Here is a 230,686-nt window from a genome sequence, read left to right on the forward strand (position 1 = left end):
CCCGACGATTCCCAATCACGCTCCCTCTCGCCTGTTTGCTTGATTCCCGTAAGGGTTGGGGCTAGAATCTTAAATAGTATCTAACCTATCAATATTTCAGGAGGGATCATTCATGATTCAGAATATGTCAGATCGGGCTCGCTTGCACAACGGCGTAGAGATGCCCTGGCTGGGACTCGGCGTCTATCAAATGGATGAGGACAAGCAGGTTGTGGAGGCTGTTCAATCTGCATTGTCGCTTGGCTACCGCAGCATTGACACCGCCACCCTTTATCAGAATGAGACCGGGGTCGGCGAAGCTGTCGCCAGTTCCGGGATTGCAAGAGAGGAAATCTTTATTACCACCAAAGTATGGAACTCGGATCAAGGTTATGAGTCGACGCTTGCAGCCTTCGAAACAAGCCGCCGGAAGCTTGGGCTGGACTATATTGATTTGTATCTGATTCACTGGCCGGTCAAAGGGAAATACAAGGACACCTGGCGCGCGCTCGAAAAGCTGTATGCGGAAGGGGCGGTCCGTGCGATCGGGGTAAGCAATTTCCAACCGTCGCATATCGAGGACATCATGGCGGATTCCCAGGTCATTCCGATGGTGAACCAGGTCGAATATCATCCTAAGCTTGCGCAAAAGCCACTCCTTGCCTTCTGCCAGTTTCACGGTATTCAATTGGAGGCCTGGAGCCCGCTTATGAATGGAAAGCTCGACGATCCGCTGCTGCATCAAATAGCTGCTCAATATGGCAAAACCGCAGCCCAGGTGGTGCTCCGGTGGGATTTGCAAAATGGGGTTGTCACGATTCCCAAAACTGTCCATCCCGGCCGAATGAAAGAAAACATGGATCTGTTCGACTTTGAACTCAGCCCTCAGGATATGGCGCTTATCAGTCAATTGGATCAGTCGGTCCGGCTGGGTGCTGATCCGGATAATTTTGACTTTTAATAGACAGTCAAACAGGGATTCTGATTGTAAGCGATTACCCGCTCTGTGGTTGGTTTGACAGCAGCACCAGGTTAATCGCAGACTCGATAGCTTCGTACACTTTTCAAATCGCTGTAACAACCTTTTATCATTAAATATCAGTACAGAAAGAACCCTCTCTCCTTATTTGGAGAAAGGGTTCCTTGTTTTTGCAAGAGACAATCGGTGAAGCCTCACCAGCCGCCGCTCAAGTACCGGGTTTGCTTTACTCGAATTCCTCTTGCCTGGGATTGCCGCGGACAAGCGTTGTGCCGGTAAATCGCTTCCGGTATAGCAGCGGCGTAATGCCGATATGGTCAGAGAAAGAACGCGAGAAGTGCGGTGTCTGCTTAAAGCCGGTTTCATCGGCAATGCGCGAAATTGGCCAATTGGTCCGCAGCAGCATCAGTTTGGCCTGATCCAGCCGGTAAGACAGCAAATACTGCTGGGGCGTGCAGTCGAACACCTCGCTCATGCATCTGGCAATATAATTGGGATGCAGGCCCAGTGCCTCGCCCAGTTTGCTGTTCGTCACGGAGCCGCGGAAATGGCGCTTCAAATAAGCGGCAGCCTGCTCCGCAACAGAGATCGGCGCTTTCGCGGCATCTGTCCGCCAACCTTCGTCGAATAGCTGCAGCAAATGCAGGAACCATTGCTGGCGCTGCCAGAACGCATTGTGTGATGTGCCCAGCGCCGCCTCATGGAGCTTGCCGAACAACGAAATCGCTTCCTCCGGAAAGCCGAGCGTCATGGTCTTGGGCAGTCGAATGGCATACGAATAATAGTCCCCGCGAAGCGTGCCGCAGTTATGTTCGTCAAGTTCCTCCCAAGGACCGGCCGTCTGGAAATGGACCCAGTCGATGACCGTCTCCTCTGAGCAGGGCTTGACGGGATAATGCCAGCAATCGGGTCGCAAAATGACCATCTGCCCGGCGCCAAGCTCCCAAGTACGCGATTCTTCACCAATATATAGCATTCCGCTATGAACGAAGAGTAAATCGAAAACACCCAGGTTTCGCCGGTTTGGATGCTCGCCGCCAGGCGGATAAGTATTCCGGTTGGATTCAATAAAATAAGGCAGCGGCGGCGATAAAAAAGTAAGCAGCGGATCGGACGACAAAAGAAGGCCTCCCTGTTGAATATGCTGGTTGAATATGCTGGTTGTATGTTTTTGCTGCCCGTATATTCTATCAAACATTTGTTGCGGGAGAAACATCATTTGAAGATAAACGCAAAAAAACTTCCCCTGCGCTGCCTTCTCCGTAAAAAAATGGCTGCCTCCCGAATAACTGTTATGGAAAACAAAGTGGCGGCGCGGAACTTGGATAAAGTTCCGCACCGCCACGTTTCAATAATATTCAGGAAATGACAGCTTAATCGAAGTTAATCCACAATTTGCTTCAATATTTCTTTCCCTTGCACCTGGAAGGTATCAAACGCTGTATTGTATACTTCCAGTTGCGAAACATCCGCTCCGAGTGCAGCCAATTTCGCGGCCGCATCTTTCATGATAACGGCAAATGAGGCGATCGATGCGGCAAGTGCATCCTTGCCTTTTTGATACAGCACCGTCTTCTCGTGTGTCGTCTCAGCAAAAGCGAATTGGAAAGCTAAAGACATGAGTGTATTTTGTGTACTGTTCTTCAATTGGATCAACTTTTCCTCCGTCTGCTTCAGAACGAGCTTAACCGCTTTCTCATCCACCTTCGGGGTTTCAGGCTTAGGCTTGCCGTTGCCCGGATTCTCCGGTTTGTTCGGGTTATTCCCATGTGAGTTCCCTGGATTCTCCGGTTTGTTCGGGTTATTCCCATGTGAGTTCCCTGGATTCTCCGGCTTGTTCGGGTTATTCCCTTGCGAGTTCCCCGGGTTCTCCGGCTTGTTCGGGTTATTCCCATGTGAGTTCCCTGGATTCTCCGGCTTGTTCGGGTTATTCCCTTGCGAGTTCCCCGGATTCTCCGGCTTGTTCGGGTTCTTCGAAGGGATGGGGAGCTGGACAACCGCTCCTGCCTTCTTCTCCGCATTCTCCTGGAACTTCTGAATGACATCAAAAAATGAAGATACGAAAGAGAACGAATAAGAGCTTGCCTCCGCACGCGGAACGTGGAAGTTTGCAGTGACGGCAGTTGTTCCCACTATCAATGCGGTGAACAGGGAAATTTTCCATTTTAATTTCATCATCTTCACTCCATTTCATTCTTGTATGCCTTTAAATCGACCGGCCTGCCAGAACATCCTGATTAGCTGGTTTGCCAACTTACTCCTCCAACGAATCCTGATAGCTTTTTCCTTTGCTTAATCCATACTTTTTTGCAATGGCAATCAGCTCGTCATACTCCTCAGCCGACAACTTCGACATCGCCTGCTCCTTCAGCTCCTTCTTCTCCTCGCGCGTCAAGCCGCCGCTTGCCGCCTTCTTGAACGAGCTCAGTTCATCTGAGCTGAAGTGGCGCAGGATTACGCTGCCGATAGCCAGCTTCTCCTTCATCGTCACGTTTTCCTTGACTTGGCTGGCTTTATCCGCAGTAATAACCGCGTCATAGGATGTGGACAAGGCCTCTGCAGAATCGCCACCGCTCTGCGCTGGCTGCTTCTTCGGGGTCAAGGACATCTTTTCCCCAGCTTCGTCTGAATCCGCGGACAATGACGGGAGACTGTTGTCTGAGGCGGTCCCCGGAGCTTCTCCTGCCCAGCCATCGGATGCCATAGCATCATCCATTAATACCTCCAGAAGGTGATCCGTCATACGATCGTAAGCATAATAAACACCTCCCAACAAGATAAGCAGGAAAATGCCTGCCGCAACCGCCAGCCTTTTCCAACGGAACGGCTTAGCAGTTTTTTTCTTCTCCGCAGGCTGATTGTTCATCTGCCTGACCTCCTCACGGACACCAATCAGAAGTTCGCCGACTGGCGGTCAGGCTCTGACATATTGACGGGCGGGCGGCCGATGGAATGATATTCGAACCCGGCCTCTTGCGCTTCCTGCAAGCTGTGGCAATTGCGACCGTCAATAAGGATGGAACGCTTCATGAGCTTACGGATATTGGACAAATCCATCGATCTGATTTCATCCCATTCTGTAAGAATAACGGCCACATCCGCTCCTGCGACAGCCTGATCCAGCGACGTGGAGTAAGTCACGCCTTCAGGCAGCTCCCGCTTGGCGGCCTCGGAAGCAATTGGATCATAAGCGTAGACGGAGGCTCCCTGTTTAAGGAGTTCCGGTATAATGGTAAGTGACGGCGCATAGCGCATATCGTCAGTATTCGGCTTAAAAGCAAGACCCAGCACCGCTACATGCTTGCCCGCAAGTCCTCCAAGCGTTTCCCGCAGCTTGTCCATGATGACATAACGCTGACGCTGATTCGTTTTGATAACCGACTTTAGCAGCTCAAAATCATATCCCGCTTTGTCGGAAATATGGGCAAGCGCATAAGTATCCTTGGGAAAACATGAACCGCCGTAACCAATGCCCGCTTGCAGAAATTTGGAACCGATACGGCTGTCCAGCCCCATGCCTTCTGAAACATCCGCGACATTCGCGCCCACACGCTCGCAAATATTCGCGATTGCGTTAATGAAGGATATTTTCGTCGCCAGAAACGTGTTAGCCGCATATTTGATCATCTCCGCACTTTCCAGGTCCGTTGTGAAAATACGGGTATTGAAGGGACTGTGCAGTTCCCCGATGAGGCGAGCCGCCTCCGGATTGTCCGAGCCAATAACGGCCCGGTCCATATTCATGCAGTCGGAGATAGCCGATCCTTCACGCAGAAATTCAGGATTGGAGACGATGTCAAAGCCTACCCAGGGCAGCTTCTTGTTTGCCTGAATCACTTCCCGTACAAGCTCTCCCGTGCCGACCGGGACGGTGCTTTTGCCTACAATGATTTTATGGCTGTTCAAATGCTCGCCGATTTTTTTGGCTGCCGACATCACATAACGCATATCGGCTTCGCCTGTCTCGGACATCGGCGTGCCCACAGCAATATAAATAATGTCGGAGGCTTCAATCGCCTCTCCCACTTCAGTCGTAAAATAAAGCTGGTCGCGTTTGGTGTTGCGCTCCACAAGTTCGCTTAAGCCCGGCTCATAGATGGGAATTTCACCGCGCCGAAGCTTGATAATCTTCTGTTCGTCCACATCGCAGCAGATAACGCGGTTGCCGATTTCGGCAAAACAGGCTCCCGATACCAGCCCAACATAACCTGTTCCGATTACTGTGATTTTCTTCATCTATTTCGCCACCTTATTAAGGAGTGAGAAATGCTGCTCGTACACGCTTTGAATGTAGCCCAGCATATCGTTTTTCAAGTCGTCACGCTGCAGCGCGAAGTCAAGCGTTGCTTTGATAAAACCGAATTTATCGCCGACATCGTATCGCGTGCCTTCAAACTGATAAGCGACGACGGTCTTCAGATCGTTCAGCTTCTTGATCGCGTCGGTCAATTGAATTTCCCCGCCCGCCCCAGGCTGCTGATGCTCCAGAATATCGAAGATTTCCGGTGTCAGGATATATCGGCCCATAATCGCGTAATTGGATGGAGCCGCCTTAAGCGAAGGTTTCTCCACCAGCGTGTCCAGGAAAAAGACCGACGGTTCAATGGAGGAGCCACGCGGCGCAATGATTCCGTACTTGGACACATCCTCGTCCGGAACCTTTTGAACACCTACGACCGACGATGAGAACCGGGAGAACACCTTGATCAGCTGGCTTAAGCACGGCTGCTCGGATTGTACGATATCATCGCCGAGCAGGACTGCAAACGGTTCATCGCCGACAAAGCTGCGAGCGCACCAGATGGCATGTCCCAGTCCCCGGGGTTCCTTTTGCCGGATGTAATGGATATTGGCCAGCTCCGAGATCGATCGGATCTGCTCAAGTTCTTTGGACTTTCCTTTCTTCAGCAGCGTTTCCTCAAGCTCGAAGGATTTGTCGAAATGGTCCTCGATGGCGCGTTTGCCCCGCCCGCTGACAATCAGAATATCTTCAATCCCGGAGGCGATGGCCTCCTCAATGATATATTGGATCGTTGGCTTATCGACAATCGGCAGCATTTCTTTAGGCTGGGCTTTAGTTGCCGGCAGAAAACGGGTACCGAGGCCTGCCGCGGGAATAATCGCTTTACGCACTTTCATGAGTGGGCCTCCTCGAATGAATTTGATGGGATATACAAGCGATGACACGATCCTGCTCACGTTCCGACAGACTGGAGCCGGAGGGCAGGCATAGGCCACGGGCGAATAGTTGATCCGAAACGCTGAACTGCAGGGAATGCGGATAATAGTCGTATTGGCGCAGCAGAGGCTGCAAATGCATCGGTTTCCAGACGGGCCTCGCTTCGATATTCTCCTCGGCAAGTGTGCGGATCAGCTCGGAAGTGGTAACCCCGGTCATTATGGGATTGATGGTGAGCGCGCTTAGCCAGCGGGTCGATTGTCCATAAGGAGCCTCAGGCATCCATTCAATTCCCTCCATCCCCTCAAAAGCCTGCTCATAACGGCTAAAGACGGCCCTTCTGGCGGCCACCCGGTCTTCCAGCTTCTCAAGCTGGCCGCGTCCTATCCCGGCGAGCACATTGCTAAGCCGGTAATTGTAGCCTACCTCGCTATGTTCGTAATGAAGCGCCGGGTCGCGGGCCTGGGTGGACCAGTAACGAACCTTGGACAGCGCCTCCACATTGTCGGAGACAAGCATGCCGCCTCCCGAAGTGGTAATGATTTTGTTGCCGTTAAAGGAATAAATCCCCAACGCTCCAATGGTTCCGCTTGCTTTGCCTTTGTACGAGGCGCCCAGCGATTCGGCGGCATCCTCAATCACCATGACTCCGTATGCGCCGCAAAGCTCCATAATGGGATCCATATCCGCGCTTTGCCCGTACAAATTGACGACGATGACTGCTTTGGGCAACCGGTTTTCTTGCTTTGCTTCTGCAAGTGCGCGTTCCAGAGCTGCCACAGACATATTCCAGGTTTCGAAATCGGAATCGATAAACACCGGCTCTGCCCCTTCATAAAGAACGGGATTCACACTGGCTACAAACGTTAAAGTCGATACAAACACCCGGTCACCTCGGCCGACGCCTGCAAGTCGAAGCGCTTGATGGATAGCGGCTGTGCCGGAGCTTAAAGCAAGTGCCCCTCTCGTACCGACCTTGCGGGCCAGCTCACTTTCAAATTCGTCAACATTGGGCCCTAACGGCGCAATCCAATTGGTATCGAATGCTTCTTGAACGTAGCGGCGTTCCGCTTCCCCCAAATGGGGAGGCGATAGCAAGATACGCGGCTCCTCTGACATGGAACACCACTCCTAAGCTTGATTTTGACTTGCTTGACCCCATTCTGAGGGTAATGCTTCTGTATTACGCTTCTATCGTTTTCCCGTAAGGAGGAATCGGTCTGGCAGGAACGCCGACGGCTGTTGTTCCTCCGGGAATATCGCGAATGGCGGCGCCGCCCGCCCCCAGTATGCTCCAGCTTCCCAAACGGACCGATTGAATTACCGATGCGCCTATACCGACATGTGCGCCTTCCCCGACTCGGACGCCTCCGGCAAGCGCAGCTCCTGGCGATATATGGGCGAAGGGACCAATTTCGGCATCGTGCTCGATGATGGCGCCGGAATTAATAATGGCATGGGAATCGATGCGGGCACCTGTATTGACAACCGCTCCAGGCATAATGACCGTTCCCCGGCTGATAGCGGCATACTGCGAAATATAGGCGCCGGGATGAATAATGAGCGCGTATCGCTCCAGGGCAATTCCCAGCCGCTCTGCCATCATGAAGCGCATCCGGTTATCGCCAATCGCAATAATCGCCTGCATCTCGATGTCGGTACGCAGCAGCTTGCGCACCATGGCTGGCGGTCCATAACAGACCCCGCTTTTCAACTCGATTGCCGTAAATTTATCGTCGGCAACCGCGATAATCCGGTAATCGCCTGTTGTCTCGGCCATATCGGCTACAACCCGTCCATGGCCACCGCCCCCGATCAGCACAAGCGGCGTCCCATTGCGTTTCCTGCTGCCATCTCTTCCGTGGTCATCCGGCAAAGAGCGATTAGAAAACGGGTGCCTCCCTGGCCAGCTGCTTCCGGGTGGTGAAGACGGTGCACCCGCAGAAGGCATACAGGATGAAGCACAGACCGGCGCTTCCGAATGGGTTATCCGGCCCTTCATGTCACACGCTCCGCGCCGCGGCTGCCGGCGAATTTAAGTACCGTCGCCTGGCCGTCCTGTTGAATGCCCTCTCGTTTCAACACTTTATAGACCGTCAGGAATGCGATCTTGGCATCCAGCGCCAGGGATTGATGGTTCACATACCACACATCAAGACGGAATTTCTCTTCCCATGACACGGCATTTCGGCCATTGACCTGAGCCCAGCCGGTGATGCCCGGTCGTTCCTCGTGACGGAGAGCCTGTTCAGCCGTATAAAGCGGCAAATATTCCATCAGAAGGGGGCGCGGTCCTACCAGACTCATATCCCCCCGTAACACATTGAGCAGCTGCGGAAGCTCGTCCAGGCTCAGCTTGCGCAGCAATCTGCCGAAAGCGGTTAGCCTGACCTCGTCAGGGAGCAGCATCCCGCTAGCATCCTTCTCGCTTGTCATCGAACGGAATTTGTATACATAAAAAGGATTGCCGTATCTTCCCGGCCGCTGCTGACGGAATATCACCGGGGAACCCAGCTTGATGCGGATGGCCGCTGCAGTCAGCGCGATGACGGGTGACAACAGGACAAGCGCGCTGATACTAAGCGCTAGATCGACGGCCCGTTTAATGACCCGTTGCGTTCGTGCGGAACGGCTGCGATTCTTCCGCTCCTGCATCTCCCCGTACACGCGTTTAAGCCGCTCCACTACTATCGCTTCTGTAAAATGAGCTTCAATCCGCTTTCTACCTGCAAGGCCAAGCTTCTCCCGCAGTCCAGCATCTGTCATCGTCAGATGGAGAGCCCCCGCCAGCGCAGCGGCATCGCCATAAGGCACGAGCACACCTGTCGGCTCCTGTCTTTCGGAAGCATCCCTTCCTGAGGACACGCTGACGACCAGCTCCCGGGTACCAGGCACATCTGTCGCAATAACAGGCTTGCGAAAAGCCATTGCTTCCATCAGCGACCGCGGAATACCCTCTTTCTCGCTCGACAGGGATACCGCATCAGCTGTCAGCAGCCAGGGTATAATCGGAGATTGCTGCCCGATAAGAACGACATCGTCTTCCAGCCCCTCCAATGCAATACGCCTGCGTATTTCCGCCTCCAGCGGACCCTGTCCGGCGAGAACCGTGACCCAGGCAAGCTTTCCTTCCCGCTTCGCCAGTACAAGAGCGTCCAGGAGGAGCATATGGTTCTTTACCGGCTCGAACCGTGCTGCCATCAGCAGCATCGGCAGTTCCCCGTTAATCCCGTAAGCCTGCTTCAGATCCACGGGCTTCAACCGCTGCAGCGCATCTTTCGCCGCACGGTCGAGCTTCTCCAGATCGACGCCGTTTCCTTCATAATAAACGGGCCGCCAAGGCGCCATTTCCTTCATTACAGCCTGATCCTCCACATTCTGGGAAGCGAGCGCATCGCAGAAACGGGCGCCCAAACGCTCCAGAGAACGGTAGATCATGTTCACCTTCCTGGACTGTCCTTCATAAAAGGGCAGTCCATGACTCGTGTGAATTATAGTCCGCACTCCCGCAAGGCGAGCAGCAATCCGGCCAATAAGTCCAGCCTTCGCCGTGTGGGTATGCACAATATCGTAGCTCTCCGACTTAAACAGCTTCCGCATCCGCCATATCGAGCGCAGATCAGCCAGCGGCTTGATGGCACGCGCCATCGGTACCGCTTTCCACGCAAACGGGTAAGCGTCCATCACCGATTGATCCAGACTGTCGCCCGAAGAAATGAAGGTAACATCATATCCGGCATCGTGAAGGAGGGTCAGCTTATCGCCAAGTATTTTATGACTGATGCCCGAGGTACAAATATGCGCCACTTTAGTCATGGTTCTCCCATCCCTTGCCAAGTTTTCGCTTGGCTGTCCATCCGGTCCTGTCCAGGAGGATGACAACCTTGATACTTATCCTTCAATGCTGCCGTTTTCGCAAAAGTCCTTGCCCGGCTACAACTGGAGCTGTTCAGCCGAACTCCGGACTGTATAATAGCTCCGGTACCAATCGACGAATTGCCCGATGCCTTCTTGAATGGTGGTCGTCGGCTTGAACCCGACATCACGCGTCAGCTCGTCAATATCCGCAAATGTCGCCTCTACATCCCCGGGCTGCATCGGCATAAATTCAAGCTTGGCTTCCTTGCCGAGCATCTGCTCGATTGTCCTGATGAAGGTCATCAGCGCCACCGGCTTGTTGTTGCCGATATTGTATACCCGGTAGGGCGCATAGCTGGAACCCGGATCAGGCTGCTCGCGGTTCCAATGCGGATCAGGCTGAGGCGGGCGCGCATGCAGCCGCACAATCCCTTCGACAATGTCGTCGATGTAGGTGAAATCCCGCTGCATCCGCCCCTCGTTAAACACTTTAATGGGAACGCCATTATCAATATCCCGGGTAAACGTAAAGTACGCCATATCGGGCCGTCCCCACGGGCCGTATACGGTGAAGAACCGGAGCCCCGTTGTCGGCAAACCATACAAATGGCTGTATGTATGGGCCATCAGTTCATTGGCTTTTTTGGTTGCGGCATACAAGCTGACCGGATGGTCGACACTGTCATGCACACTGAATGGCATGTTGACATTCGCTCCATATACCGAGCTGGAAGAAGCGTAGAGCAGATGCTTGATCTCATGTCTGCGGCACGCCTCCAGAACATTGCCGAATCCGACCAGATTGGATTCCAAATATGCGAACGGATTCGTGATACTGTAGCGCACACCGGCCTGTGCGGCTAAATGAATCACTGTCTTGACCTTATAATCCCGGAACAAAGCATCCAGCTCATCAAACCTTGCAATGTCCGCTTCCATCCCGGTGAATAGCGGGTGGCGGTGCAGCCTGCCCATCCTGTCGCGCTTGAGCTGAATATCATAATAATCATTAAAATTATCAATTCCGATGACCTGTTGTCCGTCTTCCATCAGCCGCTGGCTGAGGTGATAACCAATAAAGCCTGCTGCCCCGGTAACAAGGATGGTCATAAAGCTTCAGCCCCCTTTGACGATTCTTTGGTTACGTAAGCTGTGCCCCCCTGCTTGTTTTTTGTGCTTCCTGGCGATGCGGAAGCGGCATAATCGCGGAATGAAACCCAGAACGCCAACCGTTTCTGATCCAGCTTGACCTTGGTATAATGGCTGGCGCGCTCGAAATTCCGCTCCGCCTGCTCTTTCATCCATTCCCGGTTGCCGGCAGCAAAGCTCAGTTTCGCCGCTAATTGCTTGTCGTCTCCGGGCTTATGGAGCCACTGTGCATCGATCAGCTCAGGGATCCCCCCCGCTGTCGAGCCAATCACCGGGCATCCCCGGCTCATGGCTTCAATCGTTGCCCGGGGCAATCCTTCCTGGAAGCTGGGCTGAATATACAGATCCAGCTCGTCCAGCCATTCAAACACGGCGCTGCCGCTAGGCAGAACTCCGCAAAACTCAACCAGATGATTAACGCCCAGGCGCGTGGCATGAACACGCCAGCGTTCGGCCGAACCGTCGCCCAGAATGCGGAGCTCCACTTGCTGGCCGCCTCGTGCTATGCGAGCTATTGCGCGAAGGGCCGTATCGATGCCTTTGGTTCGGCCATTCAAGGAGCCGATCAGACCCATCCGCAGCGGCTCCTTGCTTCCCATGGATGCAATACGCTGCAGCCTTTTTTCCAGTACAGCCGGCTCAGGCGCCGGAATTTCCACATTCGAGCAAGCCCCCTCCACGCCGTTTGAAGCCAGAGGGTAACGCTGTTGCAGGAAACGTTCCGTAACATAAATGCCATAGGGGGCATTTTTCACCAGCTTGCGGGTTTTCCACAGGGACAGCGGCGCATACAGCTTCCCTTGAGCACTTCCGTAATTCCATAAGCCATCCCAGGCACAGGCAACCATTTCTATGGAATATGGCTTGCCCAGCTTGCGCGCCACACGGATCGCTTCCGCCCCAATTTCGCTCGGCATGCGGGCGATAACGGCATCCGCATTCCGGATTACATCCGTCAGGCACTGGTCCACATACCCTTTTTTAGTCAGTTTGTTCACCGGATTGCTGAGCGAAGGAAGAACAAGAAAATCAACATTCGGACCGCTGGATAGCGATTTGCCTTTCATATCAGCATCAATAGAGGTCCGCTGTCCCCGGCAGGCAACCGTCACATGATCGAATACCGACAAATAGCGCTCCCATACGGCATAAGGCAGTTTGCCGCCGGAGTAGAACTTTCCTGTTTCATTGAAATAGAACGTGTGGTCATGCGCCCAAACAATATGCATGGCGATCCCTCCATAATGATATTTCCGGACAATTCGCTGCGGCTGTCAGCCGTGGAAACGGGACTGCCCGGGGCTTGTAGCTTTTGAGCTGTCGCCTCCGGAATCGAGAGCGATGGTTTTCACATTCTTGGCCGGCACGCCGGCTGCAACAACGCCTGACGGCACGCTGCGGGTAACGACTGCTCCGGCGGCAATAACGCTTCGGCTGCCGATCTCTACGCCAGACAGCACGCGGACACCGCAGCCGATCCAGACATCGCGGGCGATTCGGATTTTCCCGCTCACGACGGCATTATCGCGAATCGGCATCGATTCATCGCTCCAGGTATGCTGGAACGAAACCAGCGAGGTTTGATGGGCAATGGACACTTCGTCATCAATATCCAGCTCGCCGTAAGCGTCAATGTAACATTGCTTATGAATACTGACATTAGAACCGACAGAAAGCCTTTCCCAATAACGGATTTCGACGCCTGGGCCGACAAGCACATTATCCCCGCAGCGCTTGGCCAGTCTTTTGAGAATGCAGTACCGCACGGCAACCCCCGGCAAATGAGGCAGCAGATCGCTTAGCGTCCACCACCAGACCAGTAAAGGCCTTGGAACAATGCGCATCGCTTTCGCCGTCATATTCAGCACAGGCTTGGCGGATAGAAACAAATCACGGCCTCGCATCAGTCAATCCCCCTTTTTCTATTGATGGGAGTGCGGCACTTTTCCGGAACCATTTTCGACCCCATACGAAGCTGTAAGCATGCACGATATAAAGCATCGGAAGCACGGGAAGCTTCTTGCGGACCATGTTGTCGCCCACCGTCCCTACTCCGTACTCCAGGTCACGGCCCGTAATTGTTACATAACCGACCAGAGACAAGGTGCAGGCGTAGGTGAACAGCAGCATAGCGGCGATGAGGTAGAACGGTCGGGTTTCCTTAAAGCGCAGAAAATTCAGGATACCCAGGCCAAGACCGACGCTAAGCCAGAGTGCTTCCAGCGTGCGAAATAGCAGCTCCGAATCCCAGTTCACTACATTCACCGGGTTCGGGCTCATAAACAGGAACACCGTCAGCATTCCGGAATTCAGCAGTCCCAGCGGGCCAATCTGCAGAGCCAGCACCGCCATGGCAAGCAGCATGATAGCCGCTGCCGATTTGAACTTGCGCCCATAGAGAAAGTAGAAACCTAATGTATAAACGATGGAATAGTCCCGCAGTCCGGTCGCATAGATAATGAGCACAATAAACCACAAATATTTCCGTCTGAGCAGCAGTCCGGCACCATATAATCCCAAGAGCGCGCAGGTGACATCCTTGGCGAACACCGAGGACAAGAGCATGAATGACGGACTGATCAGCAACCCGGCAATCATATAGGAATGAAACCGCAATCGTTGATCCTGTTCCATCTCATAGCGGAAAAACTGCTCATTGAGCCGGTAGGTCTGATTAACAAGCAGCAGCAGCAGCAGCGAATTAAGCATGATAATCGGCAGCGGATCCTGCAGTTCCAACCATTTAAACAAAGGCATATACAATAATCCAAACATCGGATAAGCCGATATATTAGCCCATTCCGTAACCAGATGGTTCCAGGCGTAGGGCATGAAATCGGATAGCCGCTCGAACGTGCTGACCTGCTCGTAATAATGAATTTCGTCCGGCCCGCTGAGCGGATCGGTCGTCAACGCATATACCAACTTGCCTGCAAGCATCACGCACAGCCCTCCGAAGAGGGCACCCGGCGTGTTCGGCCAGCGGAGAAGAAAGAAGAAGAACGGAATCATCAGAGCAAAAAATATAATGATCCCCATCTGTTCGTCCAGCGGGAACAGCAGCTTGCCCAGAAGCAGCAGCACGACCATATACAACGCCCCCGCAACGGGATGCTGAAGCGAATGTCCCTGCCTAACTTCCATACAGCTGCTCCAGCTTGCGTACGCTGCTTGACATATTGAAGCCGAACCGGTCCAAGGCCTTCAGCCGGGTCGGCCAATCCGGCTGGGGAGCAGCGGTCAGTTCACGGAGCCCGTCAACCCACCGCCTGGGATCGTCAGCCAGGCGCAGCGGGTGGAACAAACCAAGCTTCAAGTCCGCTTCCTTCGGGACAACATCCGATACCAGACAAGGAATGCCGGCGGCCTGCGCCTCAATCAGCACGATGCCCAAACCCTCGAAGAGGGAAGGTAGAATAAATCCGTCAACGGCACCCAGCAGCTCCGGCACATCCTTGCGCAGTCCCAGAAAAAGGATCTGTTCCCGTAGCCCAAGATGCTGCACCTTCTCTTTCATCTCCGCCAGGCGAGGGCCGTCTCCGACCAGGAGCAGCTTGGCCTCCTTGTCGATTGCGGCATATTCTGCGAAACGGTCGATCAGAAACCCATGGTTCTTCTGATCCGCAAATCTGCCGATATGGGCGAACACCGGTGAATTCGACGAGCCCAGACCCAGACGGCTGCGCAGCTGCCTGCGATCCTGCGGCAGTGCCGCATAGGACTCCGTGGATATCGCGTTCGGGAATACCATCACGCGGCTGTCCTTCCAGCAGTTTGCGCCGAACAGCGATTCGCAGGCTTCTCTGGAACAGCCAAGCATATGCGTCGAATGCTTAACCATCAGATGCCTCATGTAGCGTGTATATAGCGAGCGAAGCACCGAGCCTTTGCCGGCTGATTTGACGTTATGGCTGTGGCAGATCCGGATCGGAATTCCCAACCTGCTTGCGGTCTTGAGCACATACCCGCTGAATCCGAAGATATGGCTGTGAATCGCTGCATACGGGCCGTTGCTGCGGATATTCCGTTCAAGGGCGCGCGTGAAGCCTCCAAGTCCGCTGCGGGGATGGGGCTGGCGCAGAATCTTTCCCCCTAAAGCTTCGATCTCCTCATCGTAGAAAGCCGGCTCTTCGGTCTGTACGGCAAAATGAAACTCAAAGCGCTCACGGTCCGTATGCCGGTACACATTCATCAAGAGCGTTTCGATCCCGCCCGGATGCATTTTGCCCACAACATGAAGCACTTTAATAACGCCGCTCATCGTAAAATTCTCCCCATATGACCGATTAGTTGGTTCTTCTTCCTTTCCATCGTCTTGAGAAAAAGCGCGGAAGGTGGCTGCTCAAGCTTCATCGCCGCAACAGCTTCCGCCGCCGGCTGATTGAAGTCCACCAAATGTCCGCCCAGCCCCAAATCGTGGAAAATCGCCGACAGCTTCCTGTCCCAAATGACGCCGTAAGTCGGCTTCAGCATGGAAACCGCCGGCAGGCAGGCATGAAGCCGCTGGGCTATGATCGCGCCGCATTGGCTGATCTGATCCACCAGCGCATCCACGGTCCGCGGATACGGGTAGAAACTCACGCCGTTCAAGCCGTGGCACAGGGGTTTGACCATCTGCTCGACGAAAGCATTGTCGCTTTCGGCTCCATTTGTGAATACGCGGACCTCATAACCTTTACCGGTCAGAATAGCCGCTATCTCTTGCCACCACTCCGCGCAGGTTTGCCGCTCCCAGCGAAGCGAGGTGCTGCGGCGGAGTTCATTCGGATCAAGTATTCCGAGTCCTATAATCGGCTTAAGGCTTGTGGAAGTCTGAACAGGAGGCTCCATGACCCCTATGCCTCCACCTTCTTTTGCGCTCAAGGCATCCGCGGACCTCATCGATGGGAGCTTGGATTGAACAGCAGCCTCCTGACGGTTGATCAGTGAGGCGAAGGTCTCCTGGGAATAAAGGGCCGGATCGCTCAGGGCTACTGTCTTGTCTGCCAGGGAAGGATCGAATTTCAGCAGAAAGGCTCTGGATTCCTCATCCCGGAGGGCAATGCTCGAAGCATACCTGCATACCCCGCGGAAGCAGGCGCGCGCCGGTCCGCTCCAAGGACCTCGCGCACCCACCAATACGACATGCAGCGGCTTGCCCTGCCGCCTGGCCTCATCGGCGACCCGCCTGACAGCTAGCGGAAAAGTCAAATACGTATCGATAAACAGATGCCCGCCGCCAATCATCACGACATCGGATTCCGCTACCAGCCTCTTCAGCTGCGTGGAGAGCACCGAATTCTTCCGGCGGTGCAGCCAATAAGCCTTCATCATACGCAAACTGTCAGGGGTGGCTCTTTTTTTCAGGCTGTCGTCATTCAGACGGTAGGCATGCGGCTGGGCCTTCTCCTGCTGCAGGGCTTGATCTTCTTCCTGCGACAGGCCCTGCGTCAAATCGAAATGCAGCACTTTATGCGGACCATGCATCCCAATCAGATAAGTCATGGCTCTGGCAATCAGACCGTCTCCCAGGTTCGGAGAACTTGGCACTCCGGCAAGCAGCACAGTGGTCATCAGTTGTTCCTCTCCTTAATTTATCTGTATGGTTCAAGCTGTATAAACCCGGTTTATTTGAGTCGGAGCGAAGGCGTCCATACCGGTGTCACAACGCCGAACTTGCGTTTAATCAATACGGCCATGGCAGCGTTCCAGCATATCGAAGAACAGAAGGACGCTATACCAGCTCCCGTCATGCCAAGCTGCGGGATCAGGGCAAGGCTTAAAGCGACATTCAGCGCAGTCGCGGCTCCAAGCGCACGGGTCAGCGTTTTCTGATACCCGGTCATCGTTGCCAGCGTTCCTGTCTGTCCGCAGAAAGCGCCGAATAATTGGCCTGCCGCTATAAGTACAAGCGCAGGATAAGCCGCGGTAAATTCGCTTCCGAACAGTCCGAGCAGAGGCCGCCCGCCGATGGCAAAGGCTATGAAGATGACGGCTGCAAAAGTGAATCCAGCACGCCCGGATGTGGTACATACCTGCTGCAGCTTTTTCCAGTCGCCTTTGGCATAGGTCTCGGAGAGCAAGGGGGCAGCGGTCATATTAATCGCCGTCATGGCGAAGGATACAAGCGTTGCCAGCCTGACGGCTGCGGAGAAAAATCCGGACTGCGTCTCGCTTTCCATCATACCCATGAGCAAAACGTTAAGCTGGCCCAAAATCAGGTACATGCCGCCGTTAATCATCAGCGATACCGACAGGTTTAACCATTTCCGGGTCTCATACTGCGGTTTTACAAGTGCCGTCTGACCGCCTATCCTGGCTTTCAGCACTACCGCTCCGATCAAATAGGAGACACCAACCGATACGGCAAAGCAAAGCATTGCAACGCCGGCATTCGCCTCCATGCCAATGGCGTACACCGCCAGCAGCAGAAGTCCGATCGTCAGCAGCGGCCGGATGATTTTCTCAGGCATCTGGGCAAAAAGCACATCCTTCAGCGCCTGAAGCGCGCTCTGCCGGAGTGTTGCCAGCGTCAGCAGCGGTATTGTGATCAGTCCAACCGCATAAGCGGCTGTCTGAGCGTTCGTCATGCCTTCATGCCGCCATGCGATTACAGCCAAACCGATCAACATAACCGTCAGCGACAGGACGAAACCGATCTGATTCGCTCTTCTCATCAAACCCTTAATCAACGGCCAGGCGTTCTCCGCCTTATGTGCCGAGACCAGCCGCACAATCGTCGTATCGAAGCCCAGCTTGGCCGGGAAAACAAGAAAGGTTGTCACAGTCGTCACAAATGCGTATGTCCCATACCCGGCTGCTCCCAGCAGACGCGCAAGTACAATTTGCATCAGCAGCGCAAGTCCCATCCCAGCTGCATTGATCAGAAAGCTGATGCTTCCTCCCTTTGCCAGCAGTTTAGCCACAGTGCCGGAGCGTGAAGCTGCCGGCTTGGAAAGCCCTTGTGCACTGTCCATTACGATACATTCCGGTAGCTCGGAACCAGATGCTTGAGCACAGCGCGGATCTGCTCGGGATGCTGCCCCAATACCTGCTCCAGCTTGCGGATTTCAAATTCCAGCTCGGTGCGGTTGATCTGCATCGGCTTGCCGATAAAGATCCTGTCATGCACAGTGGAGGAAAGCCCCTCCTCATTGGTCAGCAGCTCTTCATAGAGCTTCTCACCTTCCCGAATCCCGCTGAATTGGATATCAATGTCGATGCCCGGCTCATAACCGGACAATCGGATCAAATCGGTAGCCAGATCCACAATTTTCACCGGCTTGCCCATATCCAGAATGAAGATTTCTCCGCCCTTCGCGAATGCGCCGGCCTGGATCACGAGCTGCACAGCCTCCGGAATGGTCATGAAATAACGAACCATTTCGGGATGGGTGACTGTGACGGGACCGCCTTTGGCGATCTGCTCCTTGAAGCGCGGAATGACGCTTCCCCTGCTGCCCAGCACATTGCCGAACCGGACGGCGACATATTTGGTTTTACTGTGCTTGTCCAGACTTTGTATGAACATTTCCGCAATCCTCTTGGTCGTTCCCATAATACTCGTGGGATTGACCGCCTTGTCCGTGGAGATAAAAACAAACCGTTCGGCGCCGAACAGATCTGCGCATTCCGCGACATTTTTTGTACCGAACACATTGTTCTTGATCGCTTCCGAAGGATTGCGTTCCATCAGCGGAACATGCTTGTGTGCTGCCGCGTGGAAAACCACCTGCGGGCGGTATTTGGCGAACACATCCTCCAGCCGTTTGCGGTCCTGCACATCGGCAATGACTGTTTCAATGCGCAGATCAGGAAAGGTGTTGAGCAGTTCCATCTCGATCAAATAGATGCTGTTCTCGCCATGACCCAGCAGCAGCAGCTTATCCGGTGCGAAAGGTGCGATCTGGCGGCACAGCTCCGATCCGATGGAACCTCCCGCCCCGGTAACAAGCACGGTCTTGCCTTCCACATAATTAGCAATATGAGCCAAATCGGTCCGGATCGGATCGCGTCCCAGCAGATCTTCAACCGAAACGTCGCGAACGCGTCTCACCGCGCCTTGGCCCTGTATGAGCTCATGCAGGTCGGGAACAATTTTCAACCTGGCTTTCGTGGATTTGCAAATGTTGATGATATGGGATATTTGGGACTTCGATACGGAAGGCAGCGCGATGATTATCTCGTCGATATCCTCTGTTTCGGTAATGCGGGGAATATCGTCGCGTCCCCCGAAGACCGGCAACCCATAGACCGAAAGCTGTTTTTTGTAAGGGTCGTCATCGATAAAACCGACCGGTACGACGGCAACCGTTTCATTTTGCAGCAATTCCTTGGCAATCAATGTCCCACAGCTGCCGGCTCCGATAATCAGGGCGCGGTGGCTGCCTTTTCTCCGGCGGGTTGAAAACTTATCGCAGAAGGCTCTCCACAGCAAACGCGGTCCCGCCATCATGAAGATCATGCCCATCATATGGTGGAGCAGGATCAGCTTCGGCACATTCCAGCCGAACAGGATGTTAACAGCAGCGTAAGGCAGAAGACCCGTCCACAGAGCAGCTGACAGGATGGAGAACATTTCACTGACGCCGGCGTATTGCCATATCCTCAGATGCAGCTTCATCCGCAGCGTGCAAAACAGCCCGACCCCTCCTGCCAGCAGCGCATAAGTCAGCCACATAAAGGGCCGTGGTTCCATCCATGGGCTGCTTGTCTGCAGCCAGAAAGCCACCGCCAGGCTGAGCACGACAGCCGACAAATCCAGTGCAATCAAAAAACGCGTCCGATAGGCTGCAACCATACTTTCTCATTCCTCCCATTGATTCTCTTTTTATTCCTGCACGTAGGTATAATAAGCGCTTGACTCACGAACTGCCGTCTGATTCAAAGCTACCCCGACGATCCTGGCCTGCACGAACTGCAGCGCATCTCTTGCCTTGATCGCCTGCTGCTTCTTCACGCTGCGTGCATTGACCACCAGCAGAACGCCGTCGCAGCGGGTCGACATGATTTGCGCATCGCTTACAGCCAGCACCGGCGGCGTATCAATCAGCACAATATCATAGATGCCTCGCAGCTCCTCCAGCAGCTGATCCATCCTGCGAGAGCCCAGCAGTTCGGATGGATTGGGCGGAATCGAGCCCGAAGGCATCACATGCAGGTTATCGATATGGGTTGTTTGCGCCGCTTCCGAAGCGGAAGCCCGTCCTGACAGCACATCCGTCAAACCGCAGCGGTTGGACAGCCGGAAGCTCACATGCGCCGTAGGCTTGCGGAGATCGGCGTCTACCAGAAGCACTGTCTTCTCCGTTTGCGCATAAGCAACCGCCAGATTGTTGATCGTCGTGGTCTTGCCTTCCTTCGGATTCGCCGATGTGACCATCAATAGCTGAAGAGGACGATCCGCTTCCGCATATTGCAGATTCGTTCTCAAGGTCCGGTAGGATTCCGATATAGCCGACAACGGATTAAGATCCGTAATAATCGGTCTTTGGTCAATTTGCAGCATGCGTACTTTCACCTGCTTTCGCCGGATTAATGGATTGCTTCTGTTTCTTCCGCAAATCCCCCTGTTTGATCGAAGGAATAAGCACGAGGGTCGGAAGCCCCAAATAACGCTCAACGCTGACTTCATTGCGGATCGTATCATCGAAATAATCCAGCAGCAGCACAAAACCGATTCCAAACAAGAACGAGATGATAAAGCAAATGGCCATATTCAGCTTGGGATCGGGTTTAATCGGCGCCGGAAGCTTGTTCTCGTTTGCCATATGAAGCAAATAGACATTATCAACCTTCATGATCTTCGTAATCTGTTCCTGGAACACTTCTGAAATCGAATTCACGATTCGTACCGCCGATTTGTAGTTCGTGCTCGGATAAGCGAGCGTAACAACCTGCGTTCCGTTGACGGAGCTGAAGCTGATGTTCTTCATCAGTTCATCCGTTGTGACATTGAATTCGGGATGCTTGTTTACGACCATTTCCATGATGGCCGGTGTCCGGATGATTTCTTTGTACGTGTTGATCAGGCTGATGTTGGTATTAATGGCGTTCAGATCAAGCTGCAGCATGCCCGGCTTGTCGTTGGCAGAATTTACGATCAGCTTGGTATAAGCCTGATAAACCGGTTTTAAATAATAGAAGCTCACAATGCCCGAGGCGGCGGTACCCAAGATGACAATAGCAACCACAATCCAGATCCGTTTGAGAATCAGCGACAGATAATGCTTTAAATCCAGTTCCATATTCAATTTGAAACGTACCTCCACTCCTAGGTTTTGAAGATTGACCAGCCTGCGAACAACCGCATTGTCTTTCTTCTTCCCTGCATGGGTCTTCGTTTGACGGGCATATCATGAATGACAGACCGGGCATTCCGTTCGTAATAGTCCGTAAGCTCCGTTCCGAGCCTGGCAGACAGTGCTTTGTATGCGGCACGCAGCTCATAGGGTCGTGTGGATGCGTTATGCGCATCAGATGCGATCAAGTGAACCAGATTGCGTCTGCACAGCTCCCAAGCCAGTGCTTTTACTGGCTTGCCGAATCGGCCGGTTAACGAATGCGAGGTAATTTGGCATAATGCCCCATTTCCCACAAGGGTCACCAGCTTATCCGGATCAGCCGCAATTTCTGCGTTGCGTTCGGGATGGGCGATAATCGGCGTCCATCCGGCTATGCGCAGCTCATGAATCATTTCATCGAAACGATATGGCAAGCGCCCGGAAGGCATTTCCACAAGCACATAGGATGAATACCCAAGCGGGAGCAGGTTTCCAGTCTTCAGCCCGTCCAGTATTTCTTCATGCGCCCTTATCTCCTGGCCGCCCAAAACCCGAAGCGGTATCCCGCGTTCCTTAAGTTCACTATTCAAGTCGTCCACAGCCAGCAATATGTCTTTGGCTTTCGTATCATAACGCCCTATCCGGTAATGAGGCGTTGCGCAAACGACGGTTGCACCATCTTCTGCTGCGTAACCGGCCAATAAGACGGCTTCCTCCAGATCGGCTGGTCCGTCATCCAGTCCGTGCAGCAAATGACAATGGATGTCAATCACGATAAACACCTCCTGACTCGCAGCATTTATAAGAATGATAAAATTATGTCACAAAACGACGCATCAACAAGAGGGAATAAGGTAATATTTTGAAGTAGGTGTCTGTGTTTATTTTCGTATTGACCGAACATGCTATCGTCCCTATACAATAATGAGAATTTATTAATTTTGGATGGAATAATATGTAATTTATTCATATTTATAGAGGATTCATCCCTTAATATCGTCCTTTTGAATCGAACAAGGACTAGGTGGATGTGCTTGAATTAATCTTACAAATATCTTACAACTAAATTCAGAAATTCCTTGCCCCAGTTAGCTTCAACCCTCTTTTCTATGACTCTCGTTTCTCATCTCAAGGTGAGATTCTTCTGTTCCCGCTCTGCTTAATTAGGACTTATTATTCATAAATCCATAAACCAGGACTATACACCCTCTTTTTGTCAGACCATAATCTCCCTCGTTAACGATTTGTAAAATTGGGAAAAAATGAATTAATCCCGGTTCATGATCCCTAACACCTACAACGTTTGTAAGAAAACTAGTTCGTTTAAGAAAGAAATCCAATAAAATTGCAACAAAAAAACGCCTTAAACCAGGCGTTTCCGTTCATTTTTGATTAAAAAACAGGTGAATAATCCGGATTAATCCAATCTGCAATCAAGCCTTTTATTCCCCTGCTTTTAGAGTAAAGAAGAATCAGGTCTATAAGCTTACATAAAAATTACATTGATAATACATTAACTCCTTCATGGGAATGGCGTGTTTTTTAAACCACAAGAATAAACGGCTGCGCCTTCCTCTGGCGGCAAAGTTAGTTTCTTCCCTTAGACCTTATAGAAATTTATAAGAGTGAAACTTATAAATTCTATAAGGTTTAAAAAAGCATCGCTTCTCAGCGATGCCTTAATTCTTTCATTCTGTATTCATCTTCTATCTGCGATTCAGTTGCCTTCTTCTCCTGATTCATGAATCTGCACAAAGGAGAGGATCAAATCCTGCGGATAATCTCCAAATGAAGCCCCGAACAGGTTAAGGCCGTTCCGGTTCTGCGCATCCTCCGATACTTCAATCCGGACTCGGATCGGTTGATTGAATTTCAGATCCAGATCCAGCAGGGTCGTTTCCGACTTGCGTTCCTCCCCGATGTAACTGCCTGAATCCGTCACCCGCCATTCCACCAGCTTCCCGTACTGCGTGCCGCCATTCCATTTGGACGAAGTCAACTTTCCTTTGCGGTCGCCGTAATCCGCATCGATCGTAATCATGCCAGCTGGACAATCGTTGATAAACAAGGAAATATCCGAAGGCCAATTCATATCGAAGCCGGGTGCTTCCGCACATACCTCCGACTGGAATCGCAGCTCGCTGAAGGAAACTCCTGGAGGTACGGGATTGGCAAAATAATACTCTACAAAACCCGCTCCGCCGAACCACAGCAGCGAGGTTTCCGTCCGCTCCGGCATATAGAAGGCTCGGGGATCATCAACACAACCGATGTAGACCCCTTCCCTGTTCACCATTCCGCAATATGGTTCAATGGAACAACGCGAATACATGCCAATCGGCATATGAATCTCTTCCAGCTTGTGCAGACCTTCTCCACGCTTTGATGGCAGTTCCAGCAGAATCGAACGGCAGGTTACCGAGCATATCTTCTCCCGGTTGGCGCCAAGCATGGAGCTGACGAGCTGGGCATGCTCCAGCATTTGAATATTAATCGTAATGGTCGGCTGGGCTACGCCAAGGGTTTCGGCAAGCTGGGAAATACTCATGGACCGCTCGCCCAGTGTCTCAAGAATACGCAGTCTCAAATCACCGGACAAAGCTTTGGCTACATCAATAATCCGGGCAGCCGGGTAACGCTGTACGAATTCTGTCATCTCGCTCATTCATTTCGTTCCTCTCGGGGTGACTATCAATATCTAGTGTACAACGCAAATTTAATATTGTAAAAAACTTATACATATTGTCCATTACATATACTTATGATACGATAGCTGGAGAACTTTGTCATCCTTTTTCATAATGACCTGAGAGGTGTGTGTATCCTAATGTCTCAATTCGTTACCACTCAAACGGAGCTACTGCTCCCCCGTCCCGAGTTTCCAAGACCCGACTGGGAGCGCTCAGACTGGAACAACCTGAACGGAGAATGGTCCTTTCAATTTGATTCCCAGGATCAAGGGCGCAGCGAACAATGGTTTAGCGCTGATGCCCGTGCTTTTGATTCCATCATCACGGTTCCTTTCTCATGGGCCAGCCCGTTATCGGGAATCGGCAGCAGTGAGAAAGGCATTGCCTGGTACAGACGCCAGATTAGCTGGCAGCCGGCTGTTGCCGCTGCAAACGTATTCCTCCGTTTCGGCGCTGTCGATTATGCCTGCGAGGTGTGGGTCAACGGCATTGCTGTCGGTTCGCATACGGGCGGTTACGGAAACTTTGAATTTGATGTCACTTCTGTCTGGAATTATGAGGGGGATAATCTCATCGCTGTCCGGACTGAAGATTTTGAACATGATTATCAGGCACGAGGCAAGCAGGGTTACGGAGAAATCCGCGGAATTTGGCAGCCTGTCTGGCTGGAATCGCGCCCTGGCAGCTTTATCCGGAGCACTCGCTTCAATACGGCGATTGACGGCACTGTCAGCACACGCTCCTTGATCTCAGCCGCTCAGGCAGGCCAGGCTACTCTGGAATTCTCATTTGGTGATGGTGCGGTGTCCCATAAGGAGACCCTGACACTCGCGGAAGGCGATAATACCGTGGAAATCACCTTTAAGGTTGGAGATCCGCAGCTATGGAGTCCGGAGTCGCCTTATTTGTATGAAGGGCATATTTCATTAGATAGCGGATCGGGCGAAGATCGTGTAAGCAGTTATTTCGGCATACGTGAAATTTCCACGGCTTTGGCAGAGGACCGCAGCTACCGCTGGATCACCCTTAACGGCAAGCCCGTTTATCTGAACGGTACTTTGGATCAGTCCTTCCACCCAACGGGCTACTTTACTTATCCCACCGACCAGGAGATGCACGACGAAATCTACTTGATGAAGAAGCTCGGTCTAAATTTCGTCCGTATCCACATCAAGCCGGAAGAACCGCGCAAACTCTATTGGGCCGATATGCTTGGCATCCTCGTAATGGAGGATATGCCCTGCTTCTGGGGAGAACCCGGCGAGCAGGCCCGCGCCAGCTATGAGAGCGAAGCCCGCGAGATCATGGAACGCGATTACAACCACCCTTCCATATTCTCGTGGGTCATGTACAACGAGACATGGGGACTCAAAACAAACAGCAGCGAAAGCAGCCTGACCAGCCAGGAGGGAGCGGCCAACAATTATTTGCCGGATACGCAGGAGTGGGTGCGCCGTATGTATCATTGGGCCAAAGACCAAGATCCTACCCGGATTATCGAGGACAACTCTCCCTGCAACTATGACCATGTCGAATCCGATATCAACACCTGGCATTTCTATATCAATGGATATGAACAGCTTCAAGAACATGTCAATCATGTCGTGGAGAACACCTACGCAGGCTCCAGTTTCAACTATATCGGCGGTAATACGCAAAGCGATGCTCCGCTGATGAACAGCGAATGCGGCAATGTATGGGGCATCGAAGGCGGTGCGGGAGACAGCGATCTCTCCTGGCATTACCGTTATATGATGAATGAATTCCGCCGTCATGACAAAATGTGCGGCTTCGTCTTCACGGAGTTCCGCGATGTCATCAATGAATTCAACGGCTACTACCGGTTGGACGGTTCAGACAAGCAATTCGGCTACGAATGGTATGTCCCTGGCATGTCGCTTGCTGATCTGCATTCCCCCGACTTTATCGTAATCGATGCTCCCCCCTGCGAAACGGTGAAAAGCGGACAGCAGCTCTCCGTCAAGTTGTCGGGCTCCAGCTTCTCGGACCGGTACCACGGCCAATCGCTAACCCTTCAATGGGAGCTATGGCATGACAATCTGGGCATCCGCATGACGTCCGACTCGGGAAGCGCGTCAATTGAATGGAACGGTTATGGCGTGAAGCCGCTGCTTCCGCTTGCGGTTACCATGCCGGCATTCGACGCACTGGCTGTGCTTGCGATCCGGCTGCTGGCACCGGACGGTACGATCATTACCCGGAATTTCATTACGTTCGATGTGCGCAGCGGAGCTGCTCAAGGCCGTTATAATACGGATGGACAATGGACCAGCCTTCCTGTCGGCTCATTCACGGAGCAGCAGTGGGACTATAGCTGGAGCGCGCTCGAGGATCACAAAATCAACGGGACCGGAAGCGGCAGCTTTACGTATGAGATTGCGCTGCCTGATACAGCCACTCTACAGCAAGTGAGCCATGTCGAGCTGGTGTTCGAGGCCAGCGCGAAACGTCTGCTGGCCTACAATAAAGAGAAGCTGGGCTATAAGAAACATGATATCTCATACATGCACGGGGCCAAAGCCGATCCGGAATACAATCTCAACTCGTACCCGATGACTGGCACCAACCGCCAAGAGTCCAGACTGCGTATCGCCATCGACGGCGTGGAGATTGAATCTGTGCTGCTTACCAATGATCCGGCCGACAGCCGCGGCGCTTTATCCTGGCATTACCAGACCGAGCCGAACAAACTCCACGAAGCCGGCTCTTACGGTTATTTGGTCAAGGCCGTTATTCCAAGCACACTGGCCGCAAACATCAACCGAAACCGCAGCTTCAAACTGGAACTGCGTGCGGAGGATGGCGGGCTTGCCTTATACGGACGCAATGCCGGACGTTATCCGATCGACCTACTGGTCTGCTATCTATAACCGTTTCTGAAATCGCCGGGCTGCCCTTATTGGACTACGGGTTGCCCGACGAGCAAGTTCTCCCACATGAAGAAACGGCTGACGCCGACATTGCCGCGATGCAGGTTTCTTCCCTTAGCACGGTAAGGAAAATACTTATACTCTTCAAAAAAAAAGCTTTCCCGCTGCCGCCAGATAAGGCAGCTGAGGGAAGCTTTTTTGACTGCCGTCTTACCGGCGGCCTTCCATTCTGTCAAACCTGTCAACTGCGCCGCTGCGGTATCATCCAGCGGCCGTTCTTGATCCGTAGCGAAACAAGCGGCTCCGGCTGCGCTTCACCTTGACCGGGTGCCGATACAAAGCGGAACCTTCTAGCAAGTACCGCGAGGATCAGCCCCGCCTCCATCAGCGCAAACTGCGAGCCGATGCAGCCGCGCGCGCCTCCTCCGAACGGGAAATAAGCGAAGCGCGGCCATTGCGATGATCCGTCAGCGAACCGCTCCGGCCGGAAAACAGCGGCATCTTCGAACATCTGTTCATTGCGGTGAATGGCATATGGGCTGATCAGAAAACTGCTGTTCGCTGGAAAATGATCCCCCAGCATGTCGACCGCCTCCTCCGCTTCGCGAAGAATCGCCCAAGCAGGCGGATATAGCCGCAGCGTTTCCTGAATCACCTGCTTGGTATAGGTCAATCCACGGTATAACTCATAAGCTGATTGCCCCCCCGCTTATCTCCAAAGCGTTCAGCGGCAGTTCGCGAACCTCCTGATACAGCCGCTCATCCGCACTGCCCATTTGGTCCAAGGCATAAAAGGCCCATACCATCGCGTTGGCCGTTGTTTCATGGCCGGCCAACAGCATCGTCATCATCTGATCGCGGATCTCCTCGTCGCCAATAGGATGGCCATGCTCATCCTTTGTGTCGAGCAGCAATCCAAGCAGGCTGTCGGCATAAAATGCCGGGTTTCTGCGTGCAGCGGCGATTGTGTCGTATATCATATCTTCCAGAGAGCGAATTGCTTTCACATGTCTGCGGTTTCCCGGTGTCGGGACAGCAAGCGGAAGAATGAGGGGCGAGAAAATCGTTTTGGCGCTCAGTCTGATCGTATCGTCCACCGCCACCGCAAGCTCGGTCTTGGTCTCATTCAGTTCCGTGTTGAACATGCTCCTTGCGATGATTCCCAAGGTCAGCCGCATCATGACTTCATGCATGGGAACTGCTTCGCCTTCCTTGAGCGTATCGGCCAGCCGCTCGGTTTCTTCCACAACCACGCCGGCGTAAGACTGGATACGTTCCTTATAGAAAACCGGCATTAAGTATTTTTTCTGATGCTTATGGCTTGCATGCTCAGACGTCAACAGTCCGTCTCCGATCGTGCGGCGCAGCACATTGGAGCTTCTGCCCTTGCGAAAGCGTTCTTCCTGATGAACAAGAATTTCCTGTATAAAAGCAGGCGAATTCACAATAAAAGTAGGGCGAAGCGAGCTTGTCCGCAAGGACACCATTTCACCAACCGGCAGCGCGTCCACCAAAAATTGGAGCGGATCCCGCTGGAAGCTAAAAAAATTGGCAACTCTGGATGATGGAATTCCGACCACTCGGGTCATGCTGATCTCCCCTTCACATACCGGTCATATAGCTCCATCATAACGCCCTTCCGCTCAATCCTCAAATTTTATCCCGATCAGCCTGCAGCCTCTCCTCCAAAATAGCCACCGTTTGCGTCAGCTTAATAATCCGCTCACTCATCGATGAAGCTGCCATGGACAGATGCAGCAGGATAAATAAAGCGCCAATAATACCGAAGATATACAGCAGGGAAGGCGGATAATAAATGCCTGACAAGCCGGCCAGAAACTCCAGCAAGGATGGAAAGAGGGACAATACCGTCATTAGGATGCCGGTAACCAGCCATATCAGCGCATAACGCTCCTTCAATGTTCGTCGTCTGATAAAGAGCAGTACGGTTCCTGTAAATAACAGGCCTATTAGAAGCCCCATGCTGTTGATGCTCCCGCTCATGACTCCACCCCCCATTCCTTGCTGCCCCTGGTCCGTTCCATGCAGACGGCTAGTATCACTTTAGCCATATAATACACCGACTTGAGTGGTGAGATACTGGACACGCCAGATTGCCTTTCACTCATTCGAACCGGAACTTCATGGAATCGGAAACGATAACGATTAAGCGTCATTAAAGCCTCAACCTCAGGATAATCGGTGGAATATTCCTTTGCGAACAGGAGGATAGCCCTGCGGCTGCATAACCGGTAGCCTGAAGTAGGGTCCGTCACTTTGCGCCCGGTCAGCTTCGATACAATTGCTGCGAGCAGCCGGATCCCCGCCTGGCGCGCCATGCTGGATTGAAAGCCTTCGCCTGTCAGAAATCGTGAGCCTACGACCATATCTGCGTTATTTTGCCGCAATGCGGTCAATAATGCCAGACAATCCTCAGGGTTATGCTGGCCATCCCCGTCAATCTGGACGGCATAATCATATCCGCCGGCAGCCGCATACCGGTATCCCGTTTGCACCGCACCGCCAATCCCCAGATTATTGACCAAATTAACAACTCTTGCGCCGGCTTTGACTGCTTCCGCGCCAGTCGAGTCCAATGAACCGTCATTGACCACCAGGATGTCGGCGTTGGGAAGGGCATTTTTTACAAGCTTTACTGTAATCGCTATCCCTCCCGCTTCGTTATAAGCCGGGATGATAACAAGCAGCTTTATTTCTCTAAACTCCATCAAGGGATCTGGATTAACACGGGCATCTTCCGTCGCGGCAGCGGAACGAATATCCCTCATGACTGTTCCATCCAAATGGACAGCAGCATCACACCAAGGCAGCTTACACTCACGGAACCCCAGACTGCGGCAAATTTATTGCTTAGCCAGCCTCTTTTGATGGACCAGGCAACCAGCATCACAAACAATAAACAAATTATCATGATGAAGCTTCTCATCTGATTCTCCCCTTCTCGTTGGCAGACGTTTCTTGACTCTTAGTATAAGAGCCGATTCTTAACGACAAGGGAGAGTAAATCTTATCAGTTTCTTAAGATCTATGTCCGGCTAAGGCACGGGTCCGTTTATTTGCTGGCTGCGGACCGAAGCGTGACTGTAAATTCTGTTTTGCGCTTGGCGCTCGTTGCCTTGATGGTTCCCCCGTGCAGCTCCACAATGCTTCTGGCGATGGCCAGGCCGAGCCCGCTTCCGCCGGTCTCTTTGGAACGGGACGCATCGACACGGTAAAACCGCTCAAACAGATGGGGCAAATGATTAGCAGGGATCGGCTCGCCATAATTGCGGAAAATAATAGCGGTCTGACCTTGCTCCTCGCCCATCTCAATATCCAGATACAGGCCCTCGCGCCCATACCGGATCGCATTGGTCATTAAATTCTCGAACAGGCGGAGCAGCAGCTCGGGATCGCCTTCCACCACAAGTGGCGCAGATGCCGCATGCACCCTGCAGGCCATGCCCGCCGCATCCAGCGCAGGCACGAATTCATCCGCCAACTGCTGCAGGAAAGGAACCAGATCAATCCGCTCCAGCTGCAGCGGAAGATCACTGCTGGTCACACGCGTATATTCGAACAAATCATCGATCAGTTTCTCCAGCACAAGCGATTTCTCATAAGCGATACTCACATATTGACGCAGCTCAGGTTCATCCCGGTAGCGGTCTTGCTCGATATATTCCAGAAATCCCAGCACGGAAGTAAGCGGGGTCCGCAGATCATGCGATACCCCGGTAATCAGATCATTGCGCGCCTGTACCGCTGCCCGCTCCTCCGCTTGCGACTGGCTTAGCCGCAGCGTCATCTCATTTACAGTCCTCGCAACCTGCCCCAGCTCATCAGAGGTTGTAACCGGAATGCGATGCGACAAATCACCTTCGGCGATTTTCTGGAGTCCGGAGGTGATTAATTCGATGTAACGGATCATTTTGCGGGAGAAAACAAAAAAGAACAGAAGGAACAGGAAACAGCCCGTGACTGACATCACGGGGACCGAACCGATTCGGTTAATAATCCAGCGCAGCAGAGAGGTCAGAGGAAAGGAGGATGACGGATTGAAACGGATCAGTTGGGTAGCCAAAAAATAACTGATCCCCAGTACCACTCCCAAGGAAGCGAGACTGGCCAGAAAAGCAAGCAGAAATTTCCATAGGAAGGTTTGAAACAATTTGGGTCTCATAATGTCCGTTTTCCTTTCGGATACAGCCGTCTCACGTTATAGATTATCGAATTTGTAGCCGACGCCCCATACCGTTTTGATGTACCGCGGCTTGCGCGGATCGGCTTCGATTTTTTCGCGGATCTTGCGTATATGCACCATAACCGTATTGTTCGCTTCAAAAAAAGCATCCTTCCAAACCTTCTCATAAATATTCTCGATGCTGAAAACAATGCCCCGGTTGCGAGCAAGCAATTCGACAATCGCAAATTCCCGTGGAGTCAGCTTGACCGGTTCCCCCTCCACCGTAATCTCATGGGTAGATGAATTGATCATAAGACCGTCAATGACGACGCTGTCGCTTCCCGCCTGTGGCGGCGAGTATTTGCTGTAACGGCGAAGCTGGCTTTTGATTCTCGCGATCAGCTCGAGGGGACTGAAGGGCTTGGTCACATAATCATCCGCCCCTATGCTGAGTCCTGTGATCTTATCGATTTCCTGACCTTTGGCTGAGAGGAAAATAATCGGCATGTCGCCTGTCTCGCGAATTTTCAGGCAGGTGTCGATTCCGTTCATGCCTGGCATCATAATGTCCAGCACAATGAGGTCCACGGTCTCCCGCTTTACAATGTCCAACGCTTCCTCACCGCTTCCCGCGGTAAGAAGACGAAAGTTTTCCTGCAGCAAATAAATTTGCATCAGCTTGATGATTTCAGTTTCATCGTCGACGAGCAGCAACGTTTTCGTATTCACTGGAATGACGCCCTTTCATGGATTCGTTCCATTATAACAATCCCGGGTAATCTTTTCACATCCTTAATTCTTATCTTTTTCTTAATAAGCTGCAATGAAGGACTATCGCGCGCTGTTCTACCCGTCTATCTGTAAATACCCGCCAAAAAAAGCGCCGCTTAACGGCGCTCTACTGCATCTCTTTAGCAAACCTGCTGACCCTCGCATACGGCCTGGACTGCTTCCTAAGGAACTTTAATAACGAAGGGAACCAGAAAGGTCTCTCCCTTCCGCTTGAACTCGCCCCAGACCTTATAGATGCCGCCCTCTGGAAATGAGGTCATGAATTTGGCGTCCGGTCCTCCGGCTTTCTCTTCCATCGGATGAACATGCAAATACTTCTGCACCTCACTGTTTAGAATGACCACATGTCCAACCGCACCCAGATAAGGCTCAAGATCCTTTATCGGCTCATGCGATCTTGCATCGGTCAAATGGAAGGTCAATTCCAAATCCATTCCGGCCATCAAATGGTCGTATGTCAATTCAACCTTAACGCCGTTAACGGTCTTGACCAGGATTTTGTCCGGTTCGACCGGCACAGCCTTGGAGGCCGTCCCCCGTACAGCCACCCATGTGCTGTTATTGACCGCTGACCCTCCTGCCGGCATATAATCTGCGATCAGCTTGTAATCGCCGGCTGCCGGGAACGCCGTTTTAACTTGAAATTGTCCATTGCCGTTATATACAGGGTGGATATGATCGAAAGAAGCAAGATCCCGACTCACAACGATCAAATGCATCTGTTTCTCATGATTAATATCAAATTCCTTCACCGGCTTGCCACGCTCATCGTCAATCTGCACCGTGATTGTGGTTGTCTTCCCTGGCTGCGGATTCTCGTCCGACAGCTTCCAGGCGGCAATCGTCTTGATCTTCGGACTGTCAAATGCCACATGGCCCCCGTGGTTCATTTGCATCATTTCATGGTTGTGATTCATTGTGGTTTTTGGAACCGGCTCTTCATGATGCCCGAATCTGGAGCATGCTGCTGTCAGACTAACGGCAGCAATTAACAAAGTTAGCCCTATTAGTCTCATCCTTACCTCCACGACATTTTCACTTGTTCTTCCTCGGTTGCCTTGCCGTCCTTCTCAGTTACGCCTGCTCTTCTCTATATGGTACCCCCGTGGGGTATATTTATACCCAAGAAGAAACGGCTAACGCCGTCCTTTCCAGCGAAGCAAGTTTCTTCACTTAGAAATAATACTTAACCTTACCTATACAAAAAAAGGGAGCCGCCAGCAGGCGGCTCCGGATCTTCAAACCACATCATAACCTTGATCTTCAATGGCTTCCTTGATTGCAGCAAGTGATAGAAGGGATTTGTCGTAATCAACACTTACCTCCTCCTTAGCCAAATCCACTTTGGCGGAAGCGCCTAATGCCTTGACAGCCCCTTCGACCGAATTCACGCAATGATTGCAGGACATTCCCTTTACATGCAATTGAATATGTTCCATGCCGGTTCCTCCTCCTGGACGTAACGAGCCGCCAGAAATTTTTTCTTCATCGTGATGGTAGGATGACTCTTGCATCGCCCATCATTCGCATCAGGATAATGCAGCTCTATTTTTTACCGGTTAACTGACTTTTCCATATACGGTCCACTCTTGGCCACTAATATACAATCCCCTACTGGATATGTCAAACATGTGATTGAATAGATCGTTAAGTGGGTTGACTTCATGCAAAGAAAAAACGTCAGTGACCTGGCCGATCAGCAGCGTGATCATTGTCAACGGACGTTCTTCTTGTTTGGTCTATGGTCTAGTTCTTGTTCTCGTACTGTTTCATCAACGCAGCCAGCTCATCTTCGACGGCCTGATCCTTGCTGAGCGCTTCGAATTCAGCGTCCAGCAGCTTTTCTTTGCTGGTCAGCTCATCGCTCGCTTCGGCCTGCGCTTCCATCTGGAGCATCTTCTCCTCCATCCGTTTCATGCCCGCAGCGGCGGTATCGGAGTTAAAACCCGCCATCGATTTATTGATTTCCGCCTGAGCTTTAGCCGCATTATATCGGGCTACCAGCATTTCGCGTTTGTTTTTCATATCGGACAGCTGCTTGCGCATCTCCGCAAGTTTTCCGCGCAAATTGTCGGCGGAGGATTTGTTTTGTTCATAGCTGCTATGGTATTCATCCCTCTTCTGCTCAGCCGCTTTCTTCTCTTCAAGCGCACGGCGGGCAAGGTCCGGATTCTGCATCTGGGCTGCTGTATGAGCCTGCTCATTGCGTTTCTTCACGAGCGCTTCCTGTTCCTCATACAGTATTTTGAATTTCTTCTCGATTGCAATCTGGGCAGCGACGGCTTTCTCCGCATCCTCCAGATCTTCCTGCATATCCCGGATATATTGGTCTGTCAGTTTTACCGGATCTTCCGCTTTCTCAATCATAGCGTAAATATTGGATAAAGTTAAATCTCTGAGTCTTTTAAAAATCGACATTTGCAGTCCTCCCTTTTCCATGTTTTCTACTATAATGGTACCTTTTACGAATGATAGCGGGATACGTTTCAATTATGTACCCCGATTGGAAAAAAAATCAACTTATTTAAGCTTATTCGACATTTCCTCAAAAAAAAAGCGCCGGTTTTCCGGCAGCTCGACTTGTCCTGTTCCTGAAGTACTTAAATGCGGATTATTTCTGATAATCCGTGCGCTGCTCGCCTTCGACAGGGTTGATCAGCTCCCCGCTCTTCTGACGCTGCTCCGTGACCGCGTAGGAAGTCATTTCTCCAACATTGCCATCTTTATCTGTCAAGCCGTATTTCGTGATTTCCGGAGTCATGAAGTTGTACATGAACACGACAGATTCACCGAATGCCTTCGGCTTGACCCCGACTTCACGGTATTTGCCGGTATCCGACCAGGTATCTTTCTGCCATTTGAATTCAGCCAACCCCTGGCTGTTAATCTCGATGTAGCTGATCAGTCCTTTGTATTCCTTCGTAAAGCGAAGCGTTTCGCCTTTAGGGAATGTGTACGTTTGGGAGAATCCTTCGCCCGAAGGTGAAAGCTCTTTCCCGGAAGAAATCTCGCTCAGATGGATTGCGATATTACGGGCTTCCGCAAGCGTCCCTTTCCTGAGCTTCTGGAATTGGGCTTCCCCCGATGGCGTGCGCACAATCGCCTGTCTGGTTGCAGTGATGTAATCCACTTTTCCGCCAAGCGTTTCGGAGAGAAAACGAAGCGGGACATACGCGCGGCCAGAAACAATCAGTACCGGGGCATCCAGCTTGACACGGGTGCCATTGACATTAGCTTCTGTGGCGTCCGACTGGAGCATGACGGTCATATTCAGGACCTTGTTTGTAATGACAACGGTCTTCGTCTTGGTATCATAGGAATAGCTTACCCAGCCGGGATCATTAAAAGCAATCAATTGCACCATTGTATTTCCTTGGGACAGAATTGCTTGATCCTGTATCTTGCCGTCAATAAAAACCTGCAGCTGCGCAGAGCCGGCAGCATAAGCGGAACTCCCGACCGTTAGTCCGCCAAGCAGCAGGGAGACGGCGACTACAGATTTCAACCATTTATTCATGGTGAATTAATTTCCTCCGTTTCTTATTCAATTAATAGTTTAGGATGTTAACAGATTATCATATCTGCGGTAAACTGCAAATCCCCCATCGCTTTTGAAGAATGCGATGGGGGATTTTTATGAGCTTATTCGTTTTTAACCATTCTGGCTGCGGCTATACAGCAGCGGATTGAGCGGGCTTGCGGCCAGATCGCCAGGACCAAGTCCCGGAAACCAGGAAGCCAGATCGCTGCGGTGGGAATTGCTTTGCGGTTCAGCTATGCGCAGACCGTCGGCAATATAAATAATGGTCATCACCTTGCGCATATGATCCGTCGGGTTCCCTGGCGCGCTATGCACGGTCCATCCGGAGTGGAAAGTGGCATCCCCTGCGGCCATTGCCCCATAGGTCCATTGTTCAAACCCTTTTCCATCGATATATTGGGCCAGCGTCTTATGGGACTCGTCGGAGATCACCATTCGATTGATAAAACCTTTCTTATGGGACCCCGAGGCGAAAGTCATCGAGCCGATCTCCTCTGAAATCGGAACAAGCGGCATCCAGAGTGTGATCGTCTTGTCTGTATCAAGCGGCCAGTAGATCTGGTCCTGATGCCAAGGCGTGTGACCCCCGTGAGGTTCTTTGTAAAGAGCTTGATCATGGTACATCCGGACCCCGTCGACCCCCATTAAATCCGCGGCAATCCGGGCAAAACGGCGGGCTAGGGAAAATTTGGCCACCGCTTCGCTATGTTTCCATAAATTTCCGATCTGAATAAAAGCTTTCCCGTACGTATCACGCTCTTCGAGCGGCTTATTGTGGTTGTTTAATCGCTTGACGCAGTCACTGATAACCGGTTCATAAGCAGCCACCTCGTTCGGAGCGGCTATGCCGCGGAGCAGCACATGTCCCTTTTCCTGATAATCCTCCACCTGTGCTTTCGTGATCTCATAATGAGAGTCCAGAGCGGGCAGCAGGGCGGTCTGTTCGTCGGCTGACATTGTTTATTCCTCCTTCTGCTCATAGGAAATGAGCATCTCTTTATATGACGATTATATTCATTTGCAACGGAATGGTCATTGTCATTCCCTATTGAATATTTGTCAAAAACAACTGAAACTTATGAGTCCTATATGATATACTCCAACTATAATATCTTCTACAGGAGAAAGGTGCGTACCCATTCTTATGAGTGATCAGTTGAGCTCCCTTCCCGTGGTACCTTTCATCAGAGAAAGCGATTATGCCATCCGGCGACCGTGGAATGCACCTGAACGAAGGCTGCTTGATTACCTGCTGATCTATATTCAGGAGGGGATATGCCAATTTGCTGTTGACCGGCAAACCTACCGGTTTGAATCCGGTCAGCTATGCCTTGTCCAGCCGGGAAGCCTTGTTGCGCTGGAAGGACTGACAGATACGATTACTCCATATGCACATCTGGATATTTTTTACAACGAAAAGCGGGAGCAAAGCTTTGCAACCAGGCCTGGGCAGCTTGATCTGAGCCCGTACCGCGATCTGATGCAGCCAAGGTTTGACCAGGTATTTGGCATTCATGTTCCTGTTCGCCTTGAAGTCGTCAATCCGAAGAAATTCAGTGAAACGCTCATTCGGATGATTGAATTATGGCAGCAGCACAGTACATTGATGCAGTTGAAGGCGCAACTGCTTGCCTCCGAACTGGTTATTTCCATCCTGGAAGCTTACGACCGGGAAAACAGCTTCAGCACACGAAACGCATTGGATCCGTTCGGATGGATAGTTTCCTATTTCTCGGTCCATTTGAATGAGCCATTATCGATTCAGGATATGGCCGGCAGAGCCAATCTGTCCCCTTCCCGCTTCAGCGCGCTGTTCAAAGAGCGATATGGCGTATCCCCGCACCAGTATCTGATGGACATGCGGATCACACATTCCAGAGAGCTGCTTCAGGGCTCCACATTATCCCAGGAGGAGATCGCGTCCTATTGCGGATTTGCCGATATTCACCATTTCTCCAAAACGTTCAAAAAACGAACCGGACTCACTCCTGGCGATTGGCGCAACATGAGACGGAAAAATGAAAAATAACAAAGAAAACCCTTATGCGGTATGGGTTTCTTTGTTATTTTGAATACTGATCATAGGTCTCTCATGAAACCATATGCCGTATTTGGTCCAAATAGGTCTGTCGCATATTATCAGTTCTGCTCGATGGCTTACAAATACGGCTCCACAATCCGCTTTACCCGCTCCAGTCCTTCCCACATCCCTCCCGGACCGTCATAGATCAGCACCATAGCGCCGTCGAACCCGGATGTTCGCACACGCTCGAGACAAAGACGCAGCTCGGCTTCATCCGGCAGACCCTGCTCGTCATAATCGGCTTTGGCATGTACGGAAACGCTTGCGGGAAGGATCTGCTCAAATTCTGCATATTTGTGCGGTGCCTTGAAATTGCCGAAATCGGTAATAAATCCGATCGCATCCCCGGTCAACTCCAGAAGCTGCTTGCAGCTATCTCCGGTTGACGTAAGCGACTTGAAATTTTCACTGACCACCCGGACACCTTTATCCTCAGCGTACGCAGCAAGCTCCCGAAGCGCAGCGGCTGACAGCCGCAAAGCCTCTTCATCTTGCGGACCGGCTTCGCCGGCAATTATACGGATCTGCTTCGCTCCCGCCAGCGCCGCCGTATCGATCCATCTGCACGACAGTTCCAAATCAGCTTCACGGCGTTTGCTGTCGTCAGCCGTCAGATTGCCGTAATCCAGCAGCAGCGTATCAAAGGATACGCCAGCCGACAAAAAAGACTGCTTGAGCTGTTCCAAATAATCAGGCGCTGTCGACGGGAAATGAAAGTGACACACCTCAACGGCCCGATATCCGCGCCTCCCCGCTTCCTCAGGAAGCTCCAGCAATGAAAGGATCTCAGGCTGAGCCTGTTCATTTGTCGAATGTTCTCCCGTTTCTTCATTCCATACGGTCCATCGAAGCGGACCCAGAAGACGATGCAGGCTCCAGGTACTTACAGATAGATACGACATGAACCTTTCCTCCTTAATCGAAATAAAAAATTTTGGAAAATGAAAGGGCTGGTCTGCGATAAAGTCTTTCACACAGACCTTATCAGCTTAGCAGAAGCCGCACAGATTACAATACCCGGGCGCTGGAACATAAGTTGAGTTTGCAAAAAATAGTAGATAGATAGCAAATAAAACAAACAGCTCTCGCGTAGGAGAGCTGTTTATTGCCATCATAAAGATCCAAGAGAGGTTACTTGAACACTTTCAGGCGTTCCTCCAGCGGCATAAATTGCTTCTCGCCCGGATCGGCAGTCGGTTTGCCGAACGGCATCTGGGCAACCAACTCCCAGTTCGACGGCAGATTCCAGGTTTTCTGTACCTCTTCATCGATAATGGGATTGTAATGCTGCAGGGAAGCGCCTAACCCCTCCAGTTCCAGCGAAGTCCAGACGACCAGTTGCAGCATGCCCGAGGAATGCTGAGACCAATCGGGAAACTTTTCCCTGTACGTAGCAAATTGCTGCTGCAAATTTTCAATAACACTTCTGTCCTCAAAAAACAAAACGGAGCCGTAACCGCTGCGGAAACCGTTGATTTTCTCTTCCGTTTGGGCAAAATTCTCAGCGGGTACCATTTTTCGCAGCGTTTCCTTGACGATGTCCCACAGGCGTTCATGCTGTTCATCCAGAAGGATGACCACCCTTGCGCTTTGGGAGTTGAACGCAGAAGGCGTGTGTAAAACCGCATCGCTCACAATTTCCTGGATGCGCGCATCCGGAACAATTTTATCTTTGCTGATCGCATAAATGGAACGGCGTTTTTTCAAGCCTGCAATAAAATCCTGACTCATCGATCATCATCCTTCCATGATTATTACCTGATTAGGATATCCCGCCTTTTATATCATTACCCTCATTCCAATCAAAATCCTTCATTTTACCTTTCATCCACTTTGGCGCCAAATGAACGAAGCAATTGGACGGCGTGTACCGCATCCATTTTTGCTCCCTTCAGATCTAGCGACTTCAAATCAACTCCATCCAGAATCGCACCGCGAAAATCAGCTCCCGAAAGCTTGGCCCGGCTCAGCTGCGCCCGTGTCAGATCAGCTTCGCGCATATCGGCCTTCTCCAGACTGGTTCCGGATAAATCCGTTTCATGGAAACGAATGCCACGCAAATCCTGTTTGGCTAAATGTTGATTTCGCAGATTCGTATAGGACCAGTCTCCCTTTACCAGCGTAATGCCATCCATTTGCGCACCGGAAAAATCCGATCCGGTCATTTTACAGCCGACGAATTTGGCAACGAACAGATTGGCAGATGTAAAAATGCAATTCATAAAGGCCGATTCCGTATGAATCGAAGCATTTAATAATGCGCCCCGGAAATCGCAATCAATAAACCGGCAGCCGATCGTATTGATCTCCTCGAAGGAGGTTCCGCGAAAGCGGCACCGTGTAAACGTACAGTGCTGCAGTTCCCCTTCCCGGCGGTCCGAGCTGCTGAAATCTACCTCTTCGTAGGTTTGATCTATGTATTGATACATCATTATTCCCCCTTTAATGCTGATGATTTCAGGAATCACCCTACCTATTATCCTATTTCGCTTCCGCGATGGCAAGGCATGATCAACCCCTGCCGCCTTCGTAACAGATCATCGGTTTGCCCTAAATCGGGTGCCTCATACACGAAGAAGCCGACCCTGAGGGGCCAGCTTCTCATTCATTTCGTTAACTGTTTTCTTATTTCCTGCTCCGGCATAGGACGGCCGAAGAGATAGCCTTGTGCTTCATGACACCCCTCTTCAATGATCAGCTGAAGCTGCTGATCATTCTCTACCCCTTCCGCAACCACCCGAAGATCGAGATTTTTGGCCATCGCAATAATCGTCGTCACAATCGCCGCATTATCCTTGTCGTTGGTTACATCCACGAGAAAAGAGCGGTCAATCTTCAGCTTGTCAATCGGCAGCTTCTTCAAATAACTGAGCGAGGAATATCCCGTCCCGAAATCATCCATGGATATGGAAAGGCCAAGACGCTTCAACTGGTCCAGCTTGTCAATCACATGACTGGTATCATGCATCGCTACGCTTTCGGTAATTTCCAGATCCAGGTGCTGGAAGGGAATACCGGTCTCATTCACGATACGGGCAATCGACTCCACCAGATTGGATTCATAAAACTGGCGCAAGGAAATGTTGACCGCCACCCGGATCGGACTAAAGCCGCACAACTGCCACTGCTTGAGTTGTTTGCAGGCTTCCCGGAGTACCCACTCTCCCAGCCCCACGATCAGACCCGTTTCTTCCGCCAGCGGAATGAATTCAACGGGCGAAACATCACCAAGCTCCGGATGGTTCCAACGCAGCAGAGCTTCCACACCGACCAGTTTCCGGCTCACCAGATCAATCTGAGGCTGATAATAAACCATCAGTTCCTCATGGTTGATGGCTTTTCGAAGCTCCTTCTCCAATACCATTTTACGAAGATACGTACGGTCCATCTCGCTGTTATAGAAACGGTATTTATTCCGGCCCTGTTCTTTGGCCTGATGCATGGCGGTATCGGCGTGTTTCATTAGCGATTCGGCATCCAGGTTTTCCGGGGAAGACAGGCTCATTCCGATGCTTGTCGTGGAATGCACCTCCTGGCCCTTCAATACAAAGGGGGATTTGAACGCTTGCAGAATTTTCTCCGCCACCAGCTCGGCTTGTGCGTGGGAGCTTCCCGTCAGCATAATAACAAATTCATCGCCGCCGATGCGAAACGCCTTGCCGTCGCTTTCCAGTACATCCGAAAGCCGCTGAGCAACCATCATCAGGAATTGATCGCCTGCAGAGTGGCCAAGCGTATCATTAATGATTTTGAAACGGTCGAGATCAATGAACATTAAGACGATTCCGCTTTGCTCCAGAAGCAGGGCATTGTTCAATGTCTGGTTGAACGCTCTGCGGTTTGGCAGTCCTGTCAGCGTATCGCGATAGGCCAGCTCCACAATCCTCTGCTCATATTCTTTTCTTACCGTAATATCGGTAGAAACACAGAGCAGCTGCCGCGAGTCCGATAGGCCGATGGGAATTTTAGCCGTCTGCACCCATCTGCGGCTGCCCTTATGGTCGACGATAACCTGCTCCAAATTATAGATGCCCTCGCCCTTCTTAAGCAGCTCGAGCTCTTCCTCTTCTCCGTGCCGATACTCATCTTCATATTGAATAAAATCCGTCTCTTTCTTGCCGACGATATTAGCTACGGTCTCCCCATACATCTTGGCCAGCGACAAATTCGCGAGCGTTAAAGCACCTTTTGCATTCTTCGTGTAAATAAAGCTTGGATTGGTGTCAATGACAGTCCGCAGAAATTCCTGCTGGTTCATTAACGCCCGGTTCATCTCCCGCACAACATTGGCATGCATAAAGCAAAAGCCTATAAAGACCGCAATGGCAAATATCAAAACGGCAATACTGCTGGGATACAGGCCGCTTCTTTGCGACATATTAAGCGTGCCGACGGAATAGGCCACAACAGAAGTGGAGCTGAACAATACCAGAAAGGCTCTTCGATGCGGATTTGCGACCTTTAGACTGATGAAGAAGCATAACCCGATACATATAAAAAAAAGCGGGAAGCTCAGGTTGAAAATCCATCTGAAGGAACCATATTCGGGAAAAAGAAAGCTTGCATAATGCTTCGATTCAACAAGAGCCAGCTTCTTGATGCTCATCTTCATCCATCCTGTGGCATAGACGAGCATGCTCCAGCAGGAGAGTGCAATGATCATTTTCTTGTTGATGATCCACGTCCATCTGGGGGAAAGCTCGCCTTTTTGAGCCAAACTCCGGTAAATGGCATAGGTCACATACAATAAGGAAGGCGGCAGCATGATTGATCCAAACCGGAACAAACGGAACAGGAAATCAATCCAGCCCAGCGAGAAATAATTATGAGCGAACAATATGGCCACATCAAGCTGCCAAACCCCGATGAATAACATAAAAATGAACAGACTTTTGGACAACATCGTTCTGCCGAACAATGTTTGGATGGCGAGACCAAGACCTAAAGGGACGATTGAAAAAACGAGCATTAGAAAGAACATGGATTTTACCCTCGCCTGCTTTTATTTATACAAAAATTAACAAGTCCTTGTGGCGTCATTCCTTGTATTTGGAAAGTAGCATACAGGTATTGTTTCCGCCATAGCCATGTGAGGTTATTACAATCTGTTCAATATCCTGGTAGAGAGTTTCGGTGACAATCGGCAGATCAAAGAAGCCCTGTCGGGAGGTTTTGATCGTTGGCGGAATAAATCGATGCTCCATGGATATAAGCGAGGCGATAGCCTGCATCACTCCGCTAGCGCCGAAGGCATGCCCGACCATGCTTTTAATAGTTGTAACCGGGACATCGGATTCCAGACAATTACGGTACGCTATATACTCCACCTTATCATTTGAATTTAAACCAAGTGCCTGACTGTTCATATACGTCGGCTTATGCGGGCCAAGGACGGCCTGCAGTGCCTGTGTCATCGTGCGTCCGGTCAGATCGGAAGCAAAGATGGATTGTCCGTCATTATTCGTATAGATATTGTCGATCACCCCATACAACTGCGCATTCCTTCGCAGGGCATCCTTCTCCCGCTCCAGCACCATTACCCCGGCGCCTTCCGCGATTACAAACCCTTCCCTGTCCAGGGAAAAAGGGCAGCCTGCAAGCTCGATTTCCTGCTCTCTTGCCAAAGCCCCCATCTTCGAAAAGCTGTACACACAGCCCCGGGAGACGGGAGAATCGGAGCCGCCGATCACACAAACATCCGATTGATGGGTCTCCAGCAGCAGCTTCGCCATCAGGACGGCATCCAGCCCTGCTGTGCAGCCTGTGCTTAATGTAAAAACAAGACCGCTAGCGCCAATATGGCTGGCCACAGCAGACGATAAGCTGTGAGGGTTCCCTGCCCCCGCGCTGGACAGGGGGAACCTCTCAAACTGCCCTTTATTGCTGAGCTCCGCATACTGCTCAATCTCGGACAGACCGCCTACGGAAGTCCCCATAATAACCGAAACGCGCCGCCCTTCTTTCGGAGCTATCCCCGACATCTCCATGGCATCTCCGGCAGCAGCTATCGCAAGTCGGGCTACCCGGGGGTAATTCTTGTAATTAATGCCATTCATTTGCTTGAAATCGCCTTTTACGATTCCGCCTATCAAATCCGATCCGTGCGGCCCGATTCCCTTAATCACTTGATGCGTACACAAGCCCGATTCCAGCACTTCTCTGAACTGCAAGGCATCCTGTGCTCCGGGCGCTTTGATGCCATAACCTGTCACTACGATTTTCTCCATTGTCTCCCAACGCTCTCTATATAATCGACTGAAATTCCAACAATGTTAGCCCCTATTTCGACATTGTTCGAGTACATTATAGCTGATACACAGGTTTTCAACACCATAAATTTATCCAAATGGCTTTTTTTGCGCTTACCCGGGAAATATGAATTTATTTCCTCGCCTGGATAACAGGCTTCAAACACGCCGCAACGGACAAAAAGAGGCATACGCGAACGCATACCTCTCGTTGTTTTCAAGTAGAGATATTCTTTATTCTTCAAACAATTTCTCTCCCCGGGAAAGACGCCAAGCGATCTGAGCCGTATGCGGCGTCTCGCGGGCCGTCGGAGCATGGGCGGCCAGGTAGCGCGCAGCCGCAATCAGCAGCGTTTCCTTGGCGCGCTCCGCAAACGGATCGCTTCGTACGCTCCAGTGATCATAAGCGCTCATGGCCGCTTCATAAAGCTGAAAGGAATGAAACTCCGCATCCTCCCGCAGCAGCGCATGACCGAGCGTATTCATCAGCTTTTCGCGGCTTCCGTCCGCATTCAAATAACTTGCGACCCACTTAGCGGCCTGATTGACTTGCTGCCTCTGGTCCATCAGCTGAAGCAGTTCGGCGGTTTCCATAGACGCCTCACCTTCAGCCGGCTTTGGTCTTGGAGCAGCTGGGACATTAAGGAAACGGTCCAGATAGACGCTGATTGCCCCGTAAAATATAGCTCGAAGCACCATCGGCTCATGGCCGCGTGCCGCCGCTTCATGTACGGCATGTGCATAGGTAAAGGTATGCAGCACCGCGATCCAATCGCCAAAATCATTCTGCGTATGGAATCGTACGATTCGTTCCGCCGCCGCAAGGACAACCAGCTGTGCCAGCTGACTGGGGTCCTTTCCCTCCTGAATGAATTGAAGCAGCGCATGGACCGTCTCAAGCGGCTGCTCGCCGAGCAGCATGCCGACAAGATTCTCCTCTTCTTCTGTCGTTACGGATTTGAAAGGCTGTTCTTCCCTCCTGTGTTGGGGAAGCTGGCTGAACGCTTGACGCAGCGGTTCAACCAGATTGACAGGCGCCTGCCACTGATGAAGCTCTTCGCTGCGGGTTGGATTGGCCATCAACGGTACAAGCGATGCAAGCACTTGGCTTCTGCGATCTGCTTGCACGAAACGCAGGGATTCAAACGCCTTGTTATGGAAATCAAGCGTATGGCCGCCATCCAGGTAGAAATGATCCGTTACGGCGATGAACATCATATCAGCAAGCTCTTCGTCAGTAGCCCCTTTGGCAATCGATGTGAGCAGAATCCGCTCCGCTCCTTGCGTATCTCTGACCTCCACGCAGTTCCTGTACCATGAGGTCAAACGTTCCTGGGAAACCTCGCCTTGCGGAAGTCCGCCCAGAAGATGATGCTCCGCCCTTCCGCTGCTGCTGCGGGCGACATGATGCAGTCCATGATACAGGGCAAGCAGCTGGCCCATCTTGTCCAGCTTGGGCAGTACCCGCGTCATCGCAGTCAGAATCGTTAGTCCGGCATTCCAGCCGCCGCTTAGTCGGGTGCCGTATTCAATGCCCATTGCAGCAATTTCCGCAGCCGGCACATTCGATTCCAGCAAGCCAACTATCGCTTTGGCAATTACAATGCCGATATTTTGTTCCAGCCCGTTTCTTAGCCGCTCCAACTGCATTTCTTTATCGCGCACGCTTCGGGAACGGGCATGCACCCACACTCCGTCTTCCTTAACTTTCACATCATGCGCCGGCACATCGTCAGCCCAAGGGTCAAGCGTCCCGCCGCTGCACACATCAAATCTGGCATGATGCCAGTGGCAGGTGAGAATCCCGTCGCACAAGCTTCCGATGTGCAGCGGAAACCCCAGATGTGGACAGCGGTTATCCACTGCATATACCTGTTCCTCGTGATAGAAAACAGCGATTCCGCCTTTAATGACTTTCGCTTTCTCCTGTTGAAGCGATTCCAAAGTTCCAGCGAATAACCACTCACCCGTCATGTTCGCCACACTCATTAGTAACAAACCCCTTTCGGTCCGTATAATAAGCTTGCACCCTTATTATACCAGCCCTTTTCGGTTTGCGGCTCAAGACAGTATAATTTATTAGCTATCGTTTCTTTGAACTATGATGCGAAGACCCTGGTGAATTACAATAGAAATTCATGCAGGATAATCCGATAGGTAATAAAAAAGCAGCAATTCAGGATTTATTTTCTCGTCCCTGACTGCTGCTGTAGCTAGCTTTTGGAGATCAAAATCGTACTTATGCCGCGCGAACGGTGAGCAGATAACGTTAAACACATTCAACGATGCCCTCTATAACCGTCAGTGAAGCTGCTTGAAGCTGCCTATGCCGCGGACTTCGTCTGTCTGGATAGCAGCAGAAGAGTCACCCAGATAAGAATAAATCCGGCAAACTGTACGATCGTCAGCGGCTGGCTGAAAACAAGCCAGTTTACGATCAGACCGACTGCCGGAAACGACAATTCGGCAAGCGTCGCATAGGACGCCTTCGTGCGGGACAAGCCCCGGTAATAGAACAGCAGACTGGCCAGCCCCGGCAAAAACGCCTGCAGCAGCAGGTTAGCGGTTACGGCGGCGAATGCGCCAACCTCTGAAGGAATATGCCATTGTGCCCCTTCCGATAAGGTTAAGGCGAGCAGCAGGGGCAATGCGACAACAAACCGCAAGGCTGTCACTGTAACGAAGCTCATACGGTCCAGCAGCAGTCTTCCCATAACGGTAGAGCCGCCCCATAAAGCCGCAGCGCCAAGGGATAAGAGACTGCCGCCTGTCCATATGTTATGCCAATGCCCGATAGGCGTCGACAATCCGAAGGTAATCAGATACGTGCCGGCAAGTGCCAGCAGGATCAGCCAGGAGAAACGCGGAGGAAGCGATTCACGCAGAACCAGCCGGGCAATAAATATCGTAAACAGCGGCTGTGTCTTTTGAATCAGCAGCACCGTGTTGGGATCCCCCGCTACAAAAGCGGATGTAAACAGGACAGTCGCGATAGCCGACCCGCCCCAGCCTATGAAGAGCAGCGCCCCAAGTTGGCGCATGTTCAATCCCGCAAGCTCGCTGCGATGAATCAACAATATCGGTATCGCGAACACCATCAGCAGCAGATGCTCGGCGAATACGATTTGCGAGGAGGTTAGCGACTTCAGCAGCAGGATGCGAAATAACGGATCCATCCCCCAAAGTGCTGCTCCTGCAGCTACCAACCAGATTCCGCTTACGGCAGCCTTCCCGGTATGCTGACGGTACAGCGGCGTATCGTTCAAAATCAGTTTCTTTTCCATATTCAACAACCCTTCCTGTTTTTGAACAGGACGCTTCGATAAAGAAGACAGCCCTGCCGTCAATAAAGACAACAGGGCTGACTCAAACAGGCCCAGCTTGAAGCCTTTTTTCTTTCGTGGCTTCTCGCTGCGCTGCTTTGACCTTCTCCCATCCGGACTATACCGTCGGCCTTGGAATCGCACCAAGTCAGTCGCATACCGTATAAAGCGATGTGCGAGTCGCGGGCTGAAGTTCCATCTGGAACCTTCACCGCCGGTCGGGATTTTCACCCTGCCCCGAAGATCCGTATTCAATTAGCCTGAATTGTAACACAGAGATTTCAGCTCTTCAATTAGCTGAAAGCGCAAAATCGCGATGTAAACGCTGCCGTTTGAAAATTTTTTTACTGGTGAAGGCGGAAATGGCTGGCAAGAGCTTGTGCTCTTGCCAGCCATTTGGAAGTCCTCCGTTAATCGCCTAAGGATACCATTCATTTTGCGGAGTAGAGATCGGGCACCAACGTGTGGCCAGCAAATAATCGAGCAGAACATTATTCGACTCATTCGTACCGATGCGGCGCAGCGCTTCAGCCGCATGACCGCGTACATACCTGCTGTCATCGTCCAGAGCATGGACCAGCTCGGGAATCGCCGATTCCGCCTGAGGTCCTTTCTTGGCCAGCGATAAGCCCGCCCAGAACCTGACCTGATGGTCCTCATCGGCCAGAGCCTCCGCCAATGCAGCGGTAATCGCACCATTGTCCGTGACCTGTAAATTCCCTAGCACCTCAACCGCAGTTCTGCGGATGATTGCGGATGCATGCTTCGTCAGGCCAATGATCGCCTGTGCAGCAGCTTCGCCGACAGCATCCAGTTCGCCCAGCGCGAATGCGGCCAGGTGTACAGTCAGCTCTTTATCGCTTTTCGTCAGCCGGATTAATCCTTCCTCTGCGTACGCACCCGAAGCGGTTAGCCCATAAGCAGCAGATACCGCAACCGGCTTCTCCCCATCTTTAACGGCATTAAGCAGCAGCTCGGCACCAGCAGAACCGCATGCAGCAAGCCCATAAGCGGCGTTGAGACGGACTGGTTCATAGCTGTCTTGCAGCGCATCTGCCAGCAGCTGGCGGATTTGCCCGGCATCCGGTCCAGCCAGCAGTCCGAGCTGGTTGGCAGCTTCCGCCCGTACGTGAGCATCCTCATTCTGCAGCTGCTTCGCAAATTCAGCCACATCCGCGTGTTCCCCACCGCTTTGGCGCCCCGAGAGATCGCCGCCTTTGCCGGCCATCCAGTTCCAGTTATTCTCCCACAACAGATCATGCCGGTCCATTGGGATGTCCAGAGCAGATGGAGCTTGCCACTGCGGATCCGTACAATTCCAGGTTGGCTCCGTTGCAGCATCGGTTCGCATAAACTCGAATTTCAGCATGTAACGCTGTTTCCCCGTCAAATTGGAATTGGAACGATGCCAGATATCATAATGAATCAGAGCGAAGGTGCCGGCTCCTCCGTTTGCTTTGCCTTCCCAATCATTATCGTCCTGCTCAAAAATCCGGCTCTCATGGTATTGCGTTCCCGGCATCACGCCGGTTGGTCCAAGCTCAAGCGGGGTGTCCTGCGGGAAATACATAATCATGGCCCACCACTGCTTGTGATTGCGCATTCTTTGATAACCCCAGTAGCTGTCTTTATGCCATCCGCCCGGCACAGGATTGCTGTTCAAATGACCGTAACGGTGTGTATGCATGATATAATTCGGTCCCAGAACACTGGTCAGGGCGCCCTTGATCACAGGACTGTCAAAAACAACCTGCAGCTCTCTGATCCGTGGAAGCAAGTTGTTGCCGGGATTGCCTTCCTTCTCGTATACATAATCTAGCTGCTCTAACAAGCGCGTATGAAATTCGTTCTTGAAATCGGTTTTCAGGATTAAGAAGCCCTTGGAGATAAAGCTTTGCATTTGCTCGTCATCCAGTAATTGAAGTGTTTTCTGTTCCATGGGTCACCCTCGCTTAGTATAAAGTTTGATTCCCTTCTCAACTTGCCGGGAATGATGTCCTCATTATACAGTGGGTGCCGCTAACATAATATGAACGTTATTATGATGCATTTGCACAATACTTAGATTGGCCGGCATCATCGTACATGCTCAGTCCGCCCAACGCGGTCAGCCTAAGGCTTTAGCAATTGGAACACACTAACATTGCGGCCGACAACAAGATTATTGTCGCTGATGATTTCCACAGTGGCCAGAAAGCACAGAAAGGACCTCCACGATCTGCTGCTGGACGAGGTGCCCGGGATCAGTATAATCTTCGGTTGTTTATCCTTTATGGGCAAACAAAGATAAAAAGCCTGAAGCGGTGTTTGAGTCCGCTTCAGGCTGATTTGATTCACATTCAAGCTGTTGTAGTTCCATTCCGAAAACTACCTCTTAACCAATTATTCGCCAGGAACTGATCCATCTGCGTCTTAAATATAACCCAGACTTCCCATCTTACTCCGCGCATTTCCTACTTATACGCCTGCATGAAGGCTGCGGTCGGACCGGTAATACTAATGATGTTTCAAATGTTCCAACGTCTGTATAAAGATTTGCTCAACATGATTGTCATCCAGGGAATAAAACACCGTTTTTCCAACCTTGCGTCTCTTTACGATCCGGTTATTTCGCAAAAACCGCAGTTGATGAGACACCGCTGACTGCCCCATATCAAGCACCTGCGTCAAATCGTGGACGCACAGCTCCCCCTGGGACAAGGCATGGATCATTTTAACCCGCGTTGGATCTCCGAGCGTCTTGAATAAATCGGCAACTTCCGATGCCTCCGCATCGTCCACCAGTCTGGCTTTAACGGAGTTTACATCCGCTGCCGTTCCGCTGCACGCTTCGTCACAGGCGTCTTGAATCAATTTCTCCGCCACAATTTCCACCAACCACCTTTTGGATTTGCTCTATATTATAGCATTTGGGGTTGCATTGGGAAAGAAAAAGGGTATCCATCTATATCTGCGGCTTGTATGAACCGCATAAGGCTGTTCGGAATAAAAATAATAGACGCTTCCGATAATCAGTCATTCATCAGATATAGAAAAATAGGCCAAAATATATTAGCTGTATGTTTGACAGGGAATCAAATCCGGAGTATTATATGAGCATGTATTCATATATTGATCTGAAAGAAGGAATGCTCCATGAAAGAATATCGCGTCAAAGGTCTTTCCTGCGGCAATTGCGCACTGACAATCGAGAGTCAGATTAAACGCCTGGAATACGGAGAAACAGCCGAACTTCATTACAGCACCGGCAAGCTGAGGATCGATCCGCGTATTTCTTTCAAGGCTGTGGAGAATATCCTGAAAGCAGATCGCGCTTATATAGAAAGCGGTCACGATGAGCATGAACATAAACATGCCGGCGAAGGACATTCCCACGATCATGGCGGGCATGGGCATGATCACGGCGAAGGCCATACCCACAGTCATGATCAGGGAATGGCAGGTCCGATCCGGATGCTTGTCCTATCTGCCCTCTTGTTTGCAGCAGGTATTATTTCTGGCCGCTACGGGCAAGAAGCCCTTTCGATCGGATTCTATCTGCTTGCGACCGGTTTGAGCGGTTACACCACATTCCTTCGCGGGCTACGGCAATTAATATCGCTGCGGTTTACGATTGATACACTCATGACCATTGCGCTAATCGGCGCCATCGCCATTGGAGAATGGAAAGAAGCGACGCTTGTCGCCATCCTGTTCGGTCTCAATGAGCTGCTTGAAGGTCTTGGCATGGAGAAAGCCCGTCGATCCATGGCTTCACTGTTGAAGGTCGCCCCCAAAGAAGCTGTCCGGCTGGAGAATGGTGCTGAACGGGTCGTGCCGATCGCTTCCTTAAAGGCTCAAGATCTGGTCATCGTAAAACCTGGAGAAAAAATCCCGTCCGACGGCATTGTCGAGGATGGCACAAGCTCCGTGAACGAAGCTGCGATTACAGGCGAGTCTCTGCCTGTGGAGAAAACAGCTGGAATGGCCGTTTTCGGAGGCAGTATCAATAATGAAGGTGTTCTGCGGGTCCGGATTGAAAAAGCGTATGAGGATTCGTCACTTTCCAAAATTCTGCATCTGGTGGAGGAAGCGCAGGAAACCAAGACACCTACCGAGCAGTTCATTAATAAATTTGCCAAGTATTATACGCCAGCTATAATGGCTGCAGCCGTGCTCGTAATGATCGTTCCGCCGCTGCTGGGCGGAGGAGATTGGATCAAATGGCTGTATCAGGGACTCGCCGTACTGATTGTAGGCTGTCCATGCGCTCTTATATTGTCTTCGCCGATCGCGATCGTCTCGGGTATAACCCGAAACGCGCGGAACGGCATTCTGATCAAAGGCGGCGTGTTTCTGGAGCAGCTTGGCAAGATCGATACGCTTGCCTTCGATAAGACCGGTACGCTGACCAGAGGGGAACCTCATGTCGAGCAAATGGTTGTCTACGACGAAACCCGGTTCTACCTAGCAGCCGGAGCGATCGAGAAATCCTCTTCTCACCCCCTGGCAAGAGCCATTATGAAAGAAATTTCCAAAAGGGGCATCGAGCTTCCGGATGCCGAGGATCTCCGGACAGTCGCAGGCAGCGGTATCGTAGCCAAAGTGTCGGGGGAAACCTACTGGCTGGGCAATGAGCAGAGTGTCGCCCATTTGACACTTGCACCAGAGGTGAAAGCACAGATTGCAGATCTTAAAGATCAGGGTCTGACCTTGGTGATCGTCGCCGACCGGAATCAGGTGCTTGGCATGTTCGGCATCGCCGACGAAATCCGCGAGGAAAGCCGCTCCGTGATCTCAGAGCTCCATCGTGCAGGAATCCGGCAAACCGTCATGCTGACCGGTGATCATCAAAAAACCGCGGAGAAGGTTGCCGCCGTTGTTGGCGTCACCTCCTTTCACGGCAATCTGCTCCCGGAAGACAAAGTCCGTATTATTAAGGACATGGCCGCCAACGGTCACGTGGCCATGATTGGCGACGGCATTAACGATGCTCCGGCATTGGCGTCTGCCCAGCTCGGCATTGCGATGGGCAAAGGAACAGACAGCGCCATTGAGACGGCGGATATCGTTCTGATGCAGGATCATCTGGGCAAGCTGCCGGAAGCCATCGGTATCGCCAAGCGGGTCAATGCCGTCATCCGCTTCAATATTGCGATAGCCCTGGGATTGAAGCTGATTGCCCTCCTGCTTACGATTCCCGGATGGCTGACGCTGTGGATCGCGATATTATCAGACATGGGTGCAACGATCTTCGTTACGCTGGTTAGTTTAACGGTATTGATTAGCGGCAAAAGAAATCATTGATCTTCCGAAAAAAAAACAGATCGGGCTATAATCGCCGATCTGTTTTTTTCTATTCAACTGGCTGATATCCAGCAGCAATATATTCATTTACTTTGACTTTAACTTCTTTAATCGTTCTAAAGCAATGGAAGCAAGCAGCGCGCTGCCCAGGGGCAGACATGCTTCGTTCAAGGTGTATTTCGGGTGATGCAAACCATAGGCGGCTTCTGCGTTCTCTTCCGGGCCTGAGCCAAGCCAGAAGAAACAGCCCGGCACATGCTGCAAATACCTGGAAAAATCTTCACCGGCAAGAGTTGGCGATGCTTCTACACGGTTCTCGGCACTAATCATATGCTCCACTACCGCTTCGACATGCCCGACGCAAGGATCATGATTCACAAGTACGGGTACCTGAGTGATATAACGCAGTGAAGCTTTGCAGCGGTAACCTTCGGCAATCTGCCGGACCAGGCGCCCGATCCGCTCCTCCATGGTCTGCTGCACAACGGGGTCGAAGGTGCGGACGGTCCCCGTCAGCAATGCCCGGTGAGGAATGACATTGTTGGCTTCGCCAGCGTGAATGCTGCCAATGGTCACAACCGCGGGATCAAAAGGCGAGAGCTCGCGGCTTACGATCGTCTGCAGTCCCATTACAATTGCTGAAGCGCATACGACCGGATCGACGCTCTGATCGGGAATCGCCCCGTGTCCGCCTCTGCCTTCAATTTCGATTTCTATCCGGTCCACGGCACCCATCAACGCGCCGTACCGGGTAGCAACCTTGCCTGCCGACAGCGTCGGCAGATTGTGAAGGCCATAAATTTCATCAACATCATCCAGCACGCCTTCCGCAATCATCGCATCAGCGCCGCTATTTATTTCTTCCGCCGCCTGAAACAATAGACGGATCGTGCCGCTAAAATTTTGTCCGGAAAGCAGCTTTGCGGCCCCGACCAAAATAGCTGTATGCCCGTCATGTCCGCAAGCATGCATCAAGCCCGGAGCGGCGGAAGCAAAGGAAAGTCCCGTCTCCTCCTGTATAGGGAGCGCATCCATGTCGGCACGCAGGGCGATAACAGCCCCGTCACGTCCCTCACCCTTTAATTCGGCTACGATTCCGTAACCGCCTATCCGTTCACGAAAGGGAATGCCCGCCTCCGCCAGTGCTGCTTTTACCCGGTCCGCGGTATCCGACTCCTGCAAACTAAGCTCGGGATACCTGTGAAGATGGCGGCGCAGCGCGATCAGCTCCTCTTCCAGCAGCAGCGCCTCCGATAGAAGTTGTTTCAATGGCCCTTCTCCTTCCCGCCGCCCGATTTATTGCGCCCGTATAATTCCTTCATTATCCGTTTGCCCGTTGGTGTTTGAGCAAGTCCGCCTTTGGCGGTTTCCCTGTGTTTTTCCGGCATGGCCGTTCCAACCTCGCGCATGACATCGATCACCTCATCCGACGGGATTACGCTGCGTACCCCGGCCAGCGCCATGTCAGCCGCCGCAAGCGCCGTCACCGCTCCAAAGCCGTTTCTGACGATACATGGGATTTCCACCAATCCCCCGACCGGATCACAGATTAGACCCAGCGAGTTCTTCAGAGCAAGCCCCACGGCATGCACCGCCTGGGCGGGGGTTCCTCCCCGCATTCCGGTTAGTGCGCCTGCAGCCATGCCGATGGCAGATCCCACTTCAGCCTGGCAGCCCCCCTCGGCACCGGAGATAAAAGACTTATTGGCAATGATATAACCGATCGCTCCAGCAGCAAACAATCCTTCCACAAGCAGGCTGTCATCCCAGCCGAACCTCTCCTGTGAATGCACAAATACGCCTGGAATGATCCCGCAGGAACCTGCTGTCGGCGTGGCGACGATCCTTCCCATGGATGCATTGACTTCGGAGACGGCAAGCGCATATGCCATTGCCGCCGCCGCTTCGCCGCCCAGGGAAGACTTCCCCTCCGCTGCATAGGCATGAAGTCGTTTGGCATCTCCGCCAGTGAGTCCGCTGCGCGAGACCGTGTCAGTCGTCAGCCCTTTGTGAACGGCTTCCTTCATAATAAGGTAATAATCCGACATCTGCCGGAAGACCTCTTCCTCACTTTTATCGGTCTCCAGAGCCTGCTGCTCCAGCATCAGACGGCCCATGGACAAGCCACCGGCTTCGCAGCGCTCCTGAAGCTCCTGCAGCGATGCAAAATTCATGGCGTCTCCCTCTCTTCCTTATCCAGATCCACCAGGCTGACCCTCCCGACATCGTCCAGAGCAAGTAACCGATGCACCATCTCCGGAGAAATGGACTCATCCGTCTCCAGGACCGTCAAAGCATCCCCGCTTCTGCTCTTGCGGTCGACATCCATATAGCAGATATTCAGCCGATGGGATTTCATCACAGACGTGATATCGGCCAACATGCCTGGACGGTCCGCATGGAAGATCAGCAGTGTGGGATGATGAGCGCTAAACCGGACATCAAAGCCATTAACGGCAATAATCTCGATATTGCCGCCGCCGATAGAGGTTCCGGTGAGCCGGTCCTCGCGACTGCCGTTATTCATCACAATCTCAGCCGTGTTGGGATGATGGGCTTGCTGGATTCCAGTGCGAAATATGATCTGCATCCCTTGGGATTCCGCAAGCGCGAGAGAATGGCGGATTCGCGAATCATCGGTGCTGAAATCAAGCAATCCGCCGACAATCGCCAGATCCGTACCATGACCTCGATAGGTTTCGGCAAACGAGCCGTACAGAGTGATTTCCGCCTGTACGGGAGGGGCTCCCAGCAGCCGGCGTGCAACCTGCCCAAGCCTTGCGGCACCGGCGGTATGAGAGCTTGATGGTCCGATCATTCCAGGCCCGATAATGCTGAAAACATCCTTGAAGCGCATCGGCTGGTCCCTCCCTGTTCACGTAATAACAACGTAACGATCAATCGATTTATGATAACCAGTCAGCCAGATTCTTCTTCACAAACTCATCATCATTCAAATCCGGATAGTCCTGATAGACTCGTTCTATCTCTTGGGCCTGACCGGGAGAAAGAACCTCGTGAGGATTGAGGCACCAGGTACCTTCCAGCAGTCCTTGTCTGCGCAGAACCTCATGGATGCCTGGAATACAGCCCGCGAACTGGTGTGCGGAGTCAAAGAATGCCGCATTGGAATCGGTCACCTGTACATGCCGTGTCAGCCATTCCCGGGGAATCTGCGGCAAATTACGAACCGCCTTGATTTCCTCCAATAGCTCCACTGCTTTCTGCGTCCAGACCGACCAATGGCCCAAGAGCCCGCCGACGATCTGTTTCACTACCGGTTGGCCATCCACCATAAACTGATAACGGGTAAGCAGATCGTTGACGATATTGTCATCATTGCCTGTATACAAGGCAATTTCATCCCTCCGGCTGGAATAACAGACAGCCCGGACCACATCGATGGTCTGGTACCGGTTGAAAGGAGCCATTTTGATGGCGACGACATTGGGAATTTCAGCAAATTTGCACCAGAAATCAAAGCTGAAAACTTTGCCGCCTACCGAAGGCTGCAAATAGAACCCAATTACAGGGATAATTCGGGCAACCTCAGCGGTCCTCGTCAGGATATCCTGTTCACTCCAGCTATCCAGACCGCCCATGCTCAGAAGGCCTGCATCATATCCGTGCTTGAGCGCAATAGATGCTTCATCCAGCGCTTGAGCGGTCGGTCCGCATAAACCGGCTATCTTGATGAAAGGACGGTTCAGTTGTCCCTTGGCGGCCTCTTCCGCGGCAAGCCGGAGCACCGGTTCGTACAGATTATGGTCTTTGTCGCGAATTTCAAACTGCGTCGAGTGTACGCCGACCGCTATTCCTCCGGCACCTGATGCAAGATAGTAGCGGGTAAGCGCACGTTGGCGGCGTTCATCAAGCTTGCGGTCTTTATTCAGCGCTAGGGGATGGGCAGGAATAACAAGACCTTCATGCAGAGCCTTTAACAATGCCGGTTGTAAACCCATCTTTAGAAGTCCCCCTTTCTTTCCTGAAAGTGGGTTGGCTTATTCCAGGTCTGCCCTCCGGCCAGAATCCATTCAGCCGTCCAATCAATCATCTGCAGCAGCGAAACACGGGGATAACCGAAATGCTGATGGGATGCTGAAGCATTGCTCAGCAGTGCAGTATCCGCTTCCGAGCCGGAAAATTGCACCTCCATGCCCAACCTGCTAGCGAGTGCGCCGGCCGCCCAACGGATAGACATCGTTTCCGGTCCGGTAATATTAAGAATAGCAGGCGGGTTCGTGCATTTTGTCAAGGACCGCAGCGCCATGAGGTTGGCATCGCCCTGCCAGATTACATTGGCATAGCCCATGGTAAGATCAATAGCTTTACCGGCCTGGATGGACTTCGCAAGCTCGAGCAGAACCCCGTAACGCATATCAATGGCATAATTCAGACGGTAGATGAGCATAGGCGTGCCATTCAACTGGGAGAAATATTCGAACACACGCTCCCTGCCCAGGCAGGATTGGGCATATTCACCGATTGGTCCTGGGGGGACGCTCTCGTCTACACCACCGCTTCCCACAGGAGAAAACGGATATACATTCCCTGAGGAGAATGCCACGATACGCGAATCCTTGTATTTCTCAGCCACTCTGCCAGGCAAATAAGCGTTCATCGCCCATGTGAAATATTCTCTGCCTTTTGTACCGAATTTATTGCCAGCCATATAAACGATATTGCGGGCATCCGGAAGCCCCGCCAGTTCCTTATCGTTCAGCAGATCACAGGAAATCGTTTCAACACCTGCCTCTTCCAGTTCGCTTTTGGCGGCGGCATCCGAGAAACGGGAAACGCCGATTACCCGTTTGGCGAGTCCGCCTTCACGGATTGCATTTGCGGCGAGCTTGGCTAGACTCGGTCCCATTTTTCCTCCTACGCCCAAAATCATAATATCTCCATCAAGCGAGGCCAAATCGCGGATCAGATCCTCAGTCGGCTCAGCCATTTTACTTTCCAATTCAGCAATCGTTCTCATTGTAAGGCTCCTCTCCATTGATTCGTCAGCTTAATTATAATCACCCGCCTCTTTTAAAGACAAATCTTTAAATTGTCTTTTAATGATGAGGTAAAAACAAAAAAAACGGCCGCCGCCGTCTTTTGATGCACTGCACGCTTTTTCCCTACATGAAAAAAAGAAACGCCCGCCTCTCTAAAAAAGCAAGTCACGAATCATATTCTTTCGCTTGCAGCGCAGCTGCTCTCTCCCAGCTCGTCCGAGCCATTGTTTCCGCGATCGACAATAATGCGCCTATAGCAGCAAACAGTATGATCGAAGTGCTGCTGTGCAGCCCAAATTCCTCCACAAACCGAACCTCATACAGCATCTCGAAGATATAATAACCACTAACACCACCTACAAGCATGTAGCTGATCAATTTAATAGGCAGATTGCGGTTCAACCACTTATCCACAGCTATTCCAATGGGACAAAACACGATGAAATAGAAGGGAAACGCCAGAACTGCACCAAAAAACACCATATAAAAAGTTAAATCCATATATTCCGACGTCGTAATTTTACTCCCTTCAATCGATTCCACCACCCATAAACCAACTGCCGCCATCAAGGTGAATAACGCGGCAAGATATAATTGTTTCATATTTTCCTCCAATTGATGATCGGTTCAGTATATTTTGTAGTTAGACGGATTTAACCTCCAAATAGTTGCTTGAGGGTTGAACACAAAAAAATCATAGAGGATCTTGCTTGACACGGGGTTAGTCTGACTTTATATTGGAACAGATTGTCAGTTTATGTAGAATAATTATTAGGATGGTGTATTTGCGGGTGTTTTCCGATTTTATCGTGAACTTGGCTTTGTTTATTGCCTGTTTCTTTTTAATAAATCGCATGTATCCTCTCGAAATGATAAGCAGCAGAACCTCTTCCACACAAAGCAAACTAACGCTGGGCTTTATACTTGGAGCCTTCGGTATCATCCTGATGCTGTTCGGCTTTCAGATTACGGACACCACCATTCTGGATTATCGCCAACTTGCGGTGATCTCTGCTGCTCTTATGGGTGGTTTTTACGCTTCCATCCTGTCCGCCATAATAATCGGACTTTTTCGTATTCTTTATTTTGGGGTGAATGAATCCTCCATTATAGCTTGCCTGAATATTCTGCTTCTCGGCTCTCTATCCGGCATGATCGTCCGTTACCGGCTGACCTATTGGAGACGCTGGATAGCGCTGATCGGAGCCATGGTCATCATCACCAGTGCGAGCTTGTATTATCTTCTAGGTAAAAACAGCCTCTACATCATTCTTTATTTTTTGGCTGTTATGATCTTCGGTTCTATATTCATCGCTTATTTGAAGTATTATTTGATGCGGGCTAATTTGATGGAAATTCAGCTGAAAGAAAACGAGGGACGTTACCGCCAATTAAATGCCTTGAAAGAAGCTGTTTTCCAATCGGCAACCGAAGTATCCATTATTGTAACCGATCCAACCGGCCTCATTACGTTGTTCAACAAAGGCGCAGAGAAAATGCTGGGCTATGCGGAGGATGAGATGCTGGGGAAATTAACCCCGGTCAACTTCCATCTGGAAGCGGAGATCGAACGTAGAGGGCAGGAGTTGTCCGAATTGGCGGGCAAAGAGATTACAGGATTTGATGTTCTCATTAAATGGTCGCACCGCAACAATTCCGATGAACGGGAATGGACCTATGTGAAAAAAGACGGAAGCTTGATCATCGTAGACCTGCTCATTACCCCGCTGCAATATGAAGGCGAATTATCCGGCTACGTCGGTATTGCCACCGATATTACGGCGAAAAAACAGGCGGAGAACCGGCTCATCGAAGCCAATCATTTGCTGCAAAAGCTCTCCACGATGGATGGGTTGACCGGAATCGCCAACCGCAGGGCTTTCGATGAAAGGCTGAGGCTGGAATGGAAATCCGCGTTCACCAGTCAGACCCCGATTGCACTAATCATTATAGACATTGATTATTTCAAAGCCTATAACGATACGTACGGCCATATCGAGGGCGATGAATGCCTAAAGCGGGTAGCCATGATTTTTCAACGGAGAATGATACAGCATGGCGGACTTGCAGCCAGGTACGGCGGCGAGGAATTTGCTGTTATTCTGCCAGGCATGGCCATTGAAGAAGCATTCCGGACAGCCGAGATACTCCGATCGGATATCGAGTCGGCATGCATCCCCCACAGCGGCTCGAAAGTACATGATGCGGTAACGATCAGCGCGGGGGTAACGGCCACCATTCCCGAAGCGGCAGATCTGAGACTCGAGCTCCTTCTGGAGGCCGACACCATGCTGTACCAGTCCAAACAGAATGGCCGCAATCGCGTAACCGCCGCTGGAATAACAAGCACGTCCGTTTGAAAATCAATCCCGGTTCCAGGCGATCTTTAAGGAATAGCCCGGAACCGGAAAACAACGAAGCTTTAATGATGCGGCTTCAAGGACAAATCCGCTGCTCAAGTCTCCAGCTCAACGGCCTCCATCGCCACCCTCTCCCAAATCCGGTCAAGTGTCAAACTCAGGTTCGATCCCCGCTGCGGATGCCAATAAGGCTCCTTGCTGCGGAAATAATGCGGGTGTCCACCTAGCACCGTAATCGTTCCGATATGTCCCGGCGCATGCTTAAGCCGGTTCCAATAAAGCACACCCAGCCGGTTGCGGCTCCAACCGCCCCAGCTTCCCAGCCTTGTGATGGGATCCTTCAGCTTGCCGTCCTCATCAACCGCGCGGAAATAACTCACCTTGTTGCGGAAATCGCTGCGGATCGGCATCCTCGGGGATCCTACCTGAATAATCCGGCAATCGGGAATAACCCCTTTCTTACTAAGCAAAAGCGCAGCCTGATAGGCAGCTACGGCGCCGCCGCTATGGCCGATCAACAAGACCGGGCGTCCCGCTGACAGGCGGCTTACCTGGTCCGCAACCGCACGGCCACCCGGACGATAGGCTGCTCCCAGACGGGACAAATCCCGGCCTACTTCTATAATTTGGCGGAACATGCTCTGCGTATGATCACCGTAAGGCAGCAGCTCGCGGATAATGGGATCCCGGCCCGTTTCCAAAAAACGCTGCTTGAGCTCCCGCTTGCATTCATCAAAAATATGCGGGGTAGATGCCACCCCTGCGATCAGGTAAATATGCCATTGCGCAATTTGGTCCAATATCACCATTTATCTTCACCGCCTGTTTGCATTCGGCTGTCCGTCCAGCCCTTTCATCTACGCTAGTATGGGGCGAACGAAGCAAAATTCATTCCATTGGAATATGAATATTTGGAAACAAAAAAAACCGCGTTTCCGCGGCGCATAGTGCAAGGTTCGAGGCGCGGATTACAAATCCGCCCGTCTAGGGTGGTCGTAATCCCGCTTACATACTGAACCGCTGACGATAGCCGCATTTCCGGCACAGTTCCTCGACGACTTCCCTCCGGGAAAATCCGTCGTACAGCTTGTTGGCCCGTTCGCCTTCGACAATCTCCGAGAATGGCGTATGGTTGATGTTACCCAGGTTGATGACTCCTTCGCCATCCAGGCAGCAGGGAATGACGGTTCCATCCACCAGAATGCCGGCCTGATTGCGCAGTGCATGGCAGAAACCTTTTCCTTCGTCTTCCTTTTCCTTCAAATCGGGCCATTTGAATTCATGCTCCTGGTTCAAATAGATCCGATCGGCTATTTTGATGCCGCCGCCGCGGACAAATTTATCCTCGATCCGGTAATCCAGCTGAAATTCCTCCTCAATGATTTGGAGGATTTCCCGGTTGCGGCTGCGCTCTATATTGGCCGTATTGTCTTCTGTCAGGTTCCACAACCGCAGTGAGATCAGAATGTCCGACACCGCAACGGCCTCTTTGGCAAATACCAGCACATTTTTAATATAACCTTCCTTGTCTGTGGAGCCTTCATGGCCGTCAAAACTGTGCAAGGAGAAGTTGATTTGCCTCAGCGCCGGTTTTCCCATAATCTTGGGTCCTGCTTTATGGAGCAAAGTCCCGTTGGAGGTGAGGTTAACCTTGAAGCCTCTCTCATGGCTGAGATCCAGCAGCTGGTCCAGCTTCGGATGCAGCATCGGTTCCCCTTTCACATGAAAATAAATATGCTCGGTATGGGGTTTGATCTGATCGAGTATATTCGTAAAAGCTTCGATTGTAATAAAATTGGCTTGCCGCTTCGTTTGAGGACAAAAGCTGCAGGCCAGATTGCAAATGCTGGTAATTTCAATATAAAACTTTTTGAATTTTTTCAATGCTTCTGCTCCGTTCAATCCTGTAAGTACATAATGGTCCTATTATATCATAATTCCACAGCAGCATCGTTATGATTTATTGCCATAATAGATATGCTTGGCTTCTACCGCCCCGTTCGTCAACTCAAGAACGCCGAATGAGTATTGGGACTGCCTTCTCTTGTCCGTTGGAGAGCCCGGATTCATCACCAGTATCCCGGCACTTTGGCGGAGTACCGGGATATGGGAGTGGCCGTAGAGAATCACATCCGGCTTCTCATCCGCAAAACTGCTGACAGCCGTTGCTTCCGTATCGGTCCGTTTGCCTGTCCCATGACCGTGAACCATTCCAATCCGGACGCCTTGAAAGGTCAGCAGCTTGCGCCAGCCGAATTTACGGATGATTTCCGGACCGTCATTATTGCCCGCCACGCCGTCAGTAGGCGCATAGGCGGCGAGCATATCGTATACGGAAAGCTGCGTCCAGTCGCCTGCATGCAGAATATGATCGGCAGAACGAAGCTCGCGCACAAGACGATCCGGCAGTTTTTTATTCATTCTGGGCATATGGGTATCGGAAACTATAATGATTCGCATTCGCTCCTTGCACCTACCCTCTACAGTTTTTTTCGGAGCCCTTGAATAATTTTGAGACTTCCATTCTCTGTTTTCACCGTAAAAACAAGCTTATAGGAATTCGTCGTCTCTTCCCCGATCTTGCCCTCCCGTGTATCGATGACAAGCGTCAGCGTGACGGAATCGGAAAGTATTCCAATAACTGGATCGGAAGACATCCAAAGAAAGTTCGGCATCGGCATGCGCGCTCCAATCCTCCGGAAGCCTGCGCCGCTGTTGCCGCCTGCTATGGGGGCGGTAGCAGGACATTCGAATCTCCTACATACCAATTTCCTGCAATTCGCGGAGCGTCCCCTGAACGTCACGCTCAGGATTCAACGCATGAATCGTGGACTCCTTGATGGGGTAACCTTCATAGATACCCCTTACAATTTCCAACGGGAGCTCCACATCAAAATAATCTTCTGCCCAATCGACGTACTGTTCCGGTGTAAGTCTAATCGTACCGAGCAGAAATCCGGAACCATCGTCTGCGCCGTCTGGGACGGCGATTTGGCCTTTGCGCCATGAGGTGTCGCCTGCTTCGCGCCATATACAGAAAGTAACCTCATCCTTCTCAATAGCCTCGTCATCCAGCAAATCAAGCAAGACCAGTGGAGTCTGATCATAAATACCGGGCCAAATGACATAATCTTCTCCCGCATGCGGGCTTAGCGATGATTCATGATCAAAGCCTTTCAGGATTGCACCATCCGGGGCGAATAAAATAAACAAATGGTCGCCCGATCCATTATCAATCTTAGCCATTGCAGCCTCCGTTCCCCGACACGGTGTAAAACGGTGGTACCTTAACCAGTCCTCTTCGCATAAAATCAAGTCCAGGGCAGCCTGAACCTGCATCAGCTTATTTAATGCATCCGGCTCCGGTAAGAAGTCGTAATTTCCCACTTCATTCAGCACCCTTCTTTTGATCGGTTTTGGTGATTCTTATCGTAACACGAAGCCAAATACCTGCAAAGTCTGTTGGTTCTTGATTTCCGCTATTCCTGCCTGGCAGCTTTCCGTTATGCAGACTAATCTGAGTAAAATCAAGCCCATGTGGGTATAATCCTATGAAGACATTTTCTCACGAGGAGGAATTCATCATGAAAAAAATGCTAATGACCGCTGCCGGCCTGGGAATCGCATATTTAATGAGGAACAAGAGCGCCCGTGATAAACTGATCAACAAGGTACAGTCCTTTACGAACAAATCCAAACACCCACAAATATAACCCAATCACCAAAACAGCCCGGCTGATCGAAGCCGGGCTGCTTTGGCGATTCCATTCCTATAGCGATGTCGAATGAGGAATTAACTTAATCCGCCCAATACCGGATGCGGCACATAAGGCGCTTCCAGACTTATAATTTCCTCCTTTGTTAGTTGGAGCGTTAAAGCGGCAACCGCATCTTCCAGATGATGCGGTTTGGTCGCGCCCACAATCGGGGCAGTGACCGGCGACTTTTGCAGCACCCAGGCAAGTGCTACTTGCGCCCGGGGAACACCGCGCTGCTTGGCCACCTCCGCCACACGCTCAACGACCATCTGATCGGCATCAGCCGTTAAGGCGTACAGCTTTTTGCCGAATTCATCCGTTTGGGAACGCTCGCTGGATTCCTCCCAATCGCGGGTAAGCCGGCCTCGTGCGAGCGGGCTCCATGGAATAACGCCGATTCCCTCCGCTTTACACAAGGGCAGCATTTCACGTTCCTCCTCGCGGTAGAGCAGGTTCAAGTAGTTCTGCATGCTGACAAACCGGGTCCAGCCGTTTCGGTCCGCGGTATGCAGCGCTTTCAGAAACTGCCAGGCATACATGGAAGATGCGCCGATATATCGGGCTTTTCCCGATTTCACAACATCATGCAGAGCCTCCATCGTTTCTTCGATCGGGGTTTGGTCGTCCCAGCGGTGAATCTGGTACAGGTCGACGTAGTCCGTTCCCAGCCGCTTCAAGCTGTTGTCAATCTCGGCCATAATCACTTTACGCGATAATCCAGCCCCATTGGGACCCGGCCTCATTCGCCCGTGTACCTTCGTGGCGATTACGACCTCATCACGATCGGCAAAATCGCGAAGTGCCCGGCCAACGATCTCTTCGCTGGTTCCATCAGAGTACACATTGGCTGTATCAAAAAAATTAATACCCAGCTCAAGCGCCTTCCGGATGAAAGGCCGACTTTCCTCTTCATTCATCGACCATGGGTGGGCGCCTCTGTCCGGAACGCCGTAACTCATACAGCCAAGACACAGACGGGAGACATCGAGACCGGTTTGTCCAAGTTTGACAATTTGCATGGAATCCATCCCTTTCTTTAAGGCTTTCTCCCTCCTATCCTACCAGACAGCGCAAGGAATATAAATACGCCCTCCATGTTGAAGGGCGTATCATCCATCTGCTATCCTTAACAACCGGACCGTTTAATCCGGTTTATAGACGCTGGTTTCTGCAGCGGTTCCTCCGGTTGCCAACGTCTTCAACGGCACCATGTCATCGCCTGGCACATAATAATGAAAGGGATTCTCGCTTATTTCGCCCAGCAGTTGACGGCGGATCGGGCCGGATTCTTTCAGCAGCCGCTCGGAAGCGGCTTTGTAGTCGATTGGCCGCATCCATATGGGACTGTACCCCAGGAACAACTGACGGCGCGTATAGGCGGATTGATTGGGAGCCCCGGCGTGCCATAAATTTTGCGGAAAAATGAACACGTCCCCCGGTTCTCCGCAAACCTGCATTTCATCAGGCAGCTGCTCTCTCACATTTTGCGAGTCCGGCTGATAGACGACATTGTGGGACCGGGGAATGATTTTGGTATTCCCGCGGTTGGGCGCCGACATATCGCTGAGCATGTAGCATGCTTTGATGTAGTAGATAGAAGTCAGTCCATTTATTGCAGGAAACTGCGGATGGGGTCCATCCTGGTGCCAGTTGATAAAACTGCCAGTCGGCGTCTCCACATCCTCCGGATTCGGCTTGCGGACAGTCAAGTGAGAGATATGCAGCTGGATATTGTGGCGAAGCAGCTCTACCATAAGCGGCAGCACTGTCGGCTCGTCGATCAGGGAAGCAATCTCATCATGCCGCTCTACACTGTTGTAAATATTGTAGGAAAGCGCGTCCGGCTCTCCCGCCAAAATCTCATCCACGGCCTGGTTCAAACGGGCTACCTTATCGGCTGACAACACGCCTTTGAGCAATAAATAACCGTCCTCATGGAACTGTCTGACCGATTCCTTCAAGTCAAGCTGAAGCTTTGTCATACGTTCAACCTCCAGGATAAGTTGTGGCTCCGTTTATTTCAGAAATTCGAGCTTCTTCAGCTGCTCTTCTGCAGCGTCCATATAGAGCTTGTAATTCATGGAAGACTCCAGCGTTTTCAAGAAAGCGGCATATTCGCTGATCGGCCGTTTGCCGTAAATAAACTTGGTCAGCTCTTCCTCGATATAACGCGCAGCGTCAGAGGCGTTATAGCCGTCGGGGAAATCGATAAACCCGCCGTAGGCTTCAATATGGGGCTGCTTGTCGGCAAATTCGACAAATGCTTTTTGCGGCGCAAACTTCACTTTTAAATACTCTTTTTCCGGCCGGCCGGTAAACTGGTACAGCCAGAAATAAGCGCCTTCCTTGCCCAGCAGCTCCGTCGGTACGACGGTATCGCCTTCCATGTTGTAATGTTTGCCTTCCACTCCATATTGGACGAGATTGGAGCCATCTGAAGAAACATAATTGAGCAGCTCGATCACTTTGGCCAGCTTATCGGGATTTTTCTCCAACGCCTTCGGGATTGCATACAGCGCCGGGGTCATCCCGACATCCCACGAGCTGACAAACTTGCCGCCGGGTCCTTCCGGAGCCTCTACCTGAATCCACTCCGCATTCGGGTTTACCGCTTTAATTTGCTCGGCAAACTGGGCTTTTGTCATATTCGGCCAGTCTATATAGATTATGCCTGCCTGGCCTTTAATCGCTTTCTCCTGGTGCTGGAGCCCGGAATTAGCCATTAGCTCCGGATCGACGGATCCGGCATCGACCATTTTCTTAATGGTAGTCAAAGCATCCTCCATGTTCGGATCATACAGGGAATTGATAAGCTTATTATCCCGGATATACAGGCTTGGACCGCCGTCGAATCCAATTCCGTAAGCGCCGAATACGGGGTTGAACGCGCCGATCTTCCCACCTGTGATACCGAGTGTGTCCTTCTTGCCATTCCCGTCCGGATCCTGGTCCGTGAAAGCTTTGGCTACGGTATATAGCTCATCAATCGTTTTGGGAGTCTGCAGACCCAGCTTATCCAGCCAATCCTTCCTTACCCAATAGGTGCTGTACGGGATTTGCGGCGATTTGGCTATCGCATAAACACTCCCGTTGATTGTCCCTTTCTTCAGACTGTCTTCACCGATAAAATCGACTGTCGGCTTCAGTTTATCCAGATAACCCGACAGATCCAGAAGCAGACCCTGCTCGGAAAACTGCTTGAGCTGCTGCCGGTCCAGCGCGAACAAATCAGGAAAATTCGCCGATGCCATCCGTACATTCAACTGATTCTTGTAATCGTCTCCGGATGCATAAACCGTCATATTCAGATCGATTCCAAGCTTGCTGTCCAGTTCCTGTTTAATCGCATCCTGATCCGGCGAGGGCAGGCCGTTGCCTGTTTCGATAATATCAATCTTCACCGCTTTGCCTGAGGATTGCGCCGGCTTCGCCTCATTATTGGGTTGTCCCCCCGCAACTTTCGCTTCTTTACCCCCGCAGCCGCTCAGCAGTGTTCCAGACATAACAGCAGCCAAAGCCAAACTGATTACCCGATTCCTTTTCAACATACACCCAACCCCTTTTTCTTATTTTCAACCCGTACGCTCTGACGCATCGCATTCAACCTTTTACGGAGCCCAGCATCATCCCTTTTGTAAAATGCTTCTGGATGAAAGGATAGACGATAATAATAGGCAGACTTGCCGTAATTACAGAGGCCATCTGCATCGTTTCGGTTGGCAGAATGTTATCGATATTTTCCAGGGGCTGCTGCGTCATCATCAGAATTTCACGAATAATGACCTGCAGCGGAAACAACGACCGGTCCGTAACATACATAATCGCCTGAAAAAATTCATTCCAGTGACCTACCATATAGAAGAGGCCGATGGTCAGCATGGAAGGAATGGAAAGCGGGATGACGATCTGCAGCAGGATGCGAAGCTCTTTGGCCCCGTCGATCCGCGCGGACTCGAACAGCTCCTCCGGCATGCTTTCATAGAAGCTTTTCATAATCAGCACATTGAAGCTCCAGACCGCATTAGGCAGTATCATCGACCATACGGAATCCAGCAGCCCCAGCGATTTCACCACCAGATACGTCGGAATAATGCCTCCGCTGAACAGCATGGTAAACAGGATCATAAGCAGGAAGAAGCTTCTACCCGGCATCAGTTTGCGGCTTAGCGGGTAGGCCATCAGAGCGGTTAATACTAAATTGACAACCGTCCCGACAATGGTGATAAAGGCTGTCACCGCAAGCGCCCTGGGAATGCCGGTCTGGGTGAACAGCTGGCCGTATGCGGAGAACGTGATGCTCTTGGGTATGAGGATAAATCCACCGTTCTTCAGCACCTCCGAGATCGGGGTGATGGATACGGTAACGACATACATCAGCGGCAGGATCGCCGCAAGGGCAGCAAGTCCAAGCAGGAAGTAAACGATAAAGTTGACGATCCGGTCCTCCAGACTTTTTACCATATGCCCTCACCCCATTTCTTAGCCAACTGGTTGGAGCCGAGGACAAGTACGAGTCCAATTGCCGATTTGAATAATCCAACGGCCGCTCCGAGACTGAAATTAAGCTGCTGCAAGCCAGTCCTGAATACCCAGGTATCGAGAATATCCGCAACCGCATACACCTGAATATTGTATAAAATGTAAATCTGATCGAAGCCGGCGTCCATAATCTGGCCCAGCTTCAAAATCAGCAGCAGCACGATTACATTGCGGATTCCCGGAAGTGTAATATGCCAGATCATCCGGAATCTGCCTGATCCGTCCACCCTTGCCGCTTCATACAAAGTGGGGTCGATACCCGTCATGGCGGCCAGATAGATGATTGCCCCCCAGCCAAGGTCTTTCCAGATTTCCGAGCCCACAAGGATAGCCCGGAAATGATCTGGCGATGTCAGAAAAGGTATCGAGGGTATCCCGATATCCTCCAGCCAGCGGTTGAAAAGTCCGGAACTTTGTGACATAAGCGCCAGCAGAATCCCGTAAATGATAACCCAGGAGAGAAAATGCGGCATGTAAGTCAGCGTTTGCACGACCGATTTGAACCACTTGTGCCGGCACTCATTCAACAGCAGCGCCATAAGGATGGGCGGCACGATGCCGAAAATCAGCTTGTAGAAGCTGATCAGAAAGGTGTTGACCAGCAGCTGCGAAAAATAAGGCGATTCAAAAAATTGCTGGAAATATTTATACCAGGGGTCCGCCCAGCTGCTGCGCATGATACCATCGAGCATGCTGTAATCCTTAAAGGCGATGATCACGCCGTACATGGGCAAATAGCGGAATAAAATGTAATACAATACACCGGGCAACAGCATCAGATAAAAGGCACGGTAGGCCCACACCCTTTTTCCCAACAGTTTCATTTGTGGCCTGGGCCTCTTGGGAGCCGTCACCGCAGCCGTGGCCGACTTACTCATGAAATCACCTCGCATAAGATGTTCGCGCTTACATTTGCGTGATTTCAGTATAGCAAGCGAGGGTGACGGCCTTCTATGCAGTGATGTTGCGAAAGTGTTCCAATTTTTGCAACCGCTTACGTTTCCGGATGAATCTCATCCGGTTTGACCGCTGGCAGCTCCACGCGGATCAGCATACCCTTCGTTGGCAGACTGAACACCCTCAGCCCGTAGGTCTGTCCATAGTGAAGCCGGATCCGCTCATGTACATTCATGATGCCGATGCCTGTGAAACGTTCCTTGCTCGGCGGCGTACGCCGCTCGGAGAAAATCGTATCAAGTTTATGCTTGTCCATGCCTACGCCATCGTCCCTGATCATAAAGACAAGCATGCCCCGTACAAGCTTGGTGCGAATCCGGATCCTCCCCTTGCGTTTCTGGGGCGCAAGGCCATGAAAGATCGCATTCTCCACCAGCGGCTGCAGCGTCAGCTTCAGCACGGTGCAGCGCAAAGCCTCCGGATCCGTATCCAGCTCCAAAATAAACCTGTCGCCATATCTCACCTGCTGAATATGCACATACATCATAAGACCGTCCAGTTCTTCCTTCAGCGTCACGAATTCGCCTTGCTTGTCGAAGCTGAATGACAGCAGGCCGACCAGGGAGCGGATCGTTTCACGGACGGCGTCGGTCTTCTGCTGCTTGGCGAGACTGCTGATACAGGCCAGCGTATTGTATAGAAAATGGGGTGCGATTTGACTCTGCAGCATCTTCAGCTCCAACTGAAGCTTATGGGACTGTGCTTCCTTGATCTCGTGGACCAGATGCTGGATACGCTCCATCATGGCATTATAGCTTTTGGACAGCATGCCGATCTCGTCATTGCGGTGAATGGTGATCGTCGAGAGAATTTCCACTTCGCGCACACGGTTCATTTTGGCCGCCAACGTCCGGATGGGATAGGTGAAATAACGGCTCATCAGGTAGGAACCAAATAGCAGCAGCACAAACCAGATCAGGGCCACATTTCCGTAATTGCGGTAAAGCATTGTAATATTCTGATAGAAATAACTATTTTCATAGAACGCAATGAAATGCCAACCGAGCCGGTTCATGCCGGCTTTGACGGCCACCAGCTTGCCGGTTGGTCCCTCCAGCTGCGAAACGCCAACGGAGAGATTGGCTATTTGAGTAAGAAAATCGGTGTCCAGACGGGGAGGAAATACGTTCGTATGGTAGGGCAGCAGCCGATAGAAACTGAGCGGCAGACTGGAATCAAAGGATTGCACGGGATTGCCCTTGCTGGAAATAATCGCAAAGGTCTGATTCTTCGTATTCATGAAGGTGGCAAGCAGCCCCGTCAGCTTGTTCAGGTCGATTTCCACAACCGCCATTCCCTTGAAACCGCGGTCTTTGCCTGCAATCGGAAGCACAAAAGCGACCGTTCTGCCCGATAGCGGCGAGTCATAAGGCTCCGTAATAAAAACGCCATAGTTGGTTCGGGCCTGTTCCAGCAGGTCTCCGAGAATGGGATTGCCCATGATCTCAAAATTCACCTGTGTATTGGATACCACCTCGCCATTTGCGCGCACCAGATAAAGCGTCCTGTATAAGGTGCTGTTCTGCTCGGCATATTGCCGCAGCAAAGTGCTTGCTTCTTCCTGTTTATCCTTCTCCAGCAGATCGGATCGCGCCTTGAGCAGCAGCAGGATGCTTTGTACATTGTCAAGATAAGCGTTCAGATACAGGTTGGTGCGGTCAATAATAATTTCCGAATCACTGACTACCTGTTTGCGGAACAACTGCTCGGCATCTCTCAGATTAAGCCAGGCAAGCAGGCCAAATAGCAGCAGCGTACCCGCGAACAGGAACAAAAAATGCTTCAGGGCGATGCTCATATCACTGAATTTAAAAGTCCGCCGCAGCAATGTCTATCATCCTTTCTTGAATTCTGTGGGTGAAACGCCGGTAATTCCGCGAAAAACGACGGAGAAATAACGGTAGCTGGGAATACCGACACGCTCCGCCACCTCATAAACTTTGAGATTGGTGGTTTTCAGCAGGCGGATCGCCTGGTCGATACGCAAACGGGTCAAATAATCGTTGAAAGCTTCGCCCGTTTCTTCTTTGAACAGACGGCTCAGATAAAAGGAGCTGAGCCCCACTTCCGCCGCCACGGAAGTCAAGGTGATCGGCTCTGCAAGCTGTGCGTGCATAAGCTTCATCGCCAGCAGCACCTCCTTGCGGCACTTCCGCGGCTCGTCGGCCCCTTGTTCATCAGATGCAGGAATACCCCCAGCCGCAGAATCAGCCACCACCTCGCCGGAATTATAAAAATAAGCTAGCGTCGGCCCGGGCTCCGTCCGCTTGAGGACTGCCAGCAGCTCCGCATTATTAGCCGCAGGGCCGCCGAGCAGCGTAAAGAGCTTGACGTCCCCGCTGAGATAAGGCAGCTTCCTGTCCAACCCCTGCTGCAAATCTGTCATCAGCATTTCAGCAGCGAGTTTGGTCCGGGCCGCCTCCCCATTATCTGCGGCTTTGAACCATAGCAAATAATCCGTTTCGCCTAGCGGAGTCCAGTCATGCAGCTGCGTTGTCAGCTGTCTCGGGTCGGCAAGCGTCTCGTTCAGAGCAATAGTTACTTCATAACGGTATTCCGGCTTGCAGTGTATATGAAGCCTTGCCGCCGTCAGCATCATCTGGCTGGAGCTGGCAGGATTAGCCGCGTCTGCAGGGAGCTGCCCGATCAAATCCATATCGCTCGCCCCCTCCTTCAGAAGCTTCGCAAGCTGTCTCGAAAAATCAATCCGCCTGCCGAATTGCTCGCTGCGCCGGTTTACCCATTCGCGTCGGATCGCCTCCCGGGCTTTGTCCAGCACAACCCTCATATCCTCTTCGTCCAGTGCCACCTTGATCAAATAATCCAGCGCGCCCAGCTTGAGCGCTTCCCGGACATATTCGAATTCGCTATGGCAGGTCAACAGCACAATTTGCGTAAGTGGATACATGCTTCGGATTTTGCGGCACAGCTCAAGACCGTCCATAACCGGCATCGTGACATCGGTAATCACCACATCCGGCTGCATGCCTCCGCACATCTGCAGCGCTTCCGCGCCGTTCTCAGCTTCACCGACCAGCTCGGCTCCATATTCCGGCCACGGAAACAAACGCAGCTCTTCGCGCAGCGGCTGCTCGTCGTCCACAATCAGAATGGTAAGAAAAGACTCTGTTATCATGTGCCCCAACTCCCCATCATCCGTTGTATAACAGGTTATGAAATGATATATTATCAACAAAAATAAGAAATGAATAGAGGCTGTCCATGAAAACGACGCAAAAGGATTGCAAAGTTATCGATACCTTAAATACGTTGGCTGGAAAATGGAAGCTTGTCATCTTACTTCATCTGGAGATGAACGGTACGCTGCGGTTTAGCGAATTGAAGGCTAAAATCCCGGACATATCCCATAAAATGCTCACCTCGCAATTAAGAGAACTCGAGAAGGAGCATCTGATTCAACGGGTCATTTATCCGCAGATTCCGCCTAAGGTGGAATATTCCATCAGCGAGCACGGTAAAACGCTTCAGCCGATCTTTGATCTGATGCATCAATGGGGGGAAGCTCATTTGGCTTATATGGATGGGGAAGCGCAGAAGTTGGGCTAAACAAAAAAAGAACAAACCACGGCGGATGGGACCGTGGCTTGTTCGAGTAATATGACCTGTCTTGATAGCGGAGGAGTTTATGCCTCGGGCTGCTGGGAAGCTTCGAGCTCGATGGATATTTTCACCTGATCCCCAACCATGATGCCTCCTGTTTCCAGAACAGCATTATACGTCAGGCCGTAATCGCTGCGGTTCAAGGCACCCTTGCCGCTGAAGCCTGTTTTGATATTGCCCCATGGGTCTTTCTCGGTACCTTCAAAAGTAACGGAGAACGTCTCGGAGCGGGTAACCCCGTGCAGGGTCACATCGCCTGTGACTGCATATTCATCGCCTTTGGTTCGGACAATTTGATTGGCCTTGAACAGCAGCTGCGGAAATTTCTCAATATCGAAAAAATCTGCAGTGCGTAAGTGCGCGTCGCGATCCTTATTGCGGGTATCCACGCTTTCAAGATCAATGGCAAATTCGATTTCCGCCGTTGTCAAATCCTCGGGATCCGCAACGACTTTGGCCGAGAAATGATGAAAGGTGCCTTTGACATTGCTTACCATCAAGTGGCGAATTGAGAAATCCAGACTGCTGTGCGCGGTGTCGATGATCCAGGTTGACGCTGCCATTAATCATTCTCCTTTGTAATTGGAATTTCCTACCCTTGATTCCAGTATGACAAGAAATGCCAAAAAGGAGAAGAACGCACTTTAATGTTCCTTGGTTACAAAAATAATACTGCCTTGATTTGCACAGCAAAAAGAAACCGGCAGCACGATGACAAATGTGCTGCCGGTTTCTTCGGCACTTAGGACTTTCCAGATTTTCCGGCCAACTGAATGATCATCACGACAAGCACAAGCAGTTGAATGAGCAGTTCCGTCCTCATCTCATTACCTCCAAGGCTTACGGTAATGCTCCTTCGATGCCGGCTTCTCCTCACATGAGTAAAATGTTACATCTCCCATTATCATATATATGTGCGACGGGTTTCATTATGCTATAAAATAAAATTTATTGCCATTAAATATTAATGATGTGAATTAAATTACTGGACTTCCATCCAAATATCATCCAGCTTCTCGTCATAGCGGATATGCAGCACTTTATTGTCCAGGTACCAGAGATGATCATCCTCCATATAGAATACAATGCCTTCCACCGCATGCTGAAGCGCGGCATTTCCCGGGGTATCCCGGATCACGCCGAGCGAGAAGCCGGGCTGGACACTGCCGCAGCCGCCAAGACGCACAAACAGCTTTAAGGAATCCCCGTCCGTCAAAGACATTTCCCTTTTGTACCATAGCGCTGCCGGCTGTTCAACCACAATCCTCATCGCTTCCCTCTCCTTTGCATGATTTACCCGATTTTCAGACCGTTTCCTTCTCATCATATCCTATTATATGTAAAATGAAAACGGTTTTATAACCCGGGATAAACAATCAAAAGCAGTTGCAAGCAGCATCCTGGACTCAGTGAGGCGATGCAGGCGGCGTAACCGGCTGCAAACAGCTGTTCCGGATTGGTTGCATTTATAGGTTGTGCGGCTCCGTATCCACGGTGTTCAACAATTGGTGCAGATGGAACAAAGCGCGAATTTGCTCGCGATTCATATGATTGAGATGGTTCAGTATTTGAACCGCAATGACGCGGGTTTGTTCCAGATCCAGTTCCTGTAAGTCGGCAATGTCCTGTTTCAACTGCACCGTCTGAGGAGAATAGATCAACATCCGCAATACGCGGTTGAGCAAGATTTTATGCAGATGGGACCGGTTGTACAATCTGTAGTTGTTGCTCGGATTGCGTCTGGATGACAGGAGACCGACTTTTTCCCAATGACGCAAAGTCGTTGCGGGCACGTTGTATAATTCGGCGACCTCACCGACCGTCATCCATCCCCCGCCAAATGCAGTCCCGCTTTCCATGCTCTCGGAGTTGCTAAGTTCAAGCAGCGTTTGCTGGGCGAATTGTTTACTGTGATAGAGCGCAACTTCAACCTCCTTCACCTTCCACAGTGCCGCGTCTGTATCGTTGCGAAATACGGCTCGCAAAACCTCGCCTGTTACCTTCATGCCGAAAGCGGGTGCCATAGCCTGCAGACATGCCAAATACGCCACATGAGTATCCGTATAGCTTCGATACCCCGCCGGCGAGCGCTCCGCAGGAGGGATGAGCCCCTGTTTCTCATAGTTTCGCAATGTACTTGTGCTGATGGCGAATTTTCTTGCGACATCTTTTGGTCCCATCCTCATGCTAATTGCACCTCCCAGGCCAAAGCTTAAAGTTGATTGCAGGAATTACCCGGAATATACCATTGGATTGCAAGAAATTCAAGGTGAACCTTACAATTTGCTTCCATGTTGTACACTGGAATTGCAGCTAAAAAAGGAGGCGTTAAGAGAATGAATAGACAGGAACCGATATTTATGAGCAGCATGTCCATTTCGGAAATCGGGGAGGAAGGTAATCGCTACATCGGTGGTTTGTGGGAATCGTTATACAAGGAGATGCACACCCAACTTACTGCGGCCTTTCTGGAAATCGAAGATGCGGCCTATGGGCTTTATTTGGACCGGTTGATGCCGCCCTTGTTCGACCGCCTGGAGGAGGCGGGATTTCAGGCAGCCGATCCCGCCGGCAAAGATGATTTCATCATTGGAAAATGCCTGAATTTCAGCAATTCCTTGGAAAAGTGGGGAACGGAAGACAACCGATCCAGACTGTTCTGGAACGTAATCCAGAATGAACGGCAGGAGCCCGTTGGGACGCTTATAACAGAAATTCCACATTCGCATCACAAATTTGACGTTCCGACTGCTCCCAAGTTGTACGTGCTAACCGAAACGGACAGGGAGAGCATTACAGCAGGCATTCGGCGGATTAAAGGGAGCTGAGGTTTGTTGATGTGACGAAGTTCAATTAGGCGAATTGCAGCTCATCCGCCGGGCAAGAAATCGTCATGAAACTTGAACAGCCACTATAATAAGAGGTTGACTAGAAAGGCCGCCCCGGAGTCACAGGGACGGCCTTTCTGGATCATGATTCACATTTCGGGTTTTCCAGTCTGCGCCATCCGGATTATTTTCTCGAGTCCCTCCAGGTATTGCTGAAACATCTCCATACCGAGCGCCGTGGGTTTGCAGGTGGTTTTGGGACGTTTGCCGACAAAGGTTTTGGTCACATCGATATAACCCGCTTCCTCCAAAACCCGGATATGATTGCCCAGATTCCCTTCGGTTAATTGGAGCTCCTTGCGAAGAAATACGAATTCGCATTCTCCATGTACCGTAAGCAGGCTCATAATTCCCAGCCGAACCTTGGCATGAATAGTCTCGTCAATCGCATCCAGAATGTTCTCACCCATGCTTCCTCCTCCGCCGCATCAGGATGAAGCCGGTTACGAGTATACTCCCTCCGCCCAATAATCCAAACAGGAGATACTGATAATCCACCAGAAACATATATGTCAGCATGGACAGCGCCATAAACCAGATCCCTAAGTATACGGGGCCTCTACCCGCCAGCGGGCCCATGGTGACATAGACGATACCGATTAGTATGAACCAGAAAAAGGCCGCATCCTTCATCCGAATCATTCCCGCTGCCATCATGAATGATCCTGCGAGCAGGATGACCAGAAACGGCAGCCAGAACATCCATCCGGTGGCGCCACCTTCCTTCGCGGCCCGCCCCTTCCGGGATTGCCTGATCCCGGTGACTGCGGACAGCAATCCGCCAAGAACCCCGGCCGTAGACCAATACCAGATCGGCCATAAGAACTCATTGAATTGCATGCCAATAAAACCAATCGTCAAGTAAGTTCCCCATATAAACATATAAGGGATGGCGCTGACCAGCTTGCTCTGGTTTCTTGCAATCAGCTGCTTTATAAATTCGATATCCTGCAGAGCCTGCTGCTCTTGACCGGCCATAGCCACATCCCCCTTGCTTGAAACCTATCCTTGTACTTCGATGCTTTTAATTTTCCCATCTAAACAGGATAAAGGCAAGCAACACCATCAGAACCGCAAACCCGCCCATGACGGCAAGTTCCGTGCCAAACGAAGCGAGTTCCTGGTTGTCCCAGACACCCTGAACCAGTTCAACGAAATAGGTCATGGGAATCCAGCCGCTTATCGTTTGCATGAACTGCGGAAAAATATTCAGAGGCATGGCAATGCCGGAAAGGAACAGCATCGGAAAAAAGAAAACCATGGCAATTCCGCTGGCGGCTCCCGCCGTATTTGCAAGGCCCGACAGGGCGAAGCCCAGACTAAAGAAGCCGATACAACCAAACAGCAGACAGCCCAGCAAAGTCAAGAAGGTGGATAATGTAAAGCTAATACCCCAAATGAGCTTGGCAATCACAATAATTTCAACTGCACCCGCTGCAACCAGCACAATTCCCTGTACGGCATGGGAGGCGAGCACCGCGGAAACGGGGATCGGGCTGACCCGGTAACGCCTAAGAATCCCTTTCTCCCGCTGCGTGATAATGTTGATATTCAGCGTAAAGACGGAGATGGAAAGAACGTTCATGGCACAAAGGGCAGGCACATAGAAATCAATATACCGGCTTCCTTCAGTTAGTCCCGGCTGATTGCCGAACATGGAACCGAAGATAACGAGCATAAGGACGGGGTAAATGAGAATCCAGAAAATAGTCAGCCAATCCCGCAAATACAGCCTAAAATCAAATGCGATCAATCTGAATACAGCACTCATTCGGACACCTTCTTCCCATGATCGGTTAACTGGCTGAACACATCATTCATCGACCCATCCTCAAGCCTGAGATCCTTGACGGTCCAGCCCTGCCCTGCGGCCAGCTGAAACAGTTCCTTCAGCGTCTCATCCACATCATTGGAGTTCAGCCGGATCATGTCGGAGCCCCATACGAGATCGACAACATGGGCTAAAGCGGAAAGGTCTGCTTTTGTGGTCTGATCCGTGTGACGGAAGCTGACCGATCTCGTCCCTCCAAGCTTCGCAATCAATTTTCTCGGGGTGTCCACGGCTATCAGACGGCCTTGATTAATAATGGCAACTCTGTCGCACAGCGTCTGCGCCTCTTCCATGTAATGAGTGGTGACTACAATGGTGCGTCCCTCCTCCTTCATCCGGTGAATCATCGCCCACATTTCACCGCGGGCATTAGGGTCCAGGCCCATGCTTGGCTCATCAAGGAACACAATGTCGGGATTGTTGATTAACGCAAGCGCCAGTGAAACACGCTGCTTCCAGCCCCCTGACAGCGATTTAACCGTTGCGCGCATTTTGTCCTCAAGATTAAGAAACCGGCTAAGCTCCTCCCGGTTCATCGGTTTCGGATAGAAGGATGCAAACAGATCGAGCACTTCCCCGACTCTGGCTTTCTCCGGGATGGATGTGGACTGCAGCAGAACGCCGATGCGCTGTTTAATCGCTTTGCCATGTTTGTGGACATCCAGACCAAGCACCTTGATATCCCCGCTGTCTGCCGTACGCAGTCCTTCGATCATTTCGATCAGCGTTGTTTTCCCTGCTCCATTAGGGCCAACAATGCCAAAAACCTCGCCTTTACCGATGTTCAACGTTATATGATCAACGGCTGGATGAGAACCATAATGTTTGCTAACCTGGCTCAGTTCAATTGCAGTTTGCAACCCATCATCCTCCTTTGTAATAATCGATTCACTCTGAATTACAGAGTATTCTGAATCACAGAATTAGTCAAGGAGTAATTTAATCAGAACCTTGCTGCTCTATCCGCAAGCGACCGAACACATCTTTCCTTAACGGAACAAATGCTAACTGCACTTGAATAGGTTTTGAAAATGAAAAAAAAAAGCCAGCGATCCGTCTAAGGACGCTGACTTCTTACCTGCTTCGCGATTTGTGTTACGAGAACGGCTCAGCGGCAAAATGGACTCACGCTGAACCCGGACTACTTGTATTGCTTCAGAAAACGGACCGCATTGGCGATATCCGCTTCAGGATTATTGCCGACTTCACGCTCAATCGTGAGGTAGCCTTTGTAGCCAATCTCCTGGAGCGCTTGAATATACGCAGGCCAATCGACTTTACCTTCTCCGAGCGGCACTTCGCGGAAAAACTCGCCGCCTGTCGCCATCTCCTCGATCTTCTCATGGCTCAATGGCTCGAAGCCAAGCGATCCGTAGATGATGCGGGGATCCACTTGATGCAGACGAATGCCGTCCTTGGCATGTGTATGCACTATATAATCCTTCAGGTTATGAACACCCACTACAGGGTCGTCGCCTGTCACCATCACCATATTCGCCGGATCGAAGTTGACGGATAAGCCATTGGTGCTGAGCGTATCCAGAAATTGCTTCAAATGAGCGGACGTTTCCGGACCCGTTTCAATTGCAAAATAGGCGTTGACACTCGTCGCATAACGGCTGAGCTCATCGCAAGCCTGCTGCATCGATTCGTATATTTTACTGTTTTGGTCATCCGGTACGATCCCGATATGCGTCGTAACCACATTCGTGCCAAGCTCGACGGCAAGATCAAGGATCCGCTTGGATTTCTCGATCTTCCACAGATTTTCTTTCTTATCCTGGAACCCGTGTCCAGCCAGATCCCCGACAAGCGCTGAGATTTCCAGACCGAGCGACCCGATGTAGTCTTTCATTTCCTTACGCTGTGCCGTATTCAAGTTGTCGGGATCCATCTCTCCGCTAACGGCGTAAATCTGTACGCCGTCCGCGCCGACGTTCTTCGCCTTGATTAATCCTTCACGCACTCCCACTTTAAAACTATCGACAATGACGCCGATCTTGTTCGGAATCCCCATCTTTAGTCACCTCTTCCCGTTATTAGTTAAATTTCGTCCCATAGGCGCCGCACATTCGCAAGCCCAATCTCCGACCCGAGTCTGCAGTCTTCCATTCCTTCGAATTCAATCGAGAGATATCCGTCATAACCGGATTGCTTGACGACGCGGAGCACTTCGCGCATATTGATATCCCCTTGTCCGGCGATCGCTCCCCGCAAGTAATTGCCGGAGGCCGATTGAAACCATCCTTGGCCAGGGTTAAGGTTGGACGGGCGCAGATAGAAGTCTTTGATGTGTACCATAGAGGCAATATCTATATTCTTCTTCGTTGCTGCGACGGAATCCTCATCCGCACACATAAAATTACCGATATCGAGCGTTGTTCTGAAATTGGCCCGGTTCACTTCGTGGACGAGCGCCTGAACCCGGTCGCTGGCTTGAATGAAATATCCATGGTTCTCAACGCTGGTCGTAATGCCAAGCGGCTGAGCATAATCAGCAATCCGCCTGCAGGCTTCCGCCAGCTTCGGCAAATCCGCTAGGAACTGTTTCATCGACGTATCGTTCCGCGAAGCGACATCATGGCGCATCAGCTTCACGCCGAGCGCGCTGGCGATATCCACTTCCTTCATGACGCGGCTAATTTCGTTCTCGAAAGCCGCTTCATCTTCGGTGATGAAGTTGGCCCCGATGGCATAGTTGGATATTTCAATACCCGCTTCTTCCGTCTTCTTGCGAATCAGGTTGATGGTTTCGGGATTATCCGTCAAATCGAAGCCGATTGGTACGATTTCAATATGTTCGCCACCGTGATCCGCAACCCAAGCGATCGCATCCGCCAAGCTCAATTCATTGGCTGCAATGGCGCGCGACAAGCTGTATGAACTTAAACCGAGTTTCATGTTTTCCTCGCCCTTCCCTTACAACCCCCTGTTAAGTGGGACTGTTGAATTTAGTTAAAGTGAATTTCTTCGCCTTTTGCGGCTGACTCATAAATGCCGCACAATATTTTCATCATTTCCAAACCGTCCTCCACCGGGCTCAGCGGTTCGCTTCCCGATTTGACGCAGCTGACAAAATGATCGATTTCCGATTGAAACGCCCGTCCGAAATCGAAGCCGCCCGAGTCTACCTGAGGCGTGATATTAAGAATCGTATTGTACTTCTCGGTGACGATACTGATCTCCGGATCGATCTCCAGCCCGCCTTTCGTACCGAACAGCTTGACCGCGCCTTCGTCCTTCTTGGCATGCAGCGTAAAGCTGACATCAACAAGGAGCGAAGCTCCATTCTCGAAGCGAATCAGCGCATTGGTCATATCTTCGACAGTATTGAGCTTGGCATTGTAATCCGCAGCTCTGTAAAATGACAAATTCTCGATATTCGAACGATTCCCAAGCTTATGGTACGTATTCCCGCTGACCGATTTCACTTTCGGACGGCCCATCATATACCAGCACAGATCGATAACATGGACACCAATATCAATCAATGGCCCTCCGCCCGAACGCTCAACATCGGAAAACCAGCCGCCCGGGTTACCCAATCGGCGAATGCTGGACGCTTTTGCAAAATAAATATCCCCGATATCCCCGTTCTCAACAAACTTGCGCAGCATCTGTGCGTTTGGATCGTATCGGCGGACAAATCCCACCTGAAGAATTTTACCGGATGAGCGTACGACTTCCTGCAGATCCAACGCTTCTTCCACCGAGCGGCACAACGGTTTCTCTACCAAGACATGCTTGCCGGCCTTGATAGCGGCCTTGCTGATCTCGGCATGAGTATTGTTCCATGTGCACACGCTTACTGCAACGATATCGGGATTAGCCAATAGTTCGTTGTAGTCGGTATAGACATGGGTAGCGCCATATTTCTTTGCGGCTTTTGCCGCTCTTTCCTCATTCAAATCACAAATGGCGTAAATTTCCGCTTCGTTATTGCCCTTGTAAGAATTAAGATGCGCTTCGGATATGGAACCTGCACCGATAACGCCAATTTTCAATGTACTCATTCTTTTTATTGCTCCTCTCTACTATTTAAGCATATGTCTGTATTATAATAGCTGGAGGCAGTAAAACCATGTAGAGTATTGCCGTTGTTTTGTATTATTGTGCGATTCGAGGTGAAATGATTGGAAAAGCTGCTTTCTCACCGTGAACCCATGGATATGCCGGATCCTTATTTCCCCATCAAGATCCATCGGACGCAAATCAACGAAATCGGTTCGACGGCATTTAGGCATCATTGGCATGAAGAAATTGAATTTCTTATTTTTGTCCAGGGCGAAGCGATGATCGAATGCAATTCTGAGCGGTTATATGTGGGAGCCGGCGATCTGGTTGTCGTGAACAGCACGGATCTCCATCACGGAATTTGTTTATCTGATAATTTGTTTTATTTTGCGCTTATCGCGGATACGTCACTTCTTCACAGCCATTCTGTCGACGCTGTGGAAATGAAATATATTACCCCGATTACGCAGAAAAAACTATCGTTCCAGAACAAAATCTCCAACGACCACGAAGTCAACAGCTGCCTGACTTCCCTGATTGAGGAATTCGAAAGCCGCGAGTTCGGTTATGAATTGGCGGTCAAATCCTATTTGTACCGGCTTTTGACGATCCTTCTTCGCAAATACATTGCACGCCTGCTGAAGCCGAACGAATATCAAATGAGAATTAAGAATCTGGAAAGGTTCGATCCGATCTATCAATATATTGAAGAGAATTACCAGTCAAAGATCATGGTGGACGAGCTAGCGAAGCAGGTTAACATGAGCCGCTTCCACTTTAGCAGACTATTTAAGGAGCTGACGAATAAGACGGTCTCCGATTATGTAAATTTCGTGCGGATCAACAAATCCGAATTCCTGCTGCGCAATACATCCATGAGCATCTCTGAAATTGCGCTGGCCACAGGTTTCAACGATATCTATTATTTCAGCCGCCTGTTCAAATCCTACAAGAAGGTCGCTCCGTCCAAAATCAGAAGAAACCCGGATGGGCTGTACGCATAAGCGCGCTCAGGTCCGTTACATTCAAGAGTGGGGCAATGGGTGCCAAATAGCAGCCACGGGGTCCGTTACGGTCCCATTCGGGACTGCACCTTTCTTCTACATCCAAAAAAACTTGGCCTGTTGGCTGCAGTTCCCTTAGGAACACGCAGTCTCGACAGGCCAGGTTCTTTTTCATTTTGGGAAGCGGCCGTCCTGCGACCAGCTTATTATTAAATCCTGCGCATCCGCTGTCAGCTTTGTTTTTGCTTGCTGACTTGCATGTTTGTCATCTTTCCTAATATGCTCGATGAAATCGTTCAATTGCTTCACCGCCTGCTTCACGGAGTCTTTGTCGTAGTGATGGCCCGCCTGACGCAGCTTGTTCTGCAGCTGTTTAACGAGCGGACCTTTCACATCGCCCGACGCGATATAATCGGACAACTCCCGCTGCAGGCCCGGAAGATCAATTGCAGCGCTGCCGAGCTCGCCGTTATCGGGAAGCTGATACAGCTCCAGCTCATAGACGGCGTACATATTCCACCATGTATAATAAGCCTCGTTGATTTGTATCCTCATCTTCAGCGCGCCGCTGACTGCGGGAATATTCGCATAGGTATATTCCATCACGCCATCGTCCTTATTGCTCTTCCAGATGAACGGGACCCTTTGCGCCACGGTCTCCCAGTTTATGCCGTCTTTGGATACTTGAACGTCGATATCGGTAATTCCTTGAATGAGACCCGACGAGGTGGCCATGACGATTGTATTAAAGGCTTTCGGCTTATCCCACGACAAGACGATCTCATGCGGGAGCGGATGCGTGCTCATATATTCCTGCCAGCTTGCATACATGGTCCCGTAGCTGCCATCGATCATCTTCTGCGGGCCATAGGCAATGCCTCCGTCGCCCGGCCGTACAGCTGAGGCTGTTATACCTGAAGCATCACGTGCAACATTGACTTCCGGTTCATTCTTGTTTCCTTTAAGGAAGTTCAATGTATAACGCTTCAAGGTTTCGCCGTCGCTGGCGGTGCTCAGAAGGACGAGCTTGCTTTTGCCAATCGGAATATCGACCTTATACGTTGTGCCGCTGTCCACACGCTTGGCGCCGATCGCAAGGGTACCCGCTGCATCCGTAAGCGCCGCGGTAATGCTGATCGTGTTGATGCTGCCCGGAACCAGGATTTGATAGTCGGTCACACCGCTGTTAAACGAGAACGATGGAATATCGGAGATAGCCAGGCTTTTCAGTGAAGCGTCGTACAGCTTTTGGCCTTCGTACATATGAACTCTGAAGGCATCGATGGATAAATCCGTATTTCCCAGGTTCTCGACCTTGATGGTATGCTTGCCCGGAGCAAGCCCACGCTTGCTGTAAATCGTGAAATAATCGTGCTGCACTTTCTCATAGGCATCGAGGATAACCGGTTCCGACCCATCCACAGAGACGGAGAACCTGCCTGCGCCGTCATTCTTCTCGATGACAACATCAACACCGGAGCCGCTGAATGTATATTCCGCATAATCTCCCGCGACTGAGGTGGAGCTGACGCCGCCCAGGTAGGCGAACTGCCGGTTCCTGGTTGACCAGTTTCCAGAGAATCGGATGTCGCCGCTCGTATTGTCCGTCATATAGCTCATCGGCATCTCTTGTCCGTCATACGGACTTACAGGCTGTGGAACTTCGCCTGCCTGCCCGCCGGAGGCTGCGCGGACCAAATAATCGTGCAGCGTCTTGATGTAAGCCGGATCAAGCGTATACTTGCGCGGGTCAGCTGGGCTAACGGCACTGTCCGCAATCCGCTTGGCAAGAGCAGGATCGGTTCGCTTCACGATATCAAGCAGCTCGTAATCCTCAAGGCCATCCCGCTGGGCTTCGTACCGGAGCGAGCTTTTCACCGTCATATTTTTCTTGTCAGGGTATACGATCGTCGAATCACCGATATAACTGCCCACATACCAGGCGTTCCAAGCCCAGTGCAGATGTCCTTGTACGCCATCCTGGTTCAGATTCCAGAACAGCAGCCTGCCGGTCAAGGTCGGCTGCGTCCAGAACCGGTTCAGCCACGGCGGCTGATTCAAATCACAGGTATAGGCCCACAGGTCTTTGCCGGCCGCTTGCTCAGCTTTGTACAAGGTTTTTTTCTCATGAAAGGCCGGGGTTAACGGTACCCACACATCCACATAAGGTTTGGTGATATCATTCATCAGCACGCCGTTCGGGTCGGCATCCATCGTCTTGAAGTCCGGAACAATTTGCTTGAGTTTGCTTGCGATATAGGTCCAATAATTCCGGTCCTTCTCGCTCGTGGGCTCATCCCGGATATGCTGATACCAGGTGAAGCTGTCTTCGTTCAACCACCCTTTCGACTTCAAGTGGTCATGAAGCGCCGTCATATAGTTTTCCAGAAATTTATCCGTTACAGGCAGTGACTCGGGCATCCCCGCATTCCAGGAATCACCCGGCTTCTCCGCAGCAGGCATATAATTTAATGCGTGAATCAGGTGCGTGTTCGCGAAGTGATCGACGCCCTGGTCGATAAACGTCTGAACGTACCGGTCGAAGAACGACCAGTCGATGTTCTCGGGAATGCCATCCGTAAATGCGGAGAGATAAGTTCCTCCGGCCTGCAGCAGCAAATCCGTCCGGATCCAGATCATGTTCTGCCGGTACTCCGTCATTACGCCGGCGAAACGGTCAAGTAATGCAAACCACTCATCGCTATACATTTCTACGCCATAATAATTCTCACCGGTATCGTAGGTCGGCTCCGGAGAGCCGTCCCACGAAAAACCGTCCCAAGTAAACCCGTTTGTCATGGCCCATTGATAATTGACGAATCGGGAATCCGACGTTCGCGGAATTTCCGCGCTGCCGACTTCGACGCTGATCGGTACGGTATAGTCGCCAATTGTCGTCTTCACGGTTATAATTCCGTCGTAAATGCCGGGTGTCGCACCGGATGGTACATAATTCGTAATCAGGACGGGCTGCGTCGAATTGGCGGCTACCTCGGCAGACGGCTCATTGGATAACGGGTCGGGTATTGCCGATGGCGGATAAATGAGATCCCCCACGCGGTCGGGATTAAAGGCATTTGCCTTCACCGTATCTATCAGTTCATATTCCGCAAAATGATACCGAAGATTGCTGCTGTCCATTCTGTCCCCGACCGCAGATTCCAGATCGGAAAACTCGACCCCGGAGATCGTAAATGCCGCCTCGCTTCTCAAAGCGATTTGCGCGCTTTCATATTCGTTCCTTGCTGAAACGACAGAGATGCTACGAGTCGAATTCTGCGGCAGGATGCTGCCGCGGTAGACCGTTTTGAGCGAATTTTCCACCCATACATCAACCTTTGCGCTGTCCGCGCTAGTATCCACCGGTGCTAACGATACAAGTACGCTGCCTGCGAGAATCAGGGAGAACCATTTTTTCATCATTTTCCTCATTTCATTCCTCTCCTTTGGAATCAACCCCATATTTGCTATTCCACCAGTCCCGTTCTTTCCACACTCTCCACAAAGTAGCGCTGAGCAAATAAATAGATAAGCAGCGGCGGCAATATCGTCAGGAAGCTTGCCGCCATCTTGATCGGCTCGGCCATATAAGCCGGCAGCTCTGCGGTCAGCATCAAGTTGTCGAGCTCCTGACCGAGTCTGGACATCTGCATCGCGAGCGGCACATCTTCCGCTCCTCCCAGGTACATGCGGGGCATATAAGTGTCGTTCCATGTCCAAACGAAGGAAAACAGGAAAACGACGATGATTGCCGGTCTCGCCAGCGGGAACATAACCTTCAAATAAAACCGGATTGCACTTGCGCCGTCGATTCTGGCCGCTTCCTCCAGTTCCCTCGGCTGCGTCATGAAAAACTGCCGGTAAATGATTACGAACAGCGAGCCCTTCACTCCGAACCCGAACAAGGCGGGAATGACAAGTGAAACAAGCGAATTGTCCAGCCCGAGCGCTCGGTATGCAATGATCGACGGTAGGACGACCACTTGAGGCGGAATGATAAAGGCAACGAGCAGCAGGAAAAAGGCGATCCGTTTGAACGGAAACTCAAGGCGGGCGAAAGCATATCCGGCAAAACCGCAAGATACGCAATGAAAGACGGCAACAAGCAGAGCAACGACGATGCTGATGACAACCGATTGTTCATAGTGCAGTACCTCCCACGCGTCAGCCAGATGCCCGAAATACAGAGCTGACGGAATCCATGTTACCGTCGGATCGATTAGATCTTTGCCGCTCATCACCATCTTGACGATCATCCTCAGAACCGGCTGAATGTAAATATACGACGTCGATAGAAAGATCGCATACAGGAACAATTTGAATACGAGTCCGTTGTTGATTTCCCTGCCCAGCAGCAGATACCGTACACGGTTGGCCGATTTCGCGATGCCCTGCTTGAGTCCGGGTCCCCGTTTAAGTGCCCATTTGTTTTTGACGGTGTTCTGTTTCGTTGACAATAGGAGCCCTCCCTTATCGCCTTGCTCCGGTACGGTTTCGGCTTAACTTGATGTAGAAGAGCACGACAATGGACAAGAATACGATAATGATCATAAAATAAATCCAGACCAAGGCGCTGTTATAGCCATAGGCCCCCTGTCCGCTGCCAATCAGATCCATGATCGGGTTGAAGGGATACGTAAACAGGTCGACGACCGTATAGATCAGATTCAGCAAGATAAAGGGTGCCATCGCCGGCAGCGTGATCTTCCAAAACACTTCCCATGGAGATGCGCCATCTATTCGCGCGGATTCATAAGCGGATGCGGATATCGTCTGCCTGCCGCCCAAAAAAATGATGATTTGTACGCCCGAGAACCATAATACGAGGACAAAACGGTTCAATACCTGCTTGATCGGAGTCGTCCATGAGCTGTCGCCGAGAAACGTATCCAGGTAATTGGCCAGTTCATACCGTTCGAGAAATCCGAGACTGCCTTCGCCTTGATTCACAAATTCTGTAAGCACATAGCCCGTCGAGAATATAACAGGCAGGAAGAAGATCGCGCGAAACAGCATTCTTCCGCGCAGCTTCTGATTAAGCAAAATGGCCATAAGCAAGGAAAACACGATAATGACCGGGATCATAATAATGGCTTCCTGGAAGAACGGAATAATAATGTCATACAGCGCCGAGCTTTCGAACAGAATCGATTTGAAATATTGGAGGCCGACATAATCGTATTTCATCTGCTTCGGGAGCACTTTCACATTGTGGAAGCTCATATATAGCGAGAAAAGGAGCGGGAAAGCCAGGAAAGCCAGAAATCCCAGCAGCCAGGGAAGCATAAACAGCGAGCCTTCCAGATTGCGCAGCGTTTTACCGCTTACGATCCGTTTCTTCATCGTTCTATCCGCCTCCCGCCGCAGTGAAATCGTTCGCTTTAACCGAAACGCCATCGCCCGAATACGGAGTATCGTTGTAATTGACGATGATGCGCCTTCCATTCGAGTATGCCGTTTCGTATACGCCTTCCGTCAGCATCCGATGATTGACAATAAACTGGTCGCGAACGCCGCCAAGCGCTTCGTTGTAGCGTTGATACAGCGAAACCATCTCTTCCGTCCAGTCCTTGTAGTTTGTGCTGTAGAAGATGTTGAGCGATCTCGACTTCATCAGCTCCTGGGAAGGCGCGTAGGTGATCAGGAAGGACGGCTCCGCCCCGTATTCGATCCCCTTCAAATAGCTTTGCACGTAATTTCCGCTCAGGTTGGCATAATCATGGGAATAGGATACGAGTCCATGAAGGGCGATTTGCGCAAACGGCACGATCCGGTCGACAAACATATCATACGAATAATCGCTGTAAACACCGTCCAGATGGCCGGCATAGCGTGCCGAATAGAAGTTTGCCTGCGTTACCGTGACACTCCCGAGCATCTCTTTTGTTTGCTGCATGACTTTTTCTTGAACTTGCCGCGTATCCAGCCGCTTGTAGGGTTTATTCTCGTTATAGTCCGAGTTGATGAACGAGCCAACCGCATCTCCATACAGAAAGCCGTTCACCTCCAGCTTCTTGGCATCCTTCAGATCTTCTCCGATCACATCCGCCATGAACCTGGGACTGACCAATGTGACGTTCATCACCTTATTTTTGAATTCGATGACTGCGGAGCTGAGATCTCTCAAACCGTCCCTGCTTTTTCGAAAACCGTCTCTGCCAGTGTTATTGAATGAGTAGGACCTCGCATCCAGAAAGACGGGAAACCCTTTGGAATGGGCATAATCGACGAATGTTTTCATCCCGCCGTTGCCGCCCAGCCCTCCTGCAATGGGGAAATGGCCGCCATATTTGCTGTAGCCGCCTTTTTGCCAGCCCATGTAGGCGATCGACATATCCTCTACCCCAAGGCTGCTCAGTTCCTGCACGATCTCCTTGGCTTGATCGGTTGTCGTTAGCGGCAGATAAGAATCCCAGAGAAACCCTTTCTCCGTATCCGCGCCAAGCAGATTGAGATGCAGCGGCACCTTCTTCTTATCCTCCTTCAACGGTACGACGCCAGCCTCATCGGTCAAGTAGGTCCGGTAGCGCGCGGCCATATCGACATAGCCGGGATCGCCCCCGCTCAGAAAATAATACCGCGTTGCCCGATCTCCTCCGGTCAGGTCTTGATTGTAGGTAAAAAAACCATCATCCCTCCGTGTATCCGTCGGCTGAAAAAACTTGAACCGAAAATAATGCTCCGCCGTCACCCAATTGTATTGGCTGAACGACTTGGATGGAACGGCAAAAACACTGGCGTACTCCATTCCTTCCTGAATGATGCCAAGAACGGCCTGTTTGCCTGATTTGATGCCGAATATCGGCATTTTCACCGGCTGCCGGTTGGAAAAGCCCGTATTATAGCTGTAGGCCCAATCATCGCCATAGACCCGTTCGTTATAAAAATTAATCAGATCGGGCTGATCTTTTTTGAAGTCGATCAGTGCGCCTGGACCATCAGGGATGAGCAGAAATCCATCCTCGCGGTCCGATGTCGCCGCTCCGAGGAAAGGAAACAGCCGGATGGAGACAAGCCGTGCTTTCAGATCCTTCTTCTTCTCCTGTTCTTCTTTGGTATATGCCTTTTCGTCGACGAGCCCCTCTGATACAATCCGCGTCTCCACGTAATCGTCCTTTAACCGGACCTGTACAGGGATGACAAACCCAAGCTCGGGAAGCTCGTAAACAATACGGAAGCCGTCCTCCGTCATGTCGAAGGAAGCCACCTTGCCGCTTTGCGCGATAAAGTTCGACTCTTTATCGAGATCCTTGCGGACATTGAATTCGACGTAACGGAACATGAAAGGCGATTGCAGATGCAGCTTCCAGGCATCTGTATTTTGCTTGTCATCCCATCCGTCCGGGTCCGGGAACGACCGCCATATTTGTCCCGTTTTCTTATCGGTGACGATAAAGTGGCCGGACCGCGAGTCGGCCTTCAGTCGCAAGCGGCCATTTTCCGCTGCGTCTTGGAACATCCCGTCTTCGGGCAGCGGTGATTTCGCTCCGCCTTTGGATACGGCCTGCTCCGGCGAATCTGTAGTCTGCTCCTGTGACACTGCGGTCTGCTCCGCAGTCGCAACGGCTTGCTTCTGCGGCGCAGCGGCAGCCGCTTCGCCGTCAGCGTCCGGCTTGCGTTCCCCGGCCTGTGCCTGCGGCTTGACGCCGCCTTTACCGGGAGCTGCCTTTTCCCCCGCTGCCTCGTCCTGCACCGCAGTTCCTGTCGATGGAGCGGCCACAGCCAGCAGGACGGCGGAAGTGAACACAACGACGGCCAACAATCCGAGCGCCATCCATCGGTTTGCACGCAACCCCTTCATCACATTGTCACCTCCTGATAGATCGTATAACTGAAGTTAAGCAGCTCCGAGGATAAGCCGAAAAAGATAAAAACAAGCACCCATAATATAATCATGGCAAATGCCGTCAACAGTACGTTGACGATCGTTTCGCCAACCGTGTAGTTTTGCAGGGACTGGATATTCCAGAAGAACAACAGCCCGCTCCACACCATCATCGCCGATTCAAATGTATGGTAAATCGAGGACTCGCTCATCGTCATCACGTTCGACAGCAGCGCTAACGGGAGGCCGAGCAGGACGATCGGGAACAGCGCATAAGAACTTCCGACAAAAACATCCTTGAAACGCGCTTCCCCTTGGTAGATCGTGCTGATCAAGTAGTTGCAGATGACCCAGGACAACCAGGTCACCGTGAAGACCGTCAGCAGCGAGCCGCTGCTCTCTTCCGAGACCGGAATCGGATTAAACGTGAAGCTTGTCAAATACGTTTTGACCAGCAGCATGACGGCAACGGATATGAGCAGGATCAGGGCGCTTCCATAACCGCCCCGTTTCAAATAACGCAGGTCGCTGAATCCTTCGATCGGGTGCTTCAAGATGAAGAACGCATGCCGAAGCTGACGAAGCAGCTTCGCATTCTTCCCCTTTAACCGCAGCATGCGGAACAGACCGGATTGAATATGCAGCTTGCGTTTCAACCTGGACCATAGCATGGAAGCCACAGCCGCGATGAGAACGATATTGGCAAGCAGCGGGAAATGCCGCTGAAACCACTGCAGCCGGATTTGCCAGAACGCATCGGAATACCCGGACGAATCTCCGGCCAATTCATACAGCTGCTGCGCACTTTTATAATCGCCCTTGTAGAATGCTGCTTGAGCAAGTCCTTTGTACGCGGGCGAGTAGAGCGCATTCAGCTTCACGACTTTGTTCCAGAAGTCTTCGCTCTCTGCGTATTTGCCTTCCTGTGTAAGCGAGTAAGCAAGGTGAACGGCGGTCCCGAATTCGGTCGGCTTGAATACCTGCAGCAGATTAAGGGCGTCGTCCAGAATAAACAACTCGTTCTTCGAATTGGATGACACCGCGACGGGACTTTGATTGATGCCGACCTGAGGCGTGCCGACGGACACCGGTCCCAACCAATAAAACAATAAATGGCCGGCTGAATCGTATTGCAGCACAACATTGGCGTTTTTATCGATGACTGTCAAATTGCCATCCCGGTCCACTGTAAGGTCTGACAACACACTGCCTGACGGCAGAGCATTTGGCGTTTTTACACCGAAGGACAAATTTTTCCATACATTATCGCCCCGGATGTTCAGCTTCTTCACCTGCTCCGATGAAGAGCCCGATACCGAATAGATAAAGCCATCCCGGTCGATATCTATTTTACGGATCGTAGACGGCAGCAGCCTTACCTGCCGGCTCAACTGCTCCTTCGTATAGAAAGCCGCACGAATTTTATCCATAAACTTCGCGTCTGTCGCGTTCGTGCCGAAAAATCCGTAAAACTTGCCATCCGGATCCAGCTGCACAATGCCCTGATAACTGCCATTGGATACAACGTAAACGAAGCCGCGGCGATCGACGACGATGCTCGTCGGCTCATAGATAAAGCTGTCATTGATGAATCTCGATTCCGGCCGCTCGTATTCCTGCACAAGCCGGCCGTCCTTATCCAGGCGGACCACCCGTTTATTGCCGGTATCGGCAATATAGATGTCACCATTGTCGGCAACGAAGACGCCCTGCGGCTCATTGAGCGGACTATCCGGTACCGTCAGCACGCGCACGAGTTCGCCTTCCGGCGTAAAATGCACGATCCGGTTATTGCCGGTATCCGAAATATAGATATCGTCATGGTTATCGATATAGATATCCTGCGGCCGCTTCAGCGGCGAATACGTTCTCTCGCCCTTCTCATTTACAATGTAGATGTCTCTGGCGATCACCTGGGACGGTGCATAAGCGGGCTGTGTGTAGATCGTCCGGTTATAGCTGTCCTTGGTAAAGGTTGAATACGGAACTTCAGCTTCCACAGCCAACGGAAACGCAGCCGCCAATGTTAGCAGGCACATAAATGCCAGGACGATTCTGTATCGGCTTCGATTGATGCGCATCGTTTCGCTCCCTTTCTGCGTCACTTGATACCCGAATGCGCCATCGTGGCGATAAATTTGCGCTGATAGATGAGGAAGATGATCAGCGGCGGTAAAAACATGATCAGCGCTCCCGCAGCAGCAGCCCCTTGCCGGGCGACCGAGTTGGCCAGATTCGACGTCAAGGTTCCCATGTAGAACGGCAGTGTTTTCATTGCATCGTCCTGCATGAATAATGTGGAGGTCTCCGCATTGCCCCAAGCGTTTTGGAAGGCGATGATCGTAATCGTTGCCATCGCCGGTGTGACAAGCGGCAGAACGATGCGCAGAAAAATTTTTATTTCCGATGCGCCGTCGATTTTTGCTGCGTCAAGCAGCTCATTCGGCACCTGGTCCATGAATTGCTTCAGTAGAAACACGCCGACAGGCAATGCGATCATCGGCAGCACATGGCCAAGATAAGTATTCATAATTCCCAGGCTTTGCACGATCACATAGCGGGGAATGGCGATAGCTTCCGTTGCGAACAAAAGCGAGATCATGATCGCCCCGAACAGCCATCTGCTCCCTGGGAATGGATGTTTGGAAAGCGGATAAGCGCAGAGTGATCCGGTAAAAACCATCCCTGCAGTAGCCAGCACCGTGACAATGACACTGTTGAAAATATAGCGGGTCACCGGTATAGTCGTGTTTTGCGACAGCGCCAGCAAATCGGTAAAATTCTGCATCGTCGGCTCTCTGACAATGAAGGTGGGCGGGAACAAAAGCAGTTCATGAAGCGGCTTAAAGGCATGGTTAAACAAATAGACGAGCGGCAGCAGCATGAAAATCGACATTAGCGTCAACCCGATCATCAGGATGATTTGCGTACGGTCAATCCGCCTCACCGCAGACCGCCAATCCTGATAACGGTATACGAACCGTTTTCCCATGACGCGTATATTCAATCTCATCCCTCCTCCCCCTCCTTCGGGTCGAACAAGGCGCGGAGCAGCCGGTTCAGCAGCAGCATGATCACCAACAGCACGATCGAGATCGCGCTTGCATAACCGAGCTCGAAGCGGATGAAGCCGTAATCGTCAATATGGCTGACCATCAGCTGGCCGGCATAATCCGGTGTCGGATTGCCGGCCATCGCCGTACCGACACCGCCCGATTTGAGTGTATTTACGATCGAAATAATGGCAGCGAACAGCATTTGCGGCTTCATTGACGGGATCGTAATGTACCATATCTCTTGCAATCTGCTGGAAATGCCGTCAATTTGGCCAGCCTCGTACAGCTGCTTGTCGACGTTGAGAATACCTGCGAGCAGGGCGAGAAACCCGATGCCCATACTGCCCCAAATGGAAACAAGAATCATAATGTTCATCAAATAATCTTTGTCCGCGAGGAAGAGAATCGGCTTCTCGATCAAGCCAAGCTTGAGCAGGAAGCTGTTGATGTATCCGGTCCGGTCGCCCGTGAAAGCCACCTGCCAGACGACGGCGATTGCCACACCGCCCGTCAGTGACGGGGCATACATCGCCAGGGCGTACCAGATCCTCAGCGTTCCCGGCAGTTGGGCGATAAACCAGGCCAGCAGAAACGCGCAAGCATAGCCCAGCGGACCGACAAATACAGCGAATTTAAATGAATTGGGCAGCACATGCTGCAAAAAGATAATATCCTGCGAAAATAAATGCTGAAAGTTCAGCCAACCGACCCAAGTCGGAAATTCGATCGCGTTGAAGTAAGTAAAGCTCAGCGCGATCCCGGCTGCTATCGGAAGGACAATAAAGATGAAGAAGGCGATGAAAAAAGGTGCTATAAACAGATAGGACAGACGATATTTCCATACTTCAATCATTAAACCCTTTAATTGGGTTCCAATATTCCGCTTGACGTTCCCGGTAACCACTATCCGCTGACTGTTAACCCGCGTCTTGATTTGCGTATTACTTGACATAACGTTCCGCACCTTTCCATGGCTCCATCGGCTGCGGCAATTTCAGCGGCTTCAGTACCTTGCCGTTATCGTCGACGATATGAAATTCGCGCTGCTTGCGGACGAGCTCCCGGTTGATTTCCCGCACCGCCTTCTCAAGCGAAACCCGGGGCGTCTCGCCGTCGATAACTGCACGGTTCCAGGCAAAACCAAGCTCGCGGCCCGACATGTATCCGCCGGGGACGTTAGGGAATTCCTTCATCCACTGCCACTGGTCCAGAAATACATTCAGGTCGTCCGGATTCCACGGCATATTGGCAAAAGCCTTCGCATTGGCCGAATTCCAGCGGAACGTTTCACCATTGTATTGCTCCAGATTCAAACCGAACTCCGTTTGCGTCTCCGCTGACAAATACCACTGCAGAAACTCCCAGGCATGATCGCGTTTTTTCTCCGAAGCCGCTTTGAACATCATCGAACTGACCGATTGCGAGCCTCCGATCCAACGCGATACGGTACCGTCTTTCTCAACCGTACCCGGCACGGGTGCGATCGCCCAATCCTCCATAATTTCAGGCGCGGCCACCAGCAGCTGCATGTACTGGTTAAAGTCAGAGATGCCAATCGGAATCGTTCCTTTGCGGAACTGGTTGTAGAAGCTCTGCACCTGCCGTTCAAGTCCATGCATATTGAACAGATCCGTCCATCGCTTGAACGCATCGAACGCTTCCGGTTTGTCAAGACCCGTTGCAAGTCCGTCCGGCGTGTACAGATCGGCGCCGTTCTGCAGGAATAAATACGAGAAGTCAGCGGGATCGACGTAAAAATTGTATTCATTTTGCAGCAGCGTCGGCAGCATTTCGTACACGTCATTCCAGGTATCCGGCACCGACAGCCCCAACTGCTTCAAGATATCTTTCCGGTAAAACAGCACTTTGAAGTTCATCGTTTCCGGCACGCCATAATAACCGCCGTCGTAATAATAAGGCTGCAGCGTTCCGGGACTGTAGCGCTGCAGCAGCTCCTCCCCTCCCGGCAGCTTCGACAGATCGTACGCCGCATGACGGACAGCCAGCTCGAACGGCATGCCGCTCGGCACTCCGAGAGCAACGTCGGGAACGATCCCGGCCGCATTGCCGAGAATGAGCAGATCCGAGGATTGCACCAGGTTGATTTTCACTTTAACGCCGGACTTCGGCGTAAACTTCTCGTCAGCCAATTGTTGAAGCTCATTGACGTAATCGCGGCCCCAGAACATCCAGACGTTAATTTCATTATCCTTCCGGCTCCGGCTGATCGAATTGCGGTCGTCGAAGGAATACAGCAGCGACGAAACCAGCCCTTTGGATTTCTCCCACCAATTGGCCTTCATCCTCGGAAATTCGCTGCCGGCCGCAGTGATGACTATGCGGTCCAGCTCCAGCGGACTATCCATCAAATCCTTGCGCTGATTGATCAGCTTCTCCTGAAGCGTGCCGATCGTAAGCTGACTGGACGGGATGGCGTCCGGATGATCAAGCAGGTCCCCCAGATCCTTCGCGCTCGACAGGAACGACTGGGAGACAGAATCGCGTTTTCCGTTAATTCCGGTCATACGTTCGGATAGCTGCGTCAACTGCTGCTGCAGCGCTTGAAGACGATCCGTAAGCCCGGGTATATCCTTCTCGACATCCCATACCCGATAACGGTCCTCGCGGTTTCCCGTCGCGGTTCTAATATCCGTCGATACGGCACGGAATTCGTCCAGCATATGGTCCATTTGCACAAGCAGCGGCATATAGGGCTCGTAATTGGCTTCAAGTCCGAGGGTGTGATGCCCTTTGCTTAAATAAAATTCATACGGGCTTCCCTCCTCGTCTTGGAGGGTGACCCCTCCCCATCCGGAATGGTAAGGAAACGGATAGCGCAGAAGTTCCCGGAACGGAACCTTCCCGTCGATCGTAACCGTTCGGAAAACAGACAAATTGGAGCGGAAGTTCTGATTGGCCCGCATGCCCAATTGGTACAAACCGTCTTCGGGAACGTCGAATTCCCACGTGACGGCTTGCCCGCCTTTATACCAGCTCCAGCCTCCCATCGTATTAAACCGGATCGTCTTTGGAGATGCCGGCATCGTCAACGGATCGCGATTATATTGAACCTGGATCGAGGAGGAATTTTTAGCGCTGAACTGCTCCGCTTCGATCTCGATCACAGCGCCATGCCCGGCCGCTGGAGCGCTAACTGTCTGCTTTACCTCCTGATAGGCAGGAACGGCTTCCTGCGGTTTCAATGTCAGCGACTTCAACGCAAGCGGCTGCATCAGCGCCTCGATCCGGATCGTATTCAGCCCTTTTTTGAAATGCCACAGCGGTGCCTGCGCATAGGCGCCTTCAATATCCTTCAGCGGCTTCGTGCTCCAGACCGTCGTTTCCTCGATAAGCGATCGCATCTGGTTGCCGTCTTCGTCAAACTTGTCGGGTTTCCGGTCGCGGAAGCTTCGTTCCAGCGTCATCGAGTGGGCTTCCGCATACGGATACTCCCCATTCACCTGGATGGCAAGCATGATCCGCTGCAGTCCTCCGCTATCTTCGGCAACGACCGGAACATAGGTGGCGTCAAGCTCGTACAAGCCTTCCCGTTCCACATTAACCTTGTATTCCACCCATCCTTTTGACTTGGCAAACGTCAGCGTACCGCTCTCTCCCTGATAAGAGCCCAATAAAGCATCATCGGATTTCCGCGCCCATTTGCCGGCAGGTATATCCATTGTCACCGTCCCGGAAGGAACGCCTTCTTTCTCCCAAACTTGACGAACCTCATAATAGAACGGCTCGGTCCGGTCGGGTAAAGCAGCCGGCTGCAGCCGGGTTTGGTTGTCGTCCGCTCCGCTTGGCGTTTGGTTGGTCGCATAGGCGGTCGAGCTCCCTTGCGGAGACCGGGGGGTGCCGATGATCGTCATGATCAGGATGACAATAGCCAATAGACAGCAGATTTTTTTCGTATTTCGGCTTGCCATAGCTTTCCCCCTATCAATCCGTCAGCAGGATTTCCGTATCTCTGTGATAGAACAAAGCTTTCTCCATATCGAGCGCAACGCTCACTTTCATGCCGTTGTTGAATTGGTAGCGGGTATGGGCCCGCGCGATCAGCAAACTGTCCATACCGATTTCAAGATGGTAATAGCGGTCTGAGCCGACAAACTCGCCAAACTCCAGCACGCCGGTAATCAGCGAACGGGAATGCTGCTCCAGTTCGTATGATTCAAAGCTCATATGCTCCGCACGAATGCCCAATATAACCGTCTTACCAACCAGCTGATGTTTCCTTAATTGGGCCGCATGTTTGTCCGTCAGACGAAGGGCGAACCGATTCGTGTGAAAATCCACATCTTCCCCGTCCTCAAGCAATTTCCCAGGTATGAAGTTCATGGGGGGATTGCCGATAAAATTGGCGACAAAAATGTTATTCGGACGATTGTAGACTAGCTCCGGCGTATCAACCTGCTGAATGACGCCTTTATTCATGACGACAACCCGATCGCCCATGGTCATCGCTTCCACTTGATCATGGGTAACGTAAATGGAAGTCACCTCCATTTTCCGGTGAAGACTGATTATTTCCGCACGCATCTGTACGCGCAACCGCGCATCGAGGTTGGACAACGGTTCATCGTATAAAAAAGCTTGCGGTTTACGGACGATCGCCCTACCCAAAGCGACACGCTGCCGCTGCCCGCCGGACAGCTCCCGCGGTTTGCGATCGAGAAAATTATCGATCTCCAGCACGCGGGCCGCACGCTTCACAGACAAATCGATCTCGTGCTTGGGTAGCTTGCGCAGCCTTAAACCGAAAGCGATATTTTCATAGACTGTTAAATTCGGATATAACGCATAGTTTTGAAAAACCATCGAGATATCGCGTTCCTTGGGTGAGTAATCATTGACGAGCGCATCACCGATATAGATTTCCCCGTCCGATATATCCTCGAGCCCGGCGAGCATTCGCAGCGTCGTCGATTTGCCGCATCCCGACGGTCCTACAAAAACAAGAAACTCTCCATCCTCTACCTGTAAATTGAAATCGTTAACGGCTACTTCTTTGAATTTGCCATATCGTTTATATACATGGTTGAACAATATTTTGGCCAACGGTCACACCCCCTTTCATTCCATTACAGGGCGGAACTCACTCCGCCCTGCCGGTCTATTCCCAGGATTCCCGGTTTAACGCTAACCGCTTTATTTCCGCTATGGCCCGTTACTTCGCCGCTGCCATCGCTTCCTTAATCTTTGTTTCTGATTCTTCCTTCAGCTTGCGCAGAAAGGTGGCAACATCCTTGTCGGATTCGGCAAATGCAGCCAGACTGGCGCCGATATCTACATATTGATCCCAACCGCTGAAGTGTTTCTCCGGCATAGCCGGCCATACCTTGAAGAAGGCGCTGATGTTTTTATCCGCATAGGCCTCGACGTTCGTTCCGTACGTTTTACGGATATCCGGATTGGAGACTGCCGGTCCCGAAGCCATATCCTTCAAGATATTCGTCTGATTCTCATCGGACATGTATTCGGCAAGCACCTTGAATGCCTCATTCTTATGTTTGCTGAAGGTTGTAACAACCATCGGGGATGTGCCAACGATCGGCCCTTTCTCGGGAGCGTCCGCCCATACCGGAACAGGAGCAATATCCATATTTTTCTTGAACTCTTTATCGCCCCAGTCTCCCGTGAGAATACCGTTCCAATTCACCGACATTGCAGCCTGCTTCATGGAGAACAGGCTTTTGCCTTTCGTATGCTCGCCGACAATCCCGGGTATGCTGTAGAACTTCTTCATCCAGTCAAAATATTTTGTGAAGCCCGGATCTTTCGTAATGAGCACTTCTCCTGTATCCGGATCGGTCTTATTCAATGCCAATTCGTTCAAAGCAACCGTGGCATCCGAATCCATTGAACCCCATCCGAACTCAAGCCCGACATATTTCTTCCCGTCGCGCTCCGCCGTCATTTTCGCCGCCAGCGAAAGCAATTCATCCCAGGTCATGCTTTTATCCGGGTCCGGATAAGGAACGCCGAACAGATCGAAAATCTCTTTGTTGTAGAAGAGCACCTGCCCGCCTTGTCCGTCAGGAAAGCCCATCAACCGACCTTCGGGGTCCTGTGCGCGCAGATAAGCAACTAGCGAAGGGTCAAGAATCGACTCGTCGAATTGATTTATTTTCATCAATTCATCCAGCGGTTCCACGACATCAAGATCGAATAGCGGCTTGAAGCCATGATTGCCGATGATGATATCCGGCTCGGCCCCGGTGGCGAACAGCTCCTGCAGCGCTTCGTTCGTCCCTGCGGCATCAACCCGTTTGATCGTCACATTCTCCAGCTTTTCCTCAATCGGCTTGAAGCGGGAATTGAAGATTTCCTCCCCCCAAGGGAAAGCTATCGTAATCGTTACCGGCTCGGCGGGTGTCGCGTTCGGCTGGGCTTCTTCTTCCTTGTTAGTCTCCTTTACGGTATTGCCTGTCTTTACGCTATCATCAGGCTTATTCGAATCTGTGCCGCTGTTGGAGCATGCGGCTGTCACCAGCATCAGAATAACGATAACGGCTGCCAGTATTCCCTTGCGCTTCACGAAGTAATGGATATAAACTCCCCCTTGTTCTTAAGTAGAAATTCAATTGCAACCATCTTCGAAATTGTCTGCCAGACGTTTCTTGTTGACATCTCGCCCCATTGCAGCTGCAGTTCACCTTCTCCCTTCGGGACAGACATGAGAGCAGCAGCAGCCGGGGACAAAATACAGGGCTTCCCATCGCAACGTTTTCCATTCCTCCTTCACCTTTTTCAATTCAGGCTTGCATGGAAATAACCGCATATACGGTAAGCGCTTACTTTGTTTTCATAGTATCAAACATCCTGTGAAGACGACGTGAGTTTACTGTGAATTTGCTGTGAAGACAAAAAAACACTCACCCGGAAGTGCCAGATGAGTGTTTTCGCAGCTATCTAACTCTCAGACCTCGTCTGAGTCAATACTGTCATGAGTGCCACCTGCAGACCCGTCATCACGTAGGCGTAAATGATAATGCCGGCAATTGCTGCTGCAGGGCTCCAAAACCGATGCAGCAGGAAGCTGCATAATCCCGAGCTGGCGAAAAGCACAACGACGATTTTCGCCGTATCGGATAATGCGCTGCTGAAATAAGCTCTGCTTTGTCCCAGCACCCGATCCCATGATAGACGTCGCTCCACCATGGTGAATTCCAAATAAATGAATACAATACGCAGCGTCATAAAGACGAGCAAAGAAAGGAAAAGACCGGCCGTACCGAACAAAGCGGTCGTTCCCAGCGTCACACTGATTTTAGCCAGAAAAACAATGATTCTAAATAAAACAAACCGGGCAAAGCTAGCTCGTCCATGACGGATGAAATGCGCAACATCCGGTTTCCCGTCTGTTGCGATCGTTTGCAGTCCCGCAATATACCCCCCTTGTGCCCAACATAAAACGAATAACAGCAGGATCACGGCTGCTGCGGATACAGCTGCCCCTTCTTCCCCGAACAGCCGCAAATAATCGATCGTATTGGCCAGCTGCGGCTGATTCAGCAAATGGCTTAAGGATGGCAGCCCCATATCAAGCAGCAGCTTAAGCGACCATGCCGGCTGCTTGACGAAACCGGCGAGCAGCCACCCTATGCCCAATGCGATCGCATCCAGCGCGATGGGATAGACAAGGAATGTCAAGTTCCTGTTCAGTCGGCGATAGGCAATCCAGAGCAATGATTAACCCCCTTCGTTCTCCGCTGTATTCGAAGCTTGAAGACTCGAATCGAATGCAATCGGCAGATGAATTGTGAATGTCGAGCCTTGTTCCGGTTCACTTTCCACATCAATCGTTCCTCCATGCGCTTCCACGAGCGCATGAACAATACTGAGGCCGACACCAAGGCCTCCGCTTTCCCGGGAACGGGATTTGTCCGCCCGATAAAACCGGTTGAAGATATAGGGCAGATCCTCAGCGGAAATGCCGATTCCTTTATCGGAGCAACGGATGACAGTCTCATGATCTTCGGTCGTTAATGCAAGCTCGATGATGCCTCCGGAAGGCGTATATTTAATCGCATTGGAAATCACATTGGATAGGACTTGAATCATCAAATCCGGATCCACTTCGGCATAGCAGGGAAAATAGACCGGCTGCATCTTAAACGCAATATGCTTGTCCTGGGCCAGAAATAAAAAACCTTCATGCACGCCTTTCAGCAGCTGCGCCATGTCGATCCGCTGCACATTCAATGTGAAACGTGCGCCCTCGGCTTCCGACAGTTTTTCGACATCTTTAACAAGACGTGATAATCGGTCGATTTCGGCATAGATCAGATTCATATTGTTTTCCGTTAGCGGATAGATGCCGTCAATCATCGCTTCCAAACGCGACAGTACCGATGTAAGCGGGGTCCGAAGCTCATGCGTCAAATCCTGCATCAGCTGCTTCCGCCACTTCTCCTGCTGCTTGAATTCCGACAGCAAATAGTTGACCGCCTGAGCGAATTGGGCCTGCTCGAACGTACCGCCGACCGGCATGAATGTCCCCAAATCGCCATTCATAATCAGCTGTGCCTGTTTCGCATTTTTCCGAAGCGGGCTCGAGATTCGAAGAGATAACCATAAACAGATGACGAGCGACAGCATCAGCAAGACGATAAATACAAGTCCGGCTATATTCTTGGCTTTATAGTTCAACTTCGTGAAATAGGGAAAATAGTTATCTTTACTCAAGTCATACGTTGCCGTCAGCTTACCGCCAAGCTCACCTTCAATTACCATAGGAAGCTCGACGACGTAAGGCACGGCCGCCGGTTCCTGGCTGCCGCTTGTGTCTATCCACACCCTCTGACCGGCCGGATCGGCATACTTCACTGATACGGCGTATTGTCTGGATAAGCTGTTGATCCACCTGATCCGTTCTTCATTAAGCGGTTTACTCATGATGTTATCGTGAATAACGAATGCCAGCTTCAGGCTCTGATCATCCAAATAGGAGGTTTTGTAATGAATAAGCAGCCGGTCCCATGAACTGATATAGATAACGTACATCGTTGTCAGCATCACGGAGGAAACCAGGAAAAGGCAAATGAAATAAACCGGCGCTGATTTCTTCAACCAGACCGGCAGCCTCATCCTTCATCATCCGGAAAAAAATTAAATTTGTATCCCGCTCCGACCTTCGTCGAAATATAGACGGGATTTTTGGGGTCCTCCTCGATTTTGCGGCGAATGTTCTTTATATGCGCGTCCATTGTACGGTCGTCGCCGATGTAACGGTAACCTTGAACCTCATATGACAAATCATGCCGGTTGTACAGTTTGCCGGGATTTCTGGTCAAGATATTCATAATCTTAAATTCGGTTAACGTTAAATTGACCGGCCGCCCGTCGATAATGGCCTCTTTGGATTCGAAATAAACAATGAGGCGTCCCCCATTAAACTTCTGCGTGGTTTTGCTGCCTGTCGTGATTAGCTGCATCCTGCGCTGAAGTGCATATATGCGGGCGACCACTTCCTTCATGCGAAAAGGTTTCGTTATATAATCGTCAGCCCCTAAATTCAATCCATTTATGGTATCGTTTTCATTCGCCTTCGAAGTAAGCATGATCAGCGGCAAATTGGAGACCTGCCGAATGCTTCTGCATACCTCTTCCCCCGAAATACCGGGCAGCATCAAATCCAGCACAACCATATCCAATCGGGTCGTCCGCACTTTCTCCAGTGCGTCTATTCCGTCTGTGGAAGTATGTACCCTCCAGCCTTCGTTAATAAAATAGGATTGCAGCACTTCCAGGATCGGCGTCTCGTCCTCCACTATCAAAATATCCATACCATTCCCCCGTTCCCTAAAATCTTGCCCAGCCTTCCCCGTTTCCTCGGCTTTCCGCCTGCAAACTGGATTGATGGGCTGTATTGTATTGTACCAGCTTGGAGAATTCCTGGAAATAGGACTAAGCCCTGCCCCTCTGTAATGGAGGGGCAGGGCTTGCAATTAAAGAAGTGCAGAATAAGTTATTTTTGAGCGGCGTTCTGTTTAAACCACACCGCCGCGGCATCCGCCTCGGTTGCCGTAAGCTGATGCCCGGCGCGCTCCCAATGCAGTGTAACGGAAGCACCGGCACCGCTCAGCAGCTCCTGGAGCTCCTCCGTTTCACTTGGAGGGCAAATTGGATCATTGCTTCCCGCACCGATAAATACTTTTGTTCCCGCAAGCGGCGGCAGCGTAATATCCCGCAAGGGAACCATGGGATGATGAAGAATGGCTCCCTTGAATAAATCCGCGTAATGGAACAACAGACTCCCAATAATATTCGCTCCATTGGAATAACCGACAGCGATCCAATTATTCCGGTCCAGATCATATTGCTCCGCTGCCTGTTCCAGGAATGCCTTAACCTCCTGCGTCCGGAATTTCAAATCTTCGATGTCGAATACGCCTTCCGCCAACCGTCTGAAGAAGCGTGGCATTCCGTTCTCCAGCACATTCCCCCGTAAACTTAGCACCGCTGATTCGGGAGAAATGCGCCTGGCGAGCGGAATCAAGTCGCGCTCGTTACCTCCCGTCCCATGAAACAATATCAGTGCCGGCGCGTCCTTAAGCGTGCCTTGCTCGAATAGATGCTTCATTGACCCTTCACCTCCGGCTCTCTAACCTCAATAGGCAGCAGATTTGCTTCAATAAGGGCTCGTTTGGGCTCAAGCCAGGCTGGTAGCATCAGTTGCTGTCCCAATGCATCGGCTGGTTCATCGTTGGCAAAGCCGGGCGGATCCGTGGCGATCTCAAACAGGATGCCCCCGCTTTCGCGGAAATATATCGCGTTAAAGTATTGGCGGTCAATAATTCCGGTCGGTTGGTAGCCATGGCCTGCAACTGCCTGCTGCCACTGCTCGTGCTCGGCAAAATCAGCCGCACGCCAGGCGATATGATGGACGGTTCCCGCCCCGCCTGCTCCCCATTCCATGCTGCTGCCGGGAATATCGATCACATTGCCGGAGTCGCCAGAAGCTACATAACGCACATATCCGGCATCTTCGGCAGATTTTGTCAGGCCAAGGACTTGCTCAAGAACCTCCATCGTTTTGGCCGCGTTCGTACTGAACAAAACGGCGCCGCCGAAGCCTTTAATAGCTTTGTCCGCCGGGATTCCTCCGAATGTCCATTGGCTTGGCGCTCCTTCATCGCGTTCAACGAGCTCCAGACGCATTCCTTCATGATCGGAGAATTGCAGGAAGGTTTCGCCGAACCGCTCTGCTTTTGACGTATCGATCCGGAAGCTTGCCAGACGCTCCTCCCAGAAACCGAGCGCTCCGACAGGTACCGCAAAGGTCGTGATGCCAACCTGCCCGCCCCCGATGCGGCCCTTGCGCGATTCCGGCCAAGGGAAGAAGGTAATGATGGTACCCGGGCTTCCCGCCTCATTGCCGAAGTAAAGATGATATACTTCCGGAGCATCGAAGTTGATTGTTTTTTTGACCAGTTTCAATCCGAGAACACCGGCATAGAAATCTACATTTTCCTGAGGGTTGCGGGCAAAAGCCGTAATGTGGTGAATACCGGTTGTTTGCAAAGACATCATGAACAGCTCCTTTTTTTCGAATGATGTACGAACAGTCCTTGTTACATGGTTTCTATCGATCAACCCCACGTGTCCGGTTGGTTTGGATGGGGCAACATTCAAAGGGAAACGATTGTCCCTTTAATGTTCCCCAATTCCCGGCAAGCTTCCCTGTCGTCCTGTTGTTATCGAGGATCAAACTTAATTAAACAAAGCGGCATCGATGGAATAAGGTCCTGCACCGATCAGCGAGACGGCAACCGCGACTGCAATCAGCACGAGCGGGTATTCATAACCGTTAGCCGTTGCCCAGACACCATTCTTTCCGTGTACGGTAATAATAGCTCCCAGCATTGCAAGAACAATCAGAACGCCTGCGACCGGTGTAAGCAGACCCAAGGCAAGCAGCAGACCGCCGACAAGCTCCATCAACCCAGCCAAAACTGCAATCAGAACGCCGGGCTTGATGCCGATCGATTCCATCCACCCGCCGGTTCCTTTCGGTCCGTAACCGCCAAACCAGCCAAAAAGCTTCTGGGCTCCGTGCCCCACAAACAATAATCCCACGATCAAACGAACCACTAACAAACCAACTGCTGTCATAAATAATCATCCTCCAAATAGTTTTATTTTAATAATCTTCAATTTAAGATATAAGACAGAATAATTGCCGTCAAAGCGATCATTCCAGTGCGCCTTTCCCTAATTTCTTAATCATTTCGGTTGTTTCCAACTTCTCCTCCAACGACAAAGCCTTCATTAAGGAATGAATCGTTTCCGCATGTTTGGGAAAAATATGATCAAACAGCTTCTTTCCCGAATCCGATATTTCCGCATAGATGACTCTTCTGTCAGAGCTGCACGGAACGCGCCGGATCAGCGCTTTAATCTCCAGCTTGTCGATATTGTAGGTCATGCTCCCACTCGTAATCAGGATCTTCTCCCCGATCTGCTGCAGGGGAATTTTTCCTTTCGTATACAATACTTCCAAAATCGTGAATTCAGACGGTGACAGATCAAATTTTCTCATATCCTTCACCGCCCGGTCCATAATAGCCCTGTAGGCTTTGGACAGGACTACAAACAGCTTCAGTGATGCCTGATGCTCCTCATCCAGCTTTCCGGTCATTGTTCACCTCGCCTCCCTAATATCTTGCATTTAATTATCTTGAATTAAAGATATATGATTTTCAGACTTCTGTCAACTGGTTTTTGAAAATCATTTTACATTCGATTCAGGAACAGTAGATCCAAACCAACAGAGATACTTTTTTGTAGGAGTCTTTTCTTTCCCCGGTGCAATTTTTTGTTGTACATGCAATAATTTTGGTATAAGATAATATTATAGTCAAAAGGAAACAAATCGATCCGGCATTTTTTTTGAATCAAAAGTTGCCCTCGGTCAAATTATTTGTAGAAAGGAAAGTTGGCCGCTGTATAAGCTGGCTCCTCTATTCATTACTGCGCAACCAAACAAGAAATGAACAGGATCAATCCATTCCAAAAGGAGTCTAAAGATGAAAAAAATGATAAATCCCCGATTAAAACGGGCCCTTCAACGATTGTTTCTTGCAATGCTGGCATTATTCGTGTTTACCCTCATTTCTGCTTGCGGCAGTCCCGATTCAAACACAACCCAAGGCAATGAGAACGGCAAGTTGAGCGTCACGACAACTATCGGCATGATTACCGATATCGTCCGGCAGGTGGGCGGCGATCATGTTGAAGTCACCGGACTGATGAAATCCGGCGTCGATCCTCATTTGTATAAAGCGTCCCAAGGGGATATCAATAAGCTCGACAGAGCGGACATTGTGTTCTATAACGGCTTGCATCTGGAGGGGAAAATGACGGAAATCCTGGAGAAAATGGCTAAGAAACGAACTATTGTCGCCGTTTCGGACGGCATCGACCGCTCTAAATTGCGAAACGGCGATCAAACCGGCACGGAATACGATCCGCATATCTGGTTCGATGTCAGCCATTGGATGAGCGCAACGAAATCGGTCCGGGATACCCTTATCAAACATGATCCCGCACATGAAGCGCAATACCGTTCCAATGCGGAGAATTATCTCCGTCAATTGGAGGAGCTCCACCAAGAGACAGCCGATAAAATCAGCTCCATTCCGGAAGAAGGGCGCGTACTCGTCACGGCACATGACGCATTTGGTTATTTCGGAGATGCCTACAATATCAAGGTTATGGGACTTCAGGGCATCAGTACCGCTTCCGAGCCCGGCACCAAGGATGTCACCGATCTGCGCGATTATCTGGTAGCCAACCAGATCAAAGCTGTGTTCATTGAGTCCAGCGTCTCACGCAAGGCAATAGACGCCGTTATTGAAGGTGCACGCAAGAAAGGCCATCAAATCCATAACGGTGGCGAGCTCTACTCCGATGCGATGGGCGCGGAAGGCACGGTGGAAGGCACCTATATCGGCATGGTCCGGCATAATGTAGATACAATTGTTTCTGCACTTCAATAATTAAAGTAAAGGAGAACTGCGAACGATGCATACCCTACCGCTTACCATTCAAAATATGACTGTCGCCTATCAGAAAAAACCTGTTCTCAGAAGTATTTCATTTGAGGTCTCCGAAGGAGGCCTGGTCGGTATTGTAGGCCCCAATGGGGCCGGCAAATCCACCTTGATTAAGGCCGCACTGGGGCTGATCCCCCGCTTAAGCGGGGACGTTGCCATCTATGGCAAACCTTATTCGCAGCAGCGCAGGCTCGTTGGCTATGTACCCCAACGGGGTTCTGTCGATTGGGATTTCCCGACGAATGCGCTGGATGTCGTGATGATGGGTCGTTATGGGCATTTGGGATGGTTCAAGCGCCCAGGCAGAGCAGAGAAACAGCTTGCTATGGAATGTCTCGCGAAGGTCGATATGACCGATTTTGCCGGCAGGCAGATCAGCCAGCTTTCCGGAGGGCAGCAGCAGCGTGTGTTCCTGGCAAGGGCGCTGGCGCAGGACGCGAGTCTGTATTTCATGGATGAGCCGTTCGTAGGGGTTGATGCCGCTACCGAGCAGGCGATCATCACACTGCTGAACGAGCTGAAGAATCAGGGTAAAACCGTATTGGTTGTCCATCATGATCTGGCGACTGTGAAGGAGTATTTTGATTCTGTTATGCTTTTGAACGAGCAGATAATCGCTTATGGACCGGTTGAGGAAACTTTTACAGCCGATATGCTTCAAAAAACCTATGGCGGACGGTTAACCATGCTGAAGCAGGACGATGAGCCCGCACTTATGCTGAATCTGAGGTGAATGATATGCTGGACTGGTTTACGATATTCAAAGATCCCAACACCCAATGGATTCTGCTCGGCTGTATGCTGCTTGGCTTGGGCAGCGGTGTAATCGGCAGTTTTGCCTATTTGCGCAAGCAATCGCTGATGGGAGATGCCCTGTCGCATGCGGCACTTCCCGGAGTCTGCATCGCTTTTATGCTCAGCGGCTCGAAGTCCATTTTGTTTTTCCTGATCGGTGCCGCAGCCGCTGGCGTTATCGCTACATTTGGCATCAGCTATATTACCCGTCATACCCGGATCAAGCAGGATGCGGCTCTTGCAATTGTGCTTTCCGTTTTTTTCGGTCTCGGCATCGTTCTCTTGACCCGAATTCAGCATAGCGGCAGCGGCAACCAAAGCGGCTTGGACACGTTTCTGTTCGGTCAGGCCGCGTCCATGATGCGTTCCGACGTGATAACCATGACTGTGATCTCCTTTTCCTTAATCGCTATCTGCTCTTTATTGTTCAAAGAGTTCAAGCTGCTCAGCTTTGATCCCGATTTTGCCAGAGGGCTTGGATATCCTGTCGCTTTACTTGACCAGTTCCTCATGCTGCTCATCGTTGTAGCCGTCGTTGTGGGCATTCAAGCAGTTGGTGTTGTCTTGATGGCCGCCCTCCTCATCACCCCTGCCGTGTCCGCGCGGTATTGGACGGAGCGCCTGGGGGTCATGGTTTTCCTGGCAGGACTGTTCGGCGCTTTCAGCGGCTTGGCCGGCACATTCGTCAGTGCGAATGTCAATAAGCTGCCCACTGGGCCTTTGGTTGTTCTGGCAGCTACACTACTGTTCGTCATTTCATTGTTGGCCGCTCCCCGCAGGGGAGTTATATCCAAGCTGTTGGTATTCATTTCCGCCCGCGGCAAAATAAGGCGCGAGGATGCTTCCCTTCGTGTGGAAGGGAGGAATACCTTCAAATGAGCACATTTTGGGTTCTTCTGACCGGCATGCTCGTTGCCAGTACATGCGGTATTGTCGGCTGTTTTCTAGTCCTGAGAAGGATGGCCATGATCGGGGATGCCATCAGCCATTCCGTGCTTCCGGGAATCGTCATTGCTTTTCTGATCAGCGGTTCAAGAGATTCCTTGTTCATGCTGCTCGGAGCGGCGGCGCTTGGCCTGGTCACCGTTTTCCTGATTCAATTGTTCCAGCAAAGCGGCGTTCAGTCGGATGCCTCCATTGGTGTCGTGTTCACGGCCCTCTTCGCTGTCGGCGTTGTACTGGTCAGTATGTATACGAGTAAGATCGATCTGGATCTGGACTGCGTGCTGTACGGGGAAATCGCTTATGTTCCGTGGAACACGCTTCATGTGGGGGGGATCGATATCGGACCCAAAGCGGTCTGGGGCGTAGGCACTGCACTGTTCCTGACCATTCTGGTTATTACCGTGTTCTACAAGCAGTTTAAACTGTGTTCCTTCGATCCAGCGATGGCAGCTGCCGTAGGGATTCCTGTTGCGCTCTTCCATTATCTGCTGATGGGCCTTGTTTCCGTGAGCACGGTAGCCTCCTTCGAAAGTGTTGGCGTCATTCTTGTGGTCGGCATGATGGTCGTTCCGCCTGCGACCGCTTATCTGCTTACGGATAAGCTGGGCAAAATGATCGTCTACAGTGTCCTGATCGGCTGCGCCAGCTCTGTTCTCGGTTATTATGCAGCGTTACTGTTGGATGCGTCCATTGCCGGAAGCATGATCTGCACTGCAGGCGTCTTCTTCCTGATCGCCCTGCTGTTCTCTCCAAGCCACGGCGTCATGGTCCGCAAATTCAGACAGAAACGTTCGGTCTCGGTTTAAGACATTGATATAAAGAAGCTCCCGGCGCCTAATGGCGGGGAGCTTCTTGTATGTGCGGACTTCCGGCCAGCCTGCGGCTTCCGGCAATCCGTTCCAGCATTCTTCCGCCATATAACCGGTCCAGCTTTAATTCTGGCATATGTATATATCCGATATAACAGTCGCAGCAAGACATCCTGCAGGCCCTCTGCTGTGACAATCCCTCCAGACCTTCGCGGTACAGATGCCCGATTATCTGACGGTCCTTATAGCAGCGCTTGACAAGCCCCGCACCCTGTACATAGAATACGTCATAACCTGTTTTGCAGGCTTTTCCCGCGCTTTCGTAATCCATCCGGTTATACTCAAAATACGGATCAATTCCTTTAAGAAAAATAAGATCCTCCTCCGAGTAATAATCCGGCTTATCCTTGAAAGCATTCACCCACAGATAGATATCCGGAGAGATGGACCTTCGCAATGAGGATATCGCCTCGAAGGCGCTCTTCACTCCTACCGCACCGATACTATGCGCGATACCGCGCCGGTGCAGCTCCCTGGACTGCCGGGTGAACCGGCTCTCTGACGTTTGTCCGGGATGATAGGTCGCCCAGAACGCCGCCTTCAGCGGATTGAGCTTCTCCGTCCAATCCAGCCTCGCAGACAGATTCGTCTGGATGGCTACCTTCTCGACATGCTCCATTTGCGACAGCTCAATCACTGCCTCGCGGTACCAGGTGTGCGTCAGTCCTTCGCCATAAGGATTGAAGAATATCGAAAGGTGATGTCCGTCTGTCTTTTGATTCCGGACCCACTCCACAAAAGTCTCCACCTGGCTGCGGTCCTTCGCGAGTGTGTGCGCATTATCGATATTCTTGCTGAATGGACAATAGGGGCAATCATAATTGCAGGAGGTGAGGCTGCCCCGGAAATACAATGTCGCTCTCATGCCAGAACGTATCCTTCCATCCGCTGCCGCACCGCGGAAGAGATCAGCCAGTCCCCAATTGCATCGGAGTAGCCGAGCCCTTCTTCAGTCAGCCTGAGTAAACCATCCTGAAGATGTCCCAATCCGCTATCCAGCAGCAATGAAAGCTCCGGGTGGTCCTCCAGCACATCGCTTCCAAAACGCCGGGTATATTCACTTGCCAGCAGCCCTTCCGTATGCAAAATCGCCTTTAAAAGAAAACGCCGCTTCTGCTCGTGCTTGCTGAGCACGAACCCGTAATCGGCTGTATCGTAACGCTGCGCGCCCACATAATCGGCAATAATGCTGGCTGTCGCGCTTCGGCTGACCCCGTAGCGTGAAGCGTAATGGACATTCCTTGTGTAGGAGCGGGCACCGCAGCCAAGGCCGACCATCCCCTCTTCCTGACAGCCGTAGGGGAGGAGCTTCTTCCCGATGAACGCATCGCTGCGCGCAAACCGGCGCATCGAATATTGCGTGTAGCCCTTAGCAAGCAGACAGCTCCGTGCTGCTTCATAATAGGCTAATCGGTTGTCCACGCCGCTTTCTCTAATCTGTTCCGGTTTGACGATTGTATGCTCCCTTGTATAAAGCGGGTAAATAAATATTTCTTCCGGCTGGAATGACACCGCACAACGCAAAGAATACTGCCAGGATTCAAGGGTTTGACCCGGCAAACCGTAGATCAGGTCGAGATTGAGAATCGGAAAACGGTATTGTTTCAACAGCTCCGCAGCCCGTCCGGCTTGCGTGGGCATTTGCGGCCTATAGATGGCGGCGGCTTCAGCTTCCACGAAGCTTTGGACCCCCATGCTCACGCGGTCAACCCCATGCTCCTTCAGAATATGAAGCCGCTCCTCAGTTACTGTTTCAGGCGAGGTTTCCACGGAGATTGAAGCTTGATCGGGTTGTAGCCCCATTGTTTGCTCCGCAATATGAAACAACCGTTCCAGCAGTTCCGGAGCAAGCAGTGTAGGTGTCCCCCCGCCGATAGCAAACCTTGCAAATGGCTTATGCGAAACGAAGGGAGCCCACTGCCGGGCCTGGCGCTCCAGCGCATCCACATATTGTTCATGTGCCGACTGGCGTTTGTCCGGAAGGGTGAACAGATTGCAGAAGCCGCAGCGGGCGCCGCAGAACGGAATATGCATATAAAGAAAAAAAGTCTCTGCCGGCTCATCCCGCCAAAGCTCCGAAAGCAATACGGGTTGGTCAAGCTCGCTATATGCGGTTTTATGGGGATAGGAATACAGATAAGAACGGTAGGGATCCGCTGTCAATTGCTCCTTCCAGCTGCGGACGAAGCCGGGATCATTTGTAAGGGTCGCGCCGGAATCAGGCGAATCTAACAGCATCCGCAATCACAACCTTTCCGAATATAAATCTAAAGGAAAAACTCACGATAAGGCACATTCCAGACTACCTCGTGAGCCAATCGGTGACCTTCATAGCCGCCTTCGCCATAAGCTGTGCCATGATCGGAGAATATCAGACAAAATACAGGCCGCTTACGGGTACGAAGCACCTCGAACAAACGGCCCAGCTGCCCGTCCACATATCGCAATGCCGCCCGCTGTGTCTCCAGCGAATCGCGTTTGGTTCCGGGAATATAATAATGATTTGGGCCGTGAATAGCCGATACATTCATAAACAGAAATAACCGCTCCTCCGGCAAACTCCGTTCAAGCAGCTTCAGGGCATGATTGACCTGATGCTCCGTTGAACGGGGATTGGTAACCCCGAAGTTCATCCGCCAGTAGCTTTCCTGGAAAAAACCGGGCAGAACGCGGGCCAGCGGCACTTTTTTGGAGAAGAATATCACTCCACCGATACAGATCGTCCGATAGCCTTCAGCTGCGAGCCCCGAGACAATATCAGGCGTGTCGAACAACCAGGTATGGGGATGAGTCCCAAATCCCGTATTCTTAGAGTGAAACAGCCGGATATGACTGGATTTATCGCTATCTGCGGGGGTAGGCAAAAACCCTCCAAAGAAGGCATGATGGGCCGCATATGTGAAGCTGCCTGGTGTATGGCGCTTCTCCCACGGACCGCTGCCGCATAGATGCGGGCAGTTCTCCTGTTCCAATACCGCGGCATCGTATCGCAGCGTATCGAGCGTGATCATGAGAATGTCATGAGTGCCTACAACCGCCTTCATATCCGTCATTAGAATTCATCCCCGACGGCAACCGCCATAGCCTCTTGCGTCCCGCTCCCCATCTCCCATTCATAGGGATCAACACCCTGATAGAGCACATTGTAGAGCAGATCGCCGAATGGATTGACATCAACCACATAAGGCTTCATCGATCCGCTGCTGAGCACAACATCAACGCCGGCAATACTGGAGCGGGAGAATGCCTTCAAAGCGGATTCGGCACATTCCCTGACCGCTTCCTTCGTGGTCGCGGACAAGCCCAGCTCATCTGGCGACATCCGGACGCTGCGCAAATGCAGGTTCGTAATCGGCGTACGACTGACACGGCCGACGCAATGACAGGCAGCGCCTGCAACTACCAACTGGCGCAAATCAAAGGTTCTGTCCCCGTAGGCGGCTTTGGCCACCCACTGCTCGACATGAGCGCCATGGCTGAGCAGCCAGTTCACAATCAGCCGGATCGTTGGTGTATCGGTATAACGCCTGAGCTTGAGCGCATTGTAGAACTGCGGCGGACGGGAAATAAAATGATCGACACCGATTGTCGTGATCGCCAGCTCTTCGCCGGTCGTGGGATTAATCTGGTAGGCCATTATGCCGCAGGCTCCAGAACCGGCAGCCAGCTTGACAAATACCCGATGCATCCTTTTGCGGCACATCGTCTCATGCAGTGTCCAGTAATCAGGCAGAGCTTCCGGAATTTCCAGCTGCCGCGGCACGGAAACGCCGGCAGCGGTAAGCACCCGGTGGGTATGGCGTTTGTCGAACATTCCGGCAATATCCGCAGGCGCATTCGTCCACTGCACATCCGGACAGATTTGCTCGCTTTCTTGCTCCACCTTAGCCAGCAGGCGCGTAAATCCGCGGAACCATTGGGCCGGATGATAAAGCCGGCCACGCTGTTCTTTCAGCGCCAGTGCCGATTTTTCTGATAAAGGATAGGGATCGTTTCTTCCCGGAACGGGAAGCAGCCGGTCGTCGGCCCTTGCTTTGTCTACGTCAGGGGCACCCAGAGCGATCAGCGCCCGCTCAACCTCAAAATCTTCGCCCGGAGCATCGATTCGCACAAGTGGGGGTGCTTGTGTATCAATCCGGACCTCCTTGAATGATTCTTCAAGCTGGGTGGTGCCCTGGATCAGATCCAGATAAGGGACAAGGACGGCAGGGGGAAGTTGCAGCCGCCTTCTGGCCTCCTGCAGAGAAGCCGTCCGGCGGTTGCCCGGGTTGCCGATCAGAATCATCGACCGCATGGTTATTCCGTCAAAGCAGGATAACGATAATCTTCATCATCGTCCAGATCCTGCTGCTCGCTGGTGTCCACATTCAACCCCGTCTGTCCCCAGCGTTTGATCATATCGTCACTCATGTAATGATAACTCAAATCAAGTTTTTGCAGTTTTTTTACCCGGTCGCTGTTCATCAGCGCTTCCGCTCCCGTATCGGTAAGAGTCCCCATCGAGAGATCCAAAGTATGCAATTGATCCAGGATTGGCGAATTGGCTGCTGCTATCGCAATATCATCCTGGATTTCACTGTTTTTCAAGCCCAGATACGTCAGCTTGGGGAACCGGCCTGCATCCATTAGTGGAAGCACATCCCCGATCCCGCCGTCAAAACCGTAGTCTTCCACACCCAAATAAAGCTCCAGCCTGGACAGTGACGGAAATTGGCAGTTTTTTATGCTTGCCAGCACAGTTTTGCCCAAGCCGCCGCAAATAATGACCAGCTCTTCAAGCTTGTCATGGCGGATAGGATCAAGCTGAAGATCCGTGCTGCCTTTAATAGTAAGCGAAGTCAGCTCAGGGTATGCGTCCAGTACGGGTGAAATATTAGATTGCATGATCCAGGAAACCTCACATTCATCAAAGCTCATATCGCCGATAAACAGTTTGCGCAGTGCAGGAAAGCGCTCATTGAGCCGGACCAGCGTGTTCACAATGGCACTGGAATCATTCTCATATGCGCCTCCCCATTCACCTATAATTAGACTGGCCAGCTCCTGGCTTTCGGGACTTTCAGCGAGTTTTTCAATCAAATCTTCCATCTTCTGACCCGCTTCATACTGGTCGTAATCAATACTGAGCTTTACTTCGGACATGGGGACTCCTCCTGAGAGTTTCTAATAATAACGTGGATCGCCAGGATAATGCGCATCATTGCTTGGCAGCAATGCAATAACAACAAAAACTCCCTGAAAAGGATATCAGTAACTTATGTATCGGGTTCAATTTCAACCCCAAAATAGCTATAGCGTCTGCCCTTGCAGCATGTAAAGAATCTGAGCGCAGAAAACTACTTGTTATTCACCATATTTTTCATCTTTTGAAACCATTAAATAAAAAAACCGCAGCAGCATGGCAGCAATCTTCTTATGGATTGGCAAGTCGGCATTGACATCCGGGTTTTTCCACAAAGCGATGTTGGAGGCGTAAACAAATAAAGACGCTTCCGGGACCACGATTTTCAGTGGCGAAGGAAGCGTCTATTCCAAAGCTATTTCCGGACTTTCCCTCGTCTTTTCTCGTCAGCCGCCGGATCGGGCTGCAAGCTTCGCTCCATCGAGCAGTTGATGGAACATCCATTCATTGTTAATGACCGGATCACCGTCCAGTTTAAGCTGGTGATACAGAGCATTTCTCATCTCCTTGATGAGAGGAGCCGATGCCGGGTTCCCGATCTGATTCACCAACTCGCCGGGGTCGGATGACAAATCATATAATTCATCCACATCCGTCAGATTCCAAATATATTTCCAGTTCTCCGTTCGAATCATCCGCTGGGTGTAGAGTCCGAACTGCTGGCCGTTATAGGTGGCAACAATAGAATTCCGCCAATGCTCCGGCTCTTGTTCTCCACGGAGAAGCGGTGCCAGTGAGCGTCCCTGCAATCGGTCGGATTCATCGGTATTCAAGCCCGTCAAATCAATCAGTGTCGGCGCCATATCAAGCAGGTTATAAACAAACCGGTTTTCGGAGCGCCCTGTTTGATTTCGCCCGGGCAGCCGAATGGCAAGCGGTACGCGGATAACATCGTCATAAAGAATATAATGTTTATCCATCATACCGTGGGAGCCGCACATATCCCCGTGGTCGGCAGTGAAAATAACGATCGTATTCGTATCCATCGTATCCAGCGCATTCAGGATCTGGCCGACTGCCTCGTCCAGCTGGCTGATGATGCCGTAATATCTGGCTACAATCGGTGCCCAGTCCGCCCAGGTGTAATGCTCCACACCCCAATTCAATAGCTGCTGCTGCTGAATATAGGGCTTTCCTTGAAACTTGTCCCGGAAGCCTTCCCACTCGGGAATGTCCTCCGGATCATAAAGCCCGGCAAATCTCCCCGATGGTCGGCATGGCAAATGCGGCTCCGGAAAATGAACCGCCATATGCCAGGGCTTGCCTCCGGCATCCAGCTTCTTCAACGTACCGATCGCCTGCCGGGCCATCCAGTGCGTTTGCGAATCTTCAAGCGGAACCGGATCGGTTTCTCCGAAATAACCGTTCGTATACTGAATATCCGGATAACGCTCTTTCTGGAAGGCCCGATAGTCGGCTTCGCTTATATAAGAATCGTAACCGAAAGCAGTCGCATCATAATCGGGGTTGACTCCCCATTTGCCGATATACGCGGTTTGATAGCCATGATCCGCGAGCAGTTTGGACCATGTGAACTGCTCCGGCTGAAGCGAGCCTACGGGAAGAAAAGCATTATAGTTCCACAAGGCGCCAAAGGTCTCGGGACGTCTTCCGTGCAGCAGGGATTGCCGGGCCGGACAGCATAACGGCACATGCGAATAAGCCTGATGGAAGACTGTGCTTTGTGCGGCAAGCCGGTCAAGATGAGGTGTCTGCACCGGGTATCGACCGCTGAAGCCTACGCAGTCATAACGCAGTTGATCCGCGGTAATCAACAGCACATTAGGTGAACGTGTTTGCATATGAGGTTTCATCAGCCCCTCTCGATCTTAGAGCATACTAACGCTGCGTATAGGTTTCGCCGATTCCAGCACCAGTTCGATATTGACTGGGCGAGCAGCCTACATGCCGGAGAAACAGCCGGTTGAAGAACGATTGATCCTCATATCCTACGGTAGTGGCCACATTGATAACCTTATCATCGGTCTCCAGCAGCAGATGCTTGGCTCGTTCCATGCGAATCTCATGGAGAACGTCAAAAACGCTGCGGTTGAATTCCTCCCGCATAAGCCGGTTCAGCTGCCGCGTGCTGACATTAAACAAACCGGATAAGGACTGCAGCGTTATTTTCTTCTCGTAGCTTCTTTCCAGATAACCGTATATCCGCCGTGCCGTCATCTCCCGCTCCATCTGGCGGGGAGAAGGATGAACACGCTGCTGCTGCATCAGCGAATAATAACGGGAGAGCAGGATCAGAAGCTCAATCATTTGCAAACGGATCAGCATCGTATGCCCGGACACGCGGCTAGCAAGCTCGCGGATCATGCTGTCCAGCAGCGTTTGGACGGAATCGGCCTCCTGACCATGGAGATTCAGACGGTGATTGAACCTCACGTCATGCTTCAGGAACGGATGCACATAGAAAAAGTCCATTGAACCGGTAATTTCAAGTTCGCTAAGAAGTGTATCGGAAATAAAGGACGGCATGAACAGGCAGTTGATAATCTCGATTTGCTCGTTGTCCTCAACATCATACGCATGGATTTCTCCAGGGTTGATAATAAATACATCCCCCGCATGAAGCTCATACGGAGACCCTTGGAAGATATGCAAGCCTCTGCCCCGGACGACATAAACAAGCTCGACAAACTCATGGCCATGCTCGGAGATCGAGCCCTGCACGGTCCGTTTAATCCAGAACGGAAATTCATCCTTCATATAATTATTTCTGCTCAGAATATCCTGCACGCCTCTATTCACCCTTTGCAAAAGACTCCGATTTGAACGATCGTGATTTGCTTGGATCTTACGGATTGCTGCAAGCCTGCGGCAACCGTAAAGCCCGCTTCTTCAACGAGAATGTTTGATTGCGCTATCGAACCTCTCCCGCTGCGGATTCTCGTACCACTCATCCCAGGTCATCGATGCCGACCTCAGAATCTGCTCGATTCTTTTCCGGAAAGGCAGTCCGGCTTCCTGAAGTTGACGCGTCATGGGATCCGCTCTTCCCGCCAGTTTGCGTTCAACCCATTCATTCAGCTGGACTTCAAAGCTCTCCGCAAGCTCCGGAAGCGCCTCCGCGAGATTAACCGTTTCCTCCGGATCCTCAAGGAGATCATACAGCTCTCTTGGCGGACGTGTGAAAGGTCCGGAATCGTAGGTTCGGATAAACTTGTAGCGCTGCGTCCGAATCGCTCTTGCCGCCTGCCATGCGCATTCGCTCAAGAGCAGCGTATCATTGGTGCCATCCGCATCTCCGGTTATCGACGGCCATAAGCTGATCCCGTCCAGACCTGAGGGAAAAACAAGCTTGGATGGATCAATGCCTGCGATCCCTTCCTTGCACGCAGCCTCCAGAACGGTGGGCAGCAAATCGACCTGTTGCACGAGGCCGGAAACTCGTCGGCCAGCGGGAATTCTTCCTGGCCAGCGTATAATCATGGGAACATGTACCGTAGGCTCATATAAGCCGCAGTGATCCCAGTAAATGTCATGCTCAGTCAGACTTTCCCCATGATCGCCAAACAGGATGATCATGGTTTCCTCTTGGATTCCCAGTTTTTCCAGATGATCGTCCAGTTCCTTCAACCGGTCATCGAGATAACGGATTTCCGCATCATATAAAGCATCATAATAATCGCTGTCTGTAACCTCGCCGACCAGATCATAATGATGATGTTTGAAAAAAGGATACGCTGGATGATTATACGCACCTTCCATGCTTTTGTTTCGTGGATCGAAAGGATCCTTCCCGGCTTCATAAAACTCCGGCACATAAGAATCGGGTGGCAGATAAGGCGTATGCGCATCCCAATAATGCAGGAACAGAAAGAAATTCTCATCTTGGTGCTGTTCAATCCAAGGCATCGCCAGTTCATTGACCGTGCGGCCGTCAATCCAGCGGTTGCCGCCGACGCTGTTCATATAATAACGGTAGCCGCGGGCAAACCATTCCTTGAGCTGATACAGATTATCCACTGCCGATGTGGTAAAGCCGGCTGAACGCAGCATCGATGGCAGCCATTCGGTTGATTTGGGCAAATGCGTCAGCTCTGATCCGTGAGATACAACACCTGTCGTCAAGCCAATTTTGCCGGTAAAAATCCCGGTGTGCGCGACCTCGGTCGGTATATCCGCCGCAAAAGCCTTCTCGAACAGGACGCCCTCGCGCGCGATCCGGTCCAAATGCGGACTTGTGGCTTTAGAGTAGCCGTAGCAGCTAAGCCGCGAGGCGCGAAGCGTATCCAGCGAAATCATAATTATTTTCATCTTCGGTCCTAATCCCTCCGAGAAGTTGACTTCTCAAGTGGTGAGACATGGCCGAGCCATGCCAGTATGGTTTCTCCATTTTGCTCCAGAGTCGCGGTGGATGTACATAGGGTAATATCCGGATTGCTCGGTTCGTCGTAGGCATCCGTTATGCCAGTAAATTGCGAAATCGCGCCGCTTCTGGCTTTGGCATACAATCCCTTGACATCCCTCATCTCGCACACATGCAGCGGACATTTCACGTAAATTTCCACATAGCCGGGCAGCTGAGCCTTGGCATGCTCTCTCATTTCCTTGTAAGGCGTGATGGCGGATACCAGCACATCCACACCGTTGCGCGACAGCAGCTTGGCGAGATAGGTGATCCGTTTAATATTCTCGAGACGTTCCTCACGGCTGAAGCCAAGTCCCTTGCAAATCGTATCACGAAGCTCATCGCCGTCAAGCAGCTCCACCTGTCGTCCCTGCTCCTTCAGCTTGTGCACCATATAAGTCGCAGTCGTTGTTTTTCCGGCTCCGGATAGACCGGTAAACCATAATACGGAGCCATGCTCCCTTGTCATGTTCAATTCCCTCCACATGTCCTGTACTATATCTTTGCCGCAACCTCTACAGGAGTTCCGCCCAGCTGGTGTGAACGAATAGCAGCTTCAATCACTTCCTGCGCAGCGAGCGCATCCGCCCCGGAAGCTGTCATCTCTTCCGGCTTAACGTCTGACTGAATTTCCTCGATGAAGCGGTTAATGCGATGCTCAAAGGTATCATCAAAGCCTTTCATTCCGCCGAACAAGGAGTTGCGGACAACCGTCAGCTCATCGGAATGATGCGGATAATACGTCATGCTTTCATATACGTTGTCGATCACGATCCGGCCCTGATGTCCGGCCACCTCGCAGAACTCAATAGGGTGACGCATGGACATATCGTAGCTCCCCGTCAAATGGCCAACCGCCCCGCTTTCGAATTCCATATTAATCGAGACAGTGGACCAGGAAGTGCGTCCCGGTGCTTTGGTCATAAAAGCCTGCACCCGTTTGATATCCCCGGCAAAATACCGCATGACATCAATGGAATGCGGGTGGAGGGCCCTCATATGCAGCCATTCCGTATCCTCCTGCGGATTTTGAATCGTCAGTCTCATATTCAGAAACAGCAAAGAGCCCAGCTTCCCTTCCTCAACCAGTGCCTTGGCCTTGTATGCCGCTGGAGTGAAACGGTGATTGAGATTGCAGGCAAGGCGTACCCCTTTCTCTCTTGCAAAAGACACCATTTTCCGCGCTTCTTCGATGTTGTTGGATAACGGTTTTTCCACGAAAACATTCTTGCCTGCTTCGATGGCGATCATGGCCGGTTCAAAGTGATGACTGCCTTTCTCCACGCCCGCCGTTGCAACAATTACGGTATCAATCGTTTCCTGGCTGAGCAGCTTCCGCAAATCGGTGTAGTGAGGAACTCCATGCTCGCGTCCCGCAGCCTCTGCCCGCTCCGGCATCAAATCGCAGACGGCCGCAAGCTCGGTGCCTGGATGATTCCGGTAAGCGCGGCAGTGAATTTTCCCGATATTGTTGACGCCTACAACAGCAACTCTGATCATAGCAGTCCCTTCCTTCCAAACTTGCTTGCTGAAAAAATCATCGGTCTTGATGGCGAACAGACTAATTGCTTCATTTGCCCGCGCGAGCCTTTGAGTGAAAATCCGGGATGTCTTCGGTGCTGGATCTTCTAACCCTATAAAGGAGAAAATTCTGCACCGAAGATAATTCTTTTCAGTTGACTGCTAGTGGATGATCCCGGTGTCCTTGTTTTGAAAAAAGCTTGTGCTCCTAGAAACGGTTAACGTCAGCTCCGCCGGAATTCATCGTATATTTATGCCTTTTGCTTGTCCTTGGCTTCTTCTTTATCTGAAGAATCCTCTTTTGCTTTCTTTTCCTTTTTGGATTTCCCTTTACCTTTTTTGCTTTTAGCCGTTTCTTCCTCTTCTTTCTCCTGAAGTGAACGGGCATTCACGATATTACCGATGTAAAGCGAATCATAAGCCTCCTGGGAGGACTTGAACGTCTTGCCCTGTCCATGCCAGTTCAGGTTGGTATAAATCGGATTGGTCCGGTTTACTTCCTTCTCGCGTTTGGCAATATAATCATGCATCCGTTTCTGCAGAAAAGCAACGACTTCAGGCTCGCGTTCGGCCACGTTCTCATTCTCCTGCGGGTCCTGTATGAGGTTGTACAGCTCTACTTCGGGTTTGAAATGGAAGTCCGGCTCCAGCGCGCAAATCAGCTTCCACTCGGGAGTACGCCATCCATGCTTGCGCATCCAGGTACACTCGGTAATGTAAAATTCACTGACGCGTTTGGCATCTTCGCCCTGGATCAACCCCGTGAGACTTTGTCCATAGAACGTTGAATCCGTCTTGATCTCAAGCAGATCCAGTACCGTCGGCATAATATCGGAGATCAGGCTCACATTTGAAACCCTTTTGCCGGCCGGCACCCGTCCAGGAAATTTAATAATCAGCGGAACAACCAGCGTACAGTCATACAGTCCGTGATGATCGAAATAACAATCATGCTCATATAGTGTTTCCCCATGATCGGATGTAATGACAATCAGGGTTTCTTCCTCGATTCCCAGCGCTTCGAGCTTGGTGAACAAGGTTTGAATAGCCGCATCCATATAAGCAATGGCGCCGTCGTATTGTGCTCCCACATACTGCTCGTCGGTAACGCCTTCGGGAATCCAGGATTTCAGGAAATTAGCAAATGGCTTGAAGTCATAGACCGGCTCCATGGAACGGTTGTTTGCGTCCTTCTCGTCATTTCCGTAGAACATGCGCTCAAACGGAACCGGCGGCAAATAAGGCGAATGCGGGTCCATATGTCTGAGAAAGAGCAGGAACGGTTTGTCATCTGCAGCAAGACGCTCCAGCTCCGGTACGGCCACTTTATTGAGATTTTCCGCTTTAGGCGTACGTCCGCTCTCGTCGGGGACCCAGGATTCATAGTCGAGATAATTTTGAAAACCGCGTGATGACGGATTGCCGGTGAAGCCGATGCAGGTTGTATTGTAGCCGTTCTCGCCGAGCGTCTCGGCCAGCGTTTTCACATGTCCACCGAGCGGCCCTTCATGACGAAGCGCGACAACATCGGTTCCGAACACGTCCATGCCCGTAAGCATGGAAGCATAAGCCGGAGTCGTCGGGATGCTCGGGCTGAAATGCTGCTCGAACAATGCGCCATCAGCCGCAACACGGTCAAGAAAAGGCGTTGTCAGGCGCGGGTAGCCGTATGAGCTCATATGGTCGCGCCGCAGACTATCGATACCGAAAATAACCACATTCGGTTTTTTTGCTGTCATTGAATGAAACCCTCCTAAAAGTTTTTGCGGGGCTCTGCCTGATAAGCCGGGGGTCCCGGCTTCATCAAGCAAAAGCTCGCTTCGTAAGCATAATCCAAGTTTTTGCGGGGCTCTGCCCGATAAGCCGGATTCCTGGCTTCATCAAGCAAAAACTCGCTTCGTAAGCATAATCCATGTTTTTGCGGGGCTCTGCCCGATAAGCCGGGGGTCCCGGCTTCATCAAGCAAAAGCTCGCTATTTATGCGATATTTGGTGCGCAGTGCGCCTTTATTACAAAATGGTTGAATCAGCGTCCGCCCAGCTTCTTCAGGCAGGCGTTCAAATAGCCGTAGGACTCGGCAGCTACAATCGATACCTGATCGATCGTATGGTCTGGACCTGCGCCAATGACTTCCAGCACGACTGGACCGTCGTACCCGCCGTCAACCATCGCCTTGCAGTAGCCGAACAAATCGATGTCCCCGCGTCCGCAGGCCTGAAGCTCAATCGGTCCAGGTCCTTGCTCGCGGCCTTTGCAATCGCGTATGTGTACATGCTTCACCCGGCCGAGCACGGCAGGGAGCGCCTCTTCGGCATTTTCACCGGAGCGGTGGATATGGCTCGGGTCCATATCGATGCCAAATGCCGATGAAGAGATTGCATCCATAGCAGCAAGCGTTGTCGGCGTATTGTCGATGGCGTTGCCGACATGGGCCTTCACGCACAAGGTAACGCCGTAAGAAGCGGCTTTCTCCGAAAGCTGAGTCAGCTTCTCGATGGAGACGGCCAAATCCTCCTTGCTGCCGGTCTTGCCGCCAGGTCCGACATTGATGATCGGAATTCCTATCGCCGCACCGGCTTCGAAGGCCAGTGTCAATCTCTCCTCGTCCAAGGAAGCGACCTCCATGGACAGGAACTTCAGTCCGTTTTCTTTCACGATGGCTTGAAGCTCATCCTTCTGCTCCTGCCAGCGGCTGAGGTCCAGATGCTCGCACATGCCCTGGATAGCCGATATTTCAACGCCGTCATAGCCGCAGCGCGCAATTGCGGCAGCTGCCTCAGCGAAGCTGAACGATTTGAAGAGAACTGAGTTTACACCTAATTTAATCATAACTTGTTAAACACTCCTTCAGTAATATATGGATGATGGGCAATTCTATTTCATGAACAACGGATCTCCGTGAAGCGGCGGCAGCGGATGAGGACGAACAACCTCTCCCCCACGCTCATAGGATTCAATAACGGCAAACGTGTATTCCAGAACGGCAAGCGCGTCTCTTCCGTTGGCGCGAAGCTCTTCAAACGGTACGCGGTTGGACACATCCTCCAGGAAGGCATGCAGCCGGTTATTGAACGTGCGGTTGAAATCGTTCGTGCCGTAGTCGGTCACGATAGCTTCAGGCTGAATGCTGATGGCAGGAATGCCCTTCTCTGCTTTCCAGTAAGAAAGCTTCTCGACACAGTTCTCGATGCAGAACGTGCCGCGCGATCCTGCCACTTCCAGACTCCACCAGCCGCCAAGACCGTATACGGCATCGCCCCGCTGACTGAGCAAATAACCGACGCCGCCGTTAGCGAATTTCATATGAATGCTATTGATCGACACCATAACGTCTCCCGCGCTGCGGCGGAAGCCCGGACGGTCGGAGAAGGTCTGAATATGGGTGATATCTCCGCAGAAATGGCGCATGACACTGAGCGGATGGGTCAGGAACGCTTTCATATGGAAATAAGGATGATCCTTGATCTTCGGCGATCCAGCAGGCGCGTAATTCAGATCGCCACCGTTGAAGCCCATTTTGGCCATACAATAGACCAATTCGCCGATATCGCCGCTATCCATATATTCTTTGGCTTTCTCAGCCGGGGGCGTGAAATAGTGGTTCAGGTTGCAGCCTAGATATACCTTCTGCTTCTCGGCGAATGCAACCAGCTCCCTGCCTTCGCGGATATCGTGGCAAAGCGGTTTCTCCACAAGCACATGCTTGCCGTAGCCGACCGCTTCCATTGCCGGCTCGAAATGCCAGCTTCCGTTGTCGATGCCGCCTGTTGTAATATCGATCACTTCGATATCCGGCTCATTCTCTACCATATCCTTCAGACTGTAATAAGCCTTTACACCGTATTTCTCGGCAGCAGCGTCCGCCCGCTCCTTCACCACATCGCACACTGCGACCAGATCGGCCAGGTCATCCTCTCCATAACATGCGGCGTGATTGTTGCCAATACCGTTCATTCCTACAATCCCAATTTTTACAGCCATTATTTAATTGCCTCCTATAAATTCATTATTGATTCCAGAATCCGGTATTCATCAGCTCGAAGTTCTACACATCCTGTATGGCCGAATCGTCCAATGCTACACGCCGGCCTTCCCGTGAGGACACGTAAGTTGCGAGAACCATCCGCAAGGAGGTGATCCCCTCCTCGGCTGTTGCAAGCGGAGCCCGCTCGCCCCGGATAAATTCAGCCAAAGGCTGGGCCAGCCCGCGGATCCGGTACCCGTGATTGTCAGGGGACGGAATATCGCTTTCGATCCAAATGCCCGCTTCGGCGCTGTAGCGTTTCAAACCTGCGGCACTACCTGCTTTGGTCACATTGCAACTGGTCGCATCGCCGTAGTTTTGAATAATAGTGCCTTTCTCGCAAATAATCTCCGTCGTATTTTCCGCCGCTGTACAGGTAAACGAACAGCTGACCTCGGCAATCGGGCCGCCGGGATAACGAAAAATAGCAATCCCGTTGTCATTGGGTATACGCGGATTATATAAAGACTCCATCTCAGCGGTGACCGTCTCAGGAGTTCCCAGCAGCCAATGGATAAAATCGATCGGATGCGACGAATCGTCCGCCCAAATGTCGCGGTTATGGGCAGGATCGACATGCCAGCTGTTGGCGAAATCCGCATTCAGCCCCATTGGAAGCCCATGCCGGCGGCGGACCATAAACACTCGGCCAAGCTCCCCGCTGTGAAGCCACTGCTTCATCAGCAGATTTTGCGGATCGACCCGCATTTGCCAAGCCAGCGTGAAAGGCACTGCGTACCTGGCCACCGCATCCGCGATGCGCTGTGCTTCTTCCATAGTCAGCGCAATCGGCTTCTGCAGCACGATCGCCTTACCGGCCGCTGCCGCGAGCTCCGCGAGTTCGGCATGCTTCGAGGTTTCCGAAGCGATCACCACCGCCTGAATATCGTCCCGTTTTAATAGATCATCCACATTCGTATCAGTATCGATTCCAAATGCTTCTTTTGCCGTGTCCAGCCTGGCGGAATCATGATCCCAACCCGCCAGGACACGGATTCCGTATTCTTCCTTTTTCCATTCCTCGCAGTAAGCATTGACATGCCCGTGAGCAAATCCGAGAATCCCTACACCAATCGGTTTGATCCTGCATCGCCTCCTTGAATCAATCATGGATGTGAAAACGGTTTCTAGTACTCATATTAATCAACCTTTCATCAAAAATCTTGGCTGATCGGGACAATAGCTACTGCGATCGGGACCATTTGAAGGATTCAGAGCTGTTTTCCATGATGATTTACCCTTTTACGGCACCGGCCGTCATGCCTGCGACTATTTTCTTGTTAAAGAAAATGAACAAAATCAGCGGCGGAATGGAAATCAGCACAATATCGGCAAACAACAGATTCCATGAAGAAGTAAAACGGCTCGTAAAATTGTAAAGCGTCAATTGTACCGTCGCATTGGAAGCCCCGGGAAAGAAATAGAGCGGATTTACGAAATCATTGAACACATTAATGGAAGTCAGCACCACAACCGTCGAAGTTACGGGCTTCAGCAGCGGAAAGATGATATGAAAAAACAACCGGATTCCGCCGCAGCCGTCAATAAAAGCGCTTTCGTCAATTTCCTTGGGCAATGTCGCCACAAACGCTTTGTACAAAATAGCCGAGAAAGGAAAATGAAGCGCGACCTCAACAAGCGTAATGCCGATGAGGGTTTTGAACAACCCGATCGAGTTCAGCACCCAGATCGTCGGCACGATTGCGGGTGGAATCATCAGACCGGCAAGCACGATAAAATTCAGCAGCGACGAACCCCTGCCTCCTTCTCTGCGCTGCAGAACAAATCCGGCCATGGCGCTGACAAATACGAGGATCACAATCGAAAGCACGGTAAGCAGGGTACTATTATAGAAGGCACGAAGCAGCATATTATCCGCAGCCGTCAGCACAGCCTTGTAATTGCTGAAGATTTCAAAGGTTTTGGGCCAGGACATGGACATCAGCGCCGCGTCCTGCTGATTTTTGAAGGAATTGATAATTACAAAATAAAACGGTACCCAGAATATTATGGTGGTTGCAACTACGGCTACAAAGCCGACGGAAATCCGTTTTGTTTGCCCGCTCATAAGTCTACCTCGCTTTTGGTCAAAAACTTGTATAAAGGAAACGCCAGCAGCGATACCCCGATGAAGAGGATGACATTCCCCGCTGTCGCCAGGCCGTAGAAACCCGCCTGGTATTGTTTGTAGATGATGGAAGCAATCAGGTCGGTTGTGAAGCCTGGCCCTCCTTTGGTCATGGCCCAGATCAAATCGAAGGTCCGCAGGCCCCCGATGAAAGCCAGAATGATGACGGAATTCATCGCCGGACGCGACAACGGCAGCGTGATATGGCGGAAAGCCGAAAAATCGTTTCCTCCGTCAATCTTAAGGGCTTCATAATACACCTGGGGAATGGCCGTTATTCCGGCAATGAAGATAACGGTTGAAATGCCGACTCCCTTCCATACATCAACCAGCGCGACTGACAAAAGCGCAATATGCGTATTCCCGAGCCAATCCGGACCGGGAATGCCTAATACGCTCAGCGCTACATTGATAATGCCCTGCGAGGGATGCATCATCGTGGAGAAGGTAATGCCGACGGCGATGGTGCTGAGTAGCGTCGGGAAAAAGATAACGGAGCGCAAATAGTTTTTGGCTATAATCCGCGAGGTCAGGAAAGCGCCAAACAAAAGGCCGAAAACCACCTTCAAGCCGCATGTGACAACAGCAAAAATAAGCGTGTTGCGAAAGCCGATGCTGAGCGCCGTTTCGGAGAAGAAGGTGATATAGTTGTCCATTCCGATAAATTCCCATTTCGTCAGCGTCCACCTTGTCGTACTGAAGAAGAAGGACAATACCGTCGGGAGCAGGTAGAAAGTGAAATAGATCACTCCGGCAGGAACCAGAAAAAACAGATACGAATACATCCTCTTGGATGCTGGATTCATCATGCATTCATCCTTTCGCTTGCATTTGTGAACATGTCGGAGCCCCCGCAATTGAACAAACAGCCCTGCAGCACAAGGTGCAGGGCGTTATTTGTTTATCGCATCCTCAATTACCAGCCGGGAAGCGCCAGCTGCTGGGCCTGCTTCTCGACATCTTTATCGTAATCCTTAGCTCCCTGCGCAGCTGTGTTGATGCCGCTGCCTACCGCTACCGTAATATTTTCCAGATTCGGCCCTTTGACTGGAGACAGGAACTCCAGAGCGGGCGCTGTTTTGCCTTCGTCAAAATAAGTCTGCATCTGTTTCACGCCCGCATAAGCATCTTCAGGAAGGTCGATGCCGGAAATGACATAGGGCCCCGATGCCTTAAGCTTGGCGGACAATACCTTCTGGCCTTCAGGCGAAAGGAAATACTCCGTCCATTTCTTGGCGGCATCCAGCTTCTTGCTGTCTTTATTCAGGTAGAGGGCGCTTGGCATCCAGACCGTCAGGCCATTGATGTCCGCGCTGTCGCTCGGTTCCGGAAATACGCCGATATCATCGATTTTGTCGGGAAAGTTTTGATATATCGCATCAAGCGCCGATGAGAGCATCGGATATTGAACGCCTGTTCCTTCAGCGAGCATCTTGAGACCCGCGTCATACGTGGTAGCCAGAAAATCCTTGTTCATATAACCTTTCTTGTAGACATCCTCGATTTTCTCGAACCCTCTGAGCGCGGCCGGTGTAGTCGCATATTTGGCTTTATTGGCCGTATAGTCAGCTGCGAAAGAAGCGTTCTGCGACTGCACATTGTAGTAATCGCCCAGAATAAGCAGCTGCGAGGTCCAGGTGTCCTTGTAGGTGGCGATAACCGCTGTTTTGCCCGCCGCCTTGATTTTCTCATTGTTGGCCATAAATTCATCCCATGTACGTGGAATTTCCAGTCCAAGCTCGGCATATACCTTCTTGTTGTAAAGAATGGCTCCGACATTCGTGGTGCCGACCGGAACGCCGAATACTTTGCCGTTTGCCGTTACCGTAGCTTTGAAGGAATCCAGGACATTCGTCATAAAAGACTCGCCGCTCAAGTCCACGAAGTTATCCTCCGGGCTCAGCGCCTGCAGCAGTGATCCTGAATTATACACAAGCATATCATCCATATCGCCGGTTGCCAGACGGGTTTTGACCAGATTATCGCCTTCCGTGCCGTCCGGTTTGATATCGAATTCAATAGCGATATTCAATTTCTTCTCGGCTTCGGCTGCTACAACCTTCAGCGCTTCAAGCGTAGTGCCCGTATTGCCGACCATCAGCGTCAAGGTGACCTTCTCTGCGGGCTTATCCGTCTGTCCGCCCTCCGCCGCATTCGTTCCGGCTGGCTTGCCTCCATCCGGATTATCATTCTTCGCCGTATTGCCGCTTGTTCCACAGCCCGTCGTGATGATGAACATAAGCATGATGCAGGTTACAAAAATGGTCATGGCACTTCTTGTTTTTTGCATGCCTTTCAAGTCCTCCCTTTTTGTATGCGCATTCATTTTGAATGGCGGTCCGAAGACCTAAGATTGCCCAGGGACCCGGGTTTCCCTGCAGCTGGCATCGGCGCGCCTTTCTGGTGCATATCCGGCGGCTACCTAAGCCTTTGAACTTAGTTTATCGGAGAGTACACGGTGCCGCCTACCTGTAGTTTGGCTATTTTGGGAGGGTAATTTTGCTTTTCAGCCTTATTTCGTCCGTTTGGCATATGCTTGCGGCGTCTCGCCAACGATTTTTTTGAACAGATGGCTGAAATGCTTCGCATCCTCATAACCGACCAGGCTGCTCACATCCGACAGCCGCTCCATTCCTTCCGTAAGCAGAATCTTCGCCTTGCCGATCCGGTAATGGATCAGATAATCGGAGAACGTTCCGCCGGTCTGGCTTTTAAAAAGCTTGGACAGATAACCCAGGCTGACGTGATGGTCAGCGGCAAACTGCTGCAGGCAAATATTATGCTGATAATTGCTGTGAATCCACTGCATAAGCAGCGGAATCAAGTTTTTCGGTTTCATGTCCTTGTTTTCCCGGCTGGGATAAAGCTTCATGATTTTGGCGCACAGCCATTCCGTCAGCTCCTCATAGCTCGCGAGTCCGTTGAGACTGGTATAATGATCGTCGTGCGCCTGGCCCAGATCCATGCGGCCCTGCTGCGAAGACAGCCATTTGTATTGCAGCGAATAAAGCACGTCGCGGACAAAAGCCTGGATCTGCCGCAAGGTGATCTCCTTGCGCTTGAGCTCCTGGGCAATTTTTTGGATCATTTCCGTTCCCCTGCGAAGGTCTCCCTGACCGAAATGTGTTTCCATGATGCGCACCTTATCCCAAATTCCGCCGATATCCACGTCGGTTGTTTTGGCGTCGGGAGCGATGAGGGTTGGCATGCCCAGCCGCATATGATCTTCCAGCTTCCGGGTTAAGAAGCTGAACCGCTTGTTTATCTTTTCATGCTCGTTTTTAAAGGCATAACTCATCTGCACCCGCTCATCCATGCGCTGAAATAACGAGATCAGATTCGATTCCATGCCGCATTTTGCGGAATCGGCAGTCACCGGCACCAGAATGATTTTGCGCCGGGAATCCAGGTCCAGACAATGGATATCCTGCTCCTGTACGGAGCCGTAGACCAGCCGGCTTCTCAGCTCCAAGTTGCTGATCCCGGTATCCTGCCACCCCCGCGAAGCTTCCCAGTTCCCCAGCAGCAGCAGAGCCATCAAATACTTGCGCTCATAAAAAGAGGCGGCCAGATCCGCATCCGCGGTGCCTGATCCGAACAGCATTTGCGTGATGGACCAGTTGGTCCGCTCTTCCAGCTGCTTGTGGTCGCTGCGGATTCCGTTCAACGCTTTGTCGATGCTGGTATACAGGACATCCTTCCGGACCGGCTTGAGCAAGTAGTCGGTCACGCCCATTTTCACGCCCTGCCGGGCATATTCAAATTCATCATGAACGCTCAGAATAATCCCTTTAATCGACGGATCTGTTTTGTTCAGCTCGCTGATCAGCTCCAGGCCGTCCATGCCCGGCATATTGATATCGGTCAGCACCAAATGCGGTTTTGTGCGGGCTGCGGCGGTTAAGGCGTCTTCCCCGTTCTCGAATGCAAATATGCGGTGCTCCTGCTCATAACATTGAAACAAAGTCTTAAGTTCCGCCAGTGCCCAGCGTTCATCCTCCACCAGAAATATATTCATGCGTATCCCTTCCTTTTCCGTCTGCAGGTAGCAGGTATGGAATTTCCAGTTTCACGGTCGTCCCTTCGCCTGGTATGCTCATGAGTCCGATCCCGTAAGGCTCGCCATAAAATAATTGGATCCGCTGCTGAATGTTCTGCAGGCCGATTCCACGCGTTTCCTGATCAACTCCCGTGGACAGGATGGGAGCTCGCAGCTGGCTTCTGAGCTCCTGCTGCTTCTGCCCGTCGATCCCCCTGCCGTTGTCCGTTACTTCAATCAGCAGAATGCCCTGCGTGCAGCGCACCCTGAGACCGATTACGCCCCCGGATTTCTTTTTGCCCAATCCATGGATAATCGCATTCTCGATCAGCGGCTGAATGGTCAGCTTCAAAATCGAAGCCTGCAGCAGCTCCTCCGGAATATCGCTTTGCAGCTCGAATCGGTCAAAAAAGCGGTGCTTCTGGATATTCATATAACAGCGGATATGCTCCAGTTCATCCTCCAGCGCCACGGGGTGCTGCAAATTTTTCATGCTGTATTGAAACAGCTCTGCCAGCGATTCCGACATTTCCGCCACTTCCTCAATCCCTTTAACGCGGCTGATGGATTTCATAATATTTAAGGTATTGTACAGAAAATGCGGATTGATCTGGGCTTGCAGGGCGGATAATTGCGCATCCTTCTCTGCCAGTCGGGATTGATACGCCTCATTGATCAAACGCGATATGCTGCCTAGCATATCATTGTAAATCCGGCTCAACCGGCCGATTTCATTATTGCCCTTTACTTCCATCCGCTGGGAGAAATCGCCCTGCTCCACCCGGTTCATCTTCTTCATCAGATTATGCAGCGGTATGGTGATGTGGTGGGACAGTATATAGGAAACCACCGCGATCAGCAGGACGGCCGCAAGCCCGACCAGAATCAGGATCAGCTGCGTTCGTTTGATCTGGGCCAGCAAATATTCATTGGGAATCAGAACGACCGTGTTCCACCCCGTATATGCGGAACGCTCGCTGCTGTACAGATATTTCGCTCCGTTCCATGTCAATTCCGAGGATTTTCCCTTCTTGAGCATCGGCATGCTCAATGCCGGAAGCGTACCGGCCGTCAATTCATGCCTGTTGTCATAGACGACCCGCCCCTCGTCGCTTAGAATGAATACCCGCATATTCTTCTCCATCTCGTTGTTATCCGACTGGACCAGCATATCTTCGAATACGTTCACATTAATATTGATTTTCATAAAAGCGATCGGCGTCCGCGACGGAATACGGTTGATGCTGCGGACAAACGAGATCACTTTGGGTGAATCGGCATGGGAAACATCCTCAAGCGCAGTAGGCAAAAGCAGGAATTTGCTGCGGTAATCATAGGCTTTTCCCGTATACCAGGCTTCTCCCTCCAGCGAATCCGTCAGCTTCGGTCCGCTTGATCGCGATACATAGTAGGCATATTTGTCCAGCGTGAACAAATAAATGCTCTGCACCTTCGGCTGGGGATGTATCAAGGTGTACAGCCGGCTGGACAGGCTGAGCTCTATTTGGTTCTGTTCCACCGCATTGTCAGTCTCATAATGGTCGAGCAGATTGCGCTGAACGAGCGGATCGCCAAAAATGGTCACCGACATCGCCTCCATTTCATGGATGTACAGCTCAACCGTGCGGCTGAACTGCTTCGTTATGGTGCTGGACAAAGCATAGGTCTGGTCTTTGGTATCGTTTACATTTTTAACATACAGAATCGTGCATGCCAGAAGGACCGTAAGCAGAAAAACAACTGAAAAAGCAACGAACATTTTGGTCTTCAGCAGCATGTCATTCCAGTACCGCATTCCACTATCAACTCTTCCGGTGATTGTCGTGATCGTATTATACATCAACTTTTGTCATTTGACTGTACGAAGAAACAGCCATACACCCCAGTTCCCGTTAAACGTAAAAGAGATCCTTATAAGCGAATAAACGCCTAAAGGATCTCCATTGCTGCCGTTAAATCTCATTGCGTTACATGTAAATCAGCCCTGCCGCAAACCGCCCTTAGGCTACCTTTCGGATTGTGCGATTTCCTGCAAATATACCGGCCGGTTCTCCTCCATCGACCGGTACGACGCAAACATCATCTGCATCGTAATCAGATTGTCCTGCACACTGTTCTCCGGCTCGCGGTTGTCTTCGATGGCGCTCAGCAGCTCGCCCATCGTCCCCATAAATGCATGAGGAAACCACAGGCCTTCAAGCGAGGGACTGAATAAACGGCCTGGTTCCAATTGGTTGCTGTAATAGCTGACCGTATCGCCCTGGCCGTGCGGGTAATTGTACAGCGCGCCGTTCGTTCCTTTGACGATCCCGTCGGTTCCCTCGAACCGGAACGAAGCGTACCAGTCGTCCTCAGGCATCGCGTTATTATGATTATCATGAATAAGACCCCTGGCATCGCCGGGAAATTTAATGTGAATCATTGTCCTGGTTTCACCGATGACCTTTTGACCGGGATAACGCGCACCATCCGCATAAATATATTCCGGTACCATCCCCATAGCGCTGCGGATGGAGTCCAGATAATGAATGCTATGATACATCACTTCCAGCCTTTCAAGCTCTGCGATCCATGGCCAAATCTCCCAGGGTGTAAGGACGTTGACTTGTATGGTCGCCTGCAGCGGAGTCCCGATCAGATTCCGCTTGATCAAATCACGGGAAGCGCCGATTCCCGGAGACCAGCGCATCTGCTGGTTGGAAGCCGCTTTAATGCCCGCACTCGCGCACAGGTCGACAATCTCGGCTGCTTCCTGGTAGGATTCAGCTAGCGGCTTCTGGCAGAGCAAATGTTTGCCGCTTTGCGCAACTTGCCGAACGATATCCAATTGATAATTGGCAGGAACGGCAACATCCACGACATGAACATCGCGATCCCGCAGAAGCTGATCCAGGCTGTCGTAAATCTTTGCGATCCCGAAGCGTTCTGCCGCTTCGGCCGCGCGGCTGCGATTACGGTCATAAATCCCGACTATGCGAAAGCCTGCCAACTGATAGGCCGGCAAATGGGCATTGACGACAATGTCACCTGCCCCGATGATGCCGATCCCAAGCTCCCGTCCGCGCGGCAGCTTCGGCTTGTAATTCAGCTCTATTCCTTCTGATGATAGCGTCATATCTAACAGTCTCCTTCTTCCCCTGATTGCTGCTTCATATTCCCGTTTTTCTTCACAAGCAGCAAATGCTCGCAAACCAGCACAACCTCATCGTGCTGATTCATGACCTCGCACAGCTCACTGACAATGCCTTCCGCCGTCCGTTTGGGATGATCGCGTTTTTCCTTAACCGTAACCTTGACCCGGATTGTGTCCCCGATGAATACCGGCTTAATGAAGCGCAGCCTGTCATACCCATAGGAGAAAGCTTCGGGATTAATCACGCCTGCGGTCATTCCGACGGCCACGCTGAAGATCAGCGTTCCGTGCGCAATACGCTTCCCAAAGGGCTGAGTTTTGCACCACTCTTCATCCATATGATGAGGATAAAAGTCTCCGGTCTGGCCCGCATGAAGAACAATATCCGTCTCTGTAATCGTCCGGCCGCCGGTCATCCGTTCCGTGCCAGGCTCGTATTCCTCATAGTATACAGCATGAATCATTCTCTGACTACGCCTCCGAATTCTTGTTTGATTTTGTCGTTATGCTCGCCAATTTTCGGGGAGCCTATGGCGGATTGGTAAATTTCCCCGTCAATCCGGATGGGACAGCGCGTGGTGATCAGCTCAGCGCCGTTATCCCTCTTGACATGCTGCGTCATTTGAAGCTCTTTGAACGCTTCATGCTCAAGCAGCCGCTGCCAGGTCAAGACATCGGAGCACCAGTAACCGGCAGGCTCCAGTATACCCAGCCAGTGAGCGGTATTCCCCTGCTTCAAATGATCCCTGAGATGCGCCTTGATCTCGTCTCTTTCTGCAAACCAGCTGGCAGGATCGGCATACGCTGCCAGCGGCCCGCATGCCAGCAGTTCCCCGAGCTCTGTGACCGATCCCATTGCAAGGGAAATAAAACCGTCCTTCGTTTCGTAGATGCCGTATGGGGCACCAAGGTAAGCATGGGCACTGTTCACGCTGCTGCGCTGCGGGGCTTTGCCCCCATCGTTCAGATGCGTCGTAAGCACCTCAAATTGAAAATCTAGCGTTGATTCCAGCAAGCTGACTTCCACCAGGCCGCCCTGCCCCGTAATGCCCCGGCGGACCAGACAAGCCAGGATGCCCTGAACCAGATGCCCCCCTGCCATCATATCGGCGACCGCAAGGCCAAACGGAACGGGCGGCTGATCCGCATCTCCGTTAAGCCAGGCCAGACCGGATAGCGATTGAACAAGCAGATCCTGGCCCGGTTTGTTTTTCCACGGACCATTCTGGCCATAACCCGTTATTGTGCCATAAACCAGGAGGGGGTTCCATTCTTTGACTGTCACATAAGAAAGACCGATTTTCTCCATCACACCCGGGCGGAAATTTTGAATCATCACATCCGCCTTTTCAATCAGCTTGCGGACAAACTGAAGATCAGCCGGGTCTTTCAAATTGGTGGATACGCTTTCCTTGTTGCGATTAATGGAATGGAACAGCGTGCTGTCCCCATCCAGCTCCAGGTTGGAGATATACAGTCTTCGGCATAGATCTCCGCCATCGGGACGTTCCACCTTGATGACTCTGGCACCCATATCGGCCAAACGCAGCGCAGCCGACGGGCCGGACAGAAACTGGCTGAAGTCGAGCACCAGCAAGCCTTTGAGCGGTTTAAACATGATGACTTCCCCTCCCTGTCCCCGTCCGCGAATCCCGGTACAACCGGTTTAACTTGCCGATTACCTCCGCGGCATTGCCGCCGTTCATCATGTATTCACGGACATCGTCGCCGGCATGGTCCTGGAAGCTCAGATAGCCATTATATCTTGGGCGTACAAAAGCACGATCGAGCGCCGGGAGCGTCTGCGAAAAATAATTCAGGCTGCGCCGGTTGTTCTCCGCGTCTTCCCACGCCGAGCGGTGGCCCGGCTGGCCGCCGGCCTCAGTAAACAGCGTGCGCTGCGTCATCGGGTCCGCAGCAAAAGCCGCATAAGCAAGCGCTTGCTCCTTATGCTTCGAGCTGCTGGATACGGCAAGCCCGGTTCCGCCTAGCGTGGATTGAAGGCGCTTCTCTTCATAGTGGACCAAATCCCCGAATTCCAGCAGATGGGCTGCGTAGCCGCGCCGTGAATAATTGGAATATCCATAGGCAAACGGGCAATAAGCAAGCGTGTTTCCTTCGGACATTGCTTCGTAAGTGGCAATGGGATTGCGTTGAAAAACTTCACGGCTGCATAATGACGCCAATTCGCGAAGCTTATCCAGAGCAAGCTTCCCTGTTTCCCTGCTAATCATCTCATCCTGATCCAGAAAAGGAGTCTCCCCAAGCGCAAGACAGAACATATAGAAATTCATCAGGCTGTCAATGGCAATCGCAGGGAAAGCGACCTTACCAGCCTTGGCAAGAGACAGCACATCTTCCCATTGATCCGGTACGCCGGCATCGCAAGCGGCAAGGAGATCAGGCCGCCATGAAGCAACCGGTGTTGCTGCGTCGATCGCCAGTGCCGTCTGGCGGTCATGGAATATGTAGCTGCTGTGCGAAGCGCCGACCGAGCCGGCCGCTTGCTCCTCCATATAGTCTGCGGACAAGAAATCATGAAGCGGAAGAAGCACCCCTTGCTCTGCGGCATAACCGGCCCAGGGATGGTCGATTACGAGCAGATCATAGGCATCCACCAGCTGCTGCAGAGGCATATCGGCAAACTGCTGCAGCGATCTTTTGTCCCAATGGATCTGCACATCCGGGTGGAGCTCCGAATAACGCTGGCTGGTTGCAACCATAGGCAAATAGCCGCGTGTGTGATTCCACGTCATTCCTTTTAAAATAATTCCCACTGATGCCATCCCCTTTGATATTTTGGCCGTTACCTGTTCTTGTGGAGCCCTTATAAAGATGAAAGCCTTTGCAAAAATAACGAGGATAATCAATTCCGTAAGAATAAAGTAATAATCAAGTTCGTGGTAGTACCACAATACCAGAGTAACAAAAGCCTTCTGAAATGACAATTGATTTTTTTTGTGACTCGCCTTCCCATGCAAAAAAAACAAGCCGCTCGTGATTCCGTTTCACGAGGCAGCTTATTTGTCATGAATATAGGTCTACAAAACGGAAGGGATTAGCCGGTGAACTCTTGAACCCATTCATTATTATAATAAGCGATGCCTATCCGGGTATAACTTGTGTTCAGGATGTTGGCTTTATGTCCCGGACTTTCCATCCAGTCTTTCATCACCTGTGCGGGTGTTGTCTGGCCGTTGGCGATGTTCTCGCCCGCTGTGCGGTAGGTGATTCCGTTCGCCTTCATCAGATCAAACGGGGAGCCATGTGTTGGAGAATTATGGTCAAAGTATTGATTGTCGTACATATCCTTGGCTTTAATCATGGCCACATTTGATAATTCGCTGTTCATTTCCAGTGGGTTCAATCCAGCATTGGATCTTTCCTGATTCACCAATTCCAGAACCTGCTGTGCATATTGAGTTCCATTGGTTGTCCCACCCTGCTCTTGGCCTGCCGGGGTCTTTACTTGATTATCCGGTGATCCCGTTCGGGCCTGTCCGGCCGGATTTGCCGGGGTCTGCACCTGATTATTCGGTAAGCCCGTTCGGGCTTGTCCGGCCGGATTTGCCGGGGTCTGCACCTGATTATTCGGTAAACCCGTTCGGGCTTGTCCGGCCGGATTTGCCGGCATTTGTTCTCCCCTGTTTCCTGCTGGTGCTTGTCCGCCGATTATATTCAACAAATCAGAGACGACCCCGCTTGGAGCTTCTTTCATGGTGACCGTTGGTTGTTTTGCCCTTGAGGTCGATGTCGAGGACGCCCGCGTTATCACTCGAGCCGGATCAGAGGATTGCATATGGGTTTCAATACGTTTTTGATTGTTAGGAGTGGATTGCTTATGGATCGTATTGTTATTGGCCGCGCAGCCTGTAGCCAGCAATAATCCTGCTATTACGATAATCTTAATCATCATTTCATTCTCCTTAGAATTAGTGGGTGTGTTTCCTTGATGTCTCGCATATTAAGGTTTGCTGCTGGACGGCGATTTATTCCTTATTCTGCTGTCTTACAGCTTTTTTATTCTAAAAACAAGCTTTCGTAACCTGCCAACCGGCAGAACTGGTTCTTCATCTTGGCAGGTACCAGATAAATCTGGGACTATTCATTCCCACATCCTGACTATATGCTTGGTACATAGCAAGTTCACAATTCTTACAGATGAGGATGTGTCCCATGACTGATGACAATAAGCGTGTATATATAACTGCCGCAGGTGCATTTCTGCCTGGAGAGCCGGTTGGAAACGATGAAATGGAAGAGTATCTGGGCCATATCGGCGGCAAACGCTCCCGAACCAAATCAAGGATTCTCAAGGAGAATGGAATCACCTCACGCCATTATGCGATCGATCGCCAACAGCAGACAGTTTACAGCAATACGGAGATGGCCGCCAAAGCTATTCAAAATACGCTTGACCACTCCTCCGTCACTGCCAGGGATATCGACTATTTGTCCACGGCCACGACTCACGGAGATGTTATTATACCCGGACTTTCCAGTATGGTTCAGGCTGAAGCGCAGCTGCCCGCTATGGAAATCGCCAGCCTACACGGTGTATGCGGAAGCGGTGTGGCCGCTATCCAGGCCGCTTATCTGCAGGTGAAAGCCGGAGGCAAGCGCCATGCCTTGGCCTGTGCCAGCGAATTTCCCAGCAGGGTGTTCAAAAGCAGCCGATATGAAAACCAGCGGATTTGGCAGGAAAACGGAAAAATCCCGTTTGATACGGATTTCCTGCGGTTTATGCTTTCGGATGGTGCAGGAGCGTTCCTGCTGCAAGACAAACCTGCACCGGGACGCCTGTCACTGCGCATCGAATGGATTGAAATCAAATCCTATGCCAGCCAATACGACACATGTATGTATGCGGGCGCGAACAAGGGGGAAGACGGCCATCTTGGCCAGTCCTGGCTGGATTATCCCAGCTATCAGGAAGCGGCCGATGACGGTGCCATTAATATGAAACAGGATATCCGCCTTGTGAATGAAATGCCGAAGCTTGGCGTCAACGACTTCTTCCAACTGGTCGATGCCGGCAAGGTAACCGCTTCCGATATCGATTGGATGGCCTGCCACTATTCCTCCCATTTCTTCCGCTCCGAGGTATTTCGTCTCCTTCAGCTTGGCGGTGCGGATATTCCCGAGGAAAAATGGTTCACGAACCTTTACACGAAAGGAAATACCGGATCGGCATCCATCTTCATTCTGCTGGAAGAACTGATGAAAAGCGGCAAGCTGAAGGAGAATCAAAAAATTCTGTGCATGGTGCCGGAAAGCGGGCGTTTTCTAACAACCTTTATGTATCTGACCGTTGTTTCCGATGAGCCTGGCTCTGCTTCAGATGTGACGGAAGAAGAAGCAAAGCATGACACGCTCAGAGAACCGCAAGCGCCGGCACTTGCCTTCGACGAATCGGATTCGCTGCAGGAATGGACAGTCAGACAGCTCGTTCAGGTATGGATTGACTTTGAAAGCCGGCTTAATCGGGTACCGATCATTGACAAGCTCAACCGCGGCAGATTTACCCTGGAGGATTATAAGCTTCTGTTGTATAATATCCGCCAACAGGTAATTGACGGCTCGCAATGGATTGCGCGTGCGGCATCCAATATCTCCATCGACCAGATCGAGCTGCGGTCCGCTTTCATTGCCCATGCCAGCGATGAACATAAGGATTATCAGATTCTCGAGCGCAATTATCTGGCTATCGGGGGATTGCAGGAAGAGATTCAAGCGGGGAACAAAAATATCGGCAGCGAGGCTTTATCCGCCTATATGTTCCAGCGGGCAAGCCGGGAAAACCCCTTTGACCTGCTCGGCGCCATGTGGATCATCGAGGGGCTCGGGTGCCGGATGGCCCGGCACTGGGGCGAGCTGATCCGCGACCAGCTGAAGCTGCCGGAGGATCAGGTGTCCTTCCTGCTCTATCACAGCGAGAGCGACGTGAACCATTTTGAGCGGCTGGAGAAAGGCATTCAGTCGGAGATGCTGACCGAGACGATTGCCAGAAATGTGGTCAAGACCGCCAAGGTGACTGCCCGCTTGTATATACTGCAGCTGGAAGAGCTGGGCAATTATTGACACACAAGGAGGTTTAATCCGCATATGAGCACACCCGAGTATTTTTATGAAATGGAACATAATCCGAAGGATCCCAATCCTTTTTTGGCTATCTTCCTGGATCGGAGCATTCCGTTTGACGAATCGGCCAAAGCGGCCTTTCTCAAGGATTCGTCAACCAAATCGCGGCAGTTCCTGCTGCCGCTGCTTCGTCCTTTTGCCCGATTGTCGATTATCGTTATCAAGCTGATACGGACCATTCTGCCCAATGCGTTTGCTTCCTCCAAGCTGCTTCACAAGCTTCTGCACTGGGGTTTGAAGACCTTTGTCAGTCCGGAAGCCAACTATATGATTCTGCGTCATTTTATTCTGGGCTCGGAAATCCTGCGATTCATCCGCGACAATGTTCCAGGTGTAGACGTGAAGCTGAACCCTTTAACGCCATATAACCTGGAAGCGGTGAAAGATGACCTGTTTCTCATCCATGATCTCAATATTTATAATTTTATTATCAACCTTAATAAAGAAATGAAGGAAAAAGGCATTGAAATCCAGCATCAGAAGAAGCTGAATATGGATGGCATTACACTGGAGCCACATCCCATCGAGCCCTTGCCCAAACGATGGAGCAACAAAATCGATTTGCTCACGGCCATCGAGTTTTTCACGCCCATCTATCAGCTGTTTCTCACCGACAATGATTTCTGGCGCGCCTCCAATTCCCTGCAGTTGGACGAAATTGTCGGTATCTATGCCTCGACCATCGTCAATGAACCTCAGCGGCTTGCACTTGTCAATAACAAGCATCCCATGGTTCCGCTGATTACGCTGCAGGCGGGATACCGGCTTGTGCTTCATGGGCTGGCGACTGAGCAGCTGCATGCCATGCTGGTGCAGAAGAAACGCGAGCTGCTGGGCTTGCCGAAGCTGTAATAGGGCAAGGCCGACTAACAGATACATAAAGGGAAGGAGGAGTTGCAATGAACGAAAAAAGCAAGGAATTATTTCTACTGGCTCAGCGTTACAAGCAGCAATTATCGCAGCATCCTATTCTTTCACATTATTGGAACTCCATATCCCTGGTCGTCAAAGGCAGTATTTCAAGAGGCAACTGCGATCAATATTCAGATATCGATTTCGTTTTTTTCTGTAACGACGACGATTTGGCATCCATCAACAAGGATTACCTGCAGGCCGGCTTAACCGACCGCACGGACGGCGTATTCATTCCGCTCCAAGACTGGGCGGGACATTATCATTTTGAATCCTATTCCAGGCTGCAGGCTTATTTTGATGACCATTATTTTCCTCAGGTCTGGGAGTTCCAACAGGCGATTCCAATCCATGATCCCAAGAATGTTTTTCAATTGCTTATTGTACGGGCGTCCCGGCAATTTCTCAAACAGCCGGTTCAGTTTATTATGAAAAAATATCTGGATTTGTCCTTAACCTTGGATTGGTTAAGGCATCCACTCAAGCGGGGAGACCAGATCGCGGCCAATTTGCATTGCGCAAAATTAGTAACCGACCTGTGCAAAATAGCTTATTTGTTTGACGGGCAAAGCTACCCTCACGATAAATGGATAGCCGCATATTTGTCTGACACCCGATTCGGAAGGTTATATGAATCTGACATTACCGCTTATTTAACGACCTTCCCTACCAGTCATCCTCCCACTCCCCACTTGGAGCTGGAGGCATATCCCTGCTACCGCGAGGGTCTGGCATTAATCAATCATGCCGGTTCATTCATTCGGGAGCATTATGGAGATTATCGTTGGATTGACCGCTGGTACGAATATGCTTGAATGGGCAATTGATAGGGTATGAACTCCATTCCATCTGGCATTGCACCCTTATTGCAGACATACAGAAAAGGCCATCTCTTATCGATGGCCTTCTCTTTGTTATTCCCTTCATCAAGCATCGACTGACCATCTGGCAATCCAGCCCGGCGCTGACACCGGCGTCTTGGATTAATCGACGGCAGGGAGCTGGAACGAGCTTTTTAGAGAAACGATCTGATTAAATACCGGCGATCCGGGCCGCGAATATTTCGTATCTACATTGAAATAGCCATGACGGAAAAACTGGAATTTATCCTGCGGCTTGGCTTCCTTCATTTCCGGCTCGACATATCCCTGTTTGACCGTCAGAGAGTTGGGGTTAAGTTGGTCCAGAAACGTCTTTTCCGGTTTGTCCGCGGCCTCTCCTGCCTCATCCTCCCCAAGTAGCGTTTCTTCAAGCGCTTCGGGGTTGATCAGCGGCTCATACAGTCTGAACTCCGCCGCAACCGCCTGCGAAGCTTCCACCCAATGAATGGTTCCTTTCACCTTGCGTCCGGTAAAGCCGCTGCCGCTTTTGGTCTCCGGATCGTAGGTGCAGCGGATTTCGATCACCTTGCCGTCCTCGTCTTTGATAACTTCGTTGCATTTAATGAAATAGGCATGCTTCAGCCGAACTTCGTTGCCCGGAAACAACCGGAAATATTTATTTGGCGGATTCTCCATGAAGTCTTCCTGCTCAATATAAATCTCGCGGGAGAACGGGATCTGGCGGTTGCCCATCTCCGGGTTCTCGCTGTTATTCTCCGCTTCCAGCCATTCGATCTCGCCTTCCGGATAGTTGGTTATAACCACCTTGAGCGGATCCACTACAGCCATCGTTCTCGGAGCCTTCAGCTTGAGATCCTCCCGGACAAAATGCTCCAGCATTTGCAGCTCCACCAGGCCCTGGCTTCTGGAAATACCGGTCTCATAAATGAAATTGCGGATCGCTTCCGGCGTAAAGCCGCGGCGTCTTAGGCCAGAGATGGTCGGCATACGCGGATCGTCCCAGCCGTCCACATGCTGCTCGTCGACAAGCAGCTTCAGCTTGCGTTTGCTTGTAATCGTCTGGACCAGGTTGAGCCGGCCGAATTCATATTGGCGCGGCGTGTTCGGCATCTCGCATTCTGCCACCACCCAATCATAAAATGGGCGCTGGTCTTCAAACTCAAGCGAGCAAAGCGAATGGGTCACGCCTTCGATCGCATCCTCCAGTGGATGAGCGAACGCATACATGGGATAGATGCACCACTTGTCCCCGGTATTATGATGCGAAACATGAGCAATCCGGTAGATGACAGGGTCCCGCAGGTTAATATTCGGCGAGGCCATATCAATCTTGGCGCGGAGCACCTTCTCCCCGTCCTTGAAATCCCCGCTGCGCATTTTGCGGAACAAGTCGAGATTCTCCTGCACTCCGCGGTCGCGGAAAGGACTGTTGCTCCCGGGTTCGGTCAGCGTGCCGCGCATTTCACGAATTTCAGCAGCGCTGAGATCATCGACATATGCTTTGCCTTTCTCAATAAGTCGCTCCGCCCGAATGTACATCTCCTCAAAATAATCGGAAGCAAAATACAGGTTCTCCCAATCATACCCAAGCCATTTGACGTCTTCCTTGATGGCATTTACATATTCGACATCTTCCTTAGTAGGATTGGTATCATCCAAACGAAGATGTGTCCTTCCGCCGAACTCATCCGCCAGGCTGAAATTAATCCAGATTGCCCGGGCATGTCCAATATGTAAATATCCATTAGGTTCAGGTGGAAAACGCGTGACCACTTGCTTCGTTTTACCGCTTTCCAAGTCCTCGGTTATAATATTCTTGATAAAATTGGGGGGAGTTGTTGCATTCTCCACATCGATCAACCTTTCGTCATGCATATTGTTTCTGCAAAATAAGTTTCATTTAAATATACCTTTAAAATGGCGAATGATCAATCTCCCTTGGCTTTTCGGCCGCTCAGCGCACTTTGGATCAATAGCCGGGAGCTTGGATGAACAAGACTTTTGTGGATCCAGATGGCCGCTTGAGCCCCGTCCCCCATGGCGATCGCAGCTTGTTCGGAATGAGCGGTCACATCGCCTGCCGCCCAGAGATGTCGTATATCCGTCATTTTCGTGCGGGCATCAACGGAAATATGATGATTGTCCAGCAGTTTGACGCCAAGCTGACGGGCCAACTCCGATTGTACCTTGTTGCCGCCGAAAGCTATAAATCCGCAAGCTGCCTCAATATAAGCACCGCTACTCAAACGGACACCGCGGAGCGCGCCTTGCCGATGGTCCACGCCGACTATTTGTTCCTCCATATACAGGATCCCCTGCTGATTAAGCAGACTGATCTTCTCATTGTCCAGCTTCTGCTTCTCGTGATTTATGTAAATGATATCCGTTGTCCAATACCGAAGCACAAGCGCCATCTCTGCACCGGCATTTCCTGCACCCAGCACCAGCGCTCTTCGGCCTTTGATCTCATATCCATCGCAATCCGGACAAATATAAATACTGGTGCCCAGACATTCCCGAAGCTGCAGATCAGCGGGAACCCGATCCTGCACGCCTGTGGCCAGCAGCAGCCGCTCCGCGCTGTACGTTTCCCCCGCTAGCGTGTGGATATCAAAGCCGGATCCGCTGATTTCCGCTTTTACGGCCTCGGCCTGCAAAAGCTGAACGCCAAGCGCCTCAGCCTGCGTTCTGCCTGAGCGCAGAAGAGACTCCCCGCTGATTCCTTCCGGCCATCCGAGCAGATTATGATAGCGGCGGCACAGCGTGGAGCGGCCTCCGCGAGCATCCAGCAGCAGCACCCGGTGCCGGTATCTTCCCAGTTGAACGGCAGCCTGCAGCCCGGCGATTCCGCCTCCAATAATAATACATTCGTATGAAATGGTAATCTCCCCTTCTTGTCTTATTCATTCTTATTGTTCCTCGCCAGTCTCCTGTTAACCGCTGCCAGAGGCGTTATAGGAATGCACCTTTCTGATCCCGAAAAAAATAACGATTATTTGCAAGTCGGAAACAATTCGTAATTTCATTGAAACAACAACGGGGTAATCTATACTTAGCTCATCAAACACGATCCAGGGAGGAATTATTCATGACATTCTTTACAAAAAGCTCTAAAACGCTCACCTTAGCCGCGCTGGCTGCGCTTGTTTTGGCCTCACAGGCGAGTGCCGCCCCCGCAAACAGCGGGAGCGCTCCTGAACCTGTCGCGAAGTTGGTTGCCGTTCAGGAATCTGGATCAGCAGCCAAGGTATTCGAGGATTTCCAGAAGATGCTGAAGAAAACAGGCCAGCTGCCCGCAGCATTCAACTATCTGAAAGCCCATATTAAAAAAGTCTCGCCTTATCAGGCATCCTTGATGGTGCTTTATCTGGAGAATGCGATAAAAAAAGAGCAGCCCGCAATGGATAAGCGATTTTTTGCGGACGCCATCCAGACGGCCATCGGCAAAGTCTACAAACCCGGATATAGCATAACCGATGTGCTTAACCGCACCAAGGATAACAAGCTGAAAGCGCTGCTGAAGGAAGCAGCTTCAAGCGGCTACAAGCTGGAAACAGCGGAAGGCATGTTCTTCACCTTCGTTGATTACAAATCACTTCAGCCTTTTGCCAAGGATGTGAATGCGGATATTAAAGCGTATATCGATATCATGACCGTGGAAACGGAGAAAGCGAAATTGAAGGATGCTGCACTTGTGATCGGCTATCAGGAGCTGGTCAACCGTGCACTGGCTGCCGAAAAATTCGTGTCCAGCTATCCAAACTCCAACCGGACAGCGCAAATCAAACAGCTGCTTGCCGAATATAAATCGCTCACTTACTATGGAGCCAACAATACGCCGCTGTTTGATTACGACAGCAAAAAAATCCATCCTAACGCCAAGCTGGGCTACACGAACATGATCACCTGGAACAATCCCGCCTCCAGCGAATATTTGACTCTGCTGAAGAAGTTTATGGATCTGCTGGCAAACAACGATTATAAACTGACTGCAGAAGTGGAGAAATTCCGCAAAGCCAATATCATCAATCAATAGCAGGCGAAAAACAAAGCAAGAAAAAAATGCAGCCGTTATCCCTCAGGATATTTGGCTGCATTTTTGCATCTTTGTGGAAGGAGGCGAATCAGCCGACGATCATTCCATCGGACAACTGGTCTTCATCAAAAAGCTCCTATCACGGTTTTAGCATAACATCCAGATAGTCAATCTCCGCGTAATTAGCCCCTTTGGTAAACCGGATTTTATTATGTCCGGCTAATAAGGTTTTCTCGATTGCAGTCGTTCCCCAATTTCCCCATCCGGAATAAACAATGCTGACCGCTTGGCTCGTTCCTCCATTGACGGTCATGTTGTAGGTTGCGGTCGGATTGCCGCTCGTTCCGTTGGCCGTTCTTGCCAACAGAATATAGGACCCGGCCGAAGCAACGGTGACATCGAATTCCACGTAGCTGTTCGCATTATCGATATAGCCTACCTTTTTGCGGCTTGAAGCGGTTTCGTCCTGAACTCGTTTCGCCCCGTTTGCAATCGTCGCCTCCTCGGCTTCATACCGCTTTCTTTCGGGCTCTCCGGACGGCAGCCGGATTGGAAAGTTCGGCGAGGCCGGAACGCCGAAGTTAGGCGTGTTGTCGGCTTTCCAGGTAAAAGGCTGCGCTCTTACGTTCCTCGTCCAGCCTGCGCCTGTCCATCGGGCGGCATGATAGATCAGCCAATCCTCGGTGCCGTCCGGCGATTTGGTGAAGCTGTTGTGCCCCGGTCCGAAGACGCCGCTTCCGCTGTTGAAAATCGACGCGCTGCTCTTCGTCCAGGAAGAGGCGGACAATAAGTTGGACGTGGTGCTTGCCGTCAGCAGTCCCAAGTTGTAATTATTGCTCCAGCTACCATCCGCCGAGTATACCAGATTCACCTTATTGTTCTTGACGATCGGCTGAGGCGCTTCGTTTACGCGAGGTGTCTGACTCGTCTCCCAGCTGTACGTCGGCGATGAAATTAACGTTCTGGGGCTGGACAGCGTATACGGATTGCTCATCGAAGCCACATAGATGTTCTGTCGATTCTGATAGGGAGAATCCCATCCGGACCAGAACCAATACAGCTGTCCCGCGAGATTCAATACGGTGCCGTCGATTGCCCACAAATCCGTTGCGTCGGATATTTTTCCTTTGTCGGTAAACGTACCCTGGAACGGGTCCGCGTTCGTATTCTCCAGTACGAACATGCGATGATTGACATCGCCGGTATCGGCGCAGGTCGTGGCCGAATAATAGGCATACCAGGCATTGTTCAGAAAATGAATTTCCGGCGCCCAGATCGACTTGCAATTAGCCGCGTTGGGGTTATTGGTCGGCGGGGTCCAGATGACCTTCTTCTCGCCGGATTCAATACCGGTCAGGGACTTCGATCTCCAGATCGTCACATTGTTCCCCGTCGTCCGGGTGTAATAATAGTAACCGTCGGTATGCTTGTAGATCCAGGGATCGGCTCCATCCTGAGAGATGACGTTATTGAAATCGGATCGGGCAAGCATAGGCGAACGCACCTCCACTTCGGATAGCTCTACAAGGCTGCTCTGGGCGCCTCCGGGAAATCTCAATCTCAAATATCTCCCCGCAGCGTTTAAAGTGTACGAGTACTTCGACGAATCGTAGCTCAAACCCTCGACAGGGACATTCGTCGCGCTTTGAACGGCAGTCCACGTAACCTTGTCGTTACTTACCTCGAAGGTGATGCTGGCCGGCACGGTATAGGCGGTACCGAAGGGGTATTCCCGGAAGTATACGGCCACATCCTGTATGGAAGTCTGCGTTCCCAAATCTACCTCCCACCATGAATTTACTTCTCCTGCGACGGTTGAAGCCCAGGCGTTCTCCGCCGTTCTGCGGGAGTGTGTGCCGTCAACCACTTTGGAAGCCGGGTACATGGCCGAATACACCGACGAAGCCGCCGTTTTTCGCTTGAAGGCTGCATTAAGCGACTGCCGCTGATGCTGAGGCAATCTGCGGTTGTAAATGCCGACCTCCGACAATTGCACGAGCGTATCCTGGCCGCCTTCCTCGAACAGCAATCGGACATATCTTCCTTGACCGTTTACGGAGTAGGAGTATGTGGCGGACGCATAGGGTTGACCATTTACGGGGACATTGGCCGACCGTGCAATCAGCGTCGTCCAATTCGTGTTGTCGTCGCTGGTCTGAATGGTAATCGTCTTAGGCGCCATGTAGGCCGTATTCGCGGTTAGCTCCCTGAATTTCACCTCAATGGTTTTGAACTTTTCCTGCTGCCCCAAATCAACCTTCCACCAACTGTTCAAGTTCGTACCCGAGGCGCTGGACCACGCATTGTTCTGATTGGCGGTTCCGTGACTGTCGGATCCGTCGTTCGCCTTGCCTGCGGCTAAGGTTCCGTCATACGCGGAGGAAGCGGAAGCCGTCTTTCCGATCGCCAGGTTGGGAGATGCCGCTACCGCTTTTTCCTGCGCAATTTCCACCTCCGAAAGCTCGATCAGCGAGCTCTGACCCCCAGTCGGAAATTTCAGCCGAACGTATCTGGCTTCTCCCTGGAAAGGGTAGAGGTACACTTCGGAAGCATAAGACGAATTTTCAAGCGGCACATTCGTCGATTGGTTCACGGCCGTTGTCCAGTTGACGTCATCGTTGCTTATTTCCACGGTGACCGATTTCGGAACCATATAGGCCTTTTTCTGGAACTCGCGATACTTGACTCGAACGCCTTCCATCTCCTGTATTTTACCCAGGTCCAGCTTCCACCAGGAAGAAGCAAGCGCCGCGCCGCTGGCGGTAGCCCAAGCATTCTCCAGAGAGTCGTTGCTGTTGATGCCGTCCACGGCTTTCGCGGGAGCATAAGCGGCGCTGAACTGCGATGACGCAGTGGCGGTTTTCTTGAATCCCGGGTTGGATATGATGGTGTCCCAATATCTTTTGGCCCGCGCAAATTCTGTCGCGTTGTTCATATAGGCATCGGGGTTCCACATCCAGTTCGCAAGCGATATGGCATAGATTTTGTGCGGCGTCGTCGGCCGGAAAATATTTTCGAGCACGCCTTCGGAAGTATTCCGCGGCATATCGTTCCAAACGTAACCGCCCGGCAATGTCAACGGTTGAGCCGGCGGAACTAACGTCTTCGTTTTAAAAGGAACCCTTTGATCCGTAAAATAATAATTGTCGATTTCCCATTTCGGAACATCCGGATCGTTAAAATTCAATCGGGTATCCGCCAGCTCGTAATCGTTGTGCCAATAGAACGGAATTTTATAGGGGTTGCCTGTATAATTTCTCCAGGTAGATACGTGGGCGGGCGTCAACTCCGTCGAGAACACATTGTACCCTGTCCAGGCCGCCCCGATCTCCGGGAGCAGTCCGTTCGTATAGGTATTCAAATAAGTGCCGATAGTGGACTCCGTAAGATTATACTTCTCGGGGGTCGACAGCAAATAGAAGCCTTCCTGACCTGACAAGCTTCGCTGGACTTTATTGGCCAAATCCCGATGCTTCGCCGGATCCGGGAAGGCCTGATCGTCAAAAGCCAACATAATTTTGGAAGCGCCCTCATTCAGCGATAATTTAAACAAGTCAATCAGCTTGCCGAATTCCGCATCGGTCGGCATTCCACCCGAATAACCGGGATTGACAGCCTGCATAAACTGGATAATGCCTTTATCCCTCTCATAGTTGCTGAATTCCTTTACCGCATTCACATAATTCGCGGAAGGGTTTCGCCATCCGTTCTCTAACAGATGGCTGTAACATAAGCTGAACACGTTGATCTTCAGCAAAGGGAGCATATGCAGCCAGTCCCTGGCGTCGGAATACGAAAATTCGCCTTCATTGTTAGCATGAAACTTGGTATTGATGTCCTTGATAATCCGCATATCCAGGTCCGGATAATCGCGAACCGATATGACCCGCAGCCGGGTCAGGGTGCCGCTCGTATCTACCATTTGGGCAAGACTCGTCGAACCGTAATAGGCTCCGATAGCCTCATAACCGGTTACCAGCACGATATGCTGATTACCGACCAACGCCCGATCTATCGCATACCCCTCCTTGTGATCGGGAACATCGATGGAGTGGCTGCCGTTCACGGTATTGGTATTCTTCGTTCCGATGGCAATGACCACCGAATAGCCGGATGTGGATTGATCGTCGTAGAGGATCGGAATTTGCTGCCCGTTCTTGCGGGCAATGACTCTTTGCAGTAAATTCGCGCCTTCCTCCTCTGCCGGGGAAGCTTCTCTGCCGATTACTATAGCCGCTTTATAGGAGGTACCGTCATACAGTGTCAAAAACTCGTCCGTATAGCTTACCTGCTGAGGCGTTGGCACGATTTTGTCGATATCCGCAATCGCCGCACCGGCGCGTTCAAACGGGCCAATGAGAAATCCTGTTGCCACAACAGCTAGAACAATAATCATTCTTGCCAGATACACTGTATAACGTTTCATTTAGTAACCTCCTCTATTATTCTTTAAGCGATCCCAGCATTGCGCCTTTGACAAAATATCTCTGCAGGAACGGGTAGACGATCAGAATCGGCACCGTGGCAAAGATAATAATGCCTGCGTTCATCATTTCCGGCGTAACAGGCATATTGAGTTCGAACTGCACCTCCCCCATGAAGTTGTTCAGCCCTTTTTTGGCGACCAGGTTCTGCAGCAGCACCTGTAAAGGATAGAGCGTCTTGTCCCTGATGAAAATAAGTGCGGAAAAGTAAGTGTTCCATTGATAAACGGCATGGAAAAGTCCGATTGTGGCAATAACCGCCGTCGATAAGGGCAGCACGACACGGAAATAGATGCCCGCCTCGCCGCAGCCGTCTATTTTCGCCGCATCGAATAGCTCACTGGAAACATTCCGGAAAAAGGTTCGCATAATGATCACGTAAAACGCGCTTGTTGCTCCCGGTATCATCAATGACCAGAGTGTATCGAGCATATGGAGGGATTTGACAAGCAGAAAACCCGGTATAAGCGGCGCGGGTAAAATAAAAGTAAGTACGATAAGCCGCATAATCCACGTTCGACCTGGCATGGACGTTCTGGAGAGCGCATAAGCAAACATGGATGTGAGCGCCAAAGTAATCAACGTCCCGACAATGGTAATATAGACACTGACGCCCATCGCCCTCCACATCTCATCCATTGAAATTATTTTTTTGTATACGGCAAACTGCAGACCTTTCGGCCAGAAATAGACTTGCTTCGCCTGCGCATAAAGTGGAGAACTCAGGGAAACCGACAGGATGTGAATTAACGGAGCCAACATGATAAAGCTTAGAGCTGTCAATATGGTGACCAAAAATGATTGGAAAGCAAAAGGTTTACGCATGACCCTACCTCCTATGTTTAGTAAAGGCTCTCTCCGGTTGTTTTACGACTGATCGCATTCAGCCCGAATACAAGTACAATGCCTACCACCGCTTTAAATAAAGCAATTGCAGTCGTATAGCTGTACTGCCCGCCTACTAAACCGAAAGTATAAACATACGTATCGAACACCTCTCCCACATCCCTGACGAGCGGATTCAGGAAAATCAGTACCTGCTCAACATTCGCATCCAGAATATGCCCAATCGAGAGAAGCAGCACGACAACCATAGTCGGCATCAATAATGGCAGTGTAATGCTCCACATTTGCCTCCATCTGCCGGCGCCGTCAACCATAGCAGCTTCGTAGAAATTCGGATTAATTCCGGAGAGTGCCGCCAGATAGAGAATGGTGCCCCATCCAACTTCTTTCCAGATCCCCGTGGATATCAGTACGGCTATGAATGTGTTTTCATGTGTTACATAGTCAACCTTAGCTATGCCCACTTGACTAGCTATCGTATTAATAAAGCCTTCGTAAGCGAGTAGATTTATGAAGATAGAACCGACAATAACCCATGACAGGAAGTGAGGCATGTAGACAACGGTTTGTACGATTCTCTTGAACGCCATCGATTTCAGTTCATTCAGCATTAACGCTAAGATGATCGGTGCAGGGAAGCCGAACAACAGGGAATAGAAGCCGAGCTTCGCTGAGTTGCGAAATACTTCATAAAAATCTTCGAACCCGAACATCCGCTCGAATTGAGCAAAACCAACCCACGGACTATGTAAAATTCCTTTAAAGATGTTATAGTCCTGGAAGGCAATGACATTCCCAAGTAATGGAACGTATTTGAATAGTAAAAAATAGAGCAATCCGGGCAAAGCGAACAAGATGAGAACCCACTTGTCGCGTAAAACTAACCGCTTATTCATAACATCACCTGCCGATTCTTGTAGATGGCCAGACCTTTTCCCATTTTTCTGATCATTCATGAACCGCGCTGCATGCATGAAACATGCAGCGCAATCCTCAATGAACGTTATTTGTGGAACGCATTATACCACTGCGTTGCTTCTTCGATTGCTTTATCTCCGCCGCGTTTATTCCAGTCTGCAACAAATTTGTCGAAGGCATCAAGCGGTTGATTTCCCGTCATGATCTTGGAGAACATCTCGACGAACATCGTTCCCCATGTCGATATTTCAGGGTTGTTCTGGAAGGTGACAAGCGGCGGCATATACAGACTATCGTGCGGCATTGCAATATCGGCTGATAGCTTGTAGCCTGCAATTATCTTTTCCGATTCCGGCAATGTTTTTAATACCAGATCGTTGTTGAACCCGATTTCACGGGGATTGATGGACAATTGGAACATTTGGAAGGCATTTTTGTCCGCGTTCACGGGAGCCGAAGCATCATATTTGAGATCTCCGCCTACGTCGGTATAGTTGGACCCTTCAATCCCATAGGCGAAAAACTTGTCTGCTTCCGGGGCGCTCCATGCCCAATCGAGATACTTGATGATTTCTTCAGGATTCTTAACCGTTTCAGGAATCACCCACACGAAATAAATGCCATCGGACACAGGTCCCAAGCCTCTTTCACCTCTAGGTCCCGCCGGTGGAGCAATCATCGAGATCTTGACCTTGTCCGGCTCATTGACGAATTTCTTCGGCGCATTGGTTGCACTGAAGTCTGGTGTGTATTGATAGACAGCGGCAGCAAAGCTGCCCGACTTCCCGTTATAAATATCGGCACGGAAATCTGCCTCCTTCTTCGTGAACAAATCACGATTGACATACCCTTTCTCATATAGCATCTTATAAAATGCGATTGCTTCTTTCATCTTTGGACTGATCATATCAGGAATCAACTTGCCATCCTGCATATGCCAGGTTCCGGGATCAACGCCGAACGATCCGAAGAACATCGAGCTCCAACCCAATCCTTCAAACATCGTATAGCCGTATTCGTCGTTCGGATCCCCATTTCCGTTCACATCCTGAACCTTAACCTGCTCGAAATAGTTAAGCCACTCGTCAATCGTTTCCGGTTGCTTCAGGTTCAGCTTGTCGAGCCAATCCTGGCGGATAAAACCGATTCTGTCGTTTGCTGTTCCGACAAGAACCGGAATGCCGTAAATTTTCCCGTTCTTTTGAACTCGTGGACTGTTCCATGCTGTTTCAGGAATGCGTTTTTTTAGATTTGGACCGTACTGATCAATCAAGGGACCTAATTCTTTGAAGATACCCTGTTCGACCGCATCTTTGTGAATGGTAGAATCGATGCTTGGCGTCCGGACCAAATCCGCCAAATCCCCAGAAACAAAACGCAGAGAGAGCTGTTGATCGTAGTCGGAATGCCCCAGAAAATCATAACTGAGATTATAACCTGATAACTTATTTAATTCTTTGATATAGGGATCGTCTGCTTTTACTGTTTTGGCATACTCCGCTTCTGCATGGGAAAGCAGTACCTTAATGGATTTATTGCCTGAATTCTGGGAATTGGCACCGCTTTCATTTTTGGTTTCATTACTTGTTTTCCCATCACTCTTCGGACTGTTTTTGTTTCCATTGTTCTCCTTGCTGGAACACGCGGAAAGAATGAGTGCGAGTGCAATGACGATTACCCAAATTTTCTTCATTTCGTGATACCCCTCTCGTCTGATGTGGTGCATAATTGATATTTGCAAGGCGGTCAAATGCTTGAGGTCGCGATCCTGACAGGCATTTGGCCATCCATTGAAACTATTGCCGTATATCACGAAATAATCACGCATCATGAATCTACTGATCTATAAATAGGATTGGATTACTTTGTTGATACCGTTTGCAATATCTTCCATATCTTGCTCTGATCCGAGAAGAACGTTCTGGTGTAACCAAAGCATTTCATGTTCGGACGCTCTTTCTGCCATCGGACAGCTGTTAGTCCTTACTTCTCCAACCAGCTTGCGGATTCGATCGATAATGGCGGAATTCTTGTTAAGAGGGACATATCCTGCCGTAACCGGTATCCCCTCCGCATTCAATTTGCGGATAAAATCTTCTTTAACATTTCTGTTTGAAATGTTTCTATCAAGCTTGAACATATAAAGGTGGTTCGCATGTTTCGTAATTCGGCTATCATACTTCACGGGGTGAATTCCTTCAATTCCGTGCAAGAGTCCATCCAGTTTTTTTGCGCTGCGCTGGCGGATTTCCATCTGATCCTCCAGTCGGCTCAACTGGGCAAGCGCCAGTGCAGCCTGCACCTCACTAAACCTGAAGTTCCAGCCAATACTTTCGTGCTGATACCATTTACCGCTGCGAACACGACCACAGTTATGAATCGACCAGACATGTTCGGCCAATTCCTCATCGTTGCTCACAATGACTCCACCCTCACCGCAATTGAGATTTTTACTTGATTGGAGACTGAAGGTACCCAAATCACCTAGTGCCCCTACCCCCTGATCTTCCCATTTGGCGGCTACCGCCTGCGCGGCATCTTCAATTAAAGAGAGTTTATATGTCTTCGCAATTTGACTCAAACGGGTCATATTGGCTGGAGCACCGGCAATATGAACAGCGATAATCGCCTTTGTGGACGGAGTGATAGCTGCTTCAACCTTATCCGGATCAATCAGCATGGACTCATCTACATCCGCAAATACAGGAATAGCGCCGATCATCAATGCAGCCGTAGCGGTAGCAATGAACGTATAGGAGGGCATGATGACCTCATCGCCTGCTTCTATGCCGGCAGCCAGTAAAGCAATACTTATGGCAATTGTGCCATTGTTGACAGTTACAGCGTAATTCGCATCCTGCAGACGGGCAAACTGTTCCTCAAATAATTTGATTTTATCCGGATCTACACCTCCCCAGTTCCCCGATCTGACGGCCTCCAGCATTAACTTTTCTTCCAGTTCGCCAACTATCGGCCAGCTGGGAAATGGGGCCGTTCTTATCGGACTTCCACCGTCTACTGCTAATCTTATCTTCTGCATGCCGTTACTCCTTCTGGGTTTATGGTTCAACCGGCTCATATCCGACTCGCTGGAGCTGAATAGCGGTTGTAATATATCCGATCATTCCATTGCTATAAGCCCGAGTGACTACGCCCATCGACTTGGCTGTACTGAGTCTACATTGAAATTCCGGTCGCTCACTCCTTTCGATTAGTATGTTATAATACATCTCATAAAGAAATCGGCCATTTTTTTTATTTATCTGGTCAATAAAAAGAAGACAGTGAAAAAATCGGGGGAAAATCGACATGGTGATGTTTCCGGAATATGAAGATGTTCTGTCTCTATCAGGTGCCGTAAGCCGAAAGTTTTCATGTGTAGTTAGAACGTATACGCTCCATAATCATTATGCTTTGCACTACCATGATGTACTCGAACTATCCCTCGTCGTTAGCGGAACCGGGACCGAATTCATTAATGGGAGCCCTCATAAACTTCAACCAGGAACAGTCACTTTTTTACGCCCCCATGACATGCACGAAATATTTTGCGATCATTCGGGTGTAGAAGTCATTTGTTGCATGTTCGATATAAGCCTGTTGTTCGGATCATCAATGGAAGCGGATTTCGGTACAATCATTCTAGGCACGAATGACGGATCCACATCCTACGCAGATCTCGATCCTCACCCTTACACCGAAATGAGAGCCTGCCTTGAAAAAATGCGAATCGAATTCCAAGAAGACAAGCTGGCTAAAAATTCGTATATTCGCAGCAAGCTAATCGAAGCTTTGATTATCTATTTCCGCGCTCATCAGAGAATGAATAATCTCACGCCATCGAGTTCCAATTATCGCAATAAAAAGTTGATATGGAACGTCATTCAATACGTGAATACCCATTATATTGATGACTTATCCCTCGAAATCGTCTCCAGCCAATTCGATACCAGCGTTTCCGCCATTAGTCTAGCGTTCAAGGAAGTAATGGGAACAACTTTCCTTCAATATTTGCACAGCCTTCGGATCAGGAGAGCTACCGGTCTGCTGCTGAACACAAACATGTCTATACTTGATGCCTCCTTGGAAGCTGGCTTTCAATCCTTTCGCACCTTCTCCAGGGTTTTCATGAAAATCGAAGGAATATCACCCCGCGAATACCGTCTAAAGTACTCAAGGGAGCCAGTAACCTCCTCCTCTCAGTCTGATATTTCAAAGGAATAGGATTCCATACACCCTACTATTCGATTCGCAATTCTGACGGCGGAACAAGCTTCTTCCGCCGTTATAGGAAGCGGACCGTCCATCTCGATTGCCTGAATAAAGCTGGATAATTGGCAATAATAGGGGTCGTCAAGCTCTGAAGCTTCAGGTATAATAACACCTCGATCCGATGAATTCTCATCAACCACCTTATTATCGTTCTCCACATCCTTCTTGACTCCGCCTGAACGAAGAACTCCCTGTTTTCCCGTAATATCAAACCCGGCACGAAATTCAGATGCCCCCCAAACAGCCTCTAAGCTAACTTTAGTTCCGTCAGCGTAATACAGCCATGCCACCGCCTGCTCCATACTCTCGCGGGTGATAATTTCCGCTCTTATATGCGTAATTTGATCGCCAAGCAGCCAAAGCACGTAATCGATATCATGAATCATAAGGTCAAACACAACACCGCCGCTTTTTCGTTTATCCATAAACCAACTGTTCTCCGCCGGTAATAGACTTGCTCTTGTCGTACGTATGGACGTTACAGCCCCAACTTCCCCTGAGCGCAGCCGCAGGCGGGCATCCTTATATTCCGGAAAAAATCTTAAGACATGGGCGACACACAATTTTACACCTTTTGCCCGGCTTATCTCCATTAATTCCCAGCAATCGTCCTCGCTAAGTGAAAGCGGTTTCTCGCAGATCACATGTTTTCCAGCCTCCAGCGCAATCTGCACATATTCCTTATGCAAGTAAGTCGGCAAAGTCACGCAGATGATATCGATATCCGGACGTGCGATCATATCGCTGTAAGATGTATAGATTATTGCCTGCGGCAGCTCTGCTAACGTTGCTGCTTTCGCCCTCTCGGGATGGCAGACTGCCGTTACCCGAACTCCCTTCATCCTCATCAAACGATCGACGTATACTATTCCCATCGCACCGCACCCAATTAATCCGACGTTCACACCTACCATCCTCCCCATCTTAGTTCTAACTTCATATTAACCAAATCTATTAAAAAAGTTGGTCAAAATAATTACGAAAGCAGACAATTCTGATTATTCAAAAGGTCTTAATAAAAGATAGAAAACGAGAGTCCCTTGGAGAACACAGTAAACTTTTGAGAATTTGCTGGTTTTGCCCGAAGCGAAAAACGTAGCAAGAAAAAAAATGCAGCCATCATCCCCTGGGATATTGGCTGCATTTTTGGTTATTAACTTTGTCATTCGTTCGCCATTCAACTACAAATGCCGTTAGTAAAATCGACAAAGACCATGGTAATTTTCGATGGTTCGTCCGTGAAAGCTTTTGAGTTCTCCCGAGGCCCTCTACTTTTCACTTCATGTACGAACTGCGAATAATTTCAACCTCTTCTTTTTTGTTCCAGCTTTGCAGCTCGTCATCCTCGATGATCCCCAATGTTACGTCTGAAATGTCCGGGTCCGCCAGAAGCTTGTCTCTTACGCGGTATTTGATATCGTCGGCATCAGCCAAAGTCAGACCTTTGCGAAGCTCGATATACCCATCCACATGATAGAACCGGCCTTCTTGGATGATACGCATTTTATTGATATCCCTTACATCGGAATCCTCCAAAATGATCTGTGCAATACGCTCTTCAATGACTTTCGGGGCGGCTACCCCGATTAATCCGATCATATTGTCATATCCGACTTTGAAAGCGACGAACACCATTAACAGTCCAATCAGCATCGTAGCGATTCCGTCAAAACGGTCAAAGGATGTGAATTGGGCGATGATGACGGCAACAAGTGCAAGCAGGGCGCCGCTTGTCGCTACCACATCCTCATAGAAGACAAGGCGCGTAGGAGGGGCGGCGCGCCCTACATTCCGGATTGCAGCCGAAACGATTGCCGTTCCTTTCGCTTCCGAGCGTGTTTCCTTCACAATTTCCTTCATCGCTTTAATCAGGATGCCTCCGTCCACGCCCACGGAGATCAGCAGAACAATCAGGCTCAACCAGAAGTTTGTCGCGTGAGCGGGATGATTCAATAAATGAAAGCCCTCTTTGATGGTCTCATAGGCCATAATCGTGACCACAATGACAGCCACCATACAGAAAATATTGATCACTCGTCCGAAACCGGTTGGAAACCGCTTGGACGGAGCCCGCTCGGCCAGAACACTTCCCGAGAATACAAACCCCTGGTTAATCGCATCCGCTACAGAATGCATGGCAGATGCAAACATCGTGCCGCTGCCGCTAAACGAGGCGGCTACGCCTTTGAGAATGGCAATTCCCGCATTTCCCAAGGCGGCTATCCCCGAGGACGTATTCCCTTTTTTTATTAATTGGATGAAGCTGCTCACTCTCAGATTAGACCTCCTTCGTTCATCGAGACTCGCTAAGTCTTATTCTGCTGTTGCCATAGAAACCAGCCCCGAAGATCCTGCCTGAGAATAAGTTGCCACCACAGGTAAAAGTTATGCTCCGTCACGCTCTTTTTCAACACCTGAAAGTGCCTTGCAGGACATATTCCGGGCCCTGCGCTTCATCGTAAGTTCTGGAATTCTGGACCCTCATTCCTCTTCAACTTTGTTCAAGGCCTGCAGGAAAATATTCTTAACCTTGGCAGTCGTGTAGCCGCTCCCGCCGCGCCCTTTCACATTCTCGATCATAACCGCAAGCAGAAGCTGCGGATCATCGGCATTAAAACCGGCAAACCAGCCGTTTTCGCTGCCTTCACCGCCCTTGCTCTGCTTCAACTCCGCCGTCCCTGTTTTACCTGCAATGGAGACTCCCGGAATATAAGCGCCGTGACTTGCACCGCCGGGCGTGCTTACAGTCTTGATGAGGTCGGTTTTGAGAATTCCAGCCGTTTCAGGGGACATTGCTTGTTCCTTCCAGTACTTAACGGGATCAGTCCGGTCCTGTTCCGACAGCAACGGGTAGATTATACTGCCGTCATTGACCACCGCCGAGAACATCAGCGCGACCTGCAGCGAGGTCATGGTCAGTTCTCCTTGTCCATAACCGGTGTCAGCCAACAGAACATCGCTGTTGATGCCGTTGTTCGCAATCTGGGACTTCTTCATGGGATAGGGGATCGGTATCGCTTCGCCGACCCCGTATTTGGCCGCCTCCTTTGCGAATGCCTCGCGGCCTACTGCCAGCGCCGTTTGGGCAAAATAAATATTATCCGAGTAGACCAGCGCATCCTGCAAATTGACCGGACTGACATCATGCACCCGTTTCACATAATAGTTTCCCCATGAACGGTCTGCGGTCCATTTCAGGCCCGATATCGATTTTTTCTCAGCAGGATCGAGCTTGCCGGTATCCAGCCCAATAGCGGCTGTAATCAATTTGAAGGCTGATCCTGGCGCGTAGCCTTGGGCAAACCGGTTCAGGAACGGCTTCTGGGGGTCTTCACTCCAATGCCGGTACTGATTGCCAAGAATCCCCCGCTGAAAAACATTGGGATCGTAGGAGGGACTACTCACAAGAGCCAGAACGTCGCCGGCCAGAGGGTCGATAGCAGCCGCGGAACCGGTATCGGTCTTTAACTCGTCATAAATGGTCTGCTGTAGAACCGCATCGATCGTCAGTATAACCGTCTCTCCGGCAGTCGCTTCAATTTCTGCAAGCACCTCTTTTTCCTTACCCTGATTGTCCACAATAATAATCCGCATGCCGTCTTGGCCCTTGAGCTTCTGCTCATAGACCAGCTCCAGCCCCGATTTTCCGATCAGATCGCCAGTGTGGTATCCTTTGTCCTTGTTTTTCTCCAGCTGTTCGGCACTGATTTCAGCGATATAACCCGTCAAGTGGGCGGCCGCCTCCCCATACGGATAAGCGCGCCCCTTCTTCCTCTGAACGTCCACCCCTGGCAGATCCAAATATTGGTCAAGCGATTCTTCCGGAACAACCGCAATGGGGACAAACAGATCCGCCTTGACCCAGGATGCATGGAGTTTCTTGTCAATGTCGGCGACAGAACAATTTAACCACTGTGCAAGCTTCGCTTTCGTTTTATTGGAGTCTGCGCCAAGTTTCCCCGGAATGATGCCGATTTGCGGCAGCTCGGTATTGACAGCAAGGCCGTTGCCCGACCGGTCGTAAATTTGACCGCGTTCCCCTTTGGACTTCAGCACGCGCACCTTGTCGCCATCCTGCATTTGCGGAAAAATGAGCGAGGGATCCCATGCAACGAGCCACTTGGGTTCTTTTTCGATGATGGTTTTCAGCAGCTTGGCCTCATGGGTGAAGGCAACCGGACCGGCATCCGTTTCGAGCTCCACTTTGAAGGAATAACTGATTTCCATAACATCTTTCCCAAGCTCGTTTTCGTTCTGGGGGACTTCCCCCGTTACCTTAAGATTGCGGACCGCAATGCCCTCATATATTTTACTGTAGCGCCGGGCAAAATCCTCCTCCGTTAGGGAGGACTTAACTGTCGGCGTTAATTTTGAATACATGGCTGCATAATTCTGTCCCTGCCAGTCCTGCAAATAAGCTTGGAACACATCCGAGGGTTTCTCGGCCTGTTCTTTGTCGCAGCCGGCAAGCGCTATGATCCCTATCAGAAGCCCCGTCAAGCTCAACAGCCATCTTCGCAATTTTTCTCTCTCCTTCCTCTGTCGGCTTTTTCCCCATATGCTCTATTATCATAGCTTGTCATAGGAAAATTGCACAATAGAGAAAGAATGAAATATTGTGATTAACCTGCATAACAAACAAGCTGGCAATCGGTTGAGAACCAATGCCAGCTTGTTTGATTTAAGCCTATAGTCGTATCAATATTGGTCCACTGGACTCCATTATTGGAAAGTGCAATCGAAACTGGCCCACGACCTTAATCGTGCTCTGCTATCGCAGCAGAGAAGGATCGATTTCCGGCACAAGACCTTCCTTGGCCGCTCTGCCAAGCAGCGCCTCGACCGCTGCATAACCGTCCTCGCCCAGATTGGCCGTGAATTCGTTGACATAAAGGTCAATATGCGCCTGTGCCACTTCGGGCTCCATTTCCTGGGCATGCTTCATCACGTAGGTCTGCGAAGCCTCCGGATGCGCCCAGGCATATTCAACCGATGCCCGAATATACCCTGCAATCGTATCCCGATCCATCGAGCGGCGGGCAATAATGGCGCCAAGCGGAATCGGCAGACCCGTGTCCGCTTCCCACCAGCTGCCAAGATCGGTCAGAAGAGTGAGGCCATACGACGGATAGGTAAAGCGGGCTTCGTGAATGACCAGTCCCGCATCAATTAAGCCATCCCGGACAGCAGGCATGATTTCATGGAAAGGCATGACCACAATCTCGCCGACTCCCCCGGGTACATTCTGGGCCAGCCATAAACGGAACAACAGATAAGCAGTCGAACGCTCGCTCGGCACAGCAACCCTTTTGCCAATAAGCGCACCCGGCCCTTCTTTGCCGCCTTCCGCCCCAGCTGTTAGGACCAGCGGACCGCAGCCACGCCCAAGCGCTCCACCACAAGGCAGCAGTGCGTATTCGTTGAGCAGCCAGGGAAGAGCGGCATAGGATACCTTCATCACCTCAGGGCCGCTGACTTTGGCCGCCAAATTGTTAGTGATATCAATATCCGCATACGTTACATTCAATGAGGGAGCATCCGGCAGGAGCCCATGCACCCACGCATGAAAGACAAACGTATCATTCGGACAAGGAGAAAATGCAATATTCATGACAACACCTCCGATAGAATTGCGCTTGCCTCTTCCAGCGCCTTGAGAGCATCCCCGATTCTCCAGGCATCGCGGTCGCGGGGACCTACGCTGTTGGAGATTGCCCGGATTTCCAGCACCGGAATCCCGCGCTGCGAAGCCGCCGTTCCGATGCCGTAGCCTTCCATCGCTTCAGCTGCAGCCCCCGGTATGCGCTCTTCCAACAATTCGGCAGTCTCCGCAGTACCAGTAGCAGTCGAAACTGTCAGTACCGGTCCTGCTATAACCTTAATCCCTGCTGAACGGATCGCTTCCGTCAGAGCAGCGGTCAGACCTTGATGCACCGGAACACGGCAGCTGCCAAACCCCAGCTCGTCCACACTAAGAAACCCCTCAGGCGTTTCAGCCCCCAGATCGGCCGCAATTATTTCGCTGGCCACAACGATGGAGCCTGTTTCCGCCCTATCCTTGAAGCCGCCGGCTATCCCGGCGCATATAACCAGATCATAACGGGAGTGAGCCAAGGCGCTTGCCGCACTGGCTGCTGCTGCCGCTGCGCCCACGCCGCCTGCAATCACCTGAAACCGATTGTCTGCGCCAAGCCCTCTGAGTACGGCCTCTTTCTCCGCGTCCACAGAAGCCACAATTAGAACTTGCTGTTTGCGGCTGAACTGTAACGGCATATCTCCGTTATATTCGGCATCCGTTTTATAATTCATTGCATAAATCCCTCCACCATAAAAGTTTACACGATATTTGCTCCTTATTCCAACAACGGTCTTTTCTTAACCGAAAGAGAGAATAGAGGGCAAGAGCGCATCCTAATCGGCTCAGCTGCGCGGCGCCCATAACATAATGGAGACACCGATGATACAGACGAGAGCTCCGATCCAGTCATAAAGATCCGGCGTTTTTCGATCCACTGCCCAGCCCCATAACACAGCCAGAATCACAAATACGCCGCCATAAGCAGCATATACACGGCCAAAGCTGGGAAACTGCTGCAGCGTCGGAATAATGCCGTATACGACAAGAATCAATCCCCCCGCCACACCATACCCTATCGGCTTGGATTCCCGAAGCCAGAGCCATACGAGATAACCGCCCCCGATTTCCGCCAGGCCGGCCACTATAAATAAACCGATGGTTAAGCCGATAACAATCTTCCCCCTTTGATCGTGGATACGTCATTGAAACACATATAACCAATCCTAAGGGGTGACGCCGAATTAGGCAAGAACCCTTCTGGTACAAAAAATCAGACCGCATACCCATAAATAAGCCGGTGCATCTGTTGTTCAGAGGACACCGGCTTTTGATATATAACGCAAAATAGAAGATGAATTATACCCTGGTTGTCTGCAGCAGCTCTTTAGCCCGATGCGCAGCTTCGGTAAGCCGTTGCTTGGGATCGTTGTTAATGGCTATGAGTCCAAAACCACAGGAAACCCAGAATAAGCCCACATGCCGCAACAAGCTGCGTATCCCGCAGCTTCCAATCCCGGCTGCGGATAAAAGTCGGCCGGCGCGTGCCGATTCCCCTGCTTTCCAGCGCGTCTGCCGCTTGCTCGCCGAGCCGGAATACAGCCAGCATGAACGGAATGGCCGTGTCCTTTACTTTCGCAGCTGCCCCGGCAAGCGTGATGCGGGTTGTTTTGCCCCGGGCAACCGCAATGCGGGAGAAACGTTCCCATTCCAGCAGCAGGATCGGCACGAAACGAAGGAGCAGCGTGATCGTAAGGATTATTCGCTGCGCCCAATCGGGAACATGCCCTCTAAAGGAAAGCAACTGCTCAAGCGAACGGCGCAGGCGAAGCGGCGTGATGGATAGAGGCAGGCCAAGACCCAGCAGCATGACCAGCCAGGGACGTGAAAGCGATTGAAGCGATACCAGAAAGGCATCTGTATCCCACCAGCCACCGCTGGCGTTGTTCCCTGTTCCCGCCAGCAGCGAGATCATGATCATAAAAAAACCGAAACTGACAATCGGCAGCCTCCACCGACGCAGCGGGATATGAAAACCGGCTATAGCAGCCAGCGTAATGAGTGCGGACCAGGCGGTGCCGGACCAGCTCTTCTGCATGAAGATGGCGCTGGATACGAGTATATAAGATAACCACACCGCCCGGGGATCAAAGGCAGGCAGTTTGGATTTGGAGCTGGATGTACGCTTTGTACCGGAGAAAGGAGACGCGGACGCAGTAGTCTCTTCCCTTCTGCCTGTTTCTAAGGGCTCGCTTCTGTCTCCCGTTTCGATGCCTGCAGCGTTCGTCAGGGTACCGGCAAGGTTAAGATCCGGCAGCCCTGCGGCCAGCCCGGCCGGCGACCACAGCTTGTCAGCCGGATACCCGGCTTTCCAGCATTCGTGAGCGATTTCAAGCCAATCCGGTACCGGCATACCGGCCTGCCTCAGCCACTGCGGATGTTCAAGGATCCCATCGCGTGCGCATCGTCTTGCCGCGCCGCTTCCAGACACAATGAGCATTGTATCGGCGAGCGGCGCAGCCCAGTCGTATTCATGGGAAATAAGGATAATTCCCTGTCCTTGCGCAGCCCGCTTCTTCAACTGCTCGGCAAGCAGCTCATGGCCGGCAGCATCCAGACCGGCTGTCGGTTCGTCGAGTAGAAGCCAGCTGGCGGGAACGGCGAACAAGCAGGCGAGCGCCGTCCGCCTTCGCTCACCGCCGCTCATACTGTAAGGATCTTTCTCCAGCCACGCAAGATCCCAACCGACAGCCTGGAGCGCTTCTTCCATACGCCGCTCCATGTCCTGCATGCTGAGATGGTAAGGCTTGAGCACATACTCAAGCTCTTTGCGGACGGAGCGGGCGAATAGCTGTTCTTCCGGCGCTTGAGCCGCATATCCATAAGCCAGAAGCGCTGCCCGGTTCAAACGGCGCCTTCCTGTTTTTCCAATTTGCCAGATATTATCCTCACCATAGATCATTTCCCAGTCCTGAGAAGGCCGCAACCCCGCAATCTTTTCGAGCAAATACGTTTTCCCCGTTCCATTGCGTCCCATTACAAGCGTGATTGAACCTGCTTCCAGCTCCAGCTGCGTCTCCATGGATTCGGGATGTATCAGCGAGTCGTTTCCCGTAACGACCGAGATTCCTGTTATGGTTAAATTAACCGATTTCGCGCCTATGGCCACATTAATGCCTCCCGCCACTCAGCCGGTGTTACAGGAAGCGGTGCACCGGGAACCAGCTTGCCCAGACGGTTCATTTCAAGAGCCAGCGCTGCCAGATAAGGCAGCCGCAGTCCGCAGAGCTCGCATGGCGTTTGTCCTGTTTCCGCCCGCCCGTCGCCGAGCAGAAACCTGCGCCCTGGTCCGTCATATACAATTTGCCCTTCTGCCATTGCAACGACACGCTGCAATGGCTCAAGCTCATGCAGACGCTGGGTAACCCATACCACTGCCGTTCCAGCTTGGCATAATTGTTCGGCGATCTGCTTGACGCTTGCCCGGGAAACCTCGTCAAGCATGGATGTGGCTTCATCGAATACAAGCAGCGGAGCTTCGGCAGCTGCCGATGCGGCAACGGCCGCAAGCTGGCGCTGACCGCCTGACAGCTGCTCCCAAGGTAAATCCGCAATCGGCATAAGTCCTGTCCAAGATAAAACAGAGTCGGATTTCCCCGGTATTTCATCAGCGGGTATCCCGCGCCACTCCAATGCAAAGTTCACCTCTTCCCGGGGATTCTCGCCAAACAGCTGCGCATCGGGATGCTGCATGACATATGGCGATGGACCATTTCCGGCAAAACCGCGCTCAATGGTTCCCCGAATGCCCTCCATCGTTAAACCCGCAAGCAAACGGGCCAGTGTTGTTTTCCCGCTCCCGTTCACACCGACCAGATTCAGCCATTCGCCGGCTTCCAGCTTCAGATCAATCCCGTTCAATCGCAGGGGACCGTTCTCTTCAGCTTCCGGATTGCCGCTCACCGTGATAGCCGATAAAAGAACAGGATTGCCACTCAAATGCTCATTCACGAAAATTCACTCTTCCCAAGTTGATAATGTCATGTTAGAATTTCAATTGTTAACCACGGATTAAAAACAGGTTAACATATGAAAGGGGAATTGACAATGTCTTCATCGTATCCAAACGCTTCAACAGCAGCCTCCCAGCCCGGGACAATCTACCGTATCCGCGGTATTGTATTTACTGCACTTTTCGCTGCCCTGTTCATCGCATTCAGTTTCATTCAAATTCCGTTGTGGTATACAGCCATTCCCATTACGCTGCAGACGCTTGCCGTCATGCTCGCCGGCGGACTGCTTGGCGCATCATACGGGTTCTGGAGCATCGCTCTCGTCGTGCTTCTGACAGCAACCGGTCTGCCGCTCCTTAATGGCCATGGCGGATTGTCCGTCTTGATGGGAGCTACAGCAGGCTTCATCTGGATGTTTCCGTTTGCGGCCCTGTTGATCGGTTGGACTAGCGATCTGGTATTCGGCAGCGGAAACAAGCTGACCACTAAGGGGCGGATCGCGCTGCTGCTAGGCATAATCGTATTCGGCGTATTATTCATCTATGCTTCAGGTGTTTTGTGGTATGCGCATTTTGCCCATGTTTCGCTGGCAAAAGCACTGGCTGCCTGCTGTTATCCGTTCCTGACAGGCGATACGATCAAGACCGTTGTTGCTTTTCTCTTGATCCCCATATTGCGGCCGCTGCTACCTAGACTGCGCGCGTCCAAGCAAAAGTAAAAACAGAGCTCTGTCCATACATAAAAAGTCCGCACTGCTTCCAAAGAAACAGGCGCGGGCTTTTTTTTCGTTCGTCGTTATGATTTGTTCACGATTTTGTTTAAAGACTGGACGGTCAGCATGTAATAGAGCAAATAAATAAGAATATAAACAATCATTGATGTAACTATAGGGACGGTCACGCTGCCCGTGATGAGATTGATACTCGACAACGCCTTTAAAATCATCGAGCTGTGAAGAATGCCAACAACAAGGGGGAGGGCGAAAATAAAAAACGTCTGTTTGGCGATTGAAGCCCGGATCTCTTTTCGACTGACGCCGATTTTCCGCAAAATATCATAGCGCCCTTTATCCGACCGGGCTTCGGTTAGCTGCTTGAAATAGATGATGCTGCCCGTTGCAGCCAGAAACACCAGACCCAGAAAACCAAGGGTAAAAATATTCAATCCCGCATTCTCCAAACCTTCACGGTATATATCATAATACGAGGCCATCTGATTCTTATCTGACGCAAGCTCCGCCAATTGCAAGGAGGCGGCTTGTGTGGTTTGCTGATTCTCAACCTGGTACTCATGGTATAGAACCGGGCGAATCTGCCCCGCAATTTTCTCAAACAGCTGATCGCTTACCACGAATGTCATATCGGGAAAACTCCAGCGCAGAACATGGCCTTCGAGGAATTTCACAACGGTGACTTCCGTGTCCCCCCGTGAGGCTTTAATGGGGACAGAGCGCCCTTCATAATCGGATGGTGACAGTTCTGCAGCATATCTCGGGCGGATGGCTGCCGCCTCGTTATCCGCCAGCTGTACTTGCTCCTGCCGGTTTAAAGCATGGGAGAGCTCATTGTATTTGCTTGCCGCAAGCAGTTTCACAGGTGTTTCATCGGGCGGATAATTCGTTGGATGGTATGCCAGGGCTGATACGTCAGCCTTGACCATAATGACGGGTATCGTTACCTTTTTCTTGACGGGATGGTCCTTATCCGCTGCCAGAATTTCCTCTACCTGACGATCCAATGCTCCACCATCGGCAATATAACTATAGCTGAAGGGCGCCGCTTCATCCGCATTAACTTCATTGCTGTAGTACATACTGCTGCCTACACCGACCGCACTTAAGGTGACCGCACTGAGCAGGGCAATTATGGTTAACGTGCGGGTATTTCCTTTGATCCGGTACAGCAGCTGCGAGGTCGCAATAACATTCATCCCGCGGTAATAACGTGATTTGTTGCGCTGAAATACTCGCAGCAGCCGGACAATGGCAGAACGGAACAGGAAGTAGGTTCCGGCGATGAGCGCTGCAACAAATAACAGCAGATTTCTGCCCATCTGTTCACTTGTTGTCATCGGCTGGAAAACAAGCCAATAACTGAAGGCGAGGAGCATGACGGCAAGAGCTGCGGCTGCCAGAGAAGCTTTGGGTGCCTGCTCGCCTTCCTTCTCTGCCTGGAATAATTCAATGAGCTTGAAGCGGTATATGAGCCGGTAGGCCTGAACGGATGTGAACAGGATCAGTACGGCAAATACAACAACGGTATTGATAATGGCTTCAACCGGGATACTGAAGCTTATATCAATAGCTGAGTCCAACAGCTTGAGGAATATCATCGTAAACAGCTTGGACAACAACGTTCCCAGCACAACGCCGATCGCCACCCCGGCTGCTCCCATAATGAGGTTCTCATAAAACAGCAATCTGCCGATTGTTTTTTTTCTGAGGCCAAGAAGCGAATACAGACCGACCTCTTTTTTCCGCTTTCTGGTGAAAAACGAATTCGAATACCAGATGAATACAGCTACGAATAAAATCAAAACGATGGACGCCCCCATAAAAACAGAGCTCATTGCTTGCGATGACTGCATTGCAGCCTGAATTTCCGCCGAATACTGCAGGGAAACAAAGGTGTAATAAATCACAACGCTGAATATCATGGAAACAAAATATATCAAATAGCTTTTGAAATTTCCGGTCACATTCTTCTTCGCGATGTCAAACAGCGTCACTTGTGCCACCCCCCAGTACCGACAATACATCGAGTACTTTGTTGAAGAACTCTTTGCGGGTGGCACTGCCCTTCGTGACCTCCGTGAACATCCGCCCATCTTTGATAAAAAGCACCCGCTTGCAATAGCTTGCCGCAAAAGCGTCATGCGTGACCATGAGAATAGTCGATTGCACCTGCTCGTTCAAATCGCGCAGGCACTCGAGCAGATCGGTCGCCGATTTGGAATCGAGCGAACCCGTAGGCTCATCGGCGAGAATCAGGCTGGGACTGGCGACAATCGCGCGCGATGCTGCTGTACGCTGCTTCTGACCGCCGGAAATATGATACGGGTATTTATCCAAAATAGGCCGGATGCCGAATTTATCGGCGATCTCTTCCACTCTTCTCTCCAATTCTCTTACATCCTTTTTGGCCAAGGCAAGCGGCAGCAGAATATTCTCCTTGACCGTCAACGTATCCAGCAAATTAAAATCCTGGAATATAAAACCCAGTTTATCTCTTCGGAAAACCGACAGCTGTTCCTCGTTCAGCTTCATTAGGCTGGTTCCATCAATCATAATATCGCCCGAGGTCGGCTGATCAATCGTTGCGAGCAAGTTCAGCAAGGTCGATTTACCCGATCCGGACGGGCCCATGATGCCAACGAATTCCCCTTCCCGTATGGTAAGGTCAATCTCATCCAAAGCCATAAACACATTTCCTTTTGAGCCGTATATTTTTCTGATTTGCTTTGCTTCCACTACTGTTCTGGACATCTTCTGCAGCTCCTTCATATCGATTATCTGTAGTGCTCATGTTTGTAGTTTACAAGATGCAATCAGGATGCAGGCTTACAAACTAGCGGCTCAATCTTACAATCCTGTCATCTTCGCCTTTTCTATTGCTTTGATTTCCGGGAAAATGGTATGTTGCAACCATAGAGCAAGCTTTGGAGGGATAGACATGAAGATAATGATTGTCGAAGATGATCGCATAATCGGCGAGCAGGTGGCGGAATCGCTTATAAAATGGGGCTTCGAAACGGTCGCCGTCGATGATTTCGACCATGTGCTGCAGTTATTTGTTAATGAGAATCCCCAGCTTGTCCTGATGGATATCAATCTTCCTTCATTCGACGGCTTCTATTGGTGCAATCAGATTCGGGAAATCTCAAAAGTGCCCATTCTGTTCCTATCCTCCCGCAATACGCCGATTGATATGGTTATGGCCATGAATACGGGAGGCGATGATTTCATTCAGAAACCTTTCTTTACCGAGGTGCTGATTGCCAAAATAAATGCCATCCTCCGCCGCACTTACGCCTACACGGAAAACACCTTGAGTGTGATCGAGCATGACGGCATCGTTCTCTATCCCGGTGAAGGATATATTGGTGCCGGAAGCAAACGGGTGGAGCTGACCCGTACCGAATTAACCATATTGAAGCTGCTCATGCAGCACAAAGGGACAGTCGTCAACCGCAAAAAAATAATGCGCAGCCTGTGGGAAGATGAAAGCTTCGTGGATGACAACACGCTGACGGTCAATATCAACCGGATACGTAAAAAGCTCGCTGAGCTCAACGCGGATTCCTTTATTTCCACAAGGAAAGGAGAAGGTTATATTATATCATGAGCTTCTACCACTACCTTCTGGATAAACGTTTTTTTCTCGGCTTCTATGTCCTGATTATGGTGTTCATTTCTTCGGTTATGCTGTTCAGTATCGGAGATCGACAGCCTATCTATCATAATATCGTGTATGCCAATGCAGGCTGTCTCTTCTTCCTGCTGGTCTACCTGGCTGCCGGTTATGCTTACCGCAGAGTATTCTTCCTTGAGCTGAAGGAATGGTCGGGGGAAAATTCACAGCATGCTGCCGCTTCTCTGGCGGAACCGCAAAATCATCAGCAGGCGATCTATCTGGAGCTGCTCCGGAAACTGAGTGCCTCCCATACCCGCGATCTGCAGGAATCTGTGACCGAGCAGCGCGACCATCAGGATTTCATCCTCTCCTGGATTCACGAAGTGAAGCTTCCCATCGCGGCAAGCCGCCTGTTGATGAGTAACAGCCCCGGGAAATCGGTTGAATATATCGTGGACAAGCTGGAAGACGAGCTGGCTAAAATCGACAATTATGTGGAGCAGGTCCTCTACTATTCCCGGATCGACTCCTTCTCCAAGGACTATTTCATTACAGAGGTCCAGTTGGGACAAAGAATCAAAGAAAGCGTGAAGAAATATGCCAAACTATTCATTAACAAGAATATCAGCCTGCAAATGAATGACATGCAGCATTTTATACAGAGCGACAGCAAGTGGCTCAGTTATATAATTGATCAAATTACGGCAAACGCTCTAAAATATACGCCGGATGGCGGAGCCATTGTTTTCAGCTTTGAGGAGGACAACAGAGAAAAAAGATTGCTAATCTCCGATACCGGAATCGGCATCAGCGCCGAGGATGTGCATCGCGTGTTCGATAAAGGGTTCACGGGGACCAACGGAAGGATTTATGCCAAGTCAACAGGGATGGGACTGTATCTTGCCAGACAAATGGCGCGTAAATTAGGACATGACCTGTCGATCCGGTCAGAGGAAGGAACAGGCACAGAAGTGACGATTCACATTCCGAAGCTGGAAAATTATTACCGGTTATAGCATGCAGCCTGCGGACTTCCGCGGGCTCTTTTTCATTCGGGAATTTAAAGGCGTCCTTCTAATTGAACTGGATTTTTGAGATTTATTGCTAATTGTCGAAAGTGAAACCTTCTATTTTGAATTCACGTTTATTCTAGTACATGGCCAATAGGAAAGAGACTTGCTAACAATCTTGTGCTCAAATGTTTACAAGCTTGAAACAAGCGATGCCTGCCCGAGAAACATTCGGCTATTACAATGAATACAGATTATTTTCGGGAGGATTCGACAGATGAAAAAAACACGAAGAAAAACAGGCCGCCGGCTGGCTATTCTGATGCTGCTGGTCTGTACGTTCATTACTGTAGTCACGATCGAGAACATAAACGCGGACAAGCAACCCATACAGGACGAAAATCCAATGAATGGGTCGGAAAATAACGGCCCGTCTACGGGTACGGTTCAGCCCGGAACGGACAAGCCAACCGGACAAAAGCCGGAGACCGGCAGTAATCAAGCGGCAAACGGGGAACCTTCTCCGGTCCCGGATGAAAACAATTCACCCAACAATGACGATTCCATTGTCGTGGTGGCACAGCCTGAAAGTGTTACAGCTCTGATTAACAAACATTTTGCACTGCCCGATGATTATAAGCCATCCGATCTCGTATATCCCGATGTTCCGTTTATCTTTGCCGAGAAAATCGAGAAACGCAAAATGCGCAAGGCAGCCGCCGATGCGCTGGAAAAAATGTTCGCTGCCGCCCGGGAGGACGGGCTACCCCTTTCAGGCGTGTCTGCATATCGGTCTTATTCTACACAAAAAACGCTGTTTGACCGCTATGTCCGCCAAGATGGATGGGACAAAGCCCGCACATACAGCGCCGTTCCCGGAACAAGCGAGCACCAGACGGGGCTCGCTATAGACGTTACCGCCCGCAGCGGAAAATGCGCGGCATCAGACTGCTTTGGCGGCACCAAGGAAGCCGTATGGATCGCCCGCCATGCCAGTGAATATGGATTTATTATTCGTTATCCCGAAGGGAAAGATGCATTAACCGGCTACAAATATGAGCCATGGCATATCCGATATGTAGGTGAAGAAATCGCAGCAATCATAGCTTCTGGGGATTTGACACTGGAGCAATATGCTGAGCAGCATGGGGACGGCTCCATTGCGGTTACAGATTAATCAGATACTGCTGTTTTCAAACTTTAACCTCCCGACAACCCCTGCTGATAGGCCGACCCTTTATAGCTCAGTTTCCATATCGCTTCCGCAGCGTCCAGCCCCGCTCTCCGTTTGGCGATATGTCTGGCTTTCAAGCTCATTGCCCGCAAAATCGCCGGCTTCCAGAAGCATTCACTGATTTTGTTGACTAAATCCTTCGCGCTGCTGGCCAGAAGAGCCACCCCCGATTGAAGCAGGAAATCAACGTTATCTTCCTCTTGTCCCGGAAGCGGTTTAAAGACAATCATCGGCAGCTCCATGGCTAATGCTTCCGTAATGGTAAGGCCTCCAGCTTTGGTGACCAGCAGGTCGGAAACAGCCATCAGCTCATGTACATAATCAATATAGCCCAAAATAAAAATCCGATGCCGGGAATGCTTTAGTTTGTCCTCCAATTGCTGTTTCAACCTCTGATTATGCCCGCAGATGATCATGACTTGTATGGGATCAGCTACTGATTCCAGCAGTTCAATCTGATGGGGAACCTCTCCAAAAAAACCGTCGCCGCCTCCCATTATCAGGAGCGTTGGACGATCGTTTTCCAGACGATGTTTAATCCGCAGCTTTGCGATATCAAGATTCGGATTGAACTCCAAGCGAATGGGAATACCCGACACGTTAATCTCATGTCCCGGGATGTGATGGCGGAGAAGTCCCTGCTTCACTTCATCCGAACCCACTATATATAGATCGGTATAAGGATACACCCAATAGCTGTGCACGGTATAATCCGTCATCACGGTCACCGTAGGCACATCCGTCAAGTTGTTTGACTTTAGCAGGGACATTAGGCCTGCTGCGCCGGGAAACGTAGAGACCACGACGGAAGGGCCCGTTCTCTGAATCAGATGCAGCAGCTTATCCCCGCCAAACCGGTTAATTTTCTTCAGAAAATCCGAAAACGTGTTGACATGCCTTGTTTTACGGTACAAATAGCCATACATAGAGGGCACTTTTTTCAGGCCCTGCAGAAAAAGGTAACGGCCGATGGAGTGAAAATAGGGATGGGTCAAATCCATCACATCTACGATGACGGTCTCGGCCCCAGGGTAGTTAAGCTGCATGGAATGGCCGATCGCCGCAGCTGCCTGTTGATGGCCGTCCCCATAATTGCCGGTCAGAATCAGAATTTTGCCGTTATGCATGTCGATGAAGTTTCCCCTTTCATAAACAGGATAACTCTCTTTCTCTATTTATACTATTATTCTGTTTTCCCATTCATTCTCGCTATATTAAATCATCACATGTACCGGTGTTAATTTCAATACCTGAGGCCAACACAGACAAAATCTTTATTTTAATCAGCGAAAAACGGTTTGTCTATATGTCTCCGGTGAGGATTTTCTAATCAAATTCTCATAAACTCCCAGATGCCGCAGAAGCGTTCGGGAATCGGCACCCTATGTAAATAGTGGGAACTTCCGGCATGATATAGTGATTCATGTAATCTTCCACACCCATCTTAGATTCTATTACACCCATAGGAGGCAATAAAATTGAACAGCAAAATTACATTCCGCAAAACCCTGGTCACACTTACATTGAGTTTATCCGTCCTGGCCAGCAGCACCTTGGTCGCGCCGCCCAAACCGGTCGCCGCAGCTTCCGTATCCACAAGCTCAACCCAATCCAAAATCGTCTCAAATGCTAAAAAGTATATGGGCGTAAAATATCGGTTCGGAGCATCGACCAGCACAACCACCAGCTTTGACTGCTCATCCTTTACGAAGCGCGTATTCTCTAAAGTAGGCATCAAATTGCCGCGTACTTCCAAACAACAATCCAAGGTCGGAAAATATGTTTCTAAAAGTAAGTTGAGAGTCGGAGATCTCGTATTCTTCTACTCCCCGATCCATCATGTCGGAATCTATATCGGAAATGGTAAAGTGATCCATACGTATGGCAAACCTGGTGTGACCGTATCCAGCATCAAATCCGGCTGGTGGAGTAAACATTACACGACTGCTCGCCGTGTACTTTAATACAGGCAATACAAAGGGGATTCTCCGAAAAGCTTTCGGATCGTCCCCTTTTTTTTGTTGCCATATGCCAAACCCCTACTTGCATGCCTCTAATAATTGAATAATAAAGGACAACGCTTCTTCCTCGTCATCCCCTTTTGCTTCAATCCGGATCTTCGTACCCGAATCAACCGGTACCAGCATAACCCCTACAAGGCTTTTTGCATCCACTGCGTGCTCAATGAAATGATGGTCAAAGTAAATTTGGATGTCGGATGTGAAATGGGTAGCTTTTTGAAAAACCGCAATCAAATCGTCTCTCGAAACTTCAGAGTGGATAACAAATTCATGTGACTTCACAGTATCAACCTCTTCATATCGTTTTCGAATTGACGTGCCATTAATGCAACAGCCCGTTTAAATCCTCCAGGGTTGGTTTCTGGAACTCTACGATAAGGCTTTCGTTTTGGATTCTGACGCTGCGGATGGTAAGGATTCCCGGCAGCTGCCGGCTGATTGGAATGGCGACATTCCCGAAATAACCAGTTGATAAAGGGATATCCCGCAGTTTGGCCTCTTCGATCACCGCAACCAGATCCGGACTGCGCCACTCCAGACGGTAGGAAAGTTTCAGAGCAGCCGGGATGCGGTCCCTGTATCTGATATTCAGATCAGCAATCAAACGCTCGCCCGCCAACTGAAATTTCGCTCCCGTTACGACAATTCCGCCGCTGTAACCCGGCGTCTCCGAGAGCGCCTGTTTTGCAATGTTGTTGATATCCCCCTCGGTCAAAATCAGTTCCGTGGACATACGTTTCGCCATATCCACGGCCCGGTCCACAAGAGGCACTTTTTGATAAGCCATATCGAGGTTCTGGCCAGGGGAGATGTACCATAAGGCGCCGGCACCCCCTAACCCCAGCAGCAACAGGAAAACAACCAAAAATATCAACAGCTTCTTCAAAGTATCCTTCTCACTCCAAGCTTGTTCCAGTCATCCTGAAGGGGTAACAACGGTTTTGAAACGGACCTTATCTTGATTATAACATTTCAAAAGGGAAAAGCCGAACCGTTCAACCGGGTGGAAATTACCCCCATTCGGAAGGATTTAGAAATAAAGAATATACACAACAACCGCAAGCAAAATCCGGTAAATGGCAAACGGAACCAGCTTAATACGGTTGATCAGCTTCAGGAAGAAGCGGATGGAAATCAAAGCAAACAGAAACGCGCTCAGAAAACCGACAACAAAAAACGGCAAGGAATCCATGGTGAAATACTCCCAGTTCTTGAACAGTGAAAGAATGCTTGCCCCCAGCATAATCGGCACAGCCATGATGAAGGTGAAATCGGCTGCCGCGCGGTGGCTCATACCAAGCAGAACGCCTCCCGAAATTGTCGAACCCGATCTGGAGAAACCCGGCCACAGTGATAGACATTGAACGAGCCCGATCATTAAAGCTTGTCTGTATGTGATTTGGTCTACCGATTGAATTCGCGGAACAGCCGGAGCGAAGCGATCGGCGGCAATCATCAGGATGGCGCCCAGCACCAGCCCAATCAGCACTGTTTTGGTGGAAAACAGATGGTCGTCAATATAGTTCTCCGTCAACACTCCTAAAATGCCCGCAGGAATCAAGCCGACAATGACCTGCGACAATTTCAGACGTTGTCCGGGGACAGTCCCCGTCTCTGGCTGACTGGACTTCCGCAGCCCCAACAAATCCATAAACCGGCCCCAAAAAATAATGACAACGGCTAGTATGGAGCCCAGTTGAATAACAATTTTAAATGTATTTGCCACATATTTGGTCAAAAATTCCTCAGATTTGAGCCACATATCATCAACGATAATCATATGTCCCGTCGAAGAGACAGGGGCGAATTCCGTCATCCCTTCCACCAGGCCTAGCAGCAATGCTTTAAAAAATTGAATAAAATCCATAAATGCGTATCCACTCCCGTTCCATTAAGCTTAACTCTCGCAAGTTTTTTCTTTCATCTCTATTGATCAGCACTTTTTCCCCATCCTATTTATAACGTACGAAAGTGCAAAAAAGTTTTCATCAGTTGATGCGATTAAACCCCTCGTGATTCAAGGCAACATTTTCGTTCCCGGCTAGAGCCTATACGCCGGTATTTATAGGCAAGGCTCTGCCTGAAAGATAGTATAATGGGATAGATATCCATTGCGAAACCAAGGAGGCCAGCGCTTGTGAATCATTTTTTCAACGCGAAACCGGATGGAGTTTTCCTCGCTTTTTCTCTATCCCATCTATTCGCGCTGCTTGTTTTCGTTTTGTCTGTCATTGTGCTCTTCCTGCTGCGCCACTGGTTCCAGTCCGGTAGGCGGAGCCGATGGGGCCGTTACGGTCTGGCCGCCCTTTTGATCCTTTGCGAAGCTTCCTTGAACATATGGTATGCGGCAGAGGGAGTCTATCGGGTTAAAAGCACATTGCCGCTTGAGCTATGCAGCATCTCCTTGTATCTGTGTATCCTGATGCTGCTTACCAGAAGCCAACGGCTGTTTCAAATTGCTTATTTCACCGGAATTGGGGGGGCAATACAGGCTCTGCTCACGCCTGTGCTCTATTACGGCTACCCGCATTTTCGTTTTATCGAATTTTTCACCGCCCACATCGTTATTATTCTTTCCGTGCTGTATATGGTCTGGGTGGAAGGTTTCCGGCCAACGATGAAGTCAATCGCCATTACGATGGCTTTTCTGAATGTGCTGCTTGTTATTGTCCTGCTCGTTAATAACCTGACCGGGGGAAACTATATGTTTCTCACCGGTAAACCGGAGACCGCTTCCTTACTGGATTTTCTTGGCCCTTATCCTTGGTACCTCCTGTCGCTGGAAGCGGCTGCTGTCGTGATGTTCCTGATTCTGTACCTGCCATTTGCCTTCAAGGATACCAAAGAAACAAAAACCGGCTGATATCCACCTGCAAGAATGGGAATCGTACCACTATGCGTTTGACACACTGTCAGGTCATGCTATCCTTTAAGAGAACATGGCAATTAATCTCAACGGTACGTCTTTCAAGCGACACAGAACGAGATACGATTTCGAAAGGATGGGAAACATGAAACTTCAATCCAAATCAGCCGTTATTACCGGCGCAGCCTCGGGAATGGGCAAAGCAATGGCGCTTTTGTTTGCACAGGAGGGCGCTTGCGTTGTCGTTGCTGATGTGAACGAAAGCGAAATTAACAGCGTCGTCGCGGAAATTACGGCCGCAGGCGGCCGGGCAGTCGGAGTCAAGTCGGATATAACCAAGGAAGAGGATGTTCAGCGGATGATCGATACGGCTGTTCAAAGCTTCGGCTCTCTTGATGTCCTGGTCAACAATGCAGGTATTATGGATAATATGGTCCCCGCTGAGAAGGTTACGGATGATCTGTGGAACAAGGTTATTGACATTAATCTGACCGGTCCGATGAGAGCCATCCGCAAATCCCTCCCGATCATGCTCCAGCAGGGCAAAGGCGTTATTGTCAATACGGCTTCGGTAGGCGGTCTTTTCGGCTCAAGGGCCGGACTGGCTTACACGGCTTCCAAGCATGGCGTTATCGGACTCACCAAGAACGTCGGGTTCCAATATGCCAAAGCCGGCATCCGCTGCAACGCTATTGCTCCGGGAGCCGTGGCTACCAATATCGGCACCACCATGCAAACCCCGGATCCGTACGGCTTGGAAAATGCAGTAGCCGGTATGGGACTGAACCGGGCAGCGCCAGCCGACCCTGCGGAAATTGCGCGCATTGCGCTGTTCCTTGCTTCCGATGATGCCAGCTATATCAATGGTACAGTCATAACCGCTGACGGAGGCTGGACAGCCTACTAAGCGAATAACCTGAACGTTTTTAACGTTTTTCAAAGAGACAGGCCGGGAACCTTAATATGGAGGTTTTCCGGCCTGTTTTTTTATAATTATTCAGGTCATTCGGGTACTTGTTCTCAGCCTTCTTCCAGATACTTGACCATCGCCGGGGTCAATCTGACCTCAACAGCCGCCAGCGCGTCGTTGACCTGCTGTGGGGTTTGGCTTCCAATGACGGGAATGACCGGGAATGGCTGGCTGGTCAAGTAACTGAGTACAATGACGGATATGGAAACGGATAATTGCCGGGATAATTCCACAGCACGGCGCAAACGGCCCAGGTTGATCTCGTTATAATAAGCTGACCTCGTTGATTCCCTTAAGGATTCTACGCCACCAGCCTCCATTTTTTGAAAAAAACCTCTGGCTTGCGAGGTGAATGCGAACAGCGCCATTCCCGTCTCTCTGTGGAAATGCTGCTCTGTTTCATCCATGATAACCATAGTGGGATCGAGGATGGCCTCCTCATTGATTTGGCCCAAATTCCACTGAATTTGACTGGCGGCAAAACCCGTGAGACCTTGAATTCGGGCATAAGCCGCTGCCTCCTCTATGCGGTCGGAGCGCCAGTTGGAACAGCCGAAATGGCGGATTTTACCATCCCGTTTCAATTGATTGAGCGTCTCAAGAATTTCGCCGACGGGTCTGCTGCGGTCATCCCGGTGCAGCCAGTATAGATCTATTTCATCCACGCCGAGCGCGGTGAGACTTTCTTCGAGATCAGCGGCGATATCCTGCGGCGACATCCGGGGGACGTCCATTGCCGACAGTCTGGGATGGGCACCTTTGGTGGATAGGAGAATTTGCTTTCGTTTGCCGCTCGTTTTCAACCAGTCACCAACTGTTTTCTCGCTCATTCCATGGCCGTCCGGAAGCCAGTCCGCATATACGCGTGCACTGTCAATCACGCTGCCGCCGCCTTCGACAAACTGGTCCATCATGCGGAAAGACTGCTCTCTGGACACGCCGGTCCCATAATCAGCTGTGCCCAATGCGATAGGCAGCATGGCTAGGTCCGTACCTTCGATTTTGATCGGATTCATCCGGTATTGCCTCCTTAATGTAACTTTCAGACTAAATTCCGCTGCGGTACCTCTCCTTTATGATTCTTTCATGATGGAGCTCATGTCCGGCAATTATATATGCCCAAGCGGAAACTGTACTTTCATGGTTTTCAGGCCATCCCTCTTCTCGCCCACGCTTCTTCTGACAATCCCTTCAGCAAGCAGATGGTGGAGCGCCTGACGATACTAAATTCCTGAATCATTTCCGACAAGGGAAGGGAATCAAAAGAAGCGGCATTTATGTAATCATCCTGGTTGCCGAGATATGGCCGATGACTTCATTCAGACTCCATTTCCCCGGTGCGTATCTGCAGGCAGGCGGATACCTTACATTCCCTCTTAACCTATCACAACCCCGCTCCGAATTCAAAAGCAATTTGCAGGCCGATAGCGAGCTTTCATCCGGCTCTTCGTGCACGCATACCTGACAGTGGACTCATTCCCACTGTAAATTCCAAAAAAAAGACTGCCGGAGTGGCAGTCTTGACGCTTGTCCATCATTATTTGGCATAAGCTTTATGGTGAAAACCAGTAATATACCGGAATAAAATTTCGCCGTCCACAGGCAAATCGCTCCCCTGCTTAAACCATCTGTACATCGCCCGGTAAGGTTCAGGCACCCACCTGTAGGAATGGACATATTCCGTGGGGGTGAACCCGCAATTCCCCCAGAACCGGACCCGCTCTGCGTTCACTGGTGAACCATCGGCTTCGACTTCAATGAGCATCCCTTCCAGTCCTTGTTCCTCCATTGCCCAGCGGGAAACCGCATCTACAAACGCCACTCCGATTCCTTGTCCGCGAAGGTCCTCACGGACCGTCAGATAGTCAATCAGCAATACCCGGCCATCATCGCTAATCCCGGTGATCGCCATCGCAGCAACCTGCTGCCCCAACTGACCCATATGGAGCATGCCAATTCGCCGCTCGAACATCCGCTTGATAACGGCGTCTGATTTCCGTCCTTCCTGTGGAAAAGCCTGATGGTAGAGCCGCCGGGCTTCTGGCCATAATTCATGATTCAAGTTCTCCGTGGATGTAAGGACCAACTGTTCCGTACCGGCACCCCCGCTCTGCAATCATTATTCCTTCCTCCCTTTATTAGAGGAGAAGCACCAATTTACCAATCACATGCCGTTTCGACAGCCGAGTCAATGCATCTGGAAGCTGTTCCATTGTGATAATCTCACTCATCATCGACTTGATCTTCTTCTCCAGCATAAGAGCCATAAATTCGTCCGCCATCGCTGCCAGTTCTTCCTCCGCCTCCCGGATTCCCGAACCGTGTGCCCCGCCAAGCATCAATTTGTGCAGCGTAAACGACTTGGTGGACGGCTGAAAATCCGCCACGATTTCGGGCGCGCCCGCAATACAGGCCAGCTGCCCGCCAAATTTCAGAACGTTTAAATCCTCCTGAGCCGTTGCGCGGTTAAGGGAGTTTAAAATGAGATCAACGCCTGAACCTCCAGTAATTTCTTTGACTCTGCTGTAGACATCCTCTTTATTATAATCAATGCCAATGTCGGCACCAAGATCTTTCACATGCTCCATGCTTTTCTGGGACGCCGTGGTCAGAATGATGGATGCCCCGGCAAGTTTGGCCAGTTGAATGGCATATCCGCCTACCCCTCCTGCGCCGGCATGTATGAGAATCGATTGACCCTCACGAATATGCATTTTGCGAAATAATGCTTGATACGCCGTTAATCCGGCGCAGGGGAACGCCGCAGCCTCTACGAAAGAGATGCCTTCCGGAATGCGGGCTACCGTATGGGCCGTAGTCACGCTGTACTCAGCGAATCCTCCCGGCCTTGCGAGATCCCCATGATAGACGACGCGGTCGCCAATCTGCCACTTAGAGACACCTTCACCCAGTTCCACGACTTCCCCGGCAACATCGACACCCGGCACAAAGGGATACACCCATGCGGGATGGCCGTTCAGCGCGACTTTGTAATCAACCGGATTCAGACCCGAAGCAATCACCTTCACCTTAATCTCGCCTGGACCGGCCACTGGGTCTGCCAGTTCCGTAAACTCCAGCGATTCCGGCTTCCCCGGTCTGTTCCATACTAATGCTTTCATAAGAAATACCTCCCCTGCTGTTGGGCTTTATGTAGCTGACTTCAAGTATAAGGCAAAAACAGGACCTGTGCAGGCCCTGTCTCCAAAATATTGGGAAAAACTTGCCGTTCTTACCGCTGAAGCAAACAAAACTTCGTACCGGCTCTTTCTCGCATTCCCTGCTCTGATTTCGCGTTTTTCCGGCTTCACAAATGATTTGCCTTGCAGGAAATAGCCGTATACTCTCCGTATTCGTTATTACACCCTATCCCGTTATTCTAACCAGTTTTTCAGTTCCAAATCAAGAATATGAGGATTAGGGTTATACAGCTGCCGGGATGAAGCACACAGTTTTTCAAAAAAAACTGTCCGGCATAAGCGCGGGCGGCTGTAATGAATGGCGATTTAAGGGATATACTGCTGTACGATACGAACAACCTTCCCGCCCTGAATCGTCAGGTGGTACGGAAATGAACTCAAATCCACAATATGCTTATCCCCGTAGATAGCCATGAATTTACTTACCGGAATCGTCTCATTCCAGGCTGGCTGAAGATCATCAAGCAGCCCGCTATGATCATAAATCTGCATGACGATCTGGGCATCGGGATCGAGTTCCAGCGTTCTCAGTTGGGGATCGGAGTTGATCACATAATAACCGTCAGGAGCGCCGTCCAGACCGGAATCAGGCTCATCCTTGAGAAAAGCTTCATCGGCGGCCGCTCCTTCCAGCCATTGAATATAATCGGCGGTTAACAGCAGCTTCCCGTCTTTGTAATCGATATGATTAACAAACGCCGTCTGCATGTCAGTTGACTGCGGAACCGGTTCATAGCGGCCGTTGCCTACGGCGTTAGCGTTCGTAATGGAAAAGGCCAGACTGGCTACGAGGACTGCTGCACAAAAGGATAATTTTTTCAATTCAAGCCACTCCCTATAAGGTTCTTCTTTATATCCCTACTATAAACGAGATGTGGCTCCAAATTGTTTCGAAAAGGTTACAATCTATAAACGATTAATTAAGCGCGTAATAACTGCTTAAGGCTTGCAGAAGTCCAAGCGGATTTTTCCTTAAATCCTTGGCGCTGAAGAATACTTCACCGCTTACTTCCTTGACCTGCGCATTGAATGTCAACTGATCAATGATCTCATTGGCGCTTTGCCAACCTGCTTCGGAAGTTCCCAGCTTATAAGGAGAATGTCCGATATAAAGCTTCACATCGGTGCCTCTGACTTCATCCGACCACCAATTCACCAATGTTCCGTATGGAGCGGCCGTAAATGAGAAACTCCAGTAAATTTGAGGTACAACATAATCGATCCATTCCTTTTTGATCCATGTCCGCACATCTGCGTACATACTGTCATAAGCGGTTACGCCTGCCTTCGTATCTGAGCCGGTCGCATCCATGGCTTTATTGCGCCATACGCCAAAGGGGCTGATGCCGAATTGGACCTGAGGTTTTGCACTGTGTATGGACACTCCCAGCTGCTGCACGAATTCATTGATATTATCGCGCCGCCAGTCAGCCAGCTTGGCAATCCTGTTGCTGTTATAGGTCCGGAAAGTCACATCGTCGCCGAACGTACCGCCGGAAGGATAGAAATAATCATCCAGATGGATTCCGTCCACATCGTATTGCCTGACTACTTCCATGATCGTGTCGATGATATGCTGCCTCGCCTGGGGAATGCCGGGATTAATATAGAGCTTGTCGCCGGATTTGACGATCCACTCCGGATGCTGCTTCACCACGTGATTGCTGGCCAGTTTGCTTGTTGTCGTATCGGTGCTCGCCCGGAAAGGATTAAACCACGCATGAAACTCCATTCCCCGTTTATGCGTTTCGCCGATCATAAAAGCCAGCGGATCATAGTCCGGCGCTTTCCCGCTTGTCCCGGTCAGATAAGTTGACCATGGCACAAGTGAAGAGTTGTATAAAGCATCTGCGGCAGGCCGCACTTGTACAAACACGGCATTCATGCCCATATCCTGCAGCTCATCCAGCAGCTTGATGAATTCATCCTGCTGCCTGACTTTATTTCCGTATGAGCCCGCAGACGGCCAATCCAGATTGTATACCGTGGATACCCAGGTACCCCGAAGGCCTGCGCTGCTGCCATTGTTTCCGTTACCGCTGTCAACAGGAGGCAGAGGGAGCGTTGGATCGACAGGCGGCGAGGGAGCGACCGGATCAACGGGCTCGACAGGATCCACGGGCAAAGCCAGGCTGTTGCTAAGCAGTGTAATCGAATATGCTTTTTGGTTCCAGTTCACCTGCAGCCCGAGCTGCTCGCCGACGAATCGCAGCGGCACCATTACTCTTCCCTGCTTTACCGTTACGGTCGTGCCTAATTTGACCTTGTTCTCATTCACAAGCGCGTAGGTTTGACCTGCGGTCATCTTGATCATAGTCTCCGGCCAACTGATCGTCACACTTTTGGTAAGTTGTTCCCAATCTACAGACGCGCCCAGTCCTTCGCTGATAACCCGCAAAGGAACCAAGGTTGTATCTGCTTTTGGGACAATATAAGGGGAAACATCGCTTTTAATTTGCTGACCGTCCAAAAAAATGGATATGCTTTTGGGGGTCTCGGCACTCACCGATGGAGCGGCCGCTTGCGACCACAAAACAACAAACAGCAAAACTGCCAAACACTTGCGTAGGGTCATTACAAAATCCTCCATCATCTCTTTATGCTCATCTTCTTTGCATATATATGGACGCTTCATAATGGAAATTGTTGCTTTATATTTTTTCATTTTCGTGAAAACAAGGCCTTGGTCCCATAAAAGCTCCTAAATTCCAATGAGTTTCAGAACAGGAATTGCCAATTCAGGTCAACAAAAAAAGACCTCCGTAAGAGGTCTTTAACCTGCTATTTATTCGAGTGTATTTAAGCACCGGCTAGTAAAGCATGCATGTCTTCATTACTTCTTTCAAAGCTCAGCACTTCTTCTGCCAGAATGTCGCGTCGGTCAGGCTTTGTAAACGCTTTACCTTTCAAGTAATAGCCGTTTTCTCTGGCCAAGGCATAAAAGGAACAAAGCTGATTGGCAATCCGAACGGCCTGCTCTTCCGAATGAGCGGAAAAAAGCGTATTACCCGAACCGAATGGACTATTGTTGCTCTGAATGTTGACATCATATTGCCCAAGACTGTCATCTTCCTGCTTCACCGTAATGGTTGTGTTGTAGCAGTTTAATACATATCGGACTGTCATGTCATTCACCGCCTGATTCAGTTTTTTTTTCGGCTTGCCGTATTCCTTATTACACACATTGCTTCCTGTCTAACCATAAACGTATAATAAATATGAGCGAAGGGTTAATTTCACTTTGACAAAAGTGGTATAATCCATTTAGTATTACTAAGCGACTAAAGATGAAGGCAAAAATCAAATACGTGAACAGGAGATAAACATGGCGCTAAAAATTCACATTAAAGATCTTGTAGTGGTGGACAGCAATGAATCGGAAGGCCTTTACCACTTTGTAGCGACTCTGACAGACAACACCAAATGCCGGCTCATTTACAGCAAAAAACCGGACTGGGAATTAATCGGCGTTAACCGCCTGCTGACTGTACCATGCCCGATATGCCGAAAAGATTATTACTGCAACTGCATGTCCAAGCATGCTGCCGAGTTTGAGAATGAAATCAAAGAAAAAGGACTAATTACGATTTAGTCCTTTACTGGTCGCTATCGTTTCGATCCGTTTGATTTGATGGCTTTCATTCGTCAGGCTTATGATCAAATCATCCGGGTCCAATCGTGTGCGGTAAGCACTGCGGTTTTACGCTAGGCTTTGTTTAGCCCTTTATCCGCAAGCATCAGATTTTCCTTCAGCTTCCGATCCGCTCTATAATAACTTTGACGTATCAGATCGGCTGTGCCCGGCCTGTTCGTTACATCCTCCGCTCCATTGCGGCTGCTCTTCGTATGATAGATGATTTCATACAAAATCCCCATTGGCCCGCCCTCCTGTCCCACTGCCTTTTAGTGCGCCTTCGACTGATTACAGCTTTATTCTCCAGCACCGATGTGCCGTGCATTTGTTTATGTATATGACTCCATATTCATTTTAATTGATAATGATTATCAATGTCAATTAAATCGGGCTTGTTTTCCATAAAAAAAGCCGCGCAGTTTCTGCTGCGGGCTCTCCTGGAAAAGCTGTTAATCTTTTTTTTCCTTACTCTGATCGTGACCGTGATCTTCCCATCTTCTTGAGTAGGCCTTGTTTGTTACCCAGATCGTCATCCAAACCAGGATAACACCAATTAGGATAGCCGCAATCCAGACCCCTGCAGGTACTCCCATTGTCATCCTCCTTCTGCTTCTATCCGGTTAGACGGTTAGCGATTGGGAAGCGAACGCACATACCGGTCCGATAGCTCCATCATTTTCAGCACATAATCATAGTCTTTGCGGAATGCCGAGAAATCAGTCACAGGCTCAAGCGTGTCCAGCGAAGTTGCTTTACCGTCCTCGAAGCCTTTGCCGGGTACGAACAGAATGTCATTGTTGAAAAACGTTCCTGTGGGCATGTAATACCGCATCCCGAATACATTGTGATCCACATTCAACAGATCATGGCCAAATGCCGTAAATTTCTCGTCACGCAGCGAGATACCCAGCAGATTGGCGATTGTCGGCATAATATCTAGCTGCCCGCCAACTGTATTGACCACTTTGCCTTCCGTTTCTCCAGGCATATGAATGATGAATGGAATATTGAACCGGGATACCTGGTAATCGTACGTAATGCCAAGCGTCTCTTTCATAAAAGCTGGATCGTTCTTATCCGGTTGAAGACCGAAATGATCGCCGTAGATAACCAGCATGGTGTTATCCCACATCCCATTTTGCTTCAGCCCTTCGATCAGCGTACCAATCGCGTAATCCGTATAATTGACCGCAGCCAAATAATCTCCCAGCTGCGTATCCTTCAGTTTGTCGGGAATCGTCATTTTCAACCGGTCCTTCGGCACTTCGAAAGGGAAATGGCTGGACACGGTGACAAACTGGGCATAGAACGGCTTATTCTGCTTGCTTAGTTCCGACAGTTTTTCTACTCCGACCTTGTACAGCTCTTCATCCGACGGACCGAAGCTGTTGAAATGATCGTTTGTAAAAAACGGTTTGTCGTAATAATGGTTAAAATGAAGCGCCGGGTACAGCTTGTTTCTGTCCCAGAAGCCCACATTATTGACATGGAAAGTATCGGCTTCATAATTGCGATCCCGAAGCAGCCTTGGCAGACTCGGCAGCACGCGGTTTCCGTAACCGGTCGACATCGCAATTTTTCCAGTCGGATAGATGGAGGTATTGGCCATAAACTCCGCGTCGGAGGTGTTGCCTTGTCCAATTTGCTGGAAGAAATTCGGGAAATAGAAGCCCTGGTTTACCAAGCCGTTAAGGACTGGTGTAACCTCCTGACCCTCCACCGAAAGATTAACCGGAAAATTCTGAAAGGCCTCCAGTTGAAGAACGATGACATTCTTCCCTTCAGCTTTTCCAAAATATGCCGGCGCTCCGCCCGTCTGGTTTTTATGCGGATAGGAAGCCTGCAGATTGTTGATTTCGTTTATAATGTCTTCGGTGTTGCCCTCGGCAGCGATGGTGTTGTCCTTCGCAGCCTTGATCGCCGAGGAAATCTGGTAATTCAGAAACCCTTCGTTCTCCGCCTCCACAAGCTCATTTTGTATGGGCATGCCCAATTGAATGTATCTGGCGGATATCCCGACACAGACAACAAAAGTGATCAGCACGCCAATTTTCCATACGGAACGGTTGGCCGGCAGCCGTATGCCGATGGTTCTGCATACCAGCCATATAATCAATCCAGCGAGAAGATCAATAAAATATAGATAATTGCTGATTTGAATAGTCGATTGGACGCTCGTTTTGATTTCCAGCACCTGTGGAAGATCATAAAGCGCCGTATAGGTTGCTACTGAGCCGAAATGGGAGAAATATAATGTCGCCGCAAACAAAGTAAGCGAAAAAAGGAAATTAAACGCCCCGTACACGATTGTCTTGGCTCTCAGTGGAATAACAAGCTCAATAACACTCAGGATTACCAGAATGGACGCGGCATCCGTTATCAGCCGGGACCAAGCGATTTCACCAAAGAAGAAGCTGCGCAGCAAAATCATTTTCAACAATAACAGAACGAATAGGATATAAAATAGAGGGATTCGACGCCGCCTGTCTTCCTGAAAGCTCAGCGTAAATTCTTTTTTCCTAAACAAAGCCTTTCGCACGAAAAACCCAGATCCTTTCCTAAGTAAATGAATGCCCAACCTTCAGTATACCATTTACGGCCGGGCTCTTCTACAAGGGGTGACGCGGATCATCTTCATCTTCCTATGATTTGGTTTATAGCCGGCCGTGTTTCAACTGAATACCGCAACAAAGCCGGACTGCTTGAGTCCGACTTTGTTGCATAAAGTGGAATTTATCTTGTTTCTCTGTGCAAGGTCTGTTTTTTCAGCCGCGGGCAATATTTGCGAAGCTCCAGCCGCTCGGGGTGATTGCGTTTGTTTTTGGTTGTAGTATAGTTGCGGTCCCCGGTCTCCGTGCAGGCAAGTGTAACAACAACTCTCATAGCGCTCAACCTTTCATCCTTTATCGGATTTAATTTAAGTTTTAGACAACAGCCGTGTCCTCACCAGATGGCAAGAGGTTGGGCAGGCCGTCGTGAAAGCCGCTCCAGTCCTGTTCAAGCTCCTCCTCCGTCAGCAAACATTCGTCTAGGGTCGAGATAATCTGCTCCCTATCCATCTCAATGCCGATAAATACAATTTTGTTGATCCGGTCCCCATAGGTCTCGTCCCAGCCGGAGAGCAGCTCCTGATCTTCGATCAGAGCAGCTTGCCGTTCTTCCTCCGGCAGCGCAGCAACCCAATACCCCGCTGGCCCGAACTGGACGGATGGTCCGGCCTGGCTGATACTCTGGGCGATATCATGACGCGAGGACACCCACATCATTCCTTTCGCCCGCACAACATCAACCGGCCAGTTTTCCATCCAGCTAAGCAGCCGGTTGGGGTGAAGCGGTTTGGCGAGTTCGTAGACAAAGGATGAGATGCCGTATTCTTCCGTCTCCGGCGTATGGGCCGGCTTGGCCATTTCCTTTATCCAACCCGCCGAGACGCTGGCTTCGTCAAAATTGAATAAGCCGGTATGGAGAATTTCTCCGGGATCGATCCTTCCCTGACTCGACCGGATCAGTCGGGCCCGGGGCTGCAGCTTGCGCAGCAGCGCTTCCAGCTCTTCCAGCTCCTCATCATCCACCAGATCGCATTTGTTCAGGATAAGCACATCGCAGAATTCAATCTGGTCGATCAGCAAATCGACCACGTCGCGACCGTCGTCTTCTCCTACCGCCTGACGGCGCTCTAGCAGCGTCTCGCCAGAGGAAAAATCGTGCCAGAACCGGTAGGCATCCACTACGGTTACCATGCAATCCAGCTTGCAAAACCGGGTTAAATCAATTCCCTGTTCCTCATCCATGTAACTGAACGTTTGCGCGACCGGGACCGGCTCACCGACACCCGTCGATTCGATCAGTATATAATCGAAGCGGTTGTCCCTGGCTAGCCGTTCCACTTCCTGGAGCAAGTCCTCCCGCAGCGTGCAGCAGATGCAGCCATTGGACATTTCCACCAGCTTCTCGTCGGTCCTGGAGAGGCCGCCACCGCTCTGAATGAGTGCGGCATCGATATTTATTTCGCTCAAATCATTTACGATAACCGCTACCTTCAAGCCGCTGCGATTGTTCAGCACATGGTTCAATACCGTCGTTTTGCCAGCCCCCAAATAACCACTTAACACGGTTACGGGAATTTTGGTTTGCATCATCAATGGAATGTTGTCCTTTCTTTTACGTAATTATTACGATAAAATCTCAAAAAAATGAGCCTTATTCATGTAATGCTTTTTTGAGCGCTTCAAGATTTTTATTCATGACTGCAATATAATCCATTTCTTGGGCGGTTTCTTCCTCCGTCAGCCCTTCAAGCGGGTTCAGCACATCGGTTTTTGCGCCGATCTCATCAGCGATGGTTTGGGCGACCTTTGGTTCCACCAGCGTTTCGAAGAAAATGGTTTTCATTTGATTCTTTTTGGCAAACTCCACCACTCCGGCCATCTTCTCGGGAGACGGCTCCTCGTCCGGGGACAAACCGGCTATCGGGATCTGCGTTAATCCATACTCCTTGGCCAAATAGCCGAAAGCCGCATGCTGGGTAACAAATTCTTTGCGTTTGGGATTCTCAAGCCCTTTTCTGAACGCTTCATCCAAATCCTGCAGCCTGGCTATGTAAGCTTCGGCATTCTTCTTATAGTCCGCTTCATGGGCAGGATCTGCCTGCACCAATGCTCGCTGGATAGCTGCCACCTCCTGCTGGGCAAGAACGGGAGACAACCATACATGGGGATCCAAAACGTGGCCATCCTCATGTGCATGATTATGATCATGGTCCTCATCCCTTCCCCCTTCCCCTTCTTCTTCCACTATCATGCTTTCCATCAGCTCAATCCCACTACTGGCCTCGACCACAATACGTTGCTGACTGCCTGCACTGTCCAGTGCATCCTGCACCCATTCCTCCACCAGGCCATTGTAAACAAACACATCGGCTTCTTGAATCTGAACCATATCTTTGGCGCTTGGCTCCCAATCATGCGGCTCTGTGCCGGAGGGTATAAGCCCAATAACCTCCGCGTGACTGCCAGCCACCTGACGGCTGAATTCCGCCATCGGATAAAAGGTGGCGACGATCTTAAGCTTGTTGCCGCTTCCAGCCTCTTCAATATTCGCTCCGTTTGCAGCTTTTTCGCCGCTCACAGCAGAATCGTTCTTTAAACTGTTTTCCGCCTCGTTCGATATGCTCCCGCAGCCCGTAAGCAGCAGTGCTGTTACCGCAGTCAGTGCCAGCCATTTACTCATCCTGAATCTCATTTTAATTTCCTCCTTGTTATTATCAAAAATTTTTTTCGCCTCACAGTTAACAGCCTTCCGGCTTTCTACTGAGGAGCCGAATCGTTGGAGAAACGGGACTGCTGGGAAATCCCAACCGGTCTCTTTGCTTTCCTGTCCCTGCTTCTTCTTCTGGCAATGGAAACGGCGATTTTCTTGATGCCGATCCCGACAAGCAGGATCAACAGCAGGACAAGCGCAATCGTCCCCCCGGGGGGTGTGCTGAATGCGTAAGAAGCGGTAAGCCCTGAGAAGACCCCGGTCAGGCCGATAATCATCGCGAAGATCAGTGTCGCCGAGAAATTTGGGGCGATACGGATTGCCAGAGAAGCCGGGAGAATAACCAGGGAAGATACAAGCAGTACGCCGACGATCGGCATGGCTGCCGCGACTATCATGCCTGTCAGTACACTAAAGCCCAGTGACAGCCATTTTACCGGAAGGCCGCCAGTTCTGGCTGTTTCTTCATCGAACGCCATCAGGTAAAGCGGTCTCCGGCAGAGATAAAGAAACAGTCCTGCGGCAAAGGCGACTGCGCCTATTAATTGCAATTCCGTGCTGCTTACTGCAACCACTGATCCGAACAAATAAGAAGTGAAGCTTTTGTTCACGCCCTGGTTAAGGCTCATTAATACAACCGCGCTGGATAATCCCCCGACCATAATAATGGCGATCGAGATCTCGCTGTAGGTTTTATAGAAATGTCTAACATATTCCACTGCTACCGCGCCGATAACAGCCACCGCAAATCCGGTCAGGGATGGATTCAGATGCAAGTAGGTGCCGCCAGCGACGCCGGCGAGCGAAACATGTGAAAGCATGTCGGCTATCAGCGCCTGCCTGCGGAGCAGCAGATAAACACCAAGCGCCGAAGCAGCAAGGGCAATTAGCCCACCGGCATAAAATGCCCGCTGCATGAAGTCGTAGTGCAGCATTCCCATCCCCCATCCTCCTTTCGGACAAGCTCGATGATCCGATCCAGATAAGGACTTGCCTCCTGCAAGCCGTGTGTCACCATAACAACTGTCCTCCCGTATGTCCTGACTTGATGTCGCAGCAATTCATATAGGCCGATACGGCTCTCCTGATCCATGCCGGTTGCAGGCTCATCCAATACCAGCAAATCCGGTTCCTGCGCCAGTGCTCTGGCCAGACAGATCCTCTGCTTCTGTCCGCCCGACAGCTCCCCGATCTTCCGCCGTCGCTGCTCCCACATGCCGACCTGGCGGAGTGCATGCTCTGTACACCTATGATCTTCAGCCTTCAGGCTGCGCAGCCAGGAGCCGTGAACATATCGCCCGGAACGGACAAATTCCAGAATTGTGCTGGGAAACCCGCTGTTGAAAGCGGCAATTTGCTGTGGAACATAGCCAATGACCAGATTCTTTCCATCCGGATTAACAGCAGACTTATGAACGCCGCCTTCCCATGGGCGTAGCAGGCCCAGCAGCAGCTTAAGCAGCGTTGTTTTTGCAGCGCCGTTTGGCCCGGTCACAGCCACCCACTCACCCGAGTAGATTTCCACAGTTACATCTTCCAGACAAGGCACGTCTGTATACCCGAACCTGACTTCTTCCATTACCGCAAGCAGCATATTAGCATCCCTCCCGATCTCATGACGATCCATCATTTATATGTAAATATTACTATTATATGACAGACAGCGAAAAAGAACCCGTGCGACCCACGCAAATCGAACCGCCATATCCCGATGGAATCCCTGCTCCGCGCGCAGCTTAGCTCACGGTAGAGCGACATGTGTTGGCAGTCAACCACACACACCCTATCCCGGGTTTATTCGTAATATTTACTATATGAAGTCTAACAGCTCCTCCCCCGCTCGTCAATGCCGTTTTTTTGAGCAATCGTACAAATGATAAAAAAAAGCTGACTCCCTTCTTTTAAGGAAATCAGCCTTTGCCAGCTGGCACTTTTTGTTGCGTACCCTCTTACTTTGATAGACATAGATGAATATCAAGCTTCCTTCTGACAGGTTTCGCAAATTCCGTATACTTCAAAGCGGTGGTTGATGATTTTGAAATCACCAGGCAGCGTCAGTGACGTTTCCATCGGGCAATAATCGAAGGTCAGTGTTTTCTCGCAATTGACGCAGATAAGATGATGGTGATGATGCGTCGTGCAGCTGCCCCTGAATTTTAGACCGCCGTCCATGAAATAAAACTGCTCCAGCGCGCCCATTTCACTGAGCAGCCTTAAATTGCGGTAAACCGTATCGAAACTGACGCTCGGATATTGCACGGTCATCAGATCATAAACATCCTTGGGGGATAAATAACCCTCTGTCTTCGTGAAAATCTCCGCCAGCATCCGGCGCTGCTCGGTAATTCTCCATCCGTTCTTGACCATAATATCAATGATCTGCTGCATTCTATTATGTTCAGCCATATATCCGCAATCCCTTCAGCGTATGTTTTCATTTCATCATGCCGTAATTGTAGAAGAGATGTCAAGACTCGCACTGAACGCACAATCTTCACGCAATGCGATGTACATCAAGATCCTCCGCTTGTATAATCACCCCTGTTCTGCAAAAGCTAACCATGAGCCACTCACGCGGCAATACTAAACAGGAGGTCTAAGCGGCATGTCCAATAATGACAATAATAACAGAAACCGTCATAGTGGAAGCGATAATAATGGACAAAGTGTTTCCGACGTGCATGGCGGCGAGTTCCGCAACGGGCGGAAAAGCGCCGTCAAGAATAACAATGCCCAAGGAGATTTAATCCCTAACGAATACATCAGCCGATTGGAAGACGAGATTGAAAAGGAACAAAAATAATCCGGCAGCAGCAGACAAGAAAGGGAAGCTTCCCCATAACGGGGAACTTCCCTTTCTTGCGCCTTATTTGGCAATGAATCACCGCAGCGCTGCTGCTGGGACAAGTGTTGGCTGCTCTGGATCAAACCATCGTAGCCACCGCTGTGACCACCATTGCCAAGGAATTGTCAGGTCTTAGTACAGACCCTTACATGTCTTTCTATCTATGCTGATTGGAGTTAGATACTTGCAGAACCATCACTGCTGCACCTTACAGTTCCACGAGTCGGAGAGTCCGTAATCATATCAAATGCGCAAAATTGCTTATTAACCTGATAGGAATTACTCTTTTTCACTACATGATATTCTACTGGAGGATAGTCAAAATTATCTGCATATGTAAGTTTAACTGATACTTTGACATCATTTAGATCAGAAGTATCAATATTTATAATTTTATAGTTAATTAGAGCCGTTCCGTCACTTCCTTTTTTTTGTATGAATGCTAAAAAATAATCACTTATAATCTTTTTTGCAGACTCAACAGGATCTTTTTCAAATTTTTGAACAGATATACTTGTCTTCTCTTCTAATGAGTTATTTGAATTCTGAGCGTTAGCAATTCCTACAGAAGCAATTGCGATTAGAAATAATATCACCAAAAGAGAAGCGAATTTGTTGCCACTTGTTAACATAATAAATCACCCATTCCAAATTTAGATGGCACTGCAATTTTATAGACATAAGAAAGTAAAATTATGTTGCATATGAATCAGATTAATTCTGACCCTTAGGTACTCCCAAAGTTACTAATGAATCAATGTATACCAACAAACTTTAATTAATAAAAAGCAGCTAAACAAAGCGCCTGCAGACCGTTTCAGTCCAGCAGCTCATTCAGATACATTTTCCGGTTCTCCAGAAATCTCCGGGTGATCTGATAATGATCCGTATCCTCGTACCGAATAAGCTCGGGGGGATGGGCGTCGAAATTGAAGATATCGGCATTCGGATAACCCAGAAGGATCGGGGAATGGGTGGCGATAATAAGCTGTGCATGGCGCTGCAGCTCATGGATAATACTCAGGAATGCCAGCTGTCTTGCAGGCGAAAGCGCAGCCTCTGGCTCGTCAAGCAAATAAAACCCCCGCTTGCCGAACCTGTTTTTGAACAGGGACAGGAATGATTCGCCATGAGACTGTTCATGCAGCGATCTGCCTCCATAAGCTCCATAAATGGAAGGGGCTTCTTTGGCGATCTCATCGATATGATTCGCAAAATTATAAAAGGATTCCGCGCGCAAAAAGAACCCCTGATTTAATTTTGGCATCCAGGATAACCGGATATAATCGCCAAGCTGCGCACCTGCAGAAGCGAGCTCATATTGATTGTTGCGCCCGCCTCCGGCAGTATTGAACCCGCATTGATAAGCGATTGCTTCCAGCAGCGTGGATTTGCCGGATCCGTTCTCCCCAGCCAGAAAGGTCACCCGCTTCCCGAAGCGAAGCCGGTCGAGCATCCGGATCGACGGGATATTAAACGGATACCGATGGTCGTCCGTTATCAGTTCTTGCTTCTTGCTCACTTCGAGTAGCATAGGCGCTAGTACCTCTCGCTCACTGGTTTAGGCATTTCTTTATTTCCCATCCTAACAAAAATAGGATTCAATTTCTATGAAACAACCATTCATTTACATTATCGAAAACTAATGATACGATTCGTATCATAAGGAGTGAATGAATAGGAGCTGTATGAATGATGACCGTGATGAAATTTTTTTTGAGCAAGCCCATTCTGCCAACAGGAGCTCTCGTGCTTATTCTGGGATTAGTTTTGTTTCTGGGCAATCAAAATTTGCAAAACAAAATCAGGGGAGCATCAGCCGCAACAACAAATAACCCTCAAATCCAGCAAAAGTCTTTGAATGTCTACGACAAAATGCGTATGGGAAAATTCATCAACTATCTGGTGGTTGGTGATGGTACCGGTCAGGGAGACGGAACGGTCAGCAAGCAGGATAAGTGGTTTTACCAGTTCGAGCAAGCGATGAAAACCTCTCATCAGGTAACAGCTCTCCGAACGCTTGTTACTCATCCAGCAGGAACAGTGTTCGGGGGTTGGTATGATTACGGCGAAATGCTGCGGGCAAACGCAACTTACGATTTGGTCATCCTCAGCTTCGGATATCACGACCAGGCTGCTTTGCTGGATTCGCAAACCTACGGTGAAATTCATGAAAGTCTGATCCGCAGCATCAAAACCAGAAATGAAAATGCTGAAATTCTGCTGATCATTGAACCTGCACTTCAAACCAGCGATTACCCCGAAGTGCTGCAGCAACTGAGTACCTACTATGACCTGCCTCTAATCGATATCCGAACTAATGATCCTGCAGCCGTGGGTCTGATATTATCCAATGACGGCATTCTTCCGAGCCGCCTCGGCTATGAACGCTTTAACCAGGCCATCATGCAGACTCTCGAAGCCAATATGAATCAAAACAAAACAATGACCGCGATTCCATCTTCGCTGCTTTACCCTGGTTCCAGGCAATTCGGTACGGGTACTGCAGCTCCGGTTTCTTCTATGATCGCAAATTCGGAAGGGTTCATTAAAGATGGCGACCGTTTCTCCGGCAAGCAGCCCGGCAATTTCATCAGCGGTTATTTTAAAGGAAGCCTGCTCGGTCTCATCATGGAAACCAACAAAGACGGCGGAATAGCCAAGGTATACATAGACGGTAAATTCGCAGCGACAATAGACACTTACTCCAAAACCAGCCTAATAAAAAAAATGCTTATTACCAGCTCGCTGGCACCGCAAACGCATGCCGTAAAGCTTGTTATAAGCGGGAACAAAAAGAAAGAGTCCACGGGAAATTCAGTCAGACTGATTGGTTTCATAACCGCCACAAATGATGATTAAGAGCGGCAGTAAGAAGCCCCATGCCGGCCGGAAATCAGTTTGGCTGATAAGCGCCAAGCTCGTTGCCGAAAGGATCAACGAATTTGATGACCCAACCGAAGCCTTCGTCCTGGTACATACGGATGAAGGTATTATTTTTATCCAGCTGCTCCTTCAGTTGAACGATGCGGTCTGTGATGAACATGAAAGCAGGCATCGGAAAATCAACCTCGGACATCCACTGTACCTTCGTATCCTTATTGCTGTGATGAAGCATCATAAAAGGGCCTTCGGCAAATTTCAGCCATGCCGCATGCTTATGTACCGATTTAACCTCTAAACCGAGCACACCGGAATACCAGTCCGTCGCTCTCTTCAAATCATTGACAGGCAGTTGAACATGGTCGACTCCTTTGACGAAATCTATGCGCATGAAATTCTCCCCCCCACAGCTTAAATGCTAGAATACGAATGTAGACATACTGATATAATAATACCATATTTGGTAACGGTACGAAACGGAATCTTTCAAAAATCTTACAAAAGAAAAACCTTCAACCGCCAGGTCAAAGGTTTTCCTTGTTGTCTCTTCAGGTTTGAAGACATACCGCTTTATAAATGCAATCAATCACGATTAATGGTCAACACGGTCAATATCGCTTGTACGCTCTTCCCATTTTCTGGAGTAAGCTTTATTCGTCACCCATATCGTCATCCAGGTTACAATTATGGCAATAACTATGGCGGAAACCCATACCAAAGCAGGTACATCCATGCTCGTCATCCTCCTTTTTTCTGATAAAACTGTCCTACCCTTTGAAATTCACAATCGTTTGTTTGGTTTCGTGAACGGTAAGCTCGAACACATCAGGACGGCTGTAATGGCCTGCTACGTCAAAATCGAAACGGCTCTGCGCTACAAGCGCCATATCCAAATCGGCAACCAGCAGCCCCTCTTCATTAAATAAAGGTTTGACGATATATTCGCCAAGCGGGCCAACGACCGCACTTCCCCCGCGGCACAAAATTTGCTCGTCTCCAGCAATATCGCCATAGCCCTGCAAATCGGAGGGATAGGTCGACTTTGTCACGAATTGATTGCTGGAGATGACATAACAGCGCCCCTCGCAGGCAATATGCTGAAGGGTAGCCTGCCAGGTGTCACGGGAATCGGCTGTAGGTGCGATCCAGATATCAACCCCTTTAGCGTACAGTGCCATTCTGGCCAAGGGCATATAATTTTCCCAGCAGATTAATCCGCCAATGCGGCCAAAAGGAGTGTCTATCACGGTCAACGTGCTGCCGTCCCCTTGACCCCACAGCAGCCTCTCGGAGCCTGTCGGCACCAGCTTCCGGTGCTTGCCCAACAGCTCCCCGTCGGGGCCGATATATATAATGGAGTTGTAAAGCGTAGCTCCGCTGAATTCGCCATCTCTTTCAACAACGCCGATAACCAGATAAAGACCGGTTTCCCGTGCTATTTCCCCCAACCGGCTGGTATCCTCGCCCGGAATCACGATAGCGCTTCTCCAATATCTCGCAAAATCCTCGCGGCCTTCCACCGTCCGGCTTCCCACCCGGGCGCCGAAGGTAAGTCCTCTGGGGTAACCGGAAACAAAAACCTCGGGAAATACAAGCAATCGAGCTCCTTCATTCCGTGCCTGCGCAGCATAATCAGCCACTTTCTCTAATGCGGACTCCTTGTCGAACAGAACCGGCGCCGCTTGAACGACAGCAATGCGTAATTGATGTTCCATCCTTGGCCTATCAGCTCCTCGATTGGACTAGAACCTTGGCATTCAAAATGAAATCGATCGATATGGCACTATCATAAAAGGGATTGCCTGCTTTGTAACCCGCCAATTGGGGTAGAATTGACCCATCCATTGGGGCTTGTTAAAATGAATTGGAGGGTTCCAGGCAAGTCCATTTAGCTGGTTGGCCTTGCCCGAAGCCAATAAGACCTGTTTATACCGATTAACCGATCCATTTTTAATTATCCTTGTCAAAGGTGTGAAACAGGATGTGGAAACCAGACCGGAACGCAAAAATACCAATTTACCGCCAAATCGTGGAACATCTGGAACGGAGAATCGCCTTCGGCGAGCTCCCTCCTGGAAGTCAGCTTCCTTCGGAGCGGCGCATGGCGGAGCAGCTGGATATAAACCGAAGTACGGTCATCCAGGCATATGAGGAGCTGCGCGCTTCCGGCCTGCTTGAAAGCACGGTTGGAAGGGGCACCAGCGTAAGCCGCACCAAATGGGGACTAACCCCCTCCCAGACGCCCAATTGGCATCATTATACAGAAGGCGGAGCATTCCTGCCCAATTTGCCGCTGATGCGCCGAATCCGTGAAGTTACCCGGCAGGATGATCAGTTGATCGATTTGGCAAGCGGCGAGCTTTCCGATGATCTTTTTCCGAACCGTCTTATTCAGGATCTGCTGAAGGAGCAACCGTTCGAAGAGCATCTCGGGTATGAACTGCCTCAGGGTCATGCAGGGCTGCGTGGAACGCTGAGCCTGTTTCTTGAACGCCAACATGGGATCAGAACTACCGGATCCTCCATCTTGGTTACATCCGGTTCCCAGCAGTCATTGTATCTGATTACCCAATGTCTGTTGTCACCCGGGGATGCCGTTGCGATAGAAGATCCTTCCTACAGCTACTCGCTGCCGATGTTCCAGTCTGCAGGATTGCGGATCTGCCGGCTTCCCGTGCACAAGGACGGCATCGAGCCGGGAGACATCATACAGCTGTATCGCGAGCACCGAATCCGAATGATATTTCTTAACCCCAACTACCAGAACCCTACCGGCAGCGTGCTGAGTATGGCAAAACGCAAGCGGCTTCTGGAAATCGCTGCCGAATACCGGATTCCGGTGGTGGAGGATGATCCCTTCAGCCTTACCACCATGCAGCCGGAGCCTCCGCAGCCGCTGAAATCTCTGGATCAGGATGGGATCGTCATGTACATCGGCTCTTTATCCAAAATAGCAGCATCCGGTCTGCGGATTGGCTGGCTCGTGGCTCCCCAGTCGGTTGTCGCAAGACTGGCGGATGCCAGACAGCAAATGGATTTCGGGCTGAGCATCGTATCCGAATGGCTTGCGGAACGGTTAATGAGCTCGGAGCGGTTTGACGATCATATTATGAATCTTCAGCTGTCCTTGCAGTTGAAACGGGATCAGATGGCGGAATCGCTGCATAAGCATTTGCCCGGCGAGGTCCTATTCGACCTTCCTCAGGGCGGCTTGAACCTGTGGTGCAAAATCAATCATAAAATCAATGACAGCCGGTTGTTGGAGGACGGCATCCGCAGCGGAGTGGTCTTTGTTCCGGGAAGCGTCTACGGATCGGAAGAGGGATATATCCGGCTTAGCTATGCCAGACCTCTACTGAAGGAGATCGATCCGGGAATCATGGCGCTTGCCCAGGCATTGCGTATGCAGAACGCACGTTGATCAAGGCAATTCTTCATCCTGCCGGACTGCCGGCAATTCGCCCGAGCAGATCGTCGCGAACATGAATGTAAGCCGGCTCGTCATCGGTCCGGGCATAAAACCGCAGGGCATCCAGTCCTTTGCAAAGCAGGCACGATAGCAGCCGCTCTTCAAAATATGGCATCTTCCTGCCTTGAGATTGAAGATGCCGGTAATACAATTCGGGAAGCTGAACATGCGGTGACCACAAATGAAAGGTGGCCAGGTCGAACAGGCAGTCGCCATACATGGCCATTTCCCAATCAATCACACCGGTTATCCGCTCTCCCTCAGCAATCAGATTCCCCATGTGGAAATCGCCATGCACCAGATAACGTTGCCCCTGGCTGTAAGCCGCAAGCTTCAACATCCTGCCGTATAAGGAATCAAACAGATCTCTGTCCAGGAAGCTTCCTTCAAACAAACCATGCCAGCCCTGCCAGAAACCGGGCTGTTCCTCATCAAAAGACGATTCCAAATGCTCCTGCCAGCTGGTATGGCTGCCCTCGCCGGAAGGCAGGATCCACCCGCAGCCCTTTGTCCCCGTCACATCCAGCTGGTTTAAGCCGGCGAACAGCTCCATCAGGACGGACTGAAGAAAAGACAGCTGATCTCCCCCGTAATGAATGAGAGTCTTGCCGGGAGCGCGCTTTGAAATCGCATAATACAAGCCGTTGACAGGACCTGTCCCGATGATGGCCGGTATGGGGAAACGTTCGGATCCGTACTTTTCTGACAGGTAACGTTCTTTCTCAAATCCACTGCCCTGGTTATTGAAACGGACTACATACTCCTGTTCTTTCATCCGGAAGAAATAAGCGCGGTTCACCTGTCCCTGCTCGATTGCTATCAGTTCCGAAGCAGGCTCTCCCCAATACTCTTCCAAAAAAACCGCAGCAGCCTGACCGTCCATATCCGCTTTAATGGTCGACATCCCATTCCCTCATTTCATATGATGTGTATCACGATTGGGTTAATTCGTAGATCGCAGGTTGAAGCCCCTTCAGGCTAATCCGGAGCAGCTCCGAACAGTCAAGACCGCTGCGCGCTGCTGCCAGGCGCAGCAATGCTCCATCTTCGGCGAGCAGAATGGCTCTGCCTCCCGGCATAAGCAGTCTGGACATTTCCCCGAGAAGCGGGCCGTACAGCTCCATCAAGGAATCGCGATCGCCTACTTGACGGCCGAATGCCAGATTGCTGATGATTTTGTTTGCCCATCCGCTGTCTACCGGCAAGCTTCGGGCATCCCAACGATGAACTACGGCGGTGCTGCCAGGAGATAAGTTATGCCGGCTCGCCAGTACTGCATCCACCGAGCAGTCCCCTCCCTTGATTTCCTGGAGCGAGTAAGCCAACCGCTCGCTTAATAACGTACCTGACCCGCAGCATGGATCAATGACCCGATCCTCATGATGCGGGGACGATAACCACACAAGCGCATGAGCCACCGGCGGGCGCAGCGAACCGGGAACAAATTGGCGGCCCTTGCAGCGGTATCTAAAATGGGAATCCGTCAACCGGTAGGCGAATACACCCGCTTCGCCTTCCAGATCCAGACGGAATTCGCAGCTGTGGTTTTCCGGAGTTCCCCTCTTCCAGTTCGGATATTGCTTCAGAATTCCGCACATGGCTGCCTCCGCTGCTTCAAACCGGCTGAAATTATGAGTCCCTTTTCTGCTCGCATTCACCATAAATCCTTCTGGTCCACTTCCGGTTTCACGGAGAAAGGATAGATCGCATACGGCAATCTTTTTCTGCAGCTGCTGCAGCACTGAGCGGTGCAAGCCCGCGTTGAAGAAAGAAACGATACGATACAGATTATCGGCAGTGCGCAAGGCATACAGTTCATAAGCGGGAGAGGCCGTGTGAAAATAAATTTTCCCACGGACGGCTTTTATGTTGTCCGCGTTACGAATTTTCAGGCCCAGTTCATCTGCCAACACGGCTTCAAGTCCAGGAAGCACGGTGGCCATATATTGAATTCGATTCATCAAGGTTCCTCCGATTCTAAATCGGAAAACCGGCTGAACGAGAAGAACCAGCTGACGCCGTCCTTGCGGCGCAGTAAGTTTCTTCCCTACAATAATAGAAAGGATAAATGTTAAACTTAACCTTTCTATATTGCAAAAAAAGGCCGCGAATGAACAAATGTCCATTCACAGCCCATCATGAAAAGGTTCATAAAATAAATAACCTTGTGTACATGCAGGAGCAGCCGATTGACCGTATCATATGCTTGACATTACGGGCACCCAAACAAGATACAGTAAATGGATCCGACGATTTTGCCGAATCTTCCTGTCCCCATTTGCGAATACCCCATATTCAGTTTATGAGAACTGAACAACTGTCAAGAATACGGCCATCATCATCATGCTCGTTACCTCCTGCATCAACTTATCCCTTATCATAAAGTAAACGATTTCATCCGTCAAGGTCGAGAAATCAACCTTCTTGGCGCAGATCCTTAACAAAATAAAGATTCAAATCATCGTCAGCGCGCACCATTGTCCCAGGTACGACTTCCTTGTTATTGTACATCACTCCGTTGCCGTCCGGAATGTAACCTCTACGGCAGTATATCCGCTGGGCCGGGCCGTAATCTTTATATAAGCCGACGCCAATGCCGATGGTCTTATAATCCATGCTGGCGATTTGCTCGAATTCCTCCAACAACCGATTCGCCACCCCTTGCCTGCGATGCCGCGGGAAAACATTGAGATCGTTAATTTCCGGAATGTTGCTGTTTTTAAAATATTCATAACCGGACTCAAATTTCAAGTGGGCGCAGCCGACCAGCTGATCATCCTTAAAAGCCAGCAAAGTGACACGATGGCCCATACGGTTCTCATTGAGGCAATAGGCGAAATAGGGCTCCGGCCGCTCGATATTTTCCTTCATAAAAGCGTCTGACCATGTATCGGCAAGCTCCTCCGAATCCAGGCGCCTGAGAGTGATTTCCATAAGCTACCCTCTTTTCGAATATAAAAATCAAAACTGCCGGCACAACGTGCCGGCAGCTTCATTGTTTTATCCAGGCATCCTACCAGTTGTTCAAGGTATCGGTAAGAACCGGAACGATTTGCGATTTGCGGGAAACAACGCCTTTGAGCACAGCCTTGTTATCGGCAAGCTTCACATTGTATGCTTTTTCCACGGCTCCGGACACCTTGCCCAGCGCCAGAGCAACGGAATCATTATTAAGAATATCGGTAACGACCAGTACAAACAGATCCAGGCCTTTGTCTGCAATAATCGTATTCAAAGCGTCTTCAAGCTCCGCTTGGCGGGAGATGACATCATTGGTATCCACCGCGTTCACTTGCGCGATTTCTACCTTGTAGCTTCCCATCGTAAACTCTTTGGCATCCAGCGAAATCAGTTGTGCGATGGTCTTGTCGCTCAGATCCGCACCGGCCTTGAGCATCTCCAGACCATAGCTGTCAGCATCCACACCGGCAATTTCAGCAAGCTCGCGGGCAGCCGCAATATCCTGCTCCGTGCATGTGGGGGACTTGAAAAGCAAGGAGTCAGAGATAATAGCCGAAAGCATGAGGCCGGCAATCTCTTTGCCGATCTTCAGGCCGTTTTCTTTATACATTTTATTCAGAATCGTCGCCGTGCAGCCTACTGGCTCAGCACGGTAATACAAAGGCTGGCTTGTCTCAAAGTTGGCAATCCGATGGTGGTCGATAACTTCCAATACGCGGACCTGATCAATATCTGAAGCACTTTGCTGACGTTCATTATGATCGACCAGAATAACGCTCGAAGCTTCACCGGCAACCGTCTCAACAAGACGCGGCGCAGCAGTATTGAATTGTGTCAATGCGTATTGCGTTTCACCGCTGACTTCACCCAGACGAACTGCTTCGACGTTTAAGCCCAGCTGCGTTTTCAGATCGGCGTAAGCAATTGCAGAACAAATTGTGTCCGTATCCGGATTTTTGTGCCCGAAAATTAATACTTTTTCCATTGTCGTTCTCCTTAATATTGAAATTTTTAACGATATCGTTTCTATTATAACGAAATATCCGCCTTATTCCTATGCTTTTTGTACGAAATTGCCGAATGGTTTGTTACGCGGTCAAGATGAGGAAGGATGCACCGTCTGCCTCACCGGTTTTAAGACACGGTCATACAGCCATTTGAGAATATCGGAGTACACCTGCTCACGGCCGATTTCATTGAGAATCTCATGCCGCATCCCGTCATATAAAGTTAATTCAACCTGCTTGACTCCTGCTTTCCGGTAACAGTGGCAAGCTTTATTAACCGTTTTGCCGAAGGAACCGACGGGATCATCCTGACCGGAAAGCAAGGCGACGGGCAGATCGCGGGGCGTGTGAAGGACATTGGCGGTTTTTGTAATAAAAAGCAGTCCCTCAAACATATCCCGAAAACCCCCGGCAGTGAAAACAAACCCGCACTGTTCGTCGGATATAAAACGATCGACCTCCCCTTCGTCGCGGGAGATCCAGTCCTGCATCGTTCTGGCCGGTTGAAACTTCCGGTTGAACGATTCGTAAGACAGCTTGTTGAGGAAATGGCTGCGGTACATTATCCCTTTGGAGCGGATAATCCATTTGGCAATTCCTCTGGCCAAATGCAGCAGAATTCGCGGTTGATGCGCGGTTCCGATGAGCACGAGACCATCCAGCTCCTCACCGGCGACGATTGCATAATGCCTGGCCAGGAATGACCCCATACTGTGCCCGATTAACATCACTTTTAAATCCGGATGCTCGGCTCTCGCAAGTGCCGTCACATGGCGCAAATCTTCCACCATTCCCACCCAGCCATCCCGCTCGCCGAAAAATCCCAATTCCTCGCGCTTATTCACCGACCACCCATGACCGCGCAGATCGCTGGCGTAAACGATCAGTCCATGATCTGTTAAATATCGGGCAAAATGCTCGTAGCGCCTCGCATGCTCGCAGGAGCCATGGACCAGATGGATGATGCCGGTAACTTCTTCGCCTTCATCAGGTTCCCACTTATACAGATGTATACGTTCAACCGGCAGCTGGTGGTGTGTGCTTCTCATGCTCTATCCCTCCATTCTCATTCACAACTTTATTTTCCGGTAATTCCAATATTTCAATCCACTTTCTTATCCAATATGGCTCGTTTACTGCTAGTCCTTCTCTTTGTCCTGCTTTTGGTCTTGCTTCTTTCGCTCGGACTTTCCAGCTTTGTCGCGGGCCTCCCCGTTATCTTTTTGCTGCCGCTTTTTTTCTTTTTCCAGCTGCTTTTCCCTTTTTGATTGTTCTTTTTCTGCTTTTTTCTTTTCTTTTTCTTCCTTCTTGGATTTCTTCTTGTCCTGCTCGCTGCCCGGCTCGCCGGACTTTTTGCTTTGTTTGCCGGTTGGCAACCCCGGCGCCTTGGCAAAATCCAGAACGGGCTCATCTTTCAGCGCCTCCGACATTAAGGACTGGAAAAGAGCGGCTGCCGCTTTGGAACTTGTAGTCAAATAGTGACTGGTGTCTGTGTGGTCATATCCGAGCCATACCGATCCGACCAGCTGCGGCGTATAGCCGACAAACCAGTTGTCTTTGGCGCCTTCTCCCCCGGTTCCCGGCATCTCGGTCGTTCCTGTCTTGCCCGCGACAGCCCGATCGGCAAGCAGTGCCGCTTTTCCGGTACCGTCCCGTACGACGCCTTCCAGCTCTGTCGTTATCATTCGGGCAATTTCCGGCGCGGTCGCTTTAACACCAGCTTGGGGACCTGCTTCCGCCAGTACTTCACCGTCGGCGGATTCGATCCGGATAATGGAGTGGGCCAGCATACGGGTACCGTCATTGGCAAATACCCCGAACGCCTCAGCCATCTCAAGGGGCGAAACACCATCTTGCAGCCCGCCAAGCGCAAGCCCCAGCGTGCGGTCGCCATCCGTCAATTTCAATCCGAACCGGTCCACGGCGTCCATCCCCGCGTCCATGCCCATTTCATGAAGCAGCCGGACCGCAGGAATATTATAGGAATGGATAATCGAATCATGAATTGTAACCTCTCCGTGATAGGCTCCGCCCGCATTCTTCGGCTGATAGCCCCCGTAATTAACGGGTTCGTCCAATAGCGTGTCGGTTGGCCGGTAGCCCTTCTCGAACGCCGGTGTATAAACCGCGATCGGCTTCATGGTGGAACCGGGCTGCCTCTTCAGTTGAACGGCACGGTTAAACCCGCGGAACGGCTGCTTGCCTCTGCCGCCGATCAATGCCCTGATGCCCCCGTCGCGGGGATCGACAAGCACGGCGCCGCTTTGAATCAATTGATCCGCCGAGCTTGTCGGGAACAATTCATCCTGCGCATAGATTTTTTCCGCTGCCTGCTGCATTCGTGTGTCGAGCGCCGTGTAGATACGCAGGCCTCCATGCAGTACCTCGTTTTCTGTCAGTCCGTATTTGGCAGAGGCCTCCCGGATTATCTGATCAACATAATAGGGGTATTTGAGAGCCTTCTCCTCCTTCGAGACGGGACTTCGCAATGTTATGGCCTCATTAACCGCCTTCTGATAAACACTATCGGCAATCAGATCTTGATCCTTCATCAGCTGGAGCACAAGATTGCGGCGCTCTTTTGCCTTTTCCGGGTTTTTGAATGGCGTCAGCACGGAAGGAGCCTTAACCAGCCCTGCCAGCATGGCCGACTCTGCGACCGTAAGATCAGCTGGTAATTTGCCGAAGTAGGCATCTGCAGCACGCTTTATTCCCCAAGCCCCTTCTCCAAAATAAATCTGATTGACATACATTTCCATGATGGTGGCTTTATCATATTTTTCCTCTATTTTTTTTGCAAGCAGAACCTCGTTCCATTTGCGGGACCATGTCCTCTCATGGGTCAAAAAAACATTTTTGGCAAGCTGCTGCGTAATGGTGCTTGCCCCCTGTTTCGTTTTTCCAGAGGTAAGATTGGTATACAATGCCCTGCCGATTCCCCATATATCCATGCCCTTATGCTCAAAGAATCGTTTGTCCTCGATTGCCACGATAGCATCAATGAAAGATGAGGGCAGACTCGTATACCCGACCGCCTCTATTTTGCCCAGATTGATCCGGCTTGCTTCCTTGCCATTTGCTTCATAAATCACTGTAGTTGCCGGCAGAGGCTGATCCAGCTTGGAAATATCCTGACTGTTGACCAGTACACGGAATGTTCCCCAACCGGCAGCCGCAATGAGGCACGCCGATACAATTAGGGCCGTAATGACTAAACTGCGCCGCTTTTGTTTCTTATTTGTGTTAAACGGATTCATCGATGCCCTCCACTCTTGCAAAGCCCTCTATTGGAATTGCCAGTCTATAAGCATTCGCGGCAAACCTGTTTTTTCTGTACGTAACCACCTCAGGACTACGATAATCCGGGAATAGGATAGCAAGAAAACGAAAGCGAACACCCAAGATCTATGGTTTAATTAAAGGATAGGAAGGCGGGAAGAACAATCATGACCAATCAGTTGAACAACTCGGTAAAAGGGGCCGACCACCACTTTTTCTACCTGCTGTATCCTCCTGAGCCGTTCAGCTTCCAGGCTGTGCTCGGATATCTGAGCCGCTCCTCCAAGGAGTGTATGTTTGCTGTGACAGGCGGGCAGGTAACCCGGCTTGTGCCGGTAGGAGATGAGCATATTCTCGTTCGGCTTTCGGGTGCGGAGGACGGGTCAATCCGCATTGATTTTGCTGGCGATGCACCGCTTCCTGAAGCTCATGTTCGCGAAGCAGTGGCATCTTATGTATGGGAATGGTTCGATTTGGAGCGCGATCTAAAACCTTTCTACGACATGGCAGAGGGAAATCCCCTCCTGCAAAATGCGATTGAGAAGCATTACGGTTTACGGATTATCGGCATTCACCAATTATTCGAAGCCTTGTGCTGGGGTGTGATGGGACAGCAAATCAATCTGGCTTTCGCCTACACCTTGAAAAAAAAATTCGTTGAAACCTTCGGCGAATCGGTTGAATGGGAAGGACAGTCCTATTGGATCTTTCCCGAACCGTCCAGGATTGCCGGTTTATCCGTCGAGGATCTTACACCTCTTCAGCTTACGGGAAAAAAATCCGAATATCTCATTGGGATCGCCTCCCTGATGGACAGCGGGCAATTATCCAAGGAAAAGCTGCTCGCTCTGGGTGAGCTTCAGGCAATCGAGAAAGAACTGGTCGGTATCCGCGGAATTGGACCTTGGACAGCCAATTATGTGCTGATGCGCTGCCTCCGCATTCCAACGGCATTCCCTATCGCGGACGTAGGTCTGCATAACGCGATCAAGCATGTGATGAACCTGGAAAATAAACCTACCCTTCAGCAAATCAGGGAGTTCTCCGCCCCGTGGGGGGAGTGGCTATCCTATTCCACCTTCTATTTATGGCGGATGATCGATTAGTCCGACTTGCCAGAACAGCACTAAATCCCATAAGCCGCCTTCAAGCTGGTTTACGGGATTTTTTGATACTTCCGCTTGAAAATTTGGATCAACAGCCAAAAATTCACACTTAATCCGGTTTGACTTTCACCCACGCTTGTCTCTTATGACTCTCCAGAATCGCCTCGGTGATCTTCATCATGTAATGGCCATCCTCCATAGAAGCGAATGTGCGTGAATCCTGATCCGGCTTACCCTCTTGGGCTTGCTCCACCGCAGCGTAGAAATCGATGAAGAGATTCTTCACTCCGTCAGGCCAGCCTTCCTCATGGCCTCCCGGATAATGAACCATAGCCGCCGCCTCATCGGACAGCTCATCCCGGTCGCTGCCGATTTCCCGATTCGAAGAACCCCGCCTGCCAGTCCACAGCCGGTTCGGCTGTTCCTGATCCCAATGGAGCGATTCCGATGCTGCAGAAATTTCAAAGAAGAGCTTATTCTTCCTTCCGGCGCTCACTTGCGAAACTGTAAAGACGCCCTGGGCGCCGCCTTCCAGATGGATCATTACGATCCCGCAATCCTCTGTATCTATGGGGACATCTTTATATTGCGCATGGCCATTCTCGCCTGTCAGCACCTTGCGGGTCGGATGAACGGTTTTGAGATCGGCTAATACCTCGACGATTCTCTCTCCGGTCACATGCTGGACCAGATCGCACCAATGCGATCCGATATCGGCGATCGCTCTTGTCGCTCCGCCGTGCTCCGCGTACATCCGCCAGTTGCTGTCCGTTTCCTCCAGCAGCCAATCCTGCAAATATCCGCCTGTCACCAGGTGGATTCGGCCGGTCCCGCCATCTGCGATGCGGCGCTTGGACTCTGCAACCAGGGGATAATGGCGGTAATTATAACAGACACCGCTGACAACCGCCGAGGTCCTGGCAAGCTCCACCAGCTCGGCCGACTCCCGGCTGTCAATCGCCAGCGGTTTTTCGGAGAGCAGATGCTTGCCGGCAAGCAGCGCTTCTTTATTAATCCTGTAATGAAGGTCATTAGGCGTGCAGTTGTGCACCGCTTCAATCTCCTGATCCCGGATCAGCTCCTCCGGCGAGCCGTAAGCCTTTGGTATGGCATACTGAGCCGCCATTTTCTCGGCCTTGACCAGGCTGCTTCCGGAAATCGCGACTACCTCCACATGCGGCAGCCGTCTTAGCGCTTCAATATGAAAGCTTGCGGAAAATCCGGTTCCGACTATGCCGATCTTTATTTTATCCATCCTGCTTCTCCCCTATCTTTGAAAGTCTGTATTCCAATAGTCGACCCCTTCCAAAATAGCTTCCCGTTTAGAGATACAAAAACCGCTCCCACGTCAATTGAGTAGGGGCGGTTTTAGTCTGTCTTTATCATACGCCAAAGAATCGGTCGTTCACGTTCTGTTGGTAAGACAGGCTATCCAGACAGGTCAGCGAGTTACATAGACCAGGCAGCGACTCATCCGCAAGCGCCTCAAGCTTCTGAGAAAATTGTTTATGCTGCATGCGGGCGATATCGTCCTCCGGGTACCGTTCCAGATAAATTTCTAGCTCCGAAAGCGTATCCTCAATCATGTGCAGCACTTCCGACTTATCGATTGTTTTATCCTCGGGAAGGATCTCCCATAACTCGATTGCATGATTCATTCTATATGTTCCTCCTGATTGTAAATGGTGAAGTTGTCCCCTTTCCTATTACCACATTACCGGGGCTTCAAACCTTCTTCAGGCTCAATATCAGGGCTTGTGTCAGCGGTATCCCCTGAACTGCCGTAACTCTCTACTTCTTTCCAGGCGTCCGCATTATCAAATCTTCCGGGGTTCTTCTGGCGGTTGGCACCTGCGCCTGCGGGTGGCGGGGTCATGACCTGCTCTTCGACAGGCCGTTCTTCATTCAGTTCCATGTTAGAAGCATCTTCGATACAAGTCAGCGCCGCAGGAAGTGCCTGCAGTCGCTCATATCCTATGGGCTGTCCGCACACCTTGCATTGGCCATAGGTCCCTTCTTTCATGCGGGCAAGGGCTTCGTTGACCTCATCGAGCCTATTCTGCAACGAATCATCAACTGCCATATCGCGCCCGCGCTCGAACGTTTCCGTTCCCAGGTCGGCGGGATGATTGTCATAAGCGGAGAGTTCTCCGATGGAATCGGTAATCATCTCCTTTTGGTCGGCATCCCCTTCGAGTTCGAAATGGTGCTTCAGCTCTTCTTTTTCCACCTTGAGCATATGTCGCAGCTCTTTCAGCTGTTTTTCATTCAGCGTTGTCATGATCGTTACCCCTTTGCAAAAGAATTCGGATGTCCGCGTTAGGCGGCTCCCGTTCTTCTCTTTACCCGGCAGAAACAAGCGGCTAACAGCACAATCTCTAAATGTTCGAAGCGGGGGCAGAATCGGCAGGCCTCCACAACCCGTCGAACCAGAACAATACAGCACCTTCAACAGCATCCGGGCTAATTTTCCCTGCCGGGAGATGGATGTATTTTCCTTCCACGATTATAATGGCAATCTCCCCCTCATAGCGGTGATATATGGCGTTCCGTCTGATCGCGCAATGACCTTGTTCAGTCAGCTTCCTGTCCCTCCTTAATAACGAGAATAACCATGGCCCCCTGTACCATAGAGGCAAAGGGGGCCATGGAAAGATTGGCTAACACAAGGCCAAACTAGTTCAATGCAATTTTCGTTATTTTCGCTGGCAGCTCATTGGCCATAAAGGCGTCCATCAGCTCGGAGGCGATTGTTTTCTTGATCGTCAGCTTGTCGTCAGCGGAGAGGCCGGCGAACGTTTTTGTATCGCGCTTCTCGACTTTTATAATATGGTAACCGAATTCTGTTTGAACAGGCGCTCCAATCGTTCCTACCGGCTGGGAGTTGGCTGCATTCTTAAACCCTTCCACCCACACGCCCGTTTGTTGGTTCTCATATAGACCGCCATTTCCAGACGATCCGGGATCTTCGGAATATTCCTTGGCCAGAGCTGCCCAATCTCCGCCGTTGTCCAGAAGTCCTTTCACTTTCTTGGCGCGCTCCAGCGCCTCGGCATCCGTGCGTACGGTCTCGCCGGTCTGGTTATCGGCTGTTGCCACGAGGATATGGCGCACGGATACGACATTATAATCGTTTTTTGTCTGCTCGAATCTGGCTTTGAGCTGAGCTTCTGTCACTTTGTTCTCCATATTGCGCAGCGCAAAGGTGATCATCGTGTAGAATTGCTTCACATCGCTATCGGCCAGACCTGCTTTCTCGTTACTCGTTTTCACTTGCGGATTCTGGGTAACAAAGGCCGTATACTGCTGCATAAACTGATTGAGCTCCGCCTGCTCTGCTGTACTTAATGCAGTTCCGGCAGAAGGGGCATAAAGCAGCTTATAGGCGATATATTCGCGGAGAAACTGCTCTTTCATCTCCGGGTCCGTCATATAGGCCGAGGTTTGGGGATTAACCATTCCAAAGAACAGAGAGAATTTCTCAAATTCCTTATTGGTGACCTGCCCTCCCGTATAGGTGGCAATCACTTTGTCCTCTGCCGGAGCGGCTGCGGCGGAAGTGGTGCCTGTTTTGACTTCGATGGTTTTGAGCTTGGCGTTCCAGTTCACGCTGGCCCCTACGAGCTTTCCGATATCCTTGAGGTAAACATAGGTTTTCCCTTCATAATCTATAGTGGGATTTGCCAAAACAACCGATTTCCCATTGAGCGTGATTTTCGTATTTTTGTTCAATAGCGCCTTGATCGCCTGGATACCGTCATCGGCAAAAACAGCTGAAGATGCGGTTAATAACGAACCGACAATAGCCCCAATCACAAACGGTCTAATCGACTTCTTCATTATGTATTCCCCTCTCAACTATCGGACTCTCCGCTCATTATAGCATGATAGATATACATAAATAGCCTCTCCAAGTAAATCTTTTCCTCTGCCTGTTTCGTCCTGATAGAAAAGGACCCTGCCAAAGGGATTGCAACTTTATAATCAATAATTTATGCTTAGAAACGGTATGTCTGCTGATAGGAGAGATTGGAATTGAAAACAATAGCGAAATTTGATATTAAACGGTTCATCCCGCTGCTGGGAATGCTCATATTTCCGGTGCTTGGCTGGATGTATACCTGGATCAATAATCAGGATACGCAGGCGTATAGTCTGATGACGGATCTGGATAACCTGATCCCCTTCCTGAAACTGTTCGTTCTGCCCTATTCTATTTGGATTTTCTATATTTATATTTGCCTGATTTATTTCTTCATCAAGGATCCCCGCGTATACATCCGGTGCCTGCTGACCTATGCAATCTGCGCGCTTGTTTGTTACGGCATTTATCTGGTTTTTCAAACAACCGTTCCCAGGCCGCAGCTCTCGGGCAATGATCCCCTCACCAGACTGATGTCTTTTGTTTATAACCGCGACCAACCATATAACTGTTTCCCAAGCATTCATTGCTTCTCCAGTTATATGGTGATGAAGGCGCTGCACACCAGCGGATTCCGCAACCGCATGAACCAGTTCCTGATTTATGGGATGTCCTCCCTCATCATCTGTTCCACATTGTTCGTCAAGCAGCATGTGCTGCTGGATGTGGTCGCAGGTGTTATGTTGGCCGATACCGTGTATCGGCTGTTGACAGTCCTTGAGAAGAAACGCACAAGCGCCAAGGCGGACGCATCCCGCAGCTACAAGATGCTGGACGTTTAACCCCTCCCGGTTTTGGCAGGAACAGCAAATACCCCTTCTTATCCATACAGACATGAAGGGGTGGTCGCATGCTGATTATTTAAACAAAGACAGATACTGCCCATAACCTTCCTGTTCCATGTCCATCTTGGGAATGAACCGCAGGGCGGCGGAATTGATGCAGTAGCGAAGACCGCTTGGACCCGGACCGTCATTGAATACATGGCCCAGATGGGAGTCCGCCTCCTTGCTGCGCACTTCCGTACGGATCATCATATGGGTGAGATCCTTCTTCTCCGTGACATGCCCGCTGACGACAGGCTTGGTAAAGCTCGGCCAGCCGCAGTTGGAATCGAATTTGTCCAGCGAACTAAACAATGGCTCTCCCGAAACGATATCCACATACAATCCCTCACCATTAAAATCCCAAAACTCATTGTGGAATGGAGGCTCTGTTCCATTATTCTGCGTAACCTCATACTGCATGGGAGTCAGCTTCTCCTTGCGGTTAGCTTTATCCTTCTCGGTGTTCCAGCGGCTTTTAATAAATGCGTCGCGGCCGGACCCTTTACGGTACATCCGGTATCTGAGCGGATTCTTCTTATGGTAATTCTGATGATAATCTTCAGCCGGGTAGAATGGGCCGGCCGGTACAATCTCGGTCACAATCGGCCCTTCGAACCGGCCGCTCTCATGCAGCTTGAGCTTGGATTTTTCGGCTGACAGGCGCTGCTCCTCCGTATGGTAGAATATCGCTGTGCGGTAGGAGGAGCCGCGGTCATGAAACTGTCCGCCGGCATCGGTTGGATCAATTTGCATCCAATACGTTTCCAGGAGCTTCTCATAGGAATAAATCGCGGGGTCAAATGTAATTTGTACGACTTCCGCGTGACCCGTCGTTTCGGAACATACCTCTTTGTAGGTGGGGTTTAGCGTATGCCCGCCCATATATCCGGAAACGACGCTGATAATGCCCGGCATTTCTTCGAAAGGAGTAACCATGCACCAGAAGCAGCCGCCAGCGAAGGTTGCCAATTCGTACAAGTCCGCCGCTTCATCCAGCCTTTGTTCATTTTCCATATTCATCGCTTTCCCCTCACTTCTGTATGGCTAAGCCAGAATGATTAACTACGGAACAGGCCATACCCATTAAGCGGCACAATCGGCTGTTCATCGATATTCAGCCCATCCCCTTCGGGATGGAGCGCCACCTGAACGAGCCACTTGGTAAACCCGGCTACATTCATCGTTGCCATTTCTTCCAGACTGTAAAACCCCGCCGCGTCAACTTCATACTGGTCAGGCGTCGGCTCGCCGGAGACATATTCCATGGAGAAGCCGATATAGACATTGTGAATCCGGCCTGGCTGATCGCGCAGCGCAACAACACTTTTCACAACCGCTTCAATCCCCGTTTCCTCAAGCACTTCGCGGCAAATCGTTTCATGGATAAGCTCCGCTTCCTCGATATAACCGCCAGGATTGGTCCAATAGCCTTTACCGGGCTCCTGCGCGCGCCGTACGAGCAGCACCTTCTTATCCTTCACGACAAGCGCGCCCACACCCACACTGTAATTACCCCAATGTACGAAGCTGCAAGCGGTACACGCGCTTCGGAATATGCCGTCAATCTCCCTCGGCTCCATTGCACTGCCGCAAGTCATACAATATTTCGCTTCCATCCGCATTCACCCTATTCGTTTCTGTATCTTGCCTTTGTGCCAGATAAGTCCATCTGCCAATCTCATTATAACCCATGTTAATCCGCAAAAAGAACAAAAAAATCCGCACCCCTATGGGCAGCGGATTCGGAAGTGCGGTATGTACACACTCAAACAGCAAAGGAGTGGTTGCCGATTGTCAACATTACCTTACGCGTAAAAATCCATTTGGAGGTAGCTGTATCCGGATTATAATAGTAGAGCGCATTTTTAGTCGGATCTGAACCCGTTACGGCTTCTTTCGCAGCTTTAAATGCCGTCTTGTCCGGAATCAGCCAGTACTGGCCGTCGGATACTGCCGTGAAGGCGCCGCGCTCCATTATGACTTCCTTGATTGTCTGCGGAAACGCTGGGGATTTCAGCCTGTTCATGACGACAGAACCGACCGCCACCTGCCCCTTATAGTCTTCTCCCCTGGCTTCGCCATAAATAACCCGGGCCAGCATCGCCAGCTCAGACTTGCTAACCGACACTTTCTTAAGTGCGGCCCACGTCGCCGGCCCGGCTATGCCATCGTCTGCAAGCCCATGTGCGTTCTGAAACCCTTTAACGGCATGCTCGGTTTCCGCTCCGAACGACCCGGTTACCGGGCCGCTGAAATAATTCAGCAATTGAAGTCTGAATTGCAGGTCCAGGGCAGCTGTACTTGTGCTGCCAAGCTTCAGTGACTTCATGGCCTGAGCTTCGGCAAAGCTGCCGCACATAGCCATCGCGGCAACAGACAGCAGCACCGCCAGCATTGATATTCGTTTACCCATACGTAATGATTCCTCCATGCTTCGTTCATTTTACCGGTGCATACACCTGGCTTCAGGTTCCGGCTGATGAATTGTAGCATGGACAACCAATCATGCGGGTCAATAAGAACGGATTTTAATCTTGTTAAAAATCCCTCATTTTACCGTTTAGACCGCCATTGTCAAGCTGGCGGGATATGTTATAACCGACGAGCCAATCCAGGCGGCTTGCCTGGAAGCTCGCAGGTATCGACCGCAGAAGCCTATTGCGCAGCCCCCGTGCGATCGGATTTTCAAGTTGAACGAGCCTCGCCATGCGCCTCGATTGCCTTACTATCCGGGAGGTTCGGGGAATCCGGCTCCCTTCATACGCCTGCAGCGCCGCAGGTATCCCCTCCCCCGATCGGGCTACCTGTCCCAATTGATAGCCCAGCATGACAGCATCTTCAATAGCCTGCCCGCCTCCCTGGCCAAGATTCGGCAGCATGGGATGAGCCGCATCGCCCAGCAGCGTTACGCGCCCGCTGCTCCAGGATTGCAACGGCTCCCGGTCAAATAAATCATGGGACAAAATCGCTTCTTCGTCCGTAGCGGCAATAACCGCTTCTATCGGGTCGCACCAGCCCCGAAAATAACGCAACGCCGCTTCTTTTCTTCTCCCGGCAGGAGCCAGCATGCCCTTGGGAGCATTAATGGCTCCGAACCAGAAGACCCGGCCCTCCCCCAATTGGGAGAAACCAAATCGCAAGCCTCTCCCCCAAGCTTCGAATCCACCGCCAACCCCGGCGGGATAGCGGCTGTCCTTGAACGTTGTAATCCCTCTCAGTGCTGTGAAACCGCCATATCGCAGAGGATTGTCGTCTACTGACGCTACATGCTGGCGGACAACAGAATGAATACCATCGCAGCCGATCAGTACATCCGCTTCCTGTTCCTCACCATTCTCGAACGAAGCGGTTACGGAATCGCTACGGTTATGAATCCCTGTCAGTTTCATCCCCCAATATATAACAGCCTCTGGTGACATGGACGCAAGATGATTACGGAGGATGTGCTGGAGTACAGCCCGGTGAATCAGATAGCTGTGAGTTCCGTATCGGGATGCTTGTTCATCAGCGGGCAAAGCCGTGACCAACCGCCCGTCGGGCAGGCGGATCTCCGCTTTGCCCACCGCCGCTCCCTTGTCCCGGATTTCTGCCCCGACACCAAGCAGATCCAAAGCTTTCATGGCATTGGCTGCCAGCACAATGCCTGCTCCCAGGCCTGCCTGTGCTGTTGATTTATCGAATATCTTAACGGTCCAGCCCTGCTGACGCAGAGCAATGGCGGCGCATAAGCCGCCGATGCCCGCTCCGATGATGAGGGCTTCTTTGTTGGTCGGCATTTGGGATGCGATTTCCACCCGCCCCTTCCTGAATGACAAGCTTCCGCCTGCCCTTATAATGCCTGAGCCAGCTTTACGATCAGGCGTTCCCCATTCCGGTTTACTTCGTCCAGCTGCTGCATTACAATAAAGCTATCATATTTGCTAGCATCATGCATCATGCATCATGGATAAGAGATTGAAAGAAAATCGGGGTGAGTCCGAAGATGAACGTGATCAAGCTGAAAGACCGGCAGGAGCTCGACCGCAGGACACCTTCCATGCCATGGTATATTGAGAAATTCATAAATTATAAATTGCCTGATCTGTCCCCTTCTTCATTGCTCGAATATGTCAGGGACTATGAAGCTTTCCTGTCCTGGATGCTGGCGGAGGGTCTGGCCGCAGGTCCGGACCTGCGTGATGTCCAGCTGGAGGAGCTGGAGAAGCTGCACATGGACAGCATCGACCAGTTCAAGATGTTTCTGGCTACGCGCCAGGAGAATAACAATAGCAAAACAACCATTTCCCGCAAGCTTTCCTCCCTGCGCTCCCTCTTCCATTATTTAAGCCAGATTGCGGAGGATGACCAGTTTTATCCGCTGCTAAAGCGCAATGTGATGGCCAAGGTGTCGATCAAACGGGCCCATAAGCCCAAGGACACCGCCGCCAAGCTCGAAGGCAAGCTGCTGCAGGAGCAGGAAATTGACGAGTTTATCCGCTATATTAACGAGGATTACGGGACCGATGCCTCAGCCAACAAACAAGCGATGTATTCCTACATGCTCAACAGGATCCGGGACACCTGCATTGTCAGTCTGATCCTCAATTCCGGGCTGCGCGTATCGGAGATTGTGAACATGAATGTCGATGATCTCGATTTGAAGAAGAAGCTGCTGTATGTATTCAGGAAAGGGAAAAATGACGACACCTTCAAGACGCCTGTCTATTTCCGCCAGGAAGCGATGTACAATCTGCAGCTATATCTCGCCCAGCGCGACTCGCAATACAAAGCGCCCAAACGTGAGAAGGCACTGTTTCTGGCCATCGCCAACGGCAAACATGAAGGTTCCCGCATGACCAAACGGGCGATCCAGGAAATGGTCATCAAATATGCCAAGCGGTTCGGCAAGCCTTATCTATCCGTGCATAAGCTGCGTCATTCTTTTGCAACCGATTATTATTTGCGTAATGATCTGTACAAGACACAGGAACAGCTCGGCCACGCTTCGCCGGAAACGACCCAAATCTACGCCCATCTGACAGACCGCACCATGGCCGAGGCGATCGACCGCCAGAAGCGGGATGACTGATTGATTACGAATAATTTCTCACGGGGTGGTCCATTAATTAGAATGGATCACTTTATGATGTGGATTGACAATTGCGACAAGTTGTCGTATTGTAATCAACGACAAGTTGTCGCAGATAAAAACCAGAGGTGTTCACTATGGGGAAATTAGGAAGACTTTCTGAAACAGAGATTGAAGTTATGCAGGTAATATGGGGATTAGCAGCACCAGTAACGGTTGCCCGACTTTTGGATATATTCAGCAGGAAAGACTGGAAAACCTCAACGTTATCGACCATACTGAAGCGGCTGATTGAAAAAGGATTTCTGACCAAATCTATACGCGGCAAGGTGAATTACTATCATCCTGTATTGACCTTGCATGATTACAAGAAGCAGGAAACACAAACCTTTCTAAGCCGCTTATACAATGGGAAAGTGAAAAATTTAATTGCCTCTCTGGTTGATGACTCCCAGCTTAGCAAAGATGACATAGCGGAGTTAAAGGAATGGTTTGGTCGCGAGGAAGGAAAGAAATGATCGCGATCACCGTCTTCCAGTCTCTTCTCATTTCGTCATTCGTCGGTACTCTCATTTGGATGGTGCAAAACCTGATAAAGCCCGTCACAAATAAGGTGTTTTCACAGAACTGGCATTATTATACCCGCCTTATTCCTGTATGTTTTCTTCTTGGCGGTACCGTTATCATCAATAGGCTTGGTGAGCCTCTGCGTTCAGTTATTCCAGATACGGGTACAGGTATACGCTGGACACCAGGGACGATTTCCGAGCTGTATGTCATGCCATCGAAAGAAGTGGCAGGCCTGTCATCGTTTGTCAATCAAGGGATTCAGTATCTTCTGCGTCTTGAAAATATAAAATCATATGCGCTGTGCGCCATCGTTATTTGGGCTGTTGGCGCCATTATTTTTATTGCCTGGAATATGAGGATGTACCGTTCATTTAAACGCTCCATCCTGAAGGACAGCCGGATATACAATACGGTTCAATTCCCTGTAAAAGCAATCGTAAGCCCCAATGCCGCATCGCCAATGGTTATGGGGCTGTGGAACCCCATTCTTGTGCTGCCGGATACCCGCTTAGGGAAAAAAGAGCTTGCAATGATCATGTCGCACGAACTCGTACATTTGAAGCGCGGCGATCTGCTTATTAAGGTTCTCCTGCTCCTAGCAAATGCCGCTCACTGGTTTAATCCGTCAGTCTATTCGATGATCAGACAGATGAATGCCCTTTGCGAGCTGTCTTGTGATGAAGCCGTTGTTAAGGGGATGGATGATGAAAGCCGAAGGCTATACGGCGAAACGCTTTTATCCATGCTGGAGTATGGGGTTATGCAGCGCAGCGTCGTTTGTACCAGCAACTTCATTAACCCTAAGAGAGTTATGAAAAAAAGACTTTCAGGCTTGATGAGTATTAAGAAAACCAAAAAATCGATGATGATTCTATCTTTTGTTGCTGCATTAACCTTGGCCGGAGGCGGTGGCTTTACTGCTCATGCTGCCGGATTGGCTATGCTTTCAAAAGCGCATCCTGAGAAAGTGCGAACCAGGCAATCGGAAAGCCGTATTATTGACGTTCCGCATTCAGATGGAACAATCGAATACCAGGACCGGGATGCAAAAACAAGGACTGCGACGCTTATGGATCGACAATAGATCATAACTAAAAAAAATGATACCGTGAGGGAACAGGCTTTGCGAATGTCCCGCCACGGTTCTTTTTTAACAAGCCACCGGAATTGTCCTTTGAAATAACACAAAATGATCGTCCAAAGAAAGAGACCTTCTGCTATAGTTGTTCGTATAACCAACCAGAAGCATCCTTTGAAAATATCTATGGAGGTCATTCCTGCTATGCTCAAAACCGTAATTGGAAGATTAAGATGGATCGGGAATGTTGAAGGCGTTTCCTATCTTGTCCTGCTGCTCATTGCTATGCCCCTCAAATACTGGGCCAACCTCCCCTCCGCCGTAACCATTGTGGGGGCGGTGCACGGGCTGCTGTTCACCTTGTTTTTGCTTGCGCTGCTTCATGCCTGGATTGTAAAAAAATGGTCATTCATCTTCGTTGTGATCGCTTTTCTGTCCGCTTTTATCCCTTTCGGAACATTCTTCCTGGACGCAAAACTGCGCAAGGAATCCTGAAACCAGCTTGACCCGTTAATGCTCATAGATCATTTTGCGCGTCATCCCGCCGTCCACTGTCAAATTCATTCCCGTCACAAAATCATTATCCCCGTCCGTCAAATACATGCAGGCGCGAACGATATCGCGGGGATAACCGACACGGCCCGCGGGATGCTGCTCATGATCGACCGGCCGCAGCTCATCATAGTCGCCGGTCTCGATCCATCCCGGACTGATACAATTGACGGTAATATGATCAGGCCCCAATGAAACAGCAAGCGCATGAGTGATACCGACAATTCCCGCCTTCGTTGCCGCATAAGCCTCGCTGTTAGGTTCAGACATGGCCGCACGGGTAGAAGCGATATTGACGATCCGTCCTCCCCCGCCCGCTTTCATGGACTTCGCAGCCTCACGGGAACAAAGGAACGTTCCGCGCAGATTGACATTCATAACATTGTCCCATTCGTCTATAGACAACTCATAAGGCGATTTCCAGATGCCAAACCCGGCATTATTGATCAGAATATCGATCTTCCCGAACGACTCCGCGGCCTTTGCGAACAGATCCGCGATCTGCTCGGGCCTGCTCAAATCGGCTGCGATAAACTCCGCCACTGCCCCGCCCTGTGTCAGCCTGCGGGCAAGAACAGGTCCTCTTTCATTCTCCAGGTCCGTTAACACGACCTGTGCCCCCGCTTCCGCGTAAGCTTTGGACAGTTCTCTTCCTATCCCACCCGACGCACCTGTTACCATTACGACCTTTCCTTCATATTTCATTCGGGCTTCATCTCCTTGTTTACCATTATTTCCATCTTAACGGATCGTTTAACGAAATCATGTTCAGCTGATACGCTGAATACATTCCGTTCGATTGCCGAAAGGATCCCGGAATTCGAAACGCTCATAGCCTGGGATAGGCAGCCCCTCCAATATTTCGACCCCCTGTTCGATCAGAAGGGCTTCAACAAGCTTTAAATCAGCCGTTTCAAAAGCCAGATGCGCTTTGGTGAGGGACCTGTCGACACCATCCTCCGTTCCGACATGCAGGGAAAGACCGCCGACTTCCAGCCAAAATCCTCCTCTGCCTGCCAGTGATTCCGGCTTGGGAATTTCTTTCAGGCGCAGAACCCCGCAATAAAAAGCTCTGGCCTTTTCCTCCTGTCCCTGAGGAATCGTAATTTGAGCGTGATGAAAGCCGATAATCATTCGAAGCACTCTCCTCTTCCCATGAAATACCTGATGCTGACGTATTGGACGGTTTTATTCCGGGGACATATAGCGGCCTCCGCTGATATCCAGCTCCTTTAGCGTTTGACCGTCTTCCATGAACAGCATTTGATTCTCGCCCTCAAAACCCAGCCACTTGACCCCCAGAACGGTGCCGTTTGCGGATTCTGCCGCGAACATCAGACTGAAAACGTGAGGCGAAATTTCACCTCCGTCGTCCACCCGCCAGGTGGAGGACTCGTTATACTCTGCGGGAAAATCCTTGAAAGCCAGTGTATCTCCGTCTTTCAGCACCAAACTTGCCAGCGCCTGATCGCCTTCGCGTTTGAATTTTATAAAATAAAATTCCTTGTCCCCGCCGATATCGGCCAGCTTTGCGGCAAGCTCCACCTGATGTCCGGACTGCTTTGCTGCTTTGTCTGCAAGGGCGTCATCCATTGCCGGATAATCTTCCGCAGGTTGAATGGCCGCTAATGCGTCCAGCGGAAAGTCCTTGTCATTGACCAGATAATAGGATTCGTTCGGAACGGCCTTACCGTCTGTGATTTCAAAGAGCATTCCTGCTGTATGGTCAAAGTTTCTTGCGGTTTGGCGGCCGCTGTCCTGGTCGTCGTACTTTTGCTCGTTGAGGAACCGGACAGCAACAACGTTCCCGTTATCCCCTATCGCATAATTCAACTGCTTGACCGTCTCCATGGAATCCGGCTTTTCGGCCGGATAGCCGAGGAGCCGTGTACCCGACTCGTCGGAGAAAGCAAAGGTATGGGGCAGCTTTGCGATATCCAGCAGCCGGGGCTGATCTACTTCAGGCGTTTGATCGGAATTGTCCGGAGCTTCTTTTCCCGGGCTATTCTTCCCGGCAGCATCGGGTCCGGAATGATCAGGTTCCGCCGTTATTCCCGGCGAAGGTTCGGAAGCCGTACCTGCCGGCTTCTCGCCGCTATTCATACAGCCTGTCAATAGCAGCAAAGATAACAGAGCTATTTTCCACATATGCCTCACACCCTTATTCTGTCTCATTCAAAGAACCGGCAGCTGCCAACTCATGGATGCGGCGTATAGCCTCATCGGGCTCGAGCAGCAGAACCTCGCCCTGGCGTTCTTTATATTCCACTATACCCTGAGCGATTCCTTTGCCAACCACAATCCGGACAGGAAGCCCAATCAGGTCCGCATCCTTCAGTTTCACTCCCATTCTCTCATCCCGGTCATCGTACAGCACATCGGCTCCTGCTTCTTTCAGAAGCCTGTACATCCGTTCCGCAACCGTGAGCTGCCCCTCATCCTGAAGGGAGACAATAATCAGATGAACGTGAAACGGGGCGGTTTCGACAGGCCAGATCATCCCGTTCTGATCATGATGCTGCTCGACGATTGCTGCCAGCAGCCGCGAAACTCCTATCCCGTAACAGCCCATAATAAAAAACTGTTCTTTGCCATTCGCATCCAGAAAACGGGCGCCGCAGGCTTCACTGTATTTGGTCCCCAGCTTAAAGACATGCCCAAGCTCGATGCCCCTCTCCAATATAAGCTCGCCAGAGCAGTGGGGACAATGATCCCCCTCCTGGGCATTGCGGAAATCACCGACATGTTCAAGTGAAAAATCCCTTCCCGGCCGAAGCTGCCGCAGATGGTAATCCGTTTCATTCGCTCCGGCCACCGCATGGTCCATTTCCGCCACATCCCGGTCTACCAGTAGCAGTACGGGACTTGCCAAACCCGCAGGGCCCGCATACCCCGGCATGGATCCTGTTACAGCCTGAACAACTGCAGGATCGGCGAGCTCCAGTGTTTCCGCCCCCAGCCATTGTTTAATCTTCGTTTCGTTGGCTTCATGATTTCCCTTCACAACTACGGCGGCAGGGCGACCATCCGCCAGATAGAGCAATGTCTTGATCATTCCGGACGGCTCCGTACCCGTAAATGCCGCGAGCTGCTCAATCGTTTTGATCCCCGGGGTATGAAATTTTTCGGGACTTCCGGTGCTTGTTTCTCCGTTATCTTGGCCATCCCGCTTCTGGAATTCCGCTTTCTCCAGATTGGCGGCGTAGCTGCAGGAACGGCAGGACACAATCACATCCTCCCCGGATTCGGCCAGAGCCATAAACTCATGGGTACCCCCTTCGCCGCCGATGGAACCCGCATCGGCCTCCACAGCTCTGAAATTCAAACCGCAGCGTTCAAAAATCCGATGATAAGCCTGATATACCGCCTCGTAGTTCCGCGCAAGCCCTTCCCAATCAGTATCGAAGGAATAGGCATCCTTCATGACAAACTCCCGGCACCGCAGAAGGCCGAACCGGGGCCGGCGCTCATCCCGGAACTTTGTCTGGATCTGGTATAGCAGCAGAGGAAGCCGCTTATAGGAATTTATTTCCTGTTTGACGAGTGCCGTTATCACTTCTTCATGGGTCGGACCCAGCACGAACTCTCTGCCCGCGCGGTCATGCAGACGGACTAATTCAGGTCCGTATACCTCATATCTTCCCGATTCCTGCCATAAATCGGCTGGCTGAAGCGCAGGAAGCAGCAGCTCCTGCCCCTGCACCCGCTCCATTTCCTCGCGCACGATCGTTTCAACCTTGCGCAGCGCCCTTCGGCCAAGCGGCAGTAGCGAATAAACGCCCGCAGCAAGCTGCCTGATAAATCCCGCCTTAACCATCAATTGATGGCTGATGGCTTCGGCATCAGCCGGAATTTCACGCAGAGTGGGGATAAACGAATGTCGTTGTCTCATTGATTGGCACCTCGCTATAAGTTGATATGTCGCTACTAACAATAATTAAAATCACAAATATGCCCAATTCTTAATGATATACCTTCTTCACAACCTCTATCGATCCTGCTTGAAGCTCCAAATCCCGTACAAATCGGCGATTAAACAAGGCTTCCGCAACAAAGCAATTATAAATGCCACCCATATTCTTCGAGATTCCCCAATCGATTAGCTTCCTATGTCGCATCGCATCACACCTCTAATCCGACGCCTCCATTGACAATAGGTTAGAATTTATCTGAATTATGATTGATAACGAAGGTTAATCCATGTATATTTGAACATATGGCAATAAAAATGTCCAATATTCGAACAATGTGTAAAAAAAGGACGACGCTTTCAACCTCGTTTTGAGTTGAAATTCAGTAAGGAAAGGAGCGCTATCCATGAACAACTCTCCATTGACCGGAGAATCAGTGGTTCAAATCGATGAGATCGACCGCAAGATTATTCAAGCGCTCAATCACAACGGGAGGATATCTTACACGGATTTGGCGAAGGATATCGGACTCTCCCGGGTAGCGGTGCAATCCAGAATTAACGCTCTCATGGAGGACGGGGTGATTGAGCGGTTCACGGCAGTCATCAATCCGGAGAAAATCGGCATTCTTGTGTCGGCTTTCTTCAATGTCGAGGTGGAGCCCAAATATCTCCATGAAGCTGCAAACGCTCTATCCGAAGAGCCTGCCGTAACAAGCCTTTATCATATGACGGGGCCGAGCAAACTTCATATGCATGGTCTGTTCAGGAACAATCAGGAGATGGAGCTGTTCATGAAAGAAGTGCTATACAAGCTTCCTGGAATTATGAGCGTAGACTGTCAGCTCTTGATCAACCGCTATAAAAGCCGCATGGGGATGAGGCTGTAAATGATGGCAGAGCAAAATCAGCATGCCGATACGCCTCCCGATCAAGGCAGCAAGAGCGGCAAACAGGAATATCGGGATTTATCCTGGGCCATGTTCAAAACCGGCATCCTGGGATACGGCGGCGGCCCGTCTGTCATCCCGCTTATTCAATATGAGGCGGTTACCAAATACAAATGGCTGGACCAGAACGAGTTCGGTGAAATTCTGGCGCTCGCCAATGCTCTCCCGGGTCCCATCGCCACGAAAATGGCCGCATACCTGGGATACCGTATGCGTAAAAGCACCGGTGCGTTCGTGGCGCTGCTGGCGCATATTCTGCCTACGTCGCTTGCCATGGTGGCGCTTATATCTCTTGTCCGCTGGCTAAGCGGTTCGGCCATTATCGCTGGAATGATCGGGGCGGTTACGCCGGTTATAGCCGTAATGCTGGGGATCATGGCTTATGAATTTGCCGAACGGGCCGTCAGGGGGCTTGGCCTTGCAGCAGGATTGTTCTTCTTCCTTGTCTCTTTCCTGCTGATGAATGTGTTGTCTATTCATCCTGCCATTGTCATCGCTCTTTTCATTGCTTATGGTATCTTTCATATACGTTTCGCAAGCTTTCTGAGGAGGAAGAGGAAGAAACGGAGGAGCGAATAAGGCGAGGCGGAAGCAAGGACTTCTATGTCATACAATAAAGGATGCGACTAATGGACGGGTTAGAATGGATTCGACTCTTTATGGGATTTCTGATTTCCAATCTGTTGGGCTACGGAGGCGGCCCAGCTTCGATCCCCCTGATGTACGAGGAAATCGTCAATCATTACGGTTGGCTGAGCGACTCGCAGTTTTCCAACATGCTGGCGCTTGGCAATGCTCTGCCAGGGCCCATCGCAACCAAGATTGCCGCTTATGTCGGCTTTGCGGCTGCGGGCTGGATAGGGCTGTTTATCGCGTTGGCCGCAACCGTCCTGCCTTCGGCAATCGCGCTTATTTTGCTTCTCCAGCTGCTTCAGCGTTTCCGTACATCCAATGCGGTTAAAGGGATCACTCTGCTGGTACAGCCTGTGATCGCGATCATGATGGTCACTCTGACCTGGCAGATCGCTTCCTCCTCCTTTTCTCAGATCGGGGTCTGGCAAGCCCTGATTATCGCGGCAGCAGCCTTTTGGCTCATGCAGCGCAAAAAAGTTCATCCCGCGCTTGTCATTGTCGGGGCGTTCGCTTATGGCGGGATCGCGATCGGCGTCTTCCATTTATAGAGACCATTATTTATGTTGAAAGACCGGAACCACGAATATCCACAAAAAAACCAATCCTCTTTGGCCATGCATGCCTGAAGATTGGTTCTTTCGTGCCCGTTCCTGATTCCTAATCAAGCTCACAGCGAACGGTCAGCTTGCGCGTTCAGGATCGGTCCGCATCCGCGCTTGCGGGTTCCACCGCCCCGGCCAGCAGCCGGTCCAGCTCTGCTCCATATGCCTTAGCCTCGATATCTGTCCAGTTTAACCGCTTGCCCATCCAGTTCTGGACCGCTTCCTTCCAAAGGCGCACCTGCGAGATATGGAAGAACAGCGATCCGCTTCGGCGGATCCAGAAGTCCATCGGTGTCACAGCCATCTCATCGCTCATTGCATATTCCAAGGCTGCGAACAGCTCCAGAGGCAGACCGGATTCAATATGCTCCTGTTTCCTGTCCACTATCAGCTGATGCACCTTCCCGACGTTAGAGCCGTAGAACCGGGCAAGTTTCTCCGCAGCTTCCGGTGAAAGGCCGAGCTTGATTCCCCTCGAGGTATGAGCGGCGACAAACTCGTCAAACCCCCGAGATCCGCCGACATCTCCTCCCGAAAGTGCCGTATGCATCGTTTGGCTGGGGGAAAAGGCCTTGCCCTGTTGACGCGTCAGCTCTTCTGCCGCCCGGTTCACGACCGCTTCAGCCATTTTACGGTATCCGGTCAGCTTGCCTCCGGCTATAGAAAGAAGACCGGAGGGAGAGCGGAAAATCTCATCCTTACGGGAAATTTCCGAAGGATCCTTCCCCTCCTGATGAATCAGGGGCCGCAGGCCCGCCCAGCTGGATTCCACATCTTCTGCCGTTACGCGGAGGGATGGAAAGAGGGCATTGACCGCCTTCAGCAGGTAGTCCCTGTCATCTTTGGTCATCCTTGGATGCTCATAATTGCCGGTATAGGTCGTATCTGTAGTACCGACATAGGTTTTGCCCTCACGGGGGATCGCAAATACCATCCGCTTGTCGGGAGTATCGAAATAGACGGCCTGATGCAGGGGCAGGCGGGATTGATCGAAGACAAGATGGACGCCTTTGGTCAGATGAAGCGTCTTTCCTTTGCGCGAGCCATCCTTCTCGCGCAGCTTGTCGACCCAGGGACCGGCGGCGTTGACGATTTGAGCGGCATGAATAACGGCTTGCCGTCCCGTTAACTGGTCGCTTACTTCCACGCCGACGAGCTGCCCTTTCTCATATCGAAAGCGTTCAACCTTTACGTAATTGACCGCCTTCGCCCCTTCCTCCACCGCCTTCTTCATCACTTCAAGCGTTAGGCGGGCATCATCCGTGCGGTACTCGACATAATAGCCGCTACCCTTCAGTCCCTCCTGTTTCAACAATGGCAGGCGCTTCAATGTTTCACCTTTGCCGAGCATACGACGACGCTCGCCGCGTTTGACCCCAGCCAGCCAATCATACAGACGAAGGCCCATAGAGGTGGAAAACCAGCCGAAAGTTCCCCCTTTGTAAATAGGCAGCACCATCCACTCCGGCGTGGTGACATGAGGCGCATTCTCATAAACAATCGCTCTTTCTTTCCCAACCTCCGCTACAACGCCGATCTCCAGCTGTTTCAAATAACGAAGACCGCCGTGTACCAGCTTGGTCGAGCGGCTCGAGGTTCCAGAGGCAAAATCCTGCATCTCCACCAGTGCCGCCCGCATACCGCGTTTGCGGGCATCCAGCAGAATGCCCGCTCCCGTTATTCCGCCTCCGATAACCAGGAGATCCCAATTCGTCCCCTCTAATTCATTGATGATATCCTTACGGTCAACTACGGAAAAATTCGCTGTCATATGATGTCTCTCCCATTCCCTGTGAGTTAAAAAAAGAAGCCGCGACAAACCCATATCGCCAAAAAGCGACAGGTTATCACGGCTTCTCCATATCTCCGACCCTATATTAACTTGTTTTTATCGTATCACAACTTTCAATTATTTGAAAGCCTGAGCTGCCCGGACCGCACGGCCCCAGCCCTCATATTTGGATTCGCGAGCCGTTTGATCCATTTCACTCTCAAACCGCGCATCCCGTTTCCAAAGACCGGCAAGTTCTTCTTTGGAGCTCCAGAATCCCACAGCAAGGCCAGCAAGGAAAGCCGCCCCCCGCGCCGTGGTCTCGCTTACCGTCGGTCGCTCGACGGCGATTCCGAGCAGATCGCTCTGAAACTGCATCAGCAGATTATTCCGCGAGCCTCCGCCATCGACGCGGAAGCTGGCGAATGATAACCCGGCTTCCTGCTCCATCACCTTGAACACATCCTTGGCCTGGTAAGCGATAGCCTCAAGCGTTGCACGCACCAGCTGCGCTTTGCTTGTTCCCCGGGTCAATCCGAATACGGCGCCGCGGACCTCATTATCCCAATAAGGCGTACCCAGCCCTACGAATGCGGGCACCACATACACCCCATCCGTAGAATCCGCTTGCATCGCAACCTGTTCGCTTTCCTGGGCGGAGCCGATCAACTGAAGCTCGTCGCGCAGCCACTGCACCGCCGAGCCGGCTACAAAGGTGCTCCCCTCCAACGCGTATTCCACTTTCCCGCCAATGCCCCAGGCAATTGTCGTCAGCAGCCCATGCTCCGAAGGCACCGCTTCGCTTCCGGTATTCATCAGCATAAAGCAGCCGGTGCCGTATGTGTTTTTGGCCATCCCTTTCTCGAAGCAGGCTTGCCCGAACAGAGAAGCCTGCTGATCTCCGGCAGCAGCGGCGATGGGAACCGCATGACCGGCAAAAAGCTCATCCGTTGTGTGCCCGTACAGCTCCGATGAAGCCTTCACCTGCGGCAATAGGGCAGGCGGTATATCAAGAATCGCCAGCAGCTCCTCATCCCATTTCAGCTCATGAATGTTGTAGAGCATCGTACGCGCCGCATTGGTATAATCCGTCACATGCACGGCACCGCCGGTCAGCTTCCAGATCAGCCATGTATCAATCGTCCCGAACAGCAGCTCACCGGCCTCTGCCCTGGCACGCGAGCCCTCAATATGATCCAGTATCCATTTGATTTTCGTTGCCGAGAAATAGGCGTCCACCATCAAGCCCGTTTTATCACGGATCAGCCGTTCATAACCATCCGCCTTCAGTTGCTCGCAAATAGCTGAGCTCTGGCGCGATTGCCAGACAACCGCTGAATAGATCGGAACCCCTGTCTGCTTGTCCCAAATCACGGTCGTTTCCCGTTGGTTGCAAATTCCGATCCCGGCAATCTGTTGCGGCCTGATTTCATTCTCTTCGATAACACGTCGCAGCACTGACAGAACCGATTCCCAAATCTCCTGCGCATCATGCTCCACCCAACCCAGCCGGGGAAAATGCTGCGTAAATTCCTGCTGGGATATCGCTTTCATTTCGCCCTGTTTATCGAATAAAATGGCTCTTGTGCTTGTGGTCCCCTGATCCAGTGCCAATATATAAGTATCAGCTGCATATAATGTATTTTCCATCTGATCTGCATCCTTTCCCCGCACGCTTTATTTCATAAAATGCTTCCACAAAGCGGTATTGCTTGTCGTTACTGCAGTCGCTCCCGCCGAAAGCGCTCTCTCAACATCCTCCGCGGTCCGGATGAAACCGCCGGCAAGTATCGGAATGCCCGACTCCCGATGCACCTCGGTAATAATATCCGGCATGATGCCGGGAAGCACTTCAATATAATCGGGCTGTGTGCGTCTGAGCAGCGCATAGTTTTTCTGAAGCGCGCCCGAATCCAGCAGGAACAGGCGCTGTATAGCCAACAGCTTGTTCTGCTTGGTTTTGGTGATCACTCCGGCACGGGTCGACATAATGCCTGCAGGCTGGATCACCTGGCAGAGAAATTCGGCCGCGTATTCGTCATTTTTGAGACCCTCGATTAAATCCGCATGAATAAGTACCTGTTTGCCGTTGGTTCTGGCCAGTTGAACGAGCGATTGCAACTGACTGATGTGACTATCCAGCAGGACGATATAACCATACGGGAGCTGCAGCAATTTCTCGAAATCCTTCATGCTTCTGGCTGCAGGCAGAATGAGCTGTTGTTGAAAAGGCATACGTCACCGTCCCCCAAGCCTGGTTGTTCGAGCTTTGGAAAAAATCAACAAAAAAACACATAAAACCCT

212 protein-coding genes, 2 pseudogenes and 1 riboswitch are annotated in these 230,686 nt (G+C 50.8%); of the genes and pseudogenes, 40 read left to right on the top strand and 174 right to left on the bottom strand.

Features of this window, described 5'->3' with window-relative positions; all coding sequences use genetic code 11:
* Positions 1-115: 115 nt before the first annotated feature.
* On the top strand, positions 116-940 hold the full coding sequence (locus IEY46_RS11865) for an aldo/keto reductase (RefSeq protein ID WP_308422814.1): 825 nt from the start codon (positions 116-118) through the stop codon (positions 938-940).
* A gap of 244 nt (positions 941-1,184) precedes the next feature.
* On the opposite strand, the gene IEY46_RS11870 is transcribed toward IEY46_RS11865, so the two are convergent.
* Positions 1,185-2,078, bottom strand: a complete 894-nt coding sequence (locus IEY46_RS11870) for a helix-turn-helix domain-containing protein (RefSeq protein WP_188992222.1) — start codon at positions 2,076-2,078, stop codon at positions 1,185-1,187.
* A 15-nt stretch (positions 2,079-2,093) separates the two neighbouring features.
* Here IEY46_RS11870 and IEY46_RS11875 point away from each other — a divergent pair, with 15 nt between their 5' ends.
* Positions 2,094-2,327: a hypothetical protein gene (locus IEY46_RS11875; protein WP_188992223.1), complete on the top strand. Its 234-nt coding sequence runs from the start codon at positions 2,094-2,096 to the stop codon at positions 2,325-2,327.
* 14 nt (positions 2,328-2,341) lie between these two features.
* Here IEY46_RS11875 and IEY46_RS11880 read toward each other — a convergent pair whose 3' ends face one another.
* From IEY46_RS11880 to IEY46_RS11970, 19 genes are all read right to left on the bottom strand, one after another.
* Positions 2,342-3,133 carry a hypothetical protein gene (locus IEY46_RS11880; protein ID WP_188992224.1) on the bottom strand — a complete coding sequence of 264 codons (792 nt, stop codon included), beginning with the start codon at positions 3,131-3,133 and terminating at the stop codon, positions 2,342-2,344.
* A 79-nt stretch (positions 3,134-3,212) separates the two neighbouring features.
* Positions 3,213-3,824 (bottom strand): hypothetical protein, encoded by a 612-nt coding sequence (locus tag IEY46_RS11885; protein WP_188992225.1) that lies wholly within the window; start codon positions 3,822-3,824, stop codon positions 3,213-3,215.
* 26 nt (positions 3,825-3,850) lie between these two features.
* Entirely contained in the window at positions 3,851-5,194 is a 1,344-nt protein-coding gene (gene tuaD, locus IEY46_RS11890; RefSeq protein WP_188992226.1) for a UDP-glucose 6-dehydrogenase TuaD, read from the bottom strand.
* Positions 5,195-6,097: a UTP--glucose-1-phosphate uridylyltransferase GalU gene (galU, locus tag IEY46_RS11895; RefSeq protein WP_188992227.1), complete on the bottom strand. Its 903-nt coding sequence runs from the start codon at positions 6,095-6,097 to the stop codon at positions 5,195-5,197.
* Positions 6,084-7,256, bottom strand: a complete 1,173-nt coding sequence (locus IEY46_RS11900) for a DegT/DnrJ/EryC1/StrS family aminotransferase (protein ID WP_188992228.1) — start codon at positions 7,254-7,256, stop codon at positions 6,084-6,086. Before IEY46_RS11900 ends, galU begins: the two co-directional genes overlap by 14 nt.
* Before the next feature lie 64 nt (positions 7,257-7,320).
* Positions 7,321-8,139 carry an acetyltransferase gene (locus IEY46_RS11905; RefSeq protein WP_229750255.1) on the bottom strand — a complete coding sequence of 273 codons (819 nt, stop codon included), beginning with the start codon at positions 8,137-8,139 and terminating at the stop codon, positions 7,321-7,323.
* Positions 8,136-9,953, bottom strand: coding sequence for a sugar transferase (locus tag IEY46_RS36900; protein ID WP_188992229.1), 1,818 nt, complete (start codon positions 9,951-9,953; stop codon positions 8,136-8,138). The genes IEY46_RS11905 and IEY46_RS36900 overlap by 4 nt, the downstream gene beginning before the upstream one ends.
* Before the next feature lie 117 nt (positions 9,954-10,070).
* Positions 10,071-11,105: an NAD-dependent epimerase gene (locus IEY46_RS11915; protein WP_188992230.1), complete on the bottom strand. Its 1,035-nt coding sequence runs from the start codon at positions 11,103-11,105 to the stop codon at positions 10,071-10,073.
* Complete coding sequence (locus IEY46_RS11920; RefSeq protein WP_188992231.1) at positions 11,102-12,373, bottom strand: glycosyltransferase family 4 protein; 1,272 nt, start codon at positions 12,371-12,373, stop codon at positions 11,102-11,104. Before IEY46_RS11920 ends, IEY46_RS11915 begins: the two co-directional genes overlap by 4 nt.
* Positions 12,374-12,418: 45 nt before the next feature.
* A complete protein-coding gene (locus tag IEY46_RS11925) occupies positions 12,419-13,048 on the bottom strand; it encodes an acyltransferase (RefSeq protein WP_188992232.1) in 630 nt (209 codons plus the stop codon).
* Positions 13,035-14,288 (bottom strand): hypothetical protein, encoded by a 1,254-nt coding sequence (locus IEY46_RS11930; RefSeq protein WP_188992233.1) that lies wholly within the window; start codon positions 14,286-14,288, stop codon positions 13,035-13,037. Before IEY46_RS11930 ends, IEY46_RS11925 begins: the two co-directional genes overlap by 14 nt.
* Positions 14,278-15,405, bottom strand: a complete 1,128-nt coding sequence (locus IEY46_RS11935) for a glycosyltransferase (RefSeq protein ID WP_188992234.1) — start codon at positions 15,403-15,405, stop codon at positions 14,278-14,280. Before IEY46_RS11935 ends, IEY46_RS11930 begins: the two co-directional genes overlap by 11 nt.
* Positions 15,402-16,697 carry a polysaccharide pyruvyl transferase family protein gene (locus tag IEY46_RS11940; protein WP_188992235.1) on the bottom strand — a complete coding sequence of 432 codons (1,296 nt, stop codon included), beginning with the start codon at positions 16,695-16,697 and terminating at the stop codon, positions 15,402-15,404. Before IEY46_RS11940 ends, IEY46_RS11935 begins: the two co-directional genes overlap by 4 nt.
* Before the next feature lie 53 nt (positions 16,698-16,750).
* A complete protein-coding gene (locus IEY46_RS11945) occupies positions 16,751-18,100 on the bottom strand; it encodes a flippase (RefSeq protein ID WP_188992236.1) in 1,350 nt (449 codons plus the stop codon).
* Positions 18,100-19,923: a polysaccharide biosynthesis protein gene (locus IEY46_RS11950; protein WP_188992237.1), complete on the bottom strand. Its 1,824-nt coding sequence runs from the start codon at positions 19,921-19,923 to the stop codon at positions 18,100-18,102. Before IEY46_RS11950 ends, IEY46_RS11945 begins: the two co-directional genes overlap by 1 nt.
* Positions 19,924-19,953: 30 nt before the next feature.
* Positions 19,954-20,631, bottom strand: coding sequence for a CpsD/CapB family tyrosine-protein kinase (locus IEY46_RS11955; RefSeq protein ID WP_188992238.1), 678 nt, complete (start codon positions 20,629-20,631; stop codon positions 19,954-19,956).
* Positions 20,618-21,370 carry a YveK family protein gene (locus IEY46_RS11960; protein WP_229750378.1) on the bottom strand — a complete coding sequence of 251 codons (753 nt, stop codon included), beginning with the start codon at positions 21,368-21,370 and terminating at the stop codon, positions 20,618-20,620. Before IEY46_RS11960 ends, IEY46_RS11955 begins: the two co-directional genes overlap by 14 nt.
* Positions 21,371-21,396: 26 nt before the next feature.
* A complete protein-coding gene (locus IEY46_RS11965) occupies positions 21,397-22,179 on the bottom strand; it encodes a tyrosine-protein phosphatase (RefSeq protein WP_188992240.1) in 783 nt (260 codons plus the stop codon).
* Positions 22,180-23,123: 944 nt separating this feature from the next.
* The gene (locus IEY46_RS11970; protein ID WP_188992241.1) at positions 23,124-24,071 is read right to left on the bottom strand and encodes an ArsR/SmtB family transcription factor; all 948 of its coding nucleotides are present in this window, start codon (positions 24,069-24,071) and stop codon (positions 23,124-23,126) included.
* 162 nt (positions 24,072-24,233) lie between these two features.
* On the opposite strand from IEY46_RS11970, the gene IEY46_RS11975 reads away from it, so the two are divergent.
* Positions 24,234-26,987 carry a glycoside hydrolase family 2 protein gene (locus tag IEY46_RS11975; protein WP_188992242.1) on the top strand — a complete coding sequence of 918 codons (2,754 nt, stop codon included), beginning with the start codon at positions 24,234-24,236 and terminating at the stop codon, positions 26,985-26,987.
* Between the two features lie 241 nt (positions 26,988-27,228).
* Here IEY46_RS11975 and IEY46_RS36755 read toward each other — a convergent pair whose 3' ends face one another.
* The 12 genes from IEY46_RS36755 to IEY46_RS12035 all read right to left on the bottom strand — a co-directional run bounded on the left by IEY46_RS36755 (position 27,229) and on the right by IEY46_RS12035 (position 36,463).
* The gene (locus IEY46_RS36755) at positions 27,229-27,660 is read right to left on the bottom strand and encodes a cytochrome P450 (RefSeq protein ID WP_268239506.1); all 432 of its coding nucleotides are present in this window, start codon (positions 27,658-27,660) and stop codon (positions 27,229-27,231) included.
* A gap of 13 nt (positions 27,661-27,673) precedes the next feature.
* Entirely contained in the window at positions 27,674-28,576 is a 903-nt protein-coding gene (locus IEY46_RS36760) for a cytochrome P450 (protein ID WP_268239507.1), read from the bottom strand.
* A gap of 61 nt (positions 28,577-28,637) precedes the next feature.
* Positions 28,638-28,991 carry a DUF2304 domain-containing protein gene (locus tag IEY46_RS11990; RefSeq protein ID WP_188992244.1) on the bottom strand — a complete coding sequence of 118 codons (354 nt, stop codon included), beginning with the start codon at positions 28,989-28,991 and terminating at the stop codon, positions 28,638-28,640.
* Positions 28,988-29,776: a glycosyltransferase family 2 protein gene (locus IEY46_RS11995; protein ID WP_229750256.1), complete on the bottom strand. Its 789-nt coding sequence runs from the start codon at positions 29,774-29,776 to the stop codon at positions 28,988-28,990. Before IEY46_RS11995 ends, IEY46_RS11990 begins: the two co-directional genes overlap by 4 nt.
* Positions 29,773-29,934 (bottom strand): hypothetical protein, encoded by a 162-nt coding sequence (locus tag IEY46_RS12000; protein ID WP_229750257.1) that lies wholly within the window; start codon positions 29,932-29,934, stop codon positions 29,773-29,775. The genes IEY46_RS11995 and IEY46_RS12000 overlap by 4 nt, the downstream gene beginning before the upstream one ends.
* A gap of 126 nt (positions 29,935-30,060) precedes the next feature.
* Positions 30,061-31,170, bottom strand: a complete 1,110-nt coding sequence (locus IEY46_RS12005; protein ID WP_188992246.1) for a sensor histidine kinase — start codon at positions 31,168-31,170, stop codon at positions 30,061-30,063.
* Positions 31,171-31,206: 36 nt separating this feature from the next.
* Positions 31,207-31,902 carry a response regulator transcription factor gene (locus IEY46_RS12010; RefSeq protein ID WP_188992247.1) on the bottom strand — a complete coding sequence of 232 codons (696 nt, stop codon included), beginning with the start codon at positions 31,900-31,902 and terminating at the stop codon, positions 31,207-31,209.
* 224 nt (positions 31,903-32,126) lie between these two features.
* Positions 32,127-32,981, bottom strand: coding sequence for a DUF8832 domain-containing protein (locus IEY46_RS12015; protein WP_188992248.1), 855 nt, complete (start codon positions 32,979-32,981; stop codon positions 32,127-32,129).
* Positions 32,982-33,203: 222 nt separating this feature from the next.
* Positions 33,204-33,404: a copper ion binding protein gene (locus IEY46_RS12020; protein ID WP_188992249.1), complete on the bottom strand. Its 201-nt coding sequence runs from the start codon at positions 33,402-33,404 to the stop codon at positions 33,204-33,206.
* Between the two features lie 307 nt (positions 33,405-33,711).
* Positions 33,712-34,383 (bottom strand): PspA/IM30 family protein, encoded by a 672-nt coding sequence (locus IEY46_RS12025; RefSeq protein WP_188992250.1) that lies wholly within the window; start codon positions 34,381-34,383, stop codon positions 33,712-33,714.
* A gap of 193 nt (positions 34,384-34,576) precedes the next feature.
* Complete coding sequence (locus IEY46_RS12030) at positions 34,577-35,482, bottom strand: copper amine oxidase N-terminal domain-containing protein (RefSeq protein WP_188992251.1); 906 nt, start codon at positions 35,480-35,482, stop codon at positions 34,577-34,579.
* Positions 35,483-35,617: 135 nt separating this feature from the next.
* Positions 35,618-36,463 carry a phytanoyl-CoA dioxygenase family protein gene (locus IEY46_RS12035; protein ID WP_188992252.1) on the bottom strand — a complete coding sequence of 282 codons (846 nt, stop codon included), beginning with the start codon at positions 36,461-36,463 and terminating at the stop codon, positions 35,618-35,620.
* 187 nt (positions 36,464-36,650) lie between these two features.
* On the opposite strand from IEY46_RS12035, the gene IEY46_RS12040 reads away from it, so the two are divergent.
* Entirely contained in the window at positions 36,651-37,535 is an 885-nt protein-coding gene (locus IEY46_RS12040; RefSeq protein ID WP_188992253.1) for an AraC family transcriptional regulator, read from the top strand.
* 128 nt (positions 37,536-37,663) lie between these two features.
* Here IEY46_RS12040 and IEY46_RS12045 read toward each other — a convergent pair whose 3' ends face one another.
* The 10 genes from IEY46_RS12045 to IEY46_RS12095 form a co-directional block, all read right to left on the bottom strand.
* On the bottom strand, positions 37,664-38,491 hold the full coding sequence (locus tag IEY46_RS12045; RefSeq protein ID WP_188992254.1) for a sugar phosphate isomerase/epimerase family protein: 828 nt from the start codon (positions 38,489-38,491) through the stop codon (positions 37,664-37,666).
* Between the two features lie 229 nt (positions 38,492-38,720).
* Positions 38,721-39,320 (bottom strand): nitroreductase family protein, encoded by a 600-nt coding sequence (locus tag IEY46_RS12050; protein WP_188992255.1) that lies wholly within the window; start codon positions 39,318-39,320, stop codon positions 38,721-38,723.
* A gap of 86 nt (positions 39,321-39,406) precedes the next feature.
* Positions 39,407-40,018: a pentapeptide repeat-containing protein gene (locus tag IEY46_RS12055; RefSeq protein ID WP_188992256.1), complete on the bottom strand. Its 612-nt coding sequence runs from the start codon at positions 40,016-40,018 to the stop codon at positions 39,407-39,409.
* A gap of 176 nt (positions 40,019-40,194) precedes the next feature.
* The gene (locus IEY46_RS12060) at positions 40,195-42,570 is read right to left on the bottom strand and encodes an EAL domain-containing protein (RefSeq protein ID WP_229750258.1); all 2,376 of its coding nucleotides are present in this window, start codon (positions 42,568-42,570) and stop codon (positions 40,195-40,197) included.
* 55 nt (positions 42,571-42,625) lie between these two features.
* Positions 42,626-43,816: a beta-ketoacyl-[acyl-carrier-protein] synthase family protein gene (locus IEY46_RS12065; protein WP_188992258.1), complete on the bottom strand. Its 1,191-nt coding sequence runs from the start codon at positions 43,814-43,816 to the stop codon at positions 42,626-42,628.
* Entirely contained in the window at positions 43,801-44,082 is a 282-nt protein-coding gene (locus IEY46_RS12070; RefSeq protein ID WP_188992259.1) for a hypothetical protein, read from the bottom strand. The genes IEY46_RS12065 and IEY46_RS12070 overlap by 16 nt, the downstream gene beginning before the upstream one ends.
* Entirely contained in the window at positions 44,072-45,826 is a 1,755-nt protein-coding gene (locus IEY46_RS12075; RefSeq protein ID WP_229750259.1) for a Rieske (2Fe-2S) protein, read from the bottom strand. Before IEY46_RS12075 ends, IEY46_RS12070 begins: the two co-directional genes overlap by 11 nt.
* A gap of 335 nt (positions 45,827-46,161) precedes the next feature.
* Positions 46,162-47,121, bottom strand: coding sequence for a DMT family transporter (locus IEY46_RS12080; RefSeq protein ID WP_188992260.1), 960 nt, complete (start codon positions 47,119-47,121; stop codon positions 46,162-46,164).
* Between the two features lie 136 nt (positions 47,122-47,257).
* Positions 47,258-47,409: riboswitch (FMN riboswitch) on the bottom strand.
* Between the two features lie 169 nt (positions 47,410-47,578).
* On the bottom strand, positions 47,579-49,099 hold the full coding sequence (locus tag IEY46_RS12085) for a HEAT repeat domain-containing protein (RefSeq protein ID WP_188992261.1): 1,521 nt from the start codon (positions 49,097-49,099) through the stop codon (positions 47,579-47,581).
* Positions 49,100-49,656: 557 nt separating this feature from the next.
* Positions 49,657-50,025: an ArsR/SmtB family transcription factor gene (locus tag IEY46_RS12095; protein ID WP_188992263.1), complete on the bottom strand. Its 369-nt coding sequence runs from the start codon at positions 50,023-50,025 to the stop codon at positions 49,657-49,659.
* Between the two features lie 270 nt (positions 50,026-50,295).
* Between IEY46_RS12095 and IEY46_RS12100 the strand changes: the two genes are divergently transcribed.
* On the top strand, positions 50,296-52,446 hold the full coding sequence (locus tag IEY46_RS12100; protein WP_188992264.1) for a heavy metal translocating P-type ATPase: 2,151 nt from the start codon (positions 50,296-50,298) through the stop codon (positions 52,444-52,446).
* Between the two features lie 87 nt (positions 52,447-52,533).
* Here IEY46_RS12100 and IEY46_RS12105 read toward each other — a convergent pair whose 3' ends face one another.
* From IEY46_RS12105 to IEY46_RS12130, 6 genes are all read right to left on the bottom strand, one after another.
* On the bottom strand, positions 52,534-53,715 hold the full coding sequence (locus IEY46_RS12105) for a M20 metallopeptidase family protein (RefSeq protein ID WP_188992265.1): 1,182 nt from the start codon (positions 53,713-53,715) through the stop codon (positions 52,534-52,536).
* Positions 53,712-54,620, bottom strand: coding sequence for an L-serine ammonia-lyase, iron-sulfur-dependent, subunit alpha (gene sdaAA / locus IEY46_RS12110; RefSeq protein WP_188992266.1), 909 nt, complete (start codon positions 54,618-54,620; stop codon positions 53,712-53,714). Before sdaAA ends, IEY46_RS12105 begins: the two co-directional genes overlap by 4 nt.
* A complete protein-coding gene (sdaAB, locus tag IEY46_RS12115; protein WP_188992267.1) occupies positions 54,617-55,303 on the bottom strand; it encodes an L-serine ammonia-lyase, iron-sulfur-dependent subunit beta in 687 nt (228 codons plus the stop codon). The genes sdaAA and sdaAB overlap by 4 nt, the downstream gene beginning before the upstream one ends.
* A gap of 49 nt (positions 55,304-55,352) precedes the next feature.
* The gene (locus IEY46_RS12120; protein ID WP_188992268.1) at positions 55,353-56,408 is read right to left on the bottom strand and encodes a dihydrodipicolinate synthase family protein; all 1,056 of its coding nucleotides are present in this window, start codon (positions 56,406-56,408) and stop codon (positions 55,353-55,355) included.
* 2 nt (positions 56,409-56,410) lie between these two features.
* A complete protein-coding gene (locus IEY46_RS12125) occupies positions 56,411-57,427 on the bottom strand; it encodes an NAD-dependent epimerase/dehydratase family protein (RefSeq protein WP_188992269.1) in 1,017 nt (338 codons plus the stop codon).
* A 187-nt stretch (positions 57,428-57,614) separates the two neighbouring features.
* Complete coding sequence (locus IEY46_RS12130; RefSeq protein WP_188992270.1) at positions 57,615-58,052, bottom strand: hypothetical protein; 438 nt, start codon at positions 58,050-58,052, stop codon at positions 57,615-57,617.
* Between the two features lie 266 nt (positions 58,053-58,318).
* Here IEY46_RS12130 and IEY46_RS12135 point away from each other — a divergent pair, with 266 nt between their 5' ends.
* Complete coding sequence (locus tag IEY46_RS12135) at positions 58,319-59,809, top strand: sensor domain-containing diguanylate cyclase (RefSeq protein WP_188992271.1); 1,491 nt, start codon at positions 58,319-58,321, stop codon at positions 59,807-59,809.
* Positions 59,810-59,904: 95 nt separating this feature from the next.
* On the opposite strand, the gene IEY46_RS12140 is transcribed toward IEY46_RS12135, so the two are convergent.
* The 5 genes from IEY46_RS12140 to IEY46_RS12160 all read right to left on the bottom strand — a co-directional run bounded on the left by IEY46_RS12140 (position 59,905) and on the right by IEY46_RS12160 (position 63,055).
* Positions 59,905-60,618 carry a hypothetical protein gene (locus tag IEY46_RS12140; RefSeq protein ID WP_188992272.1) on the bottom strand — a complete coding sequence of 238 codons (714 nt, stop codon included), beginning with the start codon at positions 60,616-60,618 and terminating at the stop codon, positions 59,905-59,907.
* A 196-nt stretch (positions 60,619-60,814) separates the two neighbouring features.
* Positions 60,815-61,693 (bottom strand): radical SAM/SPASM domain-containing protein, encoded by an 879-nt coding sequence (locus IEY46_RS12145; protein WP_188992273.1) that lies wholly within the window; start codon positions 61,691-61,693, stop codon positions 60,815-60,817.
* Positions 61,694-61,762: 69 nt separating this feature from the next.
* A complete protein-coding gene (locus IEY46_RS12150; protein WP_188992274.1) occupies positions 61,763-62,269 on the bottom strand; it encodes a metallophosphoesterase family protein in 507 nt (168 codons plus the stop codon).
* A 20-nt stretch (positions 62,270-62,289) separates the two neighbouring features.
* Positions 62,290-62,484 carry a hypothetical protein gene (locus IEY46_RS12155; RefSeq protein WP_188992275.1) on the bottom strand — a complete coding sequence of 65 codons (195 nt, stop codon included), beginning with the start codon at positions 62,482-62,484 and terminating at the stop codon, positions 62,290-62,292.
* Positions 62,485-62,566: 82 nt separating this feature from the next.
* A complete protein-coding gene (locus tag IEY46_RS12160; protein ID WP_229750260.1) occupies positions 62,567-63,055 on the bottom strand; it encodes a hypothetical protein in 489 nt (162 codons plus the stop codon).
* Between the two features lie 338 nt (positions 63,056-63,393).
* On the opposite strand from IEY46_RS12160, the gene IEY46_RS36765 reads away from it, so the two are divergent.
* Entirely contained in the window at positions 63,394-63,522 is a 129-nt protein-coding gene (locus tag IEY46_RS36765) for a hypothetical protein (RefSeq protein ID WP_268239508.1), read from the top strand.
* A gap of 80 nt (positions 63,523-63,602) precedes the next feature.
* On the opposite strand, the gene IEY46_RS12165 is transcribed toward IEY46_RS36765, so the two are convergent.
* From IEY46_RS12165 to IEY46_RS12195, 7 genes are all read right to left on the bottom strand, one after another.
* Complete coding sequence (locus IEY46_RS12165) at positions 63,603-64,586, bottom strand: aldo/keto reductase (RefSeq protein WP_188992276.1); 984 nt, start codon at positions 64,584-64,586, stop codon at positions 63,603-63,605.
* A 123-nt stretch (positions 64,587-64,709) separates the two neighbouring features.
* Positions 64,710-65,549, bottom strand: coding sequence for a phytanoyl-CoA dioxygenase family protein (locus tag IEY46_RS12170; protein WP_188992277.1), 840 nt, complete (start codon positions 65,547-65,549; stop codon positions 64,710-64,712).
* 33 nt (positions 65,550-65,582) lie between these two features.
* Positions 65,583-67,115, bottom strand: coding sequence for an extracellular solute-binding protein (locus tag IEY46_RS12175; RefSeq protein ID WP_188992278.1), 1,533 nt, complete (start codon positions 67,113-67,115; stop codon positions 65,583-65,585).
* Positions 67,116-67,167: 52 nt separating this feature from the next.
* Entirely contained in the window at positions 67,168-68,028 is an 861-nt protein-coding gene (locus IEY46_RS12180) for a carbohydrate ABC transporter permease (RefSeq protein ID WP_188992279.1), read from the bottom strand.
* On the bottom strand, positions 68,022-68,930 hold the full coding sequence (locus IEY46_RS12185) for an ABC transporter permease (protein WP_229750261.1): 909 nt from the start codon (positions 68,928-68,930) through the stop codon (positions 68,022-68,024). The genes IEY46_RS12180 and IEY46_RS12185 overlap by 7 nt, the downstream gene beginning before the upstream one ends.
* 170 nt (positions 68,931-69,100) lie before the next feature.
* Positions 69,101-70,891, bottom strand: a complete 1,791-nt coding sequence (locus IEY46_RS12190) for a cache domain-containing sensor histidine kinase (protein WP_229750262.1) — start codon at positions 70,889-70,891, stop codon at positions 69,101-69,103.
* Positions 70,892-70,897: 6 nt separating this feature from the next.
* Complete coding sequence (locus tag IEY46_RS12195; protein ID WP_188992282.1) at positions 70,898-72,199, bottom strand: response regulator transcription factor; 1,302 nt, start codon at positions 72,197-72,199, stop codon at positions 70,898-70,900.
* 86 nt (positions 72,200-72,285) lie between these two features.
* Between IEY46_RS12195 and IEY46_RS12200 the strand changes: the two genes are divergently transcribed.
* Positions 72,286-72,630 (top strand): winged helix-turn-helix transcriptional regulator, encoded by a 345-nt coding sequence (locus IEY46_RS12200; protein WP_188992283.1) that lies wholly within the window; start codon positions 72,286-72,288, stop codon positions 72,628-72,630.
* 77 nt (positions 72,631-72,707) lie between these two features.
* On the opposite strand, the gene IEY46_RS12205 is transcribed toward IEY46_RS12200, so the two are convergent.
* From IEY46_RS12205 to IEY46_RS12215, 3 genes are all read right to left on the bottom strand, one after another.
* Positions 72,708-73,247, bottom strand: a complete 540-nt coding sequence (locus tag IEY46_RS12205; RefSeq protein ID WP_188992284.1) for a YceI family protein — start codon at positions 73,245-73,247, stop codon at positions 72,708-72,710.
* A gap of 419 nt (positions 73,248-73,666) precedes the next feature.
* Complete coding sequence (locus IEY46_RS12210) at positions 73,667-73,954, bottom strand: HesB/YadR/YfhF family protein (RefSeq protein ID WP_188992285.1); 288 nt, start codon at positions 73,952-73,954, stop codon at positions 73,667-73,669.
* A gap of 196 nt (positions 73,955-74,150) precedes the next feature.
* Entirely contained in the window at positions 74,151-74,870 is a 720-nt protein-coding gene (locus tag IEY46_RS12215) for a MerR family DNA-binding transcriptional regulator (RefSeq protein ID WP_229750263.1), read from the bottom strand.
* 150 nt (positions 74,871-75,020) lie between these two features.
* On the opposite strand from IEY46_RS12215, the gene IEY46_RS12220 reads away from it, so the two are divergent.
* On the top strand, positions 75,021-75,512 hold the full coding sequence (locus IEY46_RS12220; RefSeq protein ID WP_188992286.1) for a DUF6022 family protein: 492 nt from the start codon (positions 75,021-75,023) through the stop codon (positions 75,510-75,512).
* A gap of 149 nt (positions 75,513-75,661) precedes the next feature.
* On the opposite strand, the gene IEY46_RS12225 is transcribed toward IEY46_RS12220, so the two are convergent.
* From IEY46_RS12225 to IEY46_RS12255, 7 genes are all read right to left on the bottom strand, one after another.
* Positions 75,662-75,982 carry a winged helix-turn-helix domain-containing protein gene (locus IEY46_RS12225; RefSeq protein WP_188992287.1) on the bottom strand — a complete coding sequence of 107 codons (321 nt, stop codon included), beginning with the start codon at positions 75,980-75,982 and terminating at the stop codon, positions 75,662-75,664.
* Positions 75,975-76,550 carry a hypothetical protein gene (locus IEY46_RS12230; RefSeq protein ID WP_188992288.1) on the bottom strand — a complete coding sequence of 192 codons (576 nt, stop codon included), beginning with the start codon at positions 76,548-76,550 and terminating at the stop codon, positions 75,975-75,977. Before IEY46_RS12230 ends, IEY46_RS12225 begins: the two co-directional genes overlap by 8 nt.
* 46 nt (positions 76,551-76,596) lie before the next feature.
* Entirely contained in the window at positions 76,597-77,343 is a 747-nt protein-coding gene (locus tag IEY46_RS12235; protein WP_188992289.1) for an ABC transporter permease, read from the bottom strand.
* Positions 77,340-78,263, bottom strand: a complete 924-nt coding sequence (locus IEY46_RS12240) for an ABC transporter ATP-binding protein (protein WP_188992290.1) — start codon at positions 78,261-78,263, stop codon at positions 77,340-77,342. The genes IEY46_RS12235 and IEY46_RS12240 overlap by 4 nt, the downstream gene beginning before the upstream one ends.
* 281 nt (positions 78,264-78,544) lie before the next feature.
* Positions 78,545-79,420 (bottom strand): sugar phosphate isomerase/epimerase family protein, encoded by an 876-nt coding sequence (locus IEY46_RS12245; RefSeq protein ID WP_188992291.1) that lies wholly within the window; start codon positions 79,418-79,420, stop codon positions 78,545-78,547.
* A gap of 26 nt (positions 79,421-79,446) precedes the next feature.
* Positions 79,447-80,304: a sugar phosphate isomerase/epimerase family protein gene (locus IEY46_RS12250; RefSeq protein WP_188992292.1), complete on the bottom strand. Its 858-nt coding sequence runs from the start codon at positions 80,302-80,304 to the stop codon at positions 79,447-79,449.
* Between the two features lie 50 nt (positions 80,305-80,354).
* The gene (locus IEY46_RS12255) at positions 80,355-81,416 is read right to left on the bottom strand and encodes a Gfo/Idh/MocA family protein (protein ID WP_188992293.1); all 1,062 of its coding nucleotides are present in this window, start codon (positions 81,414-81,416) and stop codon (positions 80,355-80,357) included.
* A gap of 120 nt (positions 81,417-81,536) precedes the next feature.
* Here IEY46_RS12255 and IEY46_RS12260 point away from each other — a divergent pair, with 120 nt between their 5' ends.
* A complete protein-coding gene (locus tag IEY46_RS12260) occupies positions 81,537-82,421 on the top strand; it encodes a helix-turn-helix domain-containing protein (RefSeq protein ID WP_229750264.1) in 885 nt (294 codons plus the stop codon).
* A 171-nt stretch (positions 82,422-82,592) separates the two neighbouring features.
* Here IEY46_RS12260 and IEY46_RS12265 read toward each other — a convergent pair whose 3' ends face one another.
* The 17 genes from IEY46_RS12265 to IEY46_RS12345 form a co-directional block, all read right to left on the bottom strand.
* Positions 82,593-85,853, bottom strand: coding sequence for a glycoside hydrolase domain-containing protein (locus tag IEY46_RS12265; RefSeq protein ID WP_188992295.1), 3,261 nt, complete (start codon positions 85,851-85,853; stop codon positions 82,593-82,595).
* A gap of 35 nt (positions 85,854-85,888) precedes the next feature.
* Positions 85,889-86,878, bottom strand: coding sequence for a carbohydrate ABC transporter permease (locus tag IEY46_RS12270; protein ID WP_188992296.1), 990 nt, complete (start codon positions 86,876-86,878; stop codon positions 85,889-85,891).
* A gap of 13 nt (positions 86,879-86,891) precedes the next feature.
* Positions 86,892-87,764, bottom strand: coding sequence for a carbohydrate ABC transporter permease (locus IEY46_RS12275; protein ID WP_188992297.1), 873 nt, complete (start codon positions 87,762-87,764; stop codon positions 86,892-86,894).
* Positions 87,765-87,768: 4 nt separating this feature from the next.
* A complete protein-coding gene (locus IEY46_RS12280; RefSeq protein WP_188993772.1) occupies positions 87,769-90,222 on the bottom strand; it encodes a DUF5696 domain-containing protein in 2,454 nt (817 codons plus the stop codon).
* Positions 90,222-92,327 carry a YIP1 family protein gene (locus IEY46_RS12285; RefSeq protein ID WP_188992298.1) on the bottom strand — a complete coding sequence of 702 codons (2,106 nt, stop codon included), beginning with the start codon at positions 92,325-92,327 and terminating at the stop codon, positions 90,222-90,224. Before IEY46_RS12285 ends, IEY46_RS12280 begins: the two co-directional genes overlap by 1 nt.
* 20 nt (positions 92,328-92,347) lie before the next feature.
* Positions 92,348-93,259, bottom strand: a complete 912-nt coding sequence (locus IEY46_RS12290) for a carbohydrate ABC transporter permease (protein ID WP_229750265.1) — start codon at positions 93,257-93,259, stop codon at positions 92,348-92,350.
* On the bottom strand, positions 93,256-94,155 hold the full coding sequence (locus IEY46_RS12295) for a carbohydrate ABC transporter permease (RefSeq protein ID WP_229750379.1): 900 nt from the start codon (positions 94,153-94,155) through the stop codon (positions 93,256-93,258). Before IEY46_RS12295 ends, IEY46_RS12290 begins: the two co-directional genes overlap by 4 nt.
* Positions 94,156-94,243: 88 nt before the next feature.
* Positions 94,244-97,231, bottom strand: coding sequence for an extracellular solute-binding protein (locus IEY46_RS12300; protein ID WP_188992300.1), 2,988 nt, complete (start codon positions 97,229-97,231; stop codon positions 94,244-94,246).
* A gap of 13 nt (positions 97,232-97,244) precedes the next feature.
* Positions 97,245-98,363 (bottom strand): ABC transporter ATP-binding protein, encoded by a 1,119-nt coding sequence (locus IEY46_RS12305; RefSeq protein ID WP_188992301.1) that lies wholly within the window; start codon positions 98,361-98,363, stop codon positions 97,245-97,247.
* Between the two features lie 109 nt (positions 98,364-98,472).
* On the bottom strand, positions 98,473-99,843 hold the full coding sequence (locus IEY46_RS12310; RefSeq protein ID WP_188992302.1) for an ABC transporter substrate-binding protein: 1,371 nt from the start codon (positions 99,841-99,843) through the stop codon (positions 98,473-98,475).
* A gap of 374 nt (positions 99,844-100,217) precedes the next feature.
* Positions 100,218-100,994: a hypothetical protein gene (locus IEY46_RS12315; protein ID WP_188992303.1), complete on the bottom strand. Its 777-nt coding sequence runs from the start codon at positions 100,992-100,994 to the stop codon at positions 100,218-100,220.
* A gap of 3 nt (positions 100,995-100,997) precedes the next feature.
* Positions 100,998-102,377, bottom strand: coding sequence for a sensor histidine kinase (locus IEY46_RS12320; protein WP_229750266.1), 1,380 nt, complete (start codon positions 102,375-102,377; stop codon positions 100,998-101,000).
* Between the two features lie 14 nt (positions 102,378-102,391).
* Positions 102,392-103,093 (bottom strand): response regulator transcription factor, encoded by a 702-nt coding sequence (locus tag IEY46_RS12325; protein ID WP_188992305.1) that lies wholly within the window; start codon positions 103,091-103,093, stop codon positions 102,392-102,394.
* Positions 103,094-103,275: 182 nt separating this feature from the next.
* Positions 103,276-103,890: an alpha/beta hydrolase gene (locus IEY46_RS12330; RefSeq protein WP_188992306.1), complete on the bottom strand. Its 615-nt coding sequence runs from the start codon at positions 103,888-103,890 to the stop codon at positions 103,276-103,278.
* Positions 103,887-104,837 (bottom strand): ring-cleaving dioxygenase, encoded by a 951-nt coding sequence (locus IEY46_RS12335; protein WP_188992307.1) that lies wholly within the window; start codon positions 104,835-104,837, stop codon positions 103,887-103,889. Before IEY46_RS12335 ends, IEY46_RS12330 begins: the two co-directional genes overlap by 4 nt.
* A 183-nt stretch (positions 104,838-105,020) precedes the next feature.
* Positions 105,021-105,422 (bottom strand): DoxX family protein, encoded by a 402-nt coding sequence (locus tag IEY46_RS12340; RefSeq protein WP_188992308.1) that lies wholly within the window; start codon positions 105,420-105,422, stop codon positions 105,021-105,023.
* A gap of 79 nt (positions 105,423-105,501) precedes the next feature.
* Complete coding sequence (locus IEY46_RS12345) at positions 105,502-105,948, bottom strand: MarR family winged helix-turn-helix transcriptional regulator (RefSeq protein WP_188992309.1); 447 nt, start codon at positions 105,946-105,948, stop codon at positions 105,502-105,504.
* Positions 105,949-106,348: 400 nt separating this feature from the next.
* Here IEY46_RS12345 and IEY46_RS12350 point away from each other — a divergent pair, with 400 nt between their 5' ends.
* From IEY46_RS12350 to IEY46_RS12365, 4 genes are read left to right on the top strand one after another with little or no spacing between them, the layout of a single operon-like run.
* Entirely contained in the window at positions 106,349-107,308 is a 960-nt protein-coding gene (locus IEY46_RS12350) for a metal ABC transporter solute-binding protein, Zn/Mn family (protein WP_373288830.1), read from the top strand.
* 25 nt (positions 107,309-107,333) lie between these two features.
* Complete coding sequence (locus tag IEY46_RS12355; RefSeq protein ID WP_188992311.1) at positions 107,334-108,098, top strand: metal ABC transporter ATP-binding protein; 765 nt, start codon at positions 107,334-107,336, stop codon at positions 108,096-108,098.
* A gap of 5 nt (positions 108,099-108,103) precedes the next feature.
* A complete protein-coding gene (locus tag IEY46_RS12360; protein WP_188993776.1) occupies positions 108,104-109,039 on the top strand; it encodes a metal ABC transporter permease in 936 nt (311 codons plus the stop codon).
* A complete protein-coding gene (locus tag IEY46_RS12365) occupies positions 109,036-109,911 on the top strand; it encodes a metal ABC transporter permease (protein WP_188992312.1) in 876 nt (291 codons plus the stop codon). Before IEY46_RS12360 ends, IEY46_RS12365 begins: the two co-directional genes overlap by 4 nt.
* Positions 109,912-109,939: 28 nt before the next feature.
* Here IEY46_RS12365 and IEY46_RS12370 read toward each other — a convergent pair whose 3' ends face one another.
* The 24 genes from IEY46_RS12370 to IEY46_RS12490 all read right to left on the bottom strand — a co-directional run bounded on the left by IEY46_RS12370 (position 109,940) and on the right by IEY46_RS12490 (position 138,280).
* Positions 109,940-110,839 carry an STM4011 family radical SAM protein gene (locus IEY46_RS12370; protein WP_188992313.1) on the bottom strand — a complete coding sequence of 300 codons (900 nt, stop codon included), beginning with the start codon at positions 110,837-110,839 and terminating at the stop codon, positions 109,940-109,942.
* Positions 110,836-112,212, bottom strand: coding sequence for an STM4012 family radical SAM protein (locus IEY46_RS12375; RefSeq protein ID WP_188992314.1), 1,377 nt, complete (start codon positions 112,210-112,212; stop codon positions 110,836-110,838). Before IEY46_RS12375 ends, IEY46_RS12370 begins: the two co-directional genes overlap by 4 nt.
* Positions 112,213-112,241: 29 nt before the next feature.
* Positions 112,242-113,027, bottom strand: coding sequence for an STM4013/SEN3800 family hydrolase (locus IEY46_RS12380; protein ID WP_188992315.1), 786 nt, complete (start codon positions 113,025-113,027; stop codon positions 112,242-112,244).
* On the bottom strand, positions 113,027-114,268 hold the full coding sequence (locus IEY46_RS12385; RefSeq protein ID WP_188992316.1) for an STM4014 family protein: 1,242 nt from the start codon (positions 114,266-114,268) through the stop codon (positions 113,027-113,029). The genes IEY46_RS12380 and IEY46_RS12385 overlap by 1 nt, the downstream gene beginning before the upstream one ends.
* A 2-nt stretch (positions 114,269-114,270) precedes the next feature.
* A complete protein-coding gene (locus tag IEY46_RS12390; protein ID WP_188992317.1) occupies positions 114,271-115,116 on the bottom strand; it encodes an STM4015 family protein in 846 nt (281 codons plus the stop codon).
* Between the two features lie 426 nt (positions 115,117-115,542).
* Complete coding sequence (locus IEY46_RS12400) at positions 115,543-116,958, bottom strand: sulfatase family protein (protein ID WP_188992319.1); 1,416 nt, start codon at positions 116,956-116,958, stop codon at positions 115,543-115,545.
* Between the two features lie 37 nt (positions 116,959-116,995).
* Entirely contained in the window at positions 116,996-117,916 is a 921-nt protein-coding gene (locus tag IEY46_RS12405; RefSeq protein WP_229750267.1) for an AraC family transcriptional regulator, read from the bottom strand.
* A gap of 90 nt (positions 117,917-118,006) precedes the next feature.
* A complete protein-coding gene (locus IEY46_RS12410; RefSeq protein ID WP_188992321.1) occupies positions 118,007-119,425 on the bottom strand; it encodes a sulfatase family protein in 1,419 nt (472 codons plus the stop codon).
* A gap of 8 nt (positions 119,426-119,433) precedes the next feature.
* A complete protein-coding gene (cysC, locus tag IEY46_RS12415) occupies positions 119,434-119,988 on the bottom strand; it encodes an adenylyl-sulfate kinase (protein WP_188992322.1) in 555 nt (184 codons plus the stop codon).
* Positions 119,989-120,014: 26 nt separating this feature from the next.
* Positions 120,015-121,019, bottom strand: coding sequence for a Gfo/Idh/MocA family protein (locus IEY46_RS12420; protein ID WP_188992323.1), 1,005 nt, complete (start codon positions 121,017-121,019; stop codon positions 120,015-120,017).
* Between the two features lie 272 nt (positions 121,020-121,291).
* A complete protein-coding gene (locus IEY46_RS12425) occupies positions 121,292-122,779 on the bottom strand; it encodes a sulfatase family protein (RefSeq protein WP_188992324.1) in 1,488 nt (495 codons plus the stop codon).
* A 286-nt stretch (positions 122,780-123,065) separates the two neighbouring features.
* On the bottom strand, positions 123,066-123,869 hold the full coding sequence (locus tag IEY46_RS12430; protein ID WP_188992325.1) for a sugar phosphate isomerase/epimerase family protein: 804 nt from the start codon (positions 123,867-123,869) through the stop codon (positions 123,066-123,068).
* Between the two features lie 45 nt (positions 123,870-123,914).
* Positions 123,915-125,021, bottom strand: a complete 1,107-nt coding sequence (locus IEY46_RS12435) for a Gfo/Idh/MocA family protein (protein WP_188992326.1) — start codon at positions 125,019-125,021, stop codon at positions 123,915-123,917.
* Between the two features lie 64 nt (positions 125,022-125,085).
* The gene (locus IEY46_RS12440) at positions 125,086-126,174 is read right to left on the bottom strand and encodes a Gfo/Idh/MocA family protein (RefSeq protein ID WP_188992327.1); all 1,089 of its coding nucleotides are present in this window, start codon (positions 126,172-126,174) and stop codon (positions 125,086-125,088) included.
* A gap of 124 nt (positions 126,175-126,298) precedes the next feature.
* Entirely contained in the window at positions 126,299-127,132 is an 834-nt protein-coding gene (locus IEY46_RS12445) for a carbohydrate ABC transporter permease (RefSeq protein WP_188992328.1), read from the bottom strand.
* A complete protein-coding gene (locus IEY46_RS12450; RefSeq protein WP_188992329.1) occupies positions 127,129-127,998 on the bottom strand; it encodes a carbohydrate ABC transporter permease in 870 nt (289 codons plus the stop codon). The genes IEY46_RS12445 and IEY46_RS12450 overlap by 4 nt, the downstream gene beginning before the upstream one ends.
* Positions 127,999-128,108: 110 nt before the next feature.
* Positions 128,109-129,482 carry an ABC transporter substrate-binding protein gene (locus IEY46_RS12455; RefSeq protein ID WP_188992330.1) on the bottom strand — a complete coding sequence of 458 codons (1,374 nt, stop codon included), beginning with the start codon at positions 129,480-129,482 and terminating at the stop codon, positions 128,109-128,111.
* Between the two features lie 222 nt (positions 129,483-129,704).
* A complete protein-coding gene (locus IEY46_RS12460) occupies positions 129,705-131,210 on the bottom strand; it encodes a response regulator transcription factor (protein ID WP_188992331.1) in 1,506 nt (501 codons plus the stop codon).
* Complete coding sequence (locus IEY46_RS12465; protein WP_229750268.1) at positions 131,185-133,026, bottom strand: sensor histidine kinase; 1,842 nt, start codon at positions 133,024-133,026, stop codon at positions 131,185-131,187. Before IEY46_RS12465 ends, IEY46_RS12460 begins: the two co-directional genes overlap by 26 nt.
* Positions 133,027-133,236: 210 nt before the next feature.
* On the bottom strand, positions 133,237-134,346 hold the full coding sequence (locus tag IEY46_RS12470) for a Gfo/Idh/MocA family protein (RefSeq protein ID WP_188992333.1): 1,110 nt from the start codon (positions 134,344-134,346) through the stop codon (positions 133,237-133,239).
* 2 nt (positions 134,347-134,348) lie between these two features.
* Complete coding sequence (locus IEY46_RS12475; RefSeq protein WP_188992334.1) at positions 134,349-134,828, bottom strand: MaoC family dehydratase; 480 nt, start codon at positions 134,826-134,828, stop codon at positions 134,349-134,351.
* A complete protein-coding gene (locus IEY46_RS12480) occupies positions 134,825-135,982 on the bottom strand; it encodes a CaiB/BaiF CoA transferase family protein (RefSeq protein ID WP_188992335.1) in 1,158 nt (385 codons plus the stop codon). The genes IEY46_RS12475 and IEY46_RS12480 overlap by 4 nt, the downstream gene beginning before the upstream one ends.
* Positions 135,975-137,141 (bottom strand): extracellular solute-binding protein, encoded by a 1,167-nt coding sequence (locus tag IEY46_RS12485; protein ID WP_229750269.1) that lies wholly within the window; start codon positions 137,139-137,141, stop codon positions 135,975-135,977. The genes IEY46_RS12480 and IEY46_RS12485 overlap by 8 nt, the downstream gene beginning before the upstream one ends.
* A 281-nt stretch (positions 137,142-137,422) precedes the next feature.
* A complete protein-coding gene (locus IEY46_RS12490; RefSeq protein WP_373288802.1) occupies positions 137,423-138,280 on the bottom strand; it encodes a CAP domain-containing protein in 858 nt (285 codons plus the stop codon).
* Positions 138,281-138,540: 260 nt separating this feature from the next.
* On the opposite strand from IEY46_RS12490, the gene IEY46_RS12495 reads away from it, so the two are divergent.
* Genes IEY46_RS12495 through IEY46_RS12505 form a run of 3 tightly spaced genes read left to right on the top strand, consistent with a single transcriptional unit; the run spans position 138,541 to position 142,232 of the window.
* The gene (locus IEY46_RS12495) at positions 138,541-140,445 is read left to right on the top strand and encodes a 3-oxoacyl-[acyl-carrier-protein] synthase III C-terminal domain-containing protein (RefSeq protein ID WP_188992338.1); all 1,905 of its coding nucleotides are present in this window, start codon (positions 138,541-138,543) and stop codon (positions 140,443-140,445) included.
* Between the two features lie 24 nt (positions 140,446-140,469).
* Positions 140,470-141,357 carry a DUF6999 family protein gene (locus tag IEY46_RS12500; RefSeq protein WP_188992339.1) on the top strand — a complete coding sequence of 296 codons (888 nt, stop codon included), beginning with the start codon at positions 140,470-140,472 and terminating at the stop codon, positions 141,355-141,357.
* A gap of 47 nt (positions 141,358-141,404) precedes the next feature.
* On the top strand, positions 141,405-142,232 hold the full coding sequence (locus IEY46_RS12505) for a hypothetical protein (protein WP_188992340.1): 828 nt from the start codon (positions 141,405-141,407) through the stop codon (positions 142,230-142,232).
* A 168-nt stretch (positions 142,233-142,400) separates the two neighbouring features.
* Here the strand turns inward: IEY46_RS12505 and IEY46_RS12510 are convergent, their stop codons facing one another.
* Positions 142,401-144,134, bottom strand: a complete 1,734-nt coding sequence (locus IEY46_RS12510; protein ID WP_229750270.1) for a glutamine--tRNA ligase/YqeY domain fusion protein — start codon at positions 144,132-144,134, stop codon at positions 142,401-142,403.
* 53 nt (positions 144,135-144,187) lie between these two features.
* The gene (locus IEY46_RS12515) at positions 144,188-145,138 is read right to left on the bottom strand and encodes an NAD(P)/FAD-dependent oxidoreductase (RefSeq protein WP_188993780.1); all 951 of its coding nucleotides are present in this window, start codon (positions 145,136-145,138) and stop codon (positions 144,188-144,190) included.
* A gap of 209 nt (positions 145,139-145,347) precedes the next feature.
* Between IEY46_RS12515 and IEY46_RS12520 the strand changes: the two genes are divergently transcribed.
* Positions 145,348-146,295, top strand: coding sequence for a hypothetical protein (locus IEY46_RS12520; protein WP_188992341.1), 948 nt, complete (start codon positions 145,348-145,350; stop codon positions 146,293-146,295).
* A gap of 139 nt (positions 146,296-146,434) precedes the next feature.
* On the opposite strand, the gene IEY46_RS12525 is transcribed toward IEY46_RS12520, so the two are convergent.
* The 5 genes from IEY46_RS12525 to IEY46_RS12545 all read right to left on the bottom strand — a co-directional run bounded on the left by IEY46_RS12525 (position 146,435) and on the right by IEY46_RS12545 (position 155,583).
* Positions 146,435-150,721, bottom strand: coding sequence for a family 43 glycosylhydrolase (locus tag IEY46_RS12525; protein ID WP_188992342.1), 4,287 nt, complete (start codon positions 150,719-150,721; stop codon positions 146,435-146,437).
* A 16-nt stretch (positions 150,722-150,737) separates the two neighbouring features.
* Complete coding sequence (locus IEY46_RS12530) at positions 150,738-151,604, bottom strand: carbohydrate ABC transporter permease (protein WP_188992343.1); 867 nt, start codon at positions 151,602-151,604, stop codon at positions 150,738-150,740.
* Positions 151,605-151,621: 17 nt separating this feature from the next.
* Complete coding sequence (locus tag IEY46_RS12535; protein WP_188992344.1) at positions 151,622-152,521, bottom strand: ABC transporter permease; 900 nt, start codon at positions 152,519-152,521, stop codon at positions 151,622-151,624.
* 107 nt (positions 152,522-152,628) lie between these two features.
* The gene (locus tag IEY46_RS12540) at positions 152,629-154,236 is read right to left on the bottom strand and encodes a type 2 periplasmic-binding domain-containing protein (protein WP_188992345.1); all 1,608 of its coding nucleotides are present in this window, start codon (positions 154,234-154,236) and stop codon (positions 152,629-152,631) included.
* Between the two features lie 150 nt (positions 154,237-154,386).
* Positions 154,387-155,583: a DegT/DnrJ/EryC1/StrS family aminotransferase gene (locus tag IEY46_RS12545; RefSeq protein ID WP_188992346.1), complete on the bottom strand. Its 1,197-nt coding sequence runs from the start codon at positions 155,581-155,583 to the stop codon at positions 154,387-154,389.
* A 275-nt stretch (positions 155,584-155,858) separates the two neighbouring features.
* On the opposite strand from IEY46_RS12545, the pseudogene IEY46_RS37030 reads away from it, so the two are divergent.
* Together IEY46_RS37030 and IEY46_RS12550 are read left to right on the top strand one after the other, a co-directional pair.
* A pseudogene (locus IEY46_RS37030) lies at positions 155,859-156,089 on the top strand (AraC family ligand binding domain-containing protein); the annotation flags it as partial.
* Positions 156,090-156,125: 36 nt separating this feature from the next.
* Positions 156,126-156,767 carry a helix-turn-helix transcriptional regulator gene (locus IEY46_RS12550; protein WP_229750271.1) on the top strand — a complete coding sequence of 214 codons (642 nt, stop codon included), beginning with the start codon at positions 156,126-156,128 and terminating at the stop codon, positions 156,765-156,767.
* Here the strand turns inward: IEY46_RS12550 and IEY46_RS12555 are convergent.
* The 8 genes from IEY46_RS12555 to IEY46_RS12590 all read right to left on the bottom strand — a co-directional run bounded on the left by IEY46_RS12555 (position 156,743) and on the right by IEY46_RS12590 (position 166,401).
* Positions 156,743-157,720 carry a Gfo/Idh/MocA family protein gene (locus IEY46_RS12555; protein WP_188992348.1) on the bottom strand — a complete coding sequence of 326 codons (978 nt, stop codon included), beginning with the start codon at positions 157,718-157,720 and terminating at the stop codon, positions 156,743-156,745. The two genes, IEY46_RS12550 and IEY46_RS12555, sit on opposite strands and share 25 nt — an antisense overlap.
* Positions 157,721-158,090: 370 nt before the next feature.
* A complete protein-coding gene (locus tag IEY46_RS12560) occupies positions 158,091-159,086 on the bottom strand; it encodes a cation diffusion facilitator family transporter (protein ID WP_188992349.1) in 996 nt (331 codons plus the stop codon).
* 210 nt (positions 159,087-159,296) lie between these two features.
* Positions 159,297-161,336 (bottom strand): penicillin-binding transpeptidase domain-containing protein, encoded by a 2,040-nt coding sequence (locus tag IEY46_RS12565; RefSeq protein WP_188992350.1) that lies wholly within the window; start codon positions 161,334-161,336, stop codon positions 159,297-159,299.
* A 250-nt stretch (positions 161,337-161,586) separates the two neighbouring features.
* Positions 161,587-162,426: a 1,4-dihydroxy-6-naphtoate synthase gene (locus tag IEY46_RS12570; protein ID WP_188992351.1), complete on the bottom strand. Its 840-nt coding sequence runs from the start codon at positions 162,424-162,426 to the stop codon at positions 161,587-161,589.
* Positions 162,423-163,088 carry a futalosine hydrolase gene (locus IEY46_RS12575; protein WP_188993782.1) on the bottom strand — a complete coding sequence of 222 codons (666 nt, stop codon included), beginning with the start codon at positions 163,086-163,088 and terminating at the stop codon, positions 162,423-162,425. The genes IEY46_RS12570 and IEY46_RS12575 overlap by 4 nt, the downstream gene beginning before the upstream one ends.
* Positions 163,089-163,235: 147 nt before the next feature.
* The gene (locus tag IEY46_RS12580) at positions 163,236-163,562 is read right to left on the bottom strand and encodes a YnfA family protein (protein ID WP_188993784.1); all 327 of its coding nucleotides are present in this window, start codon (positions 163,560-163,562) and stop codon (positions 163,236-163,238) included.
* Positions 163,563-163,822: 260 nt separating this feature from the next.
* Complete coding sequence (locus tag IEY46_RS12585) at positions 163,823-165,559, bottom strand: ATP-binding cassette domain-containing protein (RefSeq protein ID WP_188992352.1); 1,737 nt, start codon at positions 165,557-165,559, stop codon at positions 163,823-163,825.
* Positions 165,550-166,401, bottom strand: a complete 852-nt coding sequence (locus IEY46_RS12590; RefSeq protein WP_188992353.1) for an energy-coupling factor ABC transporter ATP-binding protein — start codon at positions 166,399-166,401, stop codon at positions 165,550-165,552. Before IEY46_RS12590 ends, IEY46_RS12585 begins: the two co-directional genes overlap by 10 nt.
* Positions 166,402-166,497: 96 nt before the next feature.
* On the opposite strand from IEY46_RS12590, the gene IEY46_RS12595 reads away from it, so the two are divergent.
* The gene (locus tag IEY46_RS12595; RefSeq protein ID WP_188992354.1) at positions 166,498-167,121 is read left to right on the top strand and encodes a biotin transporter BioY; all 624 of its coding nucleotides are present in this window, start codon (positions 166,498-166,500) and stop codon (positions 167,119-167,121) included.
* A 77-nt stretch (positions 167,122-167,198) separates the two neighbouring features.
* Here IEY46_RS12595 and IEY46_RS12600 read toward each other — a convergent pair whose 3' ends face one another.
* Both IEY46_RS12600 and IEY46_RS12605 read right to left on the bottom strand, forming a co-directional pair.
* Entirely contained in the window at positions 167,199-169,130 is a 1,932-nt protein-coding gene (locus IEY46_RS12600; RefSeq protein WP_188992355.1) for an ABC transporter permease, read from the bottom strand.
* The gene (locus tag IEY46_RS12605) at positions 169,117-169,887 is read right to left on the bottom strand and encodes an ABC transporter ATP-binding protein (RefSeq protein ID WP_229750272.1); all 771 of its coding nucleotides are present in this window, start codon (positions 169,885-169,887) and stop codon (positions 169,117-169,119) included. The genes IEY46_RS12600 and IEY46_RS12605 overlap by 14 nt, the downstream gene beginning before the upstream one ends.
* A gap of 187 nt (positions 169,888-170,074) precedes the next feature.
* Here IEY46_RS12605 and IEY46_RS12610 point away from each other — a divergent pair, with 187 nt between their 5' ends.
* The 3 genes from IEY46_RS12610 to IEY46_RS12620 all read left to right on the top strand — a co-directional run bounded on the left by IEY46_RS12610 (position 170,075) and on the right by IEY46_RS12620 (position 172,942).
* A complete protein-coding gene (locus tag IEY46_RS12610) occupies positions 170,075-170,746 on the top strand; it encodes a response regulator transcription factor (protein WP_188992357.1) in 672 nt (223 codons plus the stop codon).
* Positions 170,743-171,771, top strand: a complete 1,029-nt coding sequence (locus IEY46_RS12615) for a sensor histidine kinase (RefSeq protein ID WP_188992358.1) — start codon at positions 170,743-170,745, stop codon at positions 171,769-171,771. The genes IEY46_RS12610 and IEY46_RS12615 overlap by 4 nt, the downstream gene beginning before the upstream one ends.
* A gap of 271 nt (positions 171,772-172,042) precedes the next feature.
* Positions 172,043-172,942, top strand: coding sequence for a M15 family metallopeptidase (locus tag IEY46_RS12620; RefSeq protein WP_229750273.1), 900 nt, complete (start codon positions 172,043-172,045; stop codon positions 172,940-172,942).
* Positions 172,943-172,965: 23 nt separating this feature from the next.
* Here IEY46_RS12620 and IEY46_RS12625 read toward each other — a convergent pair whose 3' ends face one another.
* Positions 172,966-174,126 carry an MGDG synthase family glycosyltransferase gene (locus tag IEY46_RS12625; protein ID WP_188992359.1) on the bottom strand — a complete coding sequence of 387 codons (1,161 nt, stop codon included), beginning with the start codon at positions 174,124-174,126 and terminating at the stop codon, positions 172,966-172,968.
* A gap of 345 nt (positions 174,127-174,471) precedes the next feature.
* Here IEY46_RS12625 and IEY46_RS12630 point away from each other — a divergent pair, with 345 nt between their 5' ends.
* Positions 174,472-174,963, top strand: coding sequence for a C40 family peptidase (locus tag IEY46_RS12630; RefSeq protein ID WP_373288831.1), 492 nt, complete (start codon positions 174,472-174,474; stop codon positions 174,961-174,963).
* A 75-nt stretch (positions 174,964-175,038) separates the two neighbouring features.
* Here the strand turns inward: IEY46_RS12630 and IEY46_RS12635 are convergent, their stop codons facing one another.
* From IEY46_RS12635 to IEY46_RS12645, 3 genes are all read right to left on the bottom strand, one after another.
* Positions 175,039-175,302: an HPr family phosphocarrier protein gene (locus IEY46_RS12635; RefSeq protein WP_188992361.1), complete on the bottom strand. Its 264-nt coding sequence runs from the start codon at positions 175,300-175,302 to the stop codon at positions 175,039-175,041.
* Positions 175,303-175,342: 40 nt separating this feature from the next.
* Positions 175,343-175,906, bottom strand: coding sequence for a hypothetical protein (locus IEY46_RS12640; protein WP_188992362.1), 564 nt, complete (start codon positions 175,904-175,906; stop codon positions 175,343-175,345).
* Positions 175,907-176,050: 144 nt separating this feature from the next.
* Positions 176,051-176,887 (bottom strand): undecaprenyl-diphosphate phosphatase, encoded by an 837-nt coding sequence (locus IEY46_RS12645; RefSeq protein ID WP_188992363.1) that lies wholly within the window; start codon positions 176,885-176,887, stop codon positions 176,051-176,053.
* Positions 176,888-177,157: 270 nt separating this feature from the next.
* Between IEY46_RS12645 and IEY46_RS12650 the strand changes: the two genes are divergently transcribed.
* Together IEY46_RS12650 and IEY46_RS12655 are read left to right on the top strand one after the other, a co-directional pair.
* Positions 177,158-177,883: a YwaF family protein gene (locus IEY46_RS12650; protein ID WP_188992364.1), complete on the top strand. Its 726-nt coding sequence runs from the start codon at positions 177,158-177,160 to the stop codon at positions 177,881-177,883.
* A gap of 148 nt (positions 177,884-178,031) precedes the next feature.
* Positions 178,032-178,793 (top strand): SDR family oxidoreductase, encoded by a 762-nt coding sequence (locus IEY46_RS12655; RefSeq protein WP_188992365.1) that lies wholly within the window; start codon positions 178,032-178,034, stop codon positions 178,791-178,793.
* A 113-nt stretch (positions 178,794-178,906) separates the two neighbouring features.
* On the opposite strand, the gene IEY46_RS12660 is transcribed toward IEY46_RS12655, so the two are convergent.
* The 7 genes and pseudogenes from IEY46_RS12660 to IEY46_RS12685 all read right to left on the bottom strand — a co-directional run bounded on the left by IEY46_RS12660 (position 178,907) and on the right by IEY46_RS12685 (position 185,182).
* Complete coding sequence (locus tag IEY46_RS12660) at positions 178,907-179,872, bottom strand: aldo/keto reductase (protein WP_188992366.1); 966 nt, start codon at positions 179,870-179,872, stop codon at positions 178,907-178,909.
* Between the two features lie 31 nt (positions 179,873-179,903).
* Positions 179,904-180,075 (bottom strand): annotated as a pseudogene (locus IEY46_RS37035) (DinB family protein); the annotation flags it as partial.
* Positions 180,076-180,393: 318 nt separating this feature from the next.
* Positions 180,394-180,972 (bottom strand): GNAT family N-acetyltransferase, encoded by a 579-nt coding sequence (locus tag IEY46_RS12665; protein ID WP_188992367.1) that lies wholly within the window; start codon positions 180,970-180,972, stop codon positions 180,394-180,396.
* 22 nt (positions 180,973-180,994) lie between these two features.
* Complete coding sequence (locus IEY46_RS12670) at positions 180,995-181,978, bottom strand: zinc-binding dehydrogenase (RefSeq protein WP_188992368.1); 984 nt, start codon at positions 181,976-181,978, stop codon at positions 180,995-180,997.
* A 384-nt stretch (positions 181,979-182,362) separates the two neighbouring features.
* Positions 182,363-182,878 carry a hypothetical protein gene (locus IEY46_RS12675; protein WP_188992369.1) on the bottom strand — a complete coding sequence of 172 codons (516 nt, stop codon included), beginning with the start codon at positions 182,876-182,878 and terminating at the stop codon, positions 182,363-182,365.
* A gap of 94 nt (positions 182,879-182,972) precedes the next feature.
* Positions 182,973-184,631, bottom strand: coding sequence for a family 10 glycosylhydrolase (locus IEY46_RS12680; RefSeq protein ID WP_188992370.1), 1,659 nt, complete (start codon positions 184,629-184,631; stop codon positions 182,973-182,975).
* Between the two features lie 224 nt (positions 184,632-184,855).
* Positions 184,856-185,182, bottom strand: a complete 327-nt coding sequence (locus IEY46_RS12685) for a hypothetical protein (protein WP_188992371.1) — start codon at positions 185,180-185,182, stop codon at positions 184,856-184,858.
* 199 nt (positions 185,183-185,381) lie between these two features.
* Between IEY46_RS12685 and IEY46_RS12690 the strand changes: the two genes are divergently transcribed.
* Positions 185,382-185,648 (top strand): hypothetical protein, encoded by a 267-nt coding sequence (locus IEY46_RS12690; RefSeq protein ID WP_188992372.1) that lies wholly within the window; start codon positions 185,382-185,384, stop codon positions 185,646-185,648.
* A gap of 113 nt (positions 185,649-185,761) precedes the next feature.
* Here the strand turns inward: IEY46_RS12690 and IEY46_RS12695 are convergent, their stop codons facing one another.
* The 9 genes from IEY46_RS12695 to IEY46_RS12735 all read right to left on the bottom strand — a co-directional run bounded on the left by IEY46_RS12695 (position 185,762) and on the right by IEY46_RS12735 (position 193,355).
* Positions 185,762-185,932: a hypothetical protein gene (locus IEY46_RS12695; RefSeq protein ID WP_188992373.1), complete on the bottom strand. Its 171-nt coding sequence runs from the start codon at positions 185,930-185,932 to the stop codon at positions 185,762-185,764.
* Between the two features lie 207 nt (positions 185,933-186,139).
* Positions 186,140-186,283, bottom strand: coding sequence for a hypothetical protein (locus IEY46_RS12700; protein WP_188992374.1), 144 nt, complete (start codon positions 186,281-186,283; stop codon positions 186,140-186,142).
* A 35-nt stretch (positions 186,284-186,318) separates the two neighbouring features.
* Complete coding sequence (locus IEY46_RS12705) at positions 186,319-188,229, bottom strand: LTA synthase family protein (RefSeq protein WP_308422793.1); 1,911 nt, start codon at positions 188,227-188,229, stop codon at positions 186,319-186,321.
* A gap of 194 nt (positions 188,230-188,423) precedes the next feature.
* Complete coding sequence (gene rpmG, locus IEY46_RS12710) at positions 188,424-188,573, bottom strand: 50S ribosomal protein L33 (protein ID WP_188992375.1); 150 nt, start codon at positions 188,571-188,573, stop codon at positions 188,424-188,426.
* Positions 188,574-188,614: 41 nt separating this feature from the next.
* On the bottom strand, positions 188,615-189,829 hold the full coding sequence (locus IEY46_RS12715) for a GTP-binding protein (protein ID WP_188992376.1): 1,215 nt from the start codon (positions 189,827-189,829) through the stop codon (positions 188,615-188,617).
* A 61-nt stretch (positions 189,830-189,890) separates the two neighbouring features.
* The gene (locus IEY46_RS12720) at positions 189,891-190,931 is read right to left on the bottom strand and encodes a metal ABC transporter substrate-binding protein (protein WP_229750274.1); all 1,041 of its coding nucleotides are present in this window, start codon (positions 190,929-190,931) and stop codon (positions 189,891-189,893) included.
* 65 nt (positions 190,932-190,996) lie between these two features.
* The gene (locus IEY46_RS12725) at positions 190,997-191,890 is read right to left on the bottom strand and encodes a metal ABC transporter permease (protein WP_188992377.1); all 894 of its coding nucleotides are present in this window, start codon (positions 191,888-191,890) and stop codon (positions 190,997-190,999) included.
* Complete coding sequence (locus tag IEY46_RS12730; RefSeq protein ID WP_188992378.1) at positions 191,836-192,543, bottom strand: metal ABC transporter ATP-binding protein; 708 nt, start codon at positions 192,541-192,543, stop codon at positions 191,836-191,838. The genes IEY46_RS12725 and IEY46_RS12730 overlap by 55 nt, the downstream gene beginning before the upstream one ends.
* Positions 192,544-192,923: 380 nt before the next feature.
* Positions 192,924-193,355, bottom strand: coding sequence for a Fur family transcriptional regulator (locus IEY46_RS12735; protein ID WP_188992379.1), 432 nt, complete (start codon positions 193,353-193,355; stop codon positions 192,924-192,926).
* A gap of 199 nt (positions 193,356-193,554) precedes the next feature.
* Here IEY46_RS12735 and IEY46_RS12740 point away from each other — a divergent pair, with 199 nt between their 5' ends.
* Positions 193,555-193,752, top strand: a complete 198-nt coding sequence (locus IEY46_RS12740) for a hypothetical protein (RefSeq protein WP_188994028.1) — start codon at positions 193,555-193,557, stop codon at positions 193,750-193,752.
* 218 nt (positions 193,753-193,970) lie between these two features.
* On the opposite strand, the gene IEY46_RS12745 is transcribed toward IEY46_RS12740, so the two are convergent.
* Both IEY46_RS12745 and IEY46_RS12750 read right to left on the bottom strand, forming a co-directional pair.
* A complete protein-coding gene (locus IEY46_RS12745) occupies positions 193,971-194,426 on the bottom strand; it encodes a hypothetical protein (RefSeq protein ID WP_188992380.1) in 456 nt (151 codons plus the stop codon).
* A gap of 185 nt (positions 194,427-194,611) precedes the next feature.
* Positions 194,612-195,328, bottom strand: a complete 717-nt coding sequence (locus tag IEY46_RS12750) for an AAA family ATPase (protein WP_188992381.1) — start codon at positions 195,326-195,328, stop codon at positions 194,612-194,614.
* A 158-nt stretch (positions 195,329-195,486) separates the two neighbouring features.
* On the opposite strand from IEY46_RS12750, the gene IEY46_RS12755 reads away from it, so the two are divergent.
* Positions 195,487-196,656, top strand: coding sequence for an SGNH/GDSL hydrolase family protein (locus IEY46_RS12755; protein WP_188992382.1), 1,170 nt, complete (start codon positions 195,487-195,489; stop codon positions 196,654-196,656).
* A gap of 34 nt (positions 196,657-196,690) precedes the next feature.
* Here the strand turns inward: IEY46_RS12755 and IEY46_RS12760 are convergent, their stop codons facing one another.
* From IEY46_RS12760 to IEY46_RS12770, 3 genes are all read right to left on the bottom strand, one after another.
* Positions 196,691-197,068 carry a VOC family protein gene (locus IEY46_RS12760; RefSeq protein WP_188992383.1) on the bottom strand — a complete coding sequence of 126 codons (378 nt, stop codon included), beginning with the start codon at positions 197,066-197,068 and terminating at the stop codon, positions 196,691-196,693.
* Between the two features lie 201 nt (positions 197,069-197,269).
* Complete coding sequence (locus tag IEY46_RS12765; protein ID WP_188992384.1) at positions 197,270-197,410, bottom strand: hypothetical protein; 141 nt, start codon at positions 197,408-197,410, stop codon at positions 197,270-197,272.
* Between the two features lie 34 nt (positions 197,411-197,444).
* On the bottom strand, positions 197,445-198,392 hold the full coding sequence (locus IEY46_RS12770) for a carbon-nitrogen hydrolase family protein (protein ID WP_188992385.1): 948 nt from the start codon (positions 198,390-198,392) through the stop codon (positions 197,445-197,447).
* Between the two features lie 266 nt (positions 198,393-198,658).
* Here IEY46_RS12770 and IEY46_RS12775 point away from each other — a divergent pair, with 266 nt between their 5' ends.
* A complete protein-coding gene (locus IEY46_RS12775) occupies positions 198,659-200,098 on the top strand; it encodes an aminotransferase-like domain-containing protein (RefSeq protein WP_188992386.1) in 1,440 nt (479 codons plus the stop codon).
* A 13-nt stretch (positions 200,099-200,111) separates the two neighbouring features.
* On the opposite strand, the gene IEY46_RS12780 is transcribed toward IEY46_RS12775, so the two are convergent.
* The 6 genes from IEY46_RS12780 to IEY46_RS12805 form a co-directional block, all read right to left on the bottom strand.
* Positions 200,112-201,050: a phosphotransferase family protein gene (locus IEY46_RS12780; RefSeq protein WP_188992387.1), complete on the bottom strand. Its 939-nt coding sequence runs from the start codon at positions 201,048-201,050 to the stop codon at positions 200,112-200,114.
* 28 nt (positions 201,051-201,078) lie between these two features.
* Positions 201,079-202,107, bottom strand: a complete 1,029-nt coding sequence (locus IEY46_RS12785) for an RNA methyltransferase (RefSeq protein WP_188992388.1) — start codon at positions 202,105-202,107, stop codon at positions 201,079-201,081.
* Between the two features lie 454 nt (positions 202,108-202,561).
* Positions 202,562-203,080 carry a GNAT family N-acetyltransferase gene (locus IEY46_RS12790; RefSeq protein ID WP_188992389.1) on the bottom strand — a complete coding sequence of 173 codons (519 nt, stop codon included), beginning with the start codon at positions 203,078-203,080 and terminating at the stop codon, positions 202,562-202,564.
* 79 nt (positions 203,081-203,159) lie between these two features.
* Positions 203,160-204,092 carry a manganese-dependent inorganic pyrophosphatase gene (locus tag IEY46_RS12795; RefSeq protein ID WP_188992390.1) on the bottom strand — a complete coding sequence of 311 codons (933 nt, stop codon included), beginning with the start codon at positions 204,090-204,092 and terminating at the stop codon, positions 203,160-203,162.
* 111 nt (positions 204,093-204,203) lie between these two features.
* Complete coding sequence (locus tag IEY46_RS12800; protein WP_188992391.1) at positions 204,204-205,163, bottom strand: alpha/beta fold hydrolase; 960 nt, start codon at positions 205,161-205,163, stop codon at positions 204,204-204,206.
* Positions 205,164-205,253: 90 nt separating this feature from the next.
* Complete coding sequence (locus tag IEY46_RS12805; RefSeq protein ID WP_188992392.1) at positions 205,254-207,371, bottom strand: transglycosylase domain-containing protein; 2,118 nt, start codon at positions 207,369-207,371, stop codon at positions 205,254-205,256.
* A 189-nt stretch (positions 207,372-207,560) separates the two neighbouring features.
* Here IEY46_RS12805 and IEY46_RS12810 point away from each other — a divergent pair, with 189 nt between their 5' ends.
* A complete protein-coding gene (locus tag IEY46_RS12810; RefSeq protein ID WP_188992393.1) occupies positions 207,561-208,499 on the top strand; it encodes a DNA-3-methyladenine glycosylase family protein in 939 nt (312 codons plus the stop codon).
* Positions 208,500-208,608: 109 nt separating this feature from the next.
* Here the strand turns inward: IEY46_RS12810 and IEY46_RS12815 are convergent, their stop codons facing one another.
* The 4 genes from IEY46_RS12815 to IEY46_RS12830 all read right to left on the bottom strand — a co-directional run bounded on the left by IEY46_RS12815 (position 208,609) and on the right by IEY46_RS12830 (position 212,339).
* Positions 208,609-209,754, bottom strand: a complete 1,146-nt coding sequence (locus IEY46_RS12815; protein ID WP_188992394.1) for a Gfo/Idh/MocA family protein — start codon at positions 209,752-209,754, stop codon at positions 208,609-208,611.
* A 127-nt stretch (positions 209,755-209,881) separates the two neighbouring features.
* A complete protein-coding gene (locus tag IEY46_RS12820) occupies positions 209,882-210,157 on the bottom strand; it encodes a hypothetical protein (protein WP_188992395.1) in 276 nt (91 codons plus the stop codon).
* Positions 210,158-210,213: 56 nt separating this feature from the next.
* Positions 210,214-210,780 (bottom strand): TraR/DksA C4-type zinc finger protein, encoded by a 567-nt coding sequence (locus IEY46_RS12825; protein WP_188992396.1) that lies wholly within the window; start codon positions 210,778-210,780, stop codon positions 210,214-210,216.
* 395 nt (positions 210,781-211,175) lie between these two features.
* Positions 211,176-212,339: a peptidylprolyl isomerase gene (locus tag IEY46_RS12830; protein ID WP_188992397.1), complete on the bottom strand. Its 1,164-nt coding sequence runs from the start codon at positions 212,337-212,339 to the stop codon at positions 211,176-211,178.
* Between the two features lie 195 nt (positions 212,340-212,534).
* On the opposite strand from IEY46_RS12830, the gene IEY46_RS12835 reads away from it, so the two are divergent.
* A complete protein-coding gene (locus tag IEY46_RS12835; RefSeq protein ID WP_188992398.1) occupies positions 212,535-213,203 on the top strand; it encodes a phosphatase PAP2 family protein in 669 nt (222 codons plus the stop codon).
* A gap of 75 nt (positions 213,204-213,278) precedes the next feature.
* On the opposite strand, the gene msrA is transcribed toward IEY46_RS12835, so the two are convergent.
* The 4 genes from msrA to IEY46_RS12855 form a co-directional block, all read right to left on the bottom strand.
* Entirely contained in the window at positions 213,279-214,262 is a 984-nt protein-coding gene (gene msrA / locus IEY46_RS12840; protein ID WP_188992399.1) for a peptide-methionine (S)-S-oxide reductase MsrA, read from the bottom strand.
* 44 nt (positions 214,263-214,306) lie between these two features.
* A complete protein-coding gene (locus IEY46_RS12845) occupies positions 214,307-214,864 on the bottom strand; it encodes an NUDIX hydrolase (protein WP_188992400.1) in 558 nt (185 codons plus the stop codon).
* 149 nt (positions 214,865-215,013) lie between these two features.
* Positions 215,014-215,661 carry a cell wall hydrolase gene (locus tag IEY46_RS12850; RefSeq protein WP_229750275.1) on the bottom strand — a complete coding sequence of 216 codons (648 nt, stop codon included), beginning with the start codon at positions 215,659-215,661 and terminating at the stop codon, positions 215,014-215,016.
* Between the two features lie 124 nt (positions 215,662-215,785).
* The gene (locus IEY46_RS12855; RefSeq protein ID WP_308422794.1) at positions 215,786-217,042 is read right to left on the bottom strand and encodes an FAD-dependent monooxygenase; all 1,257 of its coding nucleotides are present in this window, start codon (positions 217,040-217,042) and stop codon (positions 215,786-215,788) included.
* Positions 217,043-217,230: 188 nt separating this feature from the next.
* Between IEY46_RS12855 and xerS the strand changes: the two genes are divergently transcribed.
* The 4 genes from xerS (at position 217,231) to IEY46_RS12875 (ending at position 220,459) form a co-directional block, all read left to right on the top strand.
* Complete coding sequence (gene xerS / locus IEY46_RS12860) at positions 217,231-218,316, top strand: tyrosine recombinase XerS (protein WP_188992402.1); 1,086 nt, start codon at positions 217,231-217,233, stop codon at positions 218,314-218,316.
* A 137-nt stretch (positions 218,317-218,453) separates the two neighbouring features.
* A complete protein-coding gene (locus IEY46_RS12865; protein ID WP_188992403.1) occupies positions 218,454-218,834 on the top strand; it encodes a BlaI/MecI/CopY family transcriptional regulator in 381 nt (126 codons plus the stop codon).
* Positions 218,831-219,970 (top strand): M56 family metallopeptidase, encoded by a 1,140-nt coding sequence (locus tag IEY46_RS12870; protein ID WP_188992404.1) that lies wholly within the window; start codon positions 218,831-218,833, stop codon positions 219,968-219,970. The genes IEY46_RS12865 and IEY46_RS12870 overlap by 4 nt, the downstream gene beginning before the upstream one ends.
* Before the next feature lie 198 nt (positions 219,971-220,168).
* Positions 220,169-220,459, top strand: a complete 291-nt coding sequence (locus tag IEY46_RS12875) for a DUF3817 domain-containing protein (protein ID WP_188992405.1) — start codon at positions 220,169-220,171, stop codon at positions 220,457-220,459.
* A 15-nt stretch (positions 220,460-220,474) separates the two neighbouring features.
* Here the strand turns inward: IEY46_RS12875 and IEY46_RS12880 are convergent, their stop codons facing one another.
* The 4 genes from IEY46_RS12880 to IEY46_RS12895 all read right to left on the bottom strand — a co-directional run bounded on the left by IEY46_RS12880 (position 220,475) and on the right by IEY46_RS12895 (position 224,408).
* Complete coding sequence (locus IEY46_RS12880) at positions 220,475-221,221, bottom strand: SDR family NAD(P)-dependent oxidoreductase (RefSeq protein ID WP_188992406.1); 747 nt, start codon at positions 221,219-221,221, stop codon at positions 220,475-220,477.
* A gap of 63 nt (positions 221,222-221,284) precedes the next feature.
* Entirely contained in the window at positions 221,285-221,650 is a 366-nt protein-coding gene (locus IEY46_RS12885) for a VOC family protein (protein ID WP_188992407.1), read from the bottom strand.
* Positions 221,651-221,704: 54 nt separating this feature from the next.
* Positions 221,705-222,664 (bottom strand): hypothetical protein, encoded by a 960-nt coding sequence (locus IEY46_RS12890; RefSeq protein WP_188992408.1) that lies wholly within the window; start codon positions 222,662-222,664, stop codon positions 221,705-221,707.
* Between the two features lie 13 nt (positions 222,665-222,677).
* Entirely contained in the window at positions 222,678-224,408 is a 1,731-nt protein-coding gene (locus IEY46_RS12895) for a proline--tRNA ligase (RefSeq protein ID WP_188992409.1), read from the bottom strand.
* A gap of 425 nt (positions 224,409-224,833) precedes the next feature.
* Between IEY46_RS12895 and chrS the strand changes: the two genes are divergently transcribed.
* The 3 genes from chrS (at position 224,834) to chrA (ending at position 226,557) form a co-directional block, all read left to right on the top strand.
* Complete coding sequence (chrS, locus tag IEY46_RS12900) at positions 224,834-225,316, top strand: chromate efflux transcriptional regulator ChrS (RefSeq protein WP_188992410.1); 483 nt, start codon at positions 224,834-224,836, stop codon at positions 225,314-225,316.
* Positions 225,317-225,406: 90 nt separating this feature from the next.
* On the top strand, positions 225,407-225,955 hold the full coding sequence (chrB, locus tag IEY46_RS12905) for a chromate efflux transporter ChrB (RefSeq protein ID WP_229750380.1): 549 nt from the start codon (positions 225,407-225,409) through the stop codon (positions 225,953-225,955).
* Positions 225,956-226,005: 50 nt separating this feature from the next.
* A complete protein-coding gene (chrA, locus tag IEY46_RS12910) occupies positions 226,006-226,557 on the top strand; it encodes a chromate efflux transporter ChrA (protein ID WP_188992412.1) in 552 nt (183 codons plus the stop codon).
* Positions 226,558-226,702: 145 nt separating this feature from the next.
* Here the strand turns inward: chrA and IEY46_RS12915 are convergent, their stop codons facing one another.
* The 3 genes from IEY46_RS12915 to IEY46_RS12925 form a co-directional block, all read right to left on the bottom strand.
* Positions 226,703-228,382 carry a glycerol-3-phosphate dehydrogenase/oxidase gene (locus IEY46_RS12915; RefSeq protein WP_188992413.1) on the bottom strand — a complete coding sequence of 560 codons (1,680 nt, stop codon included), beginning with the start codon at positions 228,380-228,382 and terminating at the stop codon, positions 226,703-226,705.
* A 138-nt stretch (positions 228,383-228,520) separates the two neighbouring features.
* Positions 228,521-230,032 carry a glycerol kinase GlpK gene (gene glpK / locus IEY46_RS12920; RefSeq protein ID WP_188992414.1) on the bottom strand — a complete coding sequence of 504 codons (1,512 nt, stop codon included), beginning with the start codon at positions 230,030-230,032 and terminating at the stop codon, positions 228,521-228,523.
* Between the two features lie 27 nt (positions 230,033-230,059).
* Positions 230,060-230,617: a glycerol-3-phosphate responsive antiterminator gene (locus IEY46_RS12925; protein ID WP_188992415.1), complete on the bottom strand. Its 558-nt coding sequence runs from the start codon at positions 230,615-230,617 to the stop codon at positions 230,060-230,062.
* Positions 230,618-230,686 lie beyond the last annotated feature (69 nt).

Source organism: Paenibacillus nasutitermitis, from assembly GCF_014641075.1.
GTDB lineage: Bacteria > Bacillota > Bacilli > Paenibacillales > Paenibacillaceae > Paenibacillus_Z > Paenibacillus_Z nasutitermitis.

Excerpts from the sequence above, each read along its gene's own strand:
- galU (WP_188992227.1), bottom strand. The coding sequence starts at position 6,097 with ATGAAAGTGCGTAAAGCGATTATTCCCGCGGCAGGCCTCGGTACCCGT.
- IEY46_RS12345 (WP_188992309.1), bottom strand. The coding sequence starts at position 105,948 with ATGACCGGAAAGCTGGATGAGGAGCATCAGGCATCACTGAAGCTGTTT.
- IEY46_RS12210 (WP_188992285.1), bottom strand. The coding sequence starts at position 73,954 with ATGAGGATTGTGGTTGAACAGCCGGCAGCGCTATGGTACAAAAGGGAA.
- IEY46_RS12780 (WP_188992387.1), bottom strand. The coding sequence starts at position 201,050 with ATGTCGACCATTAAAGCGGATATGGACGGTCAGGCTGCTGCGGTTTTT.
- IEY46_RS12285 (WP_188992298.1), bottom strand. The coding sequence starts at position 92,327 with ATGCGCATCAATCGAAGCCGATACAGAATCGTCCTGGCATTTATGTGC.
- IEY46_RS12510 (WP_229750270.1), bottom strand. The coding sequence starts at position 144,134 with ATGCATGACGAAAGGTTGATCGATGTGGAGAATGCAACAACTCCCCCC.
- IEY46_RS12280 (WP_188993772.1), bottom strand. The coding sequence starts at position 90,222 with ATGAAGGGGTTGCGTGCAAACCGATGGATGGCGCTCGGATTGTTGGCC.
- IEY46_RS12265 (WP_188992295.1), bottom strand. The coding sequence starts at position 85,853 with ATGAGGAAAATGATGAAAAAATGGTTCTCCCTGATTCTCGCAGGCAGC.
- IEY46_RS12050 (WP_188992255.1), bottom strand. The coding sequence starts at position 39,320 with ATGAGTCAGGATTTTATTGCAGGCTTGAAAAAACGCCGTTCCATTTAT.
- IEY46_RS12230 (WP_188992288.1), bottom strand. The coding sequence starts at position 76,550 with ATGGCCGGTCAAGAGCAGCAGGCTCTGCAGGATATCGAATTTATAAAG.
- IEY46_RS12465 (WP_229750268.1), bottom strand. The coding sequence starts at position 133,026 with ATGCGGTACTGGAATGACATGCTGCTGAAGACCAAAATGTTCGTTGCT.
- msrA (WP_188992399.1), bottom strand. The coding sequence starts at position 214,262 with ATGGAAAATGAACAAAGGCTGGATGAAGCGGCGGACTTGTACGAATTG.
- IEY46_RS12295 (WP_229750379.1), bottom strand. The coding sequence starts at position 94,155 with ATGATTGAAGTATGGAAATATCGTCTGTCCTATCTGTTTATAGCACCT.
- IEY46_RS12525 (WP_188992342.1), bottom strand. The coding sequence starts at position 150,721 with ATGAAACGTTATACAGTGTATCTGGCAAGAATGATTATTGTTCTAGCT.
- IEY46_RS12165 (WP_188992276.1), bottom strand. The coding sequence starts at position 64,586 with ATGCAAATTGTCAAACTTGGACAAACCGGTCTCGATGTCTCCCGTCTG.
- chrA (WP_188992412.1), top strand. The coding sequence starts at position 226,006 with ATGGACGGGTTAGAATGGATTCGACTCTTTATGGGATTTCTGATTTCC.
- IEY46_RS12355 (WP_188992311.1), top strand. The coding sequence starts at position 107,334 with ATGCATACCCTACCGCTTACCATTCAAAATATGACTGTCGCCTATCAG.
- IEY46_RS12035 (WP_188992252.1), bottom strand. The coding sequence starts at position 36,463 with ATGTCAGCCGACGAACAGACCGCCCTGCTGCCCGCTCTGGACTCTCAT.
- IEY46_RS12200 (WP_188992283.1), top strand. The coding sequence starts at position 72,286 with ATGAAAACGACGCAAAAGGATTGCAAAGTTATCGATACCTTAAATACG.
- IEY46_RS12330 (WP_188992306.1), bottom strand. The coding sequence starts at position 103,890 with ATGAAGCATCTATTCGAGCAAGGCACGCTTAAGGACGCGCCGGCACTG.
- IEY46_RS12470 (WP_188992333.1), bottom strand. The coding sequence starts at position 134,346 with ATGACGCTATCATCAGAAGGAATAGAGCTGAATTACAAGCCGAAGCTG.
- IEY46_RS11900 (WP_188992228.1), bottom strand. The coding sequence starts at position 7,256 with ATGTCAGAGGAGCCGCGTATCTTGCTATCGCCTCCCCATTTGGGGGAA.
- IEY46_RS12435 (WP_188992326.1), bottom strand. The coding sequence starts at position 125,021 with ATGGCTGTAAAAATTGGGATTGTAGGAATGAACGGTATTGGCAACAAT.
- IEY46_RS12875 (WP_188992405.1), top strand. The coding sequence starts at position 220,169 with ATGCTCAAAACCGTAATTGGAAGATTAAGATGGATCGGGAATGTTGAA.
- IEY46_RS12340 (WP_188992308.1), bottom strand. The coding sequence starts at position 105,422 with ATGACAGCAGTTGGTTTGTTAGTGGTTCGTTTGATCGTGGGATTATTG.
- IEY46_RS12025 (WP_188992250.1), bottom strand. The coding sequence starts at position 34,383 with ATGTCGATTTTTAAAAGACTCAGAGATTTAACTTTATCCAATATTTAC.
- IEY46_RS12385 (WP_188992316.1), bottom strand. The coding sequence starts at position 114,268 with ATGCGGTCGATGATTCTGATCGGCAACCCGGGCAACCGCCGGACGGCT.
- IEY46_RS12570 (WP_188992351.1), bottom strand. The coding sequence starts at position 162,426 with ATGAATATTGCATTTTCTCCTTGTCCGAATGATACGTTTGTCTTTCAT.
- IEY46_RS12100 (WP_188992264.1), top strand. The coding sequence starts at position 50,296 with ATGAAAGAATATCGCGTCAAAGGTCTTTCCTGCGGCAATTGCGCACTG.
- IEY46_RS36760 (WP_268239507.1), bottom strand. The coding sequence starts at position 28,576 with ATGACCCGAGTGGTCGGAATTCCATCATCCAGAGTTGCCAATTTTTTT.
- rpmG (WP_188992375.1), bottom strand. The coding sequence starts at position 188,573 with ATGAGAGTTGTTGTTACACTTGCCTGCACGGAGACCGGGGACCGCAAC.
- IEY46_RS12530 (WP_188992343.1), bottom strand. The coding sequence starts at position 151,604 with ATGCGTAAACCTTTTGCTTTCCAATCATTTTTGGTCACCATATTGACA.
- IEY46_RS11950 (WP_188992237.1), bottom strand. The coding sequence starts at position 19,923 with ATGGTTGCAGCCTATCGGACGCGTTTTTTGATTGCACTGGATTTGTCG.
- IEY46_RS12765 (WP_188992384.1), bottom strand. The coding sequence starts at position 197,410 with ATGGATGTACCTGCTTTGGTATGGGTTTCCGCCATAGTTATTGCCATA.
- IEY46_RS12325 (WP_188992305.1), bottom strand. The coding sequence starts at position 103,093 with ATGGATATTTTGATAGTGGAGGACGAGACGCCGATCCTGGAAGTGCTG.
- IEY46_RS12015 (WP_188992248.1), bottom strand. The coding sequence starts at position 32,981 with ATGAGACTAATAGGGCTAACTTTGTTAATTGCTGCCGTTAGTCTGACA.
- IEY46_RS12005 (WP_188992246.1), bottom strand. The coding sequence starts at position 31,170 with ATGAGACCCAAATTGTTTCAAACCTTCCTATGGAAATTTCTGCTTGCT.
- IEY46_RS12055 (WP_188992256.1), bottom strand. The coding sequence starts at position 40,018 with ATGTATCAATACATAGATCAAACCTACGAAGAGGTAGATTTCAGCAGC.
- IEY46_RS12180 (WP_188992279.1), bottom strand. The coding sequence starts at position 68,028 with ATGGTAAAAAGTCTGGAGGACCGGATCGTCAACTTTATCGTTTACTTC.
- IEY46_RS12925 (WP_188992415.1), bottom strand. The coding sequence starts at position 230,617 with ATGCCTTTTCAACAACAGCTCATTCTGCCTGCAGCCAGAAGCATGAAG.
- IEY46_RS12800 (WP_188992391.1), bottom strand. The coding sequence starts at position 205,163 with ATGAGAAGCACACACCACCAGCTGCCGGTTGAACGTATACATCTGTAT.
- IEY46_RS11960 (WP_229750378.1), bottom strand. The coding sequence starts at position 21,370 with ATGGAACTGGATTTAAAGCATTATCTGTCGCTGATTCTCAAACGGATC.
- IEY46_RS12275 (WP_188992297.1), bottom strand. The coding sequence starts at position 87,764 with ATGAAGAAACGGATCGTAAGCGGTAAAACGCTGCGCAATCTGGAAGGC.
- IEY46_RS12060 (WP_229750258.1), bottom strand. The coding sequence starts at position 42,570 with ATGTTCTTTCTAATGCTCGTTTTTTCAATCGTCCCTTTAGGTCTTGGT.
- IEY46_RS12185 (WP_229750261.1), bottom strand. The coding sequence starts at position 68,930 with ATGAAACTGTTGGGAAAAAGGGTGTGGGCCTACCGTGCCTTTTATCTG.
- IEY46_RS12380 (WP_188992315.1), bottom strand. The coding sequence starts at position 113,027 with ATGACGGATATGAAGGCGGTTGTAGGCACTCATGACATTCTCATGATC.
- IEY46_RS12255 (WP_188992293.1), bottom strand. The coding sequence starts at position 81,416 with ATGAGTACATTGAAAATTGGCGTTATCGGTGCAGGTTCCATATCCGAA.
- IEY46_RS12605 (WP_229750272.1), bottom strand. The coding sequence starts at position 169,887 with ATGTCCAGAACAGTAGTGGAAGCAAAGCAAATCAGAAAAATATACGGC.
- IEY46_RS12460 (WP_188992331.1), bottom strand. The coding sequence starts at position 131,210 with ATGAATATATTTCTGGTGGAGGATGAACGCTGGGCACTGGCGGAACTT.
- IEY46_RS12890 (WP_188992408.1), bottom strand. The coding sequence starts at position 222,664 with ATGTGGAAAATAGCTCTGTTATCTTTGCTGCTATTGACAGGCTGTATG.
- IEY46_RS12660 (WP_188992366.1), bottom strand. The coding sequence starts at position 179,872 with ATGAATCCGATCAAAATCGAAGGTACGGACCTAGCCATGCTGCCTATC.
- IEY46_RS12085 (WP_188992261.1), bottom strand. The coding sequence starts at position 49,099 with ATGGAACAGAAAACACTTCAATTACTGGATGACGAGCAAATGCAAAGC.
- IEY46_RS12735 (WP_188992379.1), bottom strand. The coding sequence starts at position 193,355 with ATGGCTGAACATAATAGAATGCAGCAGATCATTGATATTATGGTCAAG.
- IEY46_RS12830 (WP_188992397.1), bottom strand. The coding sequence starts at position 212,339 with ATGAAGAAGTCGATTAGACCGTTTGTGATTGGGGCTATTGTCGGTTCG.
- glpK (WP_188992414.1), bottom strand. The coding sequence starts at position 230,032 with ATGGAAAATACATTATATGCAGCTGATACTTATATATTGGCACTGGAT.
- IEY46_RS12445 (WP_188992328.1), bottom strand. The coding sequence starts at position 127,132 with ATGAGCGGGCAAACAAAACGGATTTCCGTCGGCTTTGTAGCCGTAGTT.
- IEY46_RS12870 (WP_188992404.1), top strand. The coding sequence starts at position 218,831 with ATGATCGCGATCACCGTCTTCCAGTCTCTTCTCATTTCGTCATTCGTC.
- IEY46_RS12430 (WP_188992325.1), bottom strand. The coding sequence starts at position 123,869 with ATGATTAAATTAGGTGTAAACTCAGTTCTCTTCAAATCGTTCAGCTTC.
- IEY46_RS12065 (WP_188992258.1), bottom strand. The coding sequence starts at position 43,816 with ATGGAGAAAATCGTAGTGACAGGTTATGGCATCAAAGCGCCCGGAGCA.
- IEY46_RS12740 (WP_188994028.1), top strand. The coding sequence starts at position 193,555 with ATGTCCAATAATGACAATAATAACAGAAACCGTCATAGTGGAAGCGAT.
- IEY46_RS12080 (WP_188992260.1), bottom strand. The coding sequence starts at position 47,121 with ATGGAAAAGAAACTGATTTTGAACGATACGCCGCTGTACCGTCAGCAT.
- IEY46_RS12620 (WP_229750273.1), top strand. The coding sequence starts at position 172,043 with ATGAAAAAAACACGAAGAAAAACAGGCCGCCGGCTGGCTATTCTGATG.
- cysC (WP_188992322.1), bottom strand. The coding sequence starts at position 119,988 with ATGACAAGGGAGCATGGCTCCGTATTATGGTTTACCGGTCTATCCGGA.
- IEY46_RS12680 (WP_188992370.1), bottom strand. The coding sequence starts at position 184,631 with ATGACCCTACGCAAGTGTTTGGCAGTTTTGCTGTTTGTTGTTTTGTGG.
- IEY46_RS11935 (WP_188992234.1), bottom strand. The coding sequence starts at position 15,405 with ATGAGCGGCGTTATTAAAGTGCTTCATGTTGTGGGCAAAATGCATCCG.
- IEY46_RS12615 (WP_188992358.1), top strand. The coding sequence starts at position 170,743 with ATGAGCTTCTACCACTACCTTCTGGATAAACGTTTTTTTCTCGGCTTC.
- IEY46_RS12130 (WP_188992270.1), bottom strand. The coding sequence starts at position 58,052 with ATGAAACAATTATATCTTGCCGCGTTATTCACCTTGATGGCGGCAGTT.
- IEY46_RS12175 (WP_188992278.1), bottom strand. The coding sequence starts at position 67,115 with ATGTTGAAAAGGAATCGGGTAATCAGTTTGGCTTTGGCTGCTGTTATG.
- IEY46_RS12475 (WP_188992334.1), bottom strand. The coding sequence starts at position 134,828 with ATGATTCATGCTGTATACTATGAGGAATACGAGCCTGGCACGGAACGG.
- IEY46_RS12545 (WP_188992346.1), bottom strand. The coding sequence starts at position 155,583 with ATGCAGAAGATAAGATTAGCAGTAGACGGTGGAAGTCCGATAAGAACG.
- IEY46_RS12135 (WP_188992271.1), top strand. The coding sequence starts at position 58,319 with ATGATAAGCAGCAGAACCTCTTCCACACAAAGCAAACTAACGCTGGGC.
- IEY46_RS12595 (WP_188992354.1), top strand. The coding sequence starts at position 166,498 with ATGTCTTCATCGTATCCAAACGCTTCAACAGCAGCCTCCCAGCCCGGG.
- IEY46_RS12760 (WP_188992383.1), bottom strand. The coding sequence starts at position 197,068 with ATGCGCATAGATTTCGTCAAAGGAGTCGACCATGTTCAACTGCCTGTC.
- IEY46_RS12480 (WP_188992335.1), bottom strand. The coding sequence starts at position 135,982 with ATGTTTAAACCGCTCAAAGGCTTGCTGGTGCTCGACTTCAGCCAGTTT.
- IEY46_RS11990 (WP_188992244.1), bottom strand. The coding sequence starts at position 28,991 with ATGAGCGGGAGCATCAACAGCATGGGGCTTCTAATAGGCCTGTTATTT.
- IEY46_RS12030 (WP_188992251.1), bottom strand. The coding sequence starts at position 35,482 with ATGAATAAATGGTTGAAATCTGTAGTCGCCGTCTCCCTGCTGCTTGGC.
- IEY46_RS12845 (WP_188992400.1), bottom strand. The coding sequence starts at position 214,864 with ATGGAAGCGAAATATTGTATGACTTGCGGCAGTGCAATGGAGCCGAGG.
- IEY46_RS12365 (WP_188992312.1), top strand. The coding sequence starts at position 109,036 with ATGAGCACATTTTGGGTTCTTCTGACCGGCATGCTCGTTGCCAGTACA.
- IEY46_RS12775 (WP_188992386.1), top strand. The coding sequence starts at position 198,659 with ATGTGGAAACCAGACCGGAACGCAAAAATACCAATTTACCGCCAAATC.
- IEY46_RS12795 (WP_188992390.1), bottom strand. The coding sequence starts at position 204,092 with ATGGAAAAAGTATTAATTTTCGGGCACAAAAATCCGGATACGGACACA.
- IEY46_RS12220 (WP_188992286.1), top strand. The coding sequence starts at position 75,021 with ATGAATAGACAGGAACCGATATTTATGAGCAGCATGTCCATTTCGGAA.
- IEY46_RS12250 (WP_188992292.1), bottom strand. The coding sequence starts at position 80,304 with ATGAAACTCGGTTTAAGTTCATACAGCTTGTCGCGCGCCATTGCAGCC.
- IEY46_RS11940 (WP_188992235.1), bottom strand. The coding sequence starts at position 16,697 with ATGACCACTGTGCTGCTTGCCGGAGTGCCAAGTTCTCCGAACCTGGGA.
- IEY46_RS12245 (WP_188992291.1), bottom strand. The coding sequence starts at position 79,420 with ATGGGGATTCCGAACAAGATCGGCGTCATTGTCGATAGTTTTAAAGTG.
- IEY46_RS12390 (WP_188992317.1), bottom strand. The coding sequence starts at position 115,116 with ATGTCCGAAGTAAAGCTCAGTATTGATTACGACCAGTATGAAGCGGGT.
- IEY46_RS12850 (WP_229750275.1), bottom strand. The coding sequence starts at position 215,661 with ATGGGTAAACGAATATCAATGCTGGCGGTGCTGCTGTCTGTTGCCGCG.
- IEY46_RS12160 (WP_229750260.1), bottom strand. The coding sequence starts at position 63,055 with ATGGCTAAGATTGATAATGGATCGGGCGACCATTTGTTTATTTTATTC.
- IEY46_RS11920 (WP_188992231.1), bottom strand. The coding sequence starts at position 12,373 with ATGCATATTGTTTGGGCGCATGACCACACGTTCTATTTCAATGAAACA.
- IEY46_RS12690 (WP_188992372.1), top strand. The coding sequence starts at position 185,382 with ATGGCGCTAAAAATTCACATTAAAGATCTTGTAGTGGTGGACAGCAAT.
- IEY46_RS12205 (WP_188992284.1), bottom strand. The coding sequence starts at position 73,247 with ATGGCAGCGTCAACCTGGATCATCGACACCGCGCACAGCAGTCTGGAT.
- IEY46_RS12805 (WP_188992392.1), bottom strand. The coding sequence starts at position 207,371 with ATGAATCCGTTTAACACAAATAAGAAACAAAAGCGGCGCAGTTTAGTC.
- IEY46_RS12360 (WP_188993776.1), top strand. The coding sequence starts at position 108,104 with ATGCTGGACTGGTTTACGATATTCAAAGATCCCAACACCCAATGGATT.
- IEY46_RS12370 (WP_188992313.1), bottom strand. The coding sequence starts at position 110,839 with ATGAGAGCGACATTGTATTTCCGGGGCAGCCTCACCTCCTGCAATTAT.
- IEY46_RS12300 (WP_188992300.1), bottom strand. The coding sequence starts at position 97,231 with ATGGCAAGCCGAAATACGAAAAAAATCTGCTGTCTATTGGCTATTGTC.
- IEY46_RS12400 (WP_188992319.1), bottom strand. The coding sequence starts at position 116,958 with ATGCAAACACGTTCACCTAATGTGCTGTTGATTACCGCGGATCAACTG.
- IEY46_RS11975 (WP_188992242.1), top strand. The coding sequence starts at position 24,234 with ATGTCTCAATTCGTTACCACTCAAACGGAGCTACTGCTCCCCCGTCCC.
- chrB (WP_229750380.1), top strand. The coding sequence starts at position 225,407 with ATGTTCAAAACCGGCATCCTGGGATACGGCGGCGGCCCGTCTGTCATC.
- IEY46_RS12120 (WP_188992268.1), bottom strand. The coding sequence starts at position 56,408 with ATGGGTTTACAACCGGCATTGTTAAAGGCTCTGCATGAAGGTCTTGTT.
- IEY46_RS12785 (WP_188992388.1), bottom strand. The coding sequence starts at position 202,107 with ATGAATCGAATTCAATATATGGCCACCGTGCTTCCTGGACTTGAAGCC.
- IEY46_RS12720 (WP_229750274.1), bottom strand. The coding sequence starts at position 190,931 with ATGAGATTCAGGATGAGTAAATGGCTGGCACTGACTGCGGTAACAGCA.
- IEY46_RS12550 (WP_229750271.1), top strand. The coding sequence starts at position 156,126 with ATGTTCGATATAAGCCTGTTGTTCGGATCATCAATGGAAGCGGATTTC.
- IEY46_RS12865 (WP_188992403.1), top strand. The coding sequence starts at position 218,454 with ATGGGGAAATTAGGAAGACTTTCTGAAACAGAGATTGAAGTTATGCAG.
- IEY46_RS12880 (WP_188992406.1), bottom strand. The coding sequence starts at position 221,221 with ATGAAATATGAAGGAAAGGTCGTAATGGTAACAGGTGCGTCGGGTGGG.
- IEY46_RS12730 (WP_188992378.1), bottom strand. The coding sequence starts at position 192,543 with ATGCTGCTTGCGGTAATGGAAGAAGTCAGGTTCGGGTATACAGACGTG.
- IEY46_RS12075 (WP_229750259.1), bottom strand. The coding sequence starts at position 45,826 with ATGAGTGTGGCGAACATGACGGGTGAGTGGTTATTCGCTGGAACTTTG.
- IEY46_RS12040 (WP_188992253.1), top strand. The coding sequence starts at position 36,651 with ATGAGTGATCAGTTGAGCTCCCTTCCCGTGGTACCTTTCATCAGAGAA.
- IEY46_RS12575 (WP_188993782.1), bottom strand. The coding sequence starts at position 163,088 with ATGCCGTTACAGTTCAGCCGCAAACAGCAAGTTCTAATTGTGGCTTCT.
- chrS (WP_188992410.1), top strand. The coding sequence starts at position 224,834 with ATGAACAACTCTCCATTGACCGGAGAATCAGTGGTTCAAATCGATGAG.
- sdaAB (WP_188992267.1), bottom strand. The coding sequence starts at position 55,303 with ATGCGCTTCAAGGATGTTTTCAGCATTATCGGGCCTGGAATGATCGGA.
- IEY46_RS12500 (WP_188992339.1), top strand. The coding sequence starts at position 140,470 with ATGAGCACACCCGAGTATTTTTATGAAATGGAACATAATCCGAAGGAT.
- IEY46_RS12235 (WP_188992289.1), bottom strand. The coding sequence starts at position 77,343 with ATGAGTGCTGTATTCAGATTGATCGCATTTGATTTTAGGCTGTATTTG.
- IEY46_RS12645 (WP_188992363.1), bottom strand. The coding sequence starts at position 176,887 with ATGGATTTTATTCAATTTTTTAAAGCATTGCTGCTAGGCCTGGTGGAA.
- IEY46_RS12490 (WP_373288802.1), bottom strand. The coding sequence starts at position 138,280 with ATGATGATTAAGATTATCGTAATAGCAGGATTATTGCTGGCTACAGGC.
- IEY46_RS12815 (WP_188992394.1), bottom strand. The coding sequence starts at position 209,754 with ATGGATAAAATAAAGATCGGCATAGTCGGAACCGGATTTTCCGCAAGC.
- IEY46_RS12820 (WP_188992395.1), bottom strand. The coding sequence starts at position 210,157 with ATGAATCATGCAATCGAGTTATGGGAGATCCTTCCCGAGGATAAAACA.
- IEY46_RS11905 (WP_229750255.1), bottom strand. The coding sequence starts at position 8,139 with ATGAAGGGCCGGATAACCCATTCGGAAGCGCCGGTCTGTGCTTCATCC.
- IEY46_RS12420 (WP_188992323.1), bottom strand. The coding sequence starts at position 121,019 with ATGATCAGAGTTGCTGTTGTAGGCGTCAACAATATCGGGAAAATTCAC.
- sdaAA (WP_188992266.1), bottom strand. The coding sequence starts at position 54,620 with ATGAATTTTGCATCGCTGCAGGAGCTTCAGGAGCGCTGCGAAGCCGGT.
- IEY46_RS12520 (WP_188992341.1), top strand. The coding sequence starts at position 145,348 with ATGACATTCTTTACAAAAAGCTCTAAAACGCTCACCTTAGCCGCGCTG.
- IEY46_RS11885 (WP_188992225.1), bottom strand. The coding sequence starts at position 3,824 with ATGAACAATCAGCCTGCGGAGAAGAAAAAAACTGCTAAGCCGTTCCGT.
- IEY46_RS12895 (WP_188992409.1), bottom strand. The coding sequence starts at position 224,408 with ATGAGACAACGACATTCGTTTATCCCCACTCTGCGTGAAATTCCGGCT.
- IEY46_RS12695 (WP_188992373.1), bottom strand. The coding sequence starts at position 185,932 with ATGGGGATTTTGTATGAAATCATCTATCATACGAAGAGCAGCCGCAAT.
- IEY46_RS12225 (WP_188992287.1), bottom strand. The coding sequence starts at position 75,982 with ATGGGTGAGAACATTCTGGATGCGATTGACGAGACTATTCATGCCAAG.
- IEY46_RS12455 (WP_188992330.1), bottom strand. The coding sequence starts at position 129,482 with ATGCAAAAAACAAGAAGTGCCATGACCATTTTTGTAACCTGCATCATG.
- IEY46_RS12700 (WP_188992374.1), bottom strand. The coding sequence starts at position 186,283 with ATGGGAGTACCTGCAGGGGTCTGGATTGCGGCTATCCTAATTGGTGTT.
- IEY46_RS11995 (WP_229750256.1), bottom strand. The coding sequence starts at position 29,776 with ATGAGGGATATTCGTTCCGCTGCCGCGACGGAAGATGCCCGTGTTAAT.
- IEY46_RS12195 (WP_188992282.1), bottom strand. The coding sequence starts at position 72,199 with ATGATAACAGAGTCTTTTCTTACCATTCTGATTGTGGACGACGAGCAG.
- IEY46_RS11915 (WP_188992230.1), bottom strand. The coding sequence starts at position 11,105 with ATGACCATCCTTGTTACCGGGGCAGCAGGCTTTATTGGTTATCACCTC.
- IEY46_RS12755 (WP_188992382.1), top strand. The coding sequence starts at position 195,487 with ATGATGACCGTGATGAAATTTTTTTTGAGCAAGCCCATTCTGCCAACA.
- IEY46_RS12375 (WP_188992314.1), bottom strand. The coding sequence starts at position 112,212 with ATGCTGTTAGATTCGCCTGATTCCGGCGCGACCCTTACAAATGATCCC.
- IEY46_RS12810 (WP_188992393.1), top strand. The coding sequence starts at position 207,561 with ATGACCAATCAGTTGAACAACTCGGTAAAAGGGGCCGACCACCACTTT.
- IEY46_RS12670 (WP_188992368.1), bottom strand. The coding sequence starts at position 181,978 with ATGAAAGCATTAGTATGGAACAGACCGGGGAAGCCGGAATCGCTGGAG.
- IEY46_RS12885 (WP_188992407.1), bottom strand. The coding sequence starts at position 221,650 with ATGATTATCGGCTTTCATCACGCTCAAATTACGATTCCTCAGGGACAG.
- IEY46_RS12610 (WP_188992357.1), top strand. The coding sequence starts at position 170,075 with ATGAAGATAATGATTGTCGAAGATGATCGCATAATCGGCGAGCAGGTG.
- IEY46_RS11955 (WP_188992238.1), bottom strand. The coding sequence starts at position 20,631 with ATGCTGCAAATTGACCAAAGACCGATTATTACGGATCTTAATCCGTTG.
- IEY46_RS12505 (WP_188992340.1), top strand. The coding sequence starts at position 141,405 with ATGAACGAAAAAAGCAAGGAATTATTTCTACTGGCTCAGCGTTACAAG.
- IEY46_RS12915 (WP_188992413.1), bottom strand. The coding sequence starts at position 228,382 with ATGACAGCGAATTTTTCCGTAGTTGACCGTAAGGATATCATCAATGAA.
- IEY46_RS12450 (WP_188992329.1), bottom strand. The coding sequence starts at position 127,998 with ATGAATCCAGCATCCAAGAGGATGTATTCGTATCTGTTTTTTCTGGTT.
- IEY46_RS12625 (WP_188992359.1), bottom strand. The coding sequence starts at position 174,126 with ATGCATAACGGCAAAATTCTGATTCTGACCGGCAATTATGGGGACGGC.
- IEY46_RS12155 (WP_188992275.1), bottom strand. The coding sequence starts at position 62,484 with ATGCCGAACTTTCTTTGGATGTCTTCCGATCCAGTTATTGGAATACTT.
- IEY46_RS12170 (WP_188992277.1), bottom strand. The coding sequence starts at position 65,549 with ATGACAAAGCTTCAGCTTGACTTGAAGGAATCGGTCAGACAGTTCCAT.
- IEY46_RS12440 (WP_188992327.1), bottom strand. The coding sequence starts at position 126,174 with ATGATTGATTCAAGGAGGCGATGCAGGATCAAACCGATTGGTGTAGGG.
- tuaD (WP_188992226.1), bottom strand. The coding sequence starts at position 5,194 with ATGAAGAAAATCACAGTAATCGGAACAGGTTATGTTGGGCTGGTATCG.
- IEY46_RS12540 (WP_188992345.1), bottom strand. The coding sequence starts at position 154,236 with ATGAAGAAAATTTGGGTAATCGTCATTGCACTCGCACTCATTCTTTCC.
- IEY46_RS12685 (WP_188992371.1), bottom strand. The coding sequence starts at position 185,182 with ATGACAGTCCGATATGTATTAAACTGCTACAACACAACCATTACGGTG.
- IEY46_RS12725 (WP_188992377.1), bottom strand. The coding sequence starts at position 191,890 with ATGGGAATGCTGCACTACGACTTCATGCAGCGGGCATTTTATGCCGGT.
- IEY46_RS11930 (WP_188992233.1), bottom strand. The coding sequence starts at position 14,288 with ATGGAAGTTAGGCAGGGACATTCGCTTCAGCATCCCGTTGCGGGGGCG.
- xerS (WP_188992402.1), top strand. The coding sequence starts at position 217,231 with ATGAACGTGATCAAGCTGAAAGACCGGCAGGAGCTCGACCGCAGGACA.
- IEY46_RS12770 (WP_188992385.1), bottom strand. The coding sequence starts at position 198,392 with ATGGAACATCAATTACGCATTGCTGTCGTTCAAGCGGCGCCGGTTCTG.
- IEY46_RS12825 (WP_188992396.1), bottom strand. The coding sequence starts at position 210,780 with ATGACAACGCTGAATGAAAAACAGCTGAAAGAGCTGCGACATATGCTC.
- IEY46_RS36900 (WP_188992229.1), bottom strand. The coding sequence starts at position 9,953 with ATGACTAAAGTGGCGCATATTTGTACCTCGGGCATCAGTCATAAAATA.
- IEY46_RS12215 (WP_229750263.1), bottom strand. The coding sequence starts at position 74,870 with ATGAGGATGGGACCAAAAGATGTCGCAAGAAAATTCGCCATCAGCACA.
- IEY46_RS12495 (WP_188992338.1), top strand. The coding sequence starts at position 138,541 with ATGACTGATGACAATAAGCGTGTATATATAACTGCCGCAGGTGCATTT.
- IEY46_RS12125 (WP_188992269.1), bottom strand. The coding sequence starts at position 57,427 with ATGAGAACGATTGCTGAATTGGAAAGTAAAATGGCTGAGCCGACTGAG.
- IEY46_RS12425 (WP_188992324.1), bottom strand. The coding sequence starts at position 122,779 with ATGACAGCAAAAAAACCGAATGTGGTTATTTTCGGTATCGATAGTCTG.
- IEY46_RS12790 (WP_188992389.1), bottom strand. The coding sequence starts at position 203,080 with ATGGAAATCACTCTCAGGCGCCTGGATTCGGAGGAGCTTGCCGATACA.
- IEY46_RS12000 (WP_229750257.1), bottom strand. The coding sequence starts at position 29,934 with ATGAGAAGCTTCATCATGATAATTTGTTTATTGTTTGTGATGCTGGTT.
- IEY46_RS12535 (WP_188992344.1), bottom strand. The coding sequence starts at position 152,521 with ATGAATAAGCGGTTAGTTTTACGCGACAAGTGGGTTCTCATCTTGTTC.
- IEY46_RS11970 (WP_188992241.1), bottom strand. The coding sequence starts at position 24,071 with ATGAGCGAGATGACAGAATTCGTACAGCGTTACCCGGCTGCCCGGATT.
- IEY46_RS12750 (WP_188992381.1), bottom strand. The coding sequence starts at position 195,328 with ATGCTACTCGAAGTGAGCAAGAAGCAAGAACTGATAACGGACGACCAT.
- IEY46_RS11925 (WP_188992232.1), bottom strand. The coding sequence starts at position 13,048 with ATGCGAGGCCGTGATTTGTTTCTATCCGCCAAGCCTGTGCTGAATATG.
- IEY46_RS12290 (WP_229750265.1), bottom strand. The coding sequence starts at position 93,259 with ATGAGATTGAATATACGCGTCATGGGAAAACGGTTCGTATACCGTTAT.
- IEY46_RS12745 (WP_188992380.1), bottom strand. The coding sequence starts at position 194,426 with ATGTTAACAAGTGGCAACAAATTCGCTTCTCTTTTGGTGATATTATTT.
- IEY46_RS12715 (WP_188992376.1), bottom strand. The coding sequence starts at position 189,829 with ATGATGCAAACCAAAATTCCCGTAACCGTGTTAAGTGGTTATTTGGGG.
- IEY46_RS36765 (WP_268239508.1), top strand. The coding sequence starts at position 63,394 with ATGAAAAAAATGCTAATGACCGCTGCCGGCCTGGGAATCGCATATTTA.
- IEY46_RS11945 (WP_188992236.1), bottom strand. The coding sequence starts at position 18,100 with ATGGACAGTGCACAAGGGCTTTCCAAGCCGGCAGCTTCACGCTCCGGC.
- IEY46_RS12655 (WP_188992365.1), top strand. The coding sequence starts at position 178,032 with ATGAAACTTCAATCCAAATCAGCCGTTATTACCGGCGCAGCCTCGGGA.
- IEY46_RS12335 (WP_188992307.1), bottom strand. The coding sequence starts at position 104,837 with ATGTCTTTGCAAACAACCGGTATTCACCACATTACGGCTTTTGCCCGC.
- IEY46_RS12140 (WP_188992272.1), bottom strand. The coding sequence starts at position 60,618 with ATGGTGATATTGGACCAAATTGCGCAATGGCATATTTACCTGATCGCA.
- IEY46_RS12410 (WP_188992321.1), bottom strand. The coding sequence starts at position 119,425 with ATGAAAATAATTATGATTTCGCTGGATACGCTTCGCGCCTCGCGGCTT.
- IEY46_RS12020 (WP_188992249.1), bottom strand. The coding sequence starts at position 33,404 with ATGGAACATATTCAATTGCATGTAAAGGGAATGTCCTGCAATCATTGC.
- IEY46_RS11880 (WP_188992224.1), bottom strand. The coding sequence starts at position 3,133 with ATGAAATTAAAATGGAAAATTTCCCTGTTCACCGCATTGATAGTGGGA.
- IEY46_RS12150 (WP_188992274.1), bottom strand. The coding sequence starts at position 62,269 with ATGCGAATCATTATAGTTTCCGATACCCATATGCCCAGAATGAATAAA.
- IEY46_RS12045 (WP_188992254.1), bottom strand. The coding sequence starts at position 38,491 with ATGTCGTATCTATCTGTAAGTACCTGGAGCCTGCATCGTCTTCTGGGT.